Here is a 227,652-nt window from a genome sequence, read left to right as displayed (position 1 = left end):
GCAGATCGCCAAGATGCGTGAGGCGGGGTTGGTGGTCGCCGCCATCCACGCGGCCACCCGTGAGGCCGCCGTGCCCGGGGCCACGACGAAGGATCTGGACCAGGTCGCCCGCAAGGTGCTCGCGGAGCACAACGCCAAGCCGAACTTCCTCGGCTACGGCGGCTTCCCCGCGACGATCTGCACCTCGGTGAACGACGTCGTCGTCCACGGCATCCCCTCCGACGACGTCGTCCTCAAGGACGGCGACATCATCTCCATCGACTGCGGCGCGATCATCGACGGCTGGCACGGCGACGCCGCGTACACCGCGTTCGTCGGGTCCGGCCACTCCCCGGAGCTGGTCGAGCTGTCCCGGGTGACCGAGGAGTCGATGTGGGCCGGCATCGCGGCCATGAAGCAGGGCAACCGGCTCGTCGACATCTCCCGCGCGGTCGAGACGTACATCCGCCGCCAGCCCAAGCCGGGCGGCGGCAAGTACGGGATCATCGAGGACTACGGCGGCCACGGCATCGGCACCGAGATGCACATGGACCCGCACCTGCTGAACTACGTCGACCGCAAGCGGGGCAAGGGCCCCAAGCTGGTCCCGGGCTTCTGCCTCGCCATCGAGCCGATGGTCTCCCTGGGCACCCCGAGGACGAAGGTCCTCTCCGACGACTGGACGGTCATCACCACCGACGGCACCTGGTCCTCCCACTGGGAGCACTCGGTCGCCCTCACCGAGCAGGGCCCCCTGGTCCTGACCGCCCCCGACGGCGGTAAGGCCAAGCTCGCGGAGATGGGCATCACGGCGGCTCCGGACCCGCTCGGCTGACGGCCGGCCACGGGCGGTCCGCCGGTCGACCGCCGGTCCGCCGGCCGGGGGCCGGCGCGCCTGTGAGACGCCCCGGACGCCGGGTCCGCGGGAGCGGCGTCAAGGGACGCGTTCCGCTCGGTTAAGGATCTCCCGCGTGGGGCAGGATCTCTCGATTCGTTTTTCCGGGTGCGCTGACGTAGACTGACTCGTCGGCTCTTGTGCACCCGCATGCCTGCATGTACTACACACGGTGCACGCCAGAGTCGATCAAGGTAGTCGATTCGAAGGGCGAAGCGTGGCCAAGAAGCAAGGTGCCATCGAGATCGAGGGCACTGTCGTCGAGTCTCTTCCGAACGCCATGTTCAGGGTCGAGCTCCAGAACGGCCACCAGGTCCTGGCACACATCAGCGGCAAGATGCGTATGCACTACATCCGCATCCTCCCTGACGACCGGGTCGTGGTGGAGCTGTCTCCGTACGACCTGACGCGTGGCCGGATCGTCTACCGGTACAAGTAGATCTTGCCCGCTCCCCGGCACGCCGGGGTGATGGCACTGACCCGGAGAACCTCACACCCATGAAGGTCAAGCCGAGCGTCAAGAAGATCTGCGACAAGTGCAGGGTGATCCGCCGTCACGGCCGGGTCATGGTCATCTGCGAGAACCCGCGCCACAAGCAGCGCCAGGGCTGACCGCAGCACGATCGACCCTCTGCGACTTCCGCAGAAATTCGCGCGACGCGAGCAACACACGTTCATACGCAGGTCCCGAGCCGCACGGCTCGACACCCCCGGCTCGGAGGCCGGGGACCTGGTCCGTACCTGGTACGGCGGGCCGGGATCCGGTCCTGTGGAAGACCTCCGACAATCAACTGGAGCCATTGAATGGCACGCGTTTCCGGTGTTGACATCCCGCGCGAAAAGCGCGTGGAGATCGCCCTCACCTACGTGTTCGGCATCGGCCGGACCCTTTCGCAGCAGACGCTGGCCGCCACCGGCGTCGACCCGAACACCCGCGTCCGCGACCTCTCCGAGGAGCAGCTCGTCGCGATCCGCGAGTACGTCGACAACAACATCAAGACCGAGGGTGACCTCCGTCGCGAGATCCAGGCCGACATCCGCCGCAAGGTCGAGATCGGCACCTACCAGGGTCTGCGTCACCGTCGCGGTCTGCCCGTCCGCGGTCAGCGCACCAGCACCAACGCGCGTACCCGCAAGGGCCCGCGTCGCGCCATCGCCGGCAAGAAGAAGCCGGGCAAGAAGTAGTCCTCAGCGGACTTCGCCGTCCAGCGGTCTTCGCTGTAGGACCGACCACCTCCCGTAGGAGTACAGATGCCCCCCAAGGGTCGTCAGGGCGCTGCCAAGAAGGTGCGCCGCAAGGAAAAGAAGAACGTCGCTCACGGCCACGCGCACATCAAGAGCACGTTCAACAACACGATCGTGTCGATCACGGACCCGTCCGGCAACGTGATCTCCTGGGCCTCCGCCGGCCACGTCGGCTTCAAGGGCTCCCGGAAGTCCACGCCGTTCGCCGCGCAGATGGCCGCCGAGTCGGCCGCCCGCCGCGCCCAGGAGCACGGCATGCGCAAGGTCGACGTGTTCGTCAAGGGCCCGGGTTCCGGTCGTGAGACCGCGATCCGCTCCCTGCAGGCCACGGGCCTCGAGGTCGGCTCCATCCAGGACGTCACCCCGACCCCGCACAACGGCTGCCGCCCGCCGAAGCGCCGTCGCGTCTGATCCGTCGCGTCGGTCCCGACGCGTCTGATTCTTGCTTCACCAGGGTTTTCACGGGCGGTACGACTCTTTCGGGTCGTATCGCCCGTACCCTTGCAGTACTGGTCGGGCGTCAAATAGCGGGCGCCCCTGACTGAAGGATCACCACATGCTGATCGCTCAGCGTCCCTCGTTGACCGAAGAGGTCGTCGACGAATTCCGCTCCCGGTTCGTGATCGAGCCGCTGGAGCCGGGCTTCGGCTACACCCTCGGCAACTCGCTCCGCCGCACCCTCCTGTCGTCGATCCCCGGTGCCGCTGTCACCAGCATCCGCATCGACGGCGTCCTGCACGAGTTCACCACCGTGCCGGGCGTCAAGGAGGACGTCACCGACCTGATCCTCAACATCAAGCAGCTGGTCGTCTCCTCGGAGCACGACGAGCCGGTCGTGATGTACCTGCGCAAGCAGGGCCCGGGTCTGGTCACCGCCGCCGACATCGCCCCGCCGGCCGGTGTCGAGGTGCACAACCCCGACCTCGTCCTCGCCACGCTCAACGGCAAGGGCAAGCTGGAGATGGAGCTGACCGTCGAGCGCGGTCGCGGCTACGTCTCCGCCGTGCAGAACAAGCAGGTCGGCCAGGAGATCGGCCGTATCCCGGTCGACTCGATCTACTCGCCGGTCCTCAAGGTCACCTACAAGGTCGAGGCGACCCGTGTCGAGCAGCGCACCGACTTCGACAAGCTGATCGTCGACGTCGAGACCAAGCAGGCGATGCGTCCGCGTGACGCCATGGCCTCCGCCGGCAAGACCCTGGTCGAGCTGTTCGGTCTCGCCCGCGAGCTGAACATCGACGCCGAGGGCATCGACATGGGCCCGTCCCCCACGGACGCCGCCCTCGCCGCCGACCTGGCGCTGCCGATCGAGGAGCTGGAGCTCACCGTTCGGTCGTACAACTGCCTCAAGCGTGAGGGCATCCACTCCGTGGGTGAGCTCGTCGCCCGCTCCGAGGCGGACCTGCTCGACATCCGCAACTTCGGTGCGAAGTCCATCGACGAGGTCAAGGCGAAGCTGGCCGGCATGGGCCTCGCGCTCAAGGACTCGCCTCCCGGGTTCGACCCGACCGCCGCCGCGGACGCCTTTGGTGCGGACGACGATGCGGATGCGGGCTTCGTCGAGACCGAGCAGTACTGAGAGCTCGGGCCTTTCGGTCCGTACTTGGCTGCCGGCCGGCTGTGGCTGGTCGCGCAGTTCCCCGCGCCCCTCGGGGCGCGGGGTCTCCGACAGACGACCGTCTGCTCGGATACTGACCCCGGTACCTGATACGGCCGGGGCAGACACCTAGGAGAAACACCATGCCGAGGCCCACCAAGGGTGCCCGTATGGGCGGCAGCGCCGCGCACGAGAAGCTCCTCCTCGCGAACCTCGCGAAGGCGCTGTTCGAGCACGGCCGCATCACCACCACCGAGGCGAAGGCGCGCAAGCTGCGTCCGTACGCCGAGCGTCTGGTCACCAAGGCGAAGAAGGGCGACCTTCACAACCGCCGTCAGGTGCTCCAGGTGATCACGGACAAGAGCATCGTCCACACGCTCTTCACCGAGATCGGCCCGCGGTACGAGAACCGTCCCGGTGGCTACACCCGCATCACCAAGATCGGTAACCGCCGTGGCGACAACGCGCCCATGGCCGTCATCGAGCTGGTCGAGGCGCTGACGGTGGCGCAGGAGGCCACCGGCGAGGCCGAGGCCGCGACGAAGCGTGCGGCCAAGGAGGCCGAGGCCAAGGTCGACACGGCCAAGGCCGAGGAGACCACCGAGGCCAAGGCCGACGAGGCCGCCGAGGAGTCGAAGGACGCGTAAGCGTTCTGCCGGGGGCTGTGCGATGGCGACTGCGGCGCCGTCATGGCTGGTCGCGCCCACGCGGCGGAGCCGCATGTCGAGCACAGCCCCGCGCCCCTTCCAGGGCGTTGGCGGGTCCGTTCCTTTCGAGGGGCGGGCCCGCTTTCGTGTTGCTGAGAGGATCTCTGTGTGAGTGACGAAGTGCAGCCAGGGTTCGTACGAGTGCGCCTGGACCTTTCCTATGACGGGTCCGAGTTCTCCGGGTGGGCCAAGCAGGCCGGTGGGCGGCGGACCGTGCAGGGGGAGATCGAGGACGCGCTGCGGACCGTGACGCGGTCCGGGGGGACGACGTACGAGCTGACCGTGGCCGGCCGTACCGACGCCGGGGTGCACGCCCGGGGGCAGGTCGCGCACGTCGATCTGCCTCGGGAGGTCTGGGCCGAGCACCACACGAAGCTGCTCAAGCGGCTCGCCGGGCGGCTGCCGAAGGACGTGCGGGTGTGGGCGCTCAGGGAGGCGCCCGCCGGATTCAACGCCCGGTTCTCCGCGATCTGGCGGCGCTACGCCTACCGCGTCACCGACAACCCGGGCGGAGTGGACCCACTGCTGCGCGGCCATGTGCTGTGGCACGACTGGCCGCTCGACGTCGACGCCATGAACGAGGCGGCCCGCGGTCTGCTGGGGGAGCACGACTTCGCCGCGTACTGCAAGAAGCGGGAGGGGGCCACGACCATCCGGACCCTCCAGGAGCTGAGCCTGGCGCGCGGCGAGGACGGGATCATCACCGCCACCGTCCGCGCCGACGCCTTCTGCCACAACATGGTCCGCTCGCTGATCGGCGCGCTGCTGTTCGTCGGCGACGGCCACCGCCCGCCGGACTGGCCGGGCAAGGTGCTGGCGGCGGGCGTACGGGACTCGGCCGTCCATGTCGTACGCCCGCACGGCCTGACCCTGGAGGAGGTCGGCTACCCGGCCGACGAACTCCTCGCCGCCCGCAGCAAGGAGGCCCGCAACAAGCGGTCGCTGCCCGGCGGTTCAGGGTGCACGGCCTGCTAGTTCCGCCCCTTCGCCCCCTTACGGTCCTCTTGCCCCTCGTATAGCCTTGGGCAGCTCGATCATGGGTTCGGGGAGGCCGGTCGAGGCCCGGGGGGTTTCCTATGGGGTCAGCGGGCCCGGTGCGGGCCGGGGGGCGACGCAGGGCATTACGCGGTGGTGAGGCTCCGCCGGGGCTGCTGCCGGTGCCGCCGACGGACAGGGAGAAGTACGCCTACGCGCGCCGGCACTTATGGATCCTGACGGTCGGCTCACTGGTCAGCTTCTGCTGCCTGGTGGTCAGTCAGATCAAGCTGGCGCAGGCCGCGCCGCTGCTGTGGGCGTACACGCCGCTGCTCGCCTTCACGGTCGTCTACTACCTGGTGTCGCTCCGGGTGAACGGTTTCAGCCGTGACTTCGACATCGCCCGCCACAAGCGGCTGGTCCGCGACTGGCGGCCGGAGACATACCCCACCGTCGACGTGTTCCTGCCCGTCTGCGGTGAGCCCATCGAGGTCCTGCACAACACCTGGAAGCACGTGCGGGCGATGGCCGACCGCTATCCGGGCGTCTGCGTCCCGTTCGTGCTGGACGACAGTGCCAGTCGCGAACTGCAGGCGATGGCACGGGACTTCGGCTTCCGCTACGGGACCCGCGAGAACCGCGGCTGGTTCAAGAAGGCGGGCAACCTGCACTTCGGGTTCGGCCGGTCCGACGGCGAGTACATCCTGATCCTCGACGCCGACTTCACGCCGCGCGCCGACCTGCTCCAGGAACTCCTGCCGTACCTGGCGGCGGATCCGCGCATCGGCATCGTCCAGTCGCCGCAGTACTTCCGTGTCCTGGACTCGCAGAACTGGATCGAGCGCGGCGCGGGCGCCGTGCAGGAGCTGTTCTACCGGTCCGTACAGGTCTCCCGGCAGGGCAGCGACGGCGCGATCTGCGTGGGCAGTTGCGCCGTCTACCGGCGCGCGGCCCTGGACACCAACGGCGGCACCACGCTGATCGAGCACTCCGAGGACGTGCACACCGGTTTCGACCTGCGCGGCCTCGGCTGGGACCTGCGCTATGTACCGGTCGCGGTGTCGACGGGCGTGTGCCCGGACAGCGCGGGCGCCTTCTTCCACCAGCAGTACCGCTGGTGCTCCGGCTCCATGAGCCTGCTGGGCAGCGGGAAGTTCTGGCAGACCGAGATCAGACTGCCGAGCCGCCTGTGCTACCTGTCCGGCTTCTTCTACTACATCCACACGGCGCTGTTCACCTTCGCGGCCCCCGTGATCCCGATCGTGCTGCTGCTGGTGATGCCGGAGAAGCTCCTGCTCGAACACCTGGTCCTGGTGCTCCCCAGCATCGTCTACACCACGCTCGTCTTCCCGATGTGGCACAAGGCGCCCTACCGCCTGGAGGCCTGGGCGGCCCGCATGATGTACGGCTGGGCACACGTCTTCGCCATCTGGGACATCCTGCGCGGGAACCGCATGGGCTGGCAGCCCACCGGCTCGTCCGGTGCCAGGAGGAACGGGACCCGGCGCTTCTGGACCGGCATGTGGGTGTGGAGCGGCGGCACCGCCCTGGCGTGGGTGATCGCCGCGGTGTACCGCACGTTCACCATGAACGCCCCGGACTTCGCGCTGATCCTGTCCTCCGGACTCTTCTACGCCCTGGTGGTGGCCCGCGTCCTGGTGCAGCCCCGGGCGGAGGTGACGGCCTGATGCGCTTGCTCTCCCGCACTCGTACGGTGCTGTCCTCCTGCCTGCTCGCGGCACTGCTGCTCGGCGGCTGCTCGTCACCCGGCGACGGGCCGGCCCGACCGGACGCGGCCGGCGGCGGCCCGAGCGCCGGAAGCGCCGGGGCGGACGTCCCCTACGACGTCGTACCGCTGCTGAAGCCGCCGAGGAAATACTTCGGCGCCGCGGTCGAGGGCGCGCCGCACTCGATGAAGGGCGTCGACGCCTACACCGGGATGGTCGGCAAGCAGCCGAACCTGATCGAGTACTACGCCGCCTGGGGCGACGGTTTCGACGCCACCGGTGTGCGCGACGCCTGGGCGCGGGGCGCCCTGACGCTGATGTCCTGGGAGCCCTTCGACACCCCGCTGGCCGACATCGCGGCCGGCGAGTCGGACGCCTACGCCAAGGAGTACGCGACGGCGGTGCGCGAGCTGAACCTGCCCGTCGTGATCTCCTTCGCGGACGAGTTCAACGGCCACTGGGAGACGTGGGGCACCGAGCACACCACCCCCGGGGAGTACGTGGCCGCCTGGCGGCGCGTGCACGACACCTTCGTCGACGCCGGCGCCTCGAACGTCATCTGGGCCTGGTCGCCGAACATCGTCAACCCGATCGGCGAGGTCGAGCTGGAGCCGTACTACCCGGGCGACGGCTACGTCGACTGGGTCGGCCTGATCGGCTACTGGACGCTGGAGGAGGACAGCGCCTTCGACAGCGTCTTCGGGCCGACCCGGGACCGGGTCCGCGCCTTCACCGGGAAGCCGATGCTGCTGCTGGAGACGGCGGCCATGGCCGGCGAGCGGCGGCGGGACGACATCCGCAGCCTCTTCGAGGGCGTCACGGCCGACGACGACATGCTCGGCTTCGTCTGGTTCAACTACGACAAGCGCGCCGACTGGCGGCTGGAGGCGAGCCCCCTGGCGCTGGAGGAGTTCAGGCGCCTGGCCGCCGACGACCGGTTCGGCTTCGACGTACGGAAGCCGTGATGAGCCGACACGATCCCCACGCGCCGGGGTCCCACGACCCGTACGCCGAGGAGGACACGGCCGGCGGCTGGTTCGACTCCGACGGGTTCGTACCGCGCCGGCCGGGCGATCCGCGGGACGGGTACGGCTACAGCTACGACGCCCGGACCTACCCCTACCAGCGGCAGCCGTACCGGCCCGGCGCCCCGGGGCAGCCGCAGGGCGGTCACGACGACCGGCCGACCCGCGCGCTGCGGGTCGTGGCGGAACGGGCGCCGGCCGAGCCGGGCTACCACGTCCCCGACACCCCCGAGGCGAGCTGGGCCCTGGCCGCCGGCAGACGGCGGGCCTGGGTCAGCCGGGCCGTGCTGCTGTGCGTCCTGACCGTCCAGGCCGCGCTCTCGCTGCGGCTGTCCAACACCGCCTTCCAGGACGAGGCCCTGTACCTGGCGGCCGGGCACGCCCAGCTCGACCACCTGCTGCACGGCACCCCGCTCCCGAAGGACTACGCGGCGTACTTCTCCGGCTCGCCGCAGCTCTACCCGGTGCTCGCCGCACTCGTCGACGAGCGGTTCGGGCTCGCGGGGGCGCGGTCACTGAGCCTGGTGTTCATGCTCGCCACCACCGGGCTGCTGTACTCCCTCACCCGCCGCCTGTTCAACGAGCGGGCGGCCCTGGCCGCGGCGGCGCTGTTCGCGGTGCTGCACTCGACCGTCGTCATGGGCTACTACGCCACCTACGACGCCGCCGCCGTGTTCCTGCTGGCGCTCGCCACCTGGATCGTCGTCCGCACCGACCGGGCGCCCGCCGCGGCCGTCCTGCTCGCCGCGCCCGTGGCGGTCCTGGCCGTCGGCGTGAAGTACGCGGCCGCGCTGTACCTGCCGACCGTCGTCGTGCTGGCCCTGCTCACCGCCCGGCCCCGCCGGGGCGTCGGGCCGGCGGTCGGGCGGACGGTGCTGCTCGGCCTGGGCATCGGCGCGCTCCTCGCGGCCGGCGTGTACGCCACCGACCTGATGGCCGGCGTACGGCAGACCACCACCGACCGCGAGCACGGCACCGACGGCGCGGGATTCCTGCTGCGGCGGTCGGCGGAGTGGGGCGGCCTGATGTTCCTCACCGCCGTCGGCGGCGCCGTCTCCTACGTCCGGCGCAGCCGTATGCACGAGTCACCCCTCGCGCGGCGGCTGGACGACCCCGGCCGGCGCCGACGGGCCCTGCTCGGGCTGGTGCTGTGCGGCACGGCGGTGCTCGCCCCCGCCTACCAGGTCCACCTGGCCACCCAGGTCTCGCTGTTCAAGCACATCGGCTTCGGGCTGCTCTTCGCCGCGCCCATGGCCGGTGTCGGGGTGACCCGCCTGGTGGGCGCGCACTTCCGGTACCCGCAGCTCGGCATCATGCTGTGGACGACGATGCTCTGCCTGGGCATCGCGCAGGCGGACTGGCGGTTCGCCCTCTGGCCCGACTCCTCGAAGATGGTCCGGACCGTCGAGCCCTACATGAACTCCCGGGGCCGCTACCTCGGTTCCACGCCCGAGGTGCCCCTCTACTACTTCCGCGAGGAGACCACGCACCGCCAGTGGCAGAGCGTCTTCGGCATGGAGTACACGGACGGGAAGGGCACGTACTTCTCCGGGGACGACGCCTACCGGGCGGCGCTGCGCGACGGCGCGTTCGACCTGATCGTCCTCGACGGGCTCACCAACCCGCGGGTGGACGACATCGTCGCGGAGGCGGTCAGGGGCAATCCGCACTACCGGCTCCTGGCCGGCCTGCCGTTCCGCAACTCCGCCGGCACCGGCGAGTACCGGATCTGGATCAGGACCTCCTGAGCGCCGGGCGGCGGCTACTCGTCGGCCGCCGCCGACGCCTGGGCCACGCCCCGGCGGCGGATCTGGCGGAACGTGAACTCCTGGAGGTCGTCGCCCGTGGCGAAGACGGCCGTGTCCTTCGTCGTCACGTTCTTGCCGTTCGTGAAGCCGGCGATGGTGAAGTAGGCGTAGCGGCCGTAGGAGTTGGTGGTGGAGCGGCAGACCGCGCCGGAGCAGAAGTCCTTGACGCCGCCGCCCGACAGCGACTTGACGATGCTCTTCTTGTCGGCCTGCTGCTTGGCCTTGATCGCCTGGGCCTCGGTGTCGAAGACGGCCACGCCGACCGTCACCGCCATGCCGTCCTTGGTGTAGGTGACCCGGATCAGGCGGGTGCAGTCGTTGTCGTTCAGGACCTTCGGGAGCGTGGCCTTCGCGGCCGAGGCGCAGTTCTCGGTGTCCGCCGTCGGGCCCTTCTTGTACACCGTCTCGCCCATGGTGAGCTGGGTGCCGGGGAAGAGGATGTCGGGGCTCAGCGGGGCCTTGTCCTTCTTCGCGCTGTCGATGAAGTCCTTCGGGTCCAGCGGCGGCGGGGCGCTCGTCGGGGCGAACGACGGGGCCGTGCCCGTCGGGCTCGGGATGCCGGAGTCGGTGGCCCCGGGCACCTGGGAGGAGGTGCCCGGCGAGGCCTCGTCGCTGCCGTTCGCCGAGACGACGGCGACCGCCACGGCCGTGCCTATCGCGACGGTGGCGAGCACCCCGCCGCCTATGAACAGCAGCCGGCGCCGCTTGGCGCGGGCCTCGGAGGCGTCGGCGAGCGCGGCCCAGTCGGGTGACTCACCCGAGCCGCCACCGCTCCAGGGCTGCTGGGAATTCGGTTTCCAGGGATCCCACTGTTGTTGAGGTCCCCCCTGCCCAAAACTCATGGGGCGCATCTTAGACGGGGCGCCGGGTGTGCTGGTCCCCGCCAACGGGGCTCGGGGGCCCTAGCGTTGCCCGCATGGCGACGGGCAAAAGCGACATCTCCGGGTGGTTGGTGCGCCCCGCGAGCGGGCCCCTGTGGGCCGGACTCGTGACGGTGCTGGGGGCGCTGACGGCGCATACGGTGCTGGTGACCTCGGACGGAGGGATGGACAACGCGATCGTCGTGGACGCCGGGCGGACCTGGCTGGACGGTGGTTCGCCGTACGGCGACCGGCACTTCCTCTATTTTCCGAGCGCGGTCGTGGCCGCCGCCCCGCAGGCGCTGCTGCCGCGGTCCGTGCTCGACGTGGCCGTGCCGGTGGCGGTGGTCCTCGCCCTCGTGCTGGGCTGGGCCTGTGCCCTGCTGCTGCACCGGGTGCCGCTGCGCAGCAGGCTCGCCGTCCTCGGGCTGCTGGGTCTCGCGGCCGGCTTCGCGCCGTTCGGGCAGCTGGTGCGGCTGGGCAACTGGACGGTGACGGCCGTACTGGCGCTGCCGCTGTGCCTGCTGCTGGCGAGCCGGGGCCGGTGGGCCGCGGCGGGCGCCGTCGTCGGGGTGGCGGTGGCGCTGAAGCCGCTGCTGGCCCCGATGGCGCTGCTGTTCCTGTTCGCGCGCCGGTGGCGGGCGCTGGCGGTGCTGGTGCTGGTCCCGGCGGCCGCCTCGGTGGTGGCGGCGCTGTCCCTGCCCGACCCCGCCGGTTTCCTCACCCGCACCCTGCCCTTCCTGCTGAGCGGCGACGACGCCTTCGTACGGCTCTACGAGGCCTCGCCGGCGGCGGTGCTGCCCCGGCTCGGCGTGCCCGGGGTCCCGGCCACGCTGCTCGCGCTGCTCGCGGCCGCCGCGGGAGTGGTGTGCGCGTACCGGCGCTGGCGCGGGCCGGGCCCGGCGGAGCTGCGGCTGACGGAGACGTCCGCGGGGCTGATGCTCTCGGCGTTCCTGGTCTCCCGCCCCTCCTACGACCACTACCTCCTGGTCGTCCTGCCGCCGCTGCTCGCCGGTCTGCCGTACGCCGGGGCGGTGGCGCGGCGGCCCTGGTTCTGGCTCGCCCTGGTGCCGCAGCTTCCGGGGGTGCCCTGGCCGTGGCTGGAGCCGGGGAGGCGCCGGGCCTTCCGGGACGCCTTCACGCTGTGCGCACTGACGGTGACGGTCGCGTACCACTGCGTACGGGGGGCACGGGACGCGGACGGTCCGAGCGGGGCGCCGGGGGAGCGGCGTACGGCCGTGGAGCCGGCGCAGCCCGCCGGGGCGGAGCCGTTTTGACCCACCCGGCCGGGGGCGGGTATTCTGCGTGTTCGTTGTGTGTAGTGGCTTGCTCATTCTCACGTGAGGGGCCCTTACACCGGTCCACCGGACCGATGACCAGCGACCAGCATCCGGTTTGCGTCACCGTGATGCGGTCAAGGCTGTCGTGATCGTCTTCGGTGACCTTGTCAGGACCATTCACTGAAGAAGCGAAGGCTACGAACCGTGCGTACGTACAGCCCCAAGCCCGGCGATGTGACGCGCCAGTGGCACGTCATCGACGCTCAGGACGTCGTCCTGGGTCGTCTGGCCTCCACTGCGGCCTCCATCCTGCGCGGCAAGCACAAGCCGATCTACGCGCCCCACGTCGACACCGGTGACTTCGTCATCATCATCAACGCCGACAAGGTGCACCTCTCCGGCAACAAGCGGACCCAGAAGATGGCGTACCGCCACTCGGGCTACCCGGGTGGTCTGCGCTCCGTCCGCTACGACGAGCTGCTGGCGAAGAACCCCGAGAAGGCCATCGAGAAGGCCGTCAAGGGCATGCTCCCCAAGAACACCCTGGGCCGTCAGATGCTCTCGAAGCTGAAGGTCTACTCGGGCGACCAGCACCCGCACGCTGCCCAGCAGCCGGTGCCGTTCGAGATCACCCAGGTCGCGCAGTAAGTCCGGCCACCCCCTAAGACTGAACAGAATCTGAGGAGAATCGTGGCCGAGACCACTGCCGAGCAGCCGCTCGAAGAGCTTGACATCGACAGCTACACCACCGAGTCCGAGGTGCCCGTCGAGGGCGAGTACACCTCGGAGTCCATGGCCTCCCGCTTCGGCGAGCCCCAGCCGGCCGCCGGCCTGGGCCGCCGCAAGAACGCCATCGCCCGTGTCCGGATCGTCCCGGGCACCGGCAAGTGGAAGATCAACGGTCGCACCCTCGAGGACTACTTCCCGAACAAGGTGCACCAGCAGGAAGTCAACGAGCCCTTCAAGGTGCTCGAGCTCGAGGGCCGCTACGACGTCATCGCCCGCATCGCGGGTGGCGGTGTCTCCGGTCAGGCCGGTGCGCTCCGTCTCGGTGTCGCCCGCGCGCTGAACGAGGCGGACGTCGACAACAACCGCGGCCCGCTGAAGAAGGCCGGCTTCCTCAAGCGCGACGACCGTGCGGTCGAGCGCAAGAAGGCCGGTCTCAAGAAGGCCCGTAAGGCCCCGCAGTACAGCAAGCGCTAAATCACAGGCGCTCGCGCGTACTCCGAACGCCCCGGCGGCACGCCACAGTGCTGTCGGGGCGTTCGTTTATTCATCGCTGTGGGCGTATAACGGCACAAGGCGCTCAAAGGCTAGTGTGATCGGATGGTCGGGCATGTCGCTACGGCGGATGCCCGGAGGCGCGGGATGCGGAGCCGCACGCGCCTCACGGCCGTCGAACACATCACCAGCCCCGTCAGCGGTACGCCCGGCGACCGCGCGGACGGGCCCAGCGCCCCGGCACGGCCTCGGCGACGGCTTTCGATACTGACGCTTCCTCAGGAGGACAAGTGGGACGACTCTTCGGCACGGACGGCGTGCGCGGTGTCGCCAACGCGGACCTGACGGCAGAGATGGCGCTCGGCCTGTCCGTCGCCGCCGCGCACGTACTGGCCGAGGCGGGCACGTTCGAAGGACACCGGCCCACCGCCGTGGTCGGACGTGACCCACGCGCGTCCGGAGAGTTCCTGGAGGCCGCCGTCGTCGCGGGCCTCGCCAGCGCGGGCGTGGACGTCCTGCGGGTCGGCGTGCTGCCGACACCGGCCGTGGCGCACCTCACCGGCGCGCTCGGCGCCGACCTCGGCGTCATGCTCTCCGCCAGCCACAACGCCATGCCGGACAACGGCGTCAAGTTCTTCGCCCGCGGCGGCCACAAGCTCGCCGACGAGCTGGAGGACCGCATCGAGTCCGTGTACGAGGAGCACCGCACCGGCGCCCCCTGGGACCGCCCGACCGGCGCCGGCGTCGGCCGCGTACGGGACTACGAGGAGGGGACCGACCGTTACGTCGCCCACCTCGTCGGCGTCCTCCCGAACCGGCTGGACGGTCTGAAGATCGTCCTCGACGAGGCGCACGGCGCCGCCGCGAAGGTCTCCCCGGAGGCGTTCACCCGGGCCGGGGCCGAGGTCGTCACCATCGGCGCCGACCCGGACGGCCTCAACATCAACGACGGCTGCGGCTCGACCCACCTCGACCTGCTGAAGGCCGCGGTCGTCGAGCACGGGGCCGCGCTGGGCATCGCCCACGACGGCGACGCCGACCGGTGCCTGGCCGTGGACCACACCGGTGAGGAGGTCGACGGCGACCAGATCCTCGCCGTGCTCGCGCTGGCGATGCGGGAGCGTTCCGCACTGCGCTCCGACACCGTCGTCGCGACCGTGATGTCCAACCTCGGCTTCAAGCTCGCCATGGAACGCGAGGGCATCCGGTTCGTGCAGACCGCGGTCGGCGACCGGTACGTGCTGGAGGAGATGAAGGAGAAGGGCTACGCCCTCGGCGGCGAGCAGTCCGGCCACGTCATCGTCCTCGACCACGCGACGACCGGCGACGGCACGCTCACCGGCCTGCTGCTCGCGGCACGGGTCGCCCAGACCGGCCGTACCCTGCGGGACCTGGCCTCGGTGATGGAGCGCCTCCCGCAGGTCCTGATCAACGTCCCGGACGTGGACAGGTCCCGCGTGAAGACCTCCGCGGAACTCACCGCGGCCGTCACCGAGGCCGAACGCGAACTGGGCGGGACCGGCCGCGTCCTCCTCCGCCCCTCCGGCACGGAACCCCTGGTCCGCGTCATGGTCGAGGCCGCGGACATCGACCAGGCCCGCTCGGTGGCGAGCCGGCTGGCGGACGCGGTGAAGTCGGCGCTGGGGTAGGCGCGGCGGGCTTTGTACGGCGAAGGCCCGTACCCCTGGTGACAGGGGTACGGGCCCTTTTCCGAGCGGTGCGCCGCATGCGCGTCCTGGGCCGGTCGGCGGCGCCCGGCCTTCGACCACGGGGCGAACGTCCGTCGGGCGACGGCTCCCGATGGTTCGGACGGCGGCTTCAGGCCGTCCACTCGACGAGTGTGTCGAACTCGTCGACATGGTGCTCCCCGTACCCGAACCGCTCACCGATCGTCCGGTACCTCTCGTACTGCTCCGGCGTGACCGGTACGGACAGCGGCCGCAGCACCCGGAGGAACAGACGGAAGCCGAGGTCGGGGTCGACCCGGCCGGCCACCTGCTCCAGGGCGTCCGTGACCTTTCTCGCCGGGACCGGCTGCCAGTGGGGGCTGATGGCCCTGTCCGCCCCTATGAGCGCCGTCTCCCGGACTTCCGGCAACACCAGGTCCGCCCCTTCCGTCCGGGCGGGCGGAACCACGGGGGTGTACGCGGGGGCGGCCTCCCTCAGCCGCTCCTCGCACACGTCCGCGACCAGGCGCAGCCAGTCGCGTCCGTCGACGCGCAGTGCCCCGTCCGAGACGGCGACCCACAGGGTGGTGATCGTCTCGTCGGACAGCGGAGAGTGCAGCAGACGCAGCGCGTCCTCCAGCAGGAGGGCCGCCGTCGTACCCGGGGACTGCCCGGGCTCGTCCCCGTCCACCACCCGGTGGATCTCCCTGCGGGCGGCTCCGGCGTGCCAGTCCTGATGGGCGTTCCCGGCGAGCAGGGAAAGACCGAAGTCCCATGAGGTGTCACGACGGGTGGTGTCGATGGGCGGCCAGTCGACGTCGAGACCGTCGCGGACGACCGCGACCGGGTACCCGAGCCGCTCGCCGAGCCTGAGGAACCTGTCGTACCGCTCCTTCGGGACGCGTACGGAGCACGCTTTCAGGGCCCGCAGGAAGAGCCGGAAGCCGACATCGGCGTCGGCCAGTGCGACCACCTGCTCCAGCCCCGGAACGAGATCCGGTGCCGGGCAGGCGCCGGTCAGGTCCGCAGCCGCCCCCCGGATCTCCGACACCACCTCACGCCGCAGGTCCGCGTCCCGGACAGGCCGGACCGGAGGCGGGACGTAGGAGCGTCTGTTCTGCCGGAGGCGGTTCACGGACAGATCCGAGAGGGACCGCAGCCATGTGCGGATGTCCAGGCCATGGTCGGCCGGATCGAAGACCCGGCCGACCGCGGCCAGCCACACCGTGTGGAGGACCTCATCCGGCAACGAGCCGTCCAGCAGACGTCGGGCGTCCTCCCCCAGTTCCACGGCCTCCTCGCCGTCGGACCCGTCCGCCGACCGGGCCGCGACCGCGAGCGCGGTCGCGAGGTCGACGGCGGGCCGGCCCGGGGAGCACAGGTGCTCCGCCAGGGCGGTGAGTCCGAAGTCACCGGAGTAACCCAGTTCGACGTATGTCGGACGGTGCTGCGGCATGAATCGTGTCCTCTGCGGTGCGTGTCCTACTGCGGGTAAGCCGTCTTGACGACGAACCCGTACCGGTTCTGGCCGGTGTGACCCTTGACCTTCATCAGGATGACCGTGACCTCGTTACCGGCATCCTCGATCGTCCTTCCGTCCGGGTGGTACCGCTTGCCCAGGGAGGGATAGGCGTCCCACTTCCCCGTGATCTCCCGATACTGCTCACCGTCCCTGGCCTTCGCCGCCCAGTCCTGGAACTTCTTCCACTTCTCGTTGTCGAAGACCTTCTGGCCGCTGGAGGTCCGCTTGCTGAAGAAGTCGCCCACCACCCGGTCCACGGCCTGCTGAGCGATTTCCTGGCTCGTCCAGACCGTGTTGGGCTTGCCTGTCTCCCTGGCGATCCGGAAGGCCTCGGCCGCATCCGGCCGCACGTGCTTCTCCAACGTGTGGATCTCGTAACCCTGCAGGGCCCTGAGGTCCTCGTCCCCCAGGTTCAGGCAGTTGTGGACCATCACGTCCGCTGCCCGGGGGCCCTCGGTGCGCACGTAGAACGTGTGCAGGTCGTCGACGGTGAGGTCGTACACCCGACGCGGTGCGAGCCCCGGCCGGTCGTGCACGTCGGTCACGGCGCGGAGCGTTCCGTCCGGGCTGAGCAGCCGGTCGCCCGGGCGCAGGTCGGCGGCGAGGATCCAACCGCGTTCGCTGGTACGGATCTTGTGTCCGGCCGTGGTGTCCAGGCTGCTGCCGCCGGCCAGGCCGATGGTCACCAGCCGTTCGGTGTCGTGCCGGAACGTGTCGGTGACGGGCTCGGCCCGAAGCCGTCCGGTACCGGGGGCGGCGGCCATGACCAGGTCGCCCTCCCGCACGTCGCGAATGGCCTTACGAGTCCCGTCGGCCATCAGCACTGGGGTGTCGCCGGGGAAACTGTTGACCCTGCACGTCGTGATGACGTCCTCGTAGGCGTTCACACCTGCCTCGATCTTGGCCAGTGACGCCGGGTCCATGTCCAGAGTCCTCAGGGCCTTGAACGCCTCGGCGACTCCGATCCCGGTCTTCAGCGCGGCGTCCAGTGCGTTGAGGGCCTCGGCGATCTTGGCGAAGGCCTTGCCCGGGATGAAGTTGCTCGCGGCCCAGGCGCAGCCGCTGACGCTGCCGTGCCAGCAGTCGACGAAGTCCTGGACCAGGGCCGCCTTCAGGATCTGGTAGACGAGGGTCTGCTTGATCAGGTCGAGCTTGCTGAAGTACTGCGTGACGTCCTTCTTCAGCCCGGTGAAGCGCTCGGTTTTGATCAGTACGGTGTCCGCCGACGGGCAGCCGGAGGACGTGGCCGGCACGTCGGGGTCGGTGCAGAGGAAGAAGTCGACCGTGGCGTCGAACGTGACCGCGAACGTGACCGTGCAGCCCTCGAACCCGATCTCGATGACGCAGTCGTTCTTCTGCTGGGCGTCGGTGACCGTGACGCTGTCCTCGTCGACGACGAAGAACGTGCCGCCGATGCCCGTGCCGGCGCCCGAGGAGACCTGCTGGTTGGCCTGGTTGCGTTCGGCGGCCTCCGCCGCCTCCTGGGCCTCCTCCGCGTACTTCAGGGCGTCCTTCGCGGCCTCCTCCGCCTCGGTGGCGGCGGCGTCCGCGCGGTCGGCGGCCGACCGGGCGTCCCTGGCGGCCTCCTCGGCCTCCGAGGCGGCCGAGCGGGCGGCCTCCGCGTCGAGGGCGGCCTCGTCGGCGGAGTCGCGGGCGTCCTTGGCGTGGCCCTCGGCGCGGCCCGCGGCCTTGTCGGCGGCCTCCGCGTCCTCGGTGGCCTGACGGTCGTACTCGACCGTGCGGGCCAGGGAGGCGACGGCCTTGGACGCGGCGAGAGCGGCGTCCGCGGAGTAGCCGAGGGCTTCCTTGGCGTAACCGCGGGCGTCGGCGGCGTGACCGGCGGCGTTCGCGGCGTGGACGTAGGCCTGCTTCGCGTCGCCCTGCGCCTGGTCGGCCAGGTTCTGCGCGGCGGAGGCCTCGGCCTGCGCGTTCTTGGCGTGGGCCTCGGCGACGGCCTTCTGCTGCTCGGCGATCGACTTCGACGCCTGACCCGTCAGCACCACCAGGCCGGCGGCCGAGTCGGTGTCGACGTAGGGGGAGCCGAGCTGGATCGCGTCGTTGGCGGGCTTGGCGACCTGTGCGGCGGAGTTCCCCGCGTCCACCGCGGCCTGCGCGGTGACGTGGGCGAAGCCCGCCGCCTTCGCCGACGCGGCGACGGCCTTGGCGGCCTCCTTGCTCGCCTCGTCCGCGTGCGCCTTGGAGGTCTTGGCCTCCTTTTCCGCCTCGTCGGCCAGTTCGACGGCCGTCTTCGCCTCGGCCGCGGCGTGCTTCGACGCCTGGATGGCGTCCGCCGCCGCACTGGTCGCGGTCTTCACCGCGGCGTCGGCCTTCAGCTTCGCCGCCTGGGCGCCGTCCGCCGCCGCACGGGCCCGCTTGGCGGCGGCCTCGGCGCGGGTCGCCGCGGCGTCCGCCTCCGCTGCCGCCGCCGTCGCGGCGTCGGCCGCGGAGCGGGCCTTCGTCGCGGCCGCCTCGGCGTCGTCGGCGTGCCCGGCGGCCTCGTCGGCCGCGGCCCTCGCCTCCTGGGCGTTGCTGTCGGCCTCGTGCGCCTGGGCGTACGCCTCCTTCGCGTCGGCCTTGGCGCGTGCGGCGTCGGCCTTCTGCTCGGCGTCCCAGGCGTCGTCGCGCAGGTCGCGGGCCTTGTCCTTGGCCTTGACCGCGGCGTCCCTCTTGTCGGACGCCGTGCCCTCGGCCGCCTCGGCCTTGTCCTTGGCGTCCTTGGCCTTCGTGGCCTCGGCCTCGGCGGTCTTCCGGTGCTCTGCGGCCTCCGCCTGCTTGGCGGCGGCCGTCTTCTTCTCCGACTCGGCCGTCTTCTCCTCGGCCTCGGCGGCCAGGCGCTTGGCGTGGGCGTCGGCGGCGGCCGTCTTGGCCTCGCCCTCGGCCTTCAGGGCCTCGGTGAGCTTGGCCTCCGCGGTCTCCTTGTCCTTCTTGGCGTTGTCCCGGTGCACCTTGGCCGCGTCGGCGGACGCCTTCGCCTGCAGTTCGGCGGTGTGGGCGGCCTCCCTGCGGAACTCCGCCTTGGACTGCGCGGCCTGGGCCAGCGCCCGCTGGGCGATGGTCGCGCTGTCGCCGGCGGAGGCGCGGGTGGCGGCGGCGGCCGTCTCGCCGGCCTTCACCATCGCCTCCAGCGCCGCCGCGGCGCCCTTGGTGACCTGCGCCTTCTGCTGACCGACCAACAGACCGCGGCCACGCGGCGCACCACGCTCGTCCGCGATGGCGTACGCCGCCTGCTCCGCGGTGTCGGTGGCGGCCACGGCCTTCTGCGCCAGGCCGGCCTGCACCTTGAGGAAGGCGAGTTCCTTCGTCGCCTTCAACTGCGCGGAGGTGACGCCCGACTTCGCCTTGTTGAACTGGGCCGTGTCCGGGTAGGACAGGCTGTCGGTGCCCTGGTGGCCGGACGGCTTGATCAGGAACTTCTGCGAGGAGGCGTCCTTGCAGTCCCACAGCCGCGCGTCCGTGCTCTTGGTGAACGCGCTCAGGTCCAGGCACTTGCCGGTGGTCACGCTCTTCAGGGGCGCGGTGGCGCGGACGTCGCCCTTCCACGACTGCCCCTTGGACGTGTAGCAGTCCGAGATCTGGATCTTCGTGCCGTTCGCCGAGGCGTTCTTGGCCACGTCCAGGCACTTCTGCGAGCCGACGTTGCGCAGGTGGAGGTCGTTCTCGCTGCCCTCGAGCGTCCACTGCTGGGCCGCGCCGCCGTTGCAGGTGTAGATCTGGACGGGCGTGCCGTTGGTCTTGCCGCCGTCGGCGACGTCCAGGCAGCTGCCCTTCGCGCCCGGCACCTCGATCGTCACGGTGCTGTCACCGATCCAGCCCATCCCGCCGGAGGACCAGTAGTCCTGCCACTGGACGAGGTGGTCGGCGACCCACGAGTTGCCGAGCATCTCCCCGAGCGACTTCGCACCGGCGGCGAGCGCCTTGGTGGCGTTCTCGTTGGCGTCGAGGATCAGGTCGCGCTGCCCGGCCTGGGCGGCGACCTCCTCCTGCCACTCGGTGGCGGCGGTGCCGGCGATCCCGCCCAGCACCTCGCTGGGGTCGATCGGGTCCCGCCAGGCGCAGGACGCGAACCGGGTCTTCAGGTCCTCGACCGCGATGCGGTACTCGGCGGACCCCGGACTCGGAGCCGTGCGCGGGAACCCGCCGGAGGCGAGGAAGACGCGGGCGTTGTCCGCGCCGGTCGGCTCCAGCGGCCAGTCCGTCAGGTACTCGAAGGCGTCCCGTTCGGCGAGGTCCCGGTTCCAGTCGGGGGAGTGCGGATCGGGATCCTTCGTGTACAGGGGCGTGCCCAGGTCCTTGACGGCCTTGACGGTCTGCTCGTCGGCCGGGGGAGTGGGGTCCTCGTAGAAGTCGTCCTCGCTCTTCCAGAACCGGTCGGCGACCCACTGGGTCAGGCCGGTCTGGGAGTAGAAGTCCCCCTCGTCGTCACCGGGTGATCCGGGCGGCCAGTGGAACCCGGTGACGGTGAAGCCGCCGGGTGTCTCCAGCCCGTCGAGGGGTGCCGCCCAGGCGTCCCGGCGGCCGTTGAGCACGTCCAGTTCCTTGTCCGCGGCGTCCCGGTCCTTGGCGTACGCGGTGGCGAGGGGCGTGTCCTCCCAGTAGTCGCGGTTGGCCAGCTCGCGCAGCTTGTCCGGGGACTGGTTGAGGCCGTCCCGCGCGACGGCGGTCATGGCCGGCCCGCCCAGCCGCAGCACGTCCGACATCAGGCACTGGTCCTCCCGCAGTTGCTCGGCGGCCGTGACGTCGTTCCAGTCGGGAGAGCTGCCCGCGGGAACGGCGTCGTCCGCGGTGATCCGGTCGAGCAGTTGCGGCTGGACGGCGACTCCCGCGACCACCGCAAGGCTGAGGGAGAGGGGAAGGAGGCCGGCGAGGAGTCTGGATCGACGTGGTCCGTGCCCGACGGACCACGGTGGTCTGGAGCGCAAGGGTGCATCCCCTGTTCGTTGGAGGGAGATGACCGGGATTCCGCCGGCGGGCGCGAGGGGGCCGCGAGGGCACGCCTGGCTCCCGCGGCGTCAGGAACGGCGATGGCCGTCCGGTGCGGGATGCACGAATGGCAGATGGTGTGGCATGCGACGCGCCCCTCCCCGTGGCGGCGCTGTTCCCCCGGCCGCTGATGGATGTGCGCAGAACGGGCTGGTCAGGTCCGGCTGCGCGGGCGCAACACTAGGCAGGTGCCCGGGTACGGGGAAGAGCGGCCGGTTCCGTTTCCGGCCGAGGTTGGCGGGATTTCGGCTACCGGCCGGTAGCCGTCCTCGTTCTCCGTTCCTTCACATCTCAAGGGGTGCTTGTGAAGTTCCGGTGTTCGAGTGGTGACCGAAGTGGTCTGACATCGATCGAAGTTGGCTGATATTGAGCAACGGTTGCTCGGGGTTGTCAGGCGCGCGCCCGCTTGCGCAGCCGCTCGTGCTGGCTGGCCCAGAAGTACTTCTGCGCCAGCAGCGTGGCGGTGCCCGCGATGACGATGCCGAGCAGGTTGAGCAGGAGCTGTTCGGTGGAACCCCAGGTCTGGGCCGTGTCGCCGTAGCTCAGCGCCACCGCGGCGTTCGCGGCGGCCGGGACCGTCGTCACCGAGATGGCGACGCCGACCAGGGCGCCGGACTTGGCGGACGTCAGCGAGAGCGTGCCGGCCGCGCCCGCCAGGACCGCCACCACGAACGAGAACCAGTCGGGGGCGTACACGAAGCCGGTCTGCGGCCGTTCACCCTTCAGCTGTTCCTCGGTGAACAGCCCCACCGCGTCCATGAAGACGCTGAACCCCACCGTCACCGCCATCGCCACCGCGAAGCCCACCAGCAGGGCGAGCACCGAGCGCAGCGCGAGGCGCGGCCGGCGCTGCACCGCCGCCGTGCAGATACCGGCCAGCGGCCCGAACTCCGGGCCCACCGCCATCGCGCCCACGATCAGGATCGCGTTGTCCAGCACCACACCGCAGGCCGCGATCATCGTGGCCAGCGTGAGGAACGCGAGATAGGTGACCGAGAGCGTCGACTCCTCGTGGGTGGCCTCGGTCAGGTGCTCCCACAGCACCGCGTCCGCGGCCTCGCCCGGCGCGTCCTCCTCCGCCTTCTCGGCCCGCTTCGACAGCGACAGGTCGATGTTCTCCACGGCGATGGAACCGCTGACCTCCAGCCCCAGCCGCTGGAGCTCGCTCAGCAGGTCGTCGCCCGCCTCCCGCGCCACGTCGCACGTCACGACGTCCCCGGCGGGATCGCGGGCGGCGCCCGCCAGCACGCACAGGTGCGTGGTGCCGATCGTCCCCTCGATCAGTCGGATCGCGTCGTCGGTCTTGTCAGCCGGCGTGATCAGGCGCAGGTGCAGCATGGCGGCAGCGTAGCGGTCACAGTTTGCGCAGGCTGAGGCGCTGGACCTTGTGGTCCGGGCCCTTGCGCAGCACCAGCGCGGCCCGGCCCCGGGTCGGGGCGATGTTCTCCACGAGGTTGGGCTTGTTGATGGTGCGCCACATCGTGCGGGCGTAGTCGAGGGCCTCCTCCTCGGAGACCTGGGTGTACTTGCGGAAGTACGACGACGGGTCCTGGAACGCGGTCTCGCGCAGCCGCTTGAAGCGGTTGAGGTACCAGCGCTCGATGTCCTCCGTGCGGGCGTCGACGTACACGCTGAAGTCGAAGTAGTCGGCGAGGCCCACGCGTGTGCGGCCGTCCTGGCCGGGGAGGGCCGGCTGGAGGACGTTGAGGCCCTCGACGATCAGGATGTCCGGGCGGCGCACGGTGAGCTTCTCGCCGGGCACGATGTCGTAGATCAGGTGGGAGTAGACGGGGGCGGAGACCTCTCCCTTGCCCGCCTTGACGTCGGCGACGAAACGGGTCAGCGCGCGGCGGTCGTACGACTCGGGGAAACCTTTCCGCGACATCAGGCCCCGCTCCTGGAGCTCCTTCGTCGGCAGCAGGAACCCGTCCGTCGTCACCAGCTCCACGCGCGGGTGCTCGGGCCAGCGGGACAGCAGCGCCTGGAGCAGCCGGGCCACCGTGGACTTGCCGACGGCCACCGAACCGGCGACCCCGATGACGAAGGGTGTACCCGACTGGGAACCCTGCTCGCCGAGGAACGTGTTCAGCGCGCCCCGCAGCCCGTCGGTGGCGCCGACGTAGAGATTGAGCAGCCGGGACAGCGGGAGGTAGATGTCCCGCACCTCGTCGAGGTCGATGACGTCACCGAGGCCGCGCAGCCGTTCGACCTCGGCCGCCGACAGGGGCAGCGGGGTCTTGTCGCGCAGCGCGCTCCACTCGGCGCGGGTGAGGTCCACGTAGGGAGTCGCCTCCGGCCGCTGCCGGTGGGCGCTCCGGGGTATCGGGGAGACCGGAGAGATCACAGTCCATTGTTAACGGAGTTTGAACGGGGCGGCAGGTGGGCTGTGTCACGCTGCCCCGCCGCTCCCGTGGTCGTCCAAGATCACGCGGTTGTCACGGTCGCATACCGGGTGGTCGTCCGGTGATCATCTGTGCGGCGGCTGTGTTCAGAATCCGTTTAAATTGCGCGCAATGCGTTGCGGAGTCCTCCGCGCCTTCGAGAAAGAGTTCCCCCGTGAGAACCACCGCCGTCCGCCGTACCGCGCTCGCCGCCTCCGCCGCCGCGCTCGCCCTGCTCGTCACCGCCTGCGGTGGCTCCGGCGACGAGGACAAGGCCGGAGACAGCAAGGGCAAGGGCGACTCGACCGCCTCCGCGTCCGCCGCGCCGGCGGCCAAGGCGCTCACCGCCGCCGAGCTGGAGAAGGCGGGGCTGGCGCAGGCGGACGTCAAGAGCGGCAAGGTGGCCACCAAGGTCGCGGCGACGGACGACATCGCCAAGGACCAGGTGAAGGCGGAGGACGCGGCCTGCCTGCCGCTGGCCCACGCCCAGGCCGGCGTGGCCCAGGGCGAGCCGGCGGCGACCGCGAAGCGGTCCTGGACGGGCGAGCCCGTGAAGCCCTCCGAGGGCACGAGCCCCGAGGACGCCCTGCTGGCCTCCATCGACCTGGACAAGATGCTGATCAGCCTCGCCTCCTACGAGGGTGACGGCGCCGCGCAGGCGCTGAAGGGCCTGACCACCGCCGCCGAGAAGTGCGCGGGCGGCTTCACCGCCACCGTGGCCGGTGAGGAGATGCAGGTCGTCAAGGCCGCCACGACCGCCGCGCCCGAGGGCGGGGACGAGGGCACCGCCATCACCCTGACCGTGGCCGCCGACGAGGACGTCAAGGCACCGAGCAAGATCGTCGTCGTCCGCAAGGGGGCCACCCTGGTCACCTTCAGCGTCGTCAACCTGGCCTCCATGGCCACCGGCGAGGACTTCGACGTTCCGGCGGACGTCGTCGACGCTCAGCTCGGCAAGCTCGCCTGACGCATCCCGCGTTCCGTTCCCACCGGTGCTTCGTGCACCGGTGGGAATTTCCGATTTCGGGCAGGCAAAGGCCGTTTCCGGCGGTTGACGGACCGTAGGCTGCCGGTCATGTGCGGAATCGTGGGATACGTGGGGCCGCAGTCGGCGCTGAACGTCGTGACGGCCGGACTGAAGCGGCTGGAGTACCGGGGCTACGACTCGGCGGGCGTCGCCGTCCTGGCGGACGGGGGTCTGGCCACCGCCAAGCGGGCGGGGAAACTCGTCAACCTGGAGAAGGAGCTGGCCGAGCGGCCGCTGCCGACCGGGACCACCGGCATCGGGCACACCCGCTGGGCCACCCACGGCGGTCCGACCGACGCCAACGCCCACCCGCACCTCGACAACGCGGGCCGGGTCGCCGTCGTCCACAACGGCATCATCGAGAACTTCGCCGCCCTGCGCGCCGAGCTGACCGAGCGCGGCCACGACCTCGCCTCCGAGACGGACACCGAAGTCGTCGCCCACCTCCTCGCCGAGGAGTTCTCCGCCTGCGCCGACCTCGCGGAGGCGATGCGGCTGGTCTGCCGACGCCTGGAGGGCGCGTTCACCCTGGTCGCCGTCCACGCGGACGAGCCGGACGTGGTGGTCGGCGCGCGCCGCAACTCCCCGCTGGTGGTGGGCGTGGGGGAGGGCGAGGCCTTCCTCGCCTCCGACGTGGCCGCGTTCATCGCGCACACGCGGGACGCCATCGAACTGGGCCAGGACCAGGTGGTCGAACTGCGCCGCGACACGGTGACGGTCACCGGCTTCGACGGCGCCCCCGCCGACGTCCGCGCGTACCACGTCGACTGGGACGCCTCCGCCGCCGAGAAGGGCGGCTACGCCTCCTTCATGCTCAAGGAGATCGCCGAGCAGCCGAAGGCGGTCGCCGACACGCTGCTCGGGCGGATCGACGGGTCCGGCTCGCTGACCCTGGACGAGGTCCGCATCCCGGCCAACGTCCTGCGCGAGACCGACAAGGTCGTCATCGTCGCCTGCGGTACGGCCTTCCACGCCGGGCTGATCGCCAAGTACGCCATCGAGCACTGGACCCGGCTCCCCTGCGAGGTGGAACTGGCCAGCGAGTTCCGCTACCGCGACCCGATCCTCGACCAGCAGACCCTCGTCATCGCCATCTCCCAGTCCGGCGAGACCATGGACACCCTGATGGCCCTGCGCCACGCCCGCGAACAGGGCGCGCACGTGCTGGCGATCTGCAACACCAACGGTTCGACGATCCCGCGCGAGTCGGACGCCGTGCTGTACACGCACGCCGGTCCGGAGGTCGCGGTCGCCTCGACCAAGGCGTTCCTGACCCAGCTCGTCGCCTGCTACCTGGTCGCGCTGTACCTGGGCCAGGTGCGGGGCACCAAGTGGGCGGACGAGATCCGTGCGGTGGTGCGGGACCTGTCGTCGATCTCCGGCGCGGTGGAGCGCGTCCTGGAGACGATGGAGCCGGTACGGGAGCTGGCGCGGTCGCTGGCCGCGAAGGACACGGTGCTGTTCCTGGGCCGGCACGTGGGCTACCCCGTCGCCCTCGAGGGCGCGCTGAAGCTGAAGGAACTCGCGTACATGCACGCGGAGGGCTTCGCGGCGGGCGAGCTGAAGCACGGGCCGATCGCGCTGATCGAGGACGACGTGCCGGTGGTCGTGGTCGCCCCGTCGCCGCGCGGCCGGTCCGTCCTCCACGACAAGATCGTCTCCAACATCCAGGAGATCCGGGCGCGGGGTGCGCGCACGATCGTCATCGCGGAGGAGGGGGACGAGGTGGTCGCCGAGTACGCCGACCACCTGATCCGCATCCCGGCCACCCCGACGCTGCTCCAGCCCCTGGTGGCGACGGTGCCGCTGCAGGTGTTCGCCTGCGAGCTGGCGACGGCGCGGGGGAACGAGGTGGATCAGCCTCGGAACCTGGCGAAGTCGGTGACGGTGGAGTAGGTCTTCAGGCCGCCCAGGAAGGTGGCGAAGGCTCCGGCCGGGAAGGCGAGGGTTGCTCTGGCCGGGGCTTTGGAGTCGCGGACGGCTGTGTGGGTGGGAGTGTTCGCGATCTCTACGCACTCGTTGCCGTCGTCGGGACCTGAGTAGGACGACTTGCGCCAGTGGCCGGGCGTGGTCATGCCAGCCTTCCAGGGGAGTGGGTCTTCAGGGTTTCGAGGAAGATGGTGAAGGCTTCAGCCGGGATGGAGAGGGTTCCGTGAGCTGGGGCTTTCGAATCGCGGATGGCTATGTGCGAGTGGCGGCTGGCGATCTCCACACAGGAGTTGCCATCGCCGGCGCCGGAGTAGGACGACTTCTTCCAGGGCCTGAACGTGGTCATGCCGACTCCCCAGGCGAATGGGCCTTCAGGGCTTCCATGAAGGTCGTGAAGGCTTCGGTGGGGAAGGTGAGGGTTGCTATGGCCGGGGCTTTGGAGTCGCGGACGGCTATGTGGGCGGGGGAGTGGGCGATCTCGACGCACTCGTTGCCGTCGCCCGGGCCCGAGTAGGACGACTTGCGCCAGGTATCCATGGGGTTCCTTACAACTCGTTTGCCAAGCTGTGGACGAAATCACGGGACTGTTCGGGTTCCAGCGATACAGCTTCCACCTTACGGAAACTCGTTCGGTAGGTGCTGAGTTGCGCTTCCGCATCGATGAATGCTGAGCCGTGCAGCGCGTCGCGAACCACAGTGTCGAGCTTGGGCAGAGGGCCGCCCACGTACGTCATCGTGCTTGAGGCGTTGGCGAACCCGTCCAGGTCAAAGGGAATGACGCGTACGGTGATGTGGTCCGCCTCGGAAAGCTCGAGGAGCCTGGTGAGCTGAGCCCTTGCGGTGACGCGGTCGCTGACCCTGATGCGCAGAGCTGCTTCATGGATCAGTGCTTCGTACGGAACCGTGAACCGTTGGCGTGCCTTCCGGTGCTGGATGCGCAACTCAATCTCTTCGTGGGTCAGTTCTGGCAATCGGGACGAGAAGACGGCACGCGCGTACTCCTCCGTCTGCAAGAGGCCAGGTACGTAAAGGATCGCCACGTGGCGGAGGAACTGGGCGTGGTGCTCCAGTTCGGACAGATCAAGGAACGACGTGGGCAGGAGGCCGCGGTACTCCTCCCACCAACCGCGTGTCCTGTCGGTAGCCATCGCCACCAGGGCGTCAATGCCGTACGGCACACCAAGGGGCCTGCGGCCCTGCGGGTGGGCTGGGTGGCCGGCGTGCTGCGGATCGGGGCGTGGGACACCGACCCCGCGCCGCCCGACGCGCCGCTGCCCTTCGAACGATCCGCGGACCTCGGTCTGGAGGACGGACGCGGACTGGCACTGGTACGGGAGTGTTCCGACCTGTGGGGCTGGCAGCCGCTGTCCCGGGACGGCAATAAGGGGAAGTTCGTATGGTGTGAGCTGACCGCGGCCTGACGAGGTTCGTCAGTGACCGTTGGGCGGGCTGGGCGCGGTCCGACGGATCATGTGGCCAGGAACCGGAAGGCTTCAGCTCCCGCGGATGCGGCGGGCCTTGGCCACGAGTCCGCGAGGCAGCTCGGGTCCTGCGCATGCGTGGTCGATCAGGAGGTTGCGGTAGACGGTGTTCGCGAGCTCCGGTGCCAGGGAGATCAAGGCCTTCAGGTCGTCGGACGAGCCGGAGAGTCGTGTGCGGTAGGCGGCGCCCGCCGCGCGCGGGGAGACCTCGTGAGGCTCGTGTCGCAGGCCCTGTTCGACGAGGGTCACGGCTGCGGCGAAGTCGCCCTGCTCGGCACGCACGTCCGCCAGGTCCAGGTGGAGGGACCGGTTGGCAGGGTCCAGGTCCAAGGCGGTTTCGAAGGCCGCCGCAGCCTGTTTCAGGTCACCCATCACGCGTCAGGTGGTCGCGCGTGCGACCGCGGTCCACACGACCCGGTCGACGGCGTCGGCGCGGTCGCACAGGGCGAAGGACAGTTCGTGGCGTCCGCAGGCCCGGGGCAGCCGGGCCATGGCGGCCAGCGACTCCGGGACGGGACTGCGCGTGGACACCACCTCGATGGCGTGGAACCAGGGCGCGAACCGCTCACGCGTTTCGTCGGTGTCCAGGTCGTGGCCGTGGTCCAGGGTCCGCAGACACGCCTCGGCCAGCGCCTCGGCACTCACCGCGTCGAGAAAGCGCGCATCGCCGAACCAGGGTGCTGCCCCCATGCCACGTCGGGCCGCGCACCCGTGACCGAACCGAGGGCCATCACCGCGTCGTCCATGTCCCCTTCGAGGAACAGGAAGTACGCCTGCGCCACCACAGCGCTCAAGGAGCCGTCTTCTGCGAGGCTCTCCTCCAGCTCCGAGCGCCGGTCCCGCCACAGCTCGGCGAGGGCCGCATAGGGCTCCGGGGCCGCAGGCGCCGAGGCTATCGCTCCCACCAGGAGCTCCACGGCGTCGGCCGGACTTCCGCCACAGTGGGCCATCACGCCGGCGAGACCGACTCCTGCCACCACTGACTGATTCGACATCGGCGAAGGATGTCCATGGAGCCTTTCCGCCCGTACTCTGCGCCGGCCAGAGGGAGGGTGAGGGTGTCGGTGACCTCGCTCGACCGGTTTCGGTGAGCCGTACGTCGGCCACCCGATGAGGCAACGGCTCCCGCATCGTGCGCGGCCGCGCCATCCGGCGGGAGGAGATCTCCCGGGCTCATGGCACCTACCTTGCCGGAAACGATGAGAAGCCGGCAGGTGAATGTCACTCACGCACTCAGATGAGCGGCATGTGCACACTGAAGGCCGAAATGCTCCCACTTTTCAGAGTACGTATGTGCCCAGCAGGCCGGCGGTCAGGGAGAGAGCGGACAGAGTGGTCCAGCCGACCCCGAGCGAAACCGGGCTCCTCCTGGCCACCTGTCGCTCGGCTCCTCCCAGGCGGGCGTCGTAGACGACCGGGACCGTTTCCCCCACTTCTGGAAAGCCGGGCTCGGCATCCACGACCCAACGCATCTCTCACCCTTCGGGTGTGACATACACGCAGACGATCCTCCGTGGCTTGGCCGTGTACCCCTCAAAAATGCGGTCTACGCAAGTCGCCACCACGCGCACCCCGTTGCGCCTCTTGCTTGCCTCCACATAAAGAATTCTCAGCCCGAGAGGCAGAAAAAGCACCCCAAGACCGATCAAAGAATCGAAACCCACAGATCCTCCCGACCTTCTACCCGATACTCAAGCGCAGTGCGCCAAAGTGTATTGATCAGAAAATCGGTGGGCTCACTCGTCGCGGGCGTAGGGGGCGTGTCGGCCGCCGAAGTACCCGCGCGCGATGTGGGGTCGGCCTTGTCGGCGGTGGAAGAACCTGCGGGTTTCGGTGGGGGGTTCGGCCTGATTCCCGGCCCGATGGGTGTCCGGACCGACATCTTGAGCCGGGTCATGACCTCTGTCCGGACCCCGCCCTCCTCGGATCCGCCGTCGCACCGTGCCGCTGTCGGTGAATCGTCCGCCTCCTCACACAGGACATGGTGCAAGGCAGGATGCCAGGACGATCCCCTACGGCGATCTCCTCGCACGACGATTCGATCGGAGCCGGTGCGGCGGCAGGCCCACTCCCGCCCGGTTGCCGTCCCGTGTCGGCTCGACGTGCGTGGATTCCCCCAAGGCTGTGAAATTAACGCGGAGTTGAAGAGCTTGTGCAGGGGGCGCCGGGGCACTCGCGGGACCGGAGGTTGATACACATGGTTCCCCTGATTCTGGTTCTTCTCCTGGCACTGATCCTGTTCGGCGCGGGCTTCGCGCTCAAGGCGCTGTGGTGGATCGCGGCCATCGTGCTCGTGCTGTGGCTGGTGGGCTTCTTCGTCCGCCCGGCGGGCACGGGTGGCGCGCGGGGCCGTTGGTACCGCTGGTAGGGCGGCGGAATGTGTGCGAAGGGCTCCGGCGATTCCGCCGGAGCCCTTCGCATGTGCGCGGAAAGGGTGAAACGGGGCGTGACGGGTGGACGGGCGGGCACCCGCCCGCCCGTCGGGCGCCGGTGCGCACGGGAACCTGCGGCCTCCACGCCGGCGTCCGACGTCCCCGGCGCGGGCTCGTAAGGTGCTGCGCATGAGCATCATCGGAGTCGGGATCGACGTGGCCGAGATCGAGCGGTTCGCGGAGTCGTTGGAGCGGACGCCCGCGCTGGCCCAGCGGCTCTTCCTGGAGAGCGAGCTGCTGCTGCCCAGCGGGGAGCGGCGCGGTGTCGCCTCGCTCGCCGCGCGGTTCGCGGCCAAGGAGGCGCTCGCCAAGGCGCTCGGCGCGCCCGCGGGGCTGTACTGGACCGACGCCGAGGTGTGGTGCGAGGACAGTGGGCAGCCGAGGCTGCGGGTGAGGGGGACGGTGGCGGCGCGCGCCGCCGAGCTGGGCGTACGGTCCTGGCACGTGTCGCTCAGCCATGACGCCGGGGTGGCCTCGGCGGTCGTGATCGCGGAGGGGTGAGGGCGGTGTCCGTGCCCGCCCTTCCCCTCGCCTTCCCCGGGACCGGGGTCGACCTGCGGGTCTGAGGCGAGGCGTTCCTCGTCGTCGCCGTGCTCACCGTCGTCTTCGCCCTCGTACGGCTGCTGCGTCATTTTCGTCGTCAACCCGGATGCGTGCTTCGGATGAACCGGGGTAGACGCGCAGAGCCGGTGCCTGGAGCCGGGCCGAACGAACAGGGAGGGCGAACAGTGACGTCGACGATGGCGCGGACCGACCGAGCTCAGACAGTGACCGAACTGCCGGAGGTCGCCGATCCCGGTCAGGTCGCGCCGAAGGACGCCCGGGAGCTGTCCAAGCAGTTCTTCCGGCGGCTGACGGAGCTGGAAGAGGGCACGCACGAGTACCAGTACGCGCGCAACACCCTCATCGAGATGAACATGTCCCTCGTCCGCTTCGCGGCCGGCCGGTTCCGCAGCCGGGGCCCGGAGGAGATGGAGGACATCGTCCAGGTCGGCATGATCGGACTGATCAAGGCGATCGACCGGTTCGAGCTCTCCCGCGAGGTGGAGTTCACCTCCTTCGCGATCCCCTACATCGTCGGCGAGATCAAGCGGTTCTTCCGTGACACCTCGTGGTCCGTGCACGTGCCGCGCCGGCTCCAGGAGGCCCGGGTGCAGCTCGCCCGCGCCACCGAGGAACTGCGCAGCCGGCTGGGCCGTACGCCCACGACCGCCGAACTCGCGCAGCTGATGAGCCTGACCGAGGAGGAGGTCAACGAGGCCCGGATCGCCTCCAACGGCTACAACTCCGCCTCCCTGGACGCCGCCATCGGCAGTGAGCCGGACGGCGAGAGCGTGCTCGCGGACTTCATCGGCACCGAGGACGCCGCGCTGGAACTGGTCGAGGACTTCCACGCGCTGGCCCCGATGATCGCCGAGCTCGACGAGCGCGAGCGCAAGATCGTGCACTGGCGGTTCGTGGAGGAGCTGACGCAGGCGGAGATCGGCGAGCGGCTCGGCTGCTCCCAGATGCACGTCTCGCGGCTGCTGTCCCGCACGCTGAAGCGGCTGCGGGCGGGGATGCTCACCACGAACTGAGGCCGGGCGGCCGGGGACGGGGTGCGGCACACCAGGCCGCACCCCGTCCCCTTGTGCCGGCAGGACGTCAGCAGATCGACTGGCTGCTGTTCACCAGCCGGTTGTTGCGGAACGTCGTGTTCTCGCCGCAGGGGCTCTCGCGAATCGACGAGTTCGTCACCGTGAGGTTCTGGACGGTGATGTCCCGGTTGTTCGGGAACTCCGAGCGCGCGGCCAGGCGGATCTCGCCGCCGCCGGTGACCGTGCCGCTCTGGGCGGCGAGGTTCACGTTGGAGCAGTTCTCGACGAGGATCGCGTTGTTGCCCGTGTTCGAGAGCGTGATCCTGTCGATCGTCGCGCCGCCGCTCTCCGAGACGCAGAACACGCCCCGTCCGCCGCCGCGCGCGACGACCTCGCCGACGCGGATGTTGGTGGAGTAGGAGTCGCCGATCCGGCCGTTGCGGTTGGCCATGCGGAAGGCCGCGTACCCGGTGCCGGTGCCGGCGTTCTCCGCGTCCACCTTGGAGACGGTGGCGTTGATCGTCTGGTTCAGCAGCAGGCCCGACTCGCCCACGTCGCGGGCGGTCACCGTCCCGACGGTGAGGCCGTCGACGCCGTACGTCTCCACGGCGTGGCTGGACGCGCCGGAGACGTACACGTTGTCGATACGGACATTGCGCGTCCACTGGCTGGTGTCGCCGCGGTTGTCGATGCGGACGCCGAGGCCGCGGGTCAGGCGCATGTCGATCTGGCCGAGGACGACGTTCTGCACGTTGCGCAGGAAGATCCCGTACAGCGGGGCGCCGGTGACGTTGAGGTGCTGCACCTCGATGTCGCGGGTGCCGCGGGAGTAGACCGGGGCCTGGTCGCCGGAGCCGCTGCCGGTGACGTCGATGGTGCCGCAGACGTCCAGGGTCGTGTAGCTCGGCAGGGAGATGCGGGAACCGGCGGAGACGGAGCCCGAGCCGCGGACCACGACCCGTTCCTTGCTGGTGCGGCCGGAGGACAGGCTGTTGATCGCCGCCTGCACGGCCGCGCGCATGTCGCCGCCGGTGTAGACGGTGCTGCCGCCGCGCCTGGCGGTCCAGGTGCTGCCGTTGAGTACGGCCTCGGCCTGGTAGGAGCCGTCGCCGCAGGCCGCGGCGCGGGCGGGGGTCGGGGCCACGGTGGTCGCGGCGGTCGTGGGGGCGGCCGTGGCGGGGGCCGTCATGACGCCGGCCGTGGTGAGGAGTGCGGTGGCGCCGGCTGCGGTGAGAAGTGCGGCTCTGCGTCCCATGGGTCCTCTGCTTCTGTCGTCGAACCGATTCGACTGAATCGATTCATCCGGTGGGGGGCCGAGAGTTTGGCAAGGGCATGGCAAGGAGTCAAGCGGTCCGCCTCCCCGTTACGGGAGTTGACGGGCCGTCTGCGGGAGACTCGGACGCATGCGTACTGCGTACAGCGTGGAGACGGTCAGGACGGCGGAGCGGGAACTGATGGCACGGCTGCCGGAGGGGGCGCTGATGCAGCGCGCCGCCGCCGGTCTTGCCGCTGCCTGCGCGGATGTGCTGGGGCGGGTGTACGGCAGCAGGGTCGTCCTGCTGGTCGGCAGCGGGGACAACGGCGGCGACGCCCTGTACGCCGGTGCCCGGCTCGCCCGGCGCGGCGCGGGCGTGAGCGCGGTGCTGCTCGCGCCGGAGCGCGCCCACGGCGGAGGGCTCGCGGCGCTGCGCCGGGCGGGCGGGCGGACCGCGGGCACGGACGGCGCCGAGGCGCTGATCGAGCGGGCCGATCTCGTCGTCGACGGCATCGTCGGAATCGGTGGCAAGGGCGGGCTGCGCCCGGAGGCGGTGCCGCTCGCCGACGCGGCCGGGCGGGCGCGGGCGGCCGTGGTCGCCGTCGATCTGCCGAGCGGGGTCGACGCCGACACCGGGGAGGTGCGGGGAGCGGCGGTCCGGGCCGACCTCACGGTGACCTTCGGGACGCACAAACCGGGGCTGCTGATCGATCCGGCGCGGGAGTACGCGGGGCCGGTGCGGCTGGTCGACATCGGGCTGTCGCTCCCCGAGGAGCCGGAACTGGAGGCGTTGCAGCACGCGGACGTGGCCCGGCTGCTGCCGGTGCCGGCCGTGGAGAGCGACAAGTACCGGCGAGGTGTCGTCGGGATCGCCGCCGGGTCCGCCCGGTATCCGGGGGCGGCGGTGCTCGCGGTGGCGGGGGCGCTGCGGGGCGGGGCGGGGGCCGTACGGTACGTCGGCCCCGCCGGGCAGGCCGTGATCGCCCGCTTCCCCGAGACGCTGGTGTCGGACGGCGGGCCGCGGCGTGCGGGGCGGGTGCAGGCGTGGGTGGTCGGGCCGGGCGCCGGGGACGACGCGGCGACGGTCGCGGAGGTGCTGGCGACGGACGTGCCGGTGCTGATCGACGCGGACGGGCTGCGGCTGGCCGAGGCGTCGGCGGTACGGGGACGGCGGGCGCCGACGCTGATGACCCCGCACGCGGGGGAGGCCGCGGCGCTGCTCGGGGTCGAGCGGGGGGAGGTCGAGGCGGGGCGGCTGGCGGCGGTGCGGGAGCTGGCGGGGCGGTACGGGGCGACGGTGCTGCTGAAGGGGTCCACGACCCTGGTCGCCTCCTCGGGAGGGGGCGTGGTGCGGGTGAACCCGACGGGGACGTCGTGGCTGGCCACGGCGGGCAGCGGGGACGTGTTGTCGGGGCTGGCGGGGTCGTTGCTGGCGGCGGGGCTGTCGGCGGTGGACGCGGCGAGTGCGGGGGCGTATCTGCACGGCCTGGCGGGGCGGTTCGCGGCGGACGGGGCGCCGATGGGGGCGCACGACGTGGCGGAGGGGATCGCGGGGGCGTGGCGGAGTGTGGTGCGGGGGTGAGCGGGTTCAGCGTGGGCGTGGGGGCGGTGAGGGCTCGGAGATCTTTCTCGCCCCCGCCGCCCCTTCCCGTCCCGCCCCCGCCGCCCCTTCCCGTCCCGCCCCCGCCGCCCCTTCCCGTCCCGACCCCGGGGCTCCGCCCCGGACCTCGCTCCTCGAACTCCTCCGGAGGGGCTGATTCAGCCGACGGGAAGGCGCGGTGGAGGGCTCTGAGAGACTGGGCGGGATGAACGAGACAGTTGCCCCGGGTGGTGCGGAGCTGCGGGCCCGTGCCGAGATCGACCTGGCCGCCGTGCGGGCCAATGTGCGGGCCCTGCGCGAGCGGGCGCCCGGCGCCGCCTTCATGGCCGTGGTCAAGGCCGACGGGTACGGACACGGCGCCCTCGCCTGCGCCCGGGCCGCCGTCGAGGCCGGGGCGACCTGGCTGGGCACCGCCACCCCGCAGGAGGCGCTCGCGCTGCGCGCGCCCGGTGCCGGGGTGCCGGACGGCGTACGGATCATGTGCTGGCTGTGGACGCCCGGCGGGCCCTGGCGGGAGGCGATCGAGGCCGGCCTCGACGTGTCCCTGAGCGGCATGTGGGCGCTGGACGAGGTGACCGGGGCGGCCCGGCTCGCCGGGCGGCCCGCGCGGGTGCAGCTCAAGGCCGACACCGGGCTCGGGCGGGGCGGCTGCCAGCCCGGCGACGACTGGGCGGAACTGGTCGCCGCCGCGCTGCGCGCCGAGGCCGAGGGGCTGCTGCGGGTCACCGGCCTGTGGTCGCACTTCGCCTGCGCCGACGAGCCGGGCCATCCCTCCATCGCCGCCCAGCTCACCCGGTTCCGGGAGATGGTCGCGTACGCGGAGGGACAGGGCGTCGACCCCGAGGTGCGGCACATCGCCAACTCGCCCGCCACCCTCACCCTCCCCGAGAGCCACTTCGACCTCGTGCGCCCCGGCATCGCGATGTACGGCGTCTCGCCCGGCCCCCAGATCGGCACCCCCGCCGACCTGGGGCTGCGCCCGGCGATGACCCTGTCCGCCTCGATGGCCCTGGTGAAGCACGTCCCCGGCGGGCACGGCGTCAGCTACGGCCACCACTACCTCACCCCGGGCGCCACCACCCTCGGCCTCGTCCCGCTCGGCTACGCGGACGGCATCCCGCGCCACGCCTCCTCCACCGGCCCGGTGCTGGTCGAGGGCAAGTGGCGCACGGTCGCCGGGCGGGTCGCGATGGACCAGTTCGTCGTCGACCTGGGCGGGGACGAGCCGGGGCCGGGCGCCGAGGCCGTCCTCTTCGGGCCCGGCGACCGCGGCGAGCCCACCGCCGAGGACTGGGCGCAGGCGGCCGGGACCATCGCGTACGAGATCGTCACCCGCATCGGAACCCGCGTCCCGCGCGTCTACGTCAATGACGGGAACGACGGAGACGAGGGGAGCGGTACGTGAGCGAGGGCATCGCCGAGGCCGCGGTCTCCGCGGCGGCCTCGGCTTCCGGCGGGGGCTGGCGCCGCGCCACCGGTGTCGCGGGTGTCGCGATAGGCGTGCTCGCCACCGGGGCCGCCGCGGGCGTCGCGATAGAGCGGATGACGGTCGGCCGGGGCATACGCAGGAAGGCCCGGCTCGCCCTCGACTCGGCGGGACCGTACGGCGCGCTGCGCGGCACACCCGGCAAGGCGTACGCCGATGACGGCACCGAGCTGTACTACGAGGCCGACGACCTCGACCCCGCCCCGACCCCCGAGCGGCGGCGCCGGCTGTTCGGCCGCAGGACCCCCGCCCCGGTCACCGTGGTCTTCAGCCACGGCTACTGCCTCAACCAGGACTCCTGGCACTTCCAGCGGGCCGCGCTGCGGGGCGTCGTACGGACCGTGCACTGGGACCAGCGCAGCCACGGCCGTTCGGCGCGGGGCGCGGCGCAGGCGGAGCGGGGCGAGCCGGTCACCATCGAGCAGTTGGGGCGGGACCTGAAGGCCGTCATCGACGCGGCGGCGCCCGAGGGGCCGCTGGTGCTGGTCGGCCACTCCATGGGCGGGATGACGGTGATGGCCCTCGCCGACCAGTACCCGGAGCTGATCCGGGAGCGGGTCGTGGGCGTCGCCCTGGTCGGTACGTCGTCGGGGAGGCTCGGGGAGGTCAACTTCGGACTTCCGGTGGCCGGCGTCAACGCGGTGCGGCGGGTGCTGCCGGGGGTGCTGAAGGCGCTGGGGCAGCGGGCCGAGCTGGTGGAGCGGGGGCGCCGGGCCACCGCGGATCTGTTCGCGGGGGTCATCAAGCGGTACTCGTTCGCGTCGCGGGACGTGGACCCGGCGGTCGCCCGGTTCGCCGAGCGGATGATCGAGGGCACGCCGATCGACGTGGTCGCCGAGTACTACCCGGCGTTCAACGACCACGACAAGACCGAGGCCCTCGCCCACTTCGCGGACCTGCCGGTGCTGGTGCTGGCCGGGGTGGACGACCTCGTCACGCCGAGCGAGCACAGCGAGGCGATCGCCGGTCTGCTGCCCGACGCGGAACTGGTGCTGGTCCCGGACGCGGGGCACCTGGTGATGCTGGAACACCCGGAGGCGGTCACCGACCGCCTCGCCGACCTGCTCGTCCGCGCGGGTGCGGTGCCCGCAGGGGCTACCGTTGGACGCTATGGAAGCAGCAGCACCGCACAACCCGGCTGAGCCGGCGCCGACCGCGAACTCCGTCGAGCTGACCGTCACCTCCCCCGAGCAGATGCGCGAGCTGGGCCGCAGGCTCGCCAAGCTGCTGCGCGCCGGCGATCTGGTGCTGCTCTCGGGTGAGCTGGGCGCGGGCAAGACGACCCTGACCCGGGGCCTCGGCGAGGGGCTCGGTGTGCGGGGCGCGGTCACCTCGCCGACGTTCGTGATCGCCCGGGTGCATCCCTCCCTGGGGGACGGTCCGCCGCTGGTCCATGTCGACGCGTACCGGCTGTCGGGCGGTCTGGACGAGATGGAGGACCTCGATCTCGACGTCTCGCTGCCGGAGTCGGTGATCGTCGTGGAGTGGGGCGAGGGCAAGGTCGAGGAGCTGACCGAGGACCGTCTCCAGGTCGTCATCCACCGGGCGGTCGGCGACACCACGGACGAGGTGCGCGAGATGACCGTGACCGGCCTGGGCGAACGCTGGGCGGCGACCGACCTGACCGTACTGTCGGCCTGACCGGGCCACACGGCCCGACTGCCCGCCGACCCGATGGCCCCACCGGGCCACACGGCCCGACTGCCCGCCGACCCGATGGCCCCACCGGGCCACGCAGCCGATCGGGTCACGCGGCCCGACCGCTCCGTCGACCCCAACGTGCTGTCGGCCCGACCCGTCCGACCGGCCCACGCGGCCCGATCCGCCTACGCCGCCTCGCGGTGTCCCTCGGCCGGTTCGCCGGGCCGGGGTTCCGGTGCGCGGGGCGGGGTGGAGACCGCGGCGGCCGCCGCGCAGGACGCCAGCAGGTCGCGCATCGGGATTCCGGAGAGGCCGGAGACCGGCTGCGGCCGCGACTGCGCCGTGGTCCGGCGGGCGCTCTGGTGGGCCGGCATGGACGCCTCCTGAAGGACGGGGGCGGGCGTGGTTAGGTAGACCTAACCACGGACTGGATACCATGTGACCACGCCCGGGACGCCGAACGCAACATCTTGCCGACGTCTTGTCGGAATGTAAGGGCCCCGTTCACGTGATCCGGCCGGAACGCGCACACCGGGACTCACCGCACGACGACGACCTTCCGCCCGATCGTCGCGAACCCCCACATCGCCTCACCGTCCGCGCGCGTCTCCCGGATGCCGCCCGTCCGCTGCTCCGGGTCGAGCCGCGGCGCCGAGCCGTCGACCGCCGCGCTGAACCCGATCGCCGTGCCCTCGACGGAGGCGAACCGCACCACGTGCTCGACCGGAACGCCGTCCGATCCGGTGACCGCCGCGGACCGGGACGTGACCCGGTAGGTGCCCGGTTCCGGGTCCACCGTGCTGGGGCTGACCCCGTAGGTGCGCCGCACCCTGCCGCTCTCCTCGACCAGCCACACCCGGTCCTTGCCCAGCGCGTACACGACCCGTTCGCCCGTCCCCGACCGTGCGGGCAGGGCGGCGGGGTGGCCGTTGTCCCGGAGGGCCTTCTGGACGGCCGTCGCGGTGCCGGGCGCCGGATGGTGCGACCCGGCCGGGGCGGTCACCGCCGCCCGGTGGCCGAGGTAGCCGATCGCCGCGAGGGCCGCCGCGGTCAGCCCCGCCACGATCGCCGAGCTGGTGCCTGCCACCGTCGTCACCTCTGTCCCGCTCTGTCCCGTTATTTACGTACGCCGTCGTGACCGTAGCAGCACGTGACCGGCCGGCCCGTGCGGCCGTGGCCGGGGCCCGGGAGCCGTAGGCTGTTTGCGTGCTCTTGCTCGCTCTGGATACCGCCACCCCCGCCGTCACCGTCGCGCTGCACGACGGTCACGACGTCATCGCCTCGTCGAGCCAGGTGGACGCCCGCCGCCACGGCGAGCTGCTGCTCCCGGCGATCGACCGGATGCTCGCCGAGGCGGGTTCCCGGCTGGACGCCGTCACCGGGATCGTCGTCGGCACCGGCCCCGGCCCGTACACCGGACTGCGCGTCGGCCTGATGACCGCGGACACCTTCGGGCTCGCGCTCGGCGTGCCCGTGCACGGTGTGTGCACGCTGGACGGCCTCGCCTGCGCGGCCGACCTGGAGGGCCCCTTCGTCGTGGCGACCGACGCCCGTCGCAAGGAGGTCTACTGGGCGCGCTACGCCGACTCCCGCACCCGCCTCACCGAGCCCGCCGTGGACCGGCCCGCCGACATCGCGGACCAGGTGGCCGGGCTCCCGGCCGTCGGCGCGGGCGCGCTGCTCTACCCGGACACCTTCCCCAAGGCGCACGAGCCCGAGCACGTGTCCGCCGCCGCCCTGGCCCGGCTGGCCGCCGAGCGGCTGGCGGCGGGCGAGGAGCTGCCCGCGCCCCGGCCGCTGTATCTGCGCCGGCCCGATGCCCAGGTCCCCAAGAACTACAAGGTGGTCACCCCCAAGTGACCGGATCCGAGACTGCCGTGCTGCGCGAGATGCGCTGGTGGGACATCGACCCCGTACTGGAGCTGGAGCGGGACCTCTTCCCCGAGGACGCCTGGTCGCGCGGGATGTTCTGGTCCGAGCTGGCCCATGCGCGCGGGCCCGGGGCGACCCGGCGCTACGTCGTCGCCGAGGAGGGCGGCCGGATCGTCGGCTACGCGGGCCTCACCGTCTCCGGCGCGGAGTCCGAGGGCGGCGAGGCCGGTGACGGCGCCAGTGTCCAGGCGGCCGACGTGCAGACCATCGCCGTCACCCGGGACCACTGGGGCACCGGCCTCGGCTCGCGGCTGCTGACCGAGCTGCTGCGGGCGGCGACCGCCTTCGAGTGCGCCGAGGTGCTGCTGGAGTGCCGGGTCGACAACGTGCGCGCCCAGAAGCTCTACGAGCGCTTCGGCTTCGAGACCATCGGCGTCCGGCGCGGCTACTACCAGCCGGGGAACGTGGACGCCCTGGTGATGCGACTGACCGACCCCTCCACCTCCGTGAACCCGGCGAGTCCCGTCGACGGGAACGGCGTACAAGGAACCGAAACCAATGGCTGACGAACCCCTGGTCCTGGGGATCGAGACCTCCTGCGACGAGACCGGTGTCGGCATCGTGCGCGGGACCACCCTGCTGGCGGACGCCGTCGCCTCCAGCGTCGACGAGCACGCCCGCTTCGGCGGCGTCGTCCCCGAGGTGGCGAGCCGCGCCCACCTGGAGGCGATGGTCCCCACCATCGAGCGCGCGCTGAAGGAGGCGGGCGTCGGCGCCCGCGACCTCGACGGCATCGCCGTCACCGCCGGGCCCGGACTCGCCGGCGCGCTGCTGGTCGGCGTGTCGGCGGCCAAGGCGTACGCCTACGCCCTCGGCAAGCCCCTCTACGGCGTCAACCACCTCGCCTCGCACATCTGCGTCGACCAGTTGGAACACGGCGCGCTGCCCGAGCCGACGATGGCGCTGCTGGTCTCCGGCGGCCACTCCTCCCTCCTGCTCTCCGAGGACATCACCTCCGACGTCCGCCCGCTCGGCGCGACCATCGACGACGCGGCCGGCGAGGCCTTCGACAAGATCGCCCGCGTGCTGAACCTGGGCTTCCCCGGTGGTCCGGTCATCGACCGCTACGCCCGCGAGGGCGACCCGGACGCGATCGCGTTCCCGCGCGGTCTGACCGGCCCGCGCGACCCCGCGTACGACTTCTCCTTCTCGGGGCTGAAGACGGCGGTGGCCCGCTGGATCGAGGCCAAGCGGGCGGCGGGGGAGGAGGTGCCGGTGCGCGACGTGTCGGCGTCCTTCCAGGAGGCGGTCGTGGACGTCCTCACCCGGAAGGCCGTACGGGCCTGCAAGGACGAGGGCGTCGACCACCTGATGATCGGCGGCGGCGTGGCCGCCAACTCCCGGCTGCGGGCCCTGGCCGAGGAGCGCTGCGAGGCGGCCGGCATCCGGCTGCGCGTGCCGCGCCCCAAGCTGTGCACGGACAACGGCGCGATGGTGGCCGCGCTGGGCGCGGAGATGGTCGCCCGGAACCGCCCCGCCTCCGGCTGGGACCTGTCGGCGGACTCCTCCCTCCCGGTGACGGAGCCGCACGTGCCCGGACACGACCACGTCCACGAGGTCGGCGAGGAGAACCTGTACTCGTGACCGTCGCACTGATGTGGGAGGCGCGGGCGGTTCCCGGCCGGGCCGCGGAGCTGCTCGCGTGGACGGAGGAGAGGGCCCGCGAACTCCCCGGACGCCCCCTGCGCCGCGAGACCTTCCGTGCCCCGCAGGACAGGGTCCTGGTCATCACCTGGTGGGACGCCCCGTACGATGCGGACCTCCCCGAACTGCCGGAGCCTCGAGGCGAGTTGGTAACCCGAGCGGTGCACCGGTGGCGGTTCGAGTCGCTGGGGGGCGTCTGATCCCCGGCCGCCGGCCGGGTTCAGGCGGGCGGCTCCCCGGTGCCGGCGGAAGCCGGTGACCGGTGGCTGACCGAGAGCTCCCACGGCCGGGCTTCGACGTGGCCCCGCCACAGCACCAGCCCGTGCCGGCGCTCCCAGCGGATGATCAGTGCGGCCTTGCCCAGCCAGCTCAGGGCTGACCACAGCGGTATGAAGAGCACTGCTCCCTCCCAGAACAGCGCGACGGGCAGGACGGGCACGAGGTAGGCGACGAAGAACCCGGGGCTGAACCAGTCGCCGCGCAGGGAGCGGTCGGCGGGCGGCACCACGTCGATGTCCGCGACGGGGACCGCCCGGTCGAAGTCCCGCACCTCGCTCACCCACTTGAGCCTGGTCGCGCCGAGGAGGGTCGACAGCGCGACGCCCGCGAGCAGGGCGAGGGACAACATCATCAGGTCCCCGGCGTCCGACGGCACCGCGAACCCGTGGACCAGGCCCAGCACCGTCCCGCAGACGACGGCCACGGCGAGCGCCGCGAAGGCGGCCCGCAGTTCGTGGTACAGCAGTCTGTCCATCGCATCCCCGTCATCCCGCGCGGAGGTCACTCCCTGTGTCACCTCCGCCGCGCACCCCGGCGGCCGGGACCGGGTTCCCACGGCGGACCGGTGGGGCGAGCCCGACGGTGTGCCGGGCATCCGCGCCGGACGTCGCCCACCGTAGTTCCGGCACGCCCGGCTCGACCACCCGCCGACCTGAACGGCCGGTGAACGGGGACCGCCGATTCCTCGGCCGGGCGGGGAGGGGCCGGTTCCCGCTCCGGCACACGCCTGCCGAACCGGAGCGGGCGGTCCGCGGGGGCCAGCGGCGGTTACCGTGCCGTGCCGTTCGCGGTGACCGGCCGCATGTTTCGGAGTGGTTGTCGAATGTTCCGGAGGTCATGCCGTCCGGAGGGCTTCGTCAAGGACGCCTGCGGAGATACGATCGCCGCCATGACTTCCCCGCAGCCCGCTGAAACCCGGACGCGAGGGCGGAGCGCCCGGACGGCGACCCTCGCCGAGATCGCCCGCGAGGCCGGCGTCTCCGCCCCGACTGTTTCGAAGGTCCTCAACGGTCGTGCCGACGTCGCCCCCGCCACCCGGAGCCGGGTCGAGGGGCTGCTGCGCGCCCACGGCTACCGGCGCCGCCGCGCCGAGGCCACCCGCTCGCCCCTGATCGACCTGGTCTTCCACGAACTGGAGAGCGCCTGGGCGATGGAGGTCATCCGGGGCGTGGAGAACGTGGCCCGGGACGAGGGCCTGAGCGTCGTCCTCTCCGAGAGCGCGGGCCGGCTCACGCCCGGACGCACCTGGGCCGACCAGGTCGCCGCGCGCCGCCCGCACGGCGTCATCCTCGTGCTGTCCGGCCTCGACGAGTCCGGGCGGGCCCTGCTGACCAGCCGCTCCATCCCGTTCGTGGTGATGGACCCGGCCGGCGACCCGGGCACCGACGTGCCCTCCATCGGCGCGACCAACTGGCAGGGCGGGCTCGCCGCGACCCGGCACCTGGTGGACCTGGGCCACACCCGGATCGGCGCGATCAGCGGGCCCACGCGGATGATGTGCAGCCGCGCCCGCGTCGACGGCTACCGGGCCGCCCTGGAGACCGCCGGGCTGCCGGTCGACCCGGGGCTGATCATGACCGGGGACTTCCATCACGAGGCCGGCTACCGGCAGGGGCTCGCCCTGCTGCGCCGCGAGGACCGGCCCACCGCGGTCTTCGCCGGCAACGACCTCCAGGCCCTCGGGCTGTACGAGGCCGCGCGCGAGCTGGGGCTGCGGATCCCGGAGGACCTGAGCGTGGTCGGGTTCGATGATCTGCCGGTGGCCCGCTGGGTGGGGCCGCCGCTGACGACCGTACGGCAGCCGCTGACGGAGATGGCCGAGGCGGCGGCCAAGCTGGTCCTCGATCTGGGCAGGGGCGAGGACTCGGCGGCGGCGACCCGGGTGGAGCTGGCGACGAGCCTGGTGGTGCGGAGCAGTACGGCGGCGCCGGCGGGGGCGTGAGCCGGTCCGAAAGTTTCGGAGCGGCGGGTGTGGTGTCGGAAGTCTGAGAATTTCACAAGAAAACTGTCCGGGGATCGCCGCTTGTCATAATTCGGACTTATGTTCCTGCCTGTGAGGGGACATGAGAAGAGCGGCGGGACCGGGGACGACGGGGACGAGGCCGGGGGCGGGGGTTCGGGCATACGGACGGGCCGGCGGGCGAGAGCGCTGAGGATCACGGGGCTGACGCTGGCAGGCCTGCTGGTCCTGGGCGCCGGAGCGGCCGGCTGGGCGTACTGGCAGCTCAACGACAACATCGACAGCGTCGACATCAGCAGCGCCCTGGGCGACGACCGCCCCGTCAAGGCCGTGACCGCGCCGTCCCCGGACGCGTCCGCCACGGCCGCGCCCCTGCCGACCGGGTCCCTGAACATCCTCGTGCTCGGCTCCGACTCGCGCAGCGGCGAGGAGAACCGGGCGCTCGGCGGCGGCGACAGCGGCGGCGCCCGTTCCGACACCGCCATGGTCGTCCACCTCGACGCCGGCCGGACCGCCGCGACGGTGGTCAGCATCCCCCGCGACACCCTCGTCGACCGGCCCTCCTGCCCCCTGGAGGACGGGGAGTCGACCCGTCCGGCCTCCGGGGTGATGTTCAATACCGCGTACGAGGTGGGCGGTCCGGTGTGCGCCGTGAAGACCGTCGAGTCGCTCACGGACGTCCGCATGGACCACTACATCGAGATCGACTTCTCCGGCTTCGCCCGCCTGGTCGACGCACTCGGCGGGGTCACCGTCACCACCGAGGAGGACATCGACGACGACCGCAGCCACCTCACCCTGGACGCCGGCACCCACCACCTCGACGGCACGGACGCCCTCGCCCTGGCCCGCACCCGGTACGACGTCGGCGACGGCAGTGACCTCGGTCGCATAGGGCTCCAGCACCAACTGGTGAAGGCGCTGCTGGAACAGATCGCGGACGAGGACCTGCTGACCAGCCCCACCCGGCTGTACCGGCTCGCCGACACCGTCACCGACAGCCTCACCACCGACACCGGCCTGGACTCGCTCGGCGAACTCACCCGCCTCGCCCAGAGCCTGCGGGACCTCCCGTCCGACCAGGTCACGACCCTCACCATGCCGGTCGTCCCGGCCCCCTGGGACCGCAACCGCGTGATCGCGGACGAGCCGGAGGCGGGGGAGCTGTGGGCGTCGCTGAGATGAGGTGATCACCCGTTCGGCTGACCGGCGCCGATTCCGGCACGGTGTGAACCCCGAACTCGTAGCGTCACCGTGTCGCTTGTGCCGCAGTGGCGCCCGCGCCCACACTTGAAGGAGGAGGTGCTTCTCGATGACCGCTCTCGCAGAAGAGGTGGCCCCGGTGGTGGTGGACAAGCCCGTTTCCGATCTGGACGAGGTCCTGTGGCAGGCGTGGAAGGCCATGGATCTCCCCGAGGGCTACCGGGCCGAGATCATCGAAGGGGCCATCGAGGTGTCACCTACCGGTCGCCGTCGTCACACCGTGCTCATCGGCCGTCTCCGCAGAGCGCTGGACGCGTATCTGGCAGGCAGCGGTTACGTAGCACACCACGACGGTAACGTCATCCACCGTCAGAAAGCCTGGATCCCCGACCTCTTCGTGGCCCCGCTCGATCTCGACGAGATCCCGGACGAGGACGGTCTCGGCGTCGACGCCGCCGGCGTCGGGATGGTCGTCGAGGTCGCCTCACCGGGCCACCGCAACCTCCAGCGCGACCGTGTCCGCAAGCGCCGCGAGTACGCGCGGGCCGGGATCCCGGTGTACGTGATCGTCGACGACTTCGACGACGACGGGGCCGTGCTCGTCCTGACGTCGCCCGACCCGAAGAAGGCCAAGTACGCCGACGAGCACCGGGTCCCCTACGGCACCGACGCGGTGATCCCCGAGGGACCGGCCAAGGGTTTCGCGATCGGCAAGGAGATCGTCGCGTCCTGAGCCGGCCCGGCCGGGCCCGGCGCCTCAGCGCACCGGGTGCCCCAGCAGCATCGTCGGGGCGCCGGCGACGCGGGTCAGGAAGACCGTGACGGACGCGGGGCCGTGCGGCTTGGGCAGGACCTTGCGGCGCAGTTCCTCCGGCTCCACGGCCGAGCCGCGCTTCTTGACGGTCAGGACGCCGACTTCGCGCTCGCGCAGCAGCGCCTTCAGCTTCTTGACGTTGAACGGGAGCCGGTCGGTGATCTCGTACGCGGTGGCGTACGGCGTGTCGTGGGCTTCGTCGGCGGTGACGTAGGCGATGGTCGGGTCGATCAGGCCGCCGTTCACCTCCTCGGCCACCTCGGCGACCAGGTGGGCGCGGATGACGGCGCCGTCCGGCTCGTACAGGTACCGCCCGACCGGCCGGACCCCGGGGTCCGGGAGCATGGTCGCGGGCGTCGCGTGGAGGCCGGCGACGGCGGGCAGCAGCGTCGCCCGCCGCGCCCCCGGCGTCACGTCCGGGCCGAACCACAGCACGGCCTCCTTGACGTCCCCGCCGTCCGAGATCCACTCGGCCGTCGCCTCCGCGGGGATCGCCTCGTGCGGAATGCCGGGCGCGATCTTCAGCAGGCCGCGCGGTGCCCCGAGCGCGGCGGACACGGCCCAGGACAGGGGAGGGGAGTAGGCCTCCGGATCGAAGATCCGGCCGCGCTTGGAGGAACGCCGGGCGGGGTCGACGAACACGGCGTCGTACCCGGCCGTGTCCACCTCCGTCACATCGGCCTCGCGCACCTCGATCAGGCCGGCGAGACCGAGCGCGTCGGCGTTGGCGCGGGCCGCCTCGCAGGTCAGCGGGTCACGGTCGACGGCAAGGACCCGGATCCCGGCGCGGGCGAACGCGATCGCGTCGCCGCCGATGCCGCAGCACAGGTCGGCGACGGACCGCACCCCGAGCGCCCGGAGACGCTCGGCCCGGTACGCCGCCACACTCGCCCGCGTCGACTGCTCCACCCCGTTGGGCGTGAAGAACATCCGCCGCGCGTCCTCCGCCCCGAACTTGGCCACCGCGCGCTGCCGCAGCCGCGCCTGGCCGAGCGCGGCCGACACCAGGTCGGCGGGGTGCTCGCGGCGCAGCCGGGTGGCGACGGCGAGTTCGTGCGCCGGGTCGGTGTCGCGGACCTCGTCGAGGAGGGCGCGGCCTTCGGGGGTGAGGAGGGGGGCGAGGTGGTTCACCGGGTCATTGTGGGCCAGTCGGTGGACCGTGTGCCTCCGGCCGCGGTGTCGGGCCGGGTTCCCGGTGGCGGACTGCGAGGATCCGGCACCATGCGAGCAGTAGGACAAAACGATAAAAGGTGGCCGTTCGGTGGTGTACGGATCGGCCTCGCGGTACTCGCTCTCGCCTCCCTCGCCTCCGGCTGCGGACCGGGCGGCGACGGTGGCGCCCGGGTCGAACCGGCGGGCGGCCAGCAGCCCCTGAAGGCGCCCCCGGCCCGCGCGCTCGACGCCTACGCCACCCGGCTGCGCGCGGCGCACACCGCGCGGGTCGCCGCCGCGAAGCGCTGGGGACTGAAGAAGGTGCCCCTGACCGCCCCGTCGCCCCCGGCGAAGAAGCCCAGGATCACCACCCGCGACGGCTTCGAGGTCGACGGCCACCGCCGCCTGGAACTCCCCCCGGTCTTCACCACCGTCCCCACCGACGAGAGGATCCTCTTCCTCACCATCGACGACGGCGCCGAGAAGGACCCCGCGTTCCTGCGGATGATGAGCGAGCTGAAGATCCCGTACAGCGCCTTCCTCAGCGACTACCTCGTCAAGGAGGACTACGGCTACTTCAAGGAGATGCGGGACCGGGGCGTCGCCCTGCACAACCACACCCTCCGCCACCCCTACCTGCCGGCCCTGTCCTACGCCCGCCAGAAGCGCGAGATCTGCGGCATGCAGGAGGTCATCGAGGAGCGCTACGGCGAGCGCCCCGTCCTCTTCCGCCCGCCCTACGGCAACTACGACAAGGCCACCCTGCGCGCCGCGAAGTCCTGCGGGATCACCCACGTCCCCCTCTGGAACGAGGAGGTCTTCGTCGACCACTGGGAGTACCGCGAGTGGGACCGCGACCTGCACCCCGGCGACATCGTCCTCACCCACTTCCGGGGCCGCGAGGACTGGAAGGGCACGATGCCGGACATGATCCGCCGCTTCCTGGACAAGGTCACGGCGGAGGGGTACGCGGTGGCCCGCCTGGAGGACTACCTGTGAGGGTCCGTCTCCTGGCCGCCGTCGCCCTGTTGCTGGCCGCGATCGCCGGATGCGGTACGGGGGAGGGGGCGGGCGACGGTGCGGGCCGCCGGTCCCCCGGAGCCGGCCCGGCGCCGGAGGCCGGTGCCCTCCCGCCCGTCGTCGACCGCGTCCCCACCCGCGACAGGGTCGTCTTCCTCACCTACGACGACGGCGCCGAACGCGACCCCCGCTTCATCGACCTGGTGCGCGAGCGCCGGCTCCCCGTCAGCCTGTTCCTCACGGACACGGTGGCCGGCCCCGGATACGCGCACTTCGCCCGCCTGCGCTCGGTCGGCGCGAGCCTGCAGAACCACACCCTCGACCATCCCGCCCTGCGCGGCCTGCCGTACGCCGGCCAGCGCGCCGAGATCTGCGGCCAGCAACGCAAGCTCACGTCCCGCTTCGGCGTCCGCCCCCGCCTCTTCCGCCCGCCCTACGGCACGTACGACACCACCACCCTGCGGGCCGCCGCCGACTGCGGCATCGAGACGGTGGTCCTGTGGCGGGCCACCCTGGAACCCGACGGCCACCTGACGTACACCGACGGCCCCCACCACCCGGCCCCCGGCGACATCATCGCCGTACCGTCGGGCGAGGCCCCGCCGCTGTCACTGACGGAACGGACGACACGGCTGCTGGGGGAGCTGGAGGAACGGGGTCTGAAAGTGGACAGGCTGGAGGACTACGTCGGCCGCATCGGCCCGTCGGCGGTTCCTGGCGAGCACCGCTCACCCCTCAGCCCGTCTGGGGGTGCCCCCTCTGGGGGAGTTTGAGGACGAGGCCCGTTCAGGGCCGAAGGGGGACCTGGGGGCGCAGCCCCCAGTGGACGGTCACCACAACACGGGCAAGCTCCACACCCCGGTGTGAACAACGCCCCCACCCCACGACGCGCCGCCGGCAATTGGCACTCCGCTTGACCGAGTGCTAATCGCAGTCATAGTCTCAGGTCTGGCACTCCCCCCTGGAGAGTGCCAAACACGCGACGGGCAGGTCCGGCACCCGCGACGACGGATCCACCTGGTCGCCACCTCAGACAGTTAACCCCGTGAGATCTCCGAAGGGGGAGGTCGGATCGTGACGACCGCCAGCTCCAAGGTTGCCATCAAGCCGCTCGAGGACCGCATCGTGGTCCAGCCGCTCGACGCCGAGCAGACCACGGCTTCGGGCCTGGTCATTCCGGACACCGCCAAGGAGAAGCCCCAGGAGGGCGTCGTCCTGGCCATCGGTCCGGGCCGCATCGAGGACGGCAAGCGCGTCGAACTCGACGTGAAGGTCGGCGACGTCGTTCTGTACAGCAAGTACGGCGGCACCGAGGTCAAGTACAACGGCGAGGAGTACCTCGTCCTCTCGGCCCGCGACGTCCTCGCGATCGTCGAGAAGTAAGGGAGATCCGGGGGTCACCCCGGACGACCCGACCTCGTAGCAAGCACTTTTGCTCGAACCACTGCGCCCCTGGCCCCAGCATCCGACAAGGACCGGGCGCCCGGGGCGCAGTGATTTCACCCAGAATTCCGAGAGGGCTCCCGCTGCCATGGCGAAGATCCTGAAGTTCGACGAGGACGCCCGTCGCGCCCTCGAGCGCGGCGTCAACAAGCTTGCCGACACGGTGAAGGTGACGATCGGTCCGAAGGGCCGCAACGTCGTCATCGACAAGAAGTTCGGCGCCCCCACCATCACCAACGACGGTGTCACGATCGCCCGCGAGGTCGAGATCGAGGACCCGTACGAGAACCTCGGCGCGCAGCTGGTGAAGGAGGTGGCGACCAAGACCAACGACATCGCGGGTGACGGTACGACCACCGCCACCGTGCTGGCCCAGGCGCTGGTCCGCGAGGGCCTGAAGAACGTCGCCGCCGGTGCCTCCCCGGCGCTGCTGAAGAAGGGCATCGACGCGGCCGTCGCCGCGGTCTCCGAGGACCTGCTCGCCTCGGCCCGCCCGATCGACGAGAAGTCCGACATCGCCGCCGTCGCCGCGCTGTCCGCCCAGGACCAGCAGGTCGGCGAGCTCATCGCCGAGGCGATGGACAAGGTCGGCAAGGACGGTGTCATCACCGTCGAGGAGTCCAACACCTTCGGCCTGGAGCTGGACTTCACCGAGGGCATGGCCTTCGACAAGGGCTACCTGTCGCCGTACTTCGTCACGGACCAGGAGCGTATGGAGGCCGTCCTCGACGACCCGTACATCCTGATCACCCAGGGCAAGATCTCCTCCATCGCGGAGCTGCTGCCGCTGCTGGAGAAGGTCATCCAGGCCAACGCCTCCAAGCCGCTGCTGATCATCGCCGAGGACGTCGAGGGCGAGGCCCTGTCGACCCTGGTCGTCAACAAGATCCGCGGCACCTTCAACGCGGTCGCCGTCAAGGCCCCCGGCTTCGGTGACCGCCGCAAGGCGATGCTGCAGGACATGGCCGTCCTCACCGGCGCCACGGTCGTCTCCGAGGAGGTCGGCCTCAAGCTCGACCAGGTCGGCCTGGACGTGCTGGGCTCCGCCCGCCGCGTCACCGTCACCAAGGACGACACCACGATCGTCGACGGCGGCGGCAACAAGGAGGACGTGACCGGTCGCGTCGGCCAGATCAAGGCCGAGATCGAGACCACCGACTCCGACTGGGACCGCGAGAAGCTCCAGGAGCGCCTCGCGAAGCTCGCCGGCGGCGTGTGCGTCATCAAGGTCGGCGCCGCCACCGAGGTGGAGCTGAAGGAGAAGAAGCACCGTCTGGAGGACGCCATCTCCGCGACCCGCGCCGCGGTCGAGGAGGGCATCGTCTCCGGTGGTGGCTCCGCTCTGGTCCACGCCGTCAAGGTCCTCGAGGGCAACCTCGACAAGACCGGCGACGAGGCCACCGGTGTCGCGGTCGTCCGCAAGGCCGCCGTCGAGCCGCTGCGCTGGATCGCCGAGAACGCCGGCCTGGAGGGCTACGTCATCGTCTCCAAGGTCGCCGAGCTCGAGAAGGGCAGCGGCTACAACGCCGCCACCGGCGAGTACGGCGACCTGGTCAAGGCCGGCGTCATCGACCCGGTCAAGGTGACCCGCTCCGCCCTGGAGAACGCCGCCTCCATCGCCTCCCTGCTGCTCACGACCGAGACCCTGGTCGTCGAGAAGAAGGAAGAGGAAGAGCCGGCCGCCGCGGGCCACGGCCACGGCCACTCCCACTGACGACGTAAGGTCACCAGAACCTGAGCGAAGGCCCGGCACCCCGCACGCGGGGTGCCGGGCCTTCGCCGTGCTCGCGGCCGTACGGCGGACGGCGCGCGGTGCACGGCGGACGGAGCACGCCGGACGGCTGATCGCGGAACCGCGCCACGGCCCGCGCGGTCCTTCCCCACGGCAGTCGGAACAGGAGGGGGGACGGGATGAACCAGGTGCTCTACGGGGAACGGTCCCGCAACCCGTTGGCGCGGACCGTGGAACTCACCGAGGCCGGGCTGCGCAGAGGCGGCCGGACGACACCGCCGGCCGAGCTGAACCTCGGCGCCATGGCCGAGGCGTACCTGCGGGGGTGCTGGCTCGGCGGAGGCGGCACGGAACGCCCCCTGGCCTCACTGGCACAGGGCCCCGGCATCGTGCCGGTCACCCGCGTGACCGGCACGACCAAGCCCCTGAAGGTGCGCCGGACCGCCGACTTCGCCCACGCCCTGGGCGAGTGGGCGGTCCGCGGGTGCGGCGGGGCGGACCAGGTGGCCGCGCTCGCCGCGCGGGCGCACGCGGAGGGCATACCGCTGTGGATCGCGCGGCGTTACGCGCCCGGCCCCGCCGGACCGGTCGCCGTCGCCGTGGACCGGCGCCTGGTCCGCGTGGACGTGTGGGGCCCGCACGCCCCCGCCGTACGCCTGCGGGCACCGTACGGCTTCCGCGGCGACTCCACCGTCCCGGGCAGCGGCCTGGTCATGACCGTCGGTGACACGACGGCCCGGCTCCTCCTCCAGAAGAAGTTCCGCAAGTCCAGGAGCAGCGTGGAGATACGCCTGCCCGACCGGCACTGGACGCTGCGGCGCGAGAACGCGGAGAGCTCGTGGCTGCTGCGCGACGACCGGCGGGTCGCACTGCTGACCCGTCCGCCACGCCGGCCGGACCCCGTACCCGGCACCGTGCTGCTGCCCCTGGCCACCGTGCACCACGAGAGCCCCGACCCCCTGGACGCCGTCATGGCCCACGCGGTCGCCGTCTCCTTCGGCCTCGGGGACACGACGGGCCTGGCCAGGTTCCGCCCCCGCTCCGGAGGGGGGTCGGACACCGGCACCTGGGACCTCCCCTGGTTCAGCAACCTCGGCACCGGCAGCGACGACAACGAACGCGGCGGCGGCGACGGCGACGGCTGGGGCAGCGACGGCGGGGAGGGCGGCGACGGCGGCGGTGGTGGTGACGGAGGAGGCGGAGGAGGCGGCGACTAGCCGGCGGGGACTCAGCGCATCGCGACCAGGACGACGCTGCCGAGCACGCTCGTGAGCACGAAGAACGGCGCGTTGAGGACCCCGTAGTACAGCGGGCGCGGGAAGTTCGGGTTGATGGCGATCTGGAAGGTCATCGCACCGAGATAGCCGACGCCGACGAGGAGCCCGAACACCACGGCGTCCCCCAGCCCTGTGATGTCGAGCGCCTCGACGAGCACGGCGCTGGTCAGGACGGTGACGAGGAGACACACCGGCGGCCCCGCCATGGTCAGAGCCGTCTGCGCGGACGCCGGCGCGCCCTCGCGGCCGAGGGCCACGGCGTACGGCTTGGCGATCACGACGGCGAACCACACGCCGGCGAGCAGGACCGAGGCGACGGCCGCGACGGCGACGGCCATCCAGTTGATGTCGGCGAGAACGGAGAACACGCGCGGGCTCCTTGCGGAACAAGCGGCCCCTGTGGCCGCTGGAGGGCACGAGTCTCGGGGACGTACAGGACAGGGTGTGTCCGCTTCTCCACGGGAGCTTTTCCTGCCGGTGATCCATGCGACTCGTACCGGATCCCTGCACCATCGAACTGGTACGAATTCCCTGTACCAGTTCTGTGGAGGAGGGATTGTGTCCATCACCGCCAGCGAGGCCCGGGCCAGGCTTTTCCCGCTGATCCAGCAGGTCAACGACGACCATGAGCCGGTGGAGATCACCTCCAGGGGCGGCAACGCCGTACTGATGTCGGCCGACGGCTTCCGTTCCTGGCAGGAGACCGTCCACCTGCTGCGCTCACCGGCCAACGCCGCCCACCTCAGGGCGGCCGCCGACGCGGACAAGGCCGCCGACGCTCCGATGATCACCAGGAGCATGGCGGAGCTGGAGGCACTGGCGGAGGACGGCGAGTGAGGGACGTACGGTTCCGGCCCACCGGGTGGGAGGACCTCCCGTACTGGCAGGCGGCCGACAAGACGCTGTTCCGCAAGCTCGTCCGCCTGATCGGCGAGATCCAGCGGGGCCCCTTCACGGGTATCGGCAAACCGGAGCCGCTGAAGGGCGACCTGTCGGGCTACCGGTCACGCCGGAACGACGACGAGCACCGCCTCGTCCACCGGGCCACCGAGAAGGAAGCCGTGATCATCAAGGCCCGCTACCACTACTGACGGACCGGCGAGGAGCGGTACGACACGGGGCGAGGGGCGTCGCCGGTCTCGTCGATGAGGAAGCAGCGCTGCGGTGACAGCCCGCCGCGGCGCTCGTAGGATGCCTGGATGCCCGAGCCGATACGGACAAGCCGCCGCACGTGGGTTGCCGCGTGGGTGGCGCTGTGCGCGGCCGGCCTCGCCGCCACCGCCGGACTGAACGCCTCCTCGGCACCGGACCCGCGGCCCGAGAGGCCCGTCAGCGCCGAGTGCGCCGAGTACGTCGCGGACGTCGAGAGGCGGCTGGCCGAGGCCAAGGCCGAGCGGGAAGACGAGGGAGACGGAGTGCCGGCCTTCTCCCGAGTTCGGGGCGGCACCGGGGACGACTGCCGCGACGAGCTCCGCGACCGCCTCCGGGGCGATCGGTGAGCCGTGGTGCACGGCTCACCGCGATGGCGGGACTGACCTGCGTCGGTGCCGTGACGATCATTGCCGTGGGTGCCACGTCGGAACCGGAGCCGCCGCCCACACCGCCCCGGGTGTACTCCTCCTGCCTGGCGGTCGACAACAAGCCGATGTCCTCGGACGGCGACCCGTGCGGCGGCCGTTGAAGAACGACTGAGCGGCCGTCCGCCGCGGAACGGCGGAACACCCGGGCCCGAGTCGGTCCCCGGGCCGCGGGAGCCACCACACGAACCGGTGGGCGCGGAAGGCCGTCAGTCCTCGTCCGGTACGGCCTCGGCGCCGTTCCGCCCGTGCATCCCGGTGAAGAACGGGTTGGCCGCGGCGGTGCCGGTCTCCAGTGCGTCGGCCTCGTCGGACCGGCCCTCCGCCCGCAGGGCGCGGACGACGTCGTGGATCACGGCCGCCTCGTTCCACGCGTAGTCCCCCGACCGGTAGACGTCGAGGGCGGCGTCGAAGTCGGCGTGTGCCTCCGCGTGGTGGCCGAGGTCGCGGTGGGCGATCCCGCGCAGATGACGGGCCATGGCGTTGGCGTAGGCGTCACCGGCGCGTTCGGTCACCTCGACGGCATGGGTGAGCGGTCCGAGGGCCTCCGCGGGCCTGCCCCCCTTCAGGTGCAGCCAGCCGACATCCCGCTGGGTGTGGGCGACCCACATCTCGTCGCCGACCTGCCGGAAGATCCCGAGAGCCGTCCCGGCCGTCTCACCGGCCGCGTCCAGGTCACCCAGGCCCGCCAGGACGCGGATCCTGGCGTTGGTGACCCGCCCCACCCAGTGCCGTTCGCCCATCGGCCCGAAGATCTCCTCCGCCCGCCGGTAGCAGTCGAGCGCTTCGGTACGGCGGCCGAGGAGACGGTAGATCTTGCCGAGGGCGTAGAGACCGGCCCCCTCCCACCTGCGGTCGTTCAGCACCCGGAAGTCGTGGATCGCCGATTCCAGCAGCGGCGCCGCCTCCTCCGGCCGGCGCAGGTAGCCGAGGGTCTCCGCGAGGGTCCGCCGCAGCCGGGCGCGCGCCCGGAGGTCTCCGGCCTGCTCGGCCAGCCGCAGCGCCTCCCGCTGGCTCCGCTCCGCGAGTTCCGGCTTTCCCCGCCACCTCTGGAACTCGCCCAGCTTCTCGAGGGAGTTCAGGACATGCCAGGAGTCACCGGTCGTCCGTAACCGGTCCACCGCCCCGGCCATGTGCCGAAGGGCGTCCCGGAAGTCGTGCTTCGCCGCGTGTGCGGCGGCGACGACCATCTCGTCCCTGGCCCGGCCCGCCTCGTCCGGCGTCTCCCCGGCCTCCGTGCCGCCGTTCCCCAGCAGCGCCAGTGCCGTGTCCGGCGAGCCCTCGGCCAGCGCCGCCGTCGCGCGGGCCCGCCGCAGGCTGCGCCGCACCCGCGGCCTGGTCCCGGACGGTGCGCTGAACAGCCAGTCCGCGGCACCGGACGGCAGGGTGATGTCGTTGAGGAAGTACGACAGCGCCTCGCCGATCTCGGCCGCCTCCGTGTCCATTCCGAGACTTCGGCCCCGGCCGATGGCCCACTCCAGCCGCTTCTGCTCGCCTGAGACCCAGGCGGCGGCCGACAACCGGCCCAGGCCGGCGACCCGCTCCGCGGACACCTCCGTCGCGAGCTCCGGAGCGCGCTGTGCGGCGAGGTGGACGACGGCATCCCGGAACGCCCGCACCAGGCGGGCCTCCAGTCGCCGCTGGTCGTCCGGCGGCAGCCGGTCGTGCTGCTCGGCCGCGTAGACCCGGATCAGGTCGTGGACGGAGTAGCCGGGGTCCGCCTCCCCGTCGCCCTGTGCCTCCATCAGACTGACCTCGACCAGCTCGTCGCAGGCCGCGACCGCCGCTCCCCGGGTCCCCAGGACGGACGCGAAGTGCCAGTCGGTGAGCCGCCCCGGCGGTAACGAGGCGACCAGATCGAAGGCCACCCGCGTGGGCTCCGCCAGCTCCCGGTGGCTGAAACCCAGACAGGCCTCCAGGCCGCTGTCGCCACGGGAGAGTTCCCGCAGCCGCTCCCGCTCGTTCTCCAGGCGTTCCTGCATCCGGGCCAGACTCAGGTCCGGCCGGTTCCTGAGTTTCGAGCCGACGATGTGCAGGGCCAGGGGGAGCCTGCCGCAGAACCGCGTGATCCGGAGGGCGGTGGCGAGATCGGCGGTGATGCGCTCCTCGCCGGCCCAGTGCGCGAGGACACTCAACGCGTCGTCCTCGTTCGGGAGGGACACGTGCACGGGGGGACGGGCCACGTCCCCGAGGGACAGCACCCTGCGGCTCGTGATCAGCACCGCGCACCCCGCCCCCACCGGCAGCAGGTGGCGCACCTGTTCGGCGTTGTGCGCGTTGTCGAGCACGATCAGCAGTCGGAGGTCGTTGGTCAGCGTCCGCAGGCGCGCGGCCCGGTCCGCGACGCGGACGGGAATGTCCTCACGAGCGACACCGAGCCTCAGCAGGAGCTCCTTCAGTGCGTCCGCACTCGTCATGGGCTCGTCGCCGTCACCCCGCAGTGCGAGGTGCAACTGGCCGTCGGGGTAGTCGTCCTTCACCCGGTGAGCCGCGTTGAGGGCGAGCGTCGTCTTTCCCGTGCCGGGCGCCCCGTGGACGGCGACGATCTTCGACTGGCTGTGCGAGAGGCCGACGGACAGGGTCCCGCCCGTCGGCGCCGGGACGTCCCGGAGCGTGGTGAGCAGGCCGTCGAGCAGCGTCCGGCGGCCCACCCAGGGCGCGGTGGACGGCAGGTCGTGCCGCACCACACCGCGTGCGACCGGCTGTGCGACCGCCCCGGGCAGGGTGCGCGCCGAGTGGTACCAGGCGAGGCCGCCGATCAGCACCGCCGTCCCGCCTCCCACGGCGACAGCGGTCGACCCGTCGAAGAGGTCGAAGATGATGTCACCGGTCGCGCTCAGCGCGGCCACGGTGCCGCAGAGGGCGCCGGTGGCCCAGTACGACGAGCGACGTGAACTGATCTGATCCGCCATGGAATTCCCCCGAAAAGCCAACGTGGCGCGAGCCGATGATGCCACGATCACGAGCCCGCGCACAGCGATGGGCAAAGGCGTGGGCCGCAGGGCCCGATCCCGCCCGGTGGCGGATCAGCCGCGTCCTCGTGCATCGGATCCGGTTCCGCTGGGGCAGGTTTTCACGGGTCCCGCAGCTCAGCGGGCTCACGTCGTGCCCGCTGAAGACCGCGGCAGCACGTGGGAAGCCGCTTGGGGGAGGGCAGTCGGGGAACTTGGGGAGGACAGCCGGGAAGAAGCACCGCGGCCGGGGTCACCCCCCCCCGGCGGCATGGTGACGTCACCCCGTGCCGTCCACATGGGGGCGGGCCAGGCGGCGCAGCGGGGACGTCCTGTCCCACACGTGCCAGCGCGCACCGCACACGGGGTCCGTCGCGTACGTCACCTCGGCCGGGAACCCGTCGACCGCGACCCGCTCGGCCGGCGGGTCGGCGAGACGTCGGCCGCAGCTCGGACAGTGGTCCGGGGTCCGCATGGGATACATGCCCATCGTTCTGCTCCTGTCTACGACTCCGCCGACGCCCGCACGGACGCCACCCATCCGCTCACCGCCACGGCACCGCTTCCGCACGCCAGGACCCGCCAGGCGTCGGGGGACCAGGCGAACACCGCGTCCTGGCCGAAGCGGCGCCCCAGAGCACGCGCCGCCGCATCGCTCAGTCCGACGACGGCGACGCTCTCCTCCCGGTGCGTGCCGCGCGCGTCACCACCCACCGCGGGCCACCGGACGAGACCACGGCGACGGACCTCGTCGAGCAGCAGGCTCTGGTCACGGGCGTTGGCGTCGTCCGACGCGGTACGGCCACGGGGGTTCCATGCGGTGATCACATGGACGGTGGCACCGCTGCCGTCCGGTACCGGGAAGAAACCCTCGGCCGTGCCCCGAGGCCGTGGTGCGACTCGCACGGTCCGCTCCCCGAACCGGATGCCGACGACCGCCGTCCGGTAGAGATCCCAGTCACGGGGCGTGCCGGGTACGTCGATGGCGTGCACGAGGGCCTCCTGTGGAACGAAGACCCCCTTACACCTCGTGCAGGGAGATCGGTGCCCGCCCCCAGGGGATCATGGAGGCATCGGCCGCAAGATTTCATGATCCCGGTCCCCTGGCAAGAGGGGGAACGCCCAGGTCGCGCACGTAGATGTCCCAGCAGGGCGGTGTGACGCCGGCCGGCGGGTCCTTCCTGCTCATCCGACTCGGCCACCGCCGTCCTCCTGCCCGTCCCCCGAGAGCACGACGTCCTCCGCCCGCCTCCGCGGAACGTCGGCCGGCTCGTCGCCGAGCTCCTCGTGCAGAGCCGCGGCCCGTGCCCAGAAATCACGCGCGGCGTCCGGCTCGCCGCGTGCCGAGGACACGTCTCCCAGCCGTCCGGGCGTCAACGCCTCGCTGCGCCGATCACCGAGGTCGTCGCACGCCTCGGAAACGACCGGCCACGGCGGTCGTCGACGTCGCGCGGTCATGGCTGACGGAACACGACTTCGGGACGCGCTCCCGCATCCTTGTCCAGGAGGGGTGCGGCGACGGCCGGGGCAGCGACGACACCGGTGGCCGAGAGGCGTCGAATAAAAAATTCAGACGCGAATGAAGGTACGAATCCGGTCGTCGGATTTTTGTGCGGGCGCGCACCGGGAAAGCCGCGCGAGGAACGCTTCTGTAACGGGCGGGCCACAGCGCCGCACGCCCGTCGCATTTCACCGTTTTCACCGTCACCCGTGTGCCACCATCGACCTCACTTTCAGTGAGGAAGGCTGGGGATATGGCGGGATGGACCACCGACCACAAGGTCAAGATCATCGTCGGGGTCGTCGGAGCGGTGGCGGTGATCGTCGCCGCGGTCATCACCGGCCTGATGAAGTCGGACACCACCAGCGTGGACCAGAAGACCGGGCGGGACGGCGTCGTCTGCGTCGACTCGAAGTGCTGAGGACGGAACACCGTGCGGGCATGGCGCAGAGCGGTCCGTGGACCGGCCTTCCTGGCGCTTTCCCTCCTCGCCCTCGTCTCGTGCGGGGACACCACCGTCAACCAGCAGGCTGAGGGTGACGCCAAGGTTTGTGTGGAGGACTCCACGTGCCTCGACGGCGAGCCCTCGGAGGAGCCGGACCCGCCTGACCCCGGCGTTCCGGGCGGGGGCGGGCCGGATCCCTCCTCCTCGGAGCCGGAGGAGGAGGGAGGGGGCGCGGAGGGCGGGGAGCCCGGCGGGGAGGACACCGTGGAGTCGGGCGAGGCGACCGAACAGGGGGGAGGCGGCGGCTCCGTGGCGGGGGAAACCGTCCCGGTCCGGGTGAACCTGTCGGGTGGGAACCTCCCGGACGGGCTGAGGGACACCACCGACGGATGCTGGATGGGGACCTGCACCGACTGGAACGCCGCGGACGTGGTCGTGGGGGATGAATCCTTCTCCACGGGATTCATTATCGAGTGCACGATCGGATGCGGCGAGAACATCAGCGGCTGGTTCCAGGCGAAACTGGCCGGCAAGTATTCCAGGTTCGACGCGACGTTCGGTATCTCCGCCGAATCCCCTGGAAACGACAGGACGGAGACGTTGGCGGTGAACGTGATCGACCAGGGGACGGGAAAGGTGCTCTACTCGGAAACACTCGAATACGGCAGGAGCTATCCGGTCAGGGGACTGGACGTCTCGAAGGTCGGACTGCTGCGCATTTCCTTCGAGGGGGCGCTCGGTGGCACTCACGGGGCGGTCGGGTCTCCGGTCGTGCGCAGGTGACGGGCGGAGTCGAGTGACCGAGGCGGAGAAAATGCGAACCTGGAGAAGAGCGGCCCGTGGTTCCGCTCTCATGTGCCTTCTGGTGTGCGTGGCCGCCGGCTGCGGTGACACCAACAACATCGACGCGCATGCCGGGCGGGACGGCAAGGTCTGTGTGGACGGCGCGGTGTGCGACGAGGACACGGAGGAGCCCGGGACGCCAGGGCCCTCGGACGGCACCCCCTCAGCCGGCTCCCCGTCGTCCGAGGGGCGGTTCGGCGATGACGCCCCGGACGGCGACGGCGAGGCTTCGGCGGCCGACCCCGGAAACGACGACTCCGACGGGGTGGCGGCCGAATCCCGTTCCGACGTCCGAGTGCGGCACCTCACCGAGATCGGCCCCATCGGGGGATACGGGAACAACGTGAGAGAGGAGGCCTCCCAACTCGGTGACACTCCTCTCAGCAGGAGCATCGTCTTCGCGCCGGGGTACTTCAGCAAGACGGTCAAGCCGCTCTCCTTCAACGTCCCCGCCGGCCTCACGGGTTTCAGGGCGACTGTCGGTCTCGACGGGGAGACGCTGCCGGACTACGTGGCGCACGTCGGCATCGAGAGCCGTGACGGAACGACCCTCACCAGCCTCACGCTCCGGACCGGAGACGTGTACGACGTGTCCGAGGACGTGGCCGGGGCGGGCGCCGTCACGATCAGCGTCTCCATCCTGGAATGGGCGTCGGACGCGGTGAACAGCAGGCCGCACGTCGTGATCGGCGACGGCAGATTCGTCAAGTAGACGAGGTGCGGCGAGCCACCGTCACGGAACGGCCGTCCCCGCCCTACGCGTCCGCGGTGCCGTGGCCACCGTCCACACGGGTTGCCGGGCCTCCGGGCGCGGCAGGGCTCGGTCGTGACCCTTCACGGGTGTCCGGGACAACCCCGGACACCCGTGAAGTGCTTGCCGTGATGGAACGGATCCGAGCAGTGTCCCTGTCGCCCGAGCGGCGGGGACGGGCTTTCCGCCCGTGCCCCACCTGACCTTCGAACGGGCTGGGAACATCCGTGCCCGAGCACCTGCGCATCGGCCCGCCGTGCCTGGCGCCGGCCTTCCAATGGGAGGCCGGCACCGGCCGCACCTGCAGGTCCGTCGAGGGAGCGGGCGGCAACACCTGCAAGTGCCGGACGGGCGGCGTGGGCCGGCCGGGACGGCGTCGCCGGTGGCGCGAAGGGCGGTCCGCGCTGTCAGTGGGGCTCGTTACCTTCGGGCCATGTCGATCACCGCACAATTGCGCGACTCGGTGAGGCTGCCGGGTGGGCGCGCACTGGTCAACGGCTTCGCGCTGGAAAGCCGTGGGGACGGTCCCTGCCGCGCCTTGCTCCGGAACGGGCACGAGCTGGAGGTCTACGACCTCCGGGAGCTGTTCGCGGGGGAGCGCGCGCCGGCGGCCGTCTTCCCCCTGCCCTGGCCCCGGTGGGACCACGGCGTCCACTCGGTGAGCCCGGACGGCACCTTCGCGGTCTTCTCGGGGCAGCGCGCCGTACGGGCCATGGGGACGGACGGAAAGACGCTGTGGGAGTACCGGCACCACTGCTGGGGTCCCGAGCTCGATCACCCGCACACGGGCGACGAGCAGGAGGTGTGCCGTGGTTCGGAGCACGGCTCCTGCCGGGTCTCGGACGACGGCAGGCTCGTATGGGCGCATGTGGTGGCGGAGCCGGAGCCGGGTGACTGGCAGGAGCGCTGGGTGGTCCTGGACGCCCGTGACGGACGGGAGTTGGGGTGGCTGCCGCTGGCCGACAGCGCGGCGGCCGGTTCGCACCACCTCTCCCACCCCGACGGTGTGCACATGGGGCTGAGCATCGGCATGGGCCAGGACGGCATCCTGCTGCACTGGGCGCGCCGGGACGGCGAGAAGCTGACCGGCTGGGACGTGAACGAAGGCCTGGACCGCATCCTGGCGGACGTCCACGCGGGACATCCAGGCTTCCTGACGGTCGAGCACTACGGGGCGGACCTGCGCCTGCACGCCCTGGACGGCACGGTGATCGCCGAGCAGGAGCCGGGGGCGGCCGATGACGACGACGAGGACGAGCCCTACTGGGACTACTCCTGCGGCTTCGTCGACGCCGACACGGTCATCGCCTCGACCGTCGACGCCGACGAGGACCCCGAGCGGGCCCGCCACTGGCTGCTCGACGCGCACACATTGCGCATACGCGGGGTGGTCACGTACCCGACGGGTCCCGTCGACGGCTACGTGCGCCCGCTCGGCGACGGGACCTGGCTCACGTACGACGACAGGAGCGGGACGCTCCACCGCTGGGCGCGGGCGACGGCACCCGGGACGAGGTGACCGGTGGACGGATGTGCCGACGGGAGGCGGGGCGCGGGCCCCGGGCCGTCGGCCGACGCCAGGTCTCCGGTAGTTCTCAACACATCGCCCCGCGGCCGCACGTGGGCGTACCGCTTCGGTCCGGCCCCGTCCGCCCCAGGCAACACGAGGGGGCGGCAAGGGACGCGGGGCCGAGGCGGTCGTCCGTCGGCGCCGGCTCAGAGGTCCGTCGGCTCCAGCGCCCCCAGCCGTGCCATCAGCCCCAGCCGGTCGTACTGCCACCAGCCCTCGACGATCTTCCCGTTGTCGCCGAAGCGGAAGACGGTCGTGCCCGTCATGGCGGCCTTCCTCCCCGTCGCCGGGATGCCGAGGAAGTCGCCCTTGTGGGTGCCCTCCCAGCTCCACCGGGTGCACACCCGGTCCCCCTCGGCGAGCTGGTCCTCGATCCGGAACGCGAAGTCGAAGCCGCCGCGCCACACGTCCATCTCGCGCCGGAAGTGGTCGAGGCCGATGACGTCCTGCTCGTTGGCCGGATCGTGGTCGTGGTAGTGCTCCTCGACCAGGCCCGTCATCGGGGAGAGGTCCTCCCCGGTGGCCAGGATCTCGAAGAAACGCCGCGCGGAGTCCGCGTTCAGCCGCGCGTCGCGCACCACGTCCAGGTCCGTGAAGGTCGGCATACCGTCACACAGGGCCACCATCTCCCGGAAGATCCGGTCGGTCTCCGGCAGCCTGGAGTTCCGCATCGCCTCCTCGTACGACGGGAACTCCACGATCTCGACGACGTGCGACGTGTCCGCGCGGTCCTTGCCGACCACCGCGTGCGTCGCCGTCCGCTTCCCCCTGGTCTGCTCGGCCCACTGGTCCAGGAGCCGGTCCATCTCCTCGAACCGGCTGGTCCTGCAGTCGATGAGCTGTAGGAAGGTCATGGCTCTCGCCTCCGGTCCCCCCTGCGTCCGGGTCGGTTCCGTCAGCACCCATTTTCTCCCGGGGAGCGGGCCCCGTCCCGCTGCGGCGGAGCGGCCACCGGGCTACCCCCGCCGGGGCCCGTACTTCCGTCCCGTCCGCGACGAGATCCCGCCCAGCAGCCCGCGCGGGACCAGCTTCGCCGCGCCCATCAGCGCCTTGTAGCGCGGATCCGGGATCGACAGCGACTTGCCCCGGGCCAGGTCCGCGAGCGCCGCCGCGGCGACCTTGTCCGCGTCCAGCCACATCCAGTTCGGGATGTTGTCCGTGCCCATCCCGGCCCGCGCGTGGAACTCGGTGCGCACGAAACCGGGGCACAGCGCCATCAGCCGTACGCCCTGGCCCGCGAGATCCTGTGCCGCGCCCTGGGTGAACTGCACGACCCACGCCTTGGACGCCCCGTAGGTCCCGCGCGGCACGAACGCGGCGGTCGAGGCGACGTTCACGACGCCTCCGCGTCCGCGCTCACGCATCGCCTCCACCGCCGCCGACGTCAGCCGGAGCACCGCCTCGCAGTGCACCTTGAGCATCCTCAGCTCGTCGGCCATGGGGACCTCGAGGTAACGGCCCCGGTGGCCGAAGCCGGCGTTGTTGACCAGCAGGTCGACGGGGTTCTTGCGGTCGCCGAGACGGTCGGCCACCGCCTCGATGCCCTTGTCCTCGGCCAGGTCGGCGGTCAGCACCTCCGCCTCGATGCCGTGGCGGTCGTGCAGCTCGGTCGCCTGTTCGCGCAGCCGGACGGTGTCGCGGGCGACCAGCACCAGGTCATGTCCGTCGGCCGCCAGTCGCCGCGCGAACGCGGCACCGATCCCAGCCGTCGATCCCGTAATCAGAGCCGTTGTCATGGCGCAAGAGTAGTTACCCGGAGGGAAGGCGTCCGCTTCGTGTCATCCCATGGACACGCCGTCAGGCCGTCCGCTCCGCCCCGTACTTCTCCGCGTAGGTCCGCGCCGCCGCCAGAGCCTCCGGATGCAGCGCTTCGCCCGCAGCCAGCAGCCGGGGCAGCAGCGTCCGCTCGGTCGTCATCGCGCGGAACTGCAACGCGACCGTCACCTCGTGCTCCGGCCGGTGCACGATCCGTACGGCGTCACCCGCGCGTATCCCACCGGGCCGGATCACCCGGAAGTACGCCCCCGGCGCACCCCGCTGCGTGAACCGCTTCACCCAGCCCTTCTCACCCAGATGGCCCTGGAAGGTGCGGCAGGGGATGCGCCCGGAGGTGACCTCCAGCACCACCTCGGGACCGACGGCCCAGCGCTCGCCGATCAGGGCGCCGGACACGTCGATCCCCTCGGTGGTGAGGTTCTCGCCGAACATGCCGTTCGTCAGCGGGCGCCCCAGCACGCGCTCCCACTCGTCGAGGTCCTCGCGGGCCACGGCGTACACCGCCTGGTCGTCCCCGCCGTGATGCCGGGTCTCGCACACGGCGTCCCCGGCCAGGCCGCTCGCGCCGATCCCCTTCGGCCCCGGCGCGGCCACCCGCACCGGTCCGTCCACGGGCTGCTTGTCGATACCGGTCACACCCTCGCGGTGGTCCGTGTAGGGCACGGCCTTGGGTCGCCCCAGGTTCACAGACAGAAGCTTCATGCGTCGCACGGTAAGCGATGAGCATCAAAGCGTCGACGCATTATCCGGCGCCGTGTCAAAGTTCGGCTTATCCTTGAGGGGTGATCGAAGCCCGTCATCTCCGCGTGCTGCGCGCCGTGGCCACCTCAGGTTCCTTCTCCGCGGCGGCCCGCGAGCTGGGCTGCACCCAGCCCGCCGTCAGTCAGCAGATGAAGGCCCTGGAGGGGTCCGTCGGCACGCCCCTGCTCATACGCAGCGGCCGTGAGATGCGCCTGACGCAGGCCGGAGAGGCGCTGGTGCGGCACGCGGCCGGGATCATCGCCGGACTGACCGCCGCCGAGGAGGAGGTCGCCGCCATCGCCGGGCTCCGCGCGGGCCGCGTCCGGCTCGTCTCCTTCCCCAGCGGCAGTTCCACGCTCGTCCCCACGGCCCTCGCCGCCCTGCGCGCCGCCCACCCCGGCACCCGGGTCTCCCTGGAGGAGGCCGAACCGCCCCGCTCCGTGGAGATGCTGCGCGAGGGCGACTGCGACGTGGCCCTCGCCTTCCGGTACGAGGGGGCGGCGGGCGCCGAGGAGTGGGACGACCTCGTCGTACGGCCGCTGCTGTCGGACCGGCTGGTGGGGCTCGTGCCCGAACGGCACCGGCTCGCCCGCGCGGAGTCCGTCGCCATAGGCGAACTCGCCGACGAGCCCTGGATCGCCGGCTGCCCGCGCTGCCGGGGCCAATTGGTCGAGGTGTGCGAGACGGCCGGCTTCACCCCGCGCATCGACTTCGCGACCGACGACTACCCGGCCGTCGCCGGACTGGTCGGCGCCGGACTCGGGGTGGCGGTACTGCCCCAGCTCGCCATCGAGTCGGTACGGCCCAGGGGGGTGCGCACCGTGGTGCTGGAGCCCGCCGTGCGCCGGGAGATCGTCGCGCTCACCCTCCCGGACCTCGCCCAGGTGCCGGCGGTCACCGCGACGCTGGAGAAGCTGGCGGGGGCAGCCGCCCGGTCAGAGGGGGCCGGGGTGCGGGGGTCCGGGGTGCGGGAGTCCGGGGTACGCGGCCGCCGCGCGTGAGGGGCGGTTGATCACTCCCAGTGACGAAACAAGGGCACGCGTGCGTGCCCCGTGCTCTTGAGGAAACGTTCCTTTGAAGAAACGTTCCTTCAGTTGTTCGAAGCGGTGTGTCCGCCGGTGGTCGATGCCGACACCAGCCGGTTGCGCGCCCGCCCCATCAGCTCTTCGCGCTCGTCCTCGGTCAGTCCGCCCCACACGCCGTACGGTTCGCGTACCGCCAGCGCGTGCGCGGCGCACTCGGCGCGCACCGGGCACCTCATGCAGACCTCTTTGGCCGAGTTCTCGCGAGCGCTTCGAGCCGCACCACGCTCGCCCTCCGGGTGGAAGAAGAGCGAGCTGTCCACCCCGCGGCAGGCGGCCAGGAGCTGCCAGTCCCACAGGTCCGCGTTCGGTCCGGGAAGGCGGGAGAAATCTGCCATTGCGTGACCCCTTGTAGCCGTTCTGGGCGGATCCGGTGTCCACGACCGTACAACTACGATCCAAGGAGATGAAAATATGACTCATTGCGAATCTAGCTCCAGACACCAACGAAGGGGAAGAAAAGGGGCTGAATGGGGCACGGCTTGTGGTGAAAGTTCGGAGGTCCGTCGCGCGTATCTCCATCGTGTCCGTCTCCTCACGTAGAGTGCCGAAGGTGGCAGACGGCCCCGTAACTCTTTCGAGTGACCGTCGTTGAGAGTGCGAGGCGGTTGAAGGAACAAGCGCTCGGGCGGGTGTCCGAGACGGTCGACCGCACAGGTGACGATTTCGTACCAGCCTGGAGGCTCAAGGTGACGCGCATCAGCTGCGGAGGGCGGCCATGACTTCCGTCCTCGTCTGCGACGACTCCCCGCTTGCCCGAGAGGCGCTCCGCCGCGCGGTCGCGACCGTGCCCGGCGTCGAGCGCGTGACGACGGCTGCCAACGGCGAGGAAGTCCTCCGCCGCTGGGGTGCCGACCGCTCGGACCTGATTCTGATGGACGTACGCATGCCCGGTCTGGGCGGCGTCGAGACGGTCCGGCGGCTGCTGTCCGCCGACCCCGGAGCGCGCATCATCATGCTCACGGTCGCCGAGGACCTCGACGGTGTGGCGCTCGCGGTGGCGGCCGGCGCGCGTGGCTATCTGCACAAGGACGCCTCCCGCGCGGAGCTGCGTGCCACGGTCACGCAGGCGCTCGCCGACCCGACCTGGCGGCTCGCCCCGCGCCGGCTGCGCTCCGCCGAGATGGGTGCGGCGCCCACGCTCACCGCGCGGGAGATCCAAGTCCTCGAAGGCATGAGCCACGGCCGCTCCAACGCCGAGATCGGCCGCGAACTGTTCCTCTCCGAGGACACCGTCAAGACGCACGCGCGGCGGCTCTTCAAGAAGCTCGGCGCGTCGGACCGGGCCCACGCGGTGGCGCTCGGCTTCCGGTGGGGCCTGGTGCGCTAGGGCCGACTCGCGTCGGGATCACGCCGGGTGGCGAGCAGGACCCGGGCCCCGCGCCGCGGGACGGCGGCGGGAGCCGGGACGTGTGCGCCCCGGCGGGGATTCCGGGTCACGTGCCCGGCGACGTGGACCGGCGGGGCAGCCGGGGCGTGGCCGGCGCGGGGTCCGTGGCCTCGCGCGGTGCGCTGTCGGCGCACGGAAAGCCCATGGCCGCGGTGGTGTGCCGCCGGTGGGGCGAAGCCCGTGGTCCCGCGCGGTGCGACAGGGCCCACGGACCCGGACCGAGCCGCACAGCGCACCAGGAAGCGGGCGGATCCCGGAGCAGGTCGCGCCCGCCTGGAGCACGCCAAGCCGACAGAACCGGCCGGACCCGTCGGGCCTGGGAGGCGCGAGCCATTGTCGTTGGCCGCGCGCAGATGCGGGCATGCCTGTCGTCCGTCGTGCGGGGCGCGGAGCCCCTGCCGTCTGTCGGGTCCGGGGTGCGCAAGCTCTCGTCGTCGGCCGCGCTCGGGGTGCGGGTGTGCCCGTCGTGCGGGGCGCGGAAGCCTCATTGTCCACCGTGCTCGGGTGCGGAAACCCCGTCCACCAGCGCCTCGGCGGCAGCCGCCAGGTGCCCACTGCTCGTTTCGCCGCGGATGCCGCATCCTTGAGGTGTGGAGTTCCTCGGGGACGAGTCGGTCGAGCGGAAGGGGAGGGCGCAAGGGATGAGTTCCGGCGCACCTGCTCATAACGCTTCGGTGCACAACCAGGGACACGGTGCCGCGGACCAGACGTCCGCAAGGCACCATGGACCGATGCGCGACGACGAGGCGGGCACTGCCCAAGGGGCGATCGGCGCGCTCGTCCACCGCGCGGTCGACGGAGACGAGCAGGCCACGCACGATCTGCTCGCCCATGTCCACCCCCTGGCACTGCGCTACTGCCGCACCCGGCTGTCGCGGCTGCCCGGCGACGCCCGGCACTTCGTCGAGGACCTCGCCCAGGAGGTCTGCGTAGCGGTGCTCCTCGCGCTGCCCCGCTACAAGGACACCGGCCGGCCCTTCGAGGCGTTCATCTTCGCCATCGCCTCCCACAAGGTCGCCGACCTGCAGCGCGCGGCGATGCGGCACCCCGGCTCGACGGCCGTGCCCTCCGACGAGATGCCCGAACGCCCCGACGACTCCCTCGGCCCCGAGGAGCGCGCCCTGCTCAGCAGCGACGCGGAATGGGCCAAGAAACTGCTGGCCAACCTGCCCGAGAACCAGCGCGAGCTGCTTCTGCTGCGGATCGCCGTGGGCCTCACGGCGGAGGAGACTGGACAGATGTTGGGAATGTCACCCGGCGCCGTCCGGGTGGCCCAGCACCGCGCGCTGAGCCGGCTGCGCGCCCTGGCGGAGCAGTAACCCCCGCCACCGCGCCGCCCCTTCGGCATACGAACGGAATATGAACGGAAGATCAGCCGTTCCCGTACGAACATACGAAGCCTGGAGCCGTGCGAAACCGTGGAATGAGACACCCACGCTTCCCGTTAGCATGGACATCCGCACCGATCAAGGCCATTTGGGGAAGGTGTCATGACTGCCAACGTCGACGGAGTGCCCGCCAAATTCGCGACACTCGGGCTCACCTACGACGACGTGCTGCTGCTGCCGGGCGCATCCGAAGTGCTCCCCAACGCGGTCGACACCTCGTCCCGCGTCTCCCGCAACGTCCGGGTGAACATCCCCCTGCTCTCGGCCGCGATGGACAAGGTCACCGAGTCCCGCATGGCGATCGCCATGGCCCGTCAGGGCGGCGTCGGCGTGCTCCACCGCAACCTCTCCATCGAGGACCAGGCCAACCAGGTCGACCTGGTGAAGCGCTCCGAGTCCGGCATGGTGACCGACCCCATCACCATCCACCCGGAAGCCACGCTCGGCGAGGCCGACGCCCTGTGCGCGAAGTTCCGCATCAGCGGTGTCCCGGTCACCGACGGCAACAAGAAGCTCCTCGGCATCGTCACCAACCGTGACATGGCCTTCGAGACCGACCGCTCCCGCCAGGTGCGCGAGGTCATGACCCCGATGCCGCTGGTCACCGGGCACGTCGGCATCTCCGGCGTCGAGGCGATGGAGCTGCTGCGCCGCCACAAGATCGAGAAGCTTCCCCTGGTCGACGACGCGGGCATCCTCAAGGGCCTCATCACGGTCAAGGACTTCGTGAAGGCCGAGCAGTACCCCCACGCCGCCAAGGACGCGGAGGGCCGCCTGATCGTGGGCGCCGCCGTGGGCGCCAGCCCCGAGGCGCTGGAGCGGGCCCAGGCGCTCGCCGAGGCCGGTGTGGACTTCCTGGTCGTCGACACCTCGCACGGGCACAACAGCAACGCGCTCAGCTGGATGGCGAAGATCAAGTCGAGCGTCGGCGTCGACGTGATCGGCGGCAACGTGGCCACGCGCGACGGCGCCCAGGCGCTGATCGACGCCGGCGTCGACGGCATCAAGGTGGGCGTCGGACCCGGTTCGATCTGCACCACCCGGGTCGTCGCCGGCATCGGTGTTCCGCAGGTCACGGCCATCTACGAGGCGTCCCTCGCGGCCCGCGCGGCGGGCGTCCCGCTGATCGGCGACGGCGGCCTGCAGTACTCCGGCGACATCGGCAAGGCGCTCGCCGCCGGCGCCGACACCGTGATGCTGGGCAGCCTCCTCGCGGGCTGCGAGGAGTCCCCCGGCGAGCTGCAGTTCATCAACGGCAAGCAGTTCAAGTCGTACCGCGGCATGGGCTCGCTGGGCGCCATGCAGTCCCGGGGACAGGGCCGGTCGTACTCGAAGGACCGCTACTTCCAGGCCGAGGTCGCCTCCGACGACAAGCTCGTGCCCGAGGGCATCGAGGGCCAGGTGCCCTACCGCGGCCCGCTGGCCAACGTGCTGCACCAGCTCGTCGGCGGTCTGCGCCAGACGATGGGCTACGTGGGCGCCGCGACCATCGAGGAGATGGAGTCCAAGGGCCGCTTCGTCCGCATCACGTCGGCCGGCCTCAAGGAGAGCCACCCGCACGACATCCAGATGACGGTCGAGGCACCGAACTACAGCCGCAAGTAGTCAGAAGGCCTTCCAGGGCGGTCCCGGACACCTCCGGGACCGCCCTCGGCGTGTCCGTCGGGGATACTGGAAGGCGCTGCAACGCATCAGGGAAAGGCCACAGACGTGACTGAGATCGAGATCGGGCGCGGCAAGCGCGGCCGCCGGGCGTACGCCTTCGACGACATCGCCGTCGTCCCCAGCCGCCGTACGCGGGACCCGAAGGAGGTCTCGATCGCCTGGCAGATCGACGCCTACCGCTTCGAGCTGCCGTTCCTGGCCGCTCCCATGGACTCGGTCGTCTCACCGGCCACGGCGATCCGCATCGGCGAGCTCGGCGGCCTCGGCGTGCTGAACCTCGAGGGCCTGTGGACGCGCTACGAGGACCCGCAGCCGCTGCTGGACGAGATCGTCGGCCTGCCCGCCGAGGCGGCCACCCGCCGCCTCCAGGAGATCTACGCCGCTCCCATCAAGGAGGAGCTGATCGGGCAGCGCATCAAGGAGGTGCGTGACTCGGGGGTGGTCACCGCCGCCGCGCTCTCCCCGCAGCGCACCGCCCAGTTCTCCAAGGCCGTCGTCGACGCGGGTGTGGACATCTTCGTCATCCGCGGTACGACGGTGTCGGCGGAGCACGTCTCCGGGGCGCACGAGCCGCTCAACCTGAAGCAGTTCATCTACGAGCTCGACGTCCCGGTGATCGTCGGCGGCTGCGCCACCTACACCGCTGCCCTGCACCTGATGCGCACCGGCGCGGCGGGCGTCCTCGTCGGCTTCGGCGGCGGCGCCGCGCACACCACGCGCAACGTGCTGGGCATCCAGGTGCCCATGGCCACCGCGGTCGCCGACGTGGCCGCCGCCCGCCGCGACTACATGGACGAGTCCGGCGGCCGGTACGTGCACGTGATCGCGGACGGCGGTGTGGGCTGGTCCGGTGACCTGCCCAAGGCGATCGCCTGCGGCGCCGACTCCGTGATGATGGGCTCCCCGCTGGCCCGCGCGACGGACGGTCCGGGCAAGGGCCACCACTGGGGCATGGAGGCCGTCAACGAGGAGCTGCCGCGCGGCCAGAAGGTCGACCTCGGCACGGTGGGCACGCTGGAGGAGATCCTCACCGGCCCGTCCCACACCCCCGACGGCTCGATGAACCTCTTCGGCGCCCTGCGCCGCGCGATGGCCACGACCGGCTACAGCGAGCTGAAGGAGTTCCAGCGCGTCGAGGTGACGGTGGCGGACTCGCAGCACCGGCGGTAGGGCCGGGCGGGCTTCGATACGGCACTGAGGAGGCCGGTCACCTGGTGAGGTGACCGGCCTCTTTCGCGTGTCCGGGGGGCGCGCGTGGTGTTCAGGGGGCGCGTGGTTGCCTCCGGGACGAATCCGTGCCGACGGGGTGAATACGGTCGGTAGTGCCTGTGCCCGGCGACCCAGTTCTCTGGGGCGCCCCCTTCCAAGGAGATCGTCTCCGGACCCCGGCCCTCGGGGCCCGGCCCGAATTCCAGACGGACCGCCTACCGGGCTAATGGCGGCATCGTGGAAGGGGGCGCGCCATGGGCCGTCACCGCAAGCCCACCGCCTGGGACCGGATCCGTCTGCGGATGGTGAAGTTCCGGAGGAGGTGCATCTTGTGGATCTACGGGAAGTGAGCGGCCACCCCCAGGAGAGCTAGGGGTGGACACTCCGTTCACTTTTCAGGGGCCTGCCGCAGTACCCGCTGCGGTGGGCTCCGCCTGTTTTCTACCGTACCCGCGCAATGCCCCGCCCACCACCAACCCCTGTGGCATGGACGGCGCCCGCGCGCCCCCTCCTCACAACCGATGCGCCGCCCCCGTAGGCGTAGCCCCCCGCGTGTCCAGCATCAGCTGGGCCTTCACCGACAGGCCCTGGAGGTCGTACGTGCGGTGGTGCTGGAGGAGGATCGTCAGGTCGGCGTCGGCGGCGGCCTCGTAGAGGGAGTCCGCGCGGGGGACGGGGTGGTCGAGGACGTTCCAGGACGGTACGTGCGGGTCGTGGTAGCTGACGGAGGCGCCCAGCTCCATCAGCCGGACCGCGATCTCCTGGGCCGGGGAGCCCTGCCGGTCGGCGAGGTCGGGCTTGTAGGTGACGCCGAGCAGGAGCACCCGCGCGCCGCGCGCGGACTTGCCGTGCTCGTTGAGGAGGGCGGCGGCGCGCTGCACGACGTAGTGCGGCATGCGGTTGTTGACCTCCTGGGCCAGTTCCGCCATGCGCAGGGTGCGGCCCGCGTGGGTGGTCAGGTCCTGGGGGACGGCGTGGCCGCCGACGCCGGGGCCGGGGCGGAACGCCTGGAAGCCGAAGGGCTTGGTCTCCGCGCATCTGAGGACGTCCCACAGGTCGATGCCGAGGTCGTGGCAGAGGGCGGCCATCTCGTTGACGAGGGCGATGTTGACATGCCGGAAGTTGGTCTCCAGGAGCTGCACGGTCTCCGCCTCGCGCAGGCCGCGCGCGCGTACGACCTTGTCGGTGATGCGTCCGTAGAAGGCGGCGGCCGACTCGGTGCAGGCGGGGGTGAGGCCGCCGATGACCTTCGGGGTGTTGGCGGGGGTGTGGTCGCGGTTGCCGGGGTCCACCCGGCTGGGGGAGTAGGCGAGGTGAAAGTCGTGTCCCGCGCGCAGGCCCGAACCCGATTCGAGCAGGCGCAGCAGGGGCCCCTCCGTCGTCCCGGGGGGTACCGGGGACTCGAGGATCACCGTGGTGTGCGGGCGCAGCCGCGCGGCGAGGGTGCGGGCGGCGGTCTCCACCTGGCCCAGGTCCAGCCCGCCGTCCGCACCGCGCGGAGTGGGGGCGCAGATGACGGCGGTGCGTACCCGGCCGAGCTCGGTGGCGTTGGCGGTCGTACGGAAGCCCTGCGCGAGCATGCGGCGCTGTTCGGCGGCGCTGAGGGAGCCCGGCTCGGGGCCGGTCCGGTAACCGATGGTGGAGATGCCGGCGGCGACGGCGGCCTGGGCCAGGGGCAGGCCGTACGGGCCGAGTCCGATGACGGCGAGGTCTGCGGGCATGGCGTGGACCGTCCTTCCCAATAACCGGAGTGCGACAGGTGCGCAAGCCCTGTGGACTGGGCAGGCGAGCGCAATGTCAGACTAGGAGTAAATATGACCGATATGCGGGATTGGTCGGCTGAGTTTCGGTGAGTCGTCCCGCACGGGTTGTCCACAGGCTGAGGGTCCGTGGTGGCTGAAGTCGGGCAAGCCGGTCAGAATTCGGGCATGAGGGTGGGGACCGGGCTTCGCCCGACGGGTGCGGCCGATGCGACCGATGAGCGGGAGGCAGCGGTGAGGACAGCGACACTGGGGCCGGCACAGCGCGCCGAATCACTCGCGTCCATGGCCGAGCACGAGCTGGACGTGCTGGTGGTGGGCGGTGGCGTGGTCGGCGCGGGTACGGCGCTCGACGCCGCGACGCGCGGCCTGTCCACGGGCCTGGTCGAGGCGCGTGACTGGGCGTCGGGCACCTCCAGCCGGTCCAGCAAGCTGATCCACGGTGGCCTGCGCTATCTGGAGATGCTCGACTTCACGCTCGTACGGGAGGCGTTGAAGGAGCGCGGCCTGCTGCTGGAGCGGCTCGCTCCGCATCTGGTGCGCCCGGTGCCGTTCCTGTACCCGCTGCGGCACAAGGGCTGGGAGCGGTGGTACGCCGGGTCGGGCGTCGCGCTGTACGACACCATGGCGATGGCCCGGGGACACGGACGCGGCCTGCCCGTGCACCGCCACCTGACCCGTCGTCACGCACTGCGGGTGGCACCCTGTCTGAAGAAGGACGCGCTGGTCGGAGCCCTGCAGTACTACGACGCCCAGATGGACGACGCCCGGTTCGTGGCGACGCTGGTGCGCACGGCGGCGGCGTACGGCGCGAGGACCGCCAACCGCGCACGGGTCACGGGGTTCCTGCGCGAGGGGGAACGCGTCGTGGGCGCCCGGGTGCAGGACGTCGAGGGCGGCGGCGAGTACGAGATCCGTGCCAAGCAGATCGTCAACGCCACCGGGGTGTGGACCGACGACACCCAGGCGATGGTCGGCGAACGCGGACAGTTCCACGTACGGGCCTCGAAGGGCATCCACCTGGTCGTCCCCAAGGACCGCATCCACTCCACGACCGGGCTCATCCTGCGCACCGAGAAGTCCGTGCTGTTCGTCATACCCTGGGGACGGCACTGGATCGTGGGCACCACGGACACCGACTGGGACCTCGACAAGGCGCACCCGGCCGCGTCCAGCGCGGACATCGACTACCTGCTGGAGCACGTGAACTCGGTGCTCGCGGTTCCGCTGACGCGGGACGACGTGGAGGGCGTGTACGCCGGTCTGCGGCCGCTGCTCGCCGGTGAGTCGGACGCCACGAGCAAGCTGTCCCGCGAACACACCGTGGCGCATCCGGTGCCCGGGCTCGTCGTGGTGGCGGGCGGCAAGTACACGACGTACCGGGTCATGGCCGAGGACGCGGTGGACGCGGCGGTGCACGGACTCGACGTGCGCGTCGCCGACTGTGTCACCGAGGACACGCCGCTGGTCGGCGCCGAGGGCTACCACGCGCTGTGGAACGCGCGGGCGCGCACGGCCGCGCGCACCGGCCTGCACACGGTACGGGTAGAGCACCTGCTGCACCGGTACGGCGCGCTGGCGGAGGAGGTCCTGGACCTCATCGCCTCGGACCCCTCGCTGGGCGAGCCGCTCCGGGCGGCCGACGACTATCTGCGTGCCGAGATCACCTATGCCGCCTCGCACGAGGGCGCGCGGCACCTGGACGACGTGCTGACCCGGCGCACCCGCATCTCGATCGAGACGTTCGACCGGGGGACGCGCAGCGCCCGCGAGGCGGCCGAGCTGATGGCGCCGGTGCTGGGCTGGGACAAGGACCAGATCGAGCGCGAGGTGCGGCACTACGAGAAGCGGGTGGAGGCCGAGCGGGAGTCGCAGCGGCAGCCCGACGACCTGACGGCGGACGCGGCACGGCTGGGGGCTCCGGACATCGTGCCGTTGTAGCCGCAGGCTGCGGGGCGTGGGCCCGCGAGGCGCGGGCCGTAAGCCGCAGGCCGCGAGTCGCTGGCCACCGGTCCGAATCACTCGAACGGGTGGCGCGATCTGGGATATCCGTTCGGAACCCGGTCGTTCTAGGAGGTGCGAGGGCAGAACTCGGCCGCGAGCACCGCGGGTTCGAGGCCGGGATCCGTCATCGACTCCGTGTTCACGCGGAAGGTGAGGACACGCCGGCCGTCGACCGTGGCCGCGGTGCGCACGTAGCTGCCGGAGATGCGCCCGTTGTGCCCCCACACCGTGGTGCCGCACGGAAGCGTCACAGGAAACAGGCCCATGCCGTACGAGCCGTGTGCGGCGCGGGTGTCGAGCATCTCGCGCAGCCGGCGCGGGGGCAGCAGTTCACCGCCGAGCAGGGCCGCGTAGAAGCGGTCCAGGTCGGCGAGCGTGGTCACCAACTCGCCCGCGGCGCCGGCCACCCGCGGATCGAGCCGGGTGACGTCGGTTCCGTCGGCCGCGTAGGAGCGGCCGTGCGGCGAGGGCAGAGAGGTCAGGGAACCCGGGAAGGAGGTGCCCGTCAGGCGCAGCGGAGCGATGATGCGGCGCTCGGCCTCGGCGGCGTACGAGCGGCCGGTGACCTGTTCGACGACCAGGCCGAGCAGGACGTAGTTGGTGTTCGAGTAGAAGAAGCGGCCGGGGTCGGCCGGGGGGTGGGTGAGTGCGATGCGTACGGCCTGAAGAGGGGTGACCGGAACGGTGCCTCGCGTGTCCGCGGAGAAGTCGTACAGGCCGCTGGTGTGGGTGAGCAGTGAACGCAGGGTCAGCGCGCGGCCGTCGTTGCCCGCTCCCCGCACCAGGCCGGGCAGATGCTCCTCCACGGTGTCGGACAGCGACAGGCGGTCTTCGTCGGCCAGTTGCAGGACGACCGTGGCGACGAACGTCTTGGTGATGCTGCCGGCGCGGAAGTGGTCGGCGCGCTCGATGTCCGGGCCGGCGTCGGCGTAGCGGGCGCCGGTCTCCTCCAGGGCGAGCAGGGCCGCGGCGGGGGCGCCGCCCCGTGTGACCAGCAGCGGGAGGAACGCGTCCGTGGGTGGGACGGCCGGGCCCGAGGAAGCGGCCGGGGCCAGGGAGAGCAGGGCCAGGGACACAGGAACGGCCAGTAGTGTCCGTAGCGGCGGCATCCCGGATCCTCCCATGTCGGAGGCCCATCATGCAGGGCGAGGGGGCGTGTCCGCCCCCCCGGGTGCCGGACGCGCCGGGCCCGGCGCGCGGCCAGAGGCACCCTGGGCGTCGACCACTTGTCGGGTGAGGGACAATGAAGGCTCTGTCAGGGCGGGTTGCATGAGGGGACGCATGTCGGAGGCGGAGCGGGCGGGGACATCCCGTCAGGACAAGAGCGCACGTCTCCTCGCCGGGCGGTACCGGCTGGGAGACGTGCTCGGCCGCGGCGGCATGGGCACGGTGTGGCGGGCCCAGGACGAGACCCTGGGACGGACCGTCGCCGTCAAGGAGCTCCGTTTCCCGTCGAACATCGACGAGGACGAGAAGCGGCGGCTGATCACCCGGACCCTGCGCGAGGCCAAGGCGATCGCGCGGATCCGCAACAACAGCGCCGTGACGGTCTTCGACGTGGTCGAGGAGGACGACCGGCCCTGGATCGTGATGGAACTCGTCGAGGGCAAGTCGCTCGCCGAGGCCATCCGGGAGGACGGCCTGCTGGAACCGCGGCGCGCGGCGGAGGTCGGCCTCGCCATCCTGGACGTCCTGCGCTCCGCGCACCGCGAGGGCATCCTGCACCGTGACGTGAAGCCGTCGAACGTGCTGATCGCCGAGGACGGCCGGGTCGTGCTCACGGACTTCGGCATCGCCCAGGTCGAGGGCGACCCGTCCATCACCTCGACCGGCATGCTGGTCGGCGCCCCCTCCTACATCTCCCCGGAGCGGGCCCGCGGGCACAAGCCGGGGCCGGCCGCCGACCTGTGGTCGCTCGGCGGGCTGCTGTACGCGGCGGTGGAGGGCACTCCGCCGTACGACAAGGGGTCCGCGATCGCGACGCTCACGGCGGTGATGACCGAGCCGCTCGACGAGCCGAAGAACGCGGGACCGCTCAGGGACGTCATCTACGGGCTGCTCAACAAGGACCCCGCCCAGCGGCTCGACGACAGCGGCGCCCGGGCCATGCTGAACGCGATCCTCGCCGCGCCCGAGCCCAAGGAGCCCGGGGAACCGGCGGACGCGACGAAGGTCGTGCCGCTGCCCGAGCAGCCGGACGAGCGGGCGGGCACCGGGGGCAGGCGCGGCGAGGAGGCCGGGGAGAAGCTGCGGGGCGCGCTGCGTTCCGTGCGGAAGGCGGCGGTGGCGGCCGGTTCGGCCGGTGCCGCCGTGGCGACCCGCGCCAAGTCCGGCGGTGCCGGAGCCGCTTCGGCCGCGGGAACCAGGAGCACGTCGGCGGGTGCCTCCGGGACGAGGCCCGGCGCGGCGTCGCCCTCCGCCCCGGCCGCGAGGCCGGCCCAGGCGCCCGGCCCGGATGCGCGGGGGACCGCACGGCAGAAGCCGGCCGCCGGTGGCCGCAGTTCGGGCTGGCCGGTGATGACGCCGCCGGACCTGCCGGCCAGGGCCGTGCCGCGGGCGCCGCTCACCGATGTGGTGCCGCGCCGGACGCTGGTCATCATCGCGGTGGTCGTGGTGCTCGCCGTGCTCGGCACCGTGCTGGCCCTCACGCTCGGCGACGACGAGGGCGGCAAGGGAGCCGAGGGCAGCGGCGGCGGGACCGTCGCCAGCGGGACCCCGAGCGCCGACACCAAGGGCGACGAAGGCGACGGCACCCGCACCGACGGCACGGCGACCGGGCCGACGGGCACGGGAGCGGGTTCGGCGACCGCCACAGCAGGCGCAGGCGCCGGCGGACCGGCCGGGGACGAGGACGCGGACGAGGCCGGGGAAGAGGACGAGGACGACGGCGGTACGTCGGCGGCGGAGACGTACAACGGGAACCAGGGATACTCGATCGGGCTGCCCGAGGGATGGAAGTTCCAGTCGACGGGGGCCGCCGGGGACCGCTTCACCGGGCCGGACGGGCAGAAGCTGCTCATCGGCTGGACGACCACGCCGAAGGACGACCCGGTCGCCGACTGGAAGAACCAGGAACGTGGCATGGTGCGTTCCCAGTACCAGCGGATCCGTATCGAGGCGGTGGACTACCGCGGCTGGAACACGGCCGACTGGGAGTTCACCTATGTGGAGAGCGGGACCAAGTACCGGTCCATCGACCGGGGGACCGTCGTCGGCGACCGGCTCGGGTACGGGCTGATGTACACGGCCAAGGCCGCCGACTGGGGCAGCGACCGGCGCAAGGACACCTGGCGGACGCTGACGGAAACGTTCCGGCCGAAGTCCTGAGCATGAGCGGCCCGCGGAATGGGGAGGCAGATGTGGCATCCCCTCTCTGCGGGTTGCCTCCGGCACGTATCGTGAATGCCTGCGGACCGTACGCAGCCGGAACGGCCCGCCGGGCGAACGGAACCGACCGACCGTAGTGCCGGGGGAGGCAACGTGGACGACTACGCGGGACGGGTTCTCGCCGACCGCTACCGCCTGCCGCTGCCGCCCTCCGACGAGTACGAACTGACCGAGACCCGCGCCTTCGACACCTACAGCGGGCAGGAAGTCCTGGTCAGGCAGATCCCGTTGCCGGAGGTCGTCGAGGCCGAGGTGCTGGACGCGGAGGGGCTGCCCGACGGTTTCACCGCCCGGGACAGGGGCGCCCGGCGCGGCGGACCCGGGTCCGCGCGCGGGGGCACGCGGCGGCCCGCCGACCCGGTCGTGCGACGCGCCATCGAGGCCGCGCAGGCGGCGGCCGCCATCCCCGACCACCCGCGCCTGGACCAGGTCTTCGACGTGTTCGCGGAGGGCGGTTCGCTGTGGATCGTCAGTGAACTCGTCTCCGCGCGTCCGCTCGCCGCCCTGCTCGCCGAGAAGCCGCTGTCCCCGTACCGGGCGGCCGAGGTCGCCTCCGACGTCCTGACCGCACTGCGGGTACTGCACTCCCACGGCTGGGTGCACCGCAACATCACCGCGCGCACGGTGCTCGTCTGCGACGACGGCCGGGTGATGCTCACCGGTCTCGCGGTCGGTGCGGCGGAGGAGGCACTGTGCGGGTACGACCCGGTGCCCGCCCCGGACGAGGAGCCGGGGCGGACAGCGGGGGCCCCTGAAGCTCTGAGGCCGGTGGCACCCGCGGGCACGCCGGACGCCGGGCACGGCCCGTCCTGGCCGCCCGGGTTCACCCGCGAGCCCGAACCCGGCCCCGATCCCGATGCCGCGCGCCGGGCCGCCATCGAGGCACGGGCCGGCCGGATGTCCGGTGGTGGGGCGGAAACGGCGGGCGGTCTCTCGCCCGTGGCGGCCCCCAAGGCCCTCGACAGCGCGAGCGACGTGCGGGCGGCCCGCGCGGGGGCGATCGCCGCGTACCGGGCGGGCGCCCGTGCCGCCGCCCGGGTGCAGGAGGCCCAGCAGAGCGGCCGTGCCTCCCTGCCCGGCGCCCGGCCCGCCCCCGAGGACTCCGCCCCGCAGCACGGCGGCGGCTCCGCGCAGCCGCCGTACGGCTCCCGGCCGGGAGCCGAGGACGCGGGCACGACGGCCGCCGCGATCCCGCCGGGGCAGATAGCCGACCCCTACGGTGTGGGCGCCACCGGCCGGTACGGGGCCGCGCCCCGTACGGGCGGCGGAGGCGGCGGACGCACCGCCCCGGGAACACCCGAAGCCTCCCCGGCTCCCGCGGCCCTCGAACCGGCGGCCGCCCCCGCCCCGCCCGCACGCTGGGACGACCTGGTGGCCCACGCCCCCGCACGCCGCGGCCCGACCACCGCGCTGGCCGCCGAGCGGGCGCGGCAGGCGCGCATGGCCGTCGTCGGGCCCGTGACCGAGCGGTGGGCGCCGGAGCAGGCCGGACCCGTGCACGAGAACTGGCAGCTCGCCGCCCCGATCGGCCCCGCCACCGACCTCTGGGCGCTGGGCTCCCTGCTGTTCCGGGCCGTGCAAGGGCACGCGCCCTACCCGGAGGAGTCGACGGCCGAGCTGGTGCAGATGGTGTGCGCCGAGCCGCCCGCGTTCGCCGAGGAGTGCGGGCCGCTGCGGCCGGTCGTGGAGTCGCTGCTGCGCCAGGACCCCACCGAGCGCATCGACTTCGAGGAGCTGCGCGGCTGGCTGCGTTCGCTGGTGCGCTCCGCGCCCGAACCCGAGGCGGGTGTGCACGTCATAGCGGCACCGCCCGCCGACGCGAGCAAGCTGCCCGTCATACGGCGCCGGGGCGAGCTGGTCCGCAGGCGCCGCGCCGGGCTCCCCGCGCACCACGGGCGGCACAAGCGGGCCAAGCAGGACGCCGGCTCCCCGCGCCGGCTCGGCCGCACCCTGCTCCTGCTGGTGCTGCTCGCCATGGCGGCGGCGATCGCGTACGCCATGCTGTTCCTGCCGAAGTCCGGTGAGGACGGCTCGGGTTCGGCCGACCGTACCGGAGCCGCCGGTGAGGTGAGTCCCGCGCCGAGCTCACCGGACGCCGAGCGGAACCCGCCGAAGCCCGAGGACGGTCCGGAGAGCAGCCCCGAGGAGTCGGCCGCCTCCCCCGAGACGCAGACCACCGGCCCCGAGGCCGCCGACGGCTTCACCCTGGCCGAGGACCCGGAGGGTTTCCGGGTCGCCGTAGCCGAGGGCTGGCAGCGCACCCCGAAGAACGGCAGCGGCCAGGTCGTCTACTCCGAGGGGGACTTCGAGCTCATCGTCGTACCGGGCCGGGACAGCGCGCAGAAGTACGGCGGCGACCCCATGGCCTACCAGCGGGACGACGAGCGCGAGCTGCAGCCCTACCGCGACTCCAGCTGGGCCACCTCCACCGGTCTGAAGACCATCGAGGTGGGCGGGCGGACCATGGCCGAGGGTCAGTTCACCTGGACCGGCGACGGCGGCGAGCTGTACGTCCGCAACCTCGCGGCGCTGATCGACGGCCGCTACCACGTGGTGCAGGTACGCGGACCGGAGGCCGAACGGGACGAGGTGACCCGGCTCTACGAGCAGGCGGCGGCGACCTACCGCTTCACCGGCTGACCCACCGACTCCACGCGGTCACAGGGGTTTTGGTTGCCTGACACCCCATAAAGCGACAACTGTCACAGTGCGGTCTCCATGGCACCCCCTCGGTTCCCAGGACGCGCCGGGGTACTTACGCTGACCCTGTCAAGACCATTGCGGGGCAACGTGAATCAGATGCAGGGCTCGCTCGTCGCGGGCCGCTACCGGCTCGGTGAATCCATCGGGAGCGGTGGCATGGGCCGGGTGTGGCGCGCCCATGACGAGGTGCTGCACCGGATCGTCGCCATCAAGGAACTGACCGCGGCGCTCTACGTCTCCGACAGCGAACAGGCCACGCTGCTGGCACGCACCCGCGCGGAGGCACGGGCCGCCGCGCGGATCAACCACTCCGCCGTCGTCACGGTGCACGACGTGCTGGAGCACGACGGCCGGCCGTGGATCGTGATGGAGCTGGTCGAGGGCCATTCGCTGGCCGACGCGGTGAAGGAACGGGAACGCGTCGACCCCCGCGAGGCCGCGCGCATCGGCCTGTGGGTGCTGCGCGCCCTGCGCGCCGCGCACGCCGCCGGCGTACTGCACCGCGACGTCAAGCCCGGCAACGTCCTCCTCGGCGACGACGGCCGGGTCCTGCTCACCGACTTCGGCATCGCGCAGATCGACGGCGACACGGCCATCACCCGCACCGGCGAGGTCGTCGGCTCGGTCGACTACCTCGCACCCGAGCGGGTCCGCGGCCACGATCCCGGCCCCTCCTCCGACCTGTGGGCGCTCGGCGCGACGCTGTACACGGCGGTGGAGGGCAGATCACCGTTCCGCCGCACGTCACCGCTGACCACCATGCAGGCGGTCGTCGAGGAGGAGGCCGACGAGCCGGAGCACGCCGGCCCGCTCGGGCCCGTCATCAGCGCACTCCTGCGCAAGGATCCGGCCACCCGGCCCGACGCGGACCGGACCGAGCAGCTGCTCGCCGAGGCCGCCGAGGGACGCCGGCCGCAGGCCGCCCAGGAGTACGTGCCGACCCGGGCGGTCGACGCCCATGCCCCCCTGCCGTACGAGACCGGGCCCGAGGGGGTCCCGCAGTACCCGCAGGCCGGTTCCGCGGCGGCTCGGCAGTCGTATCCGCAGGGCGGCCCCGCGACCGCTCGGCAGTCGTACCCGCAGGGCGGCCCCGCGACCGCTCAGCCGCCGTACCCGCACGGCGGCCCCACGGTCGCTCAGCAGCCGTACACGCCGCCCGCCGCGCCCCGCCGGCGGGTGCGCGGGCGGGTGATCGCCCTGGTCGTCGTCCTGGCGGCGGTCATCGGCGGGGGCACCGCGGTGATGCTCCAGCAGCAGGACCGGGGCGGCACCACGGTCGGCCCCTCCCCGGATCCGACGCCCAGCCCCACGAAGACGGGGAACACCGGGTCACGGGGGAACCTCCCGGAGGGCTGGGTGCGCCGCAGCGACCCCTGGGGTTTCAGCATCGCCCTGCCCGGTGAGAACTGGGAGCGCGAGGTCTTCGACGAGGAGACCCGGCAGGTCGACTACACGCCCGACGGCGGCAAGCACTTCATCCGTATCGCCATCGATGCCGCACCCGACTTCGACGACCCGTACGAGCACCTGAGGGATCTGGACCGGGAGATAGGGCAGCGCCTGGTCGGCTACCAGCGGATCGGTCTGGACCGCCGCGTCTACCGGGACCGCGAGAGCGCCCGGCTGGAGTACACCTGGACCGCCCTGGCCAAGGACACCGACTTCCCGGGGCCGCGCCGGGCGGTCGACCAGATGTACTTCTCGCGGGACGGCGTCGAGTACGCGATCTACATGTCCGGGCCGGCCGAGGACTGGGTCACGACCAGCGGGCAGTTCGAGACGGTGCTGAAGGGGTGGCGCGAGCCCTGACCCCCGTGGCGGGCGCCAAGGCGCGCCGCTTGGCCGAATCGCCGTACCGGAGGGCACACATCCGGTGGGGCATGATGGGCCCATGGGGACCGACGGGGACGCCGAGAACGCGACCGCCAGGACCAACGGACGTGTCATAGCGGGCCGTTACCGTTTGGAAGCGAGGCTCGGGCGCGGTGGCATGGGCGTGGTCTGGCGGGCCACCGACCAACTGCTCGGACGGGGTGTCGCCGTCAAGGAGCTCCCCCTCGACGAGACGCTCTCCGCGGCGGACGCCCGGCGGCAGCGGGACCGCACCCTTCGTGAGGCGCGTGCCCTGGCCCAGTTGAGCCACCCGCACATCATCGTCGTCCACGACGTCGTCGAGGACGACGAGCGCCCGTACATCGTCCTGGAGCTGATCGACGGACCGTCCCTCGCCGACCGGATCGCCGAGCAGGGCCCGGTCGACGCCGCGGAGGCCGCGCGCATCGGTGTCGACCTGCTCGGGGCGTTACGGGCCGCGCACACGGCGGGCGTCCTGCACCGCGACCTCAAGCCCGCCAACGTCCTGCTGGAGAACGGCACCGACCGGGTCGTCCTCACCGACTTCGGCATCGCCCGGCTGTCGGGCTCCACCACGCTCACCGAGACCGGCTCCTTCGTCGGCTCGCCCGAGTACACCGCTCCCGAGCGGATGTCCGGTGCCAGGACGGGACCGGAGTCCGACCTGTGGTCGCTGGGCGCGCTGCTGTGCACGGCGCTCAGCGGCGAGTCGCCGTTCCGGCGGGACTCCCTCGGCGGGGTCCTGCACGCGGTCGTGGTCGACGAGATACGGCCGCCCATCGAGGCAGAACCGATTCTTCCCGTGGTGCGCGGCCTGCTGGAGCGCGACCCCGATCGCCGGCTGGACGCGGACCGGGCCGAACGGATGCTGCGGGCGTTCCGGGAGACGGGCCGTACGCCGGAGTCGGCACCCCCAGGACTGCTGCCCCCGCACCGGGACGCGCCGCGCCGGCGGCCCCCGGTGCGGCGGGAGGAGGCGGGCGGGGGCCCCGAGGCGCGCCCGGTCCGGCGGCAGCCCACGAGGGGCGTGCTCGTCGCGGCCCTGGCCGTCGCCGCCATGGCGGGAGCGGGGGTGTCCGCGGCGGCGCTGCTCCTGCAGGACCGGGACGGCGACGGGGGCGGTACGCCGACGAGCACGGCGCCGGAGACCCCCGCGAGCGCGTCACCCACCGAAACCCCGACGCCCTCGCCTTCTTCCCCGGCGGCCGGCTCCTCGAGCCGGCCGCACAACCCCGCAAACGGGAGATAAGTCCCCACGCGGGTCACGGGTCTGTGACCGGTCGGCATCCGCGGTGGATACGTGAGGGCTTGGCGCGATAGGGATGAACCATGAGCAACGACGGGGGAGCCCGCCACGGGGCCGACGAGCCAACCAGTTTCGGTCTGCAACCGCCGAACCCGCCCGCGCCCGTGCCGCACCCCGGCAACCCGTACGCGGCACCGACCCGGGTGGCCCCACCGCGGCCGCAGCCGGAGAGCGACCCCGGCGCCGGACGGCTGATCGCCGGCCGTTACCGGTTGCTCGCCAAGCTCGGGCACGGCGGCATGGGCACGGTGTGGCGGGCCAAGGACGAGACCGTGGACCGCGAGGTCGCCGTCAAGGAGCCCCGCGTCCCGGACCACCTTCCCGAGGGCGAACGCTCCAACGCCTCCGAGCGGATGCGCCGCGAGGCCCGCGCCGCCGCCCGGCTCGACCACCCCGCGGTGGTCGACGTCCATGACGTCGCGGTGGTCGACGGCCGGCCGTGGATCGTGATGGAACTGGTCCGGGGCCGTTCGCTGGGCGCCGTGCTGCAGGAGGAGGGCACCCTCTCCGCGCGCGAGGCGGCCAGGGTCGGTCTGGAGGTGCTCGGCGCGCTGGAGGCCGCCCACGCGGCGGGCATCCTGCACCGGGACGTCAAACCGGACAACGTCCTGCTCGGCCGGTACGACCGGGTCGTCCTCACCGACTTCGGCATCGCCCAGATCGAGGGCGAGACCAATCTGACCGACACCGGCGGCTTCGTCGGTTCGCCCGAGTACATCGCCCCGGAACGGGTGCTGGGCCAGCGCCCCGGCCCCGCCTCCGACCTGTGGTCGCTCGGCGTGGTGCTGTACGCGGCGACGGAGGGCGTCTCGCCGTTCCGCCGCAGCAACACCCCCGCCACCCTCCAGTCCGTCCTCAACGCCACCCCGGCGCCGCCCGCCTCCGCGCAGGGCCCGCTGGCCGAGATCATCACCGCGCTGCTGGAGAAGGACCCGGCGCGCCGTCCCGACGCCGCCCGGGTCCGTGCCGCGCTGGAGGCCGCCGCGAATCCGCCCGCGCCGCAGCCCACCCAGGTGGTCCGGTTCACCGAGGGCGGCAAGGGCGTCCGGATCGGCCGCAGGACGCTGACGGGCCTCGGCGCGGCGGTCGTCGCGGGAGCGCTGGCCGCCTACCTGCTGATCGCCGACCCGTTCGCGGGACCGCTGCCGGACGGCTGGAAGCGGCACGACCTCGGGGACCGGGTGGGCGTCGCCGTCGCGGTGCCGGAGGGCTTCGTGAAGGACCGGCAGCCCGCGGACGCGGACGGGACCGTCGCCTCCTTCACCGACCCGAGCGGGCTGGTGCGGGTCGAGGTCAATCGCGACCTCAAGGCCGAGGACGCCAACGGCGAGATCCAGGGCTCGGCCTCGGAGCGGGCGTTCGCCCACTGGGAGGAGCTCCGGGACGGCGAGTACGGCTGGGGCATCGCCGACACACCCGCCCCGAAGGGCAAGCCGCGCGAGACCACGTACAAGGAGCGCGAGGCGGCCACGAACACCATCGTCTACACGACGACCACCGATCCGGTGATGGTGCGCGAGGTGCGGGTCATGTACTACCGGAACAAGGGCGGTGACATGTACCGGCTGTGGATCGTGTACCCGGGCAAGGGCCACTTCACCGAGGACGGCCGGGAGATCGCCCGTACCGTCATCGACTCCTGGGACATCCACAAGCTCTGAACCGCGTCAGGTCCGTCAACGTCCTGATCAGGGGCTTCACCGCCAGCGTTCACTGGCGGCGTGTGAGCGGTCGGTGAATCTGTTACCGACGGGTACACAAAGTGTTCCCCCAGGCATACCCTGCGGCTCATGACGGACGCGCAGACCCGGGAAACGACCGGCACCAACCCCCTCGCCCCCGCGCCGGCGGGTGCCCGCACCGCCGCCGACGTGGTCACGCCGGAACTGGTCGCCCAGCTCACCAAGGGCGTGGCCGGCTCCGGCCGGACCGCCAACCACACGCCGTTCACCGGCGAGAAGCTGGCCGACCTGCCCGAGTCGACGCCCGAGGACGTGGCGAAGGCCTTCGAGGCGGCCCGCGCCGCCCAGGCCGTCTGGGCGAGGATCCCGGTACGGGAGCGCGCCGCCGTCCTGCTCCGCTTCCACGACCTGGTGCTGGCCCGCCAGGCAGAGGTGCTCGACCTCATCCAGCTCGAGACCGGCAAGGCCCGGCTGCACGCCCACGAGGAGGTGCAGGCCGTCGCCGTCGCCGCCCGCCACTACGGCCGCCGGGCCGCCGCCTACCTGCGGCCCAAGCGGCACGCGGGCGCCGTGCCGACCCTCACCAAGGTCACCGAACTGCGCCACCCGCGCGGTGTCGTCGGCCAGATCGCCCCCTGGAACTACCCCCTCGAACTCTCCGTCGGCGACGCCCTCCCGGCGTTCGTCGCGGGCAACGCGGTCGTCGTGAAGCCCGACACGGAGACCTGCCTCACCGCCCTGTGGGCCCGTGACCTGCTGGTCGAGGCCGGACTGCCCGCCGACGTCTTCCAGGTCGTCCTCGGCGAGGGCCCGGTCGTCGGCCCCGAGGTCGTCCGGCACGCCGACTACGTCTCCTTCACCGGTTCCACCCGCACCGGCCGCGAGGTCGCCCAGGGCGCCGCCGCCCGCCTGGTCGGCGTCTCCCTCGAACTGGGCGGCAAGAACGCCATGCTGGTACTGGAGGACGCCGACCTCGACAAGGCCGCCGCGGGTGCCGTCCGCGCCTGCTTCTCCTCCGCCGGCCAGCTGTGCATCTCCATCGAGCGGCTCTACGTCCACGAGTCGGTCGCCGACGCCTTCCTGGAGCGCTTCACCGCCCGCACCAAGGCGATCCGCCTCGGTACCTCCCTCGCCTACGGCGCCGACATGGGCTCGCTGGTCGGGCAGCGCCAGCTCGACGCCGTCACCCGGCACGTCGACGACGCCGTCGCCAAGGGCGCCAGGGTGCTCGCGGGCGGCACGGCCCGCCCGGACATCGGCCCCTACTTCTACGAGCCGACCGTCCTCGAGGGCGTCGAGGCCCCGATGAGCGTCTGCTCCGAGGAGACCTTCGGCCCGGTCGTCTCGGTCTACCGCTTCTCCTCCGACGACGAGGCGGTCGAACGCGCCAACTCCACCCCGTACGGCCTGAACTCCTCCGTCTGGACCAAGGACACCCGGCGCGGCCGCGAGGTCGCCGCGCGCCTGCGCACCGGCACGGTCAACATCAACGAGGGCTACGCCTCCGCGTACGGCAGCGTCCAGTCGCCGATGGGCGGCATGAAGGACTCCGGACTCGGCCGCCGGCACGGCTCCGAGGGCATCCTCAAGTACACCGAGGCCCAGACGATCGCCCACCAGCGCCTCCTCCCGATGGCGCCCTCGCTGGGCATGGACGACGAGAAGTACGCCCGTTTCATGAGCGGCAGTCTCCGGCTCATGAAGACGCTCCGGTTCAGGTAACCACCCGGGGCGCGGGGCCGCATCGGTATGCGGCTCCGCCGCGCGAGCGCGAGAAACCGCATACGACCCGCACGCGAACTCAACGAGGAGCCCTCGTGCCTCAAGACGCTTACGACTACGACGTCCTCGTCGTCGGCTCCGGCTTCGGCGGCTCCGTGACCGCCCTCCGCCTGACGGAGAAGGGATACACCGTCGGCGTCCTGGAAGCCGGCCGCCGCTTCACCCGCGACACCCTGCCGAAGAACTCCTGGGACCTGAGGAACTACCTCTGGGCGCCGAGGCTCGGCATGTACGGCATCCAGCGCATCCACCTGCTGGGCAACGTCATGGTGCTGGCCGGCGCGGGCGTCGGCGGCGGCTCGCTCAACTACGCCAACACCCTCTACGTACCGCCGAAGCCGTTCTTCGACGACCCGCAGTGGGGTCACATCACCGACTGGCAGGAGGAGCTGGCCCCGTACTACGACCAGGCGAAGCGCATGCTCGGCGTACGGCTCAACCCGACGATGACCCCGTCGGACGTGCACCTGAAGGCGGCGGCCGAGCGGATGGGCGTGGGTGACACCTTCCACATGGCCCCGGTCGGCGTCTTCTTCGGCGACGGCGAGGACGCCGACGGGAAGGCGCGGGCGAAGCCGGGACAGGAGGTACCCGACCCGTACTTCGGCGGGGCGGGGCCGTCGCGCCGGGCCTGTGCCGAGTGCGGCGAGTGCATGACCGGCTGCCGGCACGGCGCGAAGAACACCCTCAACGAGAACTACCTCCACCTCGCCGAGAAGGCGGGCGCGGTCGTGCACCCCATGACGACGGCGGTGTCGGTCACGGAGGACTCCCGGGGCGGATACGCGGTCGCCACGCTCCCCACCGACGACCGCCGCAAGGGCGAGGGCCGCACCTTCCGCGCCCGCCGGGTCGTCCTGGCCGCCGGCACCTACGGCACCCAGACCCTGCTGCACCGCATGAAGGCGGGCGGCCAGCTTCCGCACCTCTCGGACAGGCTGGGCGAGCTGACCCGTACCAACTCCGAGGCCCTCGTCGGCGCGCAGACCGACGACCGCCGCTACCGCAGGGCCACCGGCGCGCCGAAGGCCGACTTCACCCGCGGTGTGGCCATCACGTCGTCGATCCACCCCGACGCGAACACCCACATCGAGCCGGTCCGCTACGGCCGCGGCTCCAACTCGATGGGCGGGCTGTCCATCCTCCAGGTGCCGTACGCGGGCGGCGGCTCGGGCGCCGCCCGGGTGCTCGGCTGGCTGGGCAACGCGGCGAAGCACCCCTGGCTGCTGCTGCGTTCGCTGTCCAACCGGCGCTGGTCGGAGCGGACCATCATCGGGCTGGTGATGCAGTCGCTGGACAACTCCCTGACGACGTACCTCAAGCCGTCCGGGGCCGGCCGTGGGCTGCTCACCGCCCGGCAGGGCCACGGCACCCCCAACCCCAAGCAGATCAAGGCGGCCACGGACGGCGCGTCGGCGCTGGCGGCCGAGATCAACGGCTTCGCCGGCTCCAACGTCGGCGAGCTGACGGGGATGCCGCTGACCGCCCACTTCCTGGGCGGCTGCCCGATCGGCGGTTCCCGTGAGACCGGTGTGATCGACCCGTACCACCGCCTCTACGGCCACCCCGGCATCTCGGTCGTGGACGGGGCGGCGGTCTCGGCGAACCTCGGGGTCAACCCCTCCCTGACCATCACGGCGCAGGCCGAGCGGGCGATGTCGTACTGGCCCAACAAGGGCGAGGCCGATCCGCGCCCCGCGCAGGGGGAGGCCTACCGGCGTCTGGAGCCGGTCGAGCCGAAGTCCCCGGCGGTCCCGGCGGAGGCGTTCGGCGCGCTGCGGCTGCCGTTCCTGGGGATGCCGGCGGTGCCGCCGAAGCGGAACTGAGACCACCGGGGAAAACGGCCAAGGAAAAAGGACCTGTGCCCCCCTCCGAGCTCAGGTCCTTCTCCCTTGTCCGTGTGGTCCGTGAGGATCTCAGTGAGTGTGATCAACAGGGCGCACGGATGGTTGTCCTGCCCCGCAGGGGATTTTCGTGTGATCTGGATCACACGCGAAGGGTGATCATCGCTGGCGTACGCTCGGCCGCCTACGACCGCCATCGAGAGAAAGTCCGCGACCCCGTGGCCGAGCAGCCGCCCGAAGAGAACAGACCGGAGTCCTCGTCCCTCCCCGACGACGTCTGGGAGAAGTTCGTCCAGGACAGTGAGCGCGACATCCGCGCCTCCGCCCCCAAGGAACCGTCGGCGCGGGCGCGCATGGTGACCGAGCGGCTGCGGGCCATGGACGAGGCGCAGGCGAGAGCGGCCGCGGGCGGCAAGCGCCGCACGGGCAGGAAGCGGAAGGCGGCGCGGCCCGCCCCGCCCGAGGGGTGGCGTACGGGCCCGCCCCTGCAGGTCCTGGAGCGTCGCTCGTCGCGCCGGCGCCGGGTCTGGAGCGCGGTCGGGATCGTGGTGGCCGCGGCGCTGGCCGTGGTCGCCGTCAATCCGTCCGCCGCGCTGTCCTGGCTGCCCGGCGGCCTCGGCGAGGACGAGGCGGGGGCGGCCGACGCCACTCCGCTCGCCCCCGGGACCGGCCGCCCCGGCACCGCACCCCCCGACGCCCCCGCCGGCCTCCCCACCCGGGAGAAGCCGTTCGCCGGGTCCCCGGCCGCCCGGTGGGAGGCGGGAGCGGACGCCATCCGGCTGCCCGAGGCGAAGGCCGTGGGCGGGGTGCCCGCCGACCGGATCCGGGCCGCGCTGAACGGGACGAAGGAGTTCCTGGTCGCCGCCAACCTCGACCCCGCCGTACTGAAGGGCGAGCGGCCGACGAAGGCACTGGAGCTCGTGGACCCGGCGGAGAAGGAGTACCTGGCCGATCTGCGCGACGCCCTGCGCGAACCCACGGAGAAGAACGACCCGGTGTGGACGTTCACCCGGTTCGACCCCGCGGAGGTCGAACTCGTGGGCGAGGTGCGGGTGCGGGGCCGTATGACGGTCGAGGCCGTGAAGGGAACCGCCGGGCGGGCCCTGGTCAAGGCCGACTACACCTTCGTGTACCCGATGGCCCGCGTCGGCGGCGGTGACGAGGTGAGCAGGGCCATCGTCCGCCGGACGGTCGAGGTGGACGCCGTGGACCCCGCCAGGTTCCAGGCCGGCGAGGGGCACATCTGGATCACCGACGTCAACGGCGAGATATCCAACGACGACTGCCGGGACGGCGACGGAGTCATCCGTCCGCAGTTCCTCGCCGACCGGCAGGGACGCCCCGAGCCGACCGGACCGGCCCGCGACCCGTACGACCGCAGCAAGGACCTGGAGCCGGCCGACGGCGAGGCGGACTGCGGAGTCGTGACCCGCACCTGAGGCGTACGGCGGGTCTCCACCGGCCGGTCCCGGGCGTCCCCGGGACCGGCCGTTCTCTGGGGTGACCGGGCCGCTGTCCCCTGCCGTCCGGTCACTTCCCCGGAGCGAGGTCCCACGACGTACGGCACGATCCGCACGTCTCATCGCCCCGGCGAGTCACGCGTGGTACTGCTCGGGTCCGCCCCTGGCCGACGCGGACACCGGTACCAACGAAGCGGTGCCGGTACCGGTCACGCGCCGTACGGGTGAGGAGTGCGCGTACGTCCGTACCGCGCCCGCGGAGTCAGATCCTGCCGCGGCACAGCTCCAGCAGGGTCATCGCGAGCGCGGTGCCCGGCTTGCCCAGGGCGTCCCGGTAGTGGGCGAGGACCTCCATCTCGCGGGAGAGGTTCACCCGCCGCCCGCCGGAGGCGATCCGTTCCTTCTGGATGACGGCCGACACGGCCATCCGTTCCTGCACCAGACCGATGATCCGGTCGTCGAGCGCGTCGATCCGCTCGCGGGCGCCGGTGATCAGCTCGGCGGCCTCGGTGGTGCGGGCGCCGGTCCTCTCGGTCGACTCCGTCGTGGTGGTGGTCATGCCGGGGCTCCTCGTGGGTGGGTGCGGGGCCCCGGAGCGACAGGGTCCGGAGGGAAACGCCAGGCGCCCCGGACCTTGTCGGCCCGGGGCGCCTGGGAAGTCGCTTGTCAGTTGCTCAAGCAGGACGACCATGGCAGCCGGCGGGCCGGTCGCCATAGGTAAAGAGGAAGGTCGGGTGCGTGAGCATGGGGCAAGTATGCCCGGCCGGCCGCGGCCGTCCAACACGGGCCGCATGGTGAGACGGGGCCCGGTTCCGGCGGCGGGACGTGGTCCGCCGCCGTCTCGGTAGAATTGGGAGGCACAAGACCCCCGCCCCACCGCCGGAAGGCACCTCGTGTCATCAGCGTCTCCCGCTGCCAACGCGCCCGACACCGTCCTGGTCGTCGACTTCGGCGCGCAGTACGCCCAGCTCATCGCCCGTCGCGTCCGCGAGGCGCGGGTCTACAGCGAGATCGTGCCGAGCACCATGCCGGTCGAGGAGATCCTCGCCAAGAACCCCGCGGCGATCATCCTGTCCGGCGGCCCCTCGTCCGTGTACGAGGAGGGCGCCCCGAGTCTCGACCGCGAGATCTTCGAGGCCGGCGTTCCCGTCTTCGGCATGTGCTACGGCTTCCAGCTCATGGCCCAGAGCCTGGGCGGCCAGGTGGACAACACCGGCGCCCGCGAGTACGGCCGTACGGACCTGCACGTCGCCAAGAACTCCTCCACCCTCTTCGAGGGCACCCCGGAGGAGCAGGACGTCTGGATGTCGCACGGCGACGCCTGCTCCGCCGCGCCCGAGGGCTTCACCGTCACCGCCTCGACGGACATCGTCCCGGTCGCCGCGTTCGAGAACGACGACAAGAAGCTCTACGGCGTCCAGTACCACCCCGAGGTGATGCACTCCACGCACGGGCAGCAGGTGCTGGAGCACTTCCTGTACCGGGGCGCGGGCCTCACCCCGGACTGGACCACCGGCAACGTCATCGACGAGCAGGTCGACGCCATCCGCGAGCTGGTCGGCGACAAGCGCGCCATCTGCGGCCTGTCCGGCGGTGTGGACTCCGCCGTCGCCGCAGCGCTCGTTCAGAAGGCCATCGGCTCCCAGCTGACCTGCGTGTACGTCGACCACGGCCTGATGCGCAAGGGCGAGACCGAGCAGGTCGAGAAGGACTTCGTCGCCGCGACCGGCGTACAGCTCAAGGTCGTGGACGCGCAGGAGCGGTTCCTCACGGCTCTGAAGGGCGTCTCCGACCCCGAGGAGAAGCGGAAGATCATCGGCCGGGAGTTCATCCGGGTCTTCGAGCAGGCCCAGGCCGAGATCATCGCGGACGAGGGCCCGGCGGTGGAGTTCCTGGTCCAGGGCACCCTCTACCCGGACGTCGTCGAGTCCGGCGGCGGCACCGGTACCGCCAACATCAAGTCCCACCACAACGTGGGCGGCCTGCCCGAGGACCTCGAGTTCAAGCTGATCGAGCCGCTGCGCAAGCTGTTCAAGGACGAGGTCCGGATGGTCGGCCAGGAGCTCGGCCTGCCCGAGGAGATCGTCCAGCGCCAGCCGTTCCCCGGCCCGGGGCTCGGCATCCGCATCGTCGGCGAGGTCACCAAGGAGCGGCTCGACCTGCTCCGCGAGGCCGACGCCATCGCCCGTGAGGAGCTGACCGCGGCCGGTCTCGACCGGGACATCTGGCAGTGCCCGGTCGTCCTGCTCGCGGACGTGCGCTCGGTGGGCGTCCAGGGCGACGGCCGCACCTACGGTCACCCGATCGTGCTGCGCCCCGTCTCCAGCGAGGACGCCATGACCGCCGACTGGTCCCGGCTGCCGTACGACGTCCTCGCGAAGATCTCGACCCGGATCACCAACGAGGTGCGGGACGTCAACCGCGTCGTCCTCGACGTGACCTCCAAGCCGCCGGGCACCATCGAGTGGGAGTGACCCTTCCGGGTCCTCAGGTCCGTTTGAGGGTGCGCACCGGCTCTCCGGGCTTCCAGACCTGGACGACGAGGTACTTCTCGTCCTCCACGTAGGTCCTCAAGACCTCCGTCAGCTCGGTGCGGAAGAGGTGGAACGGCTCCGGCGGTTCCACCTCTTCGGCGTACCGGCGCCGGGTCTCCGTGTCGTCGTCGGCGATCTCGACCGCCCGTCCGCCGATACGGACGTCGCCGCCGCCCATGCCCGTGCCGTCGCCCGGGTTCGCCTGGAGCGCGAAGCGCGGGTCGCGGCGCAGATCGAGCGCCTTGAGTGAGTTCGGCATCATGCCGAACCACAGCTCCCCGTTCAGGAAGCGGACCTCCAGACCGGTGGTACGCGGTGAGCCGTCCTTGCGCAGGGTCGCGAGGACGTGGTGGGTGTACGAGGCGAAGCGCTCCTCCACGGTCTTCGCGAACTCGGGTTCGGTGACGGCGAAGGCCGCCCAGTTCGTGTGCATGGACCGAGTGTGACGGGGATACCGGACATCTTGTGTCGGATATCCGGTGCTGCCGGGTGTCCCGCGCTGCCGGGTGTCCGGTGTCGCCGGATGTCCGGTGTTACGGAACAGAGCTGTCGTCCGGTGCGGCCCGCCGGTAACTTCCGCCCCGTACGCACACCCCCCGCGGGAGGACTCATGCACGGGCCCACACCGCCCCTGCCGCTGCCCACCGGCAAACTGCGCTTCGCCATGCCGCCCATGCACGAGTCGGCCGACGACGAGCGCCGGCACCGCAAGGAGCGGCTCGCGGGCGCGCTGCGGCTCTTCGGGCGGCTCGGCTACGAGGACGGCGTCTCGGGACACATCACCGCACGCGACCCGGAGTACAGCGACTGCTTCTGGGTCAACCCGTTCGGGATGCCCTTCCGGCAGGTCACCGTGAGCGACCTGGTGCTCGCCAACCGGGACGGCCAGGTCGTCGAGGGCGGCCACCACGTCAACCAGGCCGCGTTCACCGTGCACGCCCAGGTGCACGCGGCCCGGCCCGACGTCGTCGCCGTCGCCCACTGCCACTCGGTGCACGGCCGCGCCCTCGCCGCCCTCGGCGACCTGCTCGACCCGATCACCCAGGAGAGCTGCGCCTTCTACGAGGACCACGCCCTCTACGACGCCTACAGCGGCGTCACCGTCGACGCCGAGGAGGGGAGGAGGATCGCGGACGCGCTCGGCTCCCACAAGGCGCTGGTGCTGCGCAACCACGGGCTGCTCACCGTGGGCGACTCGGTGGACGCGGCGGCCTGGTGGTTCGTGACGATGGAGCGGTCCTGCCAGGTGCAGCTCACCGCGAAGGCGGCGGGCCGGCCCGTCCTCATCGACCACCGGCAGGCGGTGGCGACGCGGGAGCAACTGGGCGGGGACCTGGTGGCGTGGATCAACTACCAGCCGATGTGGCAGGACATCAGCCGGAGCGAGCCGGATCTGCTGGAGTAGACGGCAAGGTCAACACGGTGCCGCGAAATTCACTCCTCCTGACCGGGCCTGCCGGACGGAGAGGCGGCGGGGTAGGGCACAATTCGCTTTCGTCGCGGGGGACTTGTGTCATGTTTTTTGATGGCTTTGACGGTGGGGAAGGCGGGCTTCGGGCGTGGCGGTGCAGGAGGCGAGGCGGGGCGGCCCCGACATGGGCGCCCACGAGGGGGGCTGCACCTGCGGGGACTGTCCGCACGGGGTGCGTGAGGGACATCGGCGGGCGGTCGCCGCGTTCCTGCTGAAGCGGGACGAGTTCGCGGCCGGACAGGGAGTGCCGGCCGCGGTGGCCCACTCCGCCTCCGCCTCCCGGCAGTGGGTGTCGGAGGAGCTGACGCAGGCCGCGGAGATCGTCGCCGAACGAGGGCGGGCCGAGGGCGCGGCATGGCTGGTGCGGCGGACCGCGGGTGTGGTGTGGGCGGGCGTCGTGCTGCTGCTGTTGGGGCAGGCGCTCACGGCGATCGGCGCGGGGTGGAGCGCCGCCCGCACCGCCGGGCTGCTGGCCGCGCTGGTGATGGCCGGGGCGCTGACCGCGGCGTCGTGGTTCCACCGGGCGCGCGGAGGTGCGCTGGCACCGGTGATCGGGGAGGACAACCGGCTCTCCACGTCCCGTGCGGTGGCCGCGTGCTGGGTGCTGTTCCTGGCGTTCGCGGTGCTCGTTCTGGTGGGGCAGCTCGCGGCCGCCTCCGGGAACCGGGAACGGGACACGCTGATCGACGGGCTGGAACTCGCCCGCGGCGCCGGTGTGGTGACCGTGCTGGCGGTGGTGTGCGGGATCGCCGTGCTGGTGCGGCGGGTGGTCGGACTGCGGGTGCTGGGACAGCGGCTGCAGAAGGTACGCGCGTACCGGCCCAGGGCGGCGGACCTGCTGACCGACGACTCGGGGCGGGGCAGTTTCGCCGACATCCAGTACGTCGTGATCAGCGGTGTCGCCCTGGTGTTCGCGGCGGTGCGGCTGGCCCGGCGGCCGGACCAGTTGCCGGATCTGCCGTGGGGACTCGCGGTGGTGGTGCTGGTGTCGGCGGCGACGTATCTCGCGGGGAAGTACGCGGAGGGCGGCCGTCCGGTGATCCTTTCGGTGGTGCGGGCGCGCGAGGCCGGTGATCTGGACGCGCCGATCCGGACCGGGGACGACATCGAGATCCGGGGGGCCGGATTCGTGCCGGTGGGCGCCCAGGGGGCGGACCGGCTGTCCCGGATGGTGGTCCGGGTCGGGCCGGTCAACGTACACGTGCCGCTGGTCCCGGTGACGGGCGGCTTCGACAACCCGACGGACACGCTCCTGACCGTCCCGGTCCCGGCAGAGGTGGAACCGGGCCGAGTGGAGGTCCAGGTCATCACGGCAGCGGGCGTGGAAACAAACCGCTACGCGATCGACGTGACGGACTAGCCCCGTTCCCGCGGGCAGTCGTGCCGCTGGGGAGGCACGGGTGGGCGCGACGGCACCTCGTTAGCGCCGGGCTGCGCAACCCACCCCCGGCCCACAGCAACGCCGGGACACCCACAGGCACCGCACTCCGAAGAAAAACCCCACCCGCAGGATTGAGCCGCCCTCATTCGTCATACGTATCTTCGTGTTGAGGAGTGCCGGCACGGCAGTGAGAGGCGGCGGACAGTGACGACTCACGGTATGCGCACGGACACGCACTCCCCACACCTCGACGGCGACGGGGACTGGCGGGACACCGCCACCCGCTACGCCCTCGTCCCCCTGCGCCTCTTCCTCGGAATCACCTTCATCTACGCCGGCCTCGACAAACTCACGGACAGCGCGTTCATGAAGGACTCCGGCGCCGGCTCGATCGGCGACATGATGCGCGGCGTCCGCGACTCCTCCGCCCTCCCCGCCCTGGTCGACATGGCGCTGGAGAGCCCGGTCGCCTTCGGTTACGCCATCGCCCTCGGAGAGCTGGCCGTCGGCATCGGCACCCTGCTCGGCCTGCTCACCCGCCTGGCCGCCCTGGGCGGCGCGCTGATCTCCCTCAGCCTGTGGCTGACCGTGAGCTGGGCCGCCGATCCGTACTACTACGGCAATGACCTCCCGTATCTGCTGGCCTGGACACCGCTGCTGCTGGCGGGCGCCCCGCTGCTGTCCGTGGACGCCGCTCTTCGTACCCGGCGGCGGCAGCGGAGAGGGGAGTACCGGTAGCGCCCGCTCAGGGCGCCGTCTCCGCGCCGGTCTTCCGGGGAGCCGTCCGGCCGCCCCGGCGCCGCCGTACGAGACCGGTCAGGGAACCCACCGCGCCGGCCAGACAGAGCCCGCCGGTGACCACGGGAATCGCCACGAACCACGGGGTGTCCCAGGCGCCGCCCGCGTCACCGGCGTAGATCACCGCGGCGAGGACGAGGAAGGCGCCGGCCACCAGCCTGCCCGGCTGGAACTCATGACGCGGCACGGCTCACCTCCGCCTGTCCCGCGCCGACCTGGAGATCGAGGTCGAGCGTGCCCGCCTCCTCGACGCCGGCCGGCGGCTCCAGGGTCACCTCCTTGTGCTTGCCCGGTGCCACGTCCACGTCCTTCTGCCTGTCGCCCGGCAACTGGATGTCACCCACTCCCACGTCGATGGTCAGCCTCACGGTCACGTCCCTGGGCACGATCACGTGGACCCGGCCCAGGCCGACGTCGGCCCGCGTCGAGACGGTGCGGTCCTCGGGAACACGTATCGCGGACAGGTCCAGTTCGCCCTCGCCGGCGCCCAGGTCGTAGGCCGGGCGTATCTGCGCGACCGAGGCGGGCGCCCAGGTCGTCTGCTTCCAGTCGGTGCCGATGTCCTTGGGCAGGGCGGCCGAGCCGGCGAGCAGGCCCGCCGTGACGACCGCCAGAACGATCGAGCCCGCCCCGGTGCGGCCGAGGAACGCACTGACGGCCACGCCGATGCCGAAGACGGCGAGCGCGCAGGCGAGACCCGTCTGCAGGCTGGTGCCGAGGGGGTGGTTCTCCCACGTCAGCCCGGCACCGAGGCCGCCCGCGAGCAGGGCGAGCAGGAAGACCCGGCCGCCGATCCCGCCACGGGGGACGCGCGGGACCGGGGGACGGAGGGGCGGTGCGTACGCCTTCCCGCGGGTGCCGGTGCGGGGGCCGAGCCCGCTGTCGACGGTGGTGGCGATGTCCATGTCGCGGGCGTCCAGGGGGCCCCACAGATAGCCCGTGCCCCCGACGTGGGTGCCGTCCTTGACGATGGGGTCACGCCACCACGACGGGAAGGCGGAGGGGGCCGGCGGCGCCTGGGGCTCCGGCGGGGCGTCGGCCACGGCCTGGGCGGCTATGGGGTCGGGGCTGGGCGCACCGCGCCGCCGTGACCAGTACCCGGCGCCGGCGAGCAGCAGGGACAGTATGACGGCGAAGCTCAGCACTCCGTCGTTGCTCAGCATGGTGAGGAAGACGCCGCAGCCGACCAGTGCGAACAGGACGGCCGTCAGGGTGTGGCCGCTGACCCGGCCGGTCAGCAGCCGGCGGATCTCGTTCTCCTCCTCGTCCTCGTACGGGACGAAGAGCCAGGCGAAGCCGTAGAAGATGAGGCCGATGCCGCCGGTGGCGGACAGGACCGCGAGCGTGATCCGGAAGATCACCGGGTCCATGTCGCACTGCCGGCCGAGCCCCGCGCACACCCCGCCGAGCAGCTGGTGCCGGCGGTCGCGCCGGAAGGGCCCGCTCTCGTCGGCCGGCTCCGGTGGCGGGGCGGTCGCTCCCTCCGGGCCCGAGACGGGTCCCGGACCCGTCGTGGCGTGCTGGTGATCGGTCATGGGTCCATGGTGACGGGCGAGCCGCCGTGGCGGCAGTCGGTACGACCCTGGCCGGACCCTGATATCGGTCCCCGAGCGGTACCGGGGGAGCGTTCGACGGACCAGGGCCGCGGAGATCAGGGGAGTCTCCGGGGCCGACCCTGATGCTCCGGTACTCCGGGCGTGTGACCATCATTGGCATGTCGGAAGCCGCAGCAGCGCCCGTAGCCGAGCCGCGGCCGCCGCGCAAGCTCTACCGCAGCAGTGACGGACGCTGGCTCGGTGGTGTGGCGCGGGGGCTCGCCGGACACCTCGGGCTGCCCGTGATCTGGGTACGTCTCGTCTTCGTCGGCCTGTTCATGGCCGACGGGCTCGGCGCGCTGCTGTACGCCGCGTTCTGGTTCTTCGTACCGCTGGGCGTCGGCGGTGTGGACGCGCAGAAGCCGCCCTCGCTGGTGACGACGGAGACCTCGCCGGACGGCCGGCGCAGACTCGTCACCCGGAAACCGGACAAGGGACAGATCGTCGCCCTGCTCCTCATGGTCGTGGTGGCCATGATCTTCGTGGGCAATGTGGACCTGACCAACGGGACCAGGGCCTACCTCTGGCCGACCGTACTGGTCGGCGCGGGCGTCGCCCTGGTCTGGCGGCAGGCGGACAACGCCCGCCGGGCCCGCTGGATGGAGGTCGGCCGCCGCCGGCGCACGGTCACGCTGCTGCGGGCCGGGGCCGGAGTGCTCCTGGTGACGGCGGGCGCCTCGGGCATCTTCGTCCTGCGGGGCTCCGGCAGCCACCTCGGCTCGGTGCTCCAGGCGGCCCTCGCGGTCCTCGTCGGCATCACCCTCCTCGCCGGCCCCTACCTCGTACGCATGACCCAGGACCTCTCCGAGGAGCGCCTGATGCGCATCCGGGCGCAGGAACGCGCGGAGGTCGCCGCCCACGTCCACGACTCGGTGCTGCACACCCTCACCCTGATCCAGCGCAACGCGGACAACGCGGGCGAGGTGCGCCGTCTGGCCCGGGCCCAGGAGCGCGACCTGCGGGCCTGGCTCTACAAGCCGGAGGGCAACGGCAAGGACGAGGACGAGGAACCCGCCACCCTCGCCGAGGCGGTGAAGCGCAACGCCGCCGAGGTGGAGGACAAGCACGGCGTCCCCCTCGAGGTGGTCGTCGTCGGCGACTGCCCGCTCGACGAGAGAATCGGCGCACAGATGCAGGCCGCGCGCGAAGCGATGGTCAACGCCGCCAAGTACGGTGGCGAGGGAGGCGCGGTGCAGGTCTACGCCGAAGTCGAGGGGAGGACGGTCTTCGTGTCCGTCCGGGACCGCGGCCCCGGCTTCGACCTGGACTCGATACCCGCCGACCGCATGGGCGTCAGAGAATCGATCATCGGCCGCATGGAGCGCAACGGGGGCACGGCGCGGCTGCGCGCGGTGCCGGACGGCGGCACGGAGGTCGAGATGGAGATGGAGAGGGCGGAGAAGACGTCATGAGCGAGCCGACCGAGGCGAACGGAACGACGGGACCGGCACAGGGCGCCGCGTCCGCGGAGTCGGCCGGCGGCAGCGCCGGGCGTCATGTGCGGGTGGTCCTCGTCGACGATCACCGCATGTTCCGCACGGGTGTCCAGGCGGAGATAGGGCAGACCGCGCAGACGGGTGTCGAGGTGGTCGGTGAGGCCGCCGACGTCGACCAGGCGGTCACGGTCATCACCGCGACCCGGCCCGAGGTGGTCCTGCTCGACGTGCACCTGCCCGGTGGCGGCGGCGTCGAGGTGCTGCGCCGCTGCGCCCCGTTGATGGGCGACGCCGAGCAGCCGGTCCGCTTCCTCGCCCTGTCCGTGTCGGACGCGGCGGAGGACGTGATCGGCGTGATCCGCGGCGGTGCCCGTGGCTACGTGACCAAGACGATCACCGGGACCGATCTGGTCGACTCGATCTTCCGGGTCCAGGAGGGGGACGCCGTCTTCTCCCCCCGCCTGGCCGGCTTCGTCCTGGACGCCTTCGCCTCGACCGACGCCCCGCCGGTCGACGAGGACATGGACCGCCTCACCCAGCGCGAGCGGGAGGTCCTGCGGCTGATCGCCCGCGGCTACGCCTACAAGGAGATCGCCAAGCAGCTCTTCATCTCGGTGAAGACGGTCGAGTCCCACGTCTCGGCGGTCCTGCGCAAGCTCCAGCTCTCCAACCGCCACGAACTGACCCGCTGGGCGACGGCGCGGCGGCTGGTCTGAACGGGCCGTTCAGACCACGCGCGCGGCGCCCGCGAAGGGCATCTCGTCGATCGGGGCCACGCGGACCGGGGCCGAGGGGTTCGGGGCGTGGATCATGCGGCCGTCGCCGATGTAGAGGCCGACGTGGCTGATGCCGGAGTAGAAGAAGACGAGGTCGCCGGGGAGGAGTGCGGAGCGGGGGACGCGGCGGCCGGCGTCGATCTGGGCGTAGGAGGTGCGGGGCAGGGAGACACCGGCGGAGCGGTACGCGGCCTGGACGAGGCCCGAGCAGTCGAAGGCGTCCGGGCCGGTCGCGCCCCAGACGTAGGGGCTGCCGAGCTTGGCGTAGGCGTAGGAGACGGCCTGCGCCGCGCGGGGGCCGGGAGCCGCCAGAGCGGCGTCCCGGGCGTCCGTCGAGGAGTGCGGGGCGCGGTCGGTTCCGTCGGTGAGCCCCGCGCGTTGCCCGGGGGTCAGCCGGGACAGCAGCCGGCGGGCGGCGGTCAGCTTGGTGTCGATCGTCTTCTGGTGCCGCTGGAGTTCGGCGCGGCGGGACGTCAGCGATGTCACCTCGACCCGTGCGGCGCCGCGCAACCGCTCGATCTCCCGGAGTTGTGCGCGTACGTGCCCCACCGCCGCCTGCCGGCGGCTGCCGGCCCGTTCGGCGAGCGCGGCGCCGTCCAGATAGCCGTCGGGGTCCTCGGAGAGGAAGAGCTGCAGGGCGGGGTCGAGGCCGCCGCCGCGGTACTGCGCCGCGGCGACCGTGCCCAGGGCGTCCCGCGCGGAGTCGAGCCGGTCCTTCCTGCGGGCCGCCTCGTCCTGCAGATCGCGCAGCCGCCGCTGGGCCGACTCGGCCTTCTCCTTGGCTCCGTTGTACTTCTCGGTGGCGGTCTCCGCCTCCCGGTAGAGCCTGTCGACCTCGGCCTTGACCTGGCCCGGTGTCAGCCGCGGTTCGGCGTGTCCCGCCCCGTCGAAGCCGGTCGCGGTGGCCGCGCCGGCGAGGGCGAGGGCGGTGGCCGCGCGGGCCGTGGTGCCGCCCGGGACACGCTGCCGGGTCCTGCGGTGCGCTGCCACCTGGATTTCCGTCCTTTCCGACTTTCCGACTTTCCGACGACCGCGCGGAGCGGACTGCCGTCCGGTGGTCCGGCGGCGGGGGTGCGCAGGGGAGCCGTCCGCCGCCGGACCTTCTCGGCGGTGGTGTCCGGCCGCCGCCCCTGGACCGGGCGGCGGTGGAGAGCCGGTCACCTGGAGGAGGACGCTAGGCCCGGCCGTGCGGCCCCGGTGACGGGTTGTGCGGAAGTGATGTGAGCGGACCGTCGGGTGACCGTAAGTGACAGATGCCCTGCTCCGACTTCATCGTCTTCACTCAAAGTGATGACCGATATGGCGGAGGAGGGACGGATGAGGGTGCCGGAGTGCTAGGAGGCGGCTATGGCTAGGCTCCGGCCTCATGGACGTACTCATCCACCTCTTCGTCGGTCTGCACATCATCGGCATCGCGTCGCTCCTCGGCGGCTTCCTCACCCAGATGAAGGCGATGGGCGCGGGCACCGCCCGGTTCGTCCCCGCGATGCTGCACGGCGCGCTGACGATGCTGGTCACCGGTGTGGTCCTGGTCGGCCTCAACCAGGCCCAGGACTACTCCGTCGACAACATCAAGATCGGCGTGAAGCTGGCCCTGCTGATCGTGATCCTCGGCCTGGTGTACGTGAAGCGGGACGACGAGAAGGTGGACAAGGGCCTGTTCGGCCTGGTCGGACTGCTGACCGTGACGAACGTCTTCATCGCGGTGCTGTGGACCTGACCTCCGCTCCACGGACCCGGACGTGACCGCGGCCCACGACAGGACGCGTCCCGGGCTCCCGGGCCCAGGGGACGCCGGCGGCGGTGGACGCGGACAGCGCCACCGCCGCCGGCGTTTCCCAGGGGGAGCGCGGGCGACCGGCGCCGCGTGCCGTGGCGCGGACCGGCACGGAAAAGGGGCGGGGACGACGCCGGAGGACCGTCCCCGCCCCTTCCGGGCGGTCAGGCGGGGCGCACCACGCTGTGGATCGAGGACTCGCCGTCGTAGTAGATCGACTCCTCGCGGACGTACGTGCCGGGCTTCGGCGCGTGGATCATCATCCCGTTGCCGATGTAGATCCCCACGTGGGTGACGTCGTCGTAGAAGAACACCAGGTCACCGGGCCGGGCCTGGGAGACGGGGACCGTCGTGCCCGCGTTCACCTGGTCGTAGGTGGTGCGCGGAACGGTGACGCCGGCGGCCTTCCAGGCGGCCTGGGTGAGGCCGGAGCAGTCGTAGGAGCCGGGGCCGGTGGCGCCCCAGACGTACGGCTTGCCGATCTGCGCGCGGGCGAAGGCGAGGGCCTTCTCGGCCTTGGTGGTGTACGAGGAGTCCGTCGACGGTGAGGTGGTCGAGCCGGAGGTGCCGCCCGCCGAGGTACCGCCGTCCTGCTGAGCGGTGGCGGCCTCCTCCTGCGCCTTCTGCCGCTCCGCCTGCTGCCGGGCGAGCTCGGCGGCCTTGCGGGCGGCCTCCTCCTGCTTCTCCTTCTCGATCGCCGCGAGCCGTGCCTTCTCCTCGGCGGTCAGCTTCGCCATCAGCTCGCGCGCGTCGGTGAGCTTCTTCTGGACGGTGGCCTTGGCCGTCTTCAGGTCGCCCTGGGTCTCGGTGAGCGTCTGAAGGCTCTCGGTGGCCTCCTGGCGCTTCTGCATCGTCTCGGACTGCTGGGTGACGTAGTCGTCGACCGCTTCCTTCTGGCGGCCGGTCATCCGGTCCATCACCTGGCGCTGGTCGAAGATGTCCTGCGGCGTGTCCGCGAGCAGGAAGGTCGCGGTGTCGGGGACGCCGGCACCGGTCCGGTACTGGGCGGCGGCGAAGGAACCCAGCTCCGCCCGCGCCTCGTTGAGCTTCTGGGTGCGCTTGGCCACGTCGTCGAGGAGCGTGTCCACCTGCTTGCGCTGCTTCGCGGTCTTCTCCTTGGCCGCGTTGTACTTCTCGGTCGCCGACTCCGCCTGGCGGTAGAGGTCGCCGACCTTCTTCTCGACCTCCTCCAGGCTCGGCCTGCCGTCGTCGGAGGGGGCGGCGGTGGCCGTCTGGGACAGCAGGGCCACGGAGGTCAGGGCGGCCGTGGCGAGGGCCGGGGTCCGTATGCCTGCCACGCGCGTGCCGGGGGTGCGCGACTTGCGGTGCGACGCCAAGGGAGGCGACTCCTTCCAAAGCTCCGCCTACCGGGTTAGCTGTCGGGTTCGGGCGGCTTGCTCGGAAGGGTTGCCCTACGGCCGCTCCGCGAGGGAGTGGGCCGATTCACCCCATGGTCTCGGTGGGTCCCCGGCTCCGGCTGCCGCGGGGGCAGTGACGGACTCGGCGGGGGCCGCGCGGCCCGGCGGGGTTCGCCGGTGGGGGTCGTACGGCCCGCCCGCACCGTAGCCAACCGGTGTGGCCCCTGTGAAGGTTGATGGGTGATATGCCCGATACATTTTCGTGACCTTGCGTGCGGGGTCACCCAGGGTGATGGGGTGGTTCTGGAGGGTGTGCGCCCCGTCCCGGCCGCCGGATTCCGGGGATGTTCCCGGGGTGGCCCCGGGTTGTCGGTGGGGCGCCCTAGACTCGGAGAGCGATGAGCAGCCTCTTTGACGACAGCTTCCTGGCGGACCTCCAGGCCCAGCGGGGCCCCGAGGGCGAGCCCCCGCCACCGCCCGAGGACGAGTACGTGCCGGAGCAGATCCCGGACGACCTGTTCGGCGGGAAGTTCGACGTGCCGCCGGACCGGGACGCCTACTACCGCGACGGCGCCCCGCGCCCGGTGATCGACGCCGCCGCGCTGCTGGAGGGGCTGAACGACAACCAGCGCGCCGCCGTGGTGCACTCCGGTTCCCCGCTGCTCATCGTGGCCGGCGCCGGTTCCGGCAAGACCCGTGTGCTCACCCACCGCATCGCCCACCTGCTGGCCGAGCGGCACGTCCATCCGGGCCAGATCCTCGCGATCACCTTCACCAACAAGGCCGCGGGCGAGATGAAGGAGCGCGTCGAGCAGCTCGTCGGCCCGCGCGCGGGCGCCATGTGGGTCATGACGTTCCACAGCGCGTGCGTGCGCATCCTGCGCCGCGAGAGCAAGAGGCTCGGCTTCACCTCGTCGTTCTCGATCTACGACGCCGCCGACTCCAAGCGTCTGATGGCCCTGGTCTGCCGTGACCTGGAGCTCGACCCCAAGCGTTTCCCGCCGAAGTCCTTCAGCGCCAAGATCAGCAACCTGAAGAACGAGCTGATCGACGAGGAGGACTTCGCCGCCCGGGCCGCCGACGGCTTCGAGAAGACCCTCGCCCAGGCCTACGCGCTCTACCAGTCGCGGCTGCGGGAGGCCAACGCCCTCGACTTCGACGACCTGATCATGACGACGGTCAACCTGCTGCGCGCCTTCCCGGACGTCGCCGAGCACTACCGCCGCCGCTTCCGGCACGTCATGGTCGACGAGTACCAGGACACCAACCACGCCCAGTACGCGCTGGTCCGCGAGCTCGTCGGCACCTCCGAGCACCCCGCCGGCACACCGTCCGAGCCCGAGGTGCCGCCCGCCGAGCTGTGCGTGGTGGGCGACGCCGACCAGTCGATCTACGCCTTCCGCGGTGCGACGATCCGCAACATCCTCCAGTTCGAGGAGGACTACCCGGACGCGACCACGATCCTGCTGGAGCAGAACTACCGCTCCACGCAGACCATCCTGAGCGCCGCCAACGCCGTCATCGAGCGCAACGAGTCGCGGCGTCCCAAGAACCTGTGGACCAACGCCGGCGCGGGCGCGCGGATCACCGGGTACGTCGCGGACACCGAGCACGACGAGGCCCAGTTCGTCGCCGACGAGATAGACCGCCTCACCGACGCGGGCGAGGCCAAGGCGGGCGACGTCGCCGTCTTCTACCGGACCAACGCCCAGTCCCGCGTCTTCGAGGAGATCTTCATCCGCGTCGGCCTGCCCTACAAGGTCGTCGGCGGTGTCCGCTTCTACGAGCGCAAGGAGGTCCGGGACGTCCTGGCCTACCTGCGGGTGCTCGCCAACCCCGAGGACTCGGTGCCGCTGCGCCGCATCCTCAACGTGCCCAAGCGGGGCATCGGCGACCGCGCGGAGGCCATGATCGACGCCCTCGCGCAGCGCGAGAGGATCAGCTTCCCGCAGGCGCTGAGGCGCGTCGACGAGGCGTACGGCATGGCCGCGCGCTCGTCGAACGCCGTGAAGCGGTTCAACACGCTGATGGAGGATCTCCGTACGGTCGTCGAGTCCGGTGCGGGCCCGGCGACGGTCCTGGAGGCGATCCTCGAACGCACCGGCTATCTCGCCGAGTTGCAGGCCTCCACCGACCCGCAGGACGAGACCCGGATCGAGAACCTCCAGGAACTCGCGGCCGTCGCCCTGGAGTTCGAGCAGGAGCGCGGCGAGGGCGAGTCGGTCGCGCTGTCCGACTTCCTGGAGCAGGTCGCCCTGGTCGCCGACTCCGACCAGATCCCCGACGAGGACGAGGACGGATCGGGCGTCATCACGCTGATGACCCTGCACACCGCCAAGGGCCTGGAGTTCCCGGTCGTCTTCCTCACCGGCATGGAGGACGGCGTCTTCCCGCACATGCGCGCCCTCGGCGAGACCAAGGAGCTGGAGGAGGAGCGGCGCCTGGCGTACGTCGGCATCACGCGCGCGCGTGAGCGGCTGTACCTGACCCGTTCGACGCTGCGCAGCGCGTGGGGCCAGCCGTCCTACAACCCGCCCTCGCGGTTCCTGGAGGAGATCCCGGCCGCCCACCTGGAGTGGAAGCGGACGGGGGCGAGCGCGCCCGTGTCCTCCGGTCCGGTGTCGGGGGTGGCGGCCTCGCTGTCGTCGTCCCGCTCGCGCTCGTCGGCGTCGGGCGGTTCCGGTTTCGCCACCGGGCGGGCCGCGGACAAGCCCGTGGTGTCGCTGGCGATCGGGGACCGGGTCACCCACGACCAGTTCGGCCTCGGCACCGTGGTCGCGGTGAAGGGCACGGGCGCCAACACGGAGGCGACGATCGACTTCGGGGACACCAAGCCCAAGCGGCTGCTGCTGCGGTACGCGCCGGTGGAGAAGCTGTAGCAGCGCGGGCCGAGACCCGTCGGGGGCGGGCCCCTACGACGGGTCGAGGCCGTGGCTGCGGAACCAGGCGAGCGGGTCGATCGCCGAACCGCCGCCGGGACGGACCTCGAAGTGCAGGTGCGGACCGGTCGAGTTGCCGGAGTCCCCGGAGAAGGCGATCGGGTCGCCGGCCTTCACGGTCGTACCGGAGGCGACCTGGTAGCTGGAGAGGTGGCAGTACCACGTCTCCGTGCCGTCCTTCGCCGTCACGATCATCATGTTGCCGTAGGCGGGGTTGAGCTGCGTGCGCACCGTGCCGTCGGTGGCGGCCATCACCGTCGCGCCGTACAGGACGGGGAAGTCGATGCCGGTGTGGACGGACATCCAGTTGATGCCGGACTGGCCGTAGTAGGCGCTGAGTCCGTGCTGCGCGACCGGGAGCGCGAACTTCGGCCGCAGTCGCTCCTTGCGGGCCGCCTCCTCCGCGGCCGCCCTGCGCTCGGCCTCCTGCTGCGCCTTGAGGTCGATGCGCTCCTGGGTGCGGCTGGCCCGGTCGGCGAAGTCGTCGGCGCCGGCGGCGAGGCTCTCCAGCTGGGTGTCCAGCTTGATGTTGGCGGCGGACGGTTTCACCGGCTGGGCGTCCGCCGCGGTCGTCTTCGTCTCCTGGCCGCCGTCGCCGGCCAGGTCGCCGACCGAGGCCGCGGCGATGCCGGCGACGCCCATCACGCACGCCGAGGGCACGGCCACCGTCAGCAGCGCGGAGCGCTTGGCGGGCGTGCGGCGGCGGGAACGCGACCCGGCGCGCGAGGCCGCGCGCGGCGCCGGGGCGGGGACGGTCTCCTCCTGCTCCTCGAGCAGGAGCACCGCGGGCAGCTCACCGGTGTCGGCCGGCTCCTGGGCGGCGGGCTCCTCGTGGGACTCCTGGCCGAAGGACTCGGCCTGCGGCTCGTAGGCGTCGGACGCGGGCTCCTGGGCGGCGGTCTCGCCGCCGTCGGAGTTCCACTGCGTGGCGTCGTAGACACCGCTGTCGAAGGTCTGCGTGCCCCAGTCCCACTGCTGGGTCCGGTCGGCGGGGTTCCCGGCCTGATCGGGCTGGAGCCACTCACCGGCGTCCCACTGGCCGCTGGTCTCCGGCGAGGCGGCCTGCGGCGGGATCACCGTCATCGGGTGATGGCCGGTGGTCCAGGCGGTCGTGTCGTAGCCGCCGGTGTCGTACGGGGACGTGTGCTGGGCCGCGTACATGTCGTAGTGGCCGGTGTCCTGGCCGTCCGTGGGCCAGTGTCCGGTGGTGTCGTACGCGCCGGTGTCCTGACCGCCGCCCGGAAGGTCGCCGAAGAGGGGATCCGTGGCGAAGCCCCCGGCGGTGTGGCCGCCCGTGCCGAAGTGGGTGGCGGCATAACCGGTGGCGTCGTAGCCGCCGTACGTGGTGAAGTCGCCGTACGGGGCTTCCTGGGTGCCGTACGACGCATAGGGCGCCGAAGCGGCATCGGAAGCCGGAGCCGGGTCCATGGTCCCCGACGGGTGACGGTCGTTCACCAACTTCTCTTTCGCCTCGACAACAGGGGCTGCCAGAGCAGTGCGGCGACTGTACCCGGCGGTATGCGGGCACGACAATCTTCCGCAGGTTTCGCGCACGCAGGAAAGGGGCAATCGGTTGTCTTTTGGCGGACGGCGGGCGCGGTCTTGGCTTTTTGTTCGAGACGTGTTCGAGACGGTGGGTGATCGACGGCGACAAGTGGGCCGTCTCGGACCGTTGTTGTTCGGATTGCCGTCGAGGGGGGCGCGCGGTCCCGGTTGTCCCGTGACGCCGGCGCCGGGCGTGTCGCGCTCGGGCCTTCCGGGCGGTCGGTCGTCACGCCACGGTCAGGCCTTCCGGGCGGCCGGTGGACGGCTCTCCGGGGTGCGCCGTGTCCAGGGCCTGCCGTATGCGGGTCGCCACGGCCGGGTGCACGGGCAGCGCGAGATGGCCCACGCCGCTCACCCGTATGTTCACCGACGTCAGGTCGGGGTGCTCGACACACGCCGACTCCAGCGGGTCCATGATGTGGTCCAGGTCGCTCCAGAAGGCGACGAAGCGCGTACGGCAGCCCGGCGCGGGCTGGGCGAGTTCCTCGAGCAGCGGGGAGCCGGGGCGCATCTGGCGCACGATGGGGTGCGCGTTGGCCAGGGGGGCGACGCGTGTGCCGGAGTGCGGGGTGCCGAGCGTGACGAGCGTCCGCACGCGGGCGTCACCGCCCAGCCGCTGCACGTAGTACCGCGCGATGAGCCCGCCGAGGCTGTGCCCGACCACATCGACCCGGCGGCTGCCCGTGTGTTCGCACACCTGCTCTATGTGCCGGCCGAGCAGTTCGGCCGCGATGCGGATGTCGCAGGTCAGCGGGGAGTAGTTGAGCGACTCGATCTGCTGCCTGCCGTGCTGGGCGAGGCTGCGGCGCAGCAGGACGAAGACCGACCGGTTGTCGATGAAGCCGTGCAGCAGCACCACCGGGGGCTTGGCCTCCGCCGGCAGTTGCGCGGTGCCGTCCGGGGAGGGCAGCACGGGGTGCGCGCCCCGGCGCTCCTGGACGATGCCGGCGGGGTAGAGCAGGAGGTGACCCGCCAGGATCGCCAGCTCCAGGGCGGTCGCCTTCAGCAGGGTCAGGGAGAGATCCGCCAGCCGGACCGGCAGAAGACGCCGGCAGAGCGGCAGGAAGGGAAGAGCTGCCTCGGTGACCTTCATGGCCGACCTCCTGTCGGCACGCGGGAGGACGGCCCTGTCCCCCGTGTGCCCTCATGGGAAATCGCTGTGAGAGCGGTCGACGGTGCGCGCGTGCGAGGTGTGGAGGGGGCGCGCTGGTACGGCGGCCTCGGTGCGAATCCCTTGTACGCATGGTCCCACGGCTGCCCGATCGGTGCACGGGCGTGCGGTGCGCGGGGCCCGGAGCCCGGGAACGCTGCCCGGTGAACGTGTCCCTCCGTGTGATTTGCCCCTCGCTGCGCACCGTGAAACTGCCGGTTGCGGGATGCTGGAGATAACGTTCGTTCACTTCCCCGGCCGGTTCGGACCGGGGTGCCCGAGCGATGTGTACGGCACGACGGATGTGTGCGGTACTTGTCGGCAGGGATGGATGCAGTCGCTTCATGGAGGCAGTGATGGGTGTGGCAGCCGGTCCGATCCGCGTGGTGGTGGCCAAGCCGGGGCTCGACGGCCACGATCGCGGGGCCAAGGTGATCGCGCGGGCGCTGCGTGATGCCGGTATGGAGGTGATCTACACCGGGCTCCACCAGACCCCCGAGCAGATCGTCGACACCGCGATCCAGGAGGACGCCGACGCGATCGGTCTGTCCATCCTCTCCGGGGCGCACAACACGCTTTTCGCGGCGGTGATCGAGCTGCTGGCGCAGCGGGACGCGGCGGACATCCTGGTCTTCGGCGGCGGGATCATTCCCGAGGCGGACATCGCTCCGCTGAAGGAGAAGGGTGTCGCGGAGATCTTCACACCGGGGGCGACCACGGCTTCCATCGTGGACTGGGTGCGGGCGAACGTGCGGCAGCCCGCGGAGGCGTAGGCCGCGTTCGTGACGCCTCGCGCGCCGCGTTCGGGCCGGGGCACCGGCCCCGACACCCCGGAGCTGGCGCTGGGCGGGAGCGGGTCGCGCCGCCCGGCGCTTGCCGGGTGCCTCCCCCAGTGCCTGAACGGCCTGGGAGGTGCTCCCATCGCCCACCCTCCCCCACTCTCGGCTCCTCCCCCACCCTCGGCTCCTCCCCCACTCTCGGCTTCGCTCGAGCGGGGGGACCCCCATGAGCGGTGGGACCCCCGTCGCCCCTGGGGGTACCTCCCAGGCCCTTAAGGCACTGGGGGAGGTACGACTGCCCGCGGGAACGGCGGGGTGGGTCAGGGGGTGGGCGGGGTCAGTTCTTTGAGGATGGTCGCGCGTAGGTGCAGGGTGGTGACCAGGCGCTGGAAGGCTTCCGACCAGTAGCCACCGGCTCCGGGCGACGCGTCCTCCGGCTCGTCCGGTACCGCCAGGAGCGCGTCGAGGCGACCGGCCTCGGACGGGTCGAGGCAGCGTTCGGCCAGGCCCATGACTCCGCTGAAACTCCATGGATAACTCCCCGCGTCACGCGCGATGTCGAGCGCGTCGACCACCGCCCGTCCGACCGGCGCCGCCCAGGGCACGGCACACACCCCGAGCAACTGGAACGCCTCGGACAGGCCGTGCGTCTCGATGAACCCGGCCACCCACTCGGCCCGTTCGGCGGCGTCCAGCGTGCCGAGCAGCTTGGCGCGTTCGGCCAGGGACACCGCCCCCGGGCCGCCCGCCTCCGGCGCGGAGGGCTCACCGAGCAGCGCCCGCGACCACGCCGCGTCGCACTGCCGTACCGCCGCCCGGCACCAGGCCGCGTGCAGTTCGCCCTGCCAGTCGTCCGCCACCGGCAGCGCCACGATCTCCCGCGGCGTACGCCCGCCGAGCCGCCGCGACCAGCTTCCCAGGGGCGCGGCCTCCACCAACTGGCCGAGCCACCAGGACCGTTCACCCCGGCCCGCCGGGGCTCTGGCCACCACGCCGTCGCGCTCCATGCCCGCGTCGCATTCGTGCGGCGCCTCGACGACGATCGTCGGCGTGTCCCGCGTACGGTCGACGGCCACACACGCCCCGGCCCGGACCGCCATGCGTTCCGCCAGCGCGGAGCCGGGCAGCGCCGACAGCAGCTCCGCGGCCGTCGCCCGTACGTTGCGGCTGCGGTCGGCCAGGGCCTGTTCCAGGAAGGGCTCGTCGTCCGGGCCGAGTCCGGTGCGCAGTGAGTCCAGGAACATCAGGCGGTCCTCCGCCCGCTCCGTCGCCCAGCTCGCCGCGAGGAGTTCCCGCGCGGTGGCCGGCTCGCGGGAGCGGAGGGCGGTGAGGAGGGCGACCCGCTCGGCGAAGAGACCCTCCTGCCAGAGCCGCCGTATGCCCTCCGTGTCGTGGAGACGGGGCACGGACGTGCCCCCGCCCGGTGTGGAACGCAGGGCGAACCGCCAGTCCGGGTTGAACCGGGCCAGCCACAGGGCGCGCGGCCCCGCGAACCGCAGCGCCGCCGGACGCAGATCGGTCCGTCCCCGCGCGGCGTCGAGCAGGGCGGGCAGCGCGGCCGGGGGCGCCGCGAAACCGCGGGCGTTCGCCGCCGCCAGCCACTGGGGCAGCAGCTCCATGAGGTCCGGAGCCGCTCCCCGGCGGCCACCGCCCGCGGTGCCGGGACGGTCGGCGAGCAGCATCATGAGCCGACGCGCGGCGGCGGACGGCAGCGGAGGGCGCGGGTCCTCGGGGGCCGGCCGCGGACGCTCCGCGGCCCGCGCGGGCCGCAGCCCGGCACGTCGCCGTACGGTCGCCACGGCCGCCGCGTCCAGCAGGGCCGACGGCGCGTCCGCCCCGGGCGCGGATCCCGCCGGTGTGCGCCGGGCCGTGCCCAGCAGGGCCACGGTCACCAGCTCCTCCCAGGAATCCGGGAGGGGCGCGTCCACGGCGGTGGTCGTCCTGCTCATGAGCTTCCTTTCCGACGGGCGTCCCGGCACGGTCGAAGACTCACACGCGCCGAGTGTCCAGTGATGTCCGAAAGATTCCTGGGGTGGGCGGGAACAGGGGTGAGAGCACCGCTCAGCACAGCGGCACCGCCTCACCGGGCCCCTCCGGCCATACCGCCAACGGAGTGAATCCCCGGTGGCCGCACTCGCCGAAGACCCTGACCGGGGCGCCGCCCGACAGGGCGACCAGACGCCACAGCCCGGGGCGGGACCGCGCGGCCGGCGTGAGCGGCAGGGCCGCGTCCTCGTCGGCGTCGGCCAGCTGCCAGCCGTCACCGTCCGGAACCGGTATCACCCGGTCCAGCGTCACCGGGACCGAGTCCAGCCAGGGGTCGTCGCGCAGCGCCTCGCCGTAGCGGGCGGCCGCCCGGGCCGTCGTCGTCCCCGGTGGCCGTACGTCCGTCGGCGCGGGCGGCGCGAACCGCTCGCCCAGGGCCATCCGCTGCTGTCCCGTGCCCGGGTACGCGGACAGCTCCGCGTCGAGGACCAGCCCGACCGGCAGCGCGAGCTCCGGGGCGCGGCCCGCCGCACCGTAGGAGAGGAGCAGCGCCGTGCGCCCCGAGTCCGTGCCGTACAGCCAGATACGGCGGGTCGTCAGACGGCTGTCCGCCGTGTCGTACTGGGCGAGGACCAGCCAGCGGTCCCGTACCGCCGGGCCGTCCGCCGGCGCGGGCAGGCCGATACGGGACCGGACCGTCGCGGCCAGGCCCTCCGGCAGCCGCTCCCGGCGCAGCCAGCCCCGGCCGAGGAGGTGGAGCAGCGCGCACTCCTCCAGCAGCCGCACCGGCCGGTCCGGCCCGGTGCCCGCGAGCGTCCCCAGCTCCCGCACCCGGGCGGCCAGCCCCGGCGCCTGGGCGTCGACCATGCGGGCCGCGGTCTCCTCCCACAGCCCGTCCCCCGACTGCTCGGCCGCCGCCAGGCCGCCGCGGAGCAGGTCCGCCAGGCGCTGCTCCAGCTCCACCGCGCCCGCCGTCACCCGCTCGGCCCGGCGCTCCGCCCTGCGCCGCGCCGCCTCCGGACCGGCCGAACCGGAGGAGCCCGGGTTCTGCTTCCCCTCCGTGCGCGTGCGCCGGCCCGCGATCCATCGCCCGGCCCACTCCGGCGCCTCCCCCCGCGGCACCGCCCCGTCCCCGCCCGACCAGAGCAGCAGCAGACCGAGCGCGTGCTCGCACGGCAGCGTGCGGCTCGGGCAACTGCAGTGGTACGCGGGCCCGGAGGCGTCCGCGACGTCGACGACCGTCCGGTACGGAGCGCTCCCACCGCCCTCGCACAGTCCCCACACCGTCCCCTCGTCCGAACTGCCGGCCCCGGACCACGGACCGGCCGTGCCGAGTCTGCTCCCCGCCGTGCGTGACGCGGGGTCAGGCGCCAGTGCCAGCACCTGGTCCGCGGTCCAGCGCACCCCCTGCTGAGTCATGCCACCGAAACTAGATCCCGGCACTGACAATCGCCCCGTCGAGTGCGTTCGTGCAGGTCGGAGCGATTGTCAGTGGCGTGGTGCACGGTTGGTGGCAGATCCGAACCGGCCGAGCTGGAGGGGGACTCCGCCATGACTGTGTCCGTTGGACCGACGCCCGTCGACCCGACGCGGAACGGCTCCGCGCCCACGAACGCGTCGCCCGCGAACGCCGTGCCCGCACAGACGCTGCGACCGCACGCCGAGGACGCCTTCGCCGCCGAACTCGCCGCGCTGGCCGCACAGGACGACCGTCCCCGCCCCGCCCGCTGGCGGCTGTCACCATGGGCCGTCGCCACCTACCTGCTCGGCGGCACGCTGCCGGACGGCACGGTCGTCACGCCGAAGTACATCGGTCCGCGCCGCATCGTCGAGGTCGCGGTGTCCACCCTCGCCACCGACCGCGCCCTGCTCCTGCTCGGCGTGCCCGGCACCGCGAAGACCTGGGTCTCCGAGCACCTGGCCGCCGCGGTCAGCGGCGACTCCACCCTGCTCGTGCAGGGCACGGCCGGCACCCCGGAGGAGGCCATCCGCTACGGCTGGAACTACGCCCGGCTGCTCGCCCACGGCCCCAGCCGCGACGCCCTCGTACCCAGCCCGGTGATGCGGGCCATGGCGGAGGGCATGACGGCCCGCGTCGAGGAGCTGACCCGTATCCCGGCCGACGTCCAGGACACGCTGATCACCCTCCTGTCGGAGAAGACGCTGCCGATACCGGAGCTGGGCCAGGAGGTGCAGGCGGTCCGCGGCTTCAACCTGATCGCCACGGCCAACGACCGCGACCGCGGGGTCAACGACCTGTCCAGCGCCCTGCGCCGCCGCTTCAACACCGTGGTGCTGCCGCTGCCGGAGACACCGGAGGCGGAGGTCGACATCGTCGCGCGCCGGGTCGACCAGATCGGCCGCTCCCTCGACCTGCCGGCCGTGCCCGACGGCATCGAGGAGATCCGCCGGGTCGTCACCGTCTTCCGCGAGCTGCGCGACGGGGTCACCACCGACGGCCGTACGAAGCTCAAGTCACCCAGCGGCACGCTGTCGACCGCCGAGGCGATCTCCGTCGTCACGGGCGGGCTGGCGCTCGCCGCCCACTTCGGCGACGGCGTACTGCGGGCCGGGGACGTCGCCTCGGGCATCCTCGGCGCGGTCGTCCGCGACCCGGCGGCGGACCGCGTCGTCTGGCAGGAGTACCTGGAGACCGTGGTCCGCGAGCGCGACGGCTGGAAGGACTTCTACCGGGCCTGCCGGGAGGTCAGCGGATGAACGCCGGGAAGGCGGACACCGCGGGGCCGCTGCTGCTCGGCGTGCGGCATCACGGGCCGGGGTCCGCGCGGGCGGTGCGGGCGGTGCTGGAGGAGGCCCGGCCGGACGTCGTGCTGATCGAGGGCCCGCCGGAGGCGGACGCGCTGCTCCCGCTCGCCGCCGAGGAGGACATGCGACCGCCCGTCGCACTGCTCGCCCACGCGGTGGACGAGCCCGGCCGCTCGGCCTTCTGGCCGCTGGCCGGGTTCTCCCCGGAGTGGGTCGCGCTCCGCTGGGCGCTGGAGCACAGGGTCCCGGCCCGTTTCATCGACCTGCCGGCCACGCACACCCTGGCCTGGGAGGACGACGAGGCCCCCGGACCCGGCGCGGGCGACGAGGACGTGCGGGTCGACCCCCTGGGAGCACTCGCCGAAGCCGCCGGGTACGACGACGCGGAGCGGTGGTGGGAGGACGTCGTCGAGCACCGGGGCACGGGCGAGGGGGACGCGACGGCGTCGTTCACCGCGCTCGAGGAGGCCATGACCGTGCTGCGGGAGGAGTACGGAAACGGGGGACACCGGCGGGACCTCGTGCGCGAGGCGCACATGCGGCTGCGGATCCGGGAGGCGTGGCGGCAGTCCGAGGACGGCGTGGCCGTGGTCTGCGGGGCCTGGCACGTGCCGGCGCTGCGGCGGAAGACCGCCGTCGCCGCCGACCGCGCCCTGCTGAAAGGGCTGCCCAAGGTGAAGACGGACATGACCTGGGTGCCCTGGACCCACCACAGGCTCTCCCGGACGAGCGGCTACGGCGCGGGCATCGACTCCCCGGGCTGGTACGGGCATCTGTTCGACGCCCCGGACCGGCCGGTCGAGCGGTGGCTGACCAGGGTGGCCGGGCTGCTGCGGGCCGAGGACCGGATCGTCTCCTCCGCGCACGTCATCGAGGCCGTACGGCTGGCGGAGACCCTCGCCGTGCTGCGCGGACGTCCGCTGCCCGGCCTGAGCGAGACGACCGACGCCGTACGGGCGGTGATGTGCGAGGGCTCCGACGTGCCGCTGGCGCTGGTGCGCGACCGGCTGGTCGTCGGCGACGTGCTCGGGGAGGTACCGGCGACGGCACCCGCCGTGCCGTTGCAGCGGGACCTCACGCGGATCCAGCGCCGACTGCGGCTGAGACCCGAGGCCGGGGAGCGGGAGCTGGAACTCGACCTGCGCAAGGAGACCGACGCGGAGCGCGGCAGACTGCTGCACCGGCTGCGGCTGCTCGGCATAGGCTGGGGAGAGCCGGTCGCCGTACGCGGCGGCACGGGGACCTTCCGGGAGACCTGGCGGCTGCGCTGGGAGCCCGAACTGTCCGTACGGGTCGCCGAGGCCGGGGTCTGGGGGACGACCGTACTCGCCGCCGCGACCGCCAAGGCGGAGGCGGACGCCGTCGGCGCGCGGGGCCTCGCCGAGGTCACCGGGCTCGCCGAGCACTGCCTGCTGGCCGCACTGCCCGAGGCGCTGCCCACGGTGATGCGGATCCTCACCGACCGCGCGGCCCTCGACACGGACGTCGGCCACCTCGCCCAGGCGCTGCCCGCCCTGGTCCGCTCGCTGCGCTACGGCGACGTGCGCGGCACCGGCACCGCGGCGCTGGCCGAGGTCGCCGCCGGTCTCGCCGAGCGGATCTTCGTCGGACTGCCCCCGGCCTGCGCGGCGCTGGACGCGGACGCCGCCGACGAGATGCGACGCCATGTCGACGCGGTGCACGGCGCGGTGGGTCTCCTCGGCGACGCCCCCGCACCGGGCCACGGGAAGCTGCGTTCCCGCTGGCAGTCGGTGCTGCGGACCCTGTCCGCACGGGACACCGTGCCCGGCGTCATACGGGGGCGGTCCGTGCGGCTGCTGCTGGACGACGGGGAGCTGGCGAGGGACGAGGCGGCGCGGCTCATGGGGCTCGTGCTGTCGCCGGGCACGCCGCCGGCGGACGCGGCCGCGTGGATCGAGGGCTTCGTCGGCGGCGGCTCGGGCGGCGGACTGCTCCTGGTCCACGACGAGCGGCTGCTCGGGCTGGTCGACACCTGGCTGACGGACGTACCGGCGGAGGCGTTCACGGACGTACTGCCGCTGCTGCGGCGGACGTTCTCGGCGTACGAGCCAGGGGTGCGGCGCATCCTCGGTGAACTGGTCCGGCGCGGACCGGGGGCACGCGGGAGCGCGGCGACCGCGGTGTCCGGCACCCCCGGCTTCGCCCCCGATCCCGACACCGCCCGGGCGGACGCCGTGCTGCCGGTCCTTCGGCTGCTGCTAGGGCCGGACGGGGACGACGGGGACGACGGGGGAGCGCGTGACGGACGACCGGCGGGGGTGACGGCATGACGGATATGCGGGGCGAGGCGGCCACGGCGACGGACCCGGCGCGGGAGCGGCTGCGGCGCTGGCGGCTCGTGCTCGGCGGGGACCCGGCCGACGGGACCGGACACGACCTGTCCGGGCAGGACGCCGCGATGGACGGAGCGCTCGCCGCGCTCTACGGCAAGGGGGACACCCCGCAGGCGGGCCGGGACCGTTCGGCGGGGCTCGGCGCATCGGCTCCGTCGGTGGCCCGCTGGCTCGGGGACATCCGGACCTACTTCCCGTCCTCCGTCGTCCAGGTCATGCAGCGCGACGCCATCGACCGGCTCGATCTCGCCACGCTCCTGCTGGAACCGGAGATGCTGGAGGCCGTCGAGGCCGACGTCCACCTCGTCGGCACGCTGCTGTCGCTGAACAAGGCGATGCCGGAGACGACGAAGGAGACGGCACGCGTGGTCGTGCGCAAGGTCGTCGCGGACCTGGAGGAGCGGCTCGCCACCCGCACCCGGGCCGCTCTCACCGGCGCCCTCGACCGCAGCGCCCGCGTCAGCCGGCCACGCCACCACGACATCGACTGGAACCGCACGATCGCCGCCAACCTCAAGCACTACCTGCCGGAGCACCGGACGGTCGTGCCCGAGCGGCTCATCGGCTACGGGCGTGCCTCGCGGTCGGTGAAGAAGGAGGTCGTCCTCTGCGTCGACCAGTCCGGGTCGATGGCCGCGTCCGTCGTGTACGCGGCGGTGTTCGGGGCGGTGCTCGCCTCCATGCGGTCGATCGACACCCGGCTCGTCGTGTTCGACACGGCGGTCGCCGACCTCACCGACCAGCTCGACGACCCCGTCGACGTGCTCTTCGGCACGCGACTCGGCGGCGGCACGGACATCAACCGGGCGCTGGCGTACTGCCAGTCGCGGATCACCCGACCCGCCGAGACGGTGGTCGTGCTGATCAGCGACCTCTACGAAGGGGGCATACGCGACGAGATGCTCAAGCGGGTCGCGGCGATGCAGGCGTCGGGGGTGCGGTTCGTGACGCTGCTCGCGCTGTCCGACGAGGGGGCGCCCGCGTACGACAGGGAGCACGCGGCGGCGCTCGCCGCGCTGGGCGCACCGGCGTTCGCCTGCACACCCGATCTGTTCCCGGAGGTGATGGCGGCGGCGATCGAGAAGCGGCCGTTGCCGATACCGGACGCGGGATGAGGAGCGAACTCGGGCCGGTGAAAACGGACATGAGTACCCATCGGTAACGGAGGGCTTGCGCGACCTCGGGAGTCGCGTGCGAGGATCGGAGCTGTTCGATCACAGGGACTTGTGAAGTGTCTTCAGCCGTCCCGCCGCCCGGGAGGACCCGCCCCCCTTGACCTGGTCAGCAGCCGTGCCCGGTGCCGCTCTGCGCGCGATGCGCGCGGCGGCCGGGTGGCGTGCGGTCCGGCTGGCACTGCTGGTGGGCGCGGTGTTCGTGCTCGGCGTGCTGTGCGGGGAGCGGGCGCGGGCGGCGGACGGCGGGCCGGGCGAGGTGACCTCCTCCGCCATCGGGGCCTCCACCGTCGGGTCCGTCACCGTCGGGTCCGTGGTGCCGGCCGGCTCGAGCGCCGCGCCCGGCTCGAACGGTCCCGTGTCGGTCAGCGGGGCCCTCCCCGTACCGCGCCCGGACGGGGCCGGCCCGATCCGCCCGACGGCCGGGACCGTGGTCCGGTCCGTGGACGAGCGGATCGTACGGCCGGCCGGGGAACTGATCGGCACGGTGACCGGCCGACTGGACGAGGCGACGCAGAGGCAGCTCCCCGCGCTGCCCGCGCTGCCCGTGCTCTCCGGCCCAGGGCAGCCCGCGCTGCCGGTCCTGCCCGCGCTGCCCGTGCTTTCCGGCCCAGGGCAGCCCGCGCTGCCGGTCCTGCCCGCACTGCCCGCGCTCCCCGGCCCGGAGCAGCCCGCGCCGCTGCCGGAGCTCCCGCACCTGCCCCTGCCCGACGTGCCGGAGCAGCCGCTCCCCGAGCCGGGCAGGCCCGCCCCGCAGCCGGACACCCCGACACCGCCGCCCGACGCGCCGGGGCGGGACGCCCCGGACGAGCCGAAGGCCCCGGACAGACCGTCCGGGACCTTCGGACCGGTCGCCGGCCCCGTCGCCCACGGCCCGCAGCCGGCCCGTGCCGCCGGCGCGGCGCACGACGACCACGGACACCGGCCCGCGCGGGACGCCGTACAGGCCGGGGACACCGCCCCGGCCCCCGCACCGCACGCTCCCGGCGCGCCCGCCGGTCAGCCGGACGGTACGACGGGCAGCCGCTCGGCCGTGGACCATGGCACGCCGCGCCACGGTGACGCCTGTGCCGTCACCGCACCTCACCGGCCGCCGCTCCGGCTCGTCCCCGGCACCGCCGAGCGCGCCGGGGCGACCGGTACCCGGGACCCGTACCGGGACGTTCCGGTCTCGCCCGCTTAGGGCCGGCCCCTCCCTCGCCGCGGACACGTGTGCGCGAGGGCGGCGCGGCGGCCTGCCCGTCCCGCGCCCTCCGCGCCCACCCGTACGTGACTCGCGGGTGACAAAGGACTCCGCGGGGCACATCGGACCCGGACAGCCGAAAGCCGTCGGTCCGTCCGGCCGGAACCTCGTGGAGGGGCGACCGGTCCCCATTGGGGTGGGGGCCGGTCACCCCGCATCCCGGAGAAAGAGGGTGTTCACCGCCCCTCCGGGCTGTTCGACAGGGCCTCACCGGGCCGGCCCCAGCCCGGTGAGGCCCCTCACGCCCGGCACGCGGTGCCAGAGATGGCGGCATCATGTGACAGGTATCACCGCTCACGTGTGACCCGCGATTTAGAGAGGCCCCCCAAGCGGCGATAACCTGCGAGACGGACATGCCGCGCGCTCGGACACCGTGTGCGCCTCCCTTGTGACACAGCGGACGTCACGTTGCCCTTCGCGGCACGCCCACGCATCCAACGAACCGCGAGATCACTGATAGGGACGGAAGCGCGTGGACCTGTTCGAGTACCAGGCGAGGGACCTCTTCGCCAAGCACGATGTACCGGTGCTGGCCGGTGAAGTCATCGACACGCCTGAGGCGGCCCGCGCAGCCACCGAGCGTCTCGGTGGCAAGTCCGTCGTCAAGGCCCAGGTGAAGGTCGGCGGCCGCGGCAAGGCGGGCGGCGTCAAGCTCGCCGCCACCCCCGACGAGGCGGTCGAGCACGCGACCAACATCCTCGGCATGGACATCAAGGGCCACACGGTCCACAAGGTGATGATTGCCGAGACGGCCCCGGAGATCCTGGAGGAGTACTACGTCTCCTTCCTCCTCGACCGTGCCAACCGCACCTTCCTCTCCATCGCCTCCGTCGAGGGCGGCATGGAGATCGAGGAGGTGGCGGCCACCCGCCCCGAGGCCGTCGCCAAGACGCCGATCGACGCCAACGAGGGTGTGACCCCCGCCAAGGCCCGCGAGATCGTCGAGGCCGCGAACTTCCCGGCCGAGGTCGCCGACAAGGTCGCCGACGTCCTGGTCACCCTGTGGAAGACCTTCGTCGCCGAGGACGCGCTCCTCGTCGAGGTCAACCCGCTGGCCAAGGTCGCCTCCGGCGACGTCATCGCCCTGGACGGCAAGGTCTCCCTGGACGAGAACGCCGAGTTCCGCCAGCCGGAGCACGAGGCCCTCCAGGACAAGGCCTCGGCCAACCCGCTCGAGGCGGCCGCCAAGGAGAAGAACCTCAACTACGTCAAGCTCGACGGTGAGGTCGGCATCATCGGCAACGGCGCGGGTCTCGTCATGAGCACCCTGGACGTCGTCGCCTACGCCGGTGAGGCGCACGGCGGCGTCAAGCCGGCCAACTTCCTCGACATCGGTGGCGGCGCCTCCGCCGCCGTCATGGCGAACGGCCTGGAGATCATCCTCGGAGACCCGGACGTCAAGTCCGTCTTCGTCAACGTCTTCGGCGGCATCACCGCCTGCGACGAGGTCGCCAACGGCATCGTGCAGGCGCTGCAGCTGCTGAAGGACAAGGGCGAGGACGTCACCAAGCCCCTCGTCGTCCGTCTCGACGGCAACAACGCCGAGCTGGGTCGCAAGATCCTCTCCGACGCCAACCACCCGCTGGTGCAGCGCGTGGACACCATGGACGGCGCGGCCGACAAGGCCGCCGAGCTCGCGGCTGCGAAGTAAGGAAGAGGGACTCAGACAGCCATGGCTATCTTCCTCAACAAGGACTCCAAGGTCATCGTCCAGGGCATGACCGGTGCCACGGGCATGAAGCACACCAAGCTCATGCTGGCCGACGGCACGAACATCGTCGGTGGCGTGAACCCCCGCAAGGCCGGCACGTCCGTCGACATCGACGGCAACGAGATCCCGGTCTTCGGCACCGTCGCCGAGGCGATGGAGAAGACGGGCGCCAACGTGTCCGTCCTCTTCGTGCCGCCGGCCTTCGCCAAGGCCGCCGTCGTCGAGGCCATCGACGCCGAGATCCCGCTCGCGGTCGTCATCACCGAGGGCATCGCGGTGCACGACTCCGCCGCGTTCTACGCGTACGCCGTGGAGAAGGGCAACAAGACCCGGATCATCGGCCCGAACTGCCCGGGTCTCATCACCCCCGGTCAGTCGAACGCCGGCATCATCCCGGGCGACATCACCAAGCCGGGCCGCATCGGCCTGGTGTCGAAGTCCGGCACGCTGACGTACCAGATGATGTACGAGCTGCGTGACATCGGCTTCTCCTCCGCCGTCGGCATCGGCGGTGACCCGGTCATCGGCACCACGCACATCGACGCGCTCGCCGCGTTCGAGGCCGACCCCGACACCGACCTGATCGTGATGATCGGTGAGATCGGCGGCGACGCCGAGGAGCGGGCCGCGGCGTTCATCAAGGAGAACGTGAAGAAGCCGGTCGTCGGCTACGTCGCGGGCTTTACCGCGCCCGAGGGCAAGACCATGGGCCACGCCGGCGCCATCGTCTCCGGCTCCTCCGGCACGGCCGCCGCGAAGAAGGAGGCCCTCGAGGCCGCCGGCGTCAAGGTCGGCAAGACCCCGACCGAGACGGCGAAGCTGGCGCGCGCGATCCTCGCCGGCTGAACCACGGCCGAGCCGCAGCCGGGTCACCGGTGCGGAGCGACACCGTACGGGTGGGCCCGTTCCCCGCAGTGGGGGACGGGCCCACCCGTCGTCTCCGCCCCGGGTCACCGCGCCTGCGGCGCCAGCCGTTCCGGTCCCCGCGGCAGCTCCTTCCGCAGCCGGTCGCGCAGCTCCCGCTCGTCCTCCGAGAGGGGGCCGGGCGCCACCCGCGGCGGAACGCCCCGCACCGTCTCGCCCGGCGGCACCGGCGGCTCGTAGCCGGTCGGGGCCGTGTGCAGGGTGAGCGCCGTGGTGCCGATCAGCGCGACGGTGAACGCGACGGCGGCCCGCGTCCAGAACCGGGCCCGGCGCTCGCTGCCGCCGCGCACCACCGGCGGCTCGGCCGCCCGCAGCCGCCCGGCGGAGGCCAGCTCGGCCAGCCGCCGGTGCAGCTCGTCCGGGTCCGACAGCTCCGGGAGCCGGGCGGCGACGGTCTCGCGCGCGTACGTCAGCCGGCCGGCCGCCGCCCGGGTGCTGGCCTCCGTCTCCGCCGCCGTCTCCGGCAGGCCGAGGCCGAGGCCGTCGTACAGCAGGAGCGTGCGGCGGTACGGCGGCGGCAGACGCAGCAGCGTCTCCAGGAGCGCCCGGTCGTCGTCGTCGGGGGGCGGCGGTTCGGGCCGCCGGTGACGGCGGCGGCACCGGTGCCACGGGGAGAGCGCCCACTCGTACGCCGCCGCGCGCACCCAGCCGGCCGGGTCCGGGTCCCGGGCCACCTCGGGCCAGCGGTCCCAGGCGAGCTGGAAGGCCCGCTCCACGGACTCGCGGGCGAGTGCGCGGCGGCCGGTGAGCAGATAGGCCTGCCGGACCAGGGCGGGGGCGCAGAAGGAGTACAGGGCGTCGAAGGCCTGAGCGGGCGTCAGGCGTTCCTCATGAGAGGCGGACGACGACGGCGGGGGTGCCTGCGCGAACGCGGAGGGTTCCGGCGCGACCGTGCCGGGACGGCCGTCGCCGCCCGGTTTCCCCAGGCGCACCGCCACCACCGCGGCGGCCTCCTCCTGACGGACGGGGACGGACTCCCGGATCCCGCCGTCGGCGGCCCCTTCCGCCAGGCCGGCCAGCAGCTTCGCGTACGTCTCCCGGTTCCGGCCGCGCGGTGTGCTGCGGCCGGACTCCCACGCACGCACCGTCTCGGGCGGGACGCCCACACATTCCGCGACCTGGCGCCACGTCAGGGAGGCCGCCGCGCGCAGGCGCCGGCGTTCGTCGGGGGAGGGGAGCGGGGTGGCGGGGCTCCGTGTCACTGGGCGCCCCTCCGTCCGGAAAAGTACATAAACGTATATTGAGCGACACAACCGTGCTTCGCCCGTTACGACGGGAAAGCGCGTGTCGTTGGGAGCATGGCGGACGTGACCCAGATGACCGCTCGCCGTACGACGCCGGCCGCCCTGCTCACCCGCGTGCGCGACCGCTCGCCGGGGCTCGCCTCCGGCCTCCTCGGCGGCGCCCTCGCGGCCGGACTGGGGCTCGCGGCGTTCGCCGTCCTCGTGATCCTGCTGTGGATCAGCTCGCCCTACCCCGACAGCGGGCCCGGCGGCGCCCTGCACATCGCGGCGGCGCTGTGGCTGCTCGCCCACGGCGCCGAACTGGTCCGCGCCGACACCCTCTCCGGCGTCCCCGCACCCGTGGGCGTCCCGCCGCTGCTGCTGCTCGCGCTGCCGGTGTGGCTGCTGCACCGGGCGGCCCGCGACGCGGCGGAGGGCGGCACGGGCGGCGCCGGACAGGCCCCGCTGGTCCCCGGCCGTACGGCGTGGGCGGGCGTCCTCCTCGGCTACCTCGCCGTCGGCGCGCCCGCCGCGCTCTACTGCGCCGGCGGCGGATTGCGGCCGGCGTGGGAGGCGGCCGTCGTGTGCGTGCCGCTGGTCGCCGGACTGGCCGCGGGGGCGGGGGTGTGGACGGCGTACGGCCGTCCGAGCGGGCCGCTGGAGCGGGTGCTGGGCGCGGTGCTGCCGAGGGGCGCACGCCATCTGGTCCTCGGACCGGACGGCCGTCCCGGAGTCGTGGCGCGGGCGGCGGCGGCCGGGGCGACGGTGCTGGCCGGCGGCGGGGCGCTGCTCCTCGTGGTGTCGCTGGGATGGCACGCCGGGGAGACCCGGCAGGCGTTCCCGCGGCTGACGGAGGGCTGGTCGGGATGGCTGGCGGTGCTGCTGCTCTGCGTCACGCTGGCGCCGAACGCCGCGGTGTGGGCGGCGGCGTACGCCCTCGGTCCCGGCTTCCTCCTCGGGACCGGCACCCGGGTGACCCCCCTGCTCTCCCCGTCCGCCCCGCCGCTGCCGCCGTTCCCGCTGCTCGCGGCGGTGCCGGACGCGGGAGCGGGGACCGCGCCGAACTGGGCGGCGGCGGCGCTGCCGGTGACGGCCGGACTGGTGGTGGGGTGGTTCGTGGGACGGGGCGCCGCGCGGAGCGGACCGGCGCCCGCCCCCGCCTGGACCCGCGGCCGGACCGCCGGGGCGGCGGTACTGGCGGCCGTGCTGTGCGCGGCCCTGCTGTCCGCGCTCGCCGCGCTCGCGGGCGGGCCGCTGGGAGTGGCCGCGCTCTCCCGGTTCGGCCCGGTGTGGTGGCAGGTGGGGGCCGCGGCACTGGCGTGGCTCGCGCTGGTGGCGGTCCCCACGGCCCTGACGGTACGGGCCTGGCGCCGCCGCCCACCCGGAGGCGAGGCGGTGAACCAACTGCCAGGGGCGGGATCACCACGGGACCGCCGGGAGTTGGGGGACCGGCTTCCGAGTCCCGGGTCGTCACGGGACCGCCGGGGCCTGGTGAACCGGATTCTGAGTCCTGGGCCGCCATGGAACCGCCGGATCCCGGGGACCGGCTTCCGAGTCCCGGGTCGTCACGGGACCGACTGTTCTTGAGCTCGCTCAGGGACGAGGAGCTTCGACTGGACGGACAATGTCGAATGGTCCGGCAACGTCACTGTCCAGAACATCTGCGTGAGGAATCCTAGGCTGAGCATCTACGCACTGCTCACCTGAGGGTTCAGCGTACCGCCGGAGAGGTCCCAGCCTCTCCGGCGGTACGCTGTTTCTGAATTGGAAGGATATCGAAGGTGTCGAACTTTCTGGACTGGCGCAACAGGATGCTGCGGAGCGTCTGGCGACAGGAGGAGTCCAACTCGGAGGAGGTGCTGGCATGGGCGGCCGAGGTGTACGGTGAATTCGGGGGAATATCCGCAGATGAATTCTGTGAACTCTGGACCGAGCGAACCTTTTCCATGTCGAGAGCGGCCTTCGAAATGATCCAGAAGTCGGTGTTCGATGAGACTGGGAAAAGGGTTGCCGGGGATGATTTTTGCTACGTGAATTATCTTCGCGACCCGGAATTTGGGCCGGTCGGTGTAGTTCGCTTCAAGTCAGGGGAGGTCTCGGCGCCGGATTGGGCGGAGGTTCTGGGCGTCGTGGCGGAAGGGGTGCAGGAATTCGTTATGGATTACTACTCCACGGTCTGGCCGGTCTGTCGCCGCCACACCTTCGGCCTGCACTTGGATTATGTCCACGACGTTCCAGTCTGGAGATGCCGTGGAGGGGCTGAAGGGGGTCATGTGGTAAGGGCGGTTGATCCTTCGAAGTGACGAGCCATCCAGATCCCTGGTGTGTGCCTGGGTCATCCGGACTTGTCCGTTGACATCGGTGGTGCGCCACGGAACCGCCGCACCCCGAAGGAGGCGAAACCGGCGCCGCCCGTACGCGGCAGGCCGGTCCCGCCCCTCCCGCGCGACGCTCCCGACGAGCCGTACCTGCCTCACCACACCCGGGAACCCGCGCCCGGCCTGTGGGGCTGGGACATGCCGTTCGGCGTGCGGGACGCGGTCGCCGCCCCCGGCGAGGAGGGCCCCACGTCCGCCGCACGGGAGTGAGAGCGGGTGTCAGCCGCCGTCCCCCAGGAGGTCGCGGAGCTGCTCCGGGAGGAGGTCGCCGCAGGACTGGCGGGCCTCATGGGTGAGGGCGTCGTCGGTGCAGGTGTAGTAGTCGCTGTAGACCAGCTGGGCCGTGAAGGACGCGGCGACCAGGGCGAGCGCCAGCGACCCCGTGACCAGTCCGCTCACCGCGGCCGTGGTCTGCGGGCGGCCCTTCGGCTCGGACGCCGGGACGTCCGGGTCCTGCGCGCGGGGCTTGGCGCGCAGGGCGCTGATGCCCCAGTACAGGGCGAGCGCGCCCAGCAGCAGCGCGACGTACGGCCAGGCGAACAGGCCGAAGAAGAAGGCCCACATGCCGGACAGCAGGGCGAGGCGCGCACGGCGCTGGGCCGGGTCCGTGGGGTCCCAGCGCGTGCCGGGCCCCTGGGGGCCGCCGCCCTGCCCCTCGGGACCGCGCGGGCGCTCGCCGAAACCGCCGGGGGAGCGGCCGGGCTGCCGGTCGCTCCAGTTCCGGCCCCAGGAGGAGCGGTCGCCGCCCTCCCCGCCGGACGGGTGCCTCGGCTGCCAGGGCCGGTCGGGAGTCCCCTCCGGCGGCGGCGCGAACGGGTTGTCGTCCTGAGAGCCCTGGGCCCCACGGCGCCCGTCGTCACCGCCCCCGTCCTGGGGCGCGTCGGGCGGCGAGGAGGGGCGCTCCCGCAGCAGCACGGCGCCCCGCTCCCCTCCCTGGGCGGACTGCTGGGGGAACGTGAGAAGTCGCAGGCTGCGGTCCGGCATCAAGTGAGCGTCTTCCCCTTAATGAAGCACGGCGTGGTCCGGCGTGGCCGTCTCGCACGACGTATTCGACTACGACTGGGCTGGTGAACCGGTGCGTTCCCGTCGGCTCTCCGCTGCCCGGGTCCGTCATCCTGTGAACGCCCGGTGCACGGCTGACGTTCCCACGCGCCCCGGCGTTCCAGGACCGGCTCTTCCCAGACGCTACCTTCCGGCCACGCCCCCGTCCCGTGGGGGCCGCCCGGTGTGCCGGTATCGTTGCTGACGGTCGGCCGCTTCGTAGGCTTCCCCGTATCCGGGGACGCGAAGCATTCGTATGAATATACAAAGCGCTGTGCCGCCGACCGTGCAGACGCTCCCCGAGAAAGGGCCCCACCGTGGCCGCCAAGCCCGTGGCCGAGCGCGCCAGGCGTCTCGTCGTGCTGGTCTCCGGATCCGGCACCAACCTCCAGGCTCTCCTCGACGAGATCGCCGCCACCGGCGCCGAGGCGTACGGGGCCGAGGTCGTGGCCGTCGGCGCCGACCGCGAGGGCATCGAGGGACTGGCCCGCGCCGAGCGCGCCGGGTTGCCGACCTTCGTCTGCAAGGTCAAGGACCACGCCACCCGCGAGGAGTGGGACGCGGCGCTCGCCGAGGCCGTCGCCGCCCACGAGCCCGACCTCGTGGTGTCCGCCGGGTTCATGAAGATCGTGGGGAAGGAGTTCCTCGCGCGCTTCGGCGGGCGGTTCGTCAACACCCACCCCGCCCTGCTGCCCAGTTTCCCCGGGGCCCACGGCGTACGGGACGCGCTCGCGTACGGCGCCAAGGTCACCGGCTGCACCGTCCACTTCGTCGACGACGGCGTCGACACCGGACCGATCATCGCGCAGGGCGTGGTGGAGGTCCGGGACGAGGACGACGAGAGCGCTCTGCACGAGCGCATCAAGGACGTCGAGCGAAGGCTGCTCGTCGAGGTCGTGGGGCTCCTCGCCCGCAACGGCTACCGCATTGAGGGACGAAAGGTAGTTATCCAGTGACCGCCGAGAGCAACAAGCGGGCCATCCGACGGGCGCTCGTCTCCGTCTACGACAAGACCGGCCTCGAGGACCTCGCGCGCGGCCTGCACGAGGCCGGCGTGGAGCTCGTCTCCACCGGGTCCACCGCCGCGAGGATCGCCGCCGCGGGCGTCCCCGTCACCAAGGTCGAGGAGCTCACCGGCTTCCCCGAGTGCCTGGACGGCCGCGTCAAGACCCTGCACCCGAAGGTCCACGCCGGCATCCTCGCCGACCTGCGCCTGGAGGACCACCGCAACCAGCTCGCCGAGCTGGGCGTGGAGCCGTTCGACCTCGTCGTCGTGAACCTCTACCCGTTCCGCGAGACCGTCGCCTCCGGCGCCACGCCCGACGAGTGCGTGGAGCAGATCGACATCGGCGGCCCGTCCATGGTGCGCGCCGCCGCCAAGAACCACCCCTCGGTCGCCGTCGTGACCAGTCCGGCACGGTACGCGGACGTCCTCGCCGCGGTCCAGGACGGCGGTTTCGACCTCACCACCCGCAAGCGGCTCGCCGCGGAGGCCTTCCGGCACACGGCCGCGTACGACGTGGCGGTCGCGAGCTGGTTCGCCTCGGAGTACGCGCCGGTCGACGACTCGCGGTTCCCCGACTTCCTCGGCGCCACCTGGGAGCGCAAGAACACCCTGCGCTACGGCGAGAACCCGCACCAGCCCGCGGCCCTGTACGTGTCCGGGACGGGCGGTCTCGCCGAGGCCGAGCAGCTGCACGGCAAGGAGATGTCGTACAACAACTACACGGACACGGACGCCGCGCTCCGTGCCGCGTACGACCACGCCGGGCCGGCCGTCGCGATCATCAAGCACGCCAACCCGTGCGGCATCGCGACCGGCGCGGACGTCGCCGAGGCGCACCGCAAGGCGCACGCCTGCGACCCGCTGTCCGCGTTCGGCGGCGTGATCGCCGTGAACCGTCCGGTGTCGAAGGAGATGGCCGAGCAGGTCGCGGAGATCTTCACCGAGGTCATCGTCGCGCCGGACTACGAGGAGGGCGCCCTCGAGGCCCTCACCAAGAAGAAGAACATCCGCGTCCTGCGCGCCCCCGAGGCCCCGTCCGCCCCGGTCGAGGTCAAGCCGATCGACGGTGGCGCCCTGCTCCAGGTCACCGACCGCCTCCAGGCCGAGGGCGACGACCCGGCCACCTGGACGCTGGCCACCGGCGAGGCGCTGAGCGAGTCCGAACTCGCCGACCTCGCCTTCGCCTGGAAGGCGTGCCGCGCGGTGAAGTCCAACGCGATCCTGCTCGCCAAGGACGGCGCCTCCGTCGGCGTCGGCATGGGCCAGGTCAACCGCGTCGACTCCGCGAAGCTGGCGGTGGAGCGGGCGGGCGCCGAGCGCGCGGCCGGTTCCTACGCCGCCTCGGACGCGTTCTTCCCGTTCCCCGACGGCCTGGAGATCCTCACCGAGGCCGGCGTGAAGGCCGTGGTCCAGCCCGGCGGCTCGGTCCGCGACGAACTGGTCGTCGAGGCCGCGAAGAAGGCGGGCGTGACCATGTACTTCACGGGGACGCGCCACTTCTTCCACTGACGGGTCCGTCCGCCCGGCCACCGATACGGTCGGCCGGGCGGACGGAAGTCCTACTTGTCCACCTCGTACTGGCCGGTCTCCAGGAAGTACCGCAGCTCCTCGGGCGTACCGTCGATGACCTCCTCGGCCGCCGCGCGCAGCGCGTCGCTGATGTCCGGGTCGGCCAGCATCCGCGCGACGGCGACCCGGTCGTCCTCGGCCTGGGCGAGCCGGTAGCCGGTCTCCAGCCAGGTGCGGAGCTTCTCGGGGGTGGGTGCGTCGAGGAGTGCGTTGATCTCCTGCGTGACGCGCTTTCCGGCGTAGGGCTTGCCGAGGATGGTGACGATGGCGACCTTGTCGTCCTCGTACTGCGCGAGCCGGTAGCCGGTCTTGAGGAACTCGCGCATGTCCTCCACGGTGCCGCCGAGTGCCTCGTTCGCCTCCCGCTCGACGCCCCTGCCGGAGTCCGGGTCGGCCAGGATGTCGGCGATGGCGGCGCGCAGCTCCTCCTCCGACATCTCGTCCACCGGCGTACCGGGGCCGTCCGTGGCGGCCGCCGCCGTGACGGCCGGGGGAACCGGCGCCGCGTCCGCGGCGAAGGCCGGACCGGTGAGCAGGAGAGCCGGCGCCAGCGCAGTGGCGGCCGCCGCCAGAACACCGCGGGTCAGTCTCATACGTGAACCTGCCTAGGGGTAGAGGTCTTCGCGGAGGACGGCTGTTGCCGTCTCGAACATCCTTTCACTTGACGTCCGGGAGATCACTGCCGGTTCCGGGCAGTTCTGACGGCGTGTCATTGCCGGAACACCCTCGGACCATGACGCCCGCCGTCGGGGAACACGGCGGGGCCCGGCGTCAGCCGACCGGCTGACGCCGGGCCCCGCCGCACAAGGCCGCCCGCGCGGATCAGTCGCAGGTGTTGGAGGTGTAGCTCGTGGTGTGCCACGCGCCGTTGTGGTGGATCCGGTACTTTCCGTCTGTCCGGTAGACGTCGAAGTAGTACTTCGCCCCCTGGTAACGGACGTGCAGGTTCCCGCCCGAGGCCGTGCTGCCCGACAGGTAGCGCAACTTGCTGTCGGCGTAGCCGAAGGTGTTCGGGCCGACTTTGCCGTCCGCGTCGCTGAACGAGTCGGCGAGTCCCCAGCTCACCTGCAGCCGCTTGGTGGCGTGCTGCGTGTTGGAGCCGAAGTGGCCGTCGATGTCCGACATGTCGAAGTCGGTGCCGTCCGACTCGTTGGCGCCCTCCGCCAGGAGAATGATCTGCCACAGGCAGGTGGCGTTCGAGCTGCTGTACGAGGAGGTGGACAGGAGGCCCTCGTCGCCGAAGTCGTCGGTGTACGTATCGGCGCCGCTGATGTATCCGCTGGAGGCCGAGGCGGAGGCGGGCGAGGCGCCCACGGCCAGAGCACCGGCGGCGAGCGCGGCGACGGCCGCGGCGCCCAGGCGGGTGCGTGTCGTACGGAGGTTCATGGAGGATCCTTCCCCGTTGGTCCCGTGGTACTGGCGTTTCGCCATGACCATGCTGGGCGGAGGAGGCGATCGGAGGTACCTGAAGAGTTTCAGGTGTGCGGGGTGGAATCGGTGAGTTCCACGTGGGTACGGCCGTCCGCCGTGCGGATCGGACGGAGGGTCACCGGCGTTCCCTCGCCGACGTGGTCGATCGCGTTGGTCGGCAACTCGCTGACGCAGAGCTGGACCTCGGAGCGGAACGCGCCGAGGTGTCAGCGGACCGCCCGACGAACCTCGGGTACCGCCTTGGGGAACGCGAGCAGTTCGAGCGTGAGCGGTTCGGTCACCGGCCGGTCGCCTCGCGCAGGACGGCGGTCAGGGCGCGGGCGGTCTCCTCGTTGCAGTTGCCGAGGGAGACGAGCGGCGAACCGGCGTACGCGCCTGCGAAGGTCGGCAGGTTCACGGTGAGGGGCGGGAGCGTGATGCCGTGTGCTTCCAGCGCGGTGCGGAGTTGTTCGGCACAGGTCTCCGTGTCGTCGCGGTGGTGCATGCGTGCGCCTTTCTGCGGCCTGTGCGTTCCGTGATGAATCGCTCACGGAGTGGCGTCGGGCGGCGTGCGGTGAGAAGGAGTTCAGGTTGCGCACGGTAATCGGCAAACGGAGGTGGTGGGTTGTGCCCGCACGCAAGAACCCCGAGGCGGCGATCACGACGGCATCTGCGCACGCCCTCTCCTGGAACGGATCCGTGTCCCGCGCACCGGCCTGAGGCGCCCCCGCTGCGGGTCCGACCAGGTCGTCGCCGACAAGGCATACGGCTCTTGCGGCTTCCGTGGCATCACCACCGGATACGACAAGACCGCCACCTCCTGCGAGGCGGCGGTCATTCCGGCGTCACTTCCGCTCTGGGCGCGATCCGTTCGAAGGCGGACCCTGATTGGCCACGTGTGGGTGGAAGGCGGCTTCGCCTTCCACCCTGAAACGTTATAGGTGCACAACATCGTGAAGGGCTCCGAGACTGATCCGGCACGCCTTCCGCATGGCGTGCCGGCCTTGTCCGCAACAGCCATGAGCGAAACGGAAGGGAATCGCATGCGATTTACACGAATGGCCGCGGGATCCACAGCAATCGTCACCGCTGCTCTCGGACTGAGTCTGGCGACCGCCGGGCCCGCTTCAGCCGCCGATGGCAATTGGCGTGCTTACGGCGACACAAACCCGATCACCTCCAGCTCCAGTACATGGAAATGCGGCAGCACCGAACAGATTGCCACCAATGTAGGTGCGCAGGTTTGCGCGATCAGGTCGGCAAGCGGCACCTCCGTACAGGGGGCGGTGATCGTGCGTAACAACACATCCCGCCTCGTCGAGGTCTCGGCGACGGTGATCCTGTGGAACCCCTCCGGTAGCGAGGCGGGTACGTGGTCGTGCTCGCGTTCAGGGGTCGGGGCGAACTCATGGTCCGTGTGTTTCGGGGAAACCATCACCAAGAGCGGCTCGGTACGCGCGTCAGGAGCAACCACCGCGGCCGGTCAGACCGAAGGCATCGGCGTATCACCGTATGTCTGAACCTGAGCTCGTCGAAGCGGCACGAATCCTGCCGGGTTCCTGACGTCCGATACGCTCGCTGAGCTGAGAAGGGCGTGACGCTCCCCCTCTCACGGCGCGGGCGTTGTTCCTGGGCGTGGTGGCGGTTCCGGGAACACCCGTACCGCCACCACCGTCACGTCCGTGGTGTCCGGATATGCGCTTCCACTCAGGGGACTACGGCTTTCGCCGGTCGGGCTTCCTCGGCCTGAGAGGGCGTCAGTCCCTCCTCTTCCTCCACGAGCGGACGGCCTGTCGCGGTCCGCGGTATGAGAGGAGCGTGCAACCCCCATTCGTGACCGGTCGGTTCACGGTGACGTGTCGTCCCACCATGATTCGAGATTCGGCGATCCTTGAGGACGGACCCTGGCCCGTCCTGCGCTCGTCCCGTAGGACCGTGTACGTCGGCGCTGGAGCTTCAGCCGGGGTGGGCGGGGCGGGCGCGTGGTGCCCGTGGCGTGTATCACGCGGCGCAGCAGGGCCGCCGTGCCCGCGGCCCGGTCCTCGTGCGTGGGGGCCAGACAGTCGCGTACGATCTGCCGCCACTGCTCCGGGAGCCCGGGAGACAGCCGCAGCCCCTCCGTGCCACGGGCGTAGCGCGTCGCCGCGTCGGTGCGGGCCTCCGGCGTGCCGCCCGGGAGCGGGAACGAACCGGTCAGCACGGTGTGGGCGAGTACGCCGAAGGCCCAGACGTCGGCGGTGGGGTGGATCCGGGTGCCCCGCGCGTCGGTCTCCGGCCAGAGGAGTTCGGGCGGGGTGTAGTCCGGGGTGGCGAACGCGGGGGCGTAGGCGTGGGTGTCCTTCAGTTCGGCGGCCGTGCTGAAGTCGGCGAGCCGTACCGAACCGTCCGGCATCAGCAGCACATTGGCCGGCTTCAGGTCACCGTGTACCCACCCCGCCCGGTGCACGTGCGTCAGCGCCTCGCAGATCTGCGTGAGCACGGCACCGGGCGACGGGACCGGGTGCGGTACGACGTCCAGTGACCGCTCGGCCTGTTCCAGTACGAGCACGGTGGCGCCGTCGAGCTCCGGGTGGCCCGGGTCGTCCACGGTGAGGGTTTCGTACATCCGGACCAACCGTGGCGAGTGGAGCCGGCTGAGGAAATCGACTTCACGCTCCGCCAGTTCACGCACGTGATGTCGCCGGCGGCGGGTGCGGGTGCCGGTGGGCAGGACTTTCAGCGCTGCCCGGCGGGGGAGTTCCGTCGGGCCCTCTTCGACGAGCCGTCCGGCGTAGACGGTGGCGGACGCACCCGAGCCCAGGGGCTCGCCGACCTCCCAGCGCCCGATCCGGTGACCCCTCGGGACAGCGACGGTGTGCGGCCGGCCGCTGGTCACATCCGCACCTTGCTCATGGGCGCGGAGAGCACGACGAGGTCGTCCTCGTGGACCAGATCGAAGCGGAGCGCCAGCGACACGAGGGATTCCTTCTTTCCGCTCAGGCGCTGACCCGGCTGCGCCGTGTCGGGGCTCGGCCGCAGCCGCAGTTTGAGTACGAGGTAGTCGATGTTCCAGTAGACGGTGGAGCGGTTGACCGTCGGCCAGACCGGGGCCAGCCGTTCGACGAGTTGCTCGACGGTCGGCAGTGGGGCGTGCGGCTCGTCACGCAGGCGGGGTTCACACAGGGCGGCCAGCACCGCGAAGTACCGCCTGGTGCGGTCGAGCGTGAACGCCGGAGCGGTGGGGGCGCCAGGGACTTCGTGCCGGGGGGCGCTGCGGAAGGTGTGTCGCGGCGCCCAGACGTCGAAGGTCAGCAGATCTCCTGCGGCGGGCAGGACGACACGGGCGAACTCGAACGGTACCGGTGCGTCCATACGGCCCGGCGCGACCTTGATGTGCTCGCCGGCGCCCTCCGGGTTCTCGACGACGTACGTCTGGTCCTCGCTGCGGTTGTTCAGCAGCCAGAAGTTCCGGTGCGCGGTGATCTCCCCGGCGATCCGGGGCACCCCCTCGTGCGCGATGGTGAGGCCGTGGGCCTTCTCGCCCCGGCCGAAGGCGAGCTGCTCACCCGTGGCGATCCTGATCTGGTCGGCCGGTCTCGCACATGCCGGCGGCACGACGATGATGCTGTACATGGATTCGTCCCCCCTGTCGGATCCATTGCTGTCACACTGCCTGAAACCGATCCCTTCCGGATTGATCCGTCTTTTCGGACGGCTGTCGGGAGATGGCGGACCCAGGCCGTTCCGACTGTAGGAGTGGTGTGGGTGGCTGCCAATGCGCACAGTGCGCAGTTACGGGTGTGCCGCTGTTCACGGTGCACGGTCCGTGATGCGGAACGCGTGGGCCAGTTCGTGGGTGCCGGGGCCCGGGGCCAAGAGGCTGCGTTGCAGGAGCTGCTCGGCGGTGCGCAGATGGGCGCGAACGGTGGTGCGGCTGATGCCGAGGTCACGGGCCGTCCGCTGGGCGTCGGTACCGGCCTCGATCCAGGCGCGCAGGGTCCGGCGCACGGTGCTGTCGGCGCCTGACAGCAAGGGCTCCAGGAAAGCGTGAGCCCAGGTCACGGCTGCTTCGGTAGACAACAGACGGTCCGTCGAAGGGGGTGGTGAGGGCACGGTCACGGTGTCGCCGTCGGGCGACGGGGGACCGGTGATCGCCAAGGCCAGGGCGAGATCGGCGCGGCTGTGGGGGTCGTGCAGGTCGAGGCCGAGGGCGTCCTGGACCTGGTTGAGGTGGGCGGTGACGGTGTTGCGGCTGACGTCGAGCAGCCGCGCCACACCCGAGCGGGGAAAGTTCAGGGCGAGGCCGGTGATGTCGACGGTGAGCCGGGGGGCTTCCCTGATCGGCTCCAGGAACGCCCGGGCCCAGGCCAGGGCCTGCCGACGGGGGAGCAGACCGGCAAGCGGCGGTCTGCCGTGGTGGTCGACGACCCGTTCGGGCGTGTGACGGGCGACGGCCAGGGCATGGCGGGCTTGGTCGTAAGCCCGTGCGGTGGCCGGCAAGGGCGCGGGCGCGCTGATTCCCAGCGCGTAGTGAGGGTTGTCGCGCACCAGCTCCCGTAAGGACTCGGCCAGGCCGCCGCCGTTGCCGTCGTCATCGTCGTCCGTGGGCAGCAGGCAGATGAGATGGTCGTCGTAGACGGGGCAGCGCACCATCAGGCCGCGACCGTGATACCCGGACGCATCCTGGTGAGCGTCGATGAGTCTGCCGCGGTCCGAGGGCGGACAGCGCAGCAGGTGGATGCGCAGACGTTCCGCGTCGAGCAACGGTGGAACGGCACCGGCCGTCATCCTGCGGGCCAGCGTCAGCTCTCCGGTCATCAAGGCCATGAAGACCGCCAGGCGCAGCCGTGCCGCCGCCCGCTGATGCCGCAACGCGAGGTCGTCGGCCTGCTGGGCGCGTCGCACCATCTCGGCCAGAGTGCCGACATGGGACGCCAGCGTCATCGATTCCCGTGGGAGGGGTGACGAGCTGACCACTGCCAGCACCGGACGCGGCACCCGCCGTCCCAGCGCCTCGCACCGCACATGGACCGCGCCGACCTGGGAGGCCGCGGCGGCCATGCGTCCATGGGACAACTGCGCCAGAGCCGGCTGGACGCCGGCAAGGACGCCCGGTGTGAACCGGGCGGTGGACAGGTCCACCTTGCCCGTGTGGTCGACCAGTGCGACCTCCGCACCGATCTGCCGGCCCAACCAGTCCATCAGCGCCTGCGGTCCGCGAGCGGCGTCCTGCCCGCCACGCGGCCTCAGCCGACGCAGCAACTCATCGAGTACCTGAGGTGTCGGCACAGCTCTCCTCCGCCTTTTCCCCGCTCGCTTCCGCGTCGATCCGTGTCTCCGATGATCACCGAGCTTGTCGAGCCCCCGTACATGGCCCGTTGATTCCCGCCTCCTACGATCGCTCAGCCGACGACGTCCGGCCAGGACATTGCGCCGCAGAGCAGAAGCTCAGTCCGTAGGGGAGGAACGAGATGCTCCGCATCCATTTCAGCGATGCCGACCTGGGCAGAACCAAGGTCGCCGCAGCTCCGGACCCCCTCTGGGAAACCGCTGCCGGCCTGCACCGGTCACAGGCCCGGAGGGGGCGCTGGGCCTATGCCGCGTGGTATCGCACGGCGCGGGAGCGGATGCGGGGGCAGGGACCGGAGCACCTCGTACGCGGCGTGCTCCTCCCGCTGTACCCGAGGGCCGCGTACTTCCCGGACTTTCTCACGCCGGCCCAGGGCGTGGGCGACTGGGACTCCGGGGTCGAGGCCATGCTGGCCACACCACCGCAGCGCGTCCGTGAGGAAATGACCATCCTCGACCGGACCGTCGGAGCGCCTCCGTGGGCCGCGCGGTTGGCCGGGCCGGAGGAGCGCGGGGAGTTCGTGAGGGTGCTGCGCGCGTACTACGAGGCTGTCGTCGTCCCGTACGAGGAGCAGATGCAGGCCCGTGTCGAGGGCGAGCGGGCAGTGCGCAGCCGTGGGCTGCTGGACGGAGGTGTGGAAGGCATGCTCGCCGGCCTCGGGCCGATGATGCGCTGGCGTCCTCCTGTCCTGGAGGTCGGTCATCCCCAGCAGGCGGCGGACCGGGACCTGCACCTGAACGGCCGTGGGATCACTCTCGTCCCTTCCTGCTTCAACTGGGGGAGCCGGTCGCCTTCGCGGATCCCGAACTGCCGCCGGTCCTCTGGTACTCACTGCTCCATGAACCGGCCGGGCCGGACGGCCCCGGCGACGCCGACGGTCCGGGGCGGCCCTTGAGCAACCTGCTCGGGCGCGCTCGTGCGATCGCCCTGCACACCGCGTCGACCGGTGCGACGACCGGTGAGATCGCCCGCGCCGCCGGCGTCTCGGCGTCCGCCGCGAGCAGACACGCCACCGCCCTGCGCGACGCGGGCCTCGTCACCACCATCCGGAACGGCCCGACCGTGCTGCACACCCTCACCCCCACGGGCGCCTCCGTACTGCGCGCCGCCCTGCGGAAGGCGGACGAGGAGTCCGCGGGCGCGCCGGCCCGAGCCGGCGGCCCCGGACGCGCCAGGGCCGTGTCCCCCTCGTGCGGGTGGGACACGGCCCTTGGGGTCGGTGCGCTCGGGGCGGTCGCCCTCAGTAGCGCGGGCGCTTGAACCAGGCGCTGCCCGCGGCGTTGCCGACGAACACGGCGATCAGGATCGCCAGCACCGTGTGGATCAGACCCACCAGGATGAAGGGGTAGATGCCGAGGATGGCGGTGATGATGCCGAAGATCAGCGCGGTGATACGGACGCCGTTGCCGCCCTTGCCGAACTTGACGGCCAGCACGAGCGCGAACACGCCCCACACCAGCGCGAACAGGGTCAGACCCCAGAGCAGGCCGGACGAGTAGTCGGCGAGCTGCTCGAACGCGGGCTCCTCGCTCAGCGTCGGGTCGTCCTTCGCGGCCTCCACGCCCGCGGCACTGATCGCGAACAGCGCCGTGCCGATGAGCTGCAGGCCCACGATGACCCACAGCAGCACGCGTGCCGTGCTCACCGTTCCCGGCATGGACGTCGGCACCGGGGCACCGGCGTAGGCGCCCACCGGCGGCGCCGCCGGATAGCCGTACCCCTGCTGGGGCTGCTGGGGATAGCCGTAGCCGGGGGCCGGCGGCTGCTGGCCACCCTGCGGGGGCCCGTAGGGGTTGTTCGGGTCGCCGAAACTCATGGCGGTTCTTCCTCCGTTGCGCTTCAGGTGCGGGGACGACGCGAGACTCGGCGCGGAGGAAGTTCTACAGATGCGGTCCGTCCCCCCGGTTCTGCCCGCGGCACTGTGTCCTCATCGTTCTTGACCGTTCCTTTCCTTGTCCAGGCGTAGGCCGTATGTGTTGTGCAAGTGCAACATCGCTGATCTTGGTGGTAAACGGGCGATACGCGCTCGGGGGGCCCGGTGGCCGCCCGTCATACGGGCGGATTGGAACCGGGGCCCGGTCATCCGCGAGGATGGGGGCATGACCGCCCAGATTCTCGATGGCAAGGCCACCGCAGCCGAGATCAAGTCCGATCTGACCGCCCGTGTGGCGGCGCTGAAGGAGAAGGGCGTCACGCCCGGCCTCGGCACGATCCTCGTCGGGGAGGACCCCGGCAGCCAGAAGTACGTCGCCGGGAAGCACCGCGACTGCGCCCAGGTGGGCATCGCCTCCATCCAGCGCGAACTGCCGGACACGGCCACACAGGAGGAGATCGAGGCGGTCGTCCGCGAGCTGAACGAGGACCCCGCCTGCACCGGTTACATCGTCCAGCTCCCGCTGCCCAAGGGCATCGACGAGAACCGCATCCTCGAACTGATGGACCCGGCCAAGGACGCCGACGGCCTCCACCCGATGAACCTCGGCCGTCTCGTCCTCAACGAGCCGGCCCCCCTGCCCTGCACCCCCAACGGCATCATCACCCTGCTGCGCCGCCACGGCGTGGAGATCAAGGGCGCGGAGGTCGTGGTCGTCGGGCGCGGTGTGACCATCGGCCGCCCGATGCCCCTGCTGCTGACCCGGCGCAGCGAGAACGCCACGGTGACCCAGTGCCACACCGGCACCCGCGACCTGTCGGCCCACCTCCGGCGCGCGGACATCATCGTGGCCGCCGCGGGCAGCGCCCATCTGATCCGCCCCGAGGACGTCAAGCCGGGCGCGGCCGTCCTCGACGTCGGTGTCTCCCGCAGTGCCGAGGGCAAGATCCTGGGCGACGTCCACCCGGGCGTGGCCGAGGTGGCCGGCTGGGTCGCCCCGAACCCCGGCGGCGTCGGCCCGATGACCCGGGCCCAGCTGCTGGTCAACGTGGTCGAGGCGGCGGAGCGCAGTGTCGGCTGAGCGGAAGACCCCGGACGTCTCCGAGAAGCGGGCCGAGGGGCGGACGGAGGAACGGGCCGAGGACATCACGGTCCGTGATCCCGTCAGCGCGCCCGACGCCGAGGGCAGGCCGCGCCGCACCACCCGGCGGTTCCCCCTGTTCACCAGGGACACCGCGCGCCCCGAGGGCGGGGGCAGGGCCGCCCCCCGCGACGCCCCCGCGCCCGCCCGTCAGTGGCCGATCCTCTCCGTGCTGCTCACGGTCGGAACGGGGCTGCTGCTGACCGCGCTGGACCAGTTCCGGCTGGGCACGCTGCTGGTCGGCGTGGCGCTGGTGGCCGGGGCCCTGCTGCGGTGGCTGGTGCGGGACGTGGGGATGCTCGCGGTGCGTTCCCGTTTCACGGACATCGTGACGTACGGGGGACTGGGGCTGGTGATCGCGATGCTGGCGCTGATGGTGCAGCCGAATCCGCTGCTGGAGATTCCGTTCCTGAAGGACACGCTGCACTTCACGGTCGACAGTTAGTCCGCGTTCTGTGAGCGGCGGCGGCCCGTCCTCACCCCCGTGAGAGGACGGGCCGCCGCCGGGGACCACGTTCCTGCACCGTGAAGGGCCTGTTCAACGGCTGTCCGGGGGCTGTGGCACGGAAGTGACCGTTCCGGTACGGTCTCCGCAATCCCCGTACAACCTTGCGATGTGGCCGAGCCGGCGGCCGGCGTCGGAACGGGGCGGGGACGACCGCCTGCGGCGGGTTTATGTCGATGTATTGACAAGTTTGCCGTTGTGCGTCGAAGTAGGGGGACGGCGGGCTAGCGTGAGGAAACGGGGCCGTCCTGGCGTCCCGCGCGCAGGTGCCCGGGTTCCGTTCGGCCGAGGGGGTGACCGATGGGACACTGGGCCGCGAGTGAGTAGGCGTGCGACGGTGCCTGCCCGCGGCCCCGATGCTCCCGTGCGCCCCCGCCCCGGGAACTGAGACCCCGCCCGGCGGCATCCTCGTGGGTATCCACAACGGGGACTCGGCAAGGGGCACCATGCACGAGGGAACGACCAGTACCAACCGGGGGGAAGAGGGGGGAAGCAATGCCTCGTTGGAAGGCCTTGCCGGATGAACTCGATCCGCAGATCAGGGAGTTCACGAGCCAGCTCAGGCGGGTCGTGGACCGCAGCGGCCTGAGCGTCGCGTCGGTCTCCGACCGCACGGGCTACAGCAAGACGTCCTGGGAGCGTTATCTGAACGGCCGGCTGCTCGCGCCCAAGGGCGCGATCGTGGCCCTGGCCGAGGTCACCGGGACCAACCCGATGCACCTCACCACCATGTGGGAGCTCGCCGAGCGTGCCTGGAGCCGCTCGGAGATGCGTCACGACATGACGATGGAGGCGATCAGGATCTCGCAGGCGCGCGCCGCGCTCAGCGAGCTCGCCGGACCGTCCTCCGGCCCGGGCGGCGGATCCGCCCGCAAGGGCGCGTCCGCGGTCCGTCCGGGCGTCGCGGGGCCGGCCGGAGTCGCGCCGAGCGTGCCGCCGCAGCCGACCGCCTCGGAGGTGCGCGACGCCACCGGCGGCGCGCGGGACGGTTCGGCCGGGACGAACTCCTGGGGGGTCGCCGCACCGGCCGACCCGCCGCGGACGGGCCACCGCGGCCCCGGGCCCGCGGCGGGCGCCTCCGGGACGTACGGCGCACCGCCCCCCGGCGCGTCCGGTCAGGGCCGTCCGGGCGGACCGGGCCGTTCCGGCGGCAAGCGGCGGACGTCGACGTTCATCGCCGGAGCGGTGGGAGCGCTGGTGGTGGTCGCCGCCGCGTTCTATGTCACCAGCGTCGAGGGCGACACGAAGAAGGACGAGACCCGGAAGTCCCCCTCGCCCACCGCCACCGCCCCTGTCGACCTGCCTCCCGGCGTGAAGTGCAGCGGCGACAGTTGCGCGGGCAAGGACGCCGAGGCCATGGGGTGCAGCGGCGACCTGGTGACCACCACGGGGACCGGGACCGTCGGCGCCACCACGGTGGAGGTCCGCTACAGCGAGACCTGCGCCGCGGCCTGGGGACGCATCACGCAGGGCACGCAGGGGGACAAGGTCGAGATCAGCGCGGGCACGTCGAAGCAGAGCGACAGCATCACCGCGGCCGGCGACACGGTCACGTACACCCCGATGGTGCCGGTGAAGGGCGCGAAGGACGCGAAGGCCTGTGCCGTACTGGCCGCCACCGGTGAGAAGGGCTGCACGGAGTAGTACCCGCACATGATCCGTCCCGCCACACATATGGGCCCGTACCGGCCCGTACTGGTCCATATGGGTCCATATATGTGGGGGAAGTGTGGGGATGCGCATGGTGCGGCGGAAGAGGGGCAGGCGGAAAGTACCCCCACGGGAGTCCGGCACGGTCGGTCCCCGACGGCGGCCGCCCCGCCCTCACCTCTCCCGGACGGAGCGGCCGCCCCTTTTGTGCCCGCCCGGCCACCCGCGTACCCGGGCCGTCACTCTGTGGGGCGGGCCACAGGGAGCCCGGCCGTCCGCGCCCGCGGATGCGCGATAGCCTGACCGCTGGATCTCTCTTGACGCCAAGAGATCGATCATCCGAACCGATGATCGATCATCGTGGTGGACGCCGGTCACGAGCCGGAGCGGGATCCCGCACCCCGGGGCAGGGACCGCCCCACCGCCAGCTGTCATACGGAGAACGCCATGACCCGCACTCCCGTGAACGTCACCGTCACCGGCGCGGCCGGCCAGATCGGTTACGCCCTGCTCTTCCGCATCGCCTCCGGCCAGCTGCTCGGCGCGGACGTGCCGGTCAAGCTGCGCCTGCTGGAGATCACCCCGGCGCTCAAGGCCGCCGAGGGCACGGCCATGGAGCTGGACGACTGCGCGTTCCCGCTCCTCCAGGGCATCGACATCACGGACGACCCGAACGTGGCCTTCGACGGCGCCAACGTCGGTCTTCTCGTGGGCGCCCGCCCGCGCACCAAGGGCATGGAGCGCGGTGACCTCCTGGAGGCCAACGGCGGCATCTTCAAGCCGCAGGGCCAGGCCATCAACGCCCACGCCGCGGACGACATCAAGGTCCTGGTCGTCGGCAACCCGGCCAACACCAACGCCCTGATCGCCCAGGCCGCCGCCCCGGACGTACCCGCCGAGCGGTTCACCGCCATGACCCGCCTGGACCACAACCGCGCGCTGACCCAGCTCTCGAAGAAGACCGGCGTCCCGGTCTCCGAGATCAAGAAGCTGACGATCTGGGGCAACCACTCCGCCACCCAGTACCCCGACATCTTCCACGCCACGGTCGCCGGCAAGAACGCCGCCGAGGCCGTCAACGACGAGAAGTGGCTGGCCGAGGACTTCATCCCGACCGTCGCCAAGCGCGGCGCCGCGATCATCGAGGCCCGTGGCGCCTCGTCGGCCGCCTCCGCCGCCAACGCCGCCATCGACCACGTGTACACCTGGGTCAACGGCACCGCCGACGGCGACTGGGCCTCCATGGGCATCCCGTCGGACGGCTCCTACGGCGTCCCGGAGGGCCTGATCTCCTCCTTCCCGGTCACCGTGAAGGACGGGACGTACGAGATCGTCCAGGGCCTGGAGATCAACGAGTTCTCCCGCGCCCGCATCGACGCCTCCGTCAAGGAGCTCGAGGAGGAGCGCGAGGCGGTCCGCGGCCTCGGCCTCATCTGACCGGGACCGATTTCCCCGCGGGCCCCGCGCCGGTTCGTCCGGTGCGGGGCCCGCGCGTGCCCGGCCCCCGAACGTGATTCCACTCGGTAATCCGGTTCGCAGGCACCTCCGCCTCCCCTATGCTGATCCCCCGTCACTTCGAGTGCCGGCCGCGTCGATTCGCGTATCGGGGGATTCGCGTGAGCACCGCATACGTGCCGCAGCAACCACAGCACACCGGCCCGGCGTCGCCGTCCGACCCGCCGCCCACACCACCGCACGCCAGCGAGGCGTCCCGCCTGCTGTGCGCGGGCGTCTACCTGGACTCCGGCTACCGCGACCAGGTCATCGAGCAGCTCTACCTCAACGAGCAGCGCGTCGTCGCGCCCTCGCTCGGCTTCGACGCCGCCCGCGTCCTCGCGCACGCGCTGCGCGCCCGGCGCCACGAGCTGCTGTGGGCGGCGGCCGTCCTCGGGCTGTGGGTGGTGGGCGGACCGCTCAGCGGTGGCCTGCTCGCCTTCTTCCTCTGGCCCAGCCTGCTGCTCGCCGCCGCGCCCCTGCTCCGCGGGCGGGCGGCACAGCCGCCCTGGTACCGCTGGCTCACCGCGTTCCTGGCGCGCTGGACCGGCCGTGTGCTCACCGGGCTCGCCCTGCTGACGCTGGGGACGGTCGCCTTCGGCGGCGGCACGGACGACGACTCCGGGTACGAGTCCTCGTACGACTCCGGCGGAGACGACGCGCTGGGACTGCTCGCCGACACCTTCGCGACCCTGGCCGAACCGTGGCAGGCCTGGCTCGGGATCGGTGTGCTCGTCTGCATCGGCCTGTGCACGGCGGCCCAGCGCAACCAGTTCGCCCGCGCCCTCGCCGCCGAACTGTCCCCGCGGCGTTTCCCGGACGCCGCCGGCGACCCCGCCGAGCGGGCCGACGGGCAGCGGCTGCGGCGGCTGGCGCACCGCATCCGGCTGGAACAGCACGCCCCGCTGGTCATGTACCACGAGGCGCGTCCGTTCTGCGGGGCGGGCGCGGCGTACGACACCTGGGTGCTCGCCGTGGAACTGCGGCCGGACGAGGAGAAGAAGCAGCAGCCGCTCAGCAACCGCGCGATCCTCGACCGGATCCGGCCGCTGCTGGAGCAGCTGCGCGTGCCCGCCGAGTACGCGGGCCCCGGCGTACGGGACCGGCTGCGCCGCCTGGAGATCGACGAGTGCGTGTTCCTGCCCGTCGAAGGGCTCCTCAGCCGTGACCAGGCGCCCTACGGGCCGGCGGAGTTCGAGCAGCACCGGGGGCGGGCCGTCGAGGAGGGCGGCGAGAAGCGCCGGCACTTCCTGCGTGTCCGTGTCGGCGGCTGGGAGGAGGAACTGGTCGTCACGGTCTTCGTGCGCGTCCACACGCAGGGCCGGATGCTCATGCTGGAGATCGCCCCGCACGTGCTGAGGCCGGTCCGCGCGGACTTCAAGGACGCCGACCGCACCTCGCACCGGTTCCTCCACGACAGCCCGGCCGGCCGGATCGCCGGCGCCGCCGTCCTGGTGCCCGGCTCCGCGGGCCGCTCGCTGGTGACACTCGGCCGGGGCGCGGTCCACCTGTGGCGGATGCTGACCGGCGGATACGCGCACGCGCTGCCCGACGGTCCGGCCCTCTCGGTGCGGGAACTCGCCTCGGCGCCCTCCGGGTCCACCTTCCAGGAGATGGACGTCGCCCGGTACCTCAGGAGCGTCCAGGACCGCATCGGGCGCGGGGTGCGGCTGGCCCTGGCCGAGGCCGGCTACGAGACCGGCGAGTTCGTGCAGAAGATCGTCAACATCAGCAACGGAGCGGTGCACATCGGCCGCGCCGACAACTCCTCGTTCGCCTTCGGTGACCACGCGCGCGCCGAGACCACGACCGGCGGCCCCCCGCCGCAGAAGGGATCCGACCAGCGATGACAGTCAACGAGCCGAACGTCAGCATCGGCCGCGCCGACAACTCCTCCTTCGCCTTCGGCGACCACGCGCGCGCCGAGACCCGCAACAGCGCTCCCGCGGCGCGCGACGAGTCCGCCGAGCAGTTGCTGGCGGCCGTGCGGGAACTCCGCGGTGACCTGGCCCGGCTGCGGGAGAACGAGCAGGCCGTGCGGCTGGACGAGACCCTCGCCGAGACCGAGGAGGAGATCGCCCGGACCGGGACGGCCGGTGAGGGCCGCCTCCGGCGGCTGCGCGAGGTACTCACGGACGCCCAGAACATCGTGACGCTGTTCGCGTCGGCGGGAGCCGTCGCCGGCCTGCTGGGAATGTGAGAGGGACGTGATGAGCGGGGGACAGCGGTACTGGAACGAGGACGCCCAGCGCTGGGAGGACGGCGGCGACGGCGCCGCACCGGTCACCCCGCCGCCCCCGCCGCGCCCGGAGTTCCTGCCGCTCGAACCGGACGCGCCGGACGACGTGCCGACGGCCGCCGTACCGGCGGGCGGCATACCGGGGCCCGCCGCGGGTCACGGAGCCTGGTCCAGTCCTGAACCGCCGCACGGCGCCGTCTGGCCGTCCGCCGAGCCGGTGCCGCCCGTCGGCCGGGGCCCCGGCCGACGGCTCCTGTGGGGCGTACTGGGCGGGGCCGCCGCGGCCGGGGCCGCCGTGGCGCTGCTGCTGACGCTGGTCGTCGACGACGACGCGGCGGACGGCGGGCCCGGCTCCCGCGACGACCACGCGGCCACCTCCGGCCCGGCGCCGACGTCCGACGTGAGCCCCGGCCCGTCGGGCGTGGGCACGGCCGCCGTCGAACCCACCGACGGCGGCACCGGCTCCCCCTCCGGCCAGGCGTCCGGACTCCCCGCCGACTACGAGCTTCACACCGACGCCGAGGGCTTCGCCATCGCCCGCCCGCTGGGCTGGACGCGCGAGGCGGTGGCCTCCCAGCACGGCATGGACGTCGTCAACTACCGCAGTGCCGACGGGTACCGCCGCCTCCAGGTGTACGAGGTCGCGGAGTCCTCCCCCGAGGAGTCCTTCGACCTGTTCCTGTCCGACAGCACGCCGAAGGCCGAAGGTTTCGAGAAGGTCTCCCTGGAGCCGGTCGACGAGGCCGGCGTCTCCGGGCTGCGGCTGGAGTACCGGGCCGACTCCCTGCGGGGCGAGCCGGACGTCGGCAGCTGGCACGTCCAGGACGTGCGCTTCCGCGCTCCGGGCGACGGCAAGACGTACGCGATCGCCGCGTACGGCCCGCCCACCGACGGCATCGACCCCGAACTGCACCTGGCGCTGACCGCCGTCGCGCACTTCTGCCCCCCGGCCACCACCTGCGAACAGGGCTGACCCGAGGGCTTCCCGACCGCATCCGGGCCTTTTGTCCCGCTGCGTCGCTCCGTCGCGCCCCGTGCCCCGTGTCCTGTGCCCCGTGCCCTGTGCTCCGGAGCGCTGCCGGTCATGGACCGCGCACGCGCCGGTGACCGGAGTTCACCAATCGGTGGAACCCGGCGGGATCCGGCGGGCGACCATCAGCCGGTTCCAGCCGTTGACGGCGGTGATCAGCGCGACGAGGTGGGCGAGCCGGGCGGCGTCGAAGTGCCGGGCCACCCGCTCGTACACCTCGTCGGGCACGAAGCCCTCGGTCAGCACCGTGACCGCCTCGGTCAGCTCCAGCGCGGCACGCTCCCGCGCGTCGAAGACGTCGTCCCCGGCCTCACTCCAGGCCTCCAGGAGATCGAGCTGGGCCTCGCGCACCGCCCCGCCCTCGCGGGCGAGGGCGAGGTGCATGTCGAGGCAGAACGCGCAGTGGTTGAGCTGCGAGGCACGGATCTGGACCAGCTCGGCCAGCCCGGGATCGCCGAGGCCCCTCTTGGCGGCGGCGCTCACGGCCCGCAGCGCGCCGCGGACACCGGCGTCGAGACGGGTCGTACGGACCGTCACCCGTGCTGTCCCGGCGTGTAGTGGCCCGGGGTCATCCGGCAGGTCACACCGAACCGGTTCCACGCGTTGATCACCGTGATCGCGGCGATGAGCTGCGCCAGCTCCGGCTCCTCGAACCGCTTGGCGGCCCGCTCGTACACCTCGTCCGGCACGAAGCCGTCCGTCAGCACGGTGACCGCCTCGGTCAGCTCGAGCGCCGCGAGCTCCTTCTCCGTGTAGAAGTGCCGCGACTCCTCCCACGCGCCGAGCTGGATGATCCGCTCGACGCTCTCACCCGCCGCGAGCGCGTCCTTGGTGTGCATGTCCAGGCAGAAGGCGCAGTGGTTGAGCTGCGAGGCACGGATCTTGACCAGCTCGTACAGCTTGGCGTCGAGCCCCTTCTTGGCGGCGGAGTCCAGCCGGATCATCGCCTTGTAGACCTCGGGGGCGTGCCGGGCCCACTCCAGCCGGACGGGCGGCTCGGGGGCGTACTCGGTGTTCGTCTCGGTAGTGGTCATGCCTCGACCCTAGGAGCGAGGCAGCCCAGGAGTATGGTCCACTTCCATGGCGGAACGCTGGGCCACTTTCGGCATCGACCTCCACCTCGAACCGACCGGTCCCGGTCTGCGCCGCGGCCTGACCGAGGCCCTGCGCGAGGCCGTCCGCACCGGCCGGCTCGCCCCCGGCACCCGGCTGCCCTCCTCCCGCTCCCTCGCCGCCGACCTGGGCATCGCCCGCAACACCGTCGCCGACGCCTACGCCGACCTGGTCGCCGAGGGCTGGCTCACCGCCCGGCAGGGCTCCGGCACCCGCGTCGCCGACCGCGCGGTCCCCACCCCGTCGGCCCGCCGGCCGTCCCCGCGCCGGGCCCCCGGCCGGCTTCCGTACGACCTCGTCCCGGGCACCCCCGACCTCTCCTCCTTCCCCCGCGCCGAATGGCTCAAGGCCACCCGCCGCGCCCTCGCCACCGCACCGCACGACGCCCTCGGCTACGGCGACCCGCGCGGCCGGCCCGAACTGCGCACGGCCCTCGCGGACTACCTCGCCCGGGTGCGCGGCGTACGCACCGATCCCGAACGGATCGTCGTCTGCTCCGGTTTCGCCGGCGGCCTCCGCCTCCTCTGCGAGGTCCTGCGCGCCCGCGGCGCCCGCACCCTGGCCGTGGAGTCCTACGGACTGGACGTCCACTGGGACCTGGCCACCCGCGCCGGCCTGACCACCGTCCCGCTCCCCTTCGACTCCCTCGGCACCCGCGCCCAGGACCCGGGCGCCGCCGACGCGGTGCTGCTCAGCCCGGCCCACCAGTTCCCCCTCGGCGGCGCCCTGCCGCCCGAGCGCCGCGCCGCCGTCGTCGACTGGGCGCGCCGCACCGGCGGACTGATCCTGGAGGACGACTACGACGGCGAGTTCCGCTACGACCGCCAGGCCGTCGGCGCGCTCCAGAACCTCGACCCCGACCACGTGGCCTACCTCGGCACGGCCAGCAAGTCCCTCGCCCCCGGCCTCCGCCTGGGCTGGGCGGTCCTGCCCCCGTCCCTGCTCCCGGACGTCGTCGCCCACGGCGGCGGCCACTCCGTGAGCGTCCTCGAACAGCTCACCCTCGCCGAGTTCCTCACCTCCGGCGCCTACGACCGCCACGTCCGCGCCGCCCGCCTGCGCTACCGCCGCCGCCGCGACGTGCTGGTCGATTCCCTCGCCGTCCGGTCCCCCGACGTCCGGATCACCGGCATCGCGGCCGGCCTGCACGCCGTCCTCCGGCTCCCGCCCGGCACCGAACGGTCCGTGGTCCAGGCCGCCACCTGGCAGAACCTCGCCGTCCACGGTCTCTCCCGCTTCCGCCACCCCGCCACCGCCACCACGGCGGGCGACGCCCTGGTCGTCGGCTACGCCACCCCGCCGGACCACGCCTGGGCCGGCACCCTGGACGCCCTGTGCCGGGCGCTGCCCTGACGCACCGAGCCGGCATAACGCGCCAAGAGCCGCAAATGGGCGGCAGGGGAGCGCTGCCGGCGGGGGGCTCCTGTGCGTGCCGTCCGGGCGGTCTCTAGGCTGTCCGCCGCGAGCCGGGAGAGGTGACCCGGAGGTGTGCGAGGGGGAGTGACGGGCATGGCGGAGACACGGCGGCGGCTGCGGTCCAGCACGGTGGTGCTCGGAGGGATGGGCGTGCTCGCGGCGGCGCTGTCGGCGTGCGGGTCGGATCCGGACCGGCGGTGCGTGGACCGGGACAGCTACGACTACCTCAACGGCTACAAGATCGTCGCCGACAAGAACTGCAAGTCCTCCGGGAAGACCTCCGGTTCGATCAGTACGTCCCGCACCAACGCGGACTGGTACTACGACGCCGACGTCAGCAGAGGCTACGCCGACGACGGCACCTTCAGCCGCAGCGAGGCAGTCGACCGGGGCGGCTTCGGCTGCTCGGGCTCCGGCAGCAGCGGCGGCTGACCGGATCATGGAACGGCGTACGACCGAGCCCCGCCCCGGCTGGCAGGAGACCGTCGAGGAGCAGGGGCTCATCTATCCGCTCACCCGCTACCCGGACGGCTCCCTGCGCCCCTACTGGGACGAGAGCGCCTACTACGTCTTCGGCCTGGAGGAGATCGAGGCGCTGGAGGAGGTCGTCGAGGAACTGCACGGCATGTGCCTCGCCGCCGCCGAGCACATCGTCACCGCCGACCGCTTCGCCGACCTCGGCATCACCGACCCGCGCATCGCCCGCGTGGTCGCCGAGGCCTGGCACCGGCGCGCCGAACTCCCCTCCGTCTACGGCCGCTTCGACCTCCGCTACGACGGCACCGGCCCGGCGAAACTCCTGGAGTACAACGCCGACACCCCCACCTCCCTGGTGGAGGCCGCCTCCCCCCAGTGGTTCTGGATGGAGGAACGCTTCCCCGGTGCCGACCAGTGGAACTCCCTCCACGAGCGCCTCGTCGACGCCTGGAGGAAGCAGGCCGCACTTCTCCCGCCGGGCAGCCCCCTGTACTTCGCCCACTCCTCCGCCGACGAACTCGGCGAGGACCTCATGACCGTCGCCTACCTCAAGGAGACCGCCGAACAGGCCGGCCTCGCCACCGACTGGCTCTCCATGGAGGAGATCGGCTGGGACCGTCTCTCCGGCCGCTTCGTCGACAACGGGCTCCGGTTCATCCGCAGCATCTTCAAGCTGTACCCCTGGGAGTGGCTCACCACCGACCGCTTCGCCGGCCACGTCCTCGACACCCTCGACAACGGCGGCGGCACCGGCACCACCCTGTGGATCGAGCCGGCCTGGAAGATGCTCCTCAGCAACAAGGCCCTCCTGGCGATCCTCTGGGAGCTCTACCCCGGCCACCCCAACCTCCTCCCCTCCTACCTCGACGGCCCACGGGACCTGGCGGACACCACCGGCTGGGTCGCCAAGCCCCTGCTCGGCCGCGAGGGCGCGGGAGTGACCGTCCACGAGCCCGGCTCCGATCCGGTCCCCCGCGAGGAACCCTGCTGCTACCAGCAGCTCGCCCCCCTCCCCGCCTTCGACGGCAACCACGTCGTCCTGGGCGCCTGGGTGGTGGAGGACGAGTCGGCGGGCCTGGGCATCCGGGAGTCGTCGGGCCTGGTGACGGACGAGTACGCCCGCTTCCTGCCCCACGTGATCCTCTAGCACGCCTCCCGCGCCGCCCGCGTCGACGAGGCGGAGGCCGACGCCCGCATGGTGGACGCCTCCCCGTGGCACTTCGTGCCACCCGGTAATGTGACCGTGGGCCGTGACTGGCGCGCAAGGATGGGAACAACCATCGGGAAGCGGCCCCGGACCCTTCGGGTCCGAAACATGTGCCGTGCGCCTGGGCCGACCCGAACGCCGATCACAACGTCCGGAGGTCCCCATGCCAGCCGAGCTCACCCTCGCCTCCCAGGCCTACCGAGCCGCGCTCGACGTCATCCGCACCGTCGAGCCGCGCGTCGCCGACGCCATCGGCCAGGAGGTCGTCGACCAGCGCGAGATGCTCAAGCTGATCGCCTCCGAGAACTACGCCTCCCCGGCCACCCTCCTCGCGATGGGCAACTGGTTCAGCGACAAGTACGCCGAGGGCACCGTCGGCCGCCGCTTCTACGCCGGCTGCCGCAACGTCGACACCGTCGAGTCGCTCGCCGCCGAGCACGCCAAGGAGCTCTTCGGCGCCCGCCACGCCTACGTCCAGCCGCACTCCGGCATCGACGCCAACCTGGTCGCCTTCTGGTCCGTACTCGCCGACCGCGTCGAGGCCCCCTTCCTGGAGAAGACCGGCGCCCGCCAGGTCAACGACCTCTCCGAGGCCGACTGGGCCGAGCTGCGCCAGGCCTTCGGCAACCAGCGCATGCTCGGCATGTCCCTGGACGCCGGCGGCCACCTCACCCACGGCTTCCGCCCGAACATCTCCGGCAAGATGTTCGACCAGCGCTCCTACGGCACCGACCCGGCCACCGGCCTCATCGACTACGAGGCCCTGCGCGTCTCCGCCCGCGAGTTCAAGCCGCTGATCATCGTCGCCGGCTACTCCGCCTACCCCCGTCTGGTGAACTTCCGGATCATGCGCGAGATCGCCGACGAGGTCGGCGCCACGCTCATGGTCGACATGGCCCACTTTGCCGGTCTCGTCGCCGGCAAGGTCCTCACCGGCGACTTCGACCCGGTCCCGCACGCCCAGATCGTCACCACCACCACCCACAAGTCGCTGCGCGGCCCGCGCGGCGGCATGGTGCTGTGCGACGACTCCCTCAAGGACCAGGTCGACCGCGGCTGCCCGATGGTCCTCGGCGGCCCGCTCCCGCACGTCATGGCCGCCAAGGCCGTCGCCCTCGCCGAGGCCCGGCAGCCCGCCTTCCAGGACTACGCCCAGCGCATCGTCGACAACTCCCGCGCCCTCGCGGAGGGCCTGATGCGGCGCGGCGCCACCCTGGTCACCGGCGGCACCGACAACCACCTCAACCTGATCGACGTCGCCACCTCCTACGGCCTCACCGGCCGCCAGGCCGAGGCCGCCCTGCTCGACTCGGGCATCGTCACCAACCGCAACGCCATCCCCGCCGACCCCAACGGCGCCTGGTACACCTCCGGCATCCGCATCGGCACCCCCGCGCTGACCACGCGCGGCCTGGGCACGGCGGAGATGGACGAGGTCGCGGGCCTGATCGACCGGGTCCTGACGACGACCGAGCCCGGCACCACCAAGTCCGGTGCCCCCTCCAAGGCCGCCCACGTCCTCGACGCGAAGGTCGCCGACGAGATCTCCCGCCGCGCCACCGAGCTCGTCGCCGGCTTCCCGCTCTACCCGGAGATCGACCTCGGCTGAGGCGACCCGGCCCTGCTCGACGCGCCCCGCGGCGGTCCGGTCACGCACCGGGCCGCCGCGCGCCCGTCGTCAGGCGTCCAGCAGCTCCTGCCGCGGCCCCGGGTCGTCCTTCCGCCGGCGGACCAGGGGCCACCGCGTCACATACGGGCGCAGCACAGGGCCGGTACCGCTCCGGCCACGGCCCCCGGTATCGCCCACCACCGTGATCCAGCCAGGAAGCCCAGGGCTTCAGCCCCGGGAGGAATGGCTTCTTCGCGGCGGAGCCGCGCGGCGGCGGAGTTCTCTTCGTTGTGTCTGTGCGTAGAGTTCATCTCTCGTCACTCTGTGTACTAGGGTGTTCTGTGTGAAGATTGTCGCGCAGGTGAAGTTGTTGCCTGCGTCCGCTCATGACGCGGACGCGCTGGCGGCGACTCTGCGTGCCTGCAACCGGGCCGCGAACGCGGCATCGGAGGTGGCGTTCGCGAAGGACCTCAAGCGCCGTAACGTGTTGCAGGATGCCGTGTACCACCGGATCAAGGCCGACTTCGATCTCGGGGCGCAGTCCGCGGTGCGGGTGGTGAAGAAGGTGTGCGACGCCTACGCCACGCTGAAGGGCAACCTCAAGGCCGGGAACCACGGCCCCGAGGGGTCCAGGCGCCGTGCCCGGGTGGAGTCCGGGCCGGTCCGGTTCCGTGAGGACGCGGCCCAGCCGTATGACGACCGGATTCTGACCTGGAACCTCGACGCCCGGACCGTCAGTATCTGGACACTGGCCGGACGTCTCAAGCACATGCCGTTCGTCTGCTCGCCCGAAACGCTCCGCCTGCTCGCCTCCCGCAAGGGCGAATCCGACCTGGTGATGCGTGACGGGATGTTCTTCCTGATCGCCACCGTCGACGTACCCGAACCCGAGACCTACGAGCCCGACGGCTTTCTCGGCGTCGACCTCGGCATCGTCAACATCGCCACCACCTCGGACGGCGAGATCATGTCCGGGCGGCAGGTCAACCGCTACCGGCGACGCAAGCGTGACCTGCGCGCCAAGCTCCAGAAGAAGCGCACCAAGAGCGCGGCCCGTGTCCTCAAGCGCCAGCGCCGCAAAGAGACCCGGTACGCCACCCAGCGCAACCACATCATCGCCAAGAAACTCGTGACCACCGCTGAACGCACCTCCCGCGGTATCGGACTGGAAGACCTGTCCGGTATCCGGCAGAGGGTTACGGCCAGGAAAGACCAGCGGGCACGACTGCACTCCTGGGCATTCGCCCAGCTCGGCGCGTTCATCGCCTACAAAGCCAGGCGGGCGGGTGTGCCCGTGGTCCACGTGGACCCGCGCAACACCTCCCGCCAGTGCTCCGAGTGCCGGCACACCCACCGCACCAACCGGGTGACACAGGCACGGTTCGTGTGCAGGTCCTGCGGAACGGTCATGCACGCGGACCACAACGGCTCCCGCAACATCGCCCACCGGGCCGATGCCGCGTGGCAGCGGGGCGCGGTCAACCGCCCCAGAACGGCCTAACCGTTCCGGACGCAGGAAACCACAGCGGGACTTCATGCCCCACTCTGCCTGCAAGCCCGGCCCTACAGAGCCGGGTAGTTGACGCCTCTCACCCCCTTCCCGGGGCCGGAAGTCCGGCAGCAGGCGCTCCAGCTTGCGCAGGGCGCGGTTCAGCCGCGACTTCACCGTGCCCCGGGGCCAGCCCAGGGCCTGGGCGGTCTCCCGCTCGTCCATCTCGAGCAGATAGCGGTAGGTGACGACCAGTCGGTGCTCCTCGCTCAGCTTCTCCAGGGCGGACACCAGCGCCCCGCGGCGCTCCGTCTCCAGCGTCGCGACCGCCGGGTCCGTCGACTCCGGTATCACCGGCTCCGCCTCCATGAACGCCGCCTCCCGGTCGGCGAGGCCGTTCCGGCGCATGGCGGCACGCACTGTGTTCCTCGTCTCATTGGCCACGATCGACAGCAGCCACGGCCGGAACGCCGTGCCGTCCCGGAACCGGCCCAGAGCGCAGTACGCCTTGACGAAGGCCTGCTGCACCACGTCCTCCGCGTCCGCCCCCGCCCCGAGCGCGGCGGCCGCCCTGAGCGCGATGCCCGTATGGGCCCGCACCAGCTCCGCGTACGCCTCCGGCTCCCCGGCGCGTACGCGTGCGATCACCGCGGCCTCATCGACGATGCGGCCCCCCTCCCGCGTCCTCACGTCTTTGTTACACCGCCGGGCACGGATCGGTTCCCACCTATTTCCGGACCGCTCCGCGGGACCTGCGAGAATAAGGAACATGGCGACTGACCGACCCCGCGTGCTCTCCGGAATCCAGCCCACCGCAGGCTCGTTCCACCTCGGCAACTACCTCGGCGCCGTCCGTCAGTGGGTGGCCCTGCAGGAGACCCACGACGCGTTCTACATGGTCGTCGACCTGCACGCGATCACGGTCCCGCAGGACCCGAAGGAGCTGCGCGCCAACACCCGGCTGGCCGTCGCCCAGCTGCTGGCCGCCGGTCTCGACCCGGACCGCTGCACGCTCTTCGTGCAGAGCCACGTGCCCGAGCACGCCCAGCTCGCCTGGATCATGAACTGCCTCACCGGCTTCGGCGAGGCCTCCCGCATGACCCAGTTCAAGGACAAGTCCGCCAAGCAGGGCGCCGACCGCGCCTCCGTCGGCCTGTTCACGTACCCGGTCCTGCAGGTCGCGGACATCCTGCTCTACCAGGCCAACGAGGTGCCGGTGGGCGAGGACCAGCGCCAGCACATCGAGCTCACGCGCGACCTCGCCGACCGTTTCAACGGCCGGTTCGGCGAGACGTTCACGATGCCGAAGCCGTACATCCTCAAGGAGACGGCGAAGATCTACGACCTCCAGGACCCGGCGGTCAAGATGAGCAAGTCGGCGTCCACGCCGAAGGGCCTCATCAACCTCCTGGACGAGCCGAAGGCCACCGCCAAGAAGGTGAAGAGCGCGGTCACCGACACCGACACGGTCATCCGCTACGACGTCGTGGAGAAGCCCGGGGTGAGCAATCTCCTCACGATCTACTCGACCCTCACCGGGGCGGACATCCCCGAACTGGAGGAGAAGTACGCCGGCAAGGGCTACGGTGCGCTCAAGACGGACCTCGCCGAGGTCATGGTCGAATTCGTGACTCCCTTCAAGGAGCGCACCCAGCAGTACCTGGACGACCCCGAGACGCTGGACTCGATCCTGGCCAAGGGCGCGGAGAAGGCGCGTGCCGTCGCCGCGGAGACCCTCTCCCAGGCGTACGACCGGGTCGGTTTCCTGCCCGCCAAGCACTGAGCCGGCGCACCGGACGGACACACCGCACCGGCGCTGAACCGGCCCACGGCGGCGATCCGTACCACCGCACAGCGCTGCACATCACTCCGGTTGCGCCTGCCCGCATCCGGGTCGTGGTCGTACAGTCGATAACCGGGTGACCGTTTCCGCGGTCACCCGGCGCACACCGCAGCTTCACCGCCACGCTTCACCACCACAACGACAGGAGACGACGTGGGGACCGTAACGATCGGCGTGTCGATCGCGGTCCCGGAGCCTCACGGCAGCCGGCTTCAGCAGCTGCGCGCGGGCTTCGGCGACGCCGCGGCTCACGGTATCCCCACGCACGTCACCCTGCTGCCGCCGACCGAGATAGACGACGCCGACCTGCCGGCCGTCGAGGCGCATCTCGGCGAGGTCGCCGCGGCCGGCCGCCCGTTCCCGATGCGGCTGTCCGGCACCGGCACCTTCCGGCCGCTGTCGCCGGTGGTGTACGTGCGGGTCGTCGACGGCGGCGAGGCCTGCACCTGGCTGCAGAAGCAGGTCCGTGACGCCTCCGGCCCGGTCGCCCGCGAGCTGCAGTTCCCGTACCACCCGCACGTCACCGTGGCGCACGGCATCGAGGAGGCGGCCATGGACCGCGCCTTCGAGGAGCTCGCCGGTTACGAGGCCGAGTGGCCCTGCACCGGCTTCGCGCTCTACGAGCAGGGCGCCGACGGGGTGTGGCGCAAACTGCGCGACTTCCCCTTCGGCACCGCGGTGGTGCCCCCGCAGTCCGGGAGCGTGGACCGGGGATCCGTCTCCGCCCGCTGAGCCCCCGGCCGGGTCTCAGACCGGCAGCCGGCGGAACACCCCGCGCGGCAGGTGCCGCAGCGCCGACATCACCACCCGCAGCGTGCCCGGCACCCACACGGTCTCCGCGCGGCGCCGCAGCCCCAGCTCGACGGCCGTCGCGACCGCCTCCGGCGTGGTGGCCAGCGGCGCCTCGGGGAGTCCTGCGGTCATCCGGGTACGGACGAATCCGGGGCGTACGACCATGACGTGCACCCCCGTGCCGTACAGCGCGTCGCCGAGGCCCTGGGCGAAGGCGTCCAGGCCGGCCTTGCTGGAGCCGTAGATGAAGTTCGCGCGGCGGGCCCGCTCGCCCGCCGCGGAGGACAGCACCACCAGGGAGCCGTGGCCCTGCGCCTGGAGGGCGCTCGCGCACACCAGGCCCGACGAGACCGCGCCGGTGTAGTTGGTCTGCGCGACCCGCACCGCGGCCGACGGGTCCCGTTCGTCGTGGGCCTGGTCGCCCAGGGTGCCGAAGGCGAGCAGCACCATGTCGACGTCGCCCTCGGCGAAGACCTTGCCGAGCGTGTCCTCGTGGGCGGCGGGGTCGAGTGCGTCGAAGGCGACGGTGCGCACCTCGGCGCCGAGGCCGCGCAGTTTTTCGGCGGCCTCGGCCAGGCCGGGGGAGGGGCGGCCGGCCAGCCACACCGTGCGGGTGCGGCGGGCGATCAGCCGCCGCGCGGTGGCCAGCGCGATCTCGGACGTGCCGCCGAGGACGAGCAGGGACTGGGGGAGGCCGAAGGCGTCCTTCATGACAGCTCCTAGCTGGATGTGACCTGGAGGCGGAGGCGGCGGGCCAGGTCGGAGACGAACACCCCGCGCGGGTCCAGTGCGGCGCGCAGCGCGCGGAAGTCGTCCAGGCGGGGGTACATGGCCGCGAGCAGTTCCGGGCGCAGCCGGGAGTCCTTGGCGAGGTAGACGCGCCCGCCGGCGCCGGCGACCTCCTCGTCGAGTTCGTCGAGGAAGCCGCCGAGGCCGGGCAGCGAGGCCGGGATGTCCAGGGCCAGGGTCCAGCCCGGCACCGGGAAGGACAGCCAGCCGGGGTCGGCCTCCCCGAACCGCTTGAGGACGGCGAGGAAGGACGGGCAGCGGCGCTCGGAGATCCGGCGCACGATCCGGCGCAGGGTGTCCTCCCGGCCGTGCCCGACGACGAACTGGTACTGCACGAAGCCGCCCCGGCCGTAGACGCGGTTCCAGTGCGGTACGCCGTCCAGGGGGTGGAAGAACGCGGGGATCCGCTGGAGCTGCCCCGTCCGCGCGCGGGGCGCCTTGCGGTACCAGAGCTCGTTGAACAGCCCCACGGTGGTGCGGCTGAGCAGGCCCTCGGGGACGAAGGAGGGGGCGGCCGGGAGGCGGGAGGTGCGGAAGGAGAGGGGCTCCCCGCGCGCACGTGCGTTCCGGGGCAGCGCGTCCAGGGGGGCGTGGTCGCCGCGCGTGAGCACCGCGCGGCCGGTGGCGGCGCCGCGGGCCAGCAGATCGATCCAGGCGACCGAGTAGCGGTAGCGGTGGTCGGTGTCGGCGAGGCGGGCCATCAGGTCGTCGAGGTCGCTCGCGCGCTCGGTGTCGACGGACATCAGTGAGGTCTCGACCGGCTGGAGCCGGATCGTCGCGGTGAGGATCACCCCGGTCAGGCCCATGCCGCCCGCGGTCGCCTCGAACAGCGGCGTGCCCGGCACGACCGTACGGACCTGCCCGTCGGCGGTGAGCAGCTCCAGGGAGAGCACATGGCGGGAGAAGGAGCCGGAGACGTGGTGGTTCTTGCCGTGAATGTCGGCGCCGACCGCCCCGCCGACGGTCACGTAGCGCGTGCCGGGGGTGACCGGCACGAACCAGCCGAGCGGCAGCAGCACCTCCATCAGCCGGTGCAGGGAGACGCCCGCGTCGCACAGCACGGTGCCGCCGTCGGCGTCGATCGCGTGCACGCGGTCCAAGCCCGTCATGTCGAGCACGGCGCCGCCCGCGTTCTGCGCCGCGTCCCCGTACGCCCGTCCCAGTCCCCGCGCGATGCCTCCGCGGGCCCCGCACTCCCGGACGGCCCGGGCGGCCTCCTCGTACGTCCGTGGGCGGATCAGCCGGGCGGCGGTGGGAGCGGTGCGGCCCCACCCCGTGACGGGAACGGTGTCGGCAGACATGACGGTGACCGTATCGCCCTTATGTGACTGTTTGGTTTTAAAACGTCATACCCGTCCCTGAAACGGGTGATTAATGGGATGTCGCTCCTCGGTGACGGGATTTCCGGCCCGTCCGGCGTGAACAGTGAGTCCCCATGGACGAGCTCCACGACTCCCACGGCCCCCACGGCCCCCACGGCCGCTATGACTTCCCCCGCCCACTCGGTCTCCACGGCGTGGACCACCGGATCGTCTCCGCCCTCAGAGCGTGCGGCGCGGACCCGCGCGTGGCCGGTGCCGCGCGGACGCTGTCCCTGGCGGGGGAGCACGGGGCGGTGTGGCTCGCGGTGGGGCTCGCCGGAGCCGTCGTGGACCGTCCCCGGCGCGGCGCCTGGCTGCGCGGCACCGCGCTCACCGCGGGCGCCCACGCCGCCGGCTCGGCCGTGAAGCGGGTCGTGCGCCGTCCGCGCCCCGCACACGTCGAACCCCTGGTCGGCACGGTCGGCCGGCACTCCTTCCCCAGCGCGCACGCCACGTCCGCGGCGGCCGCCGCCGTCGCCTTCGGCGCGCTGGGCGCCCGCGCGGTGCCCCCGCTCGCCGCCGCCGTCTGCGTGTCCCGCCTGGTGGCCGGCGTCCACTACCCGTCGGACGTGGCGGCCGGCGCCGCCCTCGGCGTGCTCACGGCCCGCCTGGGTGCCCGCTGGATGGCGGGAGGCCCCGCGTGACCCTCCTGCGCGAGCGCTCCGACCGACGGCAGACCGCACCGCCCGTCAGGGGCGGCCTCCTCAAGGGCCTGCTGCTGACCGCGCGGCCCAAGCAGTGGGTCAAGAACGTCCTGGTGATCGCCGCCCCGGCCGCCGCCGGCGAACTGTTCTCCGTTCACGCCCTGACCCGGCTCTCCCTGGTCTTCGTCCTGTTCACGGCCTGCGCCGCCGCCGTCTACCTCGTCAACGACGCGCGCGACGCCGACGCCGACCGCGCCCACCCCGTCAAGTGCCGCCGCCCGGTCGCCGCCGGCCAGGTGCCCGTGCCGGCCGCCTACGCCGTAGGGATCGCCCTCGGCGTCCTCGCGCCCGCCGTCGCGGCCCGGCTGTGCCCCCCGGAGGCCGCCGCGCTGCTGACCGCCTACCTCGCCGTGCAACTGGCGTACTGCGTCAGCCTCAAGCACGTCCTCGTCGTCGACCTCGTCGTCGTCACCACCGGTTTCGTGATGCGCGCGGTGATCGGCGGCCTCGCCCTCGGCATCCCCCTGTCCCGCTGGTTCCTCATCACCACCGGGTTCGGCGCGCTGTTCATGGTCGCCGCCAAGCGCTACTCCGAAGCCGTGCAGATGACCGGGAGGGCGGGTGCCACGCGTGCGCTGCTCACCGAGTACACCACCGGCTACCTCCGCTTCGTCTGGCAGCTCGCCGCCGGCGTCGCCGTCCTCGGCTACTGCCTGTGGGCGCTGGAGGAGGGCGGTGTGCCGCACACCAGCGTGCTGCCCTGGCGGCAGCTTTCCGTGGTCGCCTTCGTCCTCGCCGTCCTCCGCTACGCCGTCTTCGCCGACCGCGGGACCGCCGGTGAGCCCGAGGACGTGGTGCTGGGCGACCGCGCGCTCGCCGTCATCGGCCTGATCTGGGCGGCGATGTACGCCCTGGCGGTGGCCGACTGGTGAGGAACGGGCCGGTGCGGAACCGTCCCGTGAGAGACCGGCCGGTGGGAAACCGTCCGCTCCGCCACCGGTCACGGAGGTCCGGTTCCGGGGTACCCGGACATGGGTCTTCCACGATGGGGGCAGGGTCGGATCATGGACTGGCTGAAAAGGCTCCCGGTCGTCGGGCCGTGGACGGCCCGGCTGATGCTCACGCACGCGTGGCGGTCGTACGAGCGTCTGGACCGGGTGCACTGGACGCGACTGGCCGCCGCGATGACGTTCAGGAGTTTCGTCGCGCTGTTCCCGCTGCTCACCGTGGCCGCCTCGATCGGCGCCGCCACACTCAGCCAGGACCAGCGGGACACCCTCCAAGACAAGATCACCGACCAGGTGCCCGGCATCTCCGACCAGTTGGACATCGGGGAACTGGTGGAGAACGCCGGCACCGTCGGACTCATCGCCGGTGCCGTGCTGCTGTTCACCGGCATCAGCTGGGCCGGTTCCCTGCGCGAATGCCTCCGCGCGGTGTGGGAGCTGCCCGACGAGGAGGAGAACCTTCTCCTGGGCAAGGGCAAGGACCTGGGCATCCTCGTCGGCCTGGGCGGTGCGGTCCTGATCACCCTGGCCGCCTCCGCCGTCGCCTCCGCGATGGTCGGCCGGATCAGCGACGCCATCGGGCTGGAGAAGGGCGGCTGGGGCGGGATCGTCCTGCACGTCGCCGCGTTCGCCGTCGCCGTCGGCGCCGACTTCCTGCTCCTGCTGTACGTCCTCACCCTGCTGCCCGGCGTCGAACCCGCCCGGCACCGCCTGATCGTCGCCGCGCTCACCGGCGCGGTCGGCTTCGAACTGCTGAAACTGCTGCTCAGCGGCTATCTGCAGGGCGTGGCCACGAAGAGCATGTACGGCGCGTTCGGCGTCCCGATGGCCCTGCTGCTGTGGATCAACCTCACCTCGAAACTGGTCCTGTTCTGCGCCGCCTGGACGGCGACGCGGAGCAAGCGGGACGAGGTCCCCGGGGTCACGGACGCGAGCGGCGGCGCACCAGGTCCGGCAGCGGCCAGCGCCGGTTGACCAGGAAGGCGCCGCCCGCGAGCAGCACCACCACTCCGCCGGCGATGCCCAGCGCGACCCCGATGCCGTCGGCGCCGCCGCCCGACGCGGCACTCGCCACCGGCTTCGGGCCGGCCGCGAAGGCACCGTCCCCGGCGCCCCCGGCCTCACCCGGGGAGGCGGACGGGCCCGGCTGGGCATCGGCCTGCGCCGCGCTCCTCGGCCGCACCAGCTCACCCACCGGCTCGACCTTGCCGGCCGCCTTGAAACCCCAGTCGAAGAGCCTCGCGGTCTCCTTGTAGACCTCGTTGCTCACGTTCTTCCGCGGGTTCATCACGGTGACCAGCAGCACCTTGCCGTCCCGCTCGGCGACACCGGTGAAGGTGGCGCCGGCGTTGGTGGTGTTGCCGTTCTTCACACCGGCTATGCCCTGGTAGACCGGCACGTCGGTGTCGCCGGCCAGCAGCCGGTTGGTGTTCTGGATCTCGAAGGATCCGCGGACCTTCTTGCCCTTCTTGTTCTTCTTCGTCTCGCCGGGGAACTGCGCCCTGACCGTCGAGGCGTACTCCCGGAAGTCCTTCTTCTGCAGCCCGGAACGGGCGATCAGCGTCAGGTCGTACGCGGACGACACCTGCCCCGGGGCGTCGTAGCCGTCGGGGCTGACCACGTGGGTGTCGAGCGCCTGGAGCTCCTCGGCGTGCGCGTTCATCTCCTCGACGGTGTCCTCGACGCCGCCGTTCATCGCCGACAGCACGTGCACGGCGTCGTTGCCGGAGCGGAGGAAGACACCCAGCCACAGGTCGTGGACGGTGTACGTCTCGTCCTCCTTGACGCCGACCATGCTGGAGCCGGAGCCGATACCGGCCAGGTCGGACGGCTCGACCTTGTGCTCCGTCGTCCCGGGCCACTTCGGCAGCAGCGTGTCCGCGAACAGCATCTTCAGCGTGCTCGCCGGGGCCAGCCGCCAGTGCGCGTTGTGCGCGGCGAGCACCTCGCCGGACTCGGCGTCGGCGACGATCCAGGAGCGGGCCGACAGGTCCTTCGGCAGCACCGGCACCCCGCTCGCGAGGTTGACCTGCGTCCCCGGCCGGCTGAGCCGGGCGCCGCCCACGATGGACGTCTTCGCCGGGGGCGTGGCCGACGGACTCGTCGACGGCTTGGGGGCCGCGAGCGCGACGGGCGCGGTCAGCGCGGTGGACAGCAGGACGGCGGAGGCGACCAGCAGCGATCGCCGGACGGTGTTCTTGGGTGCGGGCACGACCGGAAACGTACATGCCATACCTGACGAAGTCCCGGGCAGGTCCCCACCCCGGGCAAGGATCCGGACACCGCCCGGTGATACTGGAGCCATGAAGCTCAGCCGCCCCGTCTCCTGGTTCCTGCTCGCCTTCGGAGTGTGGAGCTGGGTCATCTGGGTCACTTTCGTCAAGAACCTGGTCAAGGACAGCAGTGGACTCGCGTTCGAGAACGGGCACCCGACGGCGTACTTCTTCGTTCACCTGACGCTCGCCGTCGTCTCCTTCGTACTGGGGACGGTCATCGGGGGCATCGGGTTGCGCGGACTGCGCGCACTGAGCCGGACGTCACGGACGTCCTGACCGGGAACAGGGGAACTCCGCCTCGTGGCCATCGTTTTCGTACTCATCGCGCTACTGGTCGTGGCCGTCCTGGTGACGGGCAACTGGTACGTGTGGCGGCGCCTGTTCCGGGACACCACGAAGGGCCCGGGCGCGGTGCGCCGCGCGGGCGTCGTGGTGATCGCCGGCGGCTGGGCGCTGACCGTCGGCGCCCTCGTCGCCGAGCGCGGCGGCGCCCCGTTCCGGCTCCAGCAGGTCCTGGCCTGGCCCGGCTTCCTGTGGCTGGCCCTGGTCCTGTACCTGCTGCTGGCGGTGCTCGCGGGCGAGCTGGTGCGGCCGGTGCTGCGGCGGATCCTGGAGCGGCGGGCGAGGACGCCGGAGGAGGCGGTGCCCGTACCCGCGCGGCCGGAGCCGATAGCGGCCGGGCAGGGCGCGGGGCGCGGTCCTGAGGGCGGGACGGACGGTGGGACGGACGGGGACAGCTCGGCGGCCGACGGCGCTGCCCCCGGCCCGCGGGAGACGCCTGCCGCCCCCTCCCGGCGGCTGTTCGTCTCCCGGGTCGTCGGCGGGGCCGCCGCCGCGGCGGCCGTGGGGACCGTCGGCTACGGGACGTACGGCGTGCTGCGCGGGCCGCGCGTGAAGCGGGTCACCGTGCCGCTCGCCAAGCTTCCCCGCGCGGCGCACGGTTACCGCATCGCGGTGGTCAGCGACATCCACCTCGGACCGGTGCTCGGGCGGGGCTTCGCGCAGAAGGTCGTCGACACGATCAACTCGACCCAGCCGGACCTGATCGCGGTCGTCGGCGACCTGGTGGACGGGAGCGTGAAGGACCTCGGCCCGGCCGCGGCCCCCCTGGCGCAACTGAGGGCGCGTCACGGGTCGTTCTTCGTCACCGGCAACCACGAGTACTTCTCCGGTGTCGAGCAGTGGGTCGAGGAGGTGCGGCGGCTCGGGCTGAACCCGCTGGAGAACGCCCGCACGGAGCTGCCGCACTTCGACCTGGCGGGGGTCAACGACGTGGCCGGCGAGGACGAGGGGCAGGGCCCGGACTACGCCAAGGCGCTCGGGGACCGGGACCGGGGACGGGCGTGTGTGCTGCTCGCCCACCAGCCGGTGCAGATCCATGACGCCGTCGACCACGGTGTCGACCTTCAGCTGTCCGGTCACACCCACGGCGGGCAGCTGTTCCCCGGCAACCTCGTGGCCGGTCTGGCCAATCCCACGCTGGCGGGGCTCGACCGGTACGGGGACACGCAGTTGTACGTCAGCCGGGGAGCCGGTGCGTGGGGGCCGCCCACGCGGGTGGGGGCGCCGTCGGACATCACGGTGATCGAGCTGGCCTCCAAGCAGGCCTGACGGTGTGTCGGGGTGGGCCGGGGGCGGGTTTCCCTCACCTGCGCTTGTGGGGTGCCTCCCCCGCTCTCGGCTTCTCCCCCACTCTCGGCTTCGCTCGAGCGGGGGGACCCCCATGAGCGGGGGACCCCCATGAGCGGGGGGGCCTCCATCGCCCACCCGTGCCGCCCCGGGGGTATTTCCCAGGCCCTTGAGGCACTGGGGGAGGCACGACTGCCCGCAGCCAGGGGGGACCCGATGAGTCACGTTCGTACGGCACTCGTGCTGGTCGATCCGCAGCGGTGGATCGCCGGCATGTCCTGGGAGCCGGTCGGCGGGGGCGTCGTCGTCGAGGCGTGCGGGTGGCTGCGTGACCACTTCCCGACGGTCGTCCTGGTCCGGTACGTGCGTGCCGACGGGGCGGACGGCGGTCCGGACGCCGCCCCCAACCGGCTCGTGCCCGGCTGTACGCCGCGCCCCGGCGACCACCTCGTGACCGAACACGGTCCCGACGCCTTCGAGGGCACCGGGCTGGACGACGTACTGCGCCGCGAGCGGGTCACCGGGATCGTGGTCGCCGGGCTCTCCACCGCGCACGGCGTCGCCGCGACGGCCGCGACCGCGCTGCGCCTGGGCCACGGCGTCGTCGTGGCCGAGGACGCCACCGCGAGCCCCGACGAGGCGCGGCACCGTGAGGCCCTCGACCGGCTGACCGCGCTCGGCGCACGCACCGCCCGGGTCGCGGACCTCGTGGCCGCCGGGGAGTGAACCGGCCTCATGCCGTGCGGCTCGACGCGGCGGGTGCCGGCTCGTCGTCCGCCGGGCACGCTCCCGGCCGGGCCGGCAGCGTCACGGTCACCTCCAGCCCTTCGCCCGGCGCCGTCCGTACCGCCACCTCACCCCCGTGGGCCCGCACCACGCCCTGCACGATCGCCATGCCGAGACCGCTCCCCGCGCCCCCGCCCGCGCGGAAGAAGCGGTCGAAGACGCGCGCCGCGTCCTCCGCCGCGAGGCCCGGCCCGTCGTCCGCCACGGAGAGCCGCACCACCCCGTCCGCGCGGACCACCCCGAGCCGTACCGCGACGTCCGCCGGAGTGTGCGTCCGCACATTGCCCAGCAGGTTCCCCAGGACCTGCCGCAGCCCCGACTCGTCCGCGCGCACCAGCACCACGCCGTCCGCGTCCACGGTCACCGCCCGCTCCGGCTGCTGCACCCGCAGGTCCTCCGCCGCGTCCCGCACCAGCCGGCACACGTCCACGTTCCGCAGCCGCAGTTCGGGACGCTGGTCCAGCCGGGCCAGCACCAGCAGCTCGTCGACGAGCCGCCCCATGCGGTCGGACTCCGCCAGCATCCGGTCCCAGGCCCGTCTGCGCTCCGTCGGCTCCCGCAGCATCCCCCGGTCGTAGAGCTGGAGGTAGCCGCGTATCGCGGCCAGCGGCGTCCGCAGTTCGTGCGAGGCGTCGGCGACGAACCGCCGGAGCTGGGCCGCGCTGCGCTCGCGCGTGCGGTACGCCGACTCCACCTGCTGGAGCATCGAGTTGAGGGCGAGCCGTAGCTGCTCCACCTCCAGGATCGGGTCCCGGCTGGAGGGCACCCGCCGGGTCAGGTCGCCCTCCGCGATCGCCGACGAGGTCTCCACCATGTCCTCCAGCGGCCGCATCCGCCGCCGCACACTGAACATGGTCAGACAGGCCAGCAGCAGCAACAGCAGCGTCCCGATGGCCAGGTCGAACTTGACCGCCTTGGCGATGGCGTGGTGCACCGCCTCGGTGGAGCCGGCGATCAGGATGTACGTGCCGTCCGCGAGCCGGGCGGCGGTGACGCGGTAGGCGGAGCCGCGCACGGTGACGTCGTGCGGTTCCGGGTCCTGGAGCAGGGTGCGCGCGTCGCCCACCGCGTCGGCCAGGGCGCGCTGGGCCTCGGTCGGTTCGAAGCCGAGGACGCCGACGGGCTCGCCCCGGCTGTCCACGGCGGCGAAGATCGAGTCCGGGTCGTCCTCCCGGTTCCAGTCCGGATCCACCCGGTCGCGGAAGAAGCTCAGCACGCTCAGCGAGTCGATCTGCCGCAGCGTCAGTTCCGTACCGCCCAGCGAGTCACGGGTGCGGGTCAGCTCCGTGTCGATCTGGTCCAGCAGGTAGTAGCGCATGCCCATCACGCTCACCACGGTGGCCGCCACGATGCCGAGGGCCAGCAGCACCACGTTCGCCAGGGTCAGCGCCCCGCGCAGCGAGTGGATGCCCCGCCCGCGGCCCGGCTTGCGGATCGGGAGCCTCACGTCAGGCCGTACCCGACCCCGCGCCGGGTGGTGATCACCGGCGGGCCCAGGGCGTCGAGTTTGCGCCGCAGATAGCTGATGTAGGTCTCGACGACGGTCGACTCGGCCGGGGCGTGCTCGTACTGCCAGACGTGGCGCAGCAGTTGTTCCTTCGGCACGATCCGGCCGCCGTTGCGCACCAGGAAGCGCAGCAGCGCGTACTCGGTGGGGGTGAGCTCCACCGAGCGGCCCGCGCGGCGCACCGAGTACGTCGTCTCGTCCAGTTCCAGGTCGCCGTGGCGCAGCGGCGCCCGCTGCGGGAGGACGTCGGCGGGGCGGGTGCGGCGCAGTACGGCGGTGATCCGGGCGACGACCTCGTCGATGTTGAACGGCTTGGTGATGTAGTCGTCGCCGAAGCCGAGCGCGCCGACGACCTCGGCGGGCGCGTCCCGCGCGGTGAGGAACACCAGCGCCAGCTCCGGCCGCCGGGACCGCAGTTCACGCCCCAGGGCGCGGCCGTCGCCGTCCGGCAGCATCACGTCGAGGAGGGCGCAGTCGGGGTGGGTGTGCTCGGTCAGCGCGAGCGCCTCGCGGACCGTGCCCGCGGTCATGACCTCGAAACGGTGGTAGCGCAGGGCGATGGCGAGGACGTCCGCGATGCTCTCCTCGTCCTCCACGACCAGCACGGTGCCGGGAGCTGTCGTCATGCCCCCAGTATCGGCGGAACCCCCACCGGCCGTACCGGTGTTCGCTTTGGAGTTCCTTGAGAGTCCCGCCCGAGCCGTGTCCCCGCGCGGGTGCCGCCGTCGATTCTGCTGCCCAGGACCTGGGGGACCGACCGAGCGACGAAGGAGCTTGAAGTGGCGGTATTGGCACGCTGGTGCTATCGGCATCGGCTGGTGGTCCTGCTGGTGTGGGTGGGGGCGCTGCTCGGACTGGGGGTCTCGGCGAGCGGCGCGGGCACGAACTACGCGGAGGTCTTCTCGCTGCCGGACACGGACTCCAAGCGGGCGTACGACCTGATGGAGAAGGCGTTCCCGGAACGCGCCGGCGACACCGACACCGTGGTGTGGAAGGTCGACGAGGGTTCCGTGCGCGACGACTCCGTACGGTCCCGGATCGAGCCGGCGCTGACGGAGATCGGGCGCATGGAGGGCGTCGGCGCCGTCACGAATCCCTACGGCGCCCAGGGCGCGGCGCAGATCAGCGAGGACGGGCGGATCGCCTACGCGCAGGTCACGTTCGCCGAGCAGGCGGACGCCGTGCCGAAGGAGCTGGTCCAGGACGTCGTCGACACGGCGCAGGACGCCGCGCGCGACGGGCTCCAGGTGGAGCTGGGCGGCCAGGCCATCACGCGCGTCCAGGAACCGCCGACGGGCACCGCCGAGCTGGTCGGCATCCTGGCCGCCGCCGTCGTGCTGTTCGTGGCCTTCGGGTCGCTCTTCGCGATGCTGCTGCCGATCGTGGTCGCCGTCTTCGGCGTCGGCACCGGCATGTTCGGCACCCAGCTCTTCAGCCACGTCACCAACGTCCCCGAACTCGCCACGCTGCTGTCCACGCTGATCGGTCTCGGCGTCGGCATCGACTACGCCCTGTTCATCGTCACCCGGCACCGGCGCGGCATCCTGCGCGGCGCCGATCCGGAGGAGGCGGCGGTCGCCGCCCTCAACACCTCCGGCCGCGCGGTGCTGTTCGCGGGCGGCACGGTGTGCATCGCGCTCGCCGGGATGCTGGTGACGAACCTGCGGTTCCTGGACGGCGTGGTCATCGGCACCACGCTCACCGTCGTGCTGAGCGTGCTCGCCGCCGTCACCCTGCTGCCCGCGCTGCTCGGCCTGCTCGGGCACCGGGTGCTCAGCCGCCGCCAGCGCCGCAGGCTCGCGGAGAAGGGCCCGGAGACCGAGACGGCGAGCGGTCTCGCCGCGCGCTGGTCGGCGGGCGTCCAGCGCCGTCCGCGGTCCGTGGCCGTCCTGGCCGTGGTCCTGATGGCGGCGCTCGCGGTCCCGCTGCTGTCGCTGCGCCTGGGCACCGTGGACCAGGGCAACGACGACGCCTCCATGACCACCAGGCAGGCCTACGACCTGCTCGCCGAGGGCTTCGGGCCCGGCTTCAACGGCCCGCTCCAGGTGGTCGTGGACGGCGAGGCGCCCGACAACCTGGTGACCGTCCTGGAGGAGACCGAGGGTGTCGCCCAGGTAGCCGCCGTACCGCCCGCGAACGGCGTCACCGTCATCCAGGTCGTCCCCACCACCTCCCCGCAGGACGCGGAGACGGACCGGCTCATCGACACCCTGCGCGACGACGTCATCCCGGAGGCGGGCGTGGAGGCCCACGTCGGCGGGGTGACCGCGGTGTCCAAGGACTTCGCGACGGTGACCGGAGAGCGGCTGCCGCTGTTCATCGGCACGATCATCGGCCTGGGCTTCCTGCTCCTGCTGCTCGCGTTCCGTTCCCTGGTGGTGCCGCTGACGGCCGCCGTGATGAACCTGCTCGCGGCGGCGGCCTCCTTCGGCGTCCTGGTGGCGATCTTCCAGTGGGGTTACGGCCTGGACCTGCTCGGCCTCGGCCAGGAGGGCCCCATCGCGTCCTTCCTGCCGATCATCATGCTGTCGCTGCTGTTCGGGCTCTCCATGGACTACCAGGTGTTCCTGGTGAGCCGGATGCACGAGGAGTGGGTGCACACCCGGGACAACGCCCGCGCGGTGCGCGTCGGCCTCGCGGAAACCAGCCGCGTCATCAACTCCGCGGCCCTGATCATGGTCTGCGTCTTCCTCGCCTTCGTGCTCAGCGGCGACTACGGCGCCGCCATGGCGGGCGTGGGACTGGCCGCCGCGGTCGCCCTGGACGCGTTCATCCTCCGTACGGCACTGGTGCCGGCCGTGATGCACCTGCTCGGGAAGTCCAACTGGTGGCTGCCGGCCGGCCTGGAGAAGCGGCTGCCGCACCTGGCGGTGGAACCGGGGGAGGAGGAGACCGCGGCGCCCACGACGCCCTCCGGCGTTCCGGGCGGTCCCTCCTCGGTCGTCCACGGCTTCGTCCGCACCGCCGACGGCGAACCCGTCGAGGGCGCGGCCGTCACCCTGCTGACCTCGGGCGGCCGCCAACTGGACCGCGTGGTCTCCCTCGCCGACGGCGCGTACATCGTCTCCGTACCGGCCCCGGGCACCTATCTGCTCGCGGTCACGGCGGCCCCGTACGGCTCCCGCGCGGGAGCCGTGTCCGTGACGGACGGCCCGCTGGTGCACGACGTGGAACTCACGCCCGGTGAGGTGGACGCCGTCAACTGACGGCGTCGGGGCGCCCGTCGCCGGCGGGCGCCCCGTTCCCCTTCTTCGCCGGGTCGGGGAGCGCCTTCGTCATCCCGGGCAGGAACTCCGTGAACAGTTCGTGCACCTCGCGCACCAGGGGCCGCAGCACCCGGAAACGGGCCAGGGCGATGCCCCGCGCGGTGATCCGTGCGCCGCGCTCGGCCAGCCGGTAGCTGCGCTCCCGGCCTTCGGTGCGGTCGAAGATCCAGTACAGGACGAGCCCCATCTGGGACAGCCACATCAGCTCGGGCAGGATGTCCCGCAGCTCTTCGGGCACCTTGCTCTTCGTCCCGGCGAGCACCGCGCGGTGGACGCTGATCGCCTCCACGCGCGCGTGCTCCGACTCGGGGGAGAAGGGGCTGAGCGGGCTGTCCGGGTCGGCGGCGTTCTTGAAGAACTGCACCGCGAACTCGTGGTACGGCGTGGCGATGTCCAGCCACGCCTTCAGCACGCCCGCGAGCCGGGCCTCCAGGTCGGTCTCCCGGCGCAGGACCTCCCGGACCGCCACCTGGTGCTCGGCGGCGATCCGGTCGTAGAAGCCCTGGATCAGGTGTTCCTTGCCCTCGAAGTAGTAGTACGCGTTGCCGACGGAGACCCCCGCCTCCTTGGCGATGGCCCGCATGGTCGTCTTGTCGTACCCGCGCTCCTGGAACAGCCGCATGGCCGTCTCCAGGATCAGGGCGCGGGTCTGCTCGGACTTGCTGAGGGTGGCGCCGTCGCCGGGGCCGTCGTTCTTCGCGGGCACGGAAAGAGAGCCTAACGCCACGGACGGACGCCCTACGGGGCGGTGCAGGTGCCCGCGTCGCAGCCCGGCGCGGTGTAGCTCCAGCCGCCGCGCGGATCGTACGTCCACCCGTCGCCCCGGCGGTACACGCCGCCGCCCCACCCGGACACCGCCCCGCGCCACTTGGCGGCGGCCAGCACCGCGCCCTTGGCGAGCAGGGCGCCGGACGGGGTGCTCAGCCGGTGGGCCAGCCGCCGGTACTCGCGCAGCGCCCACAGGGTGACGACCCAGGCGGCGGCGCCCCGGTACACCTGCCCGGCGTCACCGACCACGGTGATCTCCTCCAGGGTGGATCCGTGGTCGAGGCCGGGGAACCGGGCCCGCGCCGCCTCCGAGGCCGCCGGGACCAGTTCCAGGGGCACCAACTGCGGCTGGCGCACCAGCCAGTCCCGTACGAAGGCGCACAGGGAGCAGTCGGCGTCGTACAGCACGGTGAGCCGGCGGACCGGGACGCGCGCGGCGCCCCGGTCCCCGTGTGCGGCCGCCACGCCGCTCACGCCCCGGCCTGCGGGGCCGGCGGGGCCGCCCAGCCCTGCGGCGGCACCGGCGGGACCTGCTCCCGCTCCATCACCCCGCGCCGCCGGATCCTGTTGAGCACGTACACGTTGCCCAGGTGCATCACGCCGAGCACCAGCAGCACCACGCCGAGCTTGGTGGACAGGGCCTCGAAGACGCCGCGCGTGTCGGTGATCGTCTCGTCGTCGCTCAGGTACAGCGCGACGAACCCGAGGTTGACGAGGTAGAAGCCGACCACCAGGAGGTGGTTGACGGCGTCGGCGAGCTTCTCGTTGCCGTGCAGCACGTCGGAGAGGAAGATCCGTCCGTTGCTGCTGAGCGTGCGAGCGACCCACACGGTCAGCCCGATGCTGACCACCAGGTAGATGACGTAGGCGATGACCGTACGGTCCATGTCCCCCAGCCCTTCTTGAACGCGTTCAAAACGCTGACAGGGGAGACTCTAGACCTATGTTTTGAACGTGTTCAACTCCGAGGTGGAGTGGGCTGTGTCACGGAACCGCCGCGCCCGGCGTGCGGTTCAGTCGGCCTTGCGCGGCTGCCCGGCCTGAAGGATCTCGGCTACGTCCAAGGTGACCTTGGCACCGATGGAGTCGGGGAGGGTGACCTGCTGGCCGGGGGAGTGGAAGCGGTGGCCGGCGTACTCGTTCCCGACCGGATCGGTCAGGACGTGGATGCGCTGGTGCTTGCGGTCGACGATCACGTAGACGGGGATCTTCGCCTCGGCATAGGCGGCGACCTTGGTCTTGAGGTCGGTCTTCCAGTTGCTGGAAGTGACCTCTAGGACGAGGCGGAAGCAGACCGGGTCGTAGGAGTTGTTCTCGATGAGGTGGTCGCGGAAGTCCGCGTCGACCACCGCAAGGTCGGGGATTGCGTAGTCTTCGGTGTCGGTCGGCAGCCAGAGTCCGATGCCCTGGACCACCTTTGAATCCGCGCCGTGCAAGCCGGCGGTCGCGAACGGCAACATGAGGTCGGTCAGGACTACGGCGTGCGGGCCGTCCGGTGGCGGGGTCACGAGGATCTGGCCTCCGATGATCTCGACGCGGTAGCCCGGATTGCGGTCCATGAGACGGTTCGCCTCCGCGATCAGCGGACGCTCGTCGTGGGGCCGCTCGACGGATGCTGCGGACATCGCGTGCCTCCTAGGGGCTGGTGTCGAGACCATCATCGTAGGGCGGAGGACGCCCTCACGTCCGTCTCGGCCGCGTTCACCCAAACGTGTGGCATATGCCAGAGGGCCCCGTCTCCGGCGGAGACGGGGCCCTCACGGACGTACGAGTGACGTGCCTCAGTAGCGGCGCGTGATCAGCGCGCGCTTCACTTCCGCGATCGCCTTCGTGACCTCGATGCCGCGCGGGCAGGCGTCCGTGCAGTTGAAGGTCGTGCGGCAGCGCCAGACGCCGTCGCGGTCGTTGAGGATCTCCAGGCGCTGCTCGCCGGCCTCGTCACGCGAGTCGAAGATGAAGCGGTGCGCGTTGACGATGGCCGCCGGGCCGAAGTACTGCCCGTCGTTCCAGAACACCGGGCACGAGGACGTGCACGCGGCGCACAGGATGCACTTCGTCGTGTCGTCGAAGCGCTCGCGGTCCTCGGCGGACTGCAGCCGCTCGCGCGTCGGCTCGTTGGTGTCCTTCGTGATCAGGAAGGGCATCACGTCCCGGTAGGCCTGGAAGAACGGCTCCATGTCCACGACCAGGTCCTTGAGGACCGTCAGGCCCTTGATGGCCTCGACCGTGATCGGCTTCTCGGGGTTGATGTCCTTGATCAGCGTCTTGCACGCCAGGCGGTTCTTGCCGTTGATCCGCATGGCGTCGGAGCCGCAGATGCCGTGGGCGCAGGAACGGCGGAAGGTCAGCGTGCCGTCCAGGTCCCACTTGATCTTGTGCAGCGCGTCGAGGACACGCTCCTTGGGGTCGATCTCCAGCTGGAAGTCTTCCCAGACCGCCTCCGCCGAGACCTCCGGGTTGAACCGGCGGATCCGCATCGTGACGGTGATGTACGGGGAGTCGGCGAAACCGGGCTCGGGGGAACCGGCCGCGTCCGCCTTGTCCAGAACAGGGGTAGCCATCAGTACTTACGCTCCATCGGCTGGTAGCGGGTCTGGACGACCGGCTTGTAGTCCAGACGGACGGTCTCGGTGCCGTCGGCGCCGACCTCGCGGTACGCCATCGTGTGGCGCATGAAGTTGACGTCGTCGCGGTTCGGGTAGTCCTCGCGGTAGTGACCGCCGCGGGACTCCTTGCGGGCGAGGGCGGACACCGCCATGACCTCGGCGAGGTCCAGCAGGTTGCCCAGCTCGATCGCTTCCAGCAGGTCCGTGTTGAACCGCTTGCCCTTGTCCTGGATGGCGACGTTCTTGTAGCGCTCGCGCAGCTCGGCGATCTTCTCGACCGCCGTCTTGATCGTCTGCTCGGTGCGGAACACCATGACGTTGGCGTCCATGGTCTCCTGCAGCTCACGGCGGATGGTGGCCACCCGCTCGTTGCCGGTGGAGGACCGCAGCCGCTCGATCTGCTCGACGACCAGGGACTCCGGGTTCTCCGGCAGCTCGACGAAGTCGGCCTTCTGAGAGTACTCCGCCGCCGCGATGCCGGCCCGCTTGCCGAACACGTTGATGTCCAGCAGCGAGTTGGTGCCCAGGCGGTTGGCGCCGTGCACGGAGACGCAGGCGACCTCGCCGGCCGCGTACAGGCCCGGGACGACGGTGGTGTTGTCCGCGAGGACCTCACCCTGGACGTTGGTCGGGATGCCGCCCATCGCGTAGTGCGCGGTCGGCTGGATCGGGATCGGGTCCGTGTAGGGCTCGATGCCGAGGTAGGTCCGCGCGAACTCCGTGATGTCGGGCAGCTTGGCGTCGAGCTGCTCCGGCGGGAGGTGGGTGAGGTCCAGGTAGACGTGGTCGCCCTCGGGACCGCAGCCGCGGCCCTCGCGGATCTCCGTGTAGATGGAGCGCGAGACGACGTCACGGGACGCGAGGTCCTTCATGACCGGCGCGTACTTCTCCATGAAGCGCTCGCCGTCCTTGTTGCGCAGGATGCCGCCCTCACCGCGGGCGCCCTCCGTCAGCAGGATGCCCATGCGCCAGATGCCGGTCGGGTGGAACTGGAAGAACTCCATGTCCTCCAGCGGCAGCCCGCGCCGGTACACGGCGGCCTGGCCGTCACCGGTCAGCGTGTGCGCGTTCGACGTCACCTTGAAGAACTTGCCGGTGCCGCCGGACGCGTAGATCACGGCCTTCGCCTGGAAGACGTGGATCTCGCCGGTCGCCAGCTCGTACGCGACCACGCCGGCGGACTTCTTGACGCCGTCGACCTCGGTGATGAGCTGGTCCAGGACGTAGAACTCGTTGAAGAACTCCACGCCCTCCTTGACGCAGTTCTGGTACAGCGTCTGGAGGATCATGTGGCCGGTGCGGTCGGCCGCGTAGCAGGAGCGGCGGACCGGGGCCTCGCCGTGGTTGCGGCTGTGACCGCCGAAGCGGCGCTGGTCGATCGTGCCGTTCGGGGTCCGGTTGAACGGCAGGCCCATCTTCTCCAGGTCGAGGACGGAGTCGATGGCCTCCTTCGCCAGGATCTCGGCGGCGTCCTGGTCGACCAGGTAGTCACCGCCCTTGACCGTGTCGAAGGTGTGCCACTCCCAGTTGTCCTCCTCCACGTTGGCCAGCGCGGCGGCCATGCCGCCCTGCGCGGCGCCCGTGTGGGAGCGGGTGGGGTAGAGCTTGGTCAGCACGGCGGTGCGGCTGCGCTTCGTCGACTCGATGGCGGCGCGCATACCGGCGCCACCGGCGCCGACGATGACGGTGTCGTACTTGTGGATCTTCATGATTCTCGCAGCCCCGTGCCTAGCGGATGTTCGGGTCGAAGGTGAAGATCACCAGCGTGCCCAGCAGGATGGTGAACACCGTGGCGGTGTAGAGCAGGCCCTTGAGCCACAGCCGGGTGTTCGGCCGCTCCGCGTAGTCGTTGATGACCGTGCGCAGGCCGTTGGCGCCGTGCAGCATCGCCAGCCACAGCATCAGCAGGTCCCAGACCTGCCAGAACGGCGAGGCCCAGCGGCCGGCCACGAAGGCGAAGCCGATCTTGGAGACGCCGCCGTCGAGGACCAGCTGGATCAGCAGGTGGCCGATGACGAGGACGACCAGGACGACGCCGGACAGGCGCATGAACAGCCAGGCGGCCATCTCGAAGTTGCCGCGCGTGCTCTTCGGGCTCTTCTTGGTCCGCTTGCGCGGGGGCTCGATGACCGGTGCCGGGTTGTCGACGGAGTAGAGCGGGGCGCCTTCGACGGGGCCGACGCCCGAGGCGGTGGTGTCAGTCGTGGACATGGGTGTCAGCTCCCGAACAGTTCACGAGCGGCGTGGCCGAGGACGGGGTAGATCGCCCCGAGCATCAGCACGACCCAGATGGCGACGACGGTCCAGAGCATCTGCTTCTGGTAGCGGGCGCCCTTGACCCAGAAGTCGACGGCGATGACACGCAGGCCGTTGAGCGCGTGGAACAGGATGGCGGCGACGAGGCCGTACTCCAGCAGCGCGACGATCGGCGTCTTGTACGTGGCCACGACCTCGTCGTAGGCCTCGGGGGACACCCGCACGAGAGCGGTGTCCAGCACGTGAACGAACAGGAAGAAGAAGATGAGGACGCCGGTGACTCGATGAGCCACCCAGGACCACATTCCTTCCCGGCCGCGGTACAGCGTTCCAGCCGGCACGGAAGTTTCCTCCGGGAGCGGGGTTCGGGGCCGCGCCGGCTTTCCTTGTCGGTCGGGCCCGGCCGGGTACGGTCCACCGGCCCCCAGCATGTTAGCGACGGATGCCCGTGGCGCTTACAGGGGGCCTGCCGGTGTGATCGAACTGGCACGCTTACGGGCTATCGCGGCGGCGTCCGGGGTGGAGTGTCCGGTTGTGTGCCGGGTGCGGCGCCGTCGTGGCCGGTCGCGCCCACGCGGCGGAGCCGCAGATCGTTACAGCCCCGCGCCCCCAAGGGTGCTCACCTGAGCGTGTTCACCAGTCTGGCCCGTGCCAGGCGGCGGAGTTCCTCCGCCGCCACTGCTCTCTCCTCGTCCGGATCGTTCGCCAATCGTGACCGGATGTCCTCCAGGACCCGGTCCAGGGTCTCCTCCTCGGGGACGTCGTCCAGGCAGATGACGAAGACGTGGCCGAACTTGGTCTCGTACGCCGTGTGGGCCGCGGTCAGGGCCGTGTGGGCGGCGGAGTACGTGCCGTCGGGGAGGGCGGGGCGGGGTTCCGCGGCCAGGGCCTCCGCCAGTTCCTTGGAGGAGAGGTCGTACGCCGCCTCGTCGGAGGCCGCGAGGAGGGACGGCACGTCCGGGTAGGGGCGGTGGCCGGAGAGGCGCAGGGCCCAGCGCGGGCTGCGCAGACAGGCCAGGAGGGCGCGCTCGGCGTCCGCGGGGGGAGCGGTGTTGAACCGCTCCAGCGCGGCCGGGACGCCGGGCGCGCCGCGGGACTGTCCGGGTATGGCGACTCGGCCGGGGAGGTCTGGGAGACGGTGCGCGGGCAGCGTGGGTCCTCGTGGGCGTCGCGTGTGTGTCGGTGGAAGATGCTGTGACAGTTCTGACGTCACGTTATCGAGTGAGTCCGAGACGTGTCCGATCGGTACCCCGAATTCACCCGGACGGCAGAGTTTGAGAGCGGCTTGATGACGCGCTTCACTCGTTCGGGTCGTACGTTGGCCGGGTGAGTCAGCACAGGCAGCACGGGCAGCACCGGCACCCCAGGCAGCACCGGCGACGGGTGCTGGTCACGGCCGTCGCCGCGGGCACGCTGGTGGCCGCGTCCGGCGTGAGCCTCGGACTCTGGGCGGCCTCGGACGACGACGGCCCGCCCGCGGGCTCGGCGGCGGCGTCCTCCGCCGGGACGGCACCGGGCGGCAGCCCGAGCCCTGGCCGCACTTACCCCTTGTCCGAGGCGCCGCGCACCATACCCGCCGTACGCGACCACACCGCGGAGCGCGGCCTGGGCTGGCGCCCCGCGAAGGACCACCGGGTGGTCGTGGACGACCCCGCGCTGGCCGACGAGGGACGCCTGATAGCCGGTGAGCTGGGACTGGCGTACGCGGGGGAGAAGGACGACCGGCGGGCCGGGGACCTGCGGCTGGAGCTGAACCGGGACGGGGGCGCGAACCCGGAGTCGTACACGGTGACCGTGCGGGGCGGGAGCGTGACCGTGAGCGCCCCCGGTGAGCCGGGCGTGTTCTACGGCACCCGCACGCTCAAGCAGGAGATCAAGGGGGCCGGCACCGCCCCCGAGGGCGTGGTGCGCGACGAGCCCGCCAAGCAGCGGCGCGGGCTGATGCTGGACATCGCGCGCAAGCACTACGACGCCGGCTGGATCGAGGACCGGATCCGCGAACTGGGCGACCTGAAGTTCAACGAGATCGGCCTGCACTTCTCCGACGACCAGGGCTTCCGCATCGAGTCCGACGCGCACCCGGAGATCGTGTCCGCGGACCACCTCACCAAGGCGCAGGTGAAGAGGATCGTCGGCCTCGCGGAGAGCCGGCACATCACCGTCGTCCCCGAGATCGACTCGCCCGGACACCTCGGCGCGGTCCTCGCCGCCCACCCGGACCTCCAGCTGCGCGACGTGGACGGCGATGCCGTGCGCGGCGCGATCGACATCTCCAAGCCCGGGTCCGCGGAGATCGTCGACGACCTGCTGGACGAGTACGCCGGGCTCTTCCCGGGCGGGCAGTGGCACCTGGGCGGCGACGAGTACCAGGCGCTGGTGGTCCCCGACCCCGAGGCGTCGTTCCCGGGCCTCGCCGCCGCCGCGCGGGAGAAGTACGGCTCCGGCGCGACCGTGGAGGACCTGACCACCGGCTGGCTGAACGACCGGGCCGCCACCGTCCGCGCCCACGACCGCACGCCCCGCGCGTGGAACGACGGCTTCTTCCGGGGCGGGTCGGTGCGGGCGGCCGAGGACATCCGGGTCGCCTACTGGACCGGCAAGGAGATCGGCGCCCGGCAGCCGGCGGAGTACCTGAGCGAGGGCCGCGAGGTCGTCAACCACAACGACGAGTTCCTCTACTACGTGCTCGGGGAGCCCCTGACCTTCGTCTACCCGACGGGGGAGCGGATCTACGAGCAGTGGACGCCGCTGGTGCTGCGCGGCACCACCGCCGTCCCGGAGCGGTACGACGACCGGATCCTCGGCGGGTCCTTCGCCGTCTGGGGCGACATCCCCGGGGCCCAGACCCAGGAGCAGGTCGCGGACGGGATCCGGCTGCCGCTGGCGGCGACCGTCCAGAAGCTGTGGGACCCGGACGAGCCGGAGCTGTCGTGGGCGGAGTTCCGGGACCTGGCGGGCGAGCTGGACTGACGGCTCCCCGTCACGGGGTGAATTGCCGCATACGGCTGCGAACCCCCGTACGACTGTGGTGGTGTTCTGACGAACCGACCGCGACACCCGGGGGGAACACCGGCACATGGGCTACTGGGGGTATTTCGTCGTGGGCCGCGGGGAGCGGCCGCTCGCCGGGCTGGACACGCTGGCCGGTGCGGCCGGGGGCATGACCCTGCGCACCTCGGCGCCCGACGGCTGGCAGGTGTGGGAGTACCCGGGCGGCCAGGGCGACGTCGGGAACATGAACGACCTGGCCCGGGAGACCGGCGCGCCCGCGCTGTTCGGATACGTCATGAACAGCGACTGCGTGGTGGTGGAGGCGGCCTCACCGGAGAGCGGGGCGTGGACGACCTGTCTGGCGCGGGCCCGCATGGCCGGTTACCTCGAAGGGCAGCAGGAGGGGCTCACGCTGGAGGACTACTTCCTGGAGCCCTCCGACGCCGCCGAACGGGCCGTCTTCTGGGCCGAGGAGGCGGGGCGCACCGCCTCCGCCGAGGACCTGGCCGAGGTGTTGACCGCCGACCCCGAACCGGTGGCCGAAAACCTCTTCTTCCGCCTGCTCGACCGGCTCGGCGTGGTGCCCCTGTGACACTCCGGGCCCGTCGCACGCAGTAAGGGGAGATGCGGGCTCCGTGAGGGATGGGGCACGTGAGGGCCTCTCCGGGGCCCGTGAACATTCCTTGAGGAGGCGTGGATGAGCCTGGTGGAACTGATCGCACAAGCCGACGAGCGCGGGCTGGCCGCGAGCGGGTTGGCTTGTTTGGATCGGTGCGTACCGCTGCTGGGCGGCGGTGACGAGGTGCTGCGGCCGCTGTGGGGGAGCCTCGCGGAGGCCGTGCCCGCCGGGGACTGGGCGCGGCGGCTGGAGCAGGCCCGCGGCACGCTGGAAGCGTCGGCCGACGGTGCGGACGAGGCCGTGGCCCTCGCGCACCGGATGCTCGCCGGCGCCCCCGCCGAGCGGTCCGCCGCCGGGCTGCGGGAGTGGGCCGACGACTGCTCCGTCGCCGCGCTGCGGATCCACCGGCTGCTGGACGGCGCCGACGACGACACCGACCTCGCCGACGCCCGCCGTGACGGCCGCCCCGACGGCCTGTCACCGCTGCTCGCCGCCGAACTGCGCCGTCAGCTCACGGTCCTGGAACTCCTCGCCGCCCACGGTCCGGGGGGCCTGCGCGGAGCCCTGGAGGTCTCGACGGAGGGGCGCCGGGTGCTGCGCGCCGTGGTCTCCCGCCGCAGCCGCAGGGACGGCTGAGCGGCCGCCCGCGCATCAGGGTGACGAAACGCTTCTCCGGAGCGCTTACCAGGATGTGACGACTGCGACGACTGTGACCACACAGCAGGAGACCAGGCCCTCGGCCGCGACCAAGCCGGTCCGCTGGGCGGCGGACGCGGTGGCGGCGATGCGCGAAGGGGCCCGGCTGCGCCTCGACTACTCGGCGCGCAGTCTGTGGAGCGTCGACCGGATGATCGAGGACATACGCCAGGAGGCGGCCCCGTTCGCCGCCGTGGAACTGGTGCTGCGCGGATTCGGCGCCTACGCCGGCGAGGTGATCGCCCGCCAGACCGGCGGCGAGTGGTGGTCCTCCGGCGGCGACCACTGGGTCCGCACCCCCGACGGCCATCTCTGGGACCCCATCGACGAGGCCCGCCGCTGCTACACGGGCGACGGCTCCCTGCGCCTGCTGTGCCGGGACGCGTCGGACGGTACGGCACGGACCTGACGGCCGTGCCGTCCGGTGAGACGACGGCCGGGGCCCCGCGCGCCATGCGGGGCCCCGGCCGTCGTCTCACCGGTGACGCGGTGGTGCGGTGCTACGGGGTCAGCGTCTGCCCGATGCGCACGTCCGCCGCCAGGCCGAGGGCGCCCCTGCCGAAGACGTACGAGTCGCCGTAGCCGAGGCCCGAGCCGTTGCTCGGCAGGTACAGGAGCACGCCGTCCGACGTGTCCTCGCCCTCGGCCCCGACCGACAGGTCCGCGCGGCCGTAGCCGGACAGGTCCGTCAGGGACACCGAGGAACCGAACCGGTCACCGGACTCCGTGGAGCCGGGGATGCCGGAGGTGTCCTGGGAGACGCCCACCGCGCCGGAGCCGGTGAGGCCGGAGGAGCCGCCGCGGAACAGGAGCGCCTGGCCCGCGTCCCTGCGGGTGCCGCTGCGGGAGAGGTCCTCGCCGGGGGCGCCGGCCAGGACGTCCGCGTAGCCGTCGCGGTTGTGGTCGCCGGCCGAGACCGAGGTGCCCAGCCCGTCACCGGACTCGTTGCCGCCGGGGACGCCGGAGGTGTCCTGGTGGAGGGTCCGCATGCCGGTGGTGGTGAACCCGGTCGACGTGCCCAGGACCATGACGATCCGCCCGCCCGGCGTCGAACCGCCGGACTCGGCGGCCACCGGCTGGCCGATGACGATGTCGTCGTAGCCGTTGCCGTCGAAGTCGCCCGCGGCGAGGGAGCGCCCGCCCTTGACGGAGATGACGCCCGCCTTGGTCAGGCCGGACGCGGAGCCCGCGAAGCGGACGATGCGGCTGATGCCGCCGGTGTCGCGGTAGTTGAGGGCGATGTCCGCGTAGCCGTCCCGGTTGAAGTCGCCGCTCGCGGCGTCCAGGTAGGAGACGGCGCCCGTGGCGCCGGTGAGCGTGCCGTACTTGGTGGCGCCGTCGGTGTGACGGGCGTTCCAGTTGCCGCCCCGGCCGGTGCCGGCCGCGAACACGTCCGCCTTGCCGTCACCGTCGAAGTCGCCGACGGCGACCGTGGTGCCGAACCTGGCGCCGGTCTCCGTGACACCCGTCGTGCCGTACGAGAAGCCGGTGTCCAGGTCCGGGCCGTACATCACCGCGACGCCGCCGCGGTCGGTGTGGCCGGTGGTGTCGTCCTCGCCGGGGATGCCGATCGCGAGGTCGGCGTACCCGTCGCCGTTGACGTCGCCCCAGGCGGTGGAGGTGCCGAAGCCGTCACCGGACTCGTTGGAGCCGGGGACGCCGGCGCTGCTCTGGGTGATCGTCTTCCTGGCGCCGGTGACCGGGCCGTCCAGCCCGCCGGGGATCACGGTCACGCTGCCGCCGCCCGAGGCCTTCGGGGTGCCGGCGACCAGGTCGGCGAGGCCGTCCCGGTTGTGGTCCGAGGTGGCCAGGGCGTGCGAGATGCCCGGGGTCCTGGCGAGCGAGGCGATCCGGGACAGCTTCGGGTACAGGTTCTTGCCGGGGCAGGCCGTGTTGTTGGTGTCCCGGTGGCCGAAGACCCGCGGCAGGGTGACCGACTCACCCTTGTCGATCTTGTTGCCGGTGACCCCGGCCTCCGTGCCGGAGGTCAGCGTGACCTTGCCGGCCGGGTCGATGCCGTACATGCCGAACTTCCAGGCGACGACCCGCGCGATCGAGTCCAGCGCGGCCCGGCTCGGGTGGGCGCTCTCGAAGTTGCCTATGTACGAGATGCCGAGCGTGTCGGTGTTGAAGCCGACGTCGTGCGCGCCGACCACCGGCAGGTCCATGCCGCCGCTGCGGCCCTCGAAGATCTGACCGCAGCGGTCGACGACGAAGTTGTAGCCGATGTCGTAGTAGCCGCGCGCGAAGTGCTCCTGCTGGATGGAGCGCATCCGGGCCCGCGAGTCGGCGCAGGAGACGCTGTTGTCGCTGTCGACGCCGGTGTGGTGGACGACGGCGGCCTTGATGTCGGTGCCGTAGCTCGGCGTGCCGTCGTAGTCCGTGGACGCGCCCCACTCGGCCTGCGTGATGATCGGCGGCTTCACGACCGTCGACGGGCGGGGCTCGGGGACGGTGGGCGTCGGCTCGGGGGACGCGGTGTCCGTGGCCGCCGTCTCCGACGGGGTGCCGGTCGGCTCCGCGGACGTCGTGTCCGTGGGACCGGCCGTCTCCGTGGCGGCCGGCTCCGACGGCGTCCCGGTGGTCTGCGTCTGCGTCGGCGTCGGCTCCGTGGTCACCGGTGCCGTGGTCTCCGCCGTGAACGCGGCCGGCTCCATGTTCGCGACCGTCGGCGCGCCCTCGGGGTCCGTGCCCGGGTCGAGGAGCTTGACGTCCATGCCGGCCGGCTGGCCGCCCACCTGGGTGCCGTCGCCGTTCACCACGCGTACCTCGACGCCGTCGGCGTCGTCGGTCCACAGCGACGCCGTGCCGCCGCGGGTCGCCGCCCGCTCGCCCTCCGCGCCGTCCGCCTGGTTCGGCTCGTCCTCCAGCTCCTGCCAGCCGGACCACTTGCGGGTCTCCAGGTCCCGGGTGCGCACCTCGGGCGTGCCCTTGGCGTCCGCCTCCGGGTTGTCCCAGGTCACCAGGACCGCGCTGAAGCGCTCCGTGGCCTGCCGGTCGAGACCCCGGCGGCCCGCCCCCCGGTTCTCCAGCTCCAGCGTGTGGATGCTGGGCTCGCGGGCCTCCTCCCGCGGGTCGGCCGGCGCGGACGGCGGATCGGCCACCGCGTACGTGACGACACCCGCGCCACTGAGCACGACGGCTCCGACGGTCAGCCAGGCCCGCCGTTTCAGGCCGAGCGGCTTGTACGCATGGGTCCTGCGTGGACTCAACTGTCCCACCCCTAGAAGAAAGCACATGGACACCACCTGTCCCACAGGTGGCACTCATCCAGCGCCGAGCGCGCGCCAAACGTCACACGTGGTGTCACCGGACCCGCACATTCCCCGGGAAGTCTCGCGGACGTACGAGAAGCGGAAAGGTTGTATGCGCCCGGTGAGTTGACCGTGTGGTGATCGCCACGCCCATGACACGTGATGATCGCGGCCCGACGTCCGCTTGGTCTTCCGGAGGGTTCGAACGAATGCCATGGCGGGGCGAGTTGAGGGGCGGTGTCGCATGGAGGCGGCGGACGAGCGGATGCCGGGTGCGGGACGGATGCGGCTGTGCGCGGCGGCCTTCGTGGCCCGCGCGACCGCCCGCGGCCGGCTCCCGCTGGACTACTCCGTGGCCAGCCTGCGCCTGGTCGACGCCCTGGTCGACGGGCTCCGCAAGGGCGGGGCGGACCGCGAGCGGGCGCACGACACGCTGTTCGGCCTCGGCGCCTACGTCGGTGAGGTGCTCGTGCGCCGCGCGGGCGGGGTGTGGGTGGACCTCGACGAACGGCAGCGCGCGTACTTCGGGCAGCCGGTCGGGATCCGGATGCCCGACGGCCGGATCTGGAATCCGGTCGGCAAGGTGCACAACCGGTTCGAGGCGGGCGGCCCGCAGGAGTCGCTGGGGACCTTCTACCTGGTGCTGCACGGGCGGGCCCGGGGGACCGCCGCCTGACCGCCGGCACAGGGGGACACGGGGGATCCCCCTCGTGGGGAAGCACGGCGGACGCGGGGAGCGACGCGGCCGGCCACCGCATCGGACACGGCCACGGGACCCGCCCGGGACCCGGACGCCCGGCCCCCGCGATGACGGCGGATCAAGGGACTTGAAGGACCGCGTCGTCAACGCCCGGCCGTACGACCGGGACGGCACCTGTCCGGGCGGCCCCGCCGTTCCCCGACGTCGAGGGTCAGGGGGCGGACCGGCGTGCCCGCGTGTGCCGTACGGGGCGTGTGACGAGCTGTGACACTTTCATGGCGCCGGACGCTGATGACCGTGGGGGTGTGGACACTGCTGGACGTGCCCACGCCAAGCGATGGCGGTGCGCTACGCGCTCGGTACGGACGAGGACGGTTCTTGGGCCACGGAGGGGAACCCCGCCGCGCACAGGCGTACGACGGGGAACTGGGCGCGGCCGTCGCGCGGGCCCAGAAGGGCGACGAGGCGGCCTTCGCCGCGGCCTACCGGCTCGTACAGCCCGGCCTGCTCGTCTATGTGCGCGGGCTGGTCGGGGACGACGCCGAGGACGTGATGTCGGACGCCTGGCTGGAGATAGCCCGCGACCTGGGGAGGTTCAAGGGTGACGGGGCCGGGTTCCGGGGCTGGACGGCGACCATCGCCCGGCACCGGGCGCTGGACCACCTGCGCCGGCAGCGGGTGCGGCCCCGGCCCTCCACGCTGGAACAGGACGTCCTGGACCTGCCCGGACCGCACAGCACCTACGACCAGGCCATGGAGTCCCTGTCCACCGAGTACGCCCTCGAACTGGTCGGCGGCCTGCCGCGGGACCAGGCCGAGGCCGTGCTGCTGCGGGTGGTCGTCGGCCTCGACGGCCCCGCCGCCGCCCGCGTCCTCGGCAAGCGGCCGGGCGCGGTACGGACGGCCGCGTACCGGGGACTGAAGCGTCTGGCGAAGCAGCTCGGCGTCGAGAGTGTGACGGATGAGGCCTCGCGGACGCTGGGTGAGTCGACATGAACGTCGGCCGGGACGGCGGACACGGCGGGCGGCGCGACGGCGTCCGGCCCGGGCCGGCCGCACCCGGCGGTCCACGCCGGCCCCCGAGGGCCACCGGCTGAACGGGCCGGACATGCGGAACGTATCCGTCGGTCCGGGCGGTACCGCTTGTGCGGCCGGTCCGCACGGACGTGGCGGGCCGGGCGTGGGTATCAAGTGGAACGAGCAGGAACGGGAACGGACATGGGTGAACGGCAGAACGACGGCGGGCCGGCCGGCCGTCGGCGTGTGCACCCTGAGAGGGGCGCGCCGCCCGGGTCCGGCGGTCCGGACTCCGTCACGGGCGGGCGCCGGGTCGTCGACGCCGCGGATCTGGAGGCGCTGCTCGCCGCCGCGCTGATCCGCCGCGGCGTGGACGCCGGGGCCGAGCAGCGGGCCGTCGCCGCGTTCCTGGCCGCCCGGGAGGCGGGGGCGCTCGGCGCGCGCACCCGGCGCCGGGACGACTGGCGGATCCGGCGCGGCCGGCTCGGCCGCCACTCGCTGAAGGCAACGCTGTCCGTGCTGATCGCCGGTCTCACCCTGAGCGGTGTCGCGGTCGCCGGCATCGGCGCGGCCGGCTCGTCCACGGACGAACCGGCGGAGGACGTCGAGGGCACCCACGCCCCGTCGCCCGGTACCACCGGCCCGTCCGCCGGTGGCTCGGCGGGCCCGGGGACCGACTCCGGCCTCCCCGGCCGTCCCGGCACGGCCGGGGACACCGAGGCCCGCTGCCGCGCCTACGACCGGGTCCGAGGACGGGGCGGGGCGCTGGAATCGACGGCCTGGAAGCGGCTCGTCGAGGCGGCGGGCGGTGCGGCGAACGTCGGCGCCTACTGTGCCGAGCGGCCGGCGGGGACCGATACGGCGCGGCGGCCGGAGAAGGACGGCGGCGACTCGGCCGGGCAGGACGGCAACGGTTCGGCCGGGCAGGACGGTAACGGTTCGGCCGGGCAGGACGGTAACGGCTCCACGGGCAACGGGAGCGGCAACGCCACGGGCAACGGGAGCGGCAACGCCACGGGCAACGGGAGCGGCAACGCCACGCGCGGCGAGGGCGATGTCTCCGGCGGCGGGCCCGGGAAGCCGGAGAAGTCCGGGAACCCGGGCGCCGGTCGCCCCTAGCGTCCGTCAGGGGTCCCGTGTTCCACGGGACCCCTGGGGCCGGATGCCGGTTTTGAGACCAAGGTTATTCATTTCCGGCCGAAAGGCTTTCGGAACTTTCCGAATGTAGTAGCCACTGATCGAGGATGAACTCGGAAGCAGCACATCCGATTCATCGCGCGGTGGTGCCGAGTACTCCGCTCACGTTCAGGACCTCATGGCACTCCGACGCCTGACGACCCGTGGCCGGCGTACCGGGCTTCGCGCAGGTCACGCTGATGGTCACCGTGTCGTTCTCCGGGATCTCGATGGGAGTGACCCAGTGGTAGTCCTGATTGCGGAAGGTCTCCAGCGCGATCGTGGTGATCTTGCGGTCGCCGAAGCTGATCGTCAGTACGCCCTCGTCGCCCTGGAAGTTGGCGACGACGATGTCGGTGACCCCGAAGACGCTGTTCTCGGGCACCTCGTAGGTGCCGGACTCGGTCGCCCCCGTGCGCGTCTTCAGGTCGATCGTCTCCGAGCTCTGCCGCCCGCCGGCCGCGATACCGCCCCCGGCCGCCGAGCCGCTTCCGCCGCCGCCCGTCCCGGGCGCCGCGGCCCCCGACTCCTGGCCGCCGCCCCCGGGGCTGTCCTCCGCACCACCGGTGCCCGGGGCCCCTTCTCCGCCGGCCTCCTGCTCCCCGGCCGGTGTCGGCCGCGGCTGGACCGCCTCGGTCGCCGCCTCCTCGGCGGCGCTGCGCACCGCGGGACGGACCAGCGTGAACCAGGCGAGCAGCAGCGCGAGCAGCGCGGCGAGCAGCACCAGCAGCCACTTGGGGAAGATCGGGATCTGGACGAACTCCGCGTCCAGCGGCGGCCGTACGACGGGATCGTCCCCGCGGGCCTCCGCCGGCTCCTCCTGCTCGACGGCCTCCGTGGTGTCCACGGTGAACGGCCACACCACGGGGTCGCCGAACCACACCGGCTTGGCGGTACGGACCCGCAGCCGGACCTCCGCCGACTCGCCGGGCTCCAGCTTCGGCTGCGCCGGGTCGAAGGCGAACGCCAGCTCCTCGCCCGCCTGACCGGGCGTGAAGCGCACCCGCACCGGGGTGTTGCCCTGGTTGCGTACGGCCAGCAGATAGCGCCCGCGCAGCCAGCCGCGCCGACGGCGCGGGGACAGCTCGGTCCGCAGTTCACGGAACTCCCCGATGTGCACCGTGGTCTCGAGGACCCGTACGGCGTCGGGGTGCTCGTTCGGCAGCACCCGCACACCGAGGGGGACCTCACCGGCCCGGATCTCCGGCGAACGCGGCGGCTCCAGGCGGAGCGTCACCGTCTCGGAGGTGCCGGGATACAGGGAGACGCGCGCCGGTTCGACCGTGGTCCAGGCGGCGCAGTCGCCGACGACCTTCAGGTCGTACGCCTCGACGATGTCGCTGTCGTTGCGCACCGTGAGGGTGGTGGTGGCGATGTCGCCCGGAGTCACCGTCACGGCCGGGAGGTCGAGGCCGGGCGCACCGGGACGGGAAGAGGCTGCGGAAGGCGTCACGCCCTCACCGTAGGAGCGCGCCCGGGAACGCGGCGAGGAACGCGAGGGCAATGCGCGGGCAGTGATGCTGCCCGGCAAGGCGCCGTCAACTCCCCCGTAATGGTGGGCTCTTAATGTGGCGAGCCGCCTCGCGTGCACCACCTCGCCCATGGTCACCTCACGTCTTCCCCTGTAACCCCCCACCGACTCAGGAAACAGGTAGCCGTGTTCCGCGCAGATGAGAACAGACCTGCCCCGCCCGACGCCCCGCCCCCCGGCCCCGTCCGGGCCGGCTGGATCCACCGCGTCTCTCCCGCCGAGCCCCCGGCCCGGGTGTCCCTGGCCGTCTACGCCGCCGACCCGGTGCTGCGCGTGGGCGTCGTCCAGCAGTTACGGCACCGTCCGGAGGTCGACCTGGTCGACACCGACGACGTGGGCTCGGCGCGGGTGTCCCTGGTGGTCGCGGACACCGTCGACGACGACGTGGCCGCCCTGCTGAACCGGCTGCGGCACAACAGCGCCACCCGCACCGGCCTGGTGATCGGCACCCTCGGGGCCGGCGGGCTGCAACGCGTCATCGAGTGCGGTGTCGCGGCGGTGCTGCGCCGCGCCGAGGCCGATCAGGACCAGCTGCTCCGTCTGGTCCTGGCCACCGGCAACGGCGAGGGGATGCTGCCCGGCGACCTGCTGGGCGAACTGCTCAGCCACGTCGGCAGCCTCCAGCGCTCCGCGCTCGACCCCGGTGCCCTGTCCCTGTCGACGCTCACCACGCGCGAGGCGGACATGCTGCGCCTGGTGTCGGAGGGACTGGACACGGCGGAGATAGCCCGTAAGACCTCGTACTCCGAACGCACCGTGAAGAACGTCCTGCACGAGGTCATCACCCGGCTGCAACTGCGCAACAGGGCCCACGCCGTGGGCTACGCGCTGCGCAACGGGCTGATCTGAGGGCCGGCCGGGCGACCCCGCCGACGACGCCGGGGAACCCCGCACTGCCCGAAAGCACACCCCGCGCTTCCCCCGGATGCGGCCCCACCGCCCTGCCGCCGTGCGCGCGGCCGGTGCACGGTGGCGAGGGCACATCCAGATGCCGCACCAGACTGCGAAGGGGACCGTGATGGAAACCGCTGGCTCCGGCGGGCGGTACCGCCTGGGGAGACTCGGCATGTCGCTGCTGCTGGTCGTTCCCCTCCTCGGGGTGACGGCGGCGGCCGGCCCGGGCAGCGCCGAGCCGCGGACGACGGCCGCGGCGGACGCCGCCCAGACCCGGATCGCGTACGCCGGCACCGGGCACCGCAGTCTCGGCGAGGCCACCACCACCACCTCCAGCACCGCGCTGTCCGGCGAGGGTCCGGCCCACTACGACGTGCAGCCGTCCGCCCTCGACGACCAGTTGGTCTTCGCCAGCCGCCGCGACGAGAAGAACCCGCAGATCTATCTGCGGGCCGCCGACGGCAAGATACGGCGGCTCACCGAGGGCATGGACGCGGCACACCCCCAGCTGACGCCCGACGGGCGGTTCGTGGTGTTCGACGCGGCCGAGCCCACCGCGGGCGGCGGGACGCAGCGCGACCTGTGGCTGGTGCGCACCGACGGCACCGTCGGCACCGGTCTGACCCCGCTGACCGACACCCCGGAGGACGAGGAGGACCCGACGGTCTCCCCCGACGGGAAGCGCATCGCGTACGTCTCCGACGGCGGTCCGTCGGTCGGCCGGCAGATCTACGTACGGGACCTGGACGGCGGCACCGCCACCCGGATCACCGATCCCGCGAACGGCACCGCCTCCGAACCGGCGTGGAACCCGGTCGACGACGGCGTCAACCGCGAATGGATCGCGTACACCGCCACCACGACCGAGGACGGGGAGTCCAAGCGCCGGCTGCGGATCACCAACGGGAGGGCCGACGAGCCGCTGTTCGGGGGCGCGAGGGCCGGCTGGCGTGCCCACGGGGCGGCGTGGCTGCCCGACGGGGACGGTCTGGTGTTCCTCAGCCCCGAGAACACCTGTGAGTGCCAGAGCGACTGGGACCACGTGTTCCGGTCCACCGCCCACTCCGACCGGGTCCCCTCGCTGGTGCTCAACGAGAACCGGGACGTCCTCTCGCCCACCTGGCTCGGCCCCCTCGATGGCGGCAAAGCGGTGGTCGAGCGCACTTCCGCGGCCGGCCCGCACACGGTGACGCTCCAGGACGCCCGGACGGACGGCTCCGACCCCCGCGATCTGGGGCTGACGATCCTCAACGAGGATCCGGAGGCCGACACCAACACCAACTCCGCCAAGGACCCGCTGTTCGATCCCCGGCCCGGCTACGACCCGTGGACCGAACGGCAGAGCTACACGCCCGACGGCCGCCGGATCGTCGTCACCCGCTTCGAGGACAACGCCGCCGGACAGCGGATCCAGCGGATCTGGACGGTGGACGCCGACGGCTCCAAGCCGGAGCCCATGGAGCTCGAGGGACGCGCCGACACGGACTGGGACACCGACCCGACGTTCTCCCCGGACGGCAAGTACCTCGCCTTCACCCGGACCTCGCCCGGCGGCGTCGGCGGAACCAGCCACATCCTCATCGCGGACGTCGCCTCCGGCGAGATAGCCGGCGAGGTCGTCCCGCCGGACGGAGAGCTCACCGGCCGGGACGCCCAGCCCACCTGGTCCCCCGACGGCACCACCCTGGCCTTCACCCGCGCCATGGAGATCAACGGGGCCCGCGGCAACAAGCACGTGTGGACCGTGTCGGTGGACGACCTGTCCCAGCAGGACGACCTGAGCAAGGAAAACTGCCCGGGCGACTGCGAGGTCATCGACGACAGCCCCGCGTTCTCCCCGGACGGCCGCGGCATCGCCTTCAACCGCAAGAACGGCGCCGGCCTGATCGACGAGAAGAACGGCATCCTGCTCACCTCCCTGTCCGGCAACACCTGCCGGGTGCTGCTGCCGGCCGCCGCCCGCGGTGTGCCCGGCGCCTGCGGCCGGAAGCTGCCGGACACCTCGGTCACCGGCCCGCACCAGCCCCGCGACGCCGCCTGGACCGCCGACGGCAAGGGGCTCGTGTTCAGCTCCCGCGCCGCGGCCGCGGTCAACAGCCCCGAGAAGCTGAACCGCCTCGACATCGCCTCCGGCGACGTCACCACGCTCACCGGCGACCTCGCGGGCCGGCAGAAGGAACCCGCCGTCCAGCAGTCCGTGGACCTCGCCGTCCGGGCGCCCGGCACCACCCCGCCGGTCACCGTCGGCGACACCACCACGGTCACCGTGGAGGTGGTCAACAACGGCCCCGCCGCCTCCCCCGGCACCCGTCTGACCATCGCCCCGCCGGCCGGCGTGCGGGTCACCCGGATCAGTTGGTCCGGCGACCCCTGCGACGCGGCCTCCCTCCAGTGCGACCTCGACGTGGTGGAGCCCGGCAGCACCGTCCCGGTGGACGTCACGCTCACCGGTGTCGTCCCCGGCGACGCGCCGGTCGGCTGGTCGGTCGACGGTACGGTCATCGACCCGCAGCCCAGCGACAACGCGGGCCGGACCGTGGTGCCGGTGGCCGAGGCCACGCCGACCCCCACGCCCACGCCGACCCCCACGCCGACCCCCACGCCGCCCGCGTCCCCGACTCCCGCGCCGCCCGCGCCCCCCGCCCCGACGCCGACCCCCACGGTGCCTCCGGAGCCGGAGGAGCCCGAGGCCGGTCCCGGGGTGCGGGTCACCGCCCAGCCGAACCCCGGCTACGTCGGCGGGCGCGTCGTGGTGACGTACACCGTCCGCAACGGCCGCAACGCGCTCGCCACCGGACTGCGGCTGCGCGTCGGCCTGCCCGCGGGCATCCCCGACAGCGGGCGCCCGGCCGGCTGCGACCGGAACTGGGTGTGCGCGCTGCCCGACCTCACGCCGGGCGCGAGCACCGTCGTACGGGTCGTGCTCAGCCCGGACAAGGCGATGACCGGCCAGGTCACCGGGGTGCTCACCACCACCGGCACGGACGCCGACCGGAACGACAACACCGCCCGGCAGCGGCTGCGCATCCTCCAGCCGCGCATCGTCGCGGTGCCGGACATCGGCAAGCCCGGCTTCGTCACCTCCGTGCGCGGCAAGGACTTCCCGCCGGGAGCGCCGGTGCGGTTCAAATGGAAGCCGGGCATCACCGCGGCCGCGGCGCCGACCGTCCCGCTGGCGGACGGCACGTTCACCGGCCAGCTGCTGATCCTCGCCAAGGACCAGACCGGACCGCGCGTCATCACGGCCAGCGGCCCCGGATTCTTCCCGGTGAAGACCGACTTCCTGGTCGTCAACGGCAGCGTGCAGCCGCCGGACGAGGTGACCCGCCGGTGATCCACGAGGTCGACGAGGGGCTGCGCCGGCTGCTCGCCGGGAGCGGTCTGGAGGCGTCGGGCGTCGACGTGGTCTTCGACGCCCCCACCCGGGACTGGGCTGCCCGGCGCAGCACCCCGACCGTCTGCGTCTTCCTGTACGACATCCGGGAGGACGCCCTGCGGCGCGGCAGCGGCGCGGGGGAGGTGTACGACGAGGAAGGGCACGTCGTCGCCCGGCGCTCCCCGCCGCGCTGGTTCCAGCTGACGTACCTCGTCACGGCGTGGGCGAGCCGCCCGCAGGACGAGCACCGGCTGCTGTCGCAGGTGCTCGGCACCCTGGTGGCGTACGACGTGCTGCCCCCGGCGCTGCTCACCGGTTCGCTCGCCGAACTCGGCCTGACCGTGGGCCTGGACACCGCCGGGACGGGCATGGACGCGCCGGCCGCCGCCGACGTGTGGTCGGCGCTCGGCGGGGAGCTGAAGGCGTCCCTCGGGGTCCGGGTGCGGGCGCCGCTCGCCGGGGTGACCCGGGTCGCCGCGCCCCCGGTCACCGAGGGCCTCGTCGTGCGCTCCGCCGCCGCGCGCGAGGGCGCGGAGGCGAGCCCGGGACGCCGGCTGCGCTACACGGAGGCGAGCGACCCGGGCCCGGACGGCTTCACCGGCCCGCGCGCCCGCCCGCCGGCCCCGGCCCGACGCCGCCGCAAGGGAGACCGCCAGCCGTGAACCGCACCGTGGAGCCCCCGCTCGACGCCCCCGCCGTCCCCGACGCCCTCTGGGTGCGGCTGGGGGCGGTCGAGCGGCGGGTGCGGGAGGCCGTGGCGGTACGCCGGGACGCCGATCCGGACCCCGACGACCCCTACCGCGGCCAGTACCTCACTCCGGAGGCGGCGGCGCGGATCCTGGACGAGCCGGGCGGCCTCGACGTACCCCCGCAGGGGCCCTGGCAGCCGCCGGCGGACTCCGTGCTCGGCACGCTCGCCCGCCGGTTCGACCTGTCGCCGCTCGACCTCGACCTGCTGCTGGTCGCCGTGGCGCCCGACCTGGACGCACGGTTCGAGCGGCTGTACGGCTACCTCAACGACGACCTGACCCGCCGCCGGCCCACGGTCGGGCTGGCGCTGGAGCTGTGCGGGCTCGGCGGCGCGTCCCCCGCCCGGTTCCGCCTCGCCGCCGGCGCCCCGCTGATCGCGGGCGGCCTGCTGGAGGTCGCCGAACCGGAACGGCCCCCGCTCTCCCGTGTCCTGGTGGTCCCCGACCGGGTCACCGCCCACCTCCTGGGCGACCCGCGGCCCGACGCCCGGCTCACCGGTGTGCTCGACGACGTACGGGAGGACCCCACCGCCGAACCGGCGCAGGCGCGCCGGGCGGCGGCCGCGGCCGGGACCGGTGCCGGCCTCGTCCATCTGCGCAGCCGGGGCGGCGACGCCGAGGGGCTGGCCGTCGCGGCCCTGCGCCTGGCCGGTCCCCGCCCTCTCGTCCTGGACCCGGCGGCCCTCGCCCGCCGCCCGGCCGACGTGCCGGCACTGGCCCGGGTCGTCGCCCTCGAAGCCCGTCTGACCGGTGCCGGCGTGGTGCTCGGGCCGTTGGCGGCGCTGCCCGGGGAACCCGCCGAACGGGCCCGTACGCTCCGGGCGCTCTGCACCGCACTGCGGGGCGTCCCCCTGTTCACCCACGACGCGACGCCCTGGGACCCGATGTGGGCCCCCGACACCCCCGTCACCCTCACGGTCCCGCCCCCCACCCCCGAACTCCGGGCCGGCCGCTGGCACCACGCCCTCACCCGGGCCGCCGGCGCGGCCGGCGACCCCGGCCGGGTTCCCCCCGACGTCGAGGCGCTCGCCCGAGCCGTCGCCGCGCACCGGCTGGACTCGGGGCAGATGCGCAGGGCCGCCGACGTGGCGGTGCGGACGGCCGCCCTCGACGGCCGTCCCGTCGGGCCGGACGATCTGCGGGTCGCCGTACGGGCCCAGAACGGCGCGGGGCTCGACCGGCTCGCCCGGCGGGTGGAGCCGGGCGTCGGCTGGGACGACCTGGTGCTGCCGCCCACCACCCACCGGCGGCTGCGGGAACTCGCGCTGCGCGCCCGGCACCGCGAGCGGGTGCTCGGGCAGTGGGGGATGCGGCCCGGTGGCGGCCGGGGACGCGGCGTCATCGCCCTGTTCGCCGGCGAGTCCGGCACCGGCAAGACCATGTCCGCCGAGGTCGTCGCCGCGGACCTCGGCATGGACCTGTACGTCGTCGACCTGTCCACGGTCGTGGACAAGTACATCGGGGAGACCGAGAAGAACCTGGAGCGCATCTTCACCGAGGCGTCGGCGGTCAACGCGGTCCTGCTCTTCGACGAGGCCGACGCGATCTTCGGCAAGCGCTCGGAGGTGAAGGACGCCCACGACCGGCACGCCAACATCGAGTCGGCGTACCTGCTCCAGCGCATGGAGTCGTTCGACGGCATCGCCGTGCTGACCACCAATCTGCGGGCCAACCTGGACGAGGCGTTCACCCGCCGCCTGGACGTGGTCGCGGACTTCCCGATGCCGGACGCCGGCCGGCGGCTCGCCCTGTGGGACCGGTGTCTGGGCGACCGGCTGCCCCGGGCCGACGACCTCGACCTCGCCTTCTGCGCGGACCGCTTCGAACTGGCCGGCGGCTCCATCCGCGCCTGCGCCGTCACCGCGGCCTACCTCGCCGCCGAGTCCGGCGCCCCGCTCACCATGCGGCAGACGGTGACCGCGATCGCCCAGGAGTACCGCAAGCTCGGGCGCCTGGTCCTGGAGAGCGAGTTCGGACCGTACACGGCGGAGGCGGCCGGCGTGTGACGGGGACGGGCCGCCGCCCGGCCGGGAAGGTCACGGCGCGGCCCGTGCTCCGTCACTCCTCGGTGAGCGCGTCGTCCCCGGTGACCTCGCCGACCGTCCGGGCGATCAGCTCGGCCAGACCCAGCCAGCTCTCCTTCTCCAGGGGCCCGCCCAGGTCGCGCATCTCGAAGAGCGACAGGGGCCCGTCCGCGCCCATGGCGCCCACCCCCTCCGGCTCCGGGGTCTCGTGGTGCCGCGGATAGCCGGGCGGGGGAGAGAGCAGGTCCTTGGCGTCCGATCCCTGGAAGACCGAGTCCAGCCACTGGCGCCTCGTCAGGGCGGTACCACCCGGCTTCTCCTTGTACCGGCCGGAGAACACGGGGCCGTCGATCCCCTTGTCCGCGATGTCGTGCAGGGCCGTGTAGAGGTCCTGGAGATGACTGCCCAGCCACGCCTGCGCCGCCGGTGCCAGAGTGCCGCGCATGCTCACGAAGTCCGTGCGCGGCATCATCGAGAAGAAGTATTTCGGGTCCTCGCCGGCGCCCTTCTTGTCCTCCAGGTCGTAGAGGGTCTTCAGGATCACCGTCAGGAACCCGGAGACCTCTTCCCGCAAGTCCGCGTCCAGCGGTTCGGCGGCCGTGGCGGCGAGCCGGTCGAGGACCGCACCGGCGTGATCACGGGCCTGGCCGAGACCGGGCACCATTCCGGTCACCCGCTTCTTGAAGTCCTTCTCCTTCTCGAGCCCGTCGTCGGCGTTCCGGACGCGCCGGCGCTTCGTCGGCAGGCTGTCGTCGTTCGCCTGCTGTTCCAGGGTCTCCAGCTTCGCCACCAGCTGGTTGACGCTCTGCATGCCGATGCCGAAAGTGGCCTGCGGCTTCGCCCGACCCGGCCCGCGCGCCTCGATCTCGTAGGCGCCCTCGACGTACTTCCCGGCCGCGGAGGCCTTGTCGTGGAACGCGACGACCGAGAGCAGGGCCTTCCGCACGTCCCCGAGGGTCGCCAGCGGGTGGGTGACGAACTCGACGTTCCCGTTGTCGGCGGCGACGTACGCCAGACCGCCGGGCAGGTCGATGAGCGACTTCTTGGTGTCCTTCTTGAGGCGCCCGTTCTCGCGGAACTTCCAGTTGGTGTCGGTGACCTCGAACTCGAAGCCGACCTTCCGCTGTATCTGCGCCTCGGCCTCCTGCGGGACGCCGGGAGCCGCGGTCACCGGGTGGGAGTGCCCCCCGGCGCACTCCTCCGCCCGCTGCACGGGTGAGGGCCCCGACATGATCCGGTGCGCGTTCGCCTCCGCCTCCCGCTCGAAGCGGTCGCCCGGGTCGCTGATCCGCAGGCCGTTGCCGTGGTCGGTGCCGGAGACCGGGCCCTGGCGCTGCTGGACGACGTGGGTGAGTTCATGGGCGAGGGTGTGCTTGTCGCCGCCGCCGTCACCGAGGACGACATGGCTGCCCGAGGTGTAGGCACGGGCCCCGATGGCGCGGGCCGAGCGGGCGGCGGCCGGCCCGGTGTGCAGCCGTACGCCGGAGAAGTCGGTCCGGAACCGCGCCTCCATCTCCTGGCGCACCGGCCCGGCGAGCGGCTTACCGCCCGACTTCAGGACCTCGCTCACCCCGGTGTCGTGCTGCTCCGGGGCGGGCGCGGGGCGTGCCCGGCGGGCGATCATCCGGGTCACGGCCGCGTTGCCGACGTCGCGCTGGGCGGTGCGCAGCGCGACGGCGGTGAGCGGCGGCGGCACGGAGGCGCCCGCGGAGGTCTCCCGCCGGGCGGGGGACACCTCGCGCCCCGGCTGCCGGTTTCCGGCCCGCTCGGTGCGCGGTTTGGGCGTCTGCACCTCGTGCCTCCTCGTCCGTACACCTTCGCGGCCGCTCCAGTGGACCGCGCGGCCGGCCGCCCTGTCCAGGGCGGCGCGGGCAGCGCAAGGGCAACACCGGGTGACGACGGGGCGGTTGAGAAGCCCGGAAAGGCAGCGGTCCTGCCCCTGTTCAGGTCCGCGGGTCCCTGCCGTCCCGCCCGGGGCTCCGCGCAGACTCGGCCTGGACACAGGTGACCGCAAGGACGTTAAGGAGCGAGCATGCCGACGTACCTCACCCCGGGCGTGTACGTGGAGGAGGTGCAGTCCGGTGCCCGGCCGATCGAAGGGGTCGGCACGGCCGTCGCCGCGTTCGTCGGCTTCGCCGAGAAGGGCCCGTTCCACGCGCCGACGCTGGTCACCAGCTGGGACCAGTACTCCCAGCTGTTCGGCGGCTTCACCGAGGGCACCTATCTGGCCCACGCGGTCCACGGCTACTTCTCCAACGGCGGCGGCGCCGCGTACGTCGTACGCGTCGGCGGGTCCGCCGAGGACACCTCCGCCCCGGCGGCCGGCAACGGCCGGGCGCGCGGGGGCGACAGGGCCGTACAGCCGGTGGAGCTCGGCGGCTTCCTGATCGCGGCCAGGCCGGGCGTCACCGGGGTGTCGGTGGAGGTCGCCGACGTCGACGGGGAGAACCCGCCGGAGGACCGCTTCAAGGTCCTGGTCCGCCGCGGCGAGCAGGTGGTGGAGACCTACGAGGCCTCCACCCGCAAGAACGTCAAGGGATACCTGGTCACCCAGGCCCGCTCCTCCGAGCTGATCGAGGTCACCGAGCAGCGCGGCGCGGGGACCGCCAAGCCCGCCGCGGGCACGGTGGCCGTCCCCGACGCCCCGGCCGCCCCGGCCGGGAACGCCGCCCGCGTCGACCCCGCCGAGTACGTCGGCGACGCCTCCGCCCGCACCGGGTTCGGCGGTCTGGAGACCATCGACGAGATCACCATGGTCGCGGTGCCGGACCTCATGGGCGCCTACCAGCGCGGCGACATCGACGCCGAGGGCGTACGCACCGTGCAGCTCGCCGTCATCTCGCACTGCGAGCAGATGGGCGACCGGGTGGCCGTGCTCGACGCCCCGCCCGGCCTGTCCGCCCAGCAGGTGCGCACCTGGCGCAACGACGAGGCCGGCTACGACTCCCGCTACGCCACCCTGTACTACCCGTGGGTGCGGGTCTTCGACCCGGCCCTCGGCCGCAACACCACCGTCCCGCCGAGCGGCCACGTCGCCGGGGTGTGGGCGCGCAGCGACGCCGAGCGCGGGGTGCACAAGGCCCCCGCCAACGAGGTCATCCGCGGCGCGGTCGACCTGGAACTGCGGCTCAGCAAGGGCGAGCAGGACCTGCTCAACCCGATCGGCGTGAACTGCATCCGGGCCTTCCCCGGCCGCGGCATCCGCATCTGGGGTGCCCGCACCCTCTCCTCCGACCCGGCCTGGCGCTACCTGAACGTGCGCCGCCTGTTCAACTACCTCGAAGAGTCCATCCTGCTCGGCACCCAGTGGGTGGTGTTCGAGCCGAACGACGACCGCCTGTGGTCGAGCATCCGGCGCAACGTCACCGCGTTCCTCCAGGAGGAGTGGCGCCGGGGTGCGCTGTTCGGCCGCACCGCCGCCGAGGCGTTCTACGTGAAGTGCGACCGCGACAACAACCCGCAGGAGTCCATCGACCAGGGCCGGGTCGTCTGCGAGATCGGCGTCGCGCCGGTCAAGCCCGCGGAGTTCGTGGTGTTCCGGCTGGCCCAGTTCTCCGACACCACCAGCCTCATCGACGAGTGACCCGCGGGTCCGCAAGGGAAGGTTGACAGACAGTCATGGCAACGGGCGACGCTCTTTCCACCCACGTCTTCGGCGTGCAGCTCGGCGGATACCTGGTCGAGTCGATCCAGGAGATCAGCGGGTTCACCGTCGAGGAGGATGTCGTCGAGGTCAAGCAGGTGACCTCCGAGGGCAAGCAGATCATCCGCAAGCAGCCGGGTGCCCGGCAGGCCGGCGAGATCACGATCACCCGGGGACTCGACCAGAGCAGCGAGTTCACCAACTGGATCAAGGAGACCCTGAACAACGGGGCCGTGAACTCCGCGCGCCAGAACCTCACGATCGAGATCAAGGACACCGAGGGCAACACGGTCCGCCGGATCCAGCTGCTCCAGGGCTGGGCCTCCAAGTGGGAGGGCCCGTCGCTGAAGGCGGGCGAGTCCTCCCCGGCCACCGAGTCCGTCACGATCGTGTTCGAGGAGATCGTCGTCGAATGAGGCGTCGTACGGTGACGGCGGGCAACCTGGAGGAACTCCTCCAGGCGACGGCGCCCGCCCCGGCGTCCGAGCAGGCGGCGGCGGACCCCCCGGCCGCGGCCGCCCCGCCGCGCCGGGAGGACCACGGGCTGCGCACCGAGTTCGAGTTCGAGCTGCCGCGCGGCTACGTGGACGACGAGGGCACGGTGCACCGGCACGGCACGATGCGCCTGGCCACCGCCCGCGACGAACTGCGGCCGCAGATCGATCTGCGGGTCAAGGAGAACCCGGCGTACCTGAGCGTGGTGCTGCTGAGCCAGGTGATCACCCGGCTCGGCTCGATCACCGATGTGCACGCCGGGGTCGTGGAGCGGATGTACGCCACCGACGTTGCCTTCCTCCAGGACTTCTACCGCCGCGTCAACAGCGAGGGCCACACCCGTGCGGCGGTGACCTGCCCGCACTGCGAGGGCGCCTTCGAGGTCGACCTCTCGGGTGGGCGCCTGGGGGAATCGTGACGTACGCGCTTCCCCGGCTCCGGGAGGAGATCGCGTACGTCGCCTACCACTTCCACTGGCCGCGCGAGGAGATCCTCGACCTCACCCACGGCGAGCGGCAGCAGTGGGTGGCCGAGATCGCCCGCATCAACACACGGATGAACGAAGGCGGTTGAGCGCATGGCATGGCGGGACAGGCTGCGCCGCCGGGCCGCCGGCCCGTCGGCGGCCGGCCGGTCCGGTGAGTCCGGCGCCGCGGGCGTGGACCGGGGCGTGAACGACGTCCCGGCCGCCACCGTGCCCGTGCCCGCCGACTGGGACGGCGGCTGGCGCCGCACCGCCGCGCCCCCGCTCACCGTCTCCCGCGCCCCGCTGGGCGTGAGCGACGGCCTCGCCTTCCGCGCGGGCCTCGCCGCCTGGCAGGACCCGACCTTCGACCGGGGCATGGGCCACGCCCTGCTCCCCGACGCCCCGGCCGGCCTGGTGCGGGGGGTCACCCGTCCGGCCACCCCGGCGGCCACGAGCAGCGGCGGGGGGCCACTGCTGCTCCGTGCGGTGCGGCGGGAGGGGGACGGCGCGGAGGGCGGTGCGCCGGGAGCGGCGGCCGGGCCGGCCACGGCGCGTGCGGACGCGGTACGGCCGGACACGGCGGCCCGCGCGGGCAGGGCGACGCCGGCGACACCGGTCGCACGACGGGTGCGGTCGTCCGGTGCGGGGTCCTCGGGCTCCGGGTCCTCGGGCTCCGGGTCCATGGCCCCCGGGGCCGTGGCTTCCGGTTCCGCGGGCTCCGGGGCATCCGGTACGGGGCCGTCCGGCCCGGCGTCCTCCGGTCCGGCCTCCTCGCGCTCCGGAACCGCCGACTCGGCGACTTCCGGTCCTGGGGTTCCCGGTGCGGAGTCGTCCGGCCGGGTGTCCTCGGGCCCGGCGGACTCGGGTGCCGGGGCGTCCCGTGGCGGCCCGGGTGGTGCGCGGGCGGCGGGTACGGGTTCCGGGGCGACCGTGGTGGCCCGTTCCACCGACGGTTCCCGCGGCACTCCGGACAACAGCGGTGCCCCGGCGTCCCGTGGCCTCACGCCCACGACGTCCCCGGCCGTGCTCTCCTCGTCGTCTCCCGCTGTGCAGCGAGCCGTGACACCGGACAGCGGCACTCCGGTGGTGGAACCTTCCGATTCCGGCCTCCCGTCGACCACTTCGCCGATTCCGCTCGTACGACGCGTCTCCGTGGTCCCCGGTGCGTCCGCCGGGGGAGCCGGTGCCCGGCCCGTTCCCGCCGCGTCCGCTTCCTCGCGGACGCCGTCCGCGCAGCGCACCGCCACGGGGGCGGGACCCGAACGGAGCGGCGGCCGACCGGAGGCGTCCCGGGTCCCTGGAGTCGAGCCGTCCCGTCCGGTCGCCCGGCCGCAGTCGGTGGGACCCCGGTTGACGGTCGCCCGCCGAGTGACCGGCCCCGTACGCCGCGTCGCCGCCCTGCGCCCCGTCGTCGCCCCGACGCCGGACAGCCCGAAGGACCCCGCGGCCGCGGACAGCCGTGCCGCAGCCGCAGCCGCAGCCGCGGACAGCCGTACCGCCGCCGCGGCCGCGGACAGCCGTGCCGCAGCGGCACCCGGCGAACGCCGGCGAGTGGACACCCCCACGGCACCCGCCACTGGGCAGAACCCCGTCCAGCGGGCCGCCGTGCGCCCGCCACTGGGCGCCCCGCTGACGGAACTGCCGCCCACGGCCACACCGCTGAAGCGGCAGACTGCCGCCGCCGAGGGAGGCCCCACCCTCCCCGTCGTCCAGCGCCAGGCCGAGGACACGAGCGGTACGCCCTCCAACAGCCCGGCCTCACCGCCGAGTTCCGCCCCCCAGCGCACCGGCGCCCGCACCCGTGGCGGCCTGGGCGCGCCCCTGCCCGCGCTGCCCCCCAGCGCCGACGTGCCGGGCACGACTCCATCCGGCGCCCGAGCACCCCGTACGACGCCCGCCCACGTACCCCCCGCGGCGGACGCCGGTCCACCGGCCGCCCCGCTCCTGGGAACCGCCGACGTCCAGCGTCGCCTCACGGATCACCCGGCCCCGCAGGGCACCCCGGCACCCGATCCCTCCGCCCCGCCCGGCGGCGGACCCGCCACGCCGTTGGTGGCGCCGACTCCGGGTCCGGCGTCCAAGGGCCCGGCCGGCACCGTCGTACGATCCACGTCCACGTCCACGTCGGCGCCGGCCGGACCGGAACCGGGCCCCGTCGTCGCCCGTGCCGTGAGCCCCGCCGTGGGCTCGACCGCCAAGGCCGCCCCCGCCACGACGAGCAGCCCGGGCGCGAGTCGCCCCGCGACCCCCCGCCCCCGCACCCTCGCGCTGCTCCCCGCCCGCCCGCTCGGCCTCAGCACCCGGACCCCCGAAGGCGCGTCCCCGGCGGCCGCGTCCCGCACCGGCGGCCGCCCCGTCGTGGCCGCACGCTGGACCACGGCCCCGGCCGTCCCCGGCGCCGGCCCGGGGGCGCCCACGCGCCCGGCGTCCGCCCCGTCCCCGGGCTCCCCGGTGATCCCGCCGCACGTCCAGCGGGCCGTGACGGCGCACCGGCCGCGGGACCCGGGTGCGCGACGACCCGACCCCGGCCCCGCGCCACGGACCGGCGGCCCGACCGGCCCCGGGAGCGGCGGTACCGGCCGGCCCGTCCCCGTCGTCAGGCCCGAGCCGCCCCGCACGGCTCCCGGTACGGCGACCGCCCCCGCACCGGCGCGGTCCCTCCCCGTGACCGCCCTCCAGACGGCACCCCTCGCCCACGGCCCGTCGGCCCCGACGGCACCGGCGCCGGCGGGACCCGTCCCCGTGGTCCGCCCGAGGACCGTGACGCCGGGACCGGCGGCGCGCGGCGGTACCGGCCGGGCGGCGACCCCGGTCCAGCGCGACACCTCTCCCGCCGGTGACCTCGCAGGGGTCACCGGCGTACCGGTCACGTCGCGCCCGGCGCCAGCCCGTTCCTCCTCGGTCTCCGCCGCCGGTGACCTCGCCGTACCCGAGAGGACCGGCCGGCAGGCCCACCGGGCGGCGGACAACCCGCAGAACCCCGGCGCCGACCTGGACGACCTCGCGCGCCGCCTGCTCGACCCCCTGGCCCGCCTGCTGCGCGCCGAGCTGCGGCGCGGCCGGGAACGTACGGGCCGCCCCTACGACGGACGCCGCTGAGGGCACGGCACGGAACGGATGACGGACGGATGACGGACAACATCTTCGCGAGCAGCGTGTTCTTCCAGCTCACGATCGGCGGCAACGACCTGGGCGCCTTCAACACCTGCTCCGGCATGGGCGCCGAGGTGGAGATCGAGAGCTTCGCGGAGGGCGGCAACAACGGCTTCTCCTGGCAGCTCCCCGGCCGTGTGACCTGGTCGAACATCACGCTCACCCGGCCGGTCACCGCCGACACGGCGAAGATCGGCCGCTGGCTGGACGAGACGCTGAAGCGGGTGGAGCCCAAGGACGGCGAGATCGTGGCGCTGAAGCCGAACCTCAGCCGGATCATCAGCTGGCAGGTGTTCGGGATCGTGCCGGTGCGCTGGCAGGGCCCGTCCTTCGATCCCAGCAACTCGCAGGCCGCCATCGAGACCCTGGAGATCGCCCACGAGGGACTGCGCCCCTCCTGACCACCGCGCCCGCCCCGCGCCGCCACCCGCACCCGCCCCGGAAAGGAAGTCCCGGCATGTCCACCGTGTCCCGCGCCAGTCGGGCCAGGGCCCAGCTGACGTTGAAGGAGCCCCCGGCGTCCGTCGGCGCGAAGCCGGGCGGGACGATCGCGCGGCTGAACCTCCAGTTCAACCCGAACACGCTGCAGTTGCAGAAGACCACCGAGTGGCGGCGCACCCCGTCCCGGATGGCCGGGCAGTCGGCGCTGCCCGAGTTCGTCGGCAGCGGACCGCGCACGCTGGCCCTGGAAGTGTTCCTGGACGCCACCGCCAAGCACGACAACTCCGTGGAGCAGGCGGTGGAGAAGCTGATGAAGGCGTGCGTGCCGACCCCGGCGAGCCTCGGCCGCAAGAAGCCGGCCAGTCCGTGGGTGCGGTTCGAGTGGGGGACCGCGCGGACCACCTCGTTCGACGGGGTGCTCTCCAGCCTGTCGGTGTCGTACACGCTGTTCGACGTGGACGGGAAGCCGCTGCGGGCCACCTGCCAGCTGTCGATCGAGGAGGCGAGCGTCGACCCGCCGGGCCAGAACCCGACGTCCGGCGCCCGCACCGCCCGCAGTACGCACACCGTCGTGGCGGGCGACAGCCTGGCCCTGCTGGCCTGGCGGGAGTACGGCGACGCGACGGCCTGGCGGGTCATCGCGGAGGCGAACCGGATCGACGACCCGATGGCCCTCGTACCCGGCACCGAACTGGTGGTGCCGGGGCTGCGGGACGCCGACGGCGAGGAGGAGCAGTGAGCACAGCGGTGGAACGGGGCGGCCGGTCCTTCGCGGCCGACCCGATCGTGGAGACGCCCGCCGAACTCCCGCCCGTCTGGGCCGCCCAGCTGGTGAGCTGCGTGGTGGACGAGAACGTGGGCCTGCCGGACGCGGCGGTGCTCACCTTCCGCGACCCCGACCACGAGTTCCTCCAGAAGACCGGCATCACCATCGGCACCCCGCTGAAGGTGTCGGTGGTGACCGTGTCCGGGCAGGCGCGCGAGCGGCTCTTCAGCGGCGAGGTGACGGCCCTGGAACTGGACCGGGACCGCACCGGCTCGTTCACGGTCGTGCGCGCCTACTCCAAGGCGCACCGCCTCCAGCGCGGCCGGAAGGTGGTGGCGTACCGGAACATGACGGCGGCGGCCATCGTCCGCAAGGTGGCCGCCGGGGCGGGCCTGGCCTGCGGCACCGTGCAGGCCGCGCCGGTCACCTACCAGCAGCTGTCGCAGGCGAACGTGTCCGACTGGGACTTCCTCCAGTTCCTGGCCGCCGAGAGCGGCGCACAGGTGCGCGTCGACGACAAGGGGCTGCTCCAGTTCACCAAACCGGAGAAGGCGTCCGGCGCGCCCGCGCCGTCCACGTCGGCCACCCGGAACCCGATGGTGCTGGAGTACGGGCGGAACCTGCTGGCGCTGCGGGCCTCCCTGTCGGCGGCGGACGGGGCGCAGCAGGTGGAGGTGCGCGGCTGGGACGTCACCACGAAGCGGCCGCTGGTGGCGGCCCGGCCGTCGGTGGACAGCGACGCGGTGGTGCCGGGACTGAGCCCCGCGCTCGCCGCCCGGTTCGGGAAGTCCAAGCTGACGGTCACCGACACCCCGTACCGCACCCAGGCCGAGACGAAGGCGGTCGCCGACGCGGTGGCCGACCAGGTGAGCGCCGGTTTCGGCGAGCTGGAGGTGCTGGCCGAGGGCAATCCGAGGCTGCGGGCGGGCAAGCCCGTGGCGCTCGGCAACGTCGGGCAGGCCTTCTCCGGCAAGTACACGGCGACGGCGGTGCAGCACGTCCTCGAACCGAACGGCGGATACCGTACGACGGTGTGGGTGAGCGCCAGCCCGGACCGCTCCCTGACCGGCCTGGTCACCGACGCCAACGCGCCCTCCCGGGGCCCGCGCATCCCCGGCCTGGCGATCGGCGTCGTCACCGACGTGCGCGAGCCCGGCGGTGCCGAGAGCGGCGCCGTGAAGCTCAAGTTCCCCTGGCTGGACGACACGTACGTCACCGACTGGGTGCGCACCGTGCAGTGGGGCGGCAGGGGCGGCGGGGGTGTGGTGGGCGCCGAGGTCAACGACGAGGTGCTGGTCGGCTTCGAACAGGGCCTGCTGGACAGCCCGTACGTCATCGGCGGGCTCTACAACGGCGTGGACAAGCCTTCGCCGCACGACGTGCCACTGATCGACAAGACCACCGGGAAGGTCAACCGCCGGTCCGTCGTGTCGCGTTCGGGTCATCGGGTGGAACTGCTGGACGCGCGGGCGCCCGGCCGCTCGGGGGTACGGCTGCTGACCGCCGACGAGCACATGGAGGTGTTCCTCGACGACCGCCGGGACCGGATCGAGCTGACCGTGTACTCCGGCAAGGGCACGGCCCGCACGCCCCTCAGCTCCGTCGTGCTCGACAAGAAGGGCATCACCCTGGACGCGGGCCGGGGCGACGTGAGCGTGTCGGGCCGCAACGTGGACATCCAGGGCCGGGTCGGCGTGAAGATCGGCGGCCGCGACGTGAACGTCACCGGCAGCTCGGGCGTCACCGTCGACGGCGGTCTGCTCGGCGTGCTCAAGGCCAAGCTCATCCGCATCAACTGACCCCGCCCGCCGTCGTCTTCCGACATCCTCCGAGGAGAGCCGCATGCCAGCCGCAGCCCGTACCGGTGACCCCACCGACCACGGCGGCCGGATCACCACCCCGCCGCCCGCCGCCGCGCGGTCGGTGGCGACCGTCCTGATCGGCGGCCGGCCCGCCGCCGTCGTGGGCAGCCTGCACGTCTGCGTGCTGCCCCAGCACGCGGTCATGGGGCCCGCCAACGTGATCCTGCCCAACCCGGCGGGGCTCGCCTCGGGACAGGTCCTCATCGGCGGGCTGCCCGCCGCGCGGGCCCGCGACCGGACCGCGTGCGGCGCGACCGTCCTGCCCGGCGCCCTGAACGTCGTGATCGGCGGTGCCGTGTGAGCGAGCGGTTCATCGGCCGCGGCTGGGGGTTCCCGCTGCGGGTCGGGCCCACCGGCGGGATCGCCCTGGTCGAACGGGAACGGGAGATCGAGGAGGCGATCCGGCTGGTCCTCGGCACCGCGCCCGGCGAACGCCCCATGCGCCCGGAGTTCGGCTGCGGCATCCACGACTACGTCTTCGCCCCCGGCGACGGCGCCACCGCCGGACGCATCGCGCAGCAGGTGCGCGAGGCCCTGGAACGGTGGGAGCCGCGGATCGCGGTCGACGACGTGGTCGTCGCCTTCGATGCCGTCGAGGACGGCACCCTCTACATCGACGTGCACTACACCCTGCGATCCACCAACGACCGGCGCAACCTGGTCTTTCCCTTCTACACGATCCCCTCCGAGGAGGGGGCCGAGGAAGCGGGCGCGGACTGATGGCCCTGCCCTCCCCGAATCTGGACGACCGGCGGTTCCAGCAACTCGTCGACGAGGCCAAGCGGTACGTGCGCCAACGCGCCCCCGAGTGGACCGACCACAACGTCTCCGACCCGGGCGTCACCCTGATCGAGACGTTCGCCTACCTCGTGGACCAGTTGCTGTACCGGCTGAACCGGGTCCCGGACAAGAACTACACCGCGTTCCTCGACCTGTTGGGCATCCGCCTGTTCCCGCCGACGGCCGCCTCCGCCGACGTCGACTTCTGGCTGTCGGCGCCGCAGCCCGACACGGTCGCGCTGCCCCCGGGCACCGAGGTGACCACCGCGGGCGGCGAGTCCGACGAACCCGTGGTCTTCACCACCACCGGCGAACTGCGCATCCTGCCCAGCGAACTGACCCGTCTGGTCACCGCGCCGCGGACCGGCGAGCAGAGCGACCGGACCGGCATGCTCGCCGACGGCCTCGACATCCGCTGCTTCCAGACCACACCGGAACCGGGCGACGCGCTGCTGTTCGGACTGCCGACGGCGGTGCCGCGCTGCATCGTCGCGGTCCGCCTGGACAGCCGCGTCGAGGGCATCGGCGTCGACCCGCGCCAGCCCCCGCTGGTGTGGGAGGCCTGGGACGGCGGCGGCTGGCGGCCGTGCGAGACCGGCACCGACACCACCGGCGGCCTGAACCGGCCCGGCGAGGTCATCGTGTACGTACCGGCCGGGCACACCGCGTCGGTGATCGGCGGCACCCGGGCCGGCTGGCTGCGCTGCCGGGTCACCGAGGCGGAGCCGGGCCAGCCGTTCTACTCGGAGTCCCCGACGGTGCGCGAGGCGACCGTCTTCACCGTCGGCGGCACCATGTCCGTCGAACACGCCGAGACCGTGACCGACGTGCCCCTCGGCACCTCAGAGGGCGTCGCCGGACAGACCTTCCGGCTCGGCCGCCCGCCGGTCCTCCTCGACGCCGGGCCGCCCGTGGTGGAGGTCTCCACCGACGAGGGGTGGCAGCGCTGGGAGGTGGTCGAACACTTCGGCCGCTCCGGACCCGCCGACCGGCACGTCCGGGTGGACGCCACCACCGGCGAGTTCCTCTTCCCGCCGGCCCTGCGCGAACCCGACGGCACACTGCGGCAGTGCGGCGCCGTGCCGCCCAAGGGCGCCCGGATCCGGGTGGCCCGCTACCGCACCGGCGGCGGTCCCGCCGGCAACGTGGCCCGCGGCGCGATCTCCGTACTGCTCAGCTCCGTGCCGTACGTCGCCCAGGTCACCAACCGGGAGGCGGCGCGCGGCGGGGTGGCCGGGGAGACCGTCGAGAACGCCAGGCGGCGCGCCCCGGAGGCGCTCCGCATGCAGGACCGCGCGGTGACCGCCGAGGACTACGAGATCATCAGCCGCCAGGCCGCGCCCTCGGTGCGCCGGGTGCGCTGTCTGCCGGCCGCCGGCACGCCCGGTGCGGTACGGGTGCTGGTGGTGCCGGACGCGGTGGCCGACGAGGGCGACGACCGGCTGCGCTTCGAGCAGCTGATCCCCTCGGAGCAGGTGCTCGCGGCGATCACCGCGAGCCTCGACGAACGGCGGCTGATCGGCACCCGGCTGGTGGTGGAGCCGCCGGTCTACCAGGGCGTCACCGTCGTGGCCCGGCTCTCCGCGGCCCCCGGCGACACCGACCGGGTCCGCGCCGCCGCCCTCGACGCGCTCTACGCCCACCTCAACCCGCTCACCGGCGGCCCGGACGGCACCGGCTGGCCCTTCGGGCGGCCCGTCCAGTACGGCGAGATCTTCGGCGTGCTGCAACGCGCCACCGGCAACGCCCTGGTCGAGGAGATCCGGCTGTTCCCCGCCGACCCCGTCACCGGCCGGCGCGGCGCCCCGACGGACCGTATCGACCTGGCGGCGGGCGCGCTGGTCTTCTCGTACCAGCACCAGGTGGTCGTGACGCCGGCCGGGGCGGAGGGCCGGGGATGAGCAGGGCCGCGATACCCGGCCTGCCGAGCAGATACCCGATCGGCGGGCAACTGCCCGCGCTGTACGCCGACGACGACTTCGCGCAGCGGTTCACCGCCGGGCTCGACACGGTCCTCGCCCCGGTGTTCTCCACCCTCGACAACCTGCCCGCCTATCTCGACCCCCGGGTGACGCCGGTCGACTTCCTGGTGTGGCTGGCGTCCTGGGTGGGTGCCGGGGACGACCCCCAGTGGCCGGTGGAACGGCGCCGTGAGGCCGTCGTCCGCGCGGTGGAGCTGCACCGGTGGCGCGGCACCCGGCGCGGGCTGGCCGAGGCCCTGCGGCTGGCGCTCGGCGTGCACGCCGAGGTGACCGGCGACGGGGGTGCGGTGTGGTCACACACCGCGGGCTCCGACCTGCCGCCGGAGCCGCCCGCCGAGGTGCTGGTCCGGGTCCGGGCGGACGGCGCCGCACCGGTGGACGTGGACAGGGTCCACGAGATCGTCCGGGCCATGTGCCCGGTGCACACGGCGTTCCGGGTGGAGGTCCTCTCCGGCCCGCCCGCCGAGGAAGGGAGCTGACGCATGCGCGCATGTCCCGCCTGCGGGGCGTCCAACGACCCCACGGACGACTTCTGCGGCAACTGCGGCACATACCTGGGCTGGTCGGACACGCCGTCGGCACCGAGCCGAGCGACGACTCCGGCGGACCCGGCACCCGAGGGGCCCCCCGCCGTCGCGGACCACCCGACGCCCCCGGCGGCCACGGAACCGACGGTCCCTCCCGAGGACCCGGCCACCGCTCCGGAGCGCCCGGCCGCCGCGGGGTCGGGGCCCGGGTCCACCGATGCTTCGGCGGCCGCCGGGCCGGTGGGTTCGGCGGCCGACGGCGTTCCGGATCGGTCGGGTGCTTCGGTGGATCCGGGCCGGCGGGCCGCCCGCCCGGCCGCCGCCGAGTCCGGGACGGGGCAGGTGTCCTCCGATGCTTCGGCGGCCGCCGGGCCGGCGGGTCCGGCGGCCGCGTCGAGGGGCTCGGGCCGGCCGACCGCGGCGGAACCGGAGACGGGGCGGATTCCCGACGCCCCCTCGGCGGCCGTACCGGCGACTCCCGCGCTCCCTGTGTCCCTGGACCCTCCGGCCGTCCCGGCGCCCCCTGCCCTCCCCGACGTCATCCCGCCGGGGGTGTCCGGAGCGGCCCTCGCGGAGGGCGGGCCCCTGTCGGCCGCGCGTGCCCTCGGCGCGTCACTGCGCGCCCGCCTCACCGGCCGCGGGTCCGACGAGGCGAGCGCCCCGGACACCCCGGCCGCGGACGCCGCCGACGCCGACGACACGGCCCGTACGGACCAGGGGCCCGGCACGTCGGAAGGACAGGGCGCCACCCCTTCCCGGCCCGCGACCACCGGCCCCTCGTCCCCCTCCGCACCCGGGGCCGCTCCCCGTACCGGCTCCCGGGCCCCCGCTTCCGGTGACCCCCTTCCCACCACCCCCCGGCCCCCGGCACCCCCCGCCCCCGCCGCCGACCCCGCCCCCGTAGGTCCCGTCCTCCCCGCGAAGCCGGTGGCGCCCCGGCCCGTGGTGCGGCCCACCACCGTGGAGGAGGGTGACGTGGTGGGGCGGGCGTGCCCCGTCTGCGGGACGGTCAACCGGCCCGAGCGGCGGTTCTGCCGGCGCTGCGCGGCCGAACTGAAGCCCGCCGAGAAGCCCGCCCCGCTGCCGTGGTGGCGGACGGTGTGGCCGTTCCGGCGCCGGAGGCGGGCCGGGTCGGGATCGGTGTTCCGGTTCGTCGTGATCCTGGCCGTGGTGCTGGCGCTGTGCGCGGGAGGTTTCCTGCTGCTGCCCGCCGGACGGGCCCTGATCGAGGACACCCGGGACAAACTGGGCAAGGCCACCCCCATCACCCCGGTCGCCGTCGAGGCGAGCGCGGCGGTGCGCGGACATCCGGCCGCGGACACCACGGACGGGCTCAACAACCGCTACTGGGGCGCGCCCGGACCGGGTGCCTCGGTGACCTACACCTTCCGCAAGCCGTTCCGCCTGGTCGACCTGATCATCACCAACGGGGCGTCCACGTCTCCCGAGGCGTACGCCCGTCAGGGCCGCGCGCTCCAGGTGGACCTGGAGGTGACGGCCGAGGACGGCACCGAGCACCGCAAGGAGATCACTCTCAGCGACAAGCCGGGCCCGCAGACGATCTCCACCGGCATCAGCGACGCGAAGTCGGTGCGCCTGGTGCTGAGTTCACCCGCAGGTCTGACATCGGGACGCCATCTGGCCGTCGCGGAGGTGGAGTTTTTCCAGCGGAGCTGACGGCGCGGGGTACGGGAGCCGACGTCCCGGTGGAGCGCGGACGGCGATTGGCACAGCAGGAGGGAGACCGCCCACCCCCCGCCCCACCAGTGGCTACGTTGACGAGGTGCGGACACAGCAGCAGTCAGGGGACGGCAGGACCGGCACCTCGGAGCAGGCGGCCCGGACGCCCCGCACCGAGCTCCCACCCGCCCCTCTGCTCTCGCTCCAGCGTGCCGTCGGCAACGCGGCCACCTCACGCGCCGTGCGCAGGACCCGGACCGCGGCCGCCGGCCGCCCCGCGCTCCAGGACATCGAGGAGCGCACCGAGACGGGCCTCGTGCTGCCGCCGTACCTGATGAACCTCCAGGCGGGCGGCCTCTCCTCGTCGTACGGGCCGACCGGTCACGAGTTCGTCCGGCACGCGGTCTCCGCGGTCGTCGGGCACGCCGACGGCACCGTCGCCGAACTCGCCGGCGAACTGGCCGGCCGCCCGGAGAGCTTCTTAGGGCAGGGCCGCGCCTTCGCCGTCGAGGGCCGCACCGGCAAGGAGTGGTACGACGTCACCGTCACGATCCGCCGGGCCCCGGACGACCGGCCGCCCGTCTTCCACCCCGGGGACACCCTGGCCGACGCCTCACCGGGCACCGACGGAGTGCCGCAGGCCGCGCTCGAACACCCCGAGGGCAAGGACACCAAGCTCGACATCCACCACAACTCCGCCGCCACCGTGAGCTCCACGAGCGGCGGTTCGTCGAGCAAGGGCGCCGGAGGCGTCGCCTTCGGACTCGCCCCCGTCGCCCCGGGAGTGTGGTTCGGCGCGGCCGGTACCGCGAACGCCCAGCCCTGGCAGTCCTCCCGCGAGTCCCGCCGGCAGACGAACGTGGCCGAATGGCGTGTGCTGCGCAGCGACAAGGGCACGGTCGAGGTGGAGCGCAAGGTGCGCTACGAGGTACGGATCCGCAAGCACGGCACCGAGGACGAGCAGACCTTCGGCGACGCGGGCACCCTCACCCAGCGGGTGCCGACCGAGCACCTGGTCCCGGTCGGCACCGAGGCGCCCGCCCCGCCCCGGCCGGTGACCGCGGCCACCTCCCGCGACGTCTCGCTCTCCGACTCCCTCGCCCCGGTCGCGGTGGCCGACGAGGCCGCCCCGCACCAGGGCGGCGGAGGCCTCTTCGACACCGTCGCCTCGGTGCTGCACCCCGCGCTCACCGCCCCGGGCGCGCCGGGCCGCAGCCGGCTGTACTCGGTGACCTCCACCGCGACCGTCCTCGAGGATCTGCCCCGGCTGCTGCGCGACGGACTGACCGGCGAGGACCTCTACTCCAAGGACGGCAGGACGGCGGGCAGTTACCGGCTGAGCGCCGTCGTCACCGGTCTGTCCCCGGCCTGGGGCACCGGGAAGACACAGCTGCGCACGCACCAGCACGGCCAGACGTCGGTCGCGGAGAGCGCGGGCAAGGGCCGGTCCGTCCAGGCGGGCGTGGGCCCGGCGATCGGCGTCGGCGCGGTCGGCAACGCCGCCGTCGTACGGGGCACCGCCATGCCGGTCGCGGCGGCCCGCAAGGCGCGCTTCACCGTGACCGAACAGAGCGTCGCCGGCCGGCAGGGCGCGGAGATCCGCGGCGAGAAGGCCCTCTACTACGGGACCGTACGGTTCACCGCGGAGGGCACCGGCCCCCGCGCGGCGCAGCACATCCTGCGCCCCGCGACCCGCGTCGCCGTCCACACGATGAACGTGTGGATCAGCCTGCGGGCCGACGAGGCCCGCTCCTACGGGCTGCCGCTGCCCCCCGGGACGACGGCCGAGGACTTCATCAGCAAGCCCACGACGACCGACGAGAACGGCGACGAGCAGGACGTCGAGCGCCACCTCCCCTACGGCGGCAAGGGCGCCGGAGTCGCGCTGAGCCGCCTCGACACCGGCCCCATGATGCGGGCCGTCCACGAGATGTTCGCCACCGACCCCCGGCTGGCGGGCTACCTCCCCGCGTTCGGGACCACCGCGCCCGCCCCCGACACCGGCGCCGAGGACGCCGAGGCCCAGCGGCGCAACGTCCGCGAGCTGACGACCGCCCTGTCGGAGACCAGCCTCCGGGTCAACAAGGACCAGCTGCTGACCACCGGCATCCGGGTGCGGCTGCGCCGCAAGACGACCCTGCACTCCCACGACGTGCAGCTCCTCGTCAAGGGGGAACTCGGCGGCACCGAGTACGAGGGGGACATCAAGGACTGGTCGGTGCGCAGCCACACGACCGTCGCCGCGAACGCCCAGAGCGGGCGGAGCAGCCAGCGCTCGATCGGCGGCCTCGTCCTCGGCCAGGCCCGGCTGGTCCCCGGCGTCCTGACCGGCGCGGCCCGCTACGAGCGGCACAGCACCGGCTCGCACCGCAACCAGGGCGGCACGACCAGCCGTACGGACGTCGTCGCCAACGGCTCCGACACGGCCGCCGCCTTCCGCGCGGCCCTGCGCCTCGACGTGGAGGCCACCATGACCTCCCGCCCCCGCAAACTCGCCCGCGGCCTCACCCCCGGCGCCCCCGGCCGGGACGTGCCGGAGCCCGAGACGCTGACGTACATGAACCTCGGCAGCCAGGACGTACGGCTGCTCACCCCGGCCGAGTTCACCCTCGACGACGACGGCAGGAACCGGCTGGACGCCCTCACGGCGGCCCGCCCGGACGCGGCACCCGCCACGCCCGTCGCCGCCGGGGGCATCGGCGACCTGGCCTCGCTCGACCCGGTGCAGGGCATCACCACCGCACTGCACGACTGGCAACTGGTGGAGACCCTCGACGGACAGCCCGTCCGGGACCTCGCCTTCGCGCTGCTGTCCAGGGCCGCCGCCCGCAACAAGCCGCTGCGCGAGGACCCGGCACTGGCCACGGAAGGGCTCGCACCCCGGCTGGCGATCGAGGAGCGGTTCGGCGAACGGTCGATCCAGTCGGCGCTGCGGCAGGCCGCGTCCTCCGGCTGGGTCGTGAAGAACCTCCGCTACCCGCGCCGCCTCGCGGCCCTCAACGGCGCCGTCGGCACCCGGCTCGCCCTGGCCAACCCGGCGTTCGTGCACCGGGGCGCCGGGCCGGGCGCCGAGACCTTCGTGCTCGGCGGCCACCAGTCCGCCGGACAGTCGGGCCAGGGCACCACCAGCACGGTGCAGGTCGGCGCCACCGGCTTCGAGAACGGCGGCACCTGGCGGGCCGCGCAGGGCCTGTCGGCGTTCCGCACCACGGGCAGGGGTGACGCCCGGTCGTACGCCCTGTCCGGCACCGTCGAACGCAACGCCCACACCCCGAAGAAGGCCCCGCTGTACCTGCTCCAGTGCGATGTGGTGGTCACCATGGTCGCGGAGGTGAAGGTCACCGGCGGCGGCCCGTACGTGGCGACGGGATCCCGGCTCCTGCCCGGCGGGGCGGGCGTGTGGGTGACGGAGGCACAACTCCCGGCGGCACTGCGGCGGCAGGCGGGCCTCGACGCCCCCGAAGCGGCCACGGGGGACGAGAGCGACACGGAGAGCTTCCACACGGCCGCGGAAAGCCTCCGCACGGCAGCCGAACCGGCGGAGGACGAGAGCGACACGGCGAGCTTCCGCACCGCCCCCGCCTTCCCGGCACTCGCCCGCGAACTGCCGCTCGGCTTCGGCATGATCGAGGACCTGCCCAGCTTCGTACCGCTGCTCCCGGCGCTGCGCGCCCGCCTCACCGAGCACCGGCGGCAGGACCTCGCCGACACCCTGCTGCCCCGGCGGCAGCTGGACGACCGCAACGACAACGTGCAGCGCCTGCTGCGCGTCCTGGACCGGGACGGGTCCGCCGGACTGCTGGCCGGCGCCATGGACGGCGGGGTCACCGTGGAGCTGTTCGACGGCCGCAGCACCCCCTACTGGGCGGTGTTCAAGGTCGAACGGACCGGGGAGGGCGAGTACCTGGGCGCGGCGGACGACAAGCGGGACATGGAGTACATCACCTCGGCCGTCGCCCAGCAGGCCGCCTCCCACGACGACGGCGCCACGACCGGCATGGAGGGCATCCTCGCCGGTTCCGGCAAACCCGACGGCGGCGCGGGACAGTTGAAGAGCACGGGCGGCGCGGCGGGCCTCGGCCTCTCCTCCGGCGCGTCGAAGCGCAGCGGCACCGCGGGCCGGGGCCAGCTCGGCATGAAGACGGTCGCGGACGCGAGCACGGCGGCGGTGGCGAGGGTGCGGGTACCGATCCGCGCGAGGCTCGAACTGTTCGAGGGGAACCGGCGGCTGGACTTCGTCCTGCTGGACCACCTGACCCTGACCCACCGCCTCCCGCGGGCGGACCTGGACGCCCTCTCCCGCATCGGGCCCCCGGCCGCCCAGGGCCCGCAGGCGCCCGCCGCCGATCCGGCCCGCTGGCGCGCGGGCGGGGCGCGGCTGCCGATGGAGGCACAGGTCAACGGCTTCCAGGGCGCACCGCAGGTACGGCAGCTCCTCGCGTCCGCCATCCGGCAGGCCGGCGGCGGCGCCCGCTTCGACGACAAGGGGCAGGCCGCCGCGTACGCCCTGCACGAGGCCGTCTCCACCGAGTGGATGATCGCCGCCCTGCCGCTGCTCACCTCCGCCGGGGTCGAACTGCCGCCGGTGCACGCCACCGGAGTGGAGGGCCAAAACCTCCGCGCCTCCCTGCACGCGCGCCTGCGCGACGGCCGGGTGCTGGGCGTCGGCGACAAGATGGCCTTCGAGACGATCGGCCAGAGCCATCTGGAGGGGCTCCGCCCCACCCAGACGGAGGGCCAGAGCTCCGCGGACCACAGCAGAGCGGCCCGCGGCCTGGCCGGCGCGGGCGTCCTGGACGCCGGTCAGTTCCGCCTCAACCAGCTCATGGGCAACACGGGCGGCTCGGGCGGCGCCGCCGACGCCACGGCGAACGCCTCCGGCTCGATGCCGGTGCACAAGCCGAAGACGAAGTCGGTCCTCGTCCGGTTCACGCTGGACGTCAGGGCGGTCGCCCGGGTCACCAACCGGGTCCGCGGCTCCCGCACGGAAACGGCCGTACGCGACACGACACTCTCCCGCCCGGTCGTCATCCGTATGCCTGAATTCGCGGTCCGCGCGATGTTGACAGGTCAGCCCACCCACATCAGGGACGAGGAGAACCACCTGGGCCTGCGCCTGTCGACGGCGCCGCCCCCCGCTCCCTAGGACTCGGGGGACCAGGACTCCGGGGACCGCCGGGCAACGGCCGAGGCCGCCACCCCCCACAGGAGAGGCCCCGGCCGTCGCGCGGTACGGGCCGCGCGGCGACCCGTACTTCCTACAGCGCCATGCGTGCGTTTTCTGTCACACCCCCGTGTCACGGGTTAGTTGCATCTTGGACGGACGTGGACGGGCAGAGGATTCAGGCCGTAACGTGCCTTTCGCGCCAGGCCGCGACGGACACATGACCACGAACCGCCCGCGGCCTTGAGACCGCAACCACTGATCGAGCAACCACGACGGCGAGCAACCCGGTCCGCGAGAGCGGCGCCGGTTCAGGCGCAGAAGGGCGCGCGCGTGTGCTGGGGGACGACGCGGAGCTGACCGCCGCGGTGCGTGCGGCACAGGACGGGGACGAGACCGCGTTCCGGACTGTGTACCGCGCGGTGCATCCGCGGCTACTGGGATATGTACGGACACTGGTGGGCGAACCCGACGCCGAGGACGTGACGTCCGAGGCGTGGCTGCAGATCGCCCGTGACCTGGAGCGCTTCACCGGTGACGCGGACCGGTTCCGCGGGTGGGCCGCCCGGATCGCCCGCAACCGGGCACTGGACCACATACGGATGCGCGGACGCCGTCCCGCGATCGGCGGCGACGAGACCGAGCTCACCGGGCGGGCCGCCGAGTCCGACACCGCCGGCGAGGCCATCGAGGCGCTGGCCACCGACGGCGCGTTCTCCCTCATATCCCGGCTGCCGCAGGACCAGGCCGAGGCCGTCGTGCTGCGTGTGGTCGTGGGCCTCGACGCCAAGTCCGCCGCCGAGACACTGGGCAAACGACCGGGTGCCGTACGGACGGCCGCGCACCGGGGTCTGAGACGTCTGGCCGAGCTGCTCGGCGGCGATCCGGAAGCCCAGCCGGAATCCGCCGGGGTGCTCGACGCCCTTCCTCCCCAGAGAGAACCCCGCCGTCGTACGGTGACGTCCGCGAGTGTGACGCAGGTGCGAACGCGGACACAGAAGGACATGTGATGGCCGATGAGCAGCACAGGTGGCTGGACCGCGGGGCCGCGGAGCGCTTACTGAGCGGAGAGCCCCTGGAAACTGCCGATCCCGTCGCCCGGGACCAGGCCGGACGGCTCGCCGGAACACTGCGCGCGCTCTCCGCGCCGCCTCCTTCGGGCGGTGAGGAGCTCCCCGGGGAGGCGGCCGCCCTGGCCGCCTTCCGCAAGGTGCGCGAGGAACGGGAGGGGCGGTCCGAGGCGGCACACGGCGAGGACCGGTCCACCGGAACGCGGCCTTCCGACATCGGGGCGATCCGTATCGGCGTCCCGCACGATGATCGTTCCGCAACCGCGGACGGATCCCGGCGGGGGCGTCCCCTGGGCCTCGGGCTGGCCGCCGCGCTGGTCGCCGGCATGGCCGGGGGCCTCGCGGTCCTGGCCGGAACCGGAGTCCTCTCCCCGCCCGACGGCTCCCGGTCCGACCCGGCCGCCTCCGTCACGCACCCCGAACGCCCCCTGGTGTCCCCTCCTCCGGAGGGCGCCGCACCGGGCGGAGTCACGCCCGGGGGCGCCGCCGGGGACGCGGAGGGGTCCCGCGCGCCGGGGAAGCCCGATGCGGACACCGGTGACGGCGCGGGCCGTGCTGGCCGCGGTGGGAAGCAGATCGCCGCGGCCTGTCGCGCGTGGCGCGACGGCAAGGCGCTGAACGGCGAGGGCGAGCACCTCCTCGAGGACGCGGCGGGCGGCTCCTCCCGTGTCGGTACGTACTGCGAGGACGTGCTGTCCACGTCGGACACCCCCGGTGCGTCCGGTACGGCCGGCACCGACGGGGGAGCCCACAGCGGCGACGGGAACGGGAACGGGAAGGCCGACGGTCAGAGCAATGACCAGGGCCAGGGCCAGGACCAAGGGCAAGGACATGGTCAGGGGCAGGGGCAGGGGCAGGAACGTGGCCAGGGTCAGGATCAGGATCAGGGTGACGATGCCGACAACGGCAACGGTGGCGACAGCGCCGGGAAGGACGACCTCGGAAGCAGCGGCACCAACGGAAACGGTGGCGGCAGCGGCAATAGCAGCAAGGGCGGCAACAACGGCAAGGGTGACGAGAGGAACCCATGACACCGCCCCTGACCTGCCCTTTTGTTGACCGCTGAACTTCCCTCCCGTGCGGGTGTGACACTTCCGGCCCTTGCGGCGCAGTAATGAGTGAGCCGACTGGTCATCGGCTGTCGCACGGAGCCGGGGTTCCCCCCGTACCCACGGCTCGTGCACCTCGGCGCGGGCGGGACACGTTCCCCCGGTCCCGCCCGCGCCCCTTCTGTCTCACCAGTGCACGACGACCTTGTCGCCGTTGCGCACCTGCCCGTACAGCCGTGCGATCGCCTCCTCGTCCCGTACGTTGACGCAGCCGTGCGAGGCGCCGGAGTATCCCCGCGCGGCGAAGTCGGCCGAGAAGTGCACGGCCTGGCCGCCGCTGAAGAACATGGCGTACGGCATGGGCGAGTCGTAGAGCGTGGACACGTGGTGCCGGGACTTCCAGTAGACCTGGAAGACGCCCTCGCGGGTCGGCGTGTACTCGGAGCCGAAGCGCACCGGCATCGTCGACACCGTCCGCCCGTCGATCATCCAGCGCAGGGTGCGGCTGGTCTTGCTGATGCACAGCACCCGGCCGGTCCGGCAGCGCGCGTCGGGCGCGTCGGCCGGCTGGCCACCCATCAGATACAGCTCCCACCTGCCCGGTTCGCGCGTCATGCCGAGCAGCCGCTGCCAGGTGACGGAGTCGGTCACCCCGGTCCTCGGCAGTCCGCGCCTGCCCTGGAAGCCCCGGACCGCCTCCGCCGTCAGGTCGTCGTACGTCCCCGTCGGCCCGTGGAAGATCCAGGCGACCTGCCGCAGCCGGGCCTGGAGTTCGCGTATGCCGCGCCCGGAGTCACCGGGGGACCACAGCACGCGCGGTGCCGGGGTGCTGGAAGGAGGGGAGGACTTCCCGCCGTCGCCGCCATTGCCGCCGCCGTCGCCGTCCGGAGCCCGCGACGGTGACGCGGACGGCGTCCGGCTCGGCACCTCTATTCGCACCGGTGACCTGTGCTCCCCGCCCGCCCCGGCCGGCTGCACCGTGCAGCCCGCCGCACCGCCCGCCAGCGCGGCCAGGGCCGTCAGCGCCGCGACGGCCGCGGTTCCCTTCCTCCCCATGCCCGTACTCCGCACACCAGCCCCCCTCGTCTCACCGGCCGCGCCCGGCCGTCACCTGAGATGTTCCCCGGACGTGACCCCCGGCGAACAAAGGGGCATGGTGGTGAGTGACCGGAAGACGACCGCCGAGGTGGTGCTGTGAGCGGGGTCCCACCGAGGCTGTGAGGAAGGTCCCAGCGTGCGCCCCTCCACCGGGCCGTACGCGCACCGCTACAGTCCGTCGAGAGATCGGCCCGTGCCGGCGAGTGACTGACGGGTACCGGGCGAGCGAATCGAGCAACGCTGCTCAGCGGGAGGCATCACACCATGGCGCGCGAGTCGGAGTCCGGTCTGCCCATCGAGCCGGTCTACGGACCGGAGGCTCTCGAGGGCTGGGACCCGGCGGAGAAGCTGGGCGAGCCGGGGGCGTACCCCTTCACCCGGGGCGTGTACCCGACGATGTACACGGGCCGGCCCTGGACGATGCGCCAGTACGCCGGTTTCGGCACGGCGACGGAGTCCAACGCCCGCTACAAGCAGCTCATCGCCAACGGCACGATGGGCCTGTCGGTCGCCTTCGACCTGCCCACCCAGATGGGCCACGACTCCGACGCCCCGATCGCGCACGGCGAGGTCGGCAAGGTGGGCGTCGCCATCGACTCGGTGGACGACATGCGGGTGCTGTTCGGCGGCATCCCGCTGGACAAGGTCTCCACGTCGATGACGATCAACGCCCCCGCCGCCCTCCTGCTGCTCCTCTACCAACTGGTCGCCGAGGAGCAGGGCGTCCCGGCCGACAGGCTCACCGGCACGATCCAGAACGACGTGCTGAAGGAGTACATCGCGCGGGGCACGTACATCTTCCCGCCCAAGCCCTCGCTGCGGCTGATCGCCGACATCTTCAAGTACTGCAGGGCCGAGATCCCGAAGTGGAACACGATCTCGATCTCCGGCTACCACATGGCCGAGGCGGGCGCCTCTCCCGCGCAGGAGATCGCGTTCACCCTCGCGGACGGCATCGAGTACGTCCGCACGGCCGTCGCGGCCGGCATGGACGTGGACGACTTCGCCCCGCGCCTGTCCTTCTTCTTCGTGGCCCGTACGACGATCCTGGAGGAGGTCGCCAAGTTCCGCGCGGCCCGCAGGATCTGGGCGCGGGTGATGAAGGAGGAGTTCGGCGCGAAGAACCCCAAGTCGCTGATGCTGCGCTTCCACACGCAGACGGCGGGCGTGCAGCTCACGGCCCAGCAGCCCGAGGTGAACCTGGTCCGCGTCGCCGTCCAGGGCCTGGCGGCCGTCCTCGGCGGCACCCAGTCGCTGCACACCAACTCCTTCGACGAGGCGATCGCGCTCCCGACGGACAAGTCCGCCCGCCTCGCCCTGCGTACGCAGCAGGTCCTCGCCTACGAGACGGACGTGACGGCGACCGTCGACCCCTTCGCCGGTTCCTACGTCGTCGAGAAGATGACCGACGACGTCGAGGCGGCGACGCTGGAGCTGATGAAGAAGGTCGAGGACCTCGGCGGCGCGGTCAACGCCATCGAGCACGGCTTCCAGAAGAACGAGATCGAGCGCAGCGCCTACCGCATCGCCCAGGAGACCGACTCCGGCGAACGCGTCGTGGTCGGCGTCAACCGCTTCCAGCTCGACGCGGAGGAGCCCTACGAGCCGCTCCGCGTCGACCCCGCCATCGAGGCCCAGCAGGCCGAACGCCTGGCGAAACTCCGCGCGGAGCGCGACCAGCAGGCGGTCGACTCGGCGCTGGCCGCCCTGAAGAAGGCGGCGGAGGGCGAGGACAACGTCCTCTACCCGATGAAGGACGCGCTGAAGGCACGGGCGACGGTGGGCGAGGTGTGCAACGCGCTGCGGGAGATTTGGGGAACCTACGTGCCGTCGGACGCCTTCTGACCTGGTCGGTTACTCCGTATGAGTGATCACGGGCGGAAGCCGTCCGTCCCCGGTTACCCTCGTGGAGAGTGGGCCCCGAAAAGGAGGACGCCATGGCCGTACTGCAGCAGGAGCTGACCCTGGGTGAGGCTGCCGACCAGCTCGCCCGTGCACTGCCTGGCCACCGCGTGGAGATTCTCCAGGGGAGGCTCACTGTGACACCGCCGCCGGACGGCTCGCACGCCCTGTCGCTGACGAAACTGGGCAGGGCCCTTGATCGGGCAGGGCTCGTCGAGGCCGGGTACGAGTACGTCCAGGGCATTGGACTGTGGCTGCCCACCTTGCCCTCGGACTTCGCGATCCCCGACCTGTCCATCGTCGATGTGGATTTCCGTGACGCCCACGTCACGAAGAACTACTACGCCCCGAACGTCTTCCGCATGGTCGTCGAGGTCACGTCGTCGAACTGGTCCGACGACCTCGGGCCCAAGGTCGAGTGCTATGCCCAGGCCGGTATTCCGGCCTATCTGATCGTGGACCGCAAGCACGACGAGGTCCTGCTCCACACCGATCCGGCCGATGGCGAGTACCCCGACCCCCAGCGCTTCAAGCGGGGCCAGGACGTGACCGTGCCGGAGTCGGTCGGTGTGCGTGTCGAGATCTCGGCGGACACCCTTCTCGACGGCTGAAACACCGGAGCGGAGTGCCGCACTCCGTGCGACACTCCCCCCATGTTCGGCGTCATCGACCTCCCCACCTACCTGGCAGGACTGATCCTCATCGTCCTGCTGCCCGGCCCCAACTCCCTCTACGTCCTCTCCGTCGCCGCCCGGCGCGGTGTGCGCTCCGGGTACACGGCCGCCGCCGGCGTCTGGTGCGGGGACGCCGTGCTGATGACGCTCTCGGCCGCCGGGGTCGCCTCGCTGCTCCAGGGCAACGCCGTGCTGTTCGGGATCGTGAAGTACGCGGGCGCCGGATATCTGACCTGGCTGGCCGTCGGGATGCTGCGGGCCGCGTGGGGGATGTGGCGGACGCGGCGGGACAAGGACGTGACCGAGGCCCCCGTCGCCGCCCCGCCCGGTGAGCGTCCGTTCCGCCGGGCCCTGGTCGTCAGTCTCCTCAACCCCAAGGCGATCCTGTTCTTCATCGCCTTCTTCGTACAGTTCGTGTCAGAGTCCAACCCAGTCTTGGGGTTCGTGACTCTAGGCGTACTCGCCCAGGTGGCAAGCGTGTTGTACCTGTCTGCGCTCATCTTCGGCGGGTCTCGTCTAGCTGCTGCGTTCCGTCGTCGGAGGGCGCTCAGCGCAGGGGCGACCTCGGCGGCCGGGGCGCTCTTCCTGGGCTTCGCGGCGAAGCTGTCGCTGGCGAGCGTGTAGCGGTCAGCGCCCGCCGAACCGGGCCAGGTACTCCGGGAGCCCGGCCGGCGTGTCCCCGGCCCAGCCCACATGGCCGTCCGGGCGGACGAGGAACAGCCCCGCCCCGTACGTCTCGTGCGCCGGGCCGCGCACCAGTCGTACGGCGGCGGGCGGCTCGGGGGCGTCCGTGCCCAGTGCCAGCAGGGTCCAGTGCGGCCCCCGGAACGCGTCGAAGAGGCGTACGCCGTCCACCGTGGCGTCCGGGGCCCGGTCGCCCGCGCGCACCGGGCCGGGTGCCGTCCGCGTCTCCGCGGTGAGCGTCGACGCGGGGTAGCCGAGATCCAGTTGCCGGGTGGCCCCGCCCCGCCGTGTCTCCCCTCGGTGGACGCTGGTGGACAGGCCCAGCATCCGCGCGGCGATCGGGCGCCGCTCCTCCTCGTACGTGTCCAGCAGCGCCGCCCCCGCCCCGTCGCCCAGTACCGCGCCCAGCTTCCAGCCCAGGTTGTAGGCGTCCTGGACGCTGGTGTTGAGGCCCTGGCCGCCGGCCGGGGAGTGCACGTGCGCCGCGTCGCCCGCGAGGAAGACCCGGTCCACCCGGAACCGGTCGGCGAGCGCGGCCCGCGGACGGAAGTCCGAGGCCCAGCGGACCTCCGTGACGTCCTCGGCGGCGAGATGCGAGCGGGCGGCGACGATCCGCCGTACGCCCTCCGGGGAGAGGTCCACCTCCGTGCCCTCCGCGAACCGGGCGACCAGCTGGAAGTCCTCCGTCCCGGCCAGCGGGCAGATCGCCAGGAGGTCCTCGGTTCCCTCGCCCTGGGGGAAGAAGTGCCAGTTGTCCCGGTCCAGGCCGGTGATCCGCACGTCCGCCACCAGCGTGGGGAACGGATCCACTTCCTCCCCGGTCATGCCGACGCCCACCGCCCGGCGCACCACGGAACGGCCGCCGTCCGCCGCGACGAGGTACCGGGCGCGCACCGGTCCGCCGGAGGCGAAGCGCGCGGTCACCCCGTCCTCGTCCTGGACCACGCCGGTGACCTCCCGGCCGAAGGCGACCTTGCCGCCGAGCTCCTCCAGGCGCTCCAGCAGGATCCGCTGGGTGCGCCACTGCGGGACCATCCACGGCTCGTTGTACGGCGCGTCCTCGCTCGGCTCGGCCGGTTCGAACATGTGGTGCTCGCCGATCCGCTCGCCGCCGCGCCAGATCATCCCGACCGGGTAGCCGCCGCCCGCCGCGTGGATCGCGTCCAGCACGCCCAGGTCGTCGAAGACCTCCATGGTGCGCGGCTGGAGCCCCTTGCCGCGCGAGCCGGGGAACAGCCCGTCCGCCCGCTCCACCACCAGCGCGGGGATCCCGCGCCGGGCCAGGTCGATGCCGAGGGTGAGGCCGGTCGGTCCGGCGCCCACGATCAGCACATGGGTGTCGCTCATGATCCAGTCTCCTTAACGTTGTTAAGTGGTCTGCCCTGTGAGCGTGTCCCTAACGGTGTTAAGTTGTCAAGCGTGAGCTCGGAACGACGCACCCCCCTGGACCGCCGACGGGTCGCCGACACGGCGCTGGGACTGCTGAACGAGGTCGGCCTGGACGGTCTGACGCTGCGCGTGATCGCCAGGGAACTGGACGTCAAGGCGCCCGCCCTCTACTGGCACTTCAAGGACAAGCAGGCGCTGCTCGACGAGATGGCGACGGAGATGTACCGCCGGATGGTCGCCCAGGGCCCGCCCGACCCGGACGACACCTGGCAGGAGCGGCTGCTCAAGGCCAACCGGGGCCTGCGCACGGCGCTGCTCGCCTACCGCGACGGCGCGAAGGTGTTCAGCGGCTCACGCTTCACGGGGATCGAGCACGCCGAGCAGATGGAGGACATGCTGCGGCTGCTCACCTCCGCCGGTTTCACCCTCGCAGGGGCCACCCGCGCGTTCAACACGACCTACCTCTACACGCTCGGGTTCGTCACCGAGGAACAGGGCGTCCAGCCGCTGCCCGGGGAACGCCGCGAGGGCTTCGACCTGGAGGAACGCGCCCGCATGATGGCCGCCTACCCTCTCGCGGCCCAGGCGGGCGGGGAGATCTTCGGCAACTACGACCAGCACTTCGAGGAGGGCCTCGCCCTGCTGATCGCGGGGATCGAGGCCCGGTACGGGACGCCTTGAGGCCGGTGCGCACGGCGTGCTCGCCGGCCGGGGTCCCGGAGGGGCCGGCGCGCCGCGGGCCGCCGGGCCGGAGCCGCACACCGGCGATCCGGCCGGCCTCGGGCGATGCCGGCTCGGACCGGTGACCACCAGGGGGAACCGCACCTCGGGTGAACCGCCCCGGGCCTCGGTGACCGCGCTCAGCGGCCGCCGTGGTGATACGCCGCGGCCATGAGGGCGGCGACCGGGCGCGGTCCGTCCGGGGCACGCGGTCGCGTTTCACGGCGAGGCGCCCCCGGCTCCGTCCCCCGGGGTGTGCCGGGTGGCGGGCGGGCGATCGTGCCGGTCAAGGAAATCCCCTGCGTTCATGGTCCCGGCCGTGCGTACGCCGGCACGCCGGACCGGTGCACGGGCGACGCCGGGCCATCGGGCCAACCATTCCTCACCAGGACGCGACGAGTTCACCTCGGCGTCGTTTTGGCTTTCTAAATTCTTCCGACACCCCCACCTGGAAGACATCACGACCGACACCGTCCCGCGGACGGCGGCCGGTTCCGCACAAGGAGTGCCATGACGACGGTCCACAACAGACGGGCACGTGCACAAGGAGGGAAGCTGGACGACTGTCTGCGTGCCTGCGCGGTGCACAGCGGCAAAATCGTCGGCAGCACCGACCGCCGCCGCATCCAGCTCGCCGAGCAGTTGCGGAAGCTGCTCGTCGTGTGCGCCACCGGTGCCACGCCGGAGCCGGCGCCCGCACCGAGTGGCGCGACCGCCCTGCTCAAGCGGGCCGTCAAGGGTGCGGCGACGCCTTCTCCCGGCCTGTCCAACGAGTTGCTGGACGCCCTGCTCGCCGTCGCCAACAAGGCCCTCGAATGCGGCTACGACGACGAACTGAACCTCGCGCTCCTCATCAGCGACACCGTTCTGGCCCAGCGCAAGAGTTCCCGGGCCGGCTGGCGGCTGCGCGCCCGCCTGCTGGAGGCCCTCGGCGACGAGACCGAGGCCGTGGCCGCCTACGAGCGCTACCTGGGCCTCACCGACGACGACGGCTTCGGCGTGCGCGCCAAGATCGCCGGACTGCGCACCGCGGCGGAGAAGGAGCAGGAACTGCTCGCCCTGCTGCGCCGCCAGTGCCCGCGCGCCGAGGAGTTCGCCCGCGGACCCGCCACCGACGTGTGGGCCGAGGGCCTGGCCGCGCACGCCGTGGGGGACTGGACCGAGGCCGAGCCGCGCATGGTGGGAGCGATCCTCGCGCTGGCCGCCGAGCAGTCCCCGGTCGACGACCGGCAGGAACTGCTCAGCCAGTACCTGGACCTGCGCACCGACCGGGGCGGCGACCTCCCGGCCCTCACCGAGGTTCTCGCCCTCTACGCGGAGCAGCGTCGCACCCGGATGCGCGGCCCCGTCGCCGACCCGACCATCGGCGGCGTGCGGTGGGTCAGCCTCGGCGAGTTCCGCAACGAGATCGCCGGCAAGTCCGTCTGCTTGATAGCCAACTCCGGGCGGGTCGGCAGCAGTTCGATGGGCGCCGAGATCGACGCCTACGACCTGGTGGTGCGCTTCAACTCGTACCGCATCGACCCGAAGCACACCGGCAGCCGCACCGACATCCACGCCACCATCCACAAGCACGGCTTCAACTGGGACCAGCAGGTCACCACCCGGCTCGTCTTCGGCGGCATCTCCGGCGACTGGAAGTACTCGCTGCGCAACCGCCTCGTGCCCGGCGCCCAGCGGTTCCTCGGCGACGAGTCGCTGCGCTGGCCCGTGCGCAACATCGGCCGGCTGGGCACCGACGCCTGGACGGGCATCCCGACCACCGGCTTCAACATGCTGTTCCTGCTGGACTTCCTGGACGTCAGCCCCACGCTCGACCTGATCGGCTTCGACTTCTACGAGAGCGGCGCCTACCGCGTGGCGGAGGCCATGAAGATGCCGATCACGTCCGTGCACGAGTACACCAGCGAGAAGGAATGGGTCATGCAGCGGGCCCAGCGAGTGACCGACATGAGGATATCCCTGCGATGACCACGACCTTCCCGGCCGGCACCACCTCCTCCCAGGCCCCGGCCCCCTCGTCGGCCGCGCTCACAGGCAAGCGGCGCGTCGCCTTCGCCTCCTACGTCGACGAGAACTACCTGCCCGGCTTCCTCGCCCTGCTGCGCAGCCTCGCCCTGTCCAACCCGGGGGTGTGCGAGGACTTCGTCGTCCTCCACGACGACCTGCGACCCGGCTCCATCGCGAAGATCCGCGCCCTGCACCCGCGCATCGTGCTGCGTCGCGTGGACGCCGAGCGGTACGACTCGTACAAGAAGGGCGACCAGGACAACTACCTGGTCCGCAAGGCGTACTTCATCCTCGACGTCTTCCGGATCCGTGACTACGACACGGTCATCACCCTCGACACCGACATGGTGGTCCTCGGCGACCTGGGCGAACTCCTGCGCCTGCGCGAGGGGCTGGCGGCCGTCCCGCAGTTCTTCTACGGGCAGCACAAGCTCAACTCCGGTCTGCTGGTGATCCAGCGCGAGTACCTCAGCGACGCCTTCTGCGCGAAGCTCGACGCGACCGGACGCAGCGGGGACTACGAACTCGACAAGCACGACCAGGGCATCCTCAACGCCGTCCTGGACGGCGACTTCGTCCGGCTCGACGCCCGCTACAACTTCGTCAAGCGGCGCCTGTCCGGCGACCTGCCGGTGCCCGACGACACGGCGATCCTGCACTTCACCGGGCGGCACAAGCCCTGGCAGGGCGGCGAGGCCGGCTACTCCCAGGCGGAGGAGCGCTGGCGCGGATTCGACCTGTCCGACGCCGACTTCCACGCCGCGTACCTGGCGTCCTCCGGGGGTCTCCACCACGACCTGCTGGTGCACTTCGGCACCCCGCACGTCATGCGCACCGGGGACGTCGAGTGCGCCCGCAAGGTCGCCGCCGCGCACATCGCGGCCGGTGACTACCAGGACGCCGTCGACATCCTGAGCAGCGTCCGCATCCCGCTCGACGAGGCCTGGCCGCACGAGGTGTTCGGCCACGCCCTGATGAGCGTCTCCCGCTACGAGGAGGCCAGGGCCCAGCTGCTGCTGGCCACCTCCGCGCCCAACCGGGCCGCCACCGCCTACGCCCGGCTCGCCCAGATGGCCTGGGTGCACGGTGACAACACCGAGGCGCTGCGGTACGCCACCGCCGGCATCTCCGTCGACCCGACCCACCGGTCGAGCCGGCTGTGGGCCCAGCGCGCCGGCACCGTGCCCGCCCAGGAGCAGGGCAGCCCCGGGGAACAGCTCGC

General features: G+C 72.4%; 200 protein-coding genes, 4 pseudogenes and 2 riboswitches (2 of these 206 only partly in view). Of the genes and pseudogenes, 135 read left to right on the top strand and 69 right to left on the bottom strand.

The annotated features are described in order from the left end of the window. The 11 genes from map to ACF1DX_RS07765 all read left to right on the top strand — a co-directional run. Window positions 1-814: the 3' portion of a type I methionyl aminopeptidase gene (gene map, locus ACF1DX_RS07815; protein ID WP_030860997.1), read on the top strand. It extends 23 nt beyond the left edge of the window; only the last 814 of its 837 coding nucleotides appear in the window; the start codon falls outside the window, past its left edge; it ends in the stop codon at window positions 812-814. 277 nt (window positions 815-1,091) lie between these two features. Then, on the top strand, window positions 1,092-1,313 hold the full coding sequence (gene infA, locus ACF1DX_RS07810; RefSeq protein WP_004927214.1) for a translation initiation factor IF-1: 222 nt from the start codon (window positions 1,092-1,094) through the stop codon (window positions 1,311-1,313). Between the two features lie 59 nt (window positions 1,314-1,372). Then, window positions 1,373-1,486, top strand: a complete 114-nt coding sequence (gene rpmJ, locus ACF1DX_RS07805; RefSeq protein ID WP_003998809.1) for a 50S ribosomal protein L36 — start codon at window positions 1,373-1,375, stop codon at window positions 1,484-1,486. 192 nt (window positions 1,487-1,678) lie between these two features. Further along, the gene (rpsM, locus tag ACF1DX_RS07800; protein WP_004984507.1) at window positions 1,679-2,059 is read left to right on the top strand and encodes a 30S ribosomal protein S13; all 381 of its coding nucleotides are present in this window, start codon (window positions 1,679-1,681) and stop codon (window positions 2,057-2,059) included. A 66-nt stretch (window positions 2,060-2,125) separates the two neighbouring features. Further along, window positions 2,126-2,530: a 30S ribosomal protein S11 gene (gene rpsK / locus ACF1DX_RS07795; protein ID WP_003956432.1), complete on the top strand. Its 405-nt coding sequence runs from the start codon at window positions 2,126-2,128 to the stop codon at window positions 2,528-2,530. A gap of 145 nt (window positions 2,531-2,675) precedes the next feature. Beyond that, the gene (locus ACF1DX_RS07790; protein ID WP_003966937.1) at window positions 2,676-3,698 is read left to right on the top strand and encodes a DNA-directed RNA polymerase subunit alpha; all 1,023 of its coding nucleotides are present in this window, start codon (window positions 2,676-2,678) and stop codon (window positions 3,696-3,698) included. Between the two features lie 161 nt (window positions 3,699-3,859). Then, window positions 3,860-4,363 carry a 50S ribosomal protein L17 gene (rplQ, locus tag ACF1DX_RS07785; RefSeq protein WP_391790315.1) on the top strand — a complete coding sequence of 168 codons (504 nt, stop codon included), beginning with the start codon at window positions 3,860-3,862 and terminating at the stop codon, window positions 4,361-4,363. 168 nt (window positions 4,364-4,531) lie between these two features. Continuing rightward, a complete protein-coding gene (gene truA, locus ACF1DX_RS07780) occupies window positions 4,532-5,398 on the top strand; it encodes a tRNA pseudouridine(38-40) synthase TruA (RefSeq protein ID WP_391790314.1) in 867 nt (288 codons plus the stop codon). A gap of 272 nt (window positions 5,399-5,670) precedes the next feature. Continuing rightward, complete coding sequence (locus ACF1DX_RS07775; protein WP_391790475.1) at window positions 5,671-7,086, top strand: glycosyltransferase family 2 protein; 1,416 nt, start codon at window positions 5,671-5,673, stop codon at window positions 7,084-7,086. Then, window positions 7,086-8,090, top strand: coding sequence for a glycoside hydrolase family 26 protein (locus ACF1DX_RS07770; RefSeq protein ID WP_391790313.1), 1,005 nt, complete (start codon window positions 7,086-7,088; stop codon window positions 8,088-8,090). Before ACF1DX_RS07775 ends, ACF1DX_RS07770 begins: the two co-directional genes overlap by 1 nt. Continuing rightward, window positions 8,090-9,898, top strand: coding sequence for a glycosyltransferase family 39 protein (locus ACF1DX_RS07765; RefSeq protein WP_391790312.1), 1,809 nt, complete (start codon window positions 8,090-8,092; stop codon window positions 9,896-9,898). Before ACF1DX_RS07770 ends, ACF1DX_RS07765 begins: the two co-directional genes overlap by 1 nt. A 14-nt stretch (window positions 9,899-9,912) precedes the next feature. Here the strand turns inward: ACF1DX_RS07765 and ACF1DX_RS07760 are convergent, their stop codons facing one another. Beyond that, the gene (locus tag ACF1DX_RS07760) at window positions 9,913-10,800 is read right to left on the bottom strand and encodes a hypothetical protein (protein ID WP_391790311.1); all 888 of its coding nucleotides are present in this window, start codon (window positions 10,798-10,800) and stop codon (window positions 9,913-9,915) included. Window positions 10,801-10,874: 74 nt separating this feature from the next. Between ACF1DX_RS07760 and ACF1DX_RS07755 the strand changes: the two genes are divergently transcribed. From ACF1DX_RS07755 to glmM, 4 genes are all read left to right on the top strand, one after another. Beyond that, on the top strand, window positions 10,875-12,095 hold the full coding sequence (locus tag ACF1DX_RS07755; protein ID WP_391790310.1) for a glycosyltransferase 87 family protein: 1,221 nt from the start codon (window positions 10,875-10,877) through the stop codon (window positions 12,093-12,095). A gap of 207 nt (window positions 12,096-12,302) precedes the next feature. Further along, complete coding sequence (gene rplM, locus ACF1DX_RS07750; RefSeq protein WP_019526965.1) at window positions 12,303-12,746, top strand: 50S ribosomal protein L13; 444 nt, start codon at window positions 12,303-12,305, stop codon at window positions 12,744-12,746. A 42-nt stretch (window positions 12,747-12,788) separates the two neighbouring features. Further along, entirely contained in the window at window positions 12,789-13,301 is a 513-nt protein-coding gene (rpsI, locus tag ACF1DX_RS07745; protein ID WP_004927169.1) for a 30S ribosomal protein S9, read from the top strand. Between the two features lie 308 nt (window positions 13,302-13,609). Continuing rightward, window positions 13,610-14,968 carry a phosphoglucosamine mutase gene (gene glmM / locus ACF1DX_RS07740; RefSeq protein WP_391790309.1) on the top strand — a complete coding sequence of 453 codons (1,359 nt, stop codon included), beginning with the start codon at window positions 13,610-13,612 and terminating at the stop codon, window positions 14,966-14,968. Between the two features lie 169 nt (window positions 14,969-15,137). On the opposite strand, the gene ACF1DX_RS07735 is transcribed toward glmM, so the two are convergent. From ACF1DX_RS07735 to coaA, 4 genes are all read right to left on the bottom strand, one after another. Further along, window positions 15,138-16,442 (bottom strand): hypothetical protein, encoded by a 1,305-nt coding sequence (locus ACF1DX_RS07735; protein ID WP_391790308.1) that lies wholly within the window; start codon window positions 16,440-16,442, stop codon window positions 15,138-15,140. Between the two features lie 26 nt (window positions 16,443-16,468). Beyond that, window positions 16,469-21,205, bottom strand: a complete 4,737-nt coding sequence (locus tag ACF1DX_RS07730; protein ID WP_391790474.1) for a ricin-type beta-trefoil lectin domain protein — start codon at window positions 21,203-21,205, stop codon at window positions 16,469-16,471. Window positions 21,206-21,878: 673 nt separating this feature from the next. After that, complete coding sequence (locus ACF1DX_RS07725) at window positions 21,879-22,826, bottom strand: DUF389 domain-containing protein (protein WP_391790307.1); 948 nt, start codon at window positions 22,824-22,826, stop codon at window positions 21,879-21,881. A gap of 16 nt (window positions 22,827-22,842) precedes the next feature. Next, window positions 22,843-23,832 (bottom strand): type I pantothenate kinase, encoded by a 990-nt coding sequence (gene coaA / locus ACF1DX_RS07720; protein WP_391790306.1) that lies wholly within the window; start codon window positions 23,830-23,832, stop codon window positions 22,843-22,845. Window positions 23,833-24,044: 212 nt separating this feature from the next. On the opposite strand from coaA, the gene ACF1DX_RS07715 reads away from it, so the two are divergent. Both ACF1DX_RS07715 and glmS read left to right on the top strand, forming a co-directional pair. Beyond that, entirely contained in the window at window positions 24,045-24,836 is a 792-nt protein-coding gene (locus ACF1DX_RS07715) for a hypothetical protein (protein WP_391790305.1), read from the top strand. A 108-nt stretch (window positions 24,837-24,944) separates the two neighbouring features. Then, complete coding sequence (gene glmS / locus ACF1DX_RS07710; protein ID WP_391790304.1) at window positions 24,945-26,792, top strand: glutamine--fructose-6-phosphate transaminase (isomerizing); 1,848 nt, start codon at window positions 24,945-24,947, stop codon at window positions 26,790-26,792. Here the strand turns inward: glmS and ACF1DX_RS07705 are convergent. From ACF1DX_RS07705 to ACF1DX_RS07690, 4 genes and pseudogenes are all read right to left on the bottom strand, one after another. Beyond that, window positions 26,753-26,971, bottom strand: coding sequence for a DUF397 domain-containing protein (locus ACF1DX_RS07705; RefSeq protein WP_391790303.1), 219 nt, complete (start codon window positions 26,969-26,971; stop codon window positions 26,753-26,755). The genes glmS and ACF1DX_RS07705 overlap by 40 nt on opposite strands. Beyond that, the gene (locus ACF1DX_RS07700; protein ID WP_391790302.1) at window positions 26,968-27,171 is read right to left on the bottom strand and encodes a DUF397 domain-containing protein; all 204 of its coding nucleotides are present in this window, start codon (window positions 27,169-27,171) and stop codon (window positions 26,968-26,970) included. The genes ACF1DX_RS07705 and ACF1DX_RS07700 overlap by 4 nt, the downstream gene beginning before the upstream one ends. Then, the gene (locus ACF1DX_RS07695; RefSeq protein ID WP_391790301.1) at window positions 27,168-27,362 is read right to left on the bottom strand and encodes a DUF397 domain-containing protein; all 195 of its coding nucleotides are present in this window, start codon (window positions 27,360-27,362) and stop codon (window positions 27,168-27,170) included. The genes ACF1DX_RS07700 and ACF1DX_RS07695 overlap by 4 nt, the downstream gene beginning before the upstream one ends. Window positions 27,363-27,370: 8 nt before the next feature. Next, window positions 27,371-27,991 (bottom strand): annotated as a pseudogene (locus ACF1DX_RS07690) (DUF5753 domain-containing protein); the annotation flags it as partial. Between ACF1DX_RS07690 and ACF1DX_RS07685 the strand changes: the two are divergent. Beyond that, window positions 27,989-28,246, top strand: a pseudogene (locus ACF1DX_RS07685) (ATP-binding protein); the annotation flags it as partial. The pseudogenes ACF1DX_RS07690 and ACF1DX_RS07685 sit on opposite strands and share 3 nt — an antisense overlap. Before the next feature lie 72 nt (window positions 28,247-28,318). Here ACF1DX_RS07685 and ACF1DX_RS07680 read toward each other — a convergent pair. From ACF1DX_RS07680 to ACF1DX_RS07670, 3 genes are read right to left on the bottom strand one after another with little or no spacing between them, the layout of a single operon-like run. After that, window positions 28,319-28,636 (bottom strand): hypothetical protein, encoded by a 318-nt coding sequence (locus ACF1DX_RS07680; RefSeq protein WP_391790300.1) that lies wholly within the window; start codon window positions 28,634-28,636, stop codon window positions 28,319-28,321. A 48-nt stretch (window positions 28,637-28,684) separates the two neighbouring features. Further along, on the bottom strand, window positions 28,685-28,951 hold the full coding sequence (locus ACF1DX_RS07675; RefSeq protein ID WP_391790299.1) for a hypothetical protein: 267 nt from the start codon (window positions 28,949-28,951) through the stop codon (window positions 28,685-28,687). Then, window positions 28,948-29,301 (bottom strand): hypothetical protein, encoded by a 354-nt coding sequence (locus ACF1DX_RS07670; RefSeq protein ID WP_391790298.1) that lies wholly within the window; start codon window positions 29,299-29,301, stop codon window positions 28,948-28,950. The genes ACF1DX_RS07675 and ACF1DX_RS07670 overlap by 4 nt, the downstream gene beginning before the upstream one ends. Window positions 29,302-30,503: 1,202 nt before the next feature. Here ACF1DX_RS07670 and ACF1DX_RS07665 point away from each other — a divergent pair. The 3 genes from ACF1DX_RS07665 to ACF1DX_RS07655 all read left to right on the top strand — a co-directional run bounded on the left by ACF1DX_RS07665 (window position 30,504) and on the right by ACF1DX_RS07655 (window position 32,315). Beyond that, window positions 30,504-30,674 (top strand): hydrophobic protein, encoded by a 171-nt coding sequence (locus tag ACF1DX_RS07665; protein WP_391790297.1) that lies wholly within the window; start codon window positions 30,504-30,506, stop codon window positions 30,672-30,674. Between the two features lie 193 nt (window positions 30,675-30,867). Next, window positions 30,868-31,239 (top strand): holo-ACP synthase, encoded by a 372-nt coding sequence (locus ACF1DX_RS07660; protein WP_385048285.1) that lies wholly within the window; start codon window positions 30,868-30,870, stop codon window positions 31,237-31,239. A 239-nt stretch (window positions 31,240-31,478) separates the two neighbouring features. Further along, window positions 31,479-32,315 carry an RNA polymerase sigma factor SigF gene (locus tag ACF1DX_RS07655; RefSeq protein ID WP_391790473.1) on the top strand — a complete coding sequence of 279 codons (837 nt, stop codon included), beginning with the start codon at window positions 31,479-31,481 and terminating at the stop codon, window positions 32,313-32,315. A 67-nt stretch (window positions 32,316-32,382) separates the two neighbouring features. On the opposite strand, the gene ACF1DX_RS07650 is transcribed toward ACF1DX_RS07655, so the two are convergent. Next, window positions 32,383-33,570, bottom strand: a complete 1,188-nt coding sequence (locus ACF1DX_RS07650) for a hypothetical protein (RefSeq protein WP_391790296.1) — start codon at window positions 33,568-33,570, stop codon at window positions 32,383-32,385. Between the two features lie 148 nt (window positions 33,571-33,718). Between ACF1DX_RS07650 and ACF1DX_RS07645 the strand changes: the two genes are divergently transcribed. From ACF1DX_RS07645 to tsaE, 4 genes are all read left to right on the top strand, one after another. Continuing rightward, window positions 33,719-35,152 (top strand): NAD(P)H-hydrate dehydratase, encoded by a 1,434-nt coding sequence (locus ACF1DX_RS07645; RefSeq protein ID WP_391790295.1) that lies wholly within the window; start codon window positions 33,719-33,721, stop codon window positions 35,150-35,152. 223 nt (window positions 35,153-35,375) lie between these two features. After that, window positions 35,376-36,575 (top strand): alanine racemase, encoded by a 1,200-nt coding sequence (gene alr / locus ACF1DX_RS07640; RefSeq protein ID WP_391790294.1) that lies wholly within the window; start codon window positions 35,376-35,378, stop codon window positions 36,573-36,575. After that, window positions 36,572-37,798, top strand: a complete 1,227-nt coding sequence (locus tag ACF1DX_RS07635) for an alpha/beta fold hydrolase (RefSeq protein WP_391790293.1) — start codon at window positions 36,572-36,574, stop codon at window positions 37,796-37,798. Before alr ends, ACF1DX_RS07635 begins: the two co-directional genes overlap by 4 nt. Continuing rightward, window positions 37,767-38,297, top strand: a complete 531-nt coding sequence (gene tsaE, locus ACF1DX_RS07630) for a tRNA (adenosine(37)-N6)-threonylcarbamoyltransferase complex ATPase subunit type 1 TsaE (RefSeq protein ID WP_391790292.1) — start codon at window positions 37,767-37,769, stop codon at window positions 38,295-38,297. Before ACF1DX_RS07635 ends, tsaE begins: the two co-directional genes overlap by 32 nt. Window positions 38,298-38,482: 185 nt before the next feature. Here the strand turns inward: tsaE and ACF1DX_RS07625 are convergent, their stop codons facing one another. Both ACF1DX_RS07625 and ACF1DX_RS07620 read right to left on the bottom strand, forming a co-directional pair. Then, complete coding sequence (locus tag ACF1DX_RS07625; RefSeq protein ID WP_391790291.1) at window positions 38,483-38,671, bottom strand: hypothetical protein; 189 nt, start codon at window positions 38,669-38,671, stop codon at window positions 38,483-38,485. Window positions 38,672-38,835: 164 nt separating this feature from the next. After that, window positions 38,836-39,384: a hypothetical protein gene (locus ACF1DX_RS07620; RefSeq protein WP_391790290.1), complete on the bottom strand. Its 549-nt coding sequence runs from the start codon at window positions 39,382-39,384 to the stop codon at window positions 38,836-38,838. A gap of 119 nt (window positions 39,385-39,503) precedes the next feature. On the opposite strand from ACF1DX_RS07620, the gene tsaB reads away from it, so the two are divergent. The 4 genes from tsaB to ACF1DX_RS07600 are packed head-to-tail and all read left to right on the top strand — an operon-like array spanning window position 39,504 to window position 42,073. Next, the gene (gene tsaB / locus ACF1DX_RS07615; RefSeq protein ID WP_391790289.1) at window positions 39,504-40,157 is read left to right on the top strand and encodes a tRNA (adenosine(37)-N6)-threonylcarbamoyltransferase complex dimerization subunit type 1 TsaB; all 654 of its coding nucleotides are present in this window, start codon (window positions 39,504-39,506) and stop codon (window positions 40,155-40,157) included. Continuing rightward, the gene (gene rimI, locus ACF1DX_RS07610; RefSeq protein ID WP_391790288.1) at window positions 40,154-40,735 is read left to right on the top strand and encodes a ribosomal protein S18-alanine N-acetyltransferase; all 582 of its coding nucleotides are present in this window, start codon (window positions 40,154-40,156) and stop codon (window positions 40,733-40,735) included. The genes tsaB and rimI overlap by 4 nt, the downstream gene beginning before the upstream one ends. After that, a complete protein-coding gene (gene tsaD, locus ACF1DX_RS07605; protein WP_391790287.1) occupies window positions 40,728-41,813 on the top strand; it encodes a tRNA (adenosine(37)-N6)-threonylcarbamoyltransferase complex transferase subunit TsaD in 1,086 nt (361 codons plus the stop codon). Before rimI ends, tsaD begins: the two co-directional genes overlap by 8 nt. After that, window positions 41,810-42,073: a hypothetical protein gene (locus tag ACF1DX_RS07600; protein ID WP_391790286.1), complete on the top strand. Its 264-nt coding sequence runs from the start codon at window positions 41,810-41,812 to the stop codon at window positions 42,071-42,073. The genes tsaD and ACF1DX_RS07600 overlap by 4 nt, the downstream gene beginning before the upstream one ends. 20 nt (window positions 42,074-42,093) lie before the next feature. Here ACF1DX_RS07600 and ACF1DX_RS07595 read toward each other — a convergent pair whose 3' ends face one another. Then, the gene (locus tag ACF1DX_RS07595; RefSeq protein WP_391790285.1) at window positions 42,094-42,627 is read right to left on the bottom strand and encodes a hypothetical protein; all 534 of its coding nucleotides are present in this window, start codon (window positions 42,625-42,627) and stop codon (window positions 42,094-42,096) included. A 414-nt stretch (window positions 42,628-43,041) separates the two neighbouring features. Here ACF1DX_RS07595 and ACF1DX_RS07590 point away from each other — a divergent pair, with 414 nt between their 5' ends. The 3 genes from ACF1DX_RS07590 to ACF1DX_RS07580 all read left to right on the top strand — a co-directional run bounded on the left by ACF1DX_RS07590 (window position 43,042) and on the right by ACF1DX_RS07580 (window position 46,048). Next, window positions 43,042-44,094, top strand: a complete 1,053-nt coding sequence (locus ACF1DX_RS07590; RefSeq protein ID WP_391790284.1) for a LacI family DNA-binding transcriptional regulator — start codon at window positions 43,042-43,044, stop codon at window positions 44,092-44,094. Window positions 44,095-44,193: 99 nt separating this feature from the next. Then, on the top strand, window positions 44,194-45,297 hold the full coding sequence (locus ACF1DX_RS07585) for an LCP family protein (protein ID WP_391790283.1): 1,104 nt from the start codon (window positions 44,194-44,196) through the stop codon (window positions 45,295-45,297). 127 nt (window positions 45,298-45,424) lie between these two features. Further along, the gene (locus tag ACF1DX_RS07580; RefSeq protein ID WP_391790282.1) at window positions 45,425-46,048 is read left to right on the top strand and encodes a Uma2 family endonuclease; all 624 of its coding nucleotides are present in this window, start codon (window positions 45,425-45,427) and stop codon (window positions 46,046-46,048) included. 24 nt (window positions 46,049-46,072) lie between these two features. Here the strand turns inward: ACF1DX_RS07580 and ACF1DX_RS07575 are convergent, their stop codons facing one another. After that, window positions 46,073-47,260 (bottom strand): methyltransferase domain-containing protein, encoded by a 1,188-nt coding sequence (locus tag ACF1DX_RS07575; RefSeq protein WP_391790281.1) that lies wholly within the window; start codon window positions 47,258-47,260, stop codon window positions 46,073-46,075. Window positions 47,261-47,350: 90 nt separating this feature from the next. On the opposite strand from ACF1DX_RS07575, the gene ACF1DX_RS07570 reads away from it, so the two are divergent. The 5 genes from ACF1DX_RS07570 to ACF1DX_RS07550 all read left to right on the top strand — a co-directional run bounded on the left by ACF1DX_RS07570 (window position 47,351) and on the right by ACF1DX_RS07550 (window position 52,693). Next, a complete protein-coding gene (locus tag ACF1DX_RS07570; protein WP_391790280.1) occupies window positions 47,351-48,280 on the top strand; it encodes a polysaccharide deacetylase family protein in 930 nt (309 codons plus the stop codon). Then, the gene (locus tag ACF1DX_RS07565) at window positions 48,277-49,074 is read left to right on the top strand and encodes a polysaccharide deacetylase family protein (protein WP_391790279.1); all 798 of its coding nucleotides are present in this window, start codon (window positions 48,277-48,279) and stop codon (window positions 49,072-49,074) included. The genes ACF1DX_RS07570 and ACF1DX_RS07565 overlap by 4 nt, the downstream gene beginning before the upstream one ends. Before the next feature lie 301 nt (window positions 49,075-49,375). Next, window positions 49,376-49,684 carry a co-chaperone GroES gene (groES, locus tag ACF1DX_RS07560; RefSeq protein WP_073932713.1) on the top strand — a complete coding sequence of 103 codons (309 nt, stop codon included), beginning with the start codon at window positions 49,376-49,378 and terminating at the stop codon, window positions 49,682-49,684. 148 nt (window positions 49,685-49,832) lie between these two features. Continuing rightward, a complete protein-coding gene (groL, locus tag ACF1DX_RS07555) occupies window positions 49,833-51,458 on the top strand; it encodes a chaperonin GroEL (protein WP_391790278.1) in 1,626 nt (541 codons plus the stop codon). A gap of 197 nt (window positions 51,459-51,655) precedes the next feature. Beyond that, a complete protein-coding gene (locus tag ACF1DX_RS07550) occupies window positions 51,656-52,693 on the top strand; it encodes a hypothetical protein (protein ID WP_391790277.1) in 1,038 nt (345 codons plus the stop codon). 11 nt (window positions 52,694-52,704) lie between these two features. On the opposite strand, the gene ACF1DX_RS07545 is transcribed toward ACF1DX_RS07550, so the two are convergent. After that, on the bottom strand, window positions 52,705-53,121 hold the full coding sequence (locus ACF1DX_RS07545; RefSeq protein ID WP_391790276.1) for a DUF1761 domain-containing protein: 417 nt from the start codon (window positions 53,119-53,121) through the stop codon (window positions 52,705-52,707). 190 nt (window positions 53,122-53,311) lie between these two features. Here ACF1DX_RS07545 and ACF1DX_RS07540 point away from each other — a divergent pair, with 190 nt between their 5' ends. The 3 genes from ACF1DX_RS07540 (at window position 53,312) to ACF1DX_RS07530 (ending at window position 54,252) form a co-directional block, all read left to right on the top strand. Next, on the top strand, window positions 53,312-53,590 hold the full coding sequence (locus ACF1DX_RS07540; protein WP_391790275.1) for a type II toxin-antitoxin system Phd/YefM family antitoxin: 279 nt from the start codon (window positions 53,312-53,314) through the stop codon (window positions 53,588-53,590). After that, on the top strand, window positions 53,587-53,844 hold the full coding sequence (locus ACF1DX_RS07535; protein WP_391790274.1) for a Txe/YoeB family addiction module toxin: 258 nt from the start codon (window positions 53,587-53,589) through the stop codon (window positions 53,842-53,844). The genes ACF1DX_RS07540 and ACF1DX_RS07535 overlap by 4 nt, the downstream gene beginning before the upstream one ends. 108 nt (window positions 53,845-53,952) lie before the next feature. After that, entirely contained in the window at window positions 53,953-54,252 is a 300-nt protein-coding gene (locus ACF1DX_RS07530; protein WP_391790273.1) for a hypothetical protein, read from the top strand. A 287-nt stretch (window positions 54,253-54,539) separates the two neighbouring features. Here the strand turns inward: ACF1DX_RS07530 and ACF1DX_RS07525 are convergent, their stop codons facing one another. The 4 genes from ACF1DX_RS07525 to ACF1DX_RS07510 all read right to left on the bottom strand — a co-directional run bounded on the left by ACF1DX_RS07525 (window position 54,540) and on the right by ACF1DX_RS07510 (window position 58,634). Further along, window positions 54,540-57,242, bottom strand: a complete 2,703-nt coding sequence (locus tag ACF1DX_RS07525) for a tetratricopeptide repeat protein (RefSeq protein WP_391790272.1) — start codon at window positions 57,240-57,242, stop codon at window positions 54,540-54,542. A 319-nt stretch (window positions 57,243-57,561) separates the two neighbouring features. Continuing rightward, entirely contained in the window at window positions 57,562-57,771 is a 210-nt protein-coding gene (locus tag ACF1DX_RS07520) for a hypothetical protein (RefSeq protein WP_391790271.1), read from the bottom strand. 14 nt (window positions 57,772-57,785) lie between these two features. Next, window positions 57,786-58,274: a DUF3293 domain-containing protein gene (locus tag ACF1DX_RS07515; RefSeq protein WP_391790270.1), complete on the bottom strand. Its 489-nt coding sequence runs from the start codon at window positions 58,272-58,274 to the stop codon at window positions 57,786-57,788. A gap of 192 nt (window positions 58,275-58,466) precedes the next feature. Further along, window positions 58,467-58,634, bottom strand: coding sequence for a hypothetical protein (locus tag ACF1DX_RS07510; protein ID WP_391790269.1), 168 nt, complete (start codon window positions 58,632-58,634; stop codon window positions 58,467-58,469). Between the two features lie 401 nt (window positions 58,635-59,035). On the opposite strand from ACF1DX_RS07510, the gene ACF1DX_RS07505 reads away from it, so the two are divergent. The 4 genes from ACF1DX_RS07505 to ACF1DX_RS07490 all read left to right on the top strand — a co-directional run bounded on the left by ACF1DX_RS07505 (window position 59,036) and on the right by ACF1DX_RS07490 (window position 62,340). Next, entirely contained in the window at window positions 59,036-59,203 is a 168-nt protein-coding gene (locus tag ACF1DX_RS07505) for a hypothetical protein (RefSeq protein ID WP_158801224.1), read from the top strand. A 12-nt stretch (window positions 59,204-59,215) separates the two neighbouring features. After that, a complete protein-coding gene (locus ACF1DX_RS07500) occupies window positions 59,216-60,010 on the top strand; it encodes a hypothetical protein (protein WP_391790268.1) in 795 nt (264 codons plus the stop codon). A 70-nt stretch (window positions 60,011-60,080) separates the two neighbouring features. Continuing rightward, a complete protein-coding gene (locus ACF1DX_RS07495) occupies window positions 60,081-60,782 on the top strand; it encodes a hypothetical protein (RefSeq protein WP_391790267.1) in 702 nt (233 codons plus the stop codon). A gap of 472 nt (window positions 60,783-61,254) precedes the next feature. Next, window positions 61,255-62,340: a hypothetical protein gene (locus ACF1DX_RS07490; RefSeq protein ID WP_391790266.1), complete on the top strand. Its 1,086-nt coding sequence runs from the start codon at window positions 61,255-61,257 to the stop codon at window positions 62,338-62,340. A gap of 197 nt (window positions 62,341-62,537) precedes the next feature. On the opposite strand, the gene ACF1DX_RS07485 is transcribed toward ACF1DX_RS07490, so the two are convergent. The 3 genes from ACF1DX_RS07485 to ACF1DX_RS07475 all read right to left on the bottom strand — a co-directional run bounded on the left by ACF1DX_RS07485 (window position 62,538) and on the right by ACF1DX_RS07475 (window position 64,869). Beyond that, a complete protein-coding gene (locus ACF1DX_RS07485) occupies window positions 62,538-63,245 on the bottom strand; it encodes an ester cyclase (RefSeq protein ID WP_391790265.1) in 708 nt (235 codons plus the stop codon). 102 nt (window positions 63,246-63,347) lie between these two features. Then, a complete protein-coding gene (locus tag ACF1DX_RS07480) occupies window positions 63,348-64,127 on the bottom strand; it encodes an SDR family NAD(P)-dependent oxidoreductase (RefSeq protein ID WP_383352886.1) in 780 nt (259 codons plus the stop codon). A 61-nt stretch (window positions 64,128-64,188) separates the two neighbouring features. Next, window positions 64,189-64,869, bottom strand: coding sequence for an MOSC domain-containing protein (locus ACF1DX_RS07475; RefSeq protein WP_391790264.1), 681 nt, complete (start codon window positions 64,867-64,869; stop codon window positions 64,189-64,191). An 80-nt stretch (window positions 64,870-64,949) separates the two neighbouring features. On the opposite strand from ACF1DX_RS07475, the gene ACF1DX_RS07470 reads away from it, so the two are divergent. After that, on the top strand, window positions 64,950-65,909 hold the full coding sequence (locus ACF1DX_RS07470) for a LysR family transcriptional regulator (protein WP_391790263.1): 960 nt from the start codon (window positions 64,950-64,952) through the stop codon (window positions 65,907-65,909). Between the two features lie 89 nt (window positions 65,910-65,998). Here the strand turns inward: ACF1DX_RS07470 and ACF1DX_RS07465 are convergent, their stop codons facing one another. After that, a complete protein-coding gene (locus tag ACF1DX_RS07465) occupies window positions 65,999-66,328 on the bottom strand; it encodes a WhiB family transcriptional regulator (RefSeq protein WP_391790262.1) in 330 nt (109 codons plus the stop codon). 380 nt (window positions 66,329-66,708) lie between these two features. Here ACF1DX_RS07465 and ACF1DX_RS07460 point away from each other — a divergent pair, with 380 nt between their 5' ends. The 4 genes from ACF1DX_RS07460 (at window position 66,709) to ACF1DX_RS07445 (ending at window position 71,603) form a co-directional block, all read left to right on the top strand. Beyond that, window positions 66,709-67,320 (top strand): response regulator transcription factor, encoded by a 612-nt coding sequence (locus tag ACF1DX_RS07460; RefSeq protein WP_003948568.1) that lies wholly within the window; start codon window positions 66,709-66,711, stop codon window positions 67,318-67,320. Window positions 67,321-68,111: 791 nt separating this feature from the next. Beyond that, window positions 68,112-68,699 (top strand): sigma-70 family RNA polymerase sigma factor, encoded by a 588-nt coding sequence (locus ACF1DX_RS07455; RefSeq protein ID WP_030829597.1) that lies wholly within the window; start codon window positions 68,112-68,114, stop codon window positions 68,697-68,699. Window positions 68,700-68,870: 171 nt separating this feature from the next. Further along, window positions 68,871-70,373, top strand: a complete 1,503-nt coding sequence (gene guaB, locus ACF1DX_RS07450; RefSeq protein ID WP_391790261.1) for an IMP dehydrogenase — start codon at window positions 68,871-68,873, stop codon at window positions 70,371-70,373. 105 nt (window positions 70,374-70,478) lie between these two features. Next, entirely contained in the window at window positions 70,479-71,603 is a 1,125-nt protein-coding gene (locus tag ACF1DX_RS07445) for a GuaB3 family IMP dehydrogenase-related protein (RefSeq protein ID WP_030861148.1), read from the top strand. A 551-nt stretch (window positions 71,604-72,154) separates the two neighbouring features. On the opposite strand, the gene ACF1DX_RS07440 is transcribed toward ACF1DX_RS07445, so the two are convergent. Then, window positions 72,155-73,363, bottom strand: a complete 1,209-nt coding sequence (locus tag ACF1DX_RS07440; protein WP_391790260.1) for a nucleotide sugar dehydrogenase — start codon at window positions 73,361-73,363, stop codon at window positions 72,155-72,157. A 273-nt stretch (window positions 73,364-73,636) separates the two neighbouring features. Between ACF1DX_RS07440 and ACF1DX_RS07435 the strand changes: the two genes are divergently transcribed. Beyond that, on the top strand, window positions 73,637-75,343 hold the full coding sequence (locus tag ACF1DX_RS07435; RefSeq protein WP_391790259.1) for a glycerol-3-phosphate dehydrogenase/oxidase: 1,707 nt from the start codon (window positions 73,637-73,639) through the stop codon (window positions 75,341-75,343). Between the two features lie 128 nt (window positions 75,344-75,471). On the opposite strand, the gene ACF1DX_RS07430 is transcribed toward ACF1DX_RS07435, so the two are convergent. Next, a complete protein-coding gene (locus tag ACF1DX_RS07430; protein ID WP_391790258.1) occupies window positions 75,472-76,515 on the bottom strand; it encodes a serine hydrolase domain-containing protein in 1,044 nt (347 codons plus the stop codon). 172 nt (window positions 76,516-76,687) lie between these two features. On the opposite strand from ACF1DX_RS07430, the gene ACF1DX_RS07425 reads away from it, so the two are divergent. The 8 genes from ACF1DX_RS07425 (at window position 76,688) to ACF1DX_RS07390 (ending at window position 91,403) form a co-directional block, all read left to right on the top strand. Then, a complete protein-coding gene (locus ACF1DX_RS07425) occupies window positions 76,688-78,733 on the top strand; it encodes a serine/threonine-protein kinase (protein ID WP_391790257.1) in 2,046 nt (681 codons plus the stop codon). A gap of 153 nt (window positions 78,734-78,886) precedes the next feature. Then, window positions 78,887-81,433, top strand: a complete 2,547-nt coding sequence (locus ACF1DX_RS07420) for a protein kinase (RefSeq protein WP_391790256.1) — start codon at window positions 78,887-78,889, stop codon at window positions 81,431-81,433. A gap of 159 nt (window positions 81,434-81,592) precedes the next feature. Then, window positions 81,593-83,305: a protein kinase gene (locus tag ACF1DX_RS07415; protein ID WP_391790255.1), complete on the top strand. Its 1,713-nt coding sequence runs from the start codon at window positions 81,593-81,595 to the stop codon at window positions 83,303-83,305. Window positions 83,306-83,387: 82 nt separating this feature from the next. Continuing rightward, window positions 83,388-84,599: a serine/threonine-protein kinase gene (locus tag ACF1DX_RS07410; protein ID WP_391790254.1), complete on the top strand. Its 1,212-nt coding sequence runs from the start codon at window positions 83,388-83,390 to the stop codon at window positions 84,597-84,599. Window positions 84,600-84,679: 80 nt separating this feature from the next. Beyond that, entirely contained in the window at window positions 84,680-86,317 is a 1,638-nt protein-coding gene (locus tag ACF1DX_RS07405) for a serine/threonine-protein kinase (RefSeq protein WP_391790253.1), read from the top strand. A gap of 129 nt (window positions 86,318-86,446) precedes the next feature. Continuing rightward, complete coding sequence (locus ACF1DX_RS07400) at window positions 86,447-88,060, top strand: succinic semialdehyde dehydrogenase (RefSeq protein ID WP_391790252.1); 1,614 nt, start codon at window positions 86,447-86,449, stop codon at window positions 88,058-88,060. A gap of 95 nt (window positions 88,061-88,155) precedes the next feature. Next, window positions 88,156-89,946, top strand: a complete 1,791-nt coding sequence (locus ACF1DX_RS07395; RefSeq protein WP_391790251.1) for a GMC family oxidoreductase N-terminal domain-containing protein — start codon at window positions 88,156-88,158, stop codon at window positions 89,944-89,946. Between the two features lie 236 nt (window positions 89,947-90,182). Then, entirely contained in the window at window positions 90,183-91,403 is a 1,221-nt protein-coding gene (locus tag ACF1DX_RS07390; protein ID WP_391790250.1) for a hypothetical protein, read from the top strand. A 283-nt stretch (window positions 91,404-91,686) separates the two neighbouring features. On the opposite strand, the gene ACF1DX_RS07385 is transcribed toward ACF1DX_RS07390, so the two are convergent. Further along, a complete protein-coding gene (locus ACF1DX_RS07385) occupies window positions 91,687-91,983 on the bottom strand; it encodes a chorismate mutase (RefSeq protein WP_391790249.1) in 297 nt (98 codons plus the stop codon). Window positions 91,984-92,317: 334 nt separating this feature from the next. On the opposite strand from ACF1DX_RS07385, the gene guaA reads away from it, so the two are divergent. Beyond that, window positions 92,318-93,898, top strand: coding sequence for a glutamine-hydrolyzing GMP synthase (guaA, locus tag ACF1DX_RS07380; RefSeq protein WP_391790248.1), 1,581 nt, complete (start codon window positions 92,318-92,320; stop codon window positions 93,896-93,898). A 13-nt stretch (window positions 93,899-93,911) separates the two neighbouring features. Here guaA and ACF1DX_RS07375 read toward each other — a convergent pair whose 3' ends face one another. After that, the gene (locus ACF1DX_RS07375; RefSeq protein ID WP_391790247.1) at window positions 93,912-94,391 is read right to left on the bottom strand and encodes a pyridoxamine 5'-phosphate oxidase family protein; all 480 of its coding nucleotides are present in this window, start codon (window positions 94,389-94,391) and stop codon (window positions 93,912-93,914) included. 177 nt (window positions 94,392-94,568) lie between these two features. Here ACF1DX_RS07375 and ACF1DX_RS07370 point away from each other — a divergent pair, with 177 nt between their 5' ends. The 3 genes from ACF1DX_RS07370 to ACF1DX_RS07360 all read left to right on the top strand — a co-directional run bounded on the left by ACF1DX_RS07370 (window position 94,569) and on the right by ACF1DX_RS07360 (window position 97,548). Further along, a complete protein-coding gene (locus ACF1DX_RS07370) occupies window positions 94,569-95,363 on the top strand; it encodes a class II aldolase/adducin family protein (RefSeq protein ID WP_391790246.1) in 795 nt (264 codons plus the stop codon). Between the two features lie 154 nt (window positions 95,364-95,517). Continuing rightward, window positions 95,518-96,789, top strand: a complete 1,272-nt coding sequence (locus ACF1DX_RS07365; protein WP_391790245.1) for a hypothetical protein — start codon at window positions 95,518-95,520, stop codon at window positions 96,787-96,789. 240 nt (window positions 96,790-97,029) lie between these two features. After that, window positions 97,030-97,548: a DoxX family membrane protein gene (locus ACF1DX_RS07360; protein WP_391790244.1), complete on the top strand. Its 519-nt coding sequence runs from the start codon at window positions 97,030-97,032 to the stop codon at window positions 97,546-97,548. Window positions 97,549-97,555: 7 nt separating this feature from the next. Here ACF1DX_RS07360 and ACF1DX_RS07355 read toward each other — a convergent pair whose 3' ends face one another. Both ACF1DX_RS07355 and ACF1DX_RS07350 read right to left on the bottom strand, forming a co-directional pair. Further along, on the bottom strand, window positions 97,556-97,795 hold the full coding sequence (locus tag ACF1DX_RS07355; protein ID WP_391790243.1) for a hypothetical protein: 240 nt from the start codon (window positions 97,793-97,795) through the stop codon (window positions 97,556-97,558). After that, a complete protein-coding gene (locus tag ACF1DX_RS07350) occupies window positions 97,782-99,143 on the bottom strand; it encodes a PspC domain-containing protein (RefSeq protein ID WP_391790242.1) in 1,362 nt (453 codons plus the stop codon). The genes ACF1DX_RS07355 and ACF1DX_RS07350 overlap by 14 nt, the downstream gene beginning before the upstream one ends. 179 nt (window positions 99,144-99,322) lie before the next feature. Between ACF1DX_RS07350 and ACF1DX_RS07345 the strand changes: the two genes are divergently transcribed. Further along, entirely contained in the window at window positions 99,323-100,615 is a 1,293-nt protein-coding gene (locus tag ACF1DX_RS07345; protein ID WP_391790241.1) for a PspC domain-containing protein, read from the top strand. Continuing rightward, window positions 100,612-101,355: a LuxR C-terminal-related transcriptional regulator gene (locus tag ACF1DX_RS07340; protein ID WP_391790240.1), complete on the top strand. Its 744-nt coding sequence runs from the start codon at window positions 100,612-100,614 to the stop codon at window positions 101,353-101,355. The genes ACF1DX_RS07345 and ACF1DX_RS07340 overlap by 4 nt, the downstream gene beginning before the upstream one ends. A gap of 9 nt (window positions 101,356-101,364) precedes the next feature. Here the strand turns inward: ACF1DX_RS07340 and ACF1DX_RS07335 are convergent, their stop codons facing one another. Beyond that, window positions 101,365-102,405: an NlpC/P60 family protein gene (locus tag ACF1DX_RS07335; protein ID WP_391790239.1), complete on the bottom strand. Its 1,041-nt coding sequence runs from the start codon at window positions 102,403-102,405 to the stop codon at window positions 101,365-101,367. A gap of 376 nt (window positions 102,406-102,781) precedes the next feature. Here ACF1DX_RS07335 and ACF1DX_RS07330 point away from each other — a divergent pair, with 376 nt between their 5' ends. Continuing rightward, window positions 102,782-103,135, top strand: a complete 354-nt coding sequence (locus ACF1DX_RS07330; RefSeq protein WP_030829675.1) for a hypothetical protein — start codon at window positions 102,782-102,784, stop codon at window positions 103,133-103,135. A 221-nt stretch (window positions 103,136-103,356) separates the two neighbouring features. On the opposite strand, the gene ACF1DX_RS07325 is transcribed toward ACF1DX_RS07330, so the two are convergent. Continuing rightward, window positions 103,357-104,529, bottom strand: a complete 1,173-nt coding sequence (locus tag ACF1DX_RS07325; protein ID WP_391790238.1) for an NlpC/P60 family protein — start codon at window positions 104,527-104,529, stop codon at window positions 103,357-103,359. Window positions 104,530-104,536: 7 nt separating this feature from the next. After that, a riboswitch (cyclic di-AMP (ydaO/yuaA leader) is annotated at window positions 104,537-104,687 on the bottom strand. 261 nt (window positions 104,688-104,948) lie between these two features. Here ACF1DX_RS07325 and pcrA point away from each other — a divergent pair. Beyond that, a complete protein-coding gene (gene pcrA, locus ACF1DX_RS07320) occupies window positions 104,949-107,429 on the top strand; it encodes a DNA helicase PcrA (RefSeq protein WP_391790237.1) in 2,481 nt (826 codons plus the stop codon). Window positions 107,430-107,462: 33 nt separating this feature from the next. Here the strand turns inward: pcrA and ACF1DX_RS07315 are convergent, their stop codons facing one another. Next, a complete protein-coding gene (locus ACF1DX_RS07315; protein WP_391790236.1) occupies window positions 107,463-108,944 on the bottom strand; it encodes a M23 family metallopeptidase in 1,482 nt (493 codons plus the stop codon). A gap of 316 nt (window positions 108,945-109,260) precedes the next feature. Further along, window positions 109,261-110,127, bottom strand: coding sequence for an esterase/lipase family protein (locus ACF1DX_RS07310; RefSeq protein ID WP_391790235.1), 867 nt, complete (start codon window positions 110,125-110,127; stop codon window positions 109,261-109,263). Between the two features lie 413 nt (window positions 110,128-110,540). Here ACF1DX_RS07310 and ACF1DX_RS07305 point away from each other — a divergent pair, with 413 nt between their 5' ends. Beyond that, window positions 110,541-110,957 (top strand): cobalamin B12-binding domain-containing protein, encoded by a 417-nt coding sequence (locus tag ACF1DX_RS07305; RefSeq protein ID WP_030871236.1) that lies wholly within the window; start codon window positions 110,541-110,543, stop codon window positions 110,955-110,957. 326 nt (window positions 110,958-111,283) lie between these two features. Here ACF1DX_RS07305 and ACF1DX_RS07300 read toward each other — a convergent pair whose 3' ends face one another. After that, window positions 111,284-112,912, bottom strand: a complete 1,629-nt coding sequence (locus ACF1DX_RS07300) for a DUF5691 domain-containing protein (protein WP_391790234.1) — start codon at window positions 112,910-112,912, stop codon at window positions 111,284-111,286. Window positions 112,913-113,024: 112 nt separating this feature from the next. Next, window positions 113,025-114,368, bottom strand: coding sequence for an SWIM zinc finger family protein (locus ACF1DX_RS07295; protein WP_391790233.1), 1,344 nt, complete (start codon window positions 114,366-114,368; stop codon window positions 113,025-113,027). 132 nt (window positions 114,369-114,500) lie between these two features. On the opposite strand from ACF1DX_RS07295, the gene ACF1DX_RS07290 reads away from it, so the two are divergent. The 6 genes from ACF1DX_RS07290 (at window position 114,501) to sucD (ending at window position 123,041) form a co-directional block, all read left to right on the top strand. Next, a complete protein-coding gene (locus ACF1DX_RS07290; protein WP_391790232.1) occupies window positions 114,501-115,667 on the top strand; it encodes an AAA family ATPase in 1,167 nt (388 codons plus the stop codon). Further along, window positions 115,664-118,006: a DUF5682 family protein gene (locus tag ACF1DX_RS07285; protein WP_391790231.1), complete on the top strand. Its 2,343-nt coding sequence runs from the start codon at window positions 115,664-115,666 to the stop codon at window positions 118,004-118,006. The genes ACF1DX_RS07290 and ACF1DX_RS07285 overlap by 4 nt, the downstream gene beginning before the upstream one ends. Continuing rightward, window positions 118,003-119,184: a VWA domain-containing protein gene (locus tag ACF1DX_RS07280; protein ID WP_391790230.1), complete on the top strand. Its 1,182-nt coding sequence runs from the start codon at window positions 118,003-118,005 to the stop codon at window positions 119,182-119,184. Before ACF1DX_RS07285 ends, ACF1DX_RS07280 begins: the two co-directional genes overlap by 4 nt. Before the next feature lie 157 nt (window positions 119,185-119,341). Next, window positions 119,342-120,424: a hypothetical protein gene (locus ACF1DX_RS07275; protein ID WP_391790229.1), complete on the top strand. Its 1,083-nt coding sequence runs from the start codon at window positions 119,342-119,344 to the stop codon at window positions 120,422-120,424. Window positions 120,425-120,956: 532 nt separating this feature from the next. Then, window positions 120,957-122,135 (top strand): ADP-forming succinate--CoA ligase subunit beta, encoded by a 1,179-nt coding sequence (gene sucC / locus ACF1DX_RS07270; RefSeq protein WP_391790228.1) that lies wholly within the window; start codon window positions 120,957-120,959, stop codon window positions 122,133-122,135. A gap of 21 nt (window positions 122,136-122,156) precedes the next feature. Then, on the top strand, window positions 122,157-123,041 hold the full coding sequence (sucD, locus tag ACF1DX_RS07265; RefSeq protein ID WP_030871259.1) for a succinate--CoA ligase subunit alpha: 885 nt from the start codon (window positions 122,157-122,159) through the stop codon (window positions 123,039-123,041). A 104-nt stretch (window positions 123,042-123,145) separates the two neighbouring features. Here the strand turns inward: sucD and ACF1DX_RS07260 are convergent, their stop codons facing one another. After that, the gene (locus ACF1DX_RS07260; RefSeq protein WP_391790227.1) at window positions 123,146-124,321 is read right to left on the bottom strand and encodes a helix-turn-helix domain-containing protein; all 1,176 of its coding nucleotides are present in this window, start codon (window positions 124,319-124,321) and stop codon (window positions 123,146-123,148) included. Between the two features lie 96 nt (window positions 124,322-124,417). On the opposite strand from ACF1DX_RS07260, the gene ACF1DX_RS07255 reads away from it, so the two are divergent. The 3 genes from ACF1DX_RS07255 to ACF1DX_RS07245 all read left to right on the top strand — a co-directional run bounded on the left by ACF1DX_RS07255 (window position 124,418) and on the right by ACF1DX_RS07245 (window position 126,930). After that, a complete protein-coding gene (locus tag ACF1DX_RS07255) occupies window positions 124,418-125,929 on the top strand; it encodes a DUF6350 family protein (RefSeq protein ID WP_391790226.1) in 1,512 nt (503 codons plus the stop codon). Window positions 125,930-126,123: 194 nt separating this feature from the next. Further along, on the top strand, window positions 126,124-126,645 hold the full coding sequence (locus ACF1DX_RS07250; RefSeq protein WP_391790225.1) for a hypothetical protein: 522 nt from the start codon (window positions 126,124-126,126) through the stop codon (window positions 126,643-126,645). A 42-nt stretch (window positions 126,646-126,687) separates the two neighbouring features. Then, window positions 126,688-126,930, top strand: coding sequence for a hypothetical protein (locus ACF1DX_RS07245; protein WP_391790224.1), 243 nt, complete (start codon window positions 126,688-126,690; stop codon window positions 126,928-126,930). A 9-nt stretch (window positions 126,931-126,939) separates the two neighbouring features. Here ACF1DX_RS07245 and ACF1DX_RS07240 read toward each other — a convergent pair whose 3' ends face one another. Then, window positions 126,940-127,704 carry a hypothetical protein gene (locus ACF1DX_RS07240; protein ID WP_391790223.1) on the bottom strand — a complete coding sequence of 255 codons (765 nt, stop codon included), beginning with the start codon at window positions 127,702-127,704 and terminating at the stop codon, window positions 126,940-126,942. A 374-nt stretch (window positions 127,705-128,078) separates the two neighbouring features. On the opposite strand from ACF1DX_RS07240, the gene purN reads away from it, so the two are divergent. Both purN and purH read left to right on the top strand, forming a co-directional pair. Beyond that, window positions 128,079-128,717, top strand: a complete 639-nt coding sequence (gene purN, locus ACF1DX_RS07235; RefSeq protein ID WP_391790222.1) for a phosphoribosylglycinamide formyltransferase — start codon at window positions 128,079-128,081, stop codon at window positions 128,715-128,717. Further along, window positions 128,714-130,276 carry a bifunctional phosphoribosylaminoimidazolecarboxamide formyltransferase/IMP cyclohydrolase gene (gene purH / locus ACF1DX_RS07230; RefSeq protein WP_391790221.1) on the top strand — a complete coding sequence of 521 codons (1,563 nt, stop codon included), beginning with the start codon at window positions 128,714-128,716 and terminating at the stop codon, window positions 130,274-130,276. Before purN ends, purH begins: the two co-directional genes overlap by 4 nt. Before the next feature lie 50 nt (window positions 130,277-130,326). Here purH and ACF1DX_RS07225 read toward each other — a convergent pair whose 3' ends face one another. From ACF1DX_RS07225 to ACF1DX_RS07215, 3 genes are all read right to left on the bottom strand, one after another. After that, the gene (locus tag ACF1DX_RS07225; protein ID WP_391790220.1) at window positions 130,327-130,929 is read right to left on the bottom strand and encodes an ALF repeat-containing protein; all 603 of its coding nucleotides are present in this window, start codon (window positions 130,927-130,929) and stop codon (window positions 130,327-130,329) included. Between the two features lie 229 nt (window positions 130,930-131,158). After that, window positions 131,159-131,722 carry a peptidoglycan-binding protein gene (locus ACF1DX_RS07220; RefSeq protein ID WP_391790219.1) on the bottom strand — a complete coding sequence of 188 codons (564 nt, stop codon included), beginning with the start codon at window positions 131,720-131,722 and terminating at the stop codon, window positions 131,159-131,161. A 322-nt stretch (window positions 131,723-132,044) separates the two neighbouring features. Beyond that, on the bottom strand, window positions 132,045-132,251 hold the full coding sequence (locus ACF1DX_RS07215) for a hypothetical protein (protein ID WP_391790218.1): 207 nt from the start codon (window positions 132,249-132,251) through the stop codon (window positions 132,045-132,047). A gap of 436 nt (window positions 132,252-132,687) precedes the next feature. Between ACF1DX_RS07215 and ACF1DX_RS07210 the strand changes: the two genes are divergently transcribed. Further along, complete coding sequence (locus ACF1DX_RS07210) at window positions 132,688-133,266, top strand: hypothetical protein (protein WP_391790217.1); 579 nt, start codon at window positions 132,688-132,690, stop codon at window positions 133,264-133,266. A gap of 419 nt (window positions 133,267-133,685) precedes the next feature. Here the strand turns inward: ACF1DX_RS07210 and ACF1DX_RS07205 are convergent. The 3 genes and pseudogenes from ACF1DX_RS07205 to ACF1DX_RS07195 form a co-directional block, all read right to left on the bottom strand. After that, a pseudogene (locus ACF1DX_RS07205) lies at window positions 133,686-134,621 on the bottom strand (serine/threonine-protein kinase); the annotation flags it as partial. Beyond that, window positions 134,618-135,358: an FHA domain-containing protein gene (locus ACF1DX_RS07200; protein ID WP_391790216.1), complete on the bottom strand. Its 741-nt coding sequence runs from the start codon at window positions 135,356-135,358 to the stop codon at window positions 134,618-134,620. The gene ACF1DX_RS07200 and the pseudogene ACF1DX_RS07205, both read right to left, overlap by 4 nt. 177 nt (window positions 135,359-135,535) lie before the next feature. Beyond that, window positions 135,536-137,014, bottom strand: a complete 1,479-nt coding sequence (locus ACF1DX_RS07195; RefSeq protein ID WP_391790215.1) for a helix-turn-helix domain-containing protein — start codon at window positions 137,012-137,014, stop codon at window positions 135,536-135,538. Window positions 137,015-137,196: 182 nt separating this feature from the next. On the opposite strand from ACF1DX_RS07195, the gene ACF1DX_RS07190 reads away from it, so the two are divergent. Both ACF1DX_RS07190 and ACF1DX_RS07185 read left to right on the top strand, forming a co-directional pair. Continuing rightward, window positions 137,197-137,970 (top strand): hypothetical protein, encoded by a 774-nt coding sequence (locus tag ACF1DX_RS07190; protein ID WP_391790214.1) that lies wholly within the window; start codon window positions 137,197-137,199, stop codon window positions 137,968-137,970. Further along, window positions 137,967-138,335: a MarR family transcriptional regulator gene (locus tag ACF1DX_RS07185; RefSeq protein ID WP_391790213.1), complete on the top strand. Its 369-nt coding sequence runs from the start codon at window positions 137,967-137,969 to the stop codon at window positions 138,333-138,335. Before ACF1DX_RS07190 ends, ACF1DX_RS07185 begins: the two co-directional genes overlap by 4 nt. On the opposite strand, the gene ACF1DX_RS07180 is transcribed toward ACF1DX_RS07185, so the two are convergent. After that, complete coding sequence (locus ACF1DX_RS07180) at window positions 138,316-138,891, bottom strand: hypothetical protein (protein WP_391790212.1); 576 nt, start codon at window positions 138,889-138,891, stop codon at window positions 138,316-138,318. The two genes, ACF1DX_RS07185 and ACF1DX_RS07180, sit on opposite strands and share 20 nt — an antisense overlap. A 283-nt stretch (window positions 138,892-139,174) precedes the next feature. On the opposite strand from ACF1DX_RS07180, the gene ACF1DX_RS07175 reads away from it, so the two are divergent. The 7 genes from ACF1DX_RS07175 (at window position 139,175) to ACF1DX_RS07145 (ending at window position 146,950) form a co-directional block, all read left to right on the top strand. Continuing rightward, window positions 139,175-140,029: a bifunctional methylenetetrahydrofolate dehydrogenase/methenyltetrahydrofolate cyclohydrolase gene (locus tag ACF1DX_RS07175; RefSeq protein WP_030871281.1), complete on the top strand. Its 855-nt coding sequence runs from the start codon at window positions 139,175-139,177 to the stop codon at window positions 140,027-140,029. Then, window positions 140,019-140,534 carry a DUF3017 domain-containing protein gene (locus ACF1DX_RS07170; RefSeq protein WP_391790211.1) on the top strand — a complete coding sequence of 172 codons (516 nt, stop codon included), beginning with the start codon at window positions 140,019-140,021 and terminating at the stop codon, window positions 140,532-140,534. Before ACF1DX_RS07175 ends, ACF1DX_RS07170 begins: the two co-directional genes overlap by 11 nt. A gap of 555 nt (window positions 140,535-141,089) precedes the next feature. After that, window positions 141,090-142,238 carry a DUF2690 domain-containing protein gene (locus ACF1DX_RS07165; RefSeq protein WP_391790210.1) on the top strand — a complete coding sequence of 383 codons (1,149 nt, stop codon included), beginning with the start codon at window positions 141,090-141,092 and terminating at the stop codon, window positions 142,236-142,238. A gap of 453 nt (window positions 142,239-142,691) precedes the next feature. After that, window positions 142,692-143,681 carry a malate dehydrogenase gene (locus tag ACF1DX_RS07160; protein ID WP_391790209.1) on the top strand — a complete coding sequence of 330 codons (990 nt, stop codon included), beginning with the start codon at window positions 142,692-142,694 and terminating at the stop codon, window positions 143,679-143,681. Between the two features lie 179 nt (window positions 143,682-143,860). Next, entirely contained in the window at window positions 143,861-145,588 is a 1,728-nt protein-coding gene (locus ACF1DX_RS07155; protein ID WP_391790208.1) for a hypothetical protein, read from the top strand. Next, window positions 145,585-145,938, top strand: a complete 354-nt coding sequence (locus tag ACF1DX_RS07150; protein WP_391790207.1) for a hypothetical protein — start codon at window positions 145,585-145,587, stop codon at window positions 145,936-145,938. Before ACF1DX_RS07155 ends, ACF1DX_RS07150 begins: the two co-directional genes overlap by 4 nt. A gap of 10 nt (window positions 145,939-145,948) precedes the next feature. Beyond that, a complete protein-coding gene (locus ACF1DX_RS07145; RefSeq protein ID WP_391790206.1) occupies window positions 145,949-146,950 on the top strand; it encodes a hypothetical protein in 1,002 nt (333 codons plus the stop codon). Window positions 146,951-147,091: 141 nt separating this feature from the next. Here ACF1DX_RS07145 and ACF1DX_RS07140 read toward each other — a convergent pair whose 3' ends face one another. Then, entirely contained in the window at window positions 147,092-147,544 is a 453-nt protein-coding gene (locus ACF1DX_RS07140) for a carboxymuconolactone decarboxylase family protein (RefSeq protein ID WP_391790205.1), read from the bottom strand. Further along, window positions 147,541-148,041 carry a carboxymuconolactone decarboxylase family protein gene (locus ACF1DX_RS07135; RefSeq protein WP_391790204.1) on the bottom strand — a complete coding sequence of 167 codons (501 nt, stop codon included), beginning with the start codon at window positions 148,039-148,041 and terminating at the stop codon, window positions 147,541-147,543. The genes ACF1DX_RS07140 and ACF1DX_RS07135 overlap by 4 nt, the downstream gene beginning before the upstream one ends. Before the next feature lie 46 nt (window positions 148,042-148,087). Here ACF1DX_RS07135 and ACF1DX_RS07130 point away from each other — a divergent pair, with 46 nt between their 5' ends. The 5 genes from ACF1DX_RS07130 to ACF1DX_RS07110 all read left to right on the top strand — a co-directional run bounded on the left by ACF1DX_RS07130 (window position 148,088) and on the right by ACF1DX_RS07110 (window position 154,330). Beyond that, complete coding sequence (locus ACF1DX_RS07130; RefSeq protein ID WP_391790203.1) at window positions 148,088-149,473, top strand: PLP-dependent aminotransferase family protein; 1,386 nt, start codon at window positions 148,088-148,090, stop codon at window positions 149,471-149,473. 156 nt (window positions 149,474-149,629) lie between these two features. Beyond that, the gene (locus tag ACF1DX_RS07125; RefSeq protein ID WP_391790202.1) at window positions 149,630-149,968 is read left to right on the top strand and encodes a hypothetical protein; all 339 of its coding nucleotides are present in this window, start codon (window positions 149,630-149,632) and stop codon (window positions 149,966-149,968) included. 7 nt (window positions 149,969-149,975) lie between these two features. Further along, window positions 149,976-151,160 carry a glutathionylspermidine synthase family protein gene (locus ACF1DX_RS07120; RefSeq protein ID WP_391790201.1) on the top strand — a complete coding sequence of 395 codons (1,185 nt, stop codon included), beginning with the start codon at window positions 149,976-149,978 and terminating at the stop codon, window positions 151,158-151,160. Window positions 151,161-151,253: 93 nt separating this feature from the next. Then, a riboswitch (ZMP/ZTP riboswitch) is annotated at window positions 151,254-151,354 on the top strand. A 29-nt stretch (window positions 151,355-151,383) separates the two neighbouring features. Further along, window positions 151,384-152,829, top strand: a complete 1,446-nt coding sequence (locus tag ACF1DX_RS07115; RefSeq protein WP_391790200.1) for a glycine hydroxymethyltransferase — start codon at window positions 151,384-151,386, stop codon at window positions 152,827-152,829. A 343-nt stretch (window positions 152,830-153,172) separates the two neighbouring features. Beyond that, window positions 153,173-154,330 (top strand): RNA-guided endonuclease InsQ/TnpB family protein, encoded by a 1,158-nt coding sequence (locus tag ACF1DX_RS07110; RefSeq protein ID WP_391790199.1) that lies wholly within the window; start codon window positions 153,173-153,175, stop codon window positions 154,328-154,330. 78 nt (window positions 154,331-154,408) lie between these two features. On the opposite strand, the pseudogene ACF1DX_RS07105 reads toward ACF1DX_RS07110, so the two are convergent. Next, window positions 154,409-154,966, bottom strand: a pseudogene (locus ACF1DX_RS07105) (RNA polymerase sigma factor); the annotation flags it as partial. 142 nt (window positions 154,967-155,108) lie between these two features. On the opposite strand from ACF1DX_RS07105, the gene trpS reads away from it, so the two are divergent. Both trpS and ACF1DX_RS07095 read left to right on the top strand, forming a co-directional pair. Continuing rightward, window positions 155,109-156,101, top strand: a complete 993-nt coding sequence (gene trpS, locus ACF1DX_RS07100) for a tryptophan--tRNA ligase (RefSeq protein WP_391790472.1) — start codon at window positions 155,109-155,111, stop codon at window positions 156,099-156,101. A gap of 213 nt (window positions 156,102-156,314) precedes the next feature. Next, window positions 156,315-156,893, top strand: a complete 579-nt coding sequence (locus ACF1DX_RS07095; protein ID WP_391790198.1) for a 2'-5' RNA ligase family protein — start codon at window positions 156,315-156,317, stop codon at window positions 156,891-156,893. Window positions 156,894-156,908: 15 nt separating this feature from the next. On the opposite strand, the gene ACF1DX_RS07090 is transcribed toward ACF1DX_RS07095, so the two are convergent. Then, complete coding sequence (locus ACF1DX_RS07090) at window positions 156,909-157,664, bottom strand: decaprenylphospho-beta-D-erythro-pentofuranosid-2-ulose 2-reductase (protein ID WP_391790197.1); 756 nt, start codon at window positions 157,662-157,664, stop codon at window positions 156,909-156,911. Window positions 157,665-157,672: 8 nt separating this feature from the next. Continuing rightward, window positions 157,673-159,043 carry an FAD-binding protein gene (locus ACF1DX_RS07085; RefSeq protein WP_391790196.1) on the bottom strand — a complete coding sequence of 457 codons (1,371 nt, stop codon included), beginning with the start codon at window positions 159,041-159,043 and terminating at the stop codon, window positions 157,673-157,675. Between the two features lie 134 nt (window positions 159,044-159,177). Between ACF1DX_RS07085 and ACF1DX_RS07080 the strand changes: the two genes are divergently transcribed. The 3 genes from ACF1DX_RS07080 to ACF1DX_RS07070 all read left to right on the top strand — a co-directional run bounded on the left by ACF1DX_RS07080 (window position 159,178) and on the right by ACF1DX_RS07070 (window position 161,729). Then, window positions 159,178-159,747, top strand: a complete 570-nt coding sequence (locus tag ACF1DX_RS07080; protein WP_391790195.1) for a phosphatase PAP2 family protein — start codon at window positions 159,178-159,180, stop codon at window positions 159,745-159,747. Beyond that, a complete protein-coding gene (locus ACF1DX_RS07075; RefSeq protein WP_391790194.1) occupies window positions 159,744-160,679 on the top strand; it encodes a decaprenyl-phosphate phosphoribosyltransferase in 936 nt (311 codons plus the stop codon). Before ACF1DX_RS07080 ends, ACF1DX_RS07075 begins: the two co-directional genes overlap by 4 nt. A 132-nt stretch (window positions 160,680-160,811) precedes the next feature. Continuing rightward, window positions 160,812-161,729, top strand: coding sequence for a YihY/virulence factor BrkB family protein (locus ACF1DX_RS07070; protein ID WP_391790193.1), 918 nt, complete (start codon window positions 160,812-160,814; stop codon window positions 161,727-161,729). On the opposite strand, the gene ACF1DX_RS07065 is transcribed toward ACF1DX_RS07070, so the two are convergent. After that, entirely contained in the window at window positions 161,677-162,966 is a 1,290-nt protein-coding gene (locus tag ACF1DX_RS07065; RefSeq protein WP_391790192.1) for a D-alanyl-D-alanine carboxypeptidase family protein, read from the bottom strand. The genes ACF1DX_RS07070 and ACF1DX_RS07065 overlap by 53 nt on opposite strands. Window positions 162,967-163,057: 91 nt before the next feature. On the opposite strand from ACF1DX_RS07065, the gene ACF1DX_RS07060 reads away from it, so the two are divergent. From ACF1DX_RS07060 to ACF1DX_RS07050, 3 genes are all read left to right on the top strand, one after another. Continuing rightward, on the top strand, window positions 163,058-163,306 hold the full coding sequence (locus tag ACF1DX_RS07060; RefSeq protein WP_085572387.1) for an SCO4848 family membrane protein: 249 nt from the start codon (window positions 163,058-163,060) through the stop codon (window positions 163,304-163,306). 24 nt (window positions 163,307-163,330) lie between these two features. Beyond that, window positions 163,331-164,641 (top strand): metallophosphoesterase, encoded by a 1,311-nt coding sequence (locus ACF1DX_RS07055; RefSeq protein ID WP_391790191.1) that lies wholly within the window; start codon window positions 163,331-163,333, stop codon window positions 164,639-164,641. Between the two features lie 234 nt (window positions 164,642-164,875). After that, window positions 164,876-165,385, top strand: coding sequence for a cysteine hydrolase family protein (locus ACF1DX_RS07050; protein ID WP_391790190.1), 510 nt, complete (start codon window positions 164,876-164,878; stop codon window positions 165,383-165,385). 7 nt (window positions 165,386-165,392) lie between these two features. Here the strand turns inward: ACF1DX_RS07050 and ACF1DX_RS07045 are convergent, their stop codons facing one another. After that, window positions 165,393-166,892 carry a sensor histidine kinase gene (locus tag ACF1DX_RS07045; protein ID WP_391790189.1) on the bottom strand — a complete coding sequence of 500 codons (1,500 nt, stop codon included), beginning with the start codon at window positions 166,890-166,892 and terminating at the stop codon, window positions 165,393-165,395. Further along, window positions 166,889-167,578, bottom strand: coding sequence for a response regulator transcription factor (locus tag ACF1DX_RS07040; RefSeq protein WP_391790188.1), 690 nt, complete (start codon window positions 167,576-167,578; stop codon window positions 166,889-166,891). Before ACF1DX_RS07040 ends, ACF1DX_RS07045 begins: the two co-directional genes overlap by 4 nt. A gap of 162 nt (window positions 167,579-167,740) precedes the next feature. Here ACF1DX_RS07040 and ACF1DX_RS07035 point away from each other — a divergent pair, with 162 nt between their 5' ends. Further along, window positions 167,741-170,158 carry an MMPL family transporter gene (locus ACF1DX_RS07035; RefSeq protein ID WP_391790471.1) on the top strand — a complete coding sequence of 806 codons (2,418 nt, stop codon included), beginning with the start codon at window positions 167,741-167,743 and terminating at the stop codon, window positions 170,156-170,158. On the opposite strand, the gene ACF1DX_RS07030 is transcribed toward ACF1DX_RS07035, so the two are convergent. The 9 genes from ACF1DX_RS07030 to ACF1DX_RS06990 all read right to left on the bottom strand — a co-directional run bounded on the left by ACF1DX_RS07030 (window position 170,151) and on the right by ACF1DX_RS06990 (window position 177,061). Then, the gene (locus ACF1DX_RS07030) at window positions 170,151-170,924 is read right to left on the bottom strand and encodes a TetR/AcrR family transcriptional regulator (protein WP_391790187.1); all 774 of its coding nucleotides are present in this window, start codon (window positions 170,922-170,924) and stop codon (window positions 170,151-170,153) included. The genes ACF1DX_RS07035 and ACF1DX_RS07030 overlap by 8 nt on opposite strands. 32 nt (window positions 170,925-170,956) lie before the next feature. Further along, entirely contained in the window at window positions 170,957-171,460 is a 504-nt protein-coding gene (locus tag ACF1DX_RS07025; protein WP_391790186.1) for a thiol-disulfide oxidoreductase DCC family protein, read from the bottom strand. Next, window positions 171,457-171,873, bottom strand: a complete 417-nt coding sequence (locus ACF1DX_RS07020) for a hypothetical protein (RefSeq protein WP_391790185.1) — start codon at window positions 171,871-171,873, stop codon at window positions 171,457-171,459. The genes ACF1DX_RS07025 and ACF1DX_RS07020 overlap by 4 nt, the downstream gene beginning before the upstream one ends. Before the next feature lie 126 nt (window positions 171,874-171,999). Further along, window positions 172,000-172,611: a Uma2 family endonuclease gene (locus ACF1DX_RS07015; RefSeq protein WP_391790184.1), complete on the bottom strand. Its 612-nt coding sequence runs from the start codon at window positions 172,609-172,611 to the stop codon at window positions 172,000-172,002. A gap of 156 nt (window positions 172,612-172,767) precedes the next feature. Continuing rightward, the gene (locus ACF1DX_RS07010) at window positions 172,768-173,547 is read right to left on the bottom strand and encodes a succinate dehydrogenase iron-sulfur subunit (RefSeq protein WP_030829816.1); all 780 of its coding nucleotides are present in this window, start codon (window positions 173,545-173,547) and stop codon (window positions 172,768-172,770) included. Continuing rightward, window positions 173,547-175,301 (bottom strand): succinate dehydrogenase flavoprotein subunit, encoded by a 1,755-nt coding sequence (gene sdhA / locus ACF1DX_RS07005; RefSeq protein WP_391790183.1) that lies wholly within the window; start codon window positions 175,299-175,301, stop codon window positions 173,547-173,549. The genes ACF1DX_RS07010 and sdhA overlap by 1 nt, the downstream gene beginning before the upstream one ends. A 19-nt stretch (window positions 175,302-175,320) precedes the next feature. Further along, complete coding sequence (locus tag ACF1DX_RS07000) at window positions 175,321-175,803, bottom strand: succinate dehydrogenase hydrophobic membrane anchor subunit (RefSeq protein ID WP_386013083.1); 483 nt, start codon at window positions 175,801-175,803, stop codon at window positions 175,321-175,323. A 5-nt stretch (window positions 175,804-175,808) separates the two neighbouring features. Beyond that, the gene (gene sdhC, locus ACF1DX_RS06995) at window positions 175,809-176,189 is read right to left on the bottom strand and encodes a succinate dehydrogenase, cytochrome b556 subunit (protein ID WP_030871364.1); all 381 of its coding nucleotides are present in this window, start codon (window positions 176,187-176,189) and stop codon (window positions 175,809-175,811) included. 278 nt (window positions 176,190-176,467) lie between these two features. Beyond that, window positions 176,468-177,061, bottom strand: coding sequence for a 2-oxo-4-hydroxy-4-carboxy-5-ureidoimidazoline decarboxylase (locus tag ACF1DX_RS06990; RefSeq protein ID WP_391790182.1), 594 nt, complete (start codon window positions 177,059-177,061; stop codon window positions 176,468-176,470). 173 nt (window positions 177,062-177,234) lie between these two features. On the opposite strand from ACF1DX_RS06990, the gene ACF1DX_RS06985 reads away from it, so the two are divergent. The 4 genes from ACF1DX_RS06985 to ACF1DX_RS06970 all read left to right on the top strand — a co-directional run bounded on the left by ACF1DX_RS06985 (window position 177,235) and on the right by ACF1DX_RS06970 (window position 180,563). Beyond that, window positions 177,235-178,818 (top strand): glycoside hydrolase family 20 protein, encoded by a 1,584-nt coding sequence (locus ACF1DX_RS06985; RefSeq protein ID WP_391790470.1) that lies wholly within the window; start codon window positions 177,235-177,237, stop codon window positions 178,816-178,818. A gap of 106 nt (window positions 178,819-178,924) precedes the next feature. After that, on the top strand, window positions 178,925-179,431 hold the full coding sequence (locus ACF1DX_RS06980) for a hypothetical protein (protein ID WP_391790181.1): 507 nt from the start codon (window positions 178,925-178,927) through the stop codon (window positions 179,429-179,431). A 105-nt stretch (window positions 179,432-179,536) separates the two neighbouring features. Continuing rightward, window positions 179,537-180,094: a hypothetical protein gene (locus ACF1DX_RS06975; protein ID WP_391790180.1), complete on the top strand. Its 558-nt coding sequence runs from the start codon at window positions 179,537-179,539 to the stop codon at window positions 180,092-180,094. A gap of 73 nt (window positions 180,095-180,167) precedes the next feature. After that, entirely contained in the window at window positions 180,168-180,563 is a 396-nt protein-coding gene (locus ACF1DX_RS06970) for a hypothetical protein (RefSeq protein WP_391790179.1), read from the top strand. A gap of 91 nt (window positions 180,564-180,654) precedes the next feature. Here the strand turns inward: ACF1DX_RS06970 and ACF1DX_RS06965 are convergent, their stop codons facing one another. Further along, the gene (locus ACF1DX_RS06965; RefSeq protein WP_391790178.1) at window positions 180,655-183,366 is read right to left on the bottom strand and encodes an N-acetylmuramoyl-L-alanine amidase; all 2,712 of its coding nucleotides are present in this window, start codon (window positions 183,364-183,366) and stop codon (window positions 180,655-180,657) included. A 286-nt stretch (window positions 183,367-183,652) separates the two neighbouring features. On the opposite strand from ACF1DX_RS06965, the gene ACF1DX_RS06960 reads away from it, so the two are divergent. The 3 genes from ACF1DX_RS06960 to ACF1DX_RS06950 all read left to right on the top strand — a co-directional run bounded on the left by ACF1DX_RS06960 (window position 183,653) and on the right by ACF1DX_RS06950 (window position 186,244). Continuing rightward, window positions 183,653-184,084, top strand: coding sequence for a hypothetical protein (locus tag ACF1DX_RS06960; RefSeq protein WP_391790177.1), 432 nt, complete (start codon window positions 183,653-183,655; stop codon window positions 184,082-184,084). Window positions 184,085-184,486: 402 nt separating this feature from the next. Further along, window positions 184,487-185,104 carry an RNA polymerase sigma factor gene (locus ACF1DX_RS06955; RefSeq protein ID WP_391790176.1) on the top strand — a complete coding sequence of 206 codons (618 nt, stop codon included), beginning with the start codon at window positions 184,487-184,489 and terminating at the stop codon, window positions 185,102-185,104. 222 nt (window positions 185,105-185,326) lie between these two features. Beyond that, on the top strand, window positions 185,327-186,244 hold the full coding sequence (locus ACF1DX_RS06950; RefSeq protein WP_391790175.1) for a hypothetical protein: 918 nt from the start codon (window positions 185,327-185,329) through the stop codon (window positions 186,242-186,244). Window positions 186,245-186,395: 151 nt separating this feature from the next. On the opposite strand, the gene ACF1DX_RS06945 is transcribed toward ACF1DX_RS06950, so the two are convergent. Further along, window positions 186,396-187,754 (bottom strand): hydrolytic protein, encoded by a 1,359-nt coding sequence (locus tag ACF1DX_RS06945; protein ID WP_391790174.1) that lies wholly within the window; start codon window positions 187,752-187,754, stop codon window positions 186,396-186,398. A gap of 204 nt (window positions 187,755-187,958) precedes the next feature. Here ACF1DX_RS06945 and ACF1DX_RS06940 point away from each other — a divergent pair, with 204 nt between their 5' ends. The 4 genes from ACF1DX_RS06940 to ACF1DX_RS06925 all read left to right on the top strand — a co-directional run bounded on the left by ACF1DX_RS06940 (window position 187,959) and on the right by ACF1DX_RS06925 (window position 194,857). Beyond that, window positions 187,959-188,681, top strand: coding sequence for a LuxR C-terminal-related transcriptional regulator (locus ACF1DX_RS06940; protein ID WP_391790173.1), 723 nt, complete (start codon window positions 187,959-187,961; stop codon window positions 188,679-188,681). 169 nt (window positions 188,682-188,850) lie between these two features. Next, entirely contained in the window at window positions 188,851-192,060 is a 3,210-nt protein-coding gene (locus tag ACF1DX_RS06935) for a TolB family protein (RefSeq protein WP_391790172.1), read from the top strand. Next, window positions 192,057-192,764, top strand: coding sequence for a DUF4255 domain-containing protein (locus ACF1DX_RS06930; RefSeq protein ID WP_391790171.1), 708 nt, complete (start codon window positions 192,057-192,059; stop codon window positions 192,762-192,764). The genes ACF1DX_RS06935 and ACF1DX_RS06930 overlap by 4 nt, the downstream gene beginning before the upstream one ends. Beyond that, complete coding sequence (locus ACF1DX_RS06925; RefSeq protein WP_391790170.1) at window positions 192,761-194,857, top strand: AAA family ATPase; 2,097 nt, start codon at window positions 192,761-192,763, stop codon at window positions 194,855-194,857. The genes ACF1DX_RS06930 and ACF1DX_RS06925 overlap by 4 nt, the downstream gene beginning before the upstream one ends. A 52-nt stretch (window positions 194,858-194,909) precedes the next feature. Here the strand turns inward: ACF1DX_RS06925 and ACF1DX_RS06920 are convergent, their stop codons facing one another. Beyond that, the gene (locus tag ACF1DX_RS06920; protein WP_391790169.1) at window positions 194,910-196,667 is read right to left on the bottom strand and encodes a DUF4157 domain-containing protein; all 1,758 of its coding nucleotides are present in this window, start codon (window positions 196,665-196,667) and stop codon (window positions 194,910-194,912) included. Window positions 196,668-196,907: 240 nt separating this feature from the next. Between ACF1DX_RS06920 and ACF1DX_RS06915 the strand changes: the two genes are divergently transcribed. The 16 genes from ACF1DX_RS06915 (at window position 196,908) to ACF1DX_RS06840 (ending at window position 217,935) form a co-directional block, all read left to right on the top strand. Beyond that, window positions 196,908-198,458, top strand: coding sequence for a phage tail sheath family protein (locus tag ACF1DX_RS06915; RefSeq protein WP_391790168.1), 1,551 nt, complete (start codon window positions 196,908-196,910; stop codon window positions 198,456-198,458). Between the two features lie 35 nt (window positions 198,459-198,493). Further along, complete coding sequence (locus tag ACF1DX_RS06910) at window positions 198,494-198,934, top strand: phage tail protein (RefSeq protein ID WP_030829861.1); 441 nt, start codon at window positions 198,494-198,496, stop codon at window positions 198,932-198,934. Next, a complete protein-coding gene (locus ACF1DX_RS06905; RefSeq protein ID WP_391790167.1) occupies window positions 198,931-199,431 on the top strand; it encodes a hypothetical protein in 501 nt (166 codons plus the stop codon). The genes ACF1DX_RS06910 and ACF1DX_RS06905 overlap by 4 nt, the downstream gene beginning before the upstream one ends. Continuing rightward, window positions 199,428-199,586, top strand: a complete 159-nt coding sequence (locus ACF1DX_RS06900; protein WP_199822185.1) for a DUF6760 family protein — start codon at window positions 199,428-199,430, stop codon at window positions 199,584-199,586. The genes ACF1DX_RS06905 and ACF1DX_RS06900 overlap by 4 nt, the downstream gene beginning before the upstream one ends. 4 nt (window positions 199,587-199,590) lie before the next feature. Continuing rightward, on the top strand, window positions 199,591-202,578 hold the full coding sequence (locus ACF1DX_RS06895; protein ID WP_391790166.1) for a hypothetical protein: 2,988 nt from the start codon (window positions 199,591-199,593) through the stop codon (window positions 202,576-202,578). Window positions 202,579-202,607: 29 nt separating this feature from the next. Then, a complete protein-coding gene (locus tag ACF1DX_RS06890; protein ID WP_030871410.1) occupies window positions 202,608-203,033 on the top strand; it encodes a phage tail protein in 426 nt (141 codons plus the stop codon). Between the two features lie 56 nt (window positions 203,034-203,089). Next, the gene (locus tag ACF1DX_RS06885) at window positions 203,090-203,812 is read left to right on the top strand and encodes a LysM peptidoglycan-binding domain-containing protein (RefSeq protein ID WP_391790165.1); all 723 of its coding nucleotides are present in this window, start codon (window positions 203,090-203,092) and stop codon (window positions 203,810-203,812) included. Further along, entirely contained in the window at window positions 203,809-205,638 is a 1,830-nt protein-coding gene (locus tag ACF1DX_RS06880) for a VgrG-related protein (protein WP_391790164.1), read from the top strand. The genes ACF1DX_RS06885 and ACF1DX_RS06880 overlap by 4 nt, the downstream gene beginning before the upstream one ends. Window positions 205,639-205,681: 43 nt before the next feature. Further along, window positions 205,682-206,002: a PAAR domain-containing protein gene (locus ACF1DX_RS06875; protein ID WP_391790163.1), complete on the top strand. Its 321-nt coding sequence runs from the start codon at window positions 205,682-205,684 to the stop codon at window positions 206,000-206,002. After that, complete coding sequence (locus tag ACF1DX_RS06870; RefSeq protein ID WP_030229539.1) at window positions 205,999-206,421, top strand: GPW/gp25 family protein; 423 nt, start codon at window positions 205,999-206,001, stop codon at window positions 206,419-206,421. The genes ACF1DX_RS06875 and ACF1DX_RS06870 overlap by 4 nt, the downstream gene beginning before the upstream one ends. Next, entirely contained in the window at window positions 206,421-208,382 is a 1,962-nt protein-coding gene (locus tag ACF1DX_RS06865; protein ID WP_391790162.1) for a putative baseplate assembly protein, read from the top strand. The genes ACF1DX_RS06870 and ACF1DX_RS06865 overlap by 1 nt, the downstream gene beginning before the upstream one ends. Beyond that, window positions 208,379-208,942, top strand: coding sequence for a phage tail protein (locus tag ACF1DX_RS06860; RefSeq protein ID WP_391790161.1), 564 nt, complete (start codon window positions 208,379-208,381; stop codon window positions 208,940-208,942). Before ACF1DX_RS06865 ends, ACF1DX_RS06860 begins: the two co-directional genes overlap by 4 nt. 3 nt (window positions 208,943-208,945) lie before the next feature. Then, complete coding sequence (locus tag ACF1DX_RS06855) at window positions 208,946-210,667, top strand: NADase-type glycan-binding domain-containing protein (RefSeq protein WP_391790160.1); 1,722 nt, start codon at window positions 208,946-208,948, stop codon at window positions 210,665-210,667. A gap of 106 nt (window positions 210,668-210,773) precedes the next feature. Next, window positions 210,774-215,816 (top strand): hypothetical protein, encoded by a 5,043-nt coding sequence (locus tag ACF1DX_RS06850; protein ID WP_391790159.1) that lies wholly within the window; start codon window positions 210,774-210,776, stop codon window positions 215,814-215,816. A gap of 353 nt (window positions 215,817-216,169) precedes the next feature. Further along, a complete protein-coding gene (locus ACF1DX_RS06845) occupies window positions 216,170-216,844 on the top strand; it encodes an RNA polymerase sigma factor (RefSeq protein ID WP_391790158.1) in 675 nt (224 codons plus the stop codon). Further along, on the top strand, window positions 216,844-217,935 hold the full coding sequence (locus ACF1DX_RS06840; protein WP_391790157.1) for a hypothetical protein: 1,092 nt from the start codon (window positions 216,844-216,846) through the stop codon (window positions 217,933-217,935). The genes ACF1DX_RS06845 and ACF1DX_RS06840 overlap by 1 nt, the downstream gene beginning before the upstream one ends. A 204-nt stretch (window positions 217,936-218,139) precedes the next feature. Here the strand turns inward: ACF1DX_RS06840 and ACF1DX_RS06835 are convergent, their stop codons facing one another. Then, window positions 218,140-219,009 (bottom strand): L,D-transpeptidase family protein, encoded by an 870-nt coding sequence (locus tag ACF1DX_RS06835; RefSeq protein WP_391790156.1) that lies wholly within the window; start codon window positions 219,007-219,009, stop codon window positions 218,140-218,142. 306 nt (window positions 219,010-219,315) lie between these two features. Here ACF1DX_RS06835 and ACF1DX_RS06830 point away from each other — a divergent pair, with 306 nt between their 5' ends. From ACF1DX_RS06830 to leuE, 3 genes are all read left to right on the top strand, one after another. Further along, window positions 219,316-220,896, top strand: coding sequence for a methylmalonyl-CoA mutase (locus tag ACF1DX_RS06830; RefSeq protein ID WP_391790155.1), 1,581 nt, complete (start codon window positions 219,316-219,318; stop codon window positions 220,894-220,896). A gap of 92 nt (window positions 220,897-220,988) precedes the next feature. Then, window positions 220,989-221,564 (top strand): Uma2 family endonuclease, encoded by a 576-nt coding sequence (locus ACF1DX_RS06825; RefSeq protein WP_391790154.1) that lies wholly within the window; start codon window positions 220,989-220,991, stop codon window positions 221,562-221,564. Window positions 221,565-221,606: 42 nt separating this feature from the next. After that, on the top strand, window positions 221,607-222,251 hold the full coding sequence (leuE, locus tag ACF1DX_RS06820; protein ID WP_391790153.1) for a leucine efflux protein LeuE: 645 nt from the start codon (window positions 221,607-221,609) through the stop codon (window positions 222,249-222,251). Window positions 222,252-222,254: 3 nt separating this feature from the next. Here the strand turns inward: leuE and ACF1DX_RS06815 are convergent, their stop codons facing one another. Further along, entirely contained in the window at window positions 222,255-223,658 is a 1,404-nt protein-coding gene (locus ACF1DX_RS06815; protein WP_391790152.1) for an FAD-dependent oxidoreductase, read from the bottom strand. 72 nt (window positions 223,659-223,730) lie between these two features. Here ACF1DX_RS06815 and ACF1DX_RS06810 point away from each other — a divergent pair, with 72 nt between their 5' ends. The 3 genes from ACF1DX_RS06810 to ACF1DX_RS06800 all read left to right on the top strand — a co-directional run. Continuing rightward, window positions 223,731-224,381 carry a TetR/AcrR family transcriptional regulator gene (locus ACF1DX_RS06810; protein WP_391790151.1) on the top strand — a complete coding sequence of 217 codons (651 nt, stop codon included), beginning with the start codon at window positions 223,731-223,733 and terminating at the stop codon, window positions 224,379-224,381. Window positions 224,382-224,930: 549 nt separating this feature from the next. Further along, complete coding sequence (locus tag ACF1DX_RS06805; protein ID WP_391790150.1) at window positions 224,931-226,391, top strand: glycosyltransferase family 29 protein; 1,461 nt, start codon at window positions 224,931-224,933, stop codon at window positions 226,389-226,391. After that, window positions 226,388-227,652, top strand: the 5' portion of a protein-coding gene (locus ACF1DX_RS06800) for a glycosyltransferase (protein ID WP_391790149.1). It continues 1,069 nt past the right edge of the window; 1,265 of the gene's 2,334 nt are visible here — the first part of the coding sequence; it begins with the start codon at window positions 226,388-226,390; its stop codon lies beyond the right edge, outside the window. The genes ACF1DX_RS06805 and ACF1DX_RS06800 overlap by 4 nt, the downstream gene beginning before the upstream one ends.

The organism is Streptomyces sp. NPDC014676, from assembly GCF_043084105.1.
Lineage (GTDB): Bacteria > Actinomycetota > Actinomycetes > Streptomycetales > Streptomycetaceae > Streptomyces.
Note: the sequence above shows the minus strand (reverse complement) of the source record. Positions and strands in the feature narration are given on the sequence as shown.

Bases quoted from the DNA above. Each gene is read 5' to 3' on its own strand.
- rpmJ (WP_003998809.1), top strand. From the start codon at position 1,373: ATGAAGGTCAAGCCGAGCGTCAAGAAGATCTGCGACAAGTGCAGGGTG.
- rpsM (WP_004984507.1), top strand. From the start codon at position 1,679: ATGGCACGCGTTTCCGGTGTTGACATCCCGCGCGAAAAGCGCGTGGAG.
- rpsK (WP_003956432.1), top strand. From the start codon at position 2,126: ATGCCCCCCAAGGGTCGTCAGGGCGCTGCCAAGAAGGTGCGCCGCAAG.
- ACF1DX_RS07790 (WP_003966937.1), top strand. From the start codon at position 2,676: ATGCTGATCGCTCAGCGTCCCTCGTTGACCGAAGAGGTCGTCGACGAA.
- rplQ (WP_391790315.1), top strand. From the start codon at position 3,860: ATGCCGAGGCCCACCAAGGGTGCCCGTATGGGCGGCAGCGCCGCGCAC.
- ACF1DX_RS07770 (WP_391790313.1), top strand. From the start codon at position 7,086: ATGCGCTTGCTCTCCCGCACTCGTACGGTGCTGTCCTCCTGCCTGCTC.
- ACF1DX_RS07765 (WP_391790312.1), top strand. From the start codon at position 8,090: ATGAGCCGACACGATCCCCACGCGCCGGGGTCCCACGACCCGTACGCC.
- ACF1DX_RS07760 (WP_391790311.1), bottom strand. From the start codon at position 10,800: ATGAGTTTTGGGCAGGGGGGACCTCAACAACAGTGGGATCCCTGGAAA.
- ACF1DX_RS07755 (WP_391790310.1), top strand. From the start codon at position 10,875: ATGGCGACGGGCAAAAGCGACATCTCCGGGTGGTTGGTGCGCCCCGCG.
- ACF1DX_RS07735 (WP_391790308.1), bottom strand. From the start codon at position 16,442: ATGCCGCAGCACCGTCCGACATACGTCGAACTGGGTTACTCCGGTGAC.
- ACF1DX_RS07730 (WP_391790474.1), bottom strand. From the start codon at position 21,205: ATGTCGGACGTGCTGCGGCTGGGCGGGCCGGCCATGACCGCCGTCGCG.
- ACF1DX_RS07725 (WP_391790307.1), bottom strand. From the start codon at position 22,826: ATGCTGCACCTGCGCCTGATCACGCCGGCTGACAAGACCGACGACGCG.
- glmS (WP_391790304.1), top strand. From the start codon at position 24,945: ATGTGCGGAATCGTGGGATACGTGGGGCCGCAGTCGGCGCTGAACGTC.
- ACF1DX_RS07705 (WP_391790303.1), bottom strand. From the start codon at position 26,971: ATGACCACGCCCGGCCACTGGCGCAAGTCGTCCTACTCAGGTCCCGAC.
- ACF1DX_RS07700 (WP_391790302.1), bottom strand. From the start codon at position 27,171: ATGACCACGTTCAGGCCCTGGAAGAAGTCGTCCTACTCCGGCGCCGGC.
- ACF1DX_RS07695 (WP_391790301.1), bottom strand. From the start codon at position 27,362: ATGGATACCTGGCGCAAGTCGTCCTACTCGGGCCCGGGCGACGGCAAC.
- ACF1DX_RS07670 (WP_391790298.1), bottom strand. From the start codon at position 29,301: ATGTCGAATCAGTCAGTGGTGGCAGGAGTCGGTCTCGCCGGCGTGATG.
- ACF1DX_RS07665 (WP_391790297.1), top strand. From the start codon at position 30,504: ATGGTTCCCCTGATTCTGGTTCTTCTCCTGGCACTGATCCTGTTCGGC.
- ACF1DX_RS07660 (WP_385048285.1), top strand. From the start codon at position 30,868: ATGAGCATCATCGGAGTCGGGATCGACGTGGCCGAGATCGAGCGGTTC.
- ACF1DX_RS07655 (WP_391790473.1), top strand. From the start codon at position 31,479: ATGGCGCGGACCGACCGAGCTCAGACAGTGACCGAACTGCCGGAGGTC.
- ACF1DX_RS07650 (WP_391790296.1), bottom strand. From the start codon at position 33,570: ATGGGACGCAGAGCCGCACTTCTCACCGCAGCCGGCGCCACCGCACTC.
- ACF1DX_RS07645 (WP_391790295.1), top strand. From the start codon at position 33,719: ATGCGTACTGCGTACAGCGTGGAGACGGTCAGGACGGCGGAGCGGGAA.
- alr (WP_391790294.1), top strand. From the start codon at position 35,376: ATGAACGAGACAGTTGCCCCGGGTGGTGCGGAGCTGCGGGCCCGTGCC.
- tsaE (WP_391790292.1), top strand. From the start codon at position 37,767: ATGGAAGCAGCAGCACCGCACAACCCGGCTGAGCCGGCGCCGACCGCG.
- ACF1DX_RS07625 (WP_391790291.1), bottom strand. From the start codon at position 38,671: ATGCCGGCCCACCAGAGCGCCCGCCGGACCACGGCGCAGTCGCGGCCG.
- tsaD (WP_391790287.1), top strand. From the start codon at position 40,728: ATGGCTGACGAACCCCTGGTCCTGGGGATCGAGACCTCCTGCGACGAG.
- ACF1DX_RS07595 (WP_391790285.1), bottom strand. From the start codon at position 42,627: ATGGACAGACTGCTGTACCACGAACTGCGGGCCGCCTTCGCGGCGCTC.
- ACF1DX_RS07590 (WP_391790284.1), top strand. From the start codon at position 43,042: ATGACTTCCCCGCAGCCCGCTGAAACCCGGACGCGAGGGCGGAGCGCC.
- ACF1DX_RS07585 (WP_391790283.1), top strand. From the start codon at position 44,194: ATGTTCCTGCCTGTGAGGGGACATGAGAAGAGCGGCGGGACCGGGGAC.
- ACF1DX_RS07580 (WP_391790282.1), top strand. From the start codon at position 45,425: ATGACCGCTCTCGCAGAAGAGGTGGCCCCGGTGGTGGTGGACAAGCCC.
- ACF1DX_RS07570 (WP_391790280.1), top strand. From the start codon at position 47,351: ATGCGAGCAGTAGGACAAAACGATAAAAGGTGGCCGTTCGGTGGTGTA.
- groL (WP_391790278.1), top strand. From the start codon at position 49,833: ATGGCGAAGATCCTGAAGTTCGACGAGGACGCCCGTCGCGCCCTCGAG.
- ACF1DX_RS07550 (WP_391790277.1), top strand. From the start codon at position 51,656: ATGAACCAGGTGCTCTACGGGGAACGGTCCCGCAACCCGTTGGCGCGG.
- ACF1DX_RS07530 (WP_391790273.1), top strand. From the start codon at position 53,953: ATGCCCGAGCCGATACGGACAAGCCGCCGCACGTGGGTTGCCGCGTGG.
- ACF1DX_RS07525 (WP_391790272.1), bottom strand. From the start codon at position 57,242: ATGGCGGATCAGATCAGTTCACGTCGCTCGTCGTACTGGGCCACCGGC.
- ACF1DX_RS07520 (WP_391790271.1), bottom strand. From the start codon at position 57,771: ATGGGCATGTATCCCATGCGGACCCCGGACCACTGTCCGAGCTGCGGC.
- ACF1DX_RS07505 (WP_158801224.1), top strand. From the start codon at position 59,036: ATGGCGGGATGGACCACCGACCACAAGGTCAAGATCATCGTCGGGGTC.
- ACF1DX_RS07495 (WP_391790267.1), top strand. From the start codon at position 60,081: ATGTGCCTTCTGGTGTGCGTGGCCGCCGGCTGCGGTGACACCAACAAC.
- ACF1DX_RS07490 (WP_391790266.1), top strand. From the start codon at position 61,255: ATGTCGATCACCGCACAATTGCGCGACTCGGTGAGGCTGCCGGGTGGG.
- ACF1DX_RS07485 (WP_391790265.1), bottom strand. From the start codon at position 63,245: ATGACCTTCCTACAGCTCATCGACTGCAGGACCAGCCGGTTCGAGGAG.
- ACF1DX_RS07480 (WP_383352886.1), bottom strand. From the start codon at position 64,127: ATGACAACGGCTCTGATTACGGGATCGACGGCTGGGATCGGTGCCGCG.
- ACF1DX_RS07475 (WP_391790264.1), bottom strand. From the start codon at position 64,869: ATGAAGCTTCTGTCTGTGAACCTGGGGCGACCCAAGGCCGTGCCCTAC.
- ACF1DX_RS07465 (WP_391790262.1), bottom strand. From the start codon at position 66,328: ATGGCAGATTTCTCCCGCCTTCCCGGACCGAACGCGGACCTGTGGGAC.
- ACF1DX_RS07460 (WP_003948568.1), top strand. From the start codon at position 66,709: ATGACTTCCGTCCTCGTCTGCGACGACTCCCCGCTTGCCCGAGAGGCG.
- ACF1DX_RS07455 (WP_030829597.1), top strand. From the start codon at position 68,112: ATGCGCGACGACGAGGCGGGCACTGCCCAAGGGGCGATCGGCGCGCTC.
- guaB (WP_391790261.1), top strand. From the start codon at position 68,871: ATGACTGCCAACGTCGACGGAGTGCCCGCCAAATTCGCGACACTCGGG.
- ACF1DX_RS07440 (WP_391790260.1), bottom strand. From the start codon at position 73,363: ATGCCCGCAGACCTCGCCGTCATCGGACTCGGCCCGTACGGCCTGCCC.
- ACF1DX_RS07430 (WP_391790258.1), bottom strand. From the start codon at position 76,515: ATGCCGCCGCTACGGACACTACTGGCCGTTCCTGTGTCCCTGGCCCTG.
- ACF1DX_RS07425 (WP_391790257.1), top strand. From the start codon at position 76,688: ATGTCGGAGGCGGAGCGGGCGGGGACATCCCGTCAGGACAAGAGCGCA.
- ACF1DX_RS07415 (WP_391790255.1), top strand. From the start codon at position 81,593: ATGCAGGGCTCGCTCGTCGCGGGCCGCTACCGGCTCGGTGAATCCATC.
- ACF1DX_RS07410 (WP_391790254.1), top strand. From the start codon at position 83,388: ATGGGGACCGACGGGGACGCCGAGAACGCGACCGCCAGGACCAACGGA.
- ACF1DX_RS07405 (WP_391790253.1), top strand. From the start codon at position 84,680: ATGAGCAACGACGGGGGAGCCCGCCACGGGGCCGACGAGCCAACCAGT.
- ACF1DX_RS07400 (WP_391790252.1), top strand. From the start codon at position 86,447: ATGACGGACGCGCAGACCCGGGAAACGACCGGCACCAACCCCCTCGCC.
- ACF1DX_RS07385 (WP_391790249.1), bottom strand. From the start codon at position 91,983: ATGACCACCACCACGACGGAGTCGACCGAGAGGACCGGCGCCCGCACC.
- ACF1DX_RS07375 (WP_391790247.1), bottom strand. From the start codon at position 94,391: ATGCACACGAACTGGGCGGCCTTCGCCGTCACCGAACCCGAGTTCGCG.
- ACF1DX_RS07370 (WP_391790246.1), top strand. From the start codon at position 94,569: ATGCACGGGCCCACACCGCCCCTGCCGCTGCCCACCGGCAAACTGCGC.
- ACF1DX_RS07360 (WP_391790244.1), top strand. From the start codon at position 97,030: ATGCGCACGGACACGCACTCCCCACACCTCGACGGCGACGGGGACTGG.
- ACF1DX_RS07350 (WP_391790242.1), bottom strand. From the start codon at position 99,143: ATGACCGATCACCAGCACGCCACGACGGGTCCGGGACCCGTCTCGGGC.
- ACF1DX_RS07345 (WP_391790241.1), top strand. From the start codon at position 99,323: ATGTCGGAAGCCGCAGCAGCGCCCGTAGCCGAGCCGCGGCCGCCGCGC.
- ACF1DX_RS07340 (WP_391790240.1), top strand. From the start codon at position 100,612: ATGAGCGAGCCGACCGAGGCGAACGGAACGACGGGACCGGCACAGGGC.
- ACF1DX_RS07330 (WP_030829675.1), top strand. From the start codon at position 102,782: ATGGACGTACTCATCCACCTCTTCGTCGGTCTGCACATCATCGGCATC.
- pcrA (WP_391790237.1), top strand. From the start codon at position 104,949: ATGAGCAGCCTCTTTGACGACAGCTTCCTGGCGGACCTCCAGGCCCAG.
- ACF1DX_RS07310 (WP_391790235.1), bottom strand. From the start codon at position 110,127: ATGAAGGTCACCGAGGCAGCTCTTCCCTTCCTGCCGCTCTGCCGGCGT.
- ACF1DX_RS07305 (WP_030871236.1), top strand. From the start codon at position 110,541: ATGGGTGTGGCAGCCGGTCCGATCCGCGTGGTGGTGGCCAAGCCGGGG.
- ACF1DX_RS07300 (WP_391790234.1), bottom strand. From the start codon at position 112,912: ATGAGCAGGACGACCACCGCCGTGGACGCGCCCCTCCCGGATTCCTGG.
- ACF1DX_RS07295 (WP_391790233.1), bottom strand. From the start codon at position 114,368: ATGACTCAGCAGGGGGTGCGCTGGACCGCGGACCAGGTGCTGGCACTG.
- ACF1DX_RS07290 (WP_391790232.1), top strand. From the start codon at position 114,501: ATGACTGTGTCCGTTGGACCGACGCCCGTCGACCCGACGCGGAACGGC.
- ACF1DX_RS07285 (WP_391790231.1), top strand. From the start codon at position 115,664: ATGAACGCCGGGAAGGCGGACACCGCGGGGCCGCTGCTGCTCGGCGTG.
- ACF1DX_RS07280 (WP_391790230.1), top strand. From the start codon at position 118,003: ATGACGGATATGCGGGGCGAGGCGGCCACGGCGACGGACCCGGCGCGG.
- sucD (WP_030871259.1), top strand. From the start codon at position 122,157: ATGGCTATCTTCCTCAACAAGGACTCCAAGGTCATCGTCCAGGGCATG.
- ACF1DX_RS07255 (WP_391790226.1), top strand. From the start codon at position 124,418: ATGGCGGACGTGACCCAGATGACCGCTCGCCGTACGACGCCGGCCGCC.
- ACF1DX_RS07240 (WP_391790223.1), bottom strand. From the start codon at position 127,704: ATGCCGGACCGCAGCCTGCGACTTCTCACGTTCCCCCAGCAGTCCGCC.
- ACF1DX_RS07225 (WP_391790220.1), bottom strand. From the start codon at position 130,929: ATGAGACTGACCCGCGGTGTTCTGGCGGCGGCCGCCACTGCGCTGGCG.
- ACF1DX_RS07220 (WP_391790219.1), bottom strand. From the start codon at position 131,722: ATGAACCTCCGTACGACACGCACCCGCCTGGGCGCCGCGGCCGTCGCC.
- ACF1DX_RS07215 (WP_391790218.1), bottom strand. From the start codon at position 132,251: ATGCACCACCGCGACGACACGGAGACCTGTGCCGAACAACTCCGCACC.
- ACF1DX_RS07200 (WP_391790216.1), bottom strand. From the start codon at position 135,358: ATGTACAGCATCATCGTCGTGCCGCCGGCATGTGCGAGACCGGCCGAC.
- ACF1DX_RS07190 (WP_391790214.1), top strand. From the start codon at position 137,197: ATGCTCCGCATCCATTTCAGCGATGCCGACCTGGGCAGAACCAAGGTC.
- ACF1DX_RS07180 (WP_391790212.1), bottom strand. From the start codon at position 138,891: ATGAGTTTCGGCGACCCGAACAACCCCTACGGGCCCCCGCAGGGTGGC.
- ACF1DX_RS07175 (WP_030871281.1), top strand. From the start codon at position 139,175: ATGACCGCCCAGATTCTCGATGGCAAGGCCACCGCAGCCGAGATCAAG.
- ACF1DX_RS07165 (WP_391790210.1), top strand. From the start codon at position 141,090: ATGCCTCGTTGGAAGGCCTTGCCGGATGAACTCGATCCGCAGATCAGG.
- ACF1DX_RS07160 (WP_391790209.1), top strand. From the start codon at position 142,692: ATGACCCGCACTCCCGTGAACGTCACCGTCACCGGCGCGGCCGGCCAG.
- ACF1DX_RS07150 (WP_391790207.1), top strand. From the start codon at position 145,585: ATGACAGTCAACGAGCCGAACGTCAGCATCGGCCGCGCCGACAACTCC.
- ACF1DX_RS07145 (WP_391790206.1), top strand. From the start codon at position 145,949: ATGAGCGGGGGACAGCGGTACTGGAACGAGGACGCCCAGCGCTGGGAG.
- ACF1DX_RS07135 (WP_391790204.1), bottom strand. From the start codon at position 148,041: ATGACCACTACCGAGACGAACACCGAGTACGCCCCCGAGCCGCCCGTC.
- ACF1DX_RS07130 (WP_391790203.1), top strand. From the start codon at position 148,088: ATGGCGGAACGCTGGGCCACTTTCGGCATCGACCTCCACCTCGAACCG.
- ACF1DX_RS07125 (WP_391790202.1), top strand. From the start codon at position 149,630: ATGGCGGAGACACGGCGGCGGCTGCGGTCCAGCACGGTGGTGCTCGGA.
- ACF1DX_RS07120 (WP_391790201.1), top strand. From the start codon at position 149,976: ATGGAACGGCGTACGACCGAGCCCCGCCCCGGCTGGCAGGAGACCGTC.
- ACF1DX_RS07115 (WP_391790200.1), top strand. From the start codon at position 151,384: ATGCCAGCCGAGCTCACCCTCGCCTCCCAGGCCTACCGAGCCGCGCTC.
- ACF1DX_RS07090 (WP_391790197.1), bottom strand. From the start codon at position 157,664: ATGAAGGACGCCTTCGGCCTCCCCCAGTCCCTGCTCGTCCTCGGCGGC.
- ACF1DX_RS07085 (WP_391790196.1), bottom strand. From the start codon at position 159,043: ATGTCTGCCGACACCGTTCCCGTCACGGGGTGGGGCCGCACCGCTCCC.
- ACF1DX_RS07080 (WP_391790195.1), top strand. From the start codon at position 159,178: ATGGACGAGCTCCACGACTCCCACGGCCCCCACGGCCCCCACGGCCGC.
- ACF1DX_RS07070 (WP_391790193.1), top strand. From the start codon at position 160,812: ATGGACTGGCTGAAAAGGCTCCCGGTCGTCGGGCCGTGGACGGCCCGG.
- ACF1DX_RS07060 (WP_085572387.1), top strand. From the start codon at position 163,058: ATGAAGCTCAGCCGCCCCGTCTCCTGGTTCCTGCTCGCCTTCGGAGTG.
- ACF1DX_RS07050 (WP_391790190.1), top strand. From the start codon at position 164,876: ATGAGTCACGTTCGTACGGCACTCGTGCTGGTCGATCCGCAGCGGTGG.
- ACF1DX_RS07040 (WP_391790188.1), bottom strand. From the start codon at position 167,578: ATGACGACAGCTCCCGGCACCGTGCTGGTCGTGGAGGACGAGGAGAGC.
- ACF1DX_RS07020 (WP_391790185.1), bottom strand. From the start codon at position 171,873: ATGGACCGTACGGTCATCGCCTACGTCATCTACCTGGTGGTCAGCATC.
- ACF1DX_RS07015 (WP_391790184.1), bottom strand. From the start codon at position 172,611: ATGTCCGCAGCATCCGTCGAGCGGCCCCACGACGAGCGTCCGCTGATC.
- ACF1DX_RS07010 (WP_030829816.1), bottom strand. From the start codon at position 173,547: ATGGCTACCCCTGTTCTGGACAAGGCGGACGCGGCCGGTTCCCCCGAG.
- sdhA (WP_391790183.1), bottom strand. From the start codon at position 175,301: ATGAAGATCCACAAGTACGACACCGTCATCGTCGGCGCCGGTGGCGCC.
- ACF1DX_RS07000 (WP_386013083.1), bottom strand. From the start codon at position 175,803: ATGTCCACGACTGACACCACCGCCTCGGGCGTCGGCCCCGTCGAAGGC.
- ACF1DX_RS06980 (WP_391790181.1), top strand. From the start codon at position 178,925: ATGGGCTACTGGGGGTATTTCGTCGTGGGCCGCGGGGAGCGGCCGCTC.
- ACF1DX_RS06975 (WP_391790180.1), top strand. From the start codon at position 179,537: ATGAGCCTGGTGGAACTGATCGCACAAGCCGACGAGCGCGGGCTGGCC.
- ACF1DX_RS06960 (WP_391790177.1), top strand. From the start codon at position 183,653: ATGGAGGCGGCGGACGAGCGGATGCCGGGTGCGGGACGGATGCGGCTG.
- ACF1DX_RS06950 (WP_391790175.1), top strand. From the start codon at position 185,327: ATGGGTGAACGGCAGAACGACGGCGGGCCGGCCGGCCGTCGGCGTGTG.
- ACF1DX_RS06935 (WP_391790172.1), top strand. From the start codon at position 188,851: ATGGAAACCGCTGGCTCCGGCGGGCGGTACCGCCTGGGGAGACTCGGC.
- ACF1DX_RS06915 (WP_391790168.1), top strand. From the start codon at position 196,908: ATGCCGACGTACCTCACCCCGGGCGTGTACGTGGAGGAGGTGCAGTCC.
- ACF1DX_RS06910 (WP_030829861.1), top strand. From the start codon at position 198,494: ATGGCAACGGGCGACGCTCTTTCCACCCACGTCTTCGGCGTGCAGCTC.
- ACF1DX_RS06905 (WP_391790167.1), top strand. From the start codon at position 198,931: ATGAGGCGTCGTACGGTGACGGCGGGCAACCTGGAGGAACTCCTCCAG.
- ACF1DX_RS06895 (WP_391790166.1), top strand. From the start codon at position 199,591: ATGGCATGGCGGGACAGGCTGCGCCGCCGGGCCGCCGGCCCGTCGGCG.
- ACF1DX_RS06890 (WP_030871410.1), top strand. From the start codon at position 202,608: ATGACGGACAACATCTTCGCGAGCAGCGTGTTCTTCCAGCTCACGATC.
- ACF1DX_RS06885 (WP_391790165.1), top strand. From the start codon at position 203,090: ATGTCCACCGTGTCCCGCGCCAGTCGGGCCAGGGCCCAGCTGACGTTG.
- ACF1DX_RS06875 (WP_391790163.1), top strand. From the start codon at position 205,682: ATGCCAGCCGCAGCCCGTACCGGTGACCCCACCGACCACGGCGGCCGG.
- ACF1DX_RS06865 (WP_391790162.1), top strand. From the start codon at position 206,421: ATGGCCCTGCCCTCCCCGAATCTGGACGACCGGCGGTTCCAGCAACTC.
- ACF1DX_RS06860 (WP_391790161.1), top strand. From the start codon at position 208,379: ATGAGCAGGGCCGCGATACCCGGCCTGCCGAGCAGATACCCGATCGGC.
- ACF1DX_RS06855 (WP_391790160.1), top strand. From the start codon at position 208,946: ATGCGCGCATGTCCCGCCTGCGGGGCGTCCAACGACCCCACGGACGAC.
- ACF1DX_RS06840 (WP_391790157.1), top strand. From the start codon at position 216,844: ATGGCCGATGAGCAGCACAGGTGGCTGGACCGCGGGGCCGCGGAGCGC.
- ACF1DX_RS06835 (WP_391790156.1), bottom strand. From the start codon at position 219,009: ATGGGGAGGAAGGGAACCGCGGCCGTCGCGGCGCTGACGGCCCTGGCC.
- ACF1DX_RS06830 (WP_391790155.1), top strand. From the start codon at position 219,316: ATGGCGCGCGAGTCGGAGTCCGGTCTGCCCATCGAGCCGGTCTACGGA.
- ACF1DX_RS06825 (WP_391790154.1), top strand. From the start codon at position 220,989: ATGGCCGTACTGCAGCAGGAGCTGACCCTGGGTGAGGCTGCCGACCAG.
- leuE (WP_391790153.1), top strand. From the start codon at position 221,607: ATGTTCGGCGTCATCGACCTCCCCACCTACCTGGCAGGACTGATCCTC.
- ACF1DX_RS06815 (WP_391790152.1), bottom strand. From the start codon at position 223,658: ATGAGCGACACCCATGTGCTGATCGTGGGCGCCGGACCGACCGGCCTC.
- ACF1DX_RS06805 (WP_391790150.1), top strand. From the start codon at position 224,931: ATGACGACGGTCCACAACAGACGGGCACGTGCACAAGGAGGGAAGCTG.